The following is a 223594-nucleotide window of genomic DNA, read 5'->3' on the forward strand; positions in this document are numbered from 1 at the left end:
GAGTTGATCCGCTGGTCCGTTCAGGAGGTCCGGCGCATCGCCGTCAAACTCGCTCAACGCCAGATCGAGCCTGCCTGCATCATCGCCTGGTCATGCTGAAGGCGAGCTCATCAAGCCGCAGCAAAACGGGCTCACCTCAAAACCAAATTGCAACTGTAATGATAGGCAACAGCCCGGCTTGAAGGCGCGAATAGATGGTAGCGCGCGAAAGGCCGGTGGCCTCGCTCATAGACTTCAACCGCAACAACTTGACCACGTTAGCCTCCATCGGACGTAGCTGGATGAAGGCTTGATGCGCGCCGCCCCTATTCAACAACAAAGGGGGGATATTGAACGGTCGCCGTTCGGTTCGTCGCAAATGGGGATCATTTCGTCGCACAGTTCGCCGCGTCGAACAGCAAGAAATCAAGCGCGCGGCCATCGGAATTTCGTTGTTGGCCAAGACGTAGGCCGGTGGGGCGGCGGTGGCTTAACCCTTGGAATTTCAACGAAATTTACAAGAAATGGCGGAGACGGAGGGATTCGAACCCTCGGTACGGAATTTATCCATACGGCGGTTTAGCAAACCGCTGGTTTCAGCCACTCACCCACGTCTCCGAAGTGTACCGGCCAGAGCGAGGCCGTATAGCGACGCTGTTCGTATGGATCAACTATGCATTGTGCGCCCGTCGCACTTTGCCCCGGCCATCGCGAAAGCGAGTCGGGTGGTCGCTCGGTTCATTGCAGGCTAAGGCGCGTAGCGCATAGTGACGTACATTCGATCGAAAAGGCGGACCCGGGGGAATTCATGCGTACAGGTTGGATCCTATCACTGCTGGCGATGCTGGCGGTCAGCGCGCCGGCGCAGGCGCAGATTCACACAGTCGATCCGGATACGGTGATCGACGGAGACCTGTCGAATCCCTCCGGGCAGCAATCGAACAGCATTACGCCTTCGCAGTCACCCCCGGCGGCATATCCCGCCCAAACCACCGCGCCTGTCCAGAATTATGATTATTCCTCAGGCCAGCAGGCCCCCGTTCCGCAACAAACGCCGGCCCCGTCCACCACGCCGCCACCCGCTGCGGTACAGAACAATGCCGATACCTATGAACGCGACGATCTGATCGCCGCAGCGGAAGGGGTGTTCGGCAAGGGGGCCGAGGGCCTTGCAGGCATTATCGAGGATATTCTTCACGATCAGGGACAGCCCAACGGCTATATTGCCGGCCGGGAAGCGTCCGGCGCGTTCGTGCTGGGGTTGCGCTATGGGTCGGGAACATTGTTCCACAAGGTGGAGGGGCAACGTCCCGTCTACTGGACCGGCCCGTCGGTTGGGTTCGACGTTGGCGGTGACGCCACCAAGGTCTTCGTCCTTGTATACAATCTGTACGACACGCAGGACCTGTATAAGCGCTTTCCTGCCGCGGAAGGGCGCGCCTATTTTGTCGGCGGCTTTTCCGCCAGCTATCTGCGTCGCGGCGACATCGTGCTCATCCCGGTCCGGCTGGGCGTCGGCTGGCGGCTGGGCGCCAATGTCGGCTATATGAAATTCAGCGACCACCAACGCTGGCTACCGTTCTGACCGGGGCAGCCAGCGGGCGGCTTGGCGTCAGACAAAGGCGCTCGCTTCGAACCGGATCGGCCGCCCCGCTGCGACGTCGGCGAGTTCGCCTTCCCACATCACGCGTTCGCCGCGGATGATCGTGCCGACCGGCATGCCGGTGAGTTCGCGGTCAGCAAAGGGTGACCATCCCGCGCGCGAAGCGAGCCAGTCTTCGCCCACCGTCCAGCGTCGTTTCAGATCGACGATGGTGAAATCGGCATCGTACCCCGCAACGATCCGTCCCTTGCCGACCAGACCGAATACGCGCTGCGGCCCAGCGCTGGTAAGGTCGATCAGCCGCTGCAACGTCAGCCGCCCGGCATGAACATGATCGAGCATCAACGGCAGCAAGGTCTGTACACCGGGCATACCGCTGGGGCTGGCGGGATAGGGCTTCGCCTTCTCCTCTCGCGTGTGCGGCGCATGGTCGGATCCGATCACATCGGGCACCCCCTGCCCCATCCAGTGCCATAGCCCGGCGCGATGATCGGCGGAACGGATCGGCGGGTTCATCTGCGCGAACGTCCCGATCGAAGGATAGGCCTCCTCCGCCGCCAGCGTCAGATGCTGCGGCGTTACCTCACACGTTGCTATGTCCTTGTGCTGCGACAGCAGTTCCAGTTCCGCCGGTGTGGTAATGTGCAGCACATGGATGCGACGCCGCGCTTCGCGCGCAAGTTTCAGGATGCGACGCGTCGCCAGAAGCGCGCTTTCATCGTCGCGCCATTCGGGGTGCGAAGACGGATCGCCGTCGCGGCGCAGCCCGGCACGCTCGTTCATCCGCGCTTCGTCCTCGGCATGGATGGCAACGCGGCGGCTTCCCGATGCCAGAACACGGGCCAGCTCGCCATCTTCAGCGACCAGCAGGTCGCCGGTCGATGCGCCCATGAATATCTTCACCCCCGCCGTGCCGGGAAGCCGTTCCAGATCCTTCAACGCCGGCGCATTGGCGGCCGTCGCACCTACGTAAAAAGCGTGGTCGCACCACATCCGGTTCTTTGCGCGCGCTAGCTTGTCCTCGATCGCTTCGGCGCTGTCGGTATTTGGCTTGGTATTCGGCATTTCGAAAACGCCAGTGACGCCGCCCAGCACAGCCGAGCGGCTGCCGCTTTCCAGGTCTTCCTTATGCTCAAGTCCGGGCTCGCGAAAATGCACCTGGGTGTCGATGACGCCGGGAAGAATATCCAGGCCCGTGCAGTCGATGGTCTGGCCTGCATCGCCCGCCGCGCCGATCGCGGCTATCCTGCCGTCACGCACCCCGATATCGGTCCGCGCCGGACCTGAGGGCAAATGCACCGTCCCTCCGGTCAGTTTCAGGTCGAAAGTCTTCATCGCGCGGCCCTTTCGTAAATGGTGCCCCGCTCCTACCTGTTCGTCATGACCGATACCAGCCCGCCGACCTGGCTCGCCGACCGCGCTCTTATCCGTGTCGTGGGGGAGGATGCGCGCGGTTTCCTGCAGGGTCTGGTGACTCGCGACGTCCATCTGGTGAAGCCCGACGCGCCGCAATGGTGCGGTCTTTTGAGTGCGCAGGGCAAGGCGCTATTCGATTTCATCCTCTGGGATGATGGCGAAGCGATCCTGATCGATTGCGAGGCGGAGCAGCGCGAGGCCTTGATCCGGCGGCTTACGTTGTACCGCCTGCGCCGCCCGATCACCATCGAACCGGCGGAGGGCGGCGTCCATTGGCGCGCCGACGGAACCGAAGGCGCTGCCGATCCACGCCTCCCCCGATTGGGTCGGCGCTGGCTTGCCCCGCAGGGACGGCCCGCACAGCATTGGCAAGCGCATCGGCTGAAGCTTGGCGTCACCGAAGGCGTCGCCGAACTGGGTGCCGAAAAAACGCTCTGGCTGGAATGCAATGCGCGCGAACTGAATGGCGTCAGCTTCGACAAGGGATGTTTTATCGGGCAGGAAAACACCGCGCGCATGCATTATCGCGGCAAGGTCAACCGCCGGCTCGTGGTCGCACCGCTCAGCGACGAAAGCGATCGTGTGCGGATGCGCTATCCCGACCTAGGTCTGGTGGTCGAACATCGCCGAATCGACGCGCTCGGTGAAGCGTACTGGCCTGATTGGCTGACCGAAGACTGATTCGGGCCGCAAGACTGCCGAACTTCGCGACGGCAGACAAACGTTTTCGGGACAATTCTCCAAACAGGGTTGGAGAACAGACAGCCCCTTTTCGGGCTGCGGTCGACACCAGAACCCGCGTTGCCATCGCTTTCATCCGCCTGGTGGCTTTTCACAAAGAAAAAGGGAGGCCGGCAAGCCGACCTCCCCAATTCGTTGATCGATGAAAATCGATCTTACATGCCCGAACCCGGACCGTAGGTGATTTCCACACGACGGTTCTGAAGCTCACGGACACCGTCAGCAGTCTGAACGCGAAGGTTGGTTTCACCGAACGCTTCGGTCGAAAGCACGCTCTCGGGAATACCGTGCGAGACCATGTAGGTCTTAACCGACTGCGCACGACGCTGCGAAAGACCAACGTTGTACGAAGCCGCACCGGAGGTGTCGGTGTAACCGGCCAGCATGACCTGGGCGTTGCCGCAATCCGAATAGGCCGAAATGGCGTTATCCAGGATGCTCGCTGCCTCAGGCGTGATGTCCGACTTATCCCATTCGAAGAACACGATGTACGGTCCAGGGGTGCACGCAACCGGCTCCGGCTCGGGTGCCGGCGGCGGCGGCGGCGGCGGCGGGGGAGGCGGCGGCGGGGGCGGCGGAGGCGGCGGAGTCGGCGCGCCGAAATTGTACGTCACACCACCCATGATGCTGTGCGAACGATACTTGCCCTCGAACGTCTCGCCCGAAGCACCGACGAAGTCGGCGTCCAGCGTCGAGAAGAAGCGATACTTCAGCGACACGTCCATATGGTCGGTCACCGGAGCGTATACGCCGGCAATGCCCTGATAGGCGAAGACCGTGTCGGAATCGTCCAGGAACGTACCGACGCCGGAGAAGCCGTAGTTGTTGGCCTTTACGCGGGCAACACCGGCGCCACCGCCGACGAAGCCGCCGACCGAACCGTCTTCACCGCCGAAATCGAGCAGGCCGTTGACCATGAAGCTGAGCGCGCTGGTGCTGCCGGTGGCGTTGTCATAGACGCCTGCCGGAACGCCAAGCGTCGTGCCGCTGGCCGAATAGGTATCCACGCTGGCGCGCTTGTACCCGACTTCCGCCTCAAGCCGGAACTTGCCGAGGTCGTAACCGACGACACCATCGGTGTCCCAGCCATAATGGCTGTCCACGGTTCCGGTAGTCGTATCACTGATGTCATAGTCGATATCTTCGACCAGCGTCGCACCACCATCGATGCCCACATACCACGAATGATCGCGGGCGAGGGCGGGAGTGCTTAGCGCGGTCGTAGCGAGCGCCACAGTAGCGACGAGCTTGCGCATCTTAATCCCCTTTCTGAATGTCCTACGGACAGCGCAAACTCCCTACCCAAAGGTTGGTTTCCACGCAAGGCGACAATTTCTACCCATGTTGCGCAAAAAGCACATATTTATGAAGCGATCAAACCATGGGCGCGTATCGCGTAAAGTATTGCGTTGAGTACATTTCTTGCTTCGGTGTCGATAATTTCTCCGTTTTCGGGGTTTGCGATGGCGGGTTGTTGCGCTGCGACGACCTGCGTTCCGTCGATTATCAGCCTTCGACCATCGATCTCCCCGACTCTCCATTGCTCGTCGCGGAATACGGCAAAGCCTGTATCGGCAATCGACCAGACGGTCATTCCGGGCCGCGGTGCGATGAAACGCCACCCGCCCCCGGTCCATCCGGCCAGCATCGTATCGCGCCCTTCCCAGTCGCCGCTCGCACCCATGCCGACGATCCAGGCATCGCCCGGCGACGGGTCGACGGGCGGCTGAATGGTTCCCACCGCCACCACGTCAGGCTGAACGCTCAGGTCGATCAGGGTCAGCGCCTCGTTATGAAAAATCTCCTTTTGCGCCTGCCCTGCCCATAGCAGCGGCAGGCCTAGTCGCTCGGTGACATCCTCGCTCATGCCTTTTCTCCTTCGACATTGATAAACGATGCGGCGGGCGACCGTCCGAGATCGCCCATCTGCGCCACGCCCGCCCGTGACCAGTCCTGCCCGCCGGGCAGGTATTGCGGTTCGGAAAGTTCAATCGACGCGCCCCCGTCGCCTGCATCGAACAGATACTGTTCGCCATCTTCACCCAGCGGCGTTCCGGCCCCGTCGATCCAGCGCCACCCTGTCCGGCTGCGGCGCACCCATCGCAGGGTCGTCACGCCCCCCATCCGCTCTGCACGCAGATGAACCGGCGCGGGCGGAACGACCGATCGCCCGTCAAGGACGACCTCGGCCTGCGTTCCCGTCGTCGGATCGCCCGCCCCCACCGCACGAATGAGTATTGTTGAGCCGATCCGCGCCGAGGGCACCTCCGCCACCGTCAGCGTGTCGCGATCGATCAGGGTGAACCTGTCGCCCGCGCTCGCCTTTCCAATCTGCCGTTCGGTCCCGCGCAGGCCGCGCCGCAACCCGCTCAGCCGCCAGCGCCTGTCCCCCAACTGCTCGGCTGTCGCGAACTGCAACAATTCCTTCCCCATCATGGCCAGATTGGCGCCATTATCCAGCGACCGGCTGTCGGCGTGGTTCAGCACGGCGCTGGATGCGAACAGCTCGATCTCGATCGTATTGCGATCATCCCTGATCAGTGCACTGGCAATGCCCGGCGGCGCGATGACCGCCCCCATGATCGCGGGCGGTGCGCTGCCACCCAGTTCGCGCCAGGATGCGCCGCCATCGCTGCTCAGCACCAACGCCGCCTGTCGCCAGCCCTCGCCCTCACCACACGCGGCGATGCCGATGCGCGGTGCGTCCCACGCCGTTTCGTCCAGCGGCGGCAATTCGAACACCGTTATCAGCGTTCGGCCAATGGTCCTGTCGGGCGCGGGCAGCACCCGGCCGTTACTTGCCGCAACCTGCGGCACCGAACCCACCGCGCGGCTCAGCGTAAGCGTCAACACCATCTTTTCCAGCGACCAGCCGGTAACCCGCCATTCGCCGGCTTCGCCCGCAATGGTGACATATCCGCCGGTCGGCGTTGCGGCTGCCGACCAGTCGAGCGCAACCTGCCGCGAATCGCGCCCCGCGCGCAACATGGCCAGCCCGTGCTCGGCCAGCGTCTTCGCCCCTTGCGCGCTCAACGCGGCGGGCAGCGAAATCTTGCGCGACACCCCATCCGCATTGCTCCCGGCGCGCTGCAACCCCGCCTGATAATCGCGGGCGGGATCGTAATGCGCCAGTTCCATTGCGGTCGGCAATGTCATCGCATCGGCAATCTTGCGCGATCGCGGATTGGCCTCATCGCCTTGCGCCCGCGCCGCCATATCTGCGACCTCGCTCGCTTCGCCCACGCCGCCGTGAAGCGTGATGCGACCCGCCGATTGTTCGGGCGTGCAGCCGCTCGCCTCCGCCAGTTGCTCGACGATCGCGCGGCGATCCTCGCCATAGGCGGAATAGCCCAGCACTTCGATGCCCGTCGCCCCGCTAACCACCCCGTGCGAGACCGCATCGGCGATCGTGCCGATATCGACGGACGCCTCGTCCGCCACCACTTCAAAGGTTAGCGACGGGATGCGATTGCCGTACTCGGTAAGGTCCAGGTCCTCGAACACCGCATAGGCGCAGCCGCGATGCGCGGGCGTGTCGCCTATGCCCTCCGCCGCCGCGATCAGCGGGTCGATCGCCTGATCCTCGCCGCCGCGATGCAGGCGGAACCCGGTCTGCACCTTGAAATCGCCCGCCGCGCCGCGCAGCAGCTTGCCGTCCGCCCAGATGCGCTGCACCGCGATCACCGGCCGGGCGGAAAGCAGCACCGCGAACGACACCGAATAGCTGTATTGCGTGGTCTTCGCTGATCCCTTTCCCCCGCCCGATGTGGAGCGATGTTCGATCAGGTCGGTCGACCAGATCACGGTGCCCGCAACCCGCATCGTTCCGAACAGATGCGGGATCGCGCTGCCATAGGAAGAGGTCTGCACCGCCAGTTCGGTCAAGCGCGGCCCTTCCCGCCGCGCGGCGGGGAACAGCACCTCGCGATCCACCGTCCGGCCCAGCGTCGCTCCGATCGCCGCGCCCAGCGGCCCGCCGATCGCGCCACCCGCCACCGTGAGCACCAGCGTCGCCATGCTATTTCTCCTCGTTGTAAAAGCGCCAGGCGCTCGCCACCGGCCAGGGCGGACCGCCCGGCCGGAACACCACCTTGCGCAGCACCGCATCGGCATGGACGATTCCGCCAGTCACCAGCACCGCCAGATGAAGCTGCCCCGGCCCGGCCTGCGCCAGAATCACGTCGCCGATCCGTGGTACGTCCACCGGCTCCAGTCCCGCTCGCCGCAGCGCGGCCTGTGCGCCCACGCCATCGCCGCTGCGCAGCGCATAGCCCGTCATCACCGGCCCCAGCCGCGCTTCGCCGCCAAGCGCGGCCACCGCCACCCCGACGCAATCCAGCCCCCGGCGGCAATCGCGTCCGTGCAGCCGGAACGGCACGCCGACCAGCGCCATTGCCGCTTCGGCGGCCCGCTCGTTCGCACTCATGCGCCCGGATAGCGGGTCAGCAAATCGATACCCGGCAGATACGGCTCGCCGCGAAAATTGGCTGTGTTGGAAAACCGACCCGAACAGGTCGCAAGTTGCTTGTCGCACCCTTCGATCAGTTCGACCAGCGCGCCTTCGCCTGTAAAACGCGGCGGCTGGCGCAGCGTGACCGTTGCATCTTCCGACGCGCCTATCGAATCGCGCAACCCGCAATTGCCACCACTCATCCAGCGCAATGTGCCGCAGCCATAGGCATTGGCCGACGGCTCGGCCCGGTCGAGCGTCACGAGCGTATCTTCGACAGCCGTGACCCGCGCGAAGCGCCGCCGCCCCGCCATCGCCACCCGGCAACGTGCATCGCCCAGCTCCGCCCGGCATCCCGGTGAGGTCACTTCGTTGACCGGCAGGTCCAGGCTCGCCGCTATCCCGCGCAGTTCGGCGGTGAACTGACCGGCCTCCATAGCAATCGCGCCGATCGTGCCGCTGGCAAGCGTCAACGGCTCGCCCGCGCCCTGCCAGTCGCATGCGAACAACGTCACCGCCGCCCCGTCCCAGCGTCCGGCGAGAAGATCGGTTTCGGTGATCGCCTCGGCGGCAAGCGCGCCTGCCACCTCGACATTCGCCGGCGTGAAGTCCGCGCTGCGTTCGATGGCGGACGGCATGATGCCCGGTGCCGCGCGATAGCTCAGCCCATCGATCGACAGGTCGCGATCATGCGCGGTCAGCCCGATCGTCACCCCGTCGCGCCGTTCGATGCGCCAGCAGAATGTCAGGGTGGTGAGCCTGCCCTCAAGCCAGTCCATGGTCATGCCTCGCGTATCTCGACCAGCGGAACCGATGGCGCCGCGCCCGCAAGGAAGGTCGCTCGGTTCACGCTCAGCGAATCCTCGGCAAAGCGCACCGGCACGTCGAAGGCGAAGCCTGCGGTCACCCACGCGCCATCGGCGGGCGGCGTATCGAACACCACCCAGCCGCCTTCCTCCAGCGTGAAGCCGTTCGTCTCCACCCCGTCCACCGCGATGCGCACGCTCCCTGCCACCGGCCGCGTGATCCGCCGCTCGCTCTCGCCATAAGTCTTGACGAGGGCAAAGCGCACCGCCGCCCCGTCGCCCACACCGACAGGCTGATCGCCCGGATTCGTCTTAGGCCCCGATGCATGATCGAACGGATCGCGCAGGCGAAAGCCGCGCGCCGGACCGAGCCGCGCCCGATAGAAATCCAGCAACAGCGCGATATCGCTTTCCGACCGCACCCCCGGCCCGACATCATATCGCGTGCGCGCCGCCGCCCAGTCGGCATTCCGCTTCTCATGCCCGCCTGCGCTGGTGACGATCGCGGTCGACACTTCGGGGGCCACCTCCGCCTCGCTGCCCAGCGCAAGGGGGAACAGCACGTCGTCAAAAGGCTGCACCGCCGTCTCCTCGTCGAAATGGTAAAATCCGTCGCGCATCACCTGCGGCAATGCCCAGATGAACGTCGCGGCCACCCCGCGCGCCCGCGCCTCTTGCGCCGCCGCGTCGATCGCCCGCCACTGTCCGGCGTCTTCGGCGTTCAGTACGAAGCCCGAAAAATAATGCTGCTCGTCCGGTGGATAGCCCAGCCGCGCCTCGACCGCCGCTACGGCACGCGCGGTCGCGCCGCTATTGCCCGCGCTTGCCCAGTCATAATCCTCAAGCTGCAGGATATCGAAGGCAGGCCGCGACCATCCTGTCGGCAGGTTCGCCCGCTTCATTTCCGGCGCCTGCGGATCGAGCACCGTGGGCAAATAGGCGAGCAGCATCACCACCGCATCGCCGGCCCGCGCCTTCACCGCGTCGCGAAGCGCCAGCGTCGATCGCGCAAGCAAGGCCCCGGCCGCGTCGAGCACCGCCACTTGCGCCGTGTTCAGCGGCTCGCGCACATTCGCGATCCCGACCGGATCGTTCAGCGCCGCACGCGCCGCCGCGTCGTACAGGCACGGCCGCCCGTCGGGCATCACCCACCACCATGGCTCGCCGATCTGGAATTTCACGGCCAGCCCCGCATCCTGCGCTATGCCGACGAAAGCGACCGCCACCGCGCGCAGATATGCCATCGCCCCGTCATGCGCTGGCGACAGCAGCGCCGATGGCGGCTCCCATCCGGTCAGTCCCGGCGTCCCGTCCGCCGCGCGCTGTTTCCAGTCGCCCCAGCAATGCTGGTCGAGCAGTTCATAGGAAAGCGACCAGATCACGCCGAACCCCAGCGCCGCGGCGCGCCGTGCAAAATCGCCGTGCCATGCCGCGCAGGCCGTGTTCAGCACCCCGCCCGCCAGGCTGGCGTAAAATCCGCCCGACGCCGGTTCGAGCCGGAAATAATGGCTCATCCCGACATAATGGACGATGTCACCGCGATAGCCGAGCATCAGCATATTGCGCAGCACCCGCGCGGGCGTCAGGTGATAGCTGTCGTCATATCCGTTCGCGATCGACAGACCATGTTGGGGCGCGATTCCATCGCCGATGGCAAGGACGCTTCCCGCGCCGGTGCAGCGCATGTCGCTCAGTTCGATCCACCCCTCGACCGGCGCGTTCAGCGCATCGGCGCTCCCGCTATATCCCGGCGGCACCAGCGATACGAACATCCGGTCGACATCGCCCGCCCAGACATGGTCCGCTTCGTCCGGAAGCGTGAATCCCCCGTCAAGATTCGCGAAATCAAGCGTCACCACCGCATCGTCGGGGTCACCGCTGGCGTAATTCCACAGCCGCACATACCATGCCCGCGCATCGCCTTGCGCATCGCGTCCCTCGATCGTCAGCACCGGCCCGTTCACCGCGTCGAGCGGCAACACACCACTCGACCGCCAGCGAAACGACAGCGCGCACGCCCGGTAATCGCGGTTCGTGGCATAAGCGAGCAGCCGGTGGTCCTCACCGTCCTTCGACGCCCAGATCAGCCCGGCGAGATCGTCATGCTTATAAAAGACGCAATCGACGCGCAGCGCATCATGCGCGGTGCTCGTCACGGCCGCCATCATCGGCCGGGGAAAGTTCACCGTCCAAAAACGCGGATCGAACCGGGTGATGACGTCGGCATCCTGCCCGCGCCGCTCGCGCGCCAGCCAATATCCCATCAGTCCACTCCCGCCAGCGCGGCCTTGACCGCGCGCGCCACCTGCCGGCTCGATTTGGAAAGCGCGCGCGGCGCGTCCTGCCCACTGGCATTGACGGTGATCGCGACCCGAACATCGCGCGCGCCGCCTGTACCTTGCGGGACCACCGATCCGCTCGCGGTCGGCACGAACAATTCCGGCCCGCGCTCGCCGACCATATAGGCACGACCCGGACTGACCGGCCCGCCGGTCGCGCGTCCGGGCAGCCCCGACAGCGCGCCGAGCAGCGATCCCAATATGCCGCTGCCCTCGCTCGCCCCGAACAGGCTTTCCAGCCCACCCTGAAGCGCCTTGGCCGCGATGCTGTCGAGCACCCCGGTCGCCACCCGTTCCAGGTCTTCAAATCCAAGCTGCCCGGTCCGCGCCGCGCGAACCAGCGCGCTCTCGACCGATCGCCCCGCGCGCGCCGCACTATCGGCAAACGGCCCGTCCAGGCTTTTGCGCATCGCGTCGACGTCGCTTGCAAACGCGGCCGTATCCGCGCGAACGCTGACCGTCAGCCGTTCGATTTCCTCATCCATCGCCATCCGCCTCCATCATGCGGGTGAGCGTCTCGCGATCCGCAGGCTGCGGCGCATCGCCTCGCGCGGCCTGCATCACCGCAGCAAGTTCCGCCGGAGTGGCTTGCCAGAAGGCGTGCGGAGGCCAGCCCAGCCAAAGCCCCGCCGCACCGGCCAGCCGCCCCGCCGCAGGCGCGAACCGCTCGCTCACCGCCCCGCCAGTATTTGCTGCAACAGCGTGCGAAGCGCAGGGGTCGCCTGTGCCAGTCCGCCCGCCGTCACCCGCTCGCCGAACGCCTCGCGCGTCATTGCTTCGGGCAGGTCGGTCAGGCAGTGCCAGAACAGCGCCACCATCTCGCCCAGCGCCAGCCTGCCCGCCGCCGCCCGCTCGACCAGCGCGAACAACAGCCCCAGCTCGGCTTCCGCCGCGACCAGCGCCGAAAAGCTGGGCCGCAGCACCAGCACCGCGCCACCGACGCGAAGCGCTGCCTCGCCGCGTTCGGGATTCGCGCCGCTCATGCGCTCACCACCGGGCCGGAGCTTTCCAGGCTCAGCGTATAGGTCCGCTCGCCATTATGATCGCCGGCATAGTCCAGCCGCGTGACCAGAAACCGCCCGCTCATCGTCTCGCCGCTTTCGAAACTCAGCCGATAATCGTCGATCCCGCCTGACAGTGCATTGCCCTTAACCCGCGTTTCGGCGGCGGAGCCGGTGAACACGCCCGCCCCCGACACGCTCACCGACCGCACCCCCGCGCCCGACAGCAATTCGCGCCAGCCGCCCGAATCCTTCGACGTGATCGCCACCATCTCGCCATTGACCGAAAGCTGCGTCGTGCGCAGCCCAGCCACCGTCTGGTACGCGACCGGTTTTCCCCCGTCGCCGACCTTCAACAGGAACGCACTTCCCTTTTCCGCCGCCATGCCTTTTCTCCCTCAATCCGCGCTGCGCAGCATCGCCACGCGATGCTCGATCAGCGCCGTCCAATGTCCGTCGCGTTGTTTGACGATCCGGCTGCGCGTCAGGGTCAGCGCCGCGATGCGCCACCCATCGCCCAGCGCCGACGGCATCGCCGCCACCGCCGTCTCGATCCTGGCGGCCAGCGCGCGCAGCCGCGCCGGGCGTTCGCCGCTGTCGTGCACCAGCACGCTCACCCGACCCGCGCGCCCCGGCGCATCCTTGGTCGACCAATCGGCAAGCACCGGCTCCTCGACCAGCGCGTAGGGCATTGCGCTGCGCACCGGCGGCGCGTCGAACACCGCGCTCACGTCGCCGTCCAATTCGGCGCGAACCGCCGCGACGACCGCTGCCTGCGCCCGCTCGCCCGCGCTCATGCCGACCATCCGGCGATCCAGCGCAACCGCGCATCGTTGATCCAGCGGCGCATCAGGCCGCGTCCGCTAAGCACCACCCCGCCCTGCGTCGTTTCCGCTTGCACGCCCGGCACGTGGATCGACGCCGCAATCCGTTCCGCCGCCATCTCGGCGCGCACCTCGGCGCGTCGCGCAACGTGCGCTTCCAATGCTTCGAACATGCGTTTCATCCTTCCGCCACCGCACGAAATTCGGCAGCATCCACCAGCCGTATCCGCCGCCAGGGACGCCACAGCGCCGTCACGGCGGCGGGCGGCGCTTCGCTTGCGCTTCGTTCATCGGCCAGATGCGCGATCAGCAGGATCACCCCCTGCCGCACCGGTGCGGGCAATGCCGTCCAGTCGTTCGCCAACCCGGCGGTGAACAGCACGCGCACCCGTCCGGCGGTCCCGGCCCGGACGATGCGTACCCAGCCCATTCCCCGTGCATCGATATCGACCGAATATGCCCCGACCGGCAGCACGAAATTCGCTCCTTCGGCGGGCACGCCGATAACGCCCGTGATCGCCGTCACCGGTTCGCTCGACAGCGGCGTCCAGTTTTGCCGGACGGTCAGCATTTCCTCGTCATCGCGCGCCACCAGCACCTGCCCGGTGAACGCTTCGGCCAGCGCCAGCGCGGAAGCCGCCATCGCCTCGATCCGCGCATCATTCACATCCGAAGTATCGCGCAGATACGCCTTGGCGTCCGCGCACGCGGCGGCGATCACCGCCGCCGGAAAGGCTGGTTGCATGGAATTTCCTCATTCTGGATGGTTCGCGAAAAAGGGGGCACCGTACCCGGTGCCCCCGACGGTTCACGCCGCGGCGAACTTCATCAGCTTGATCGCTTCCGAATTGCTCACCATCCCGCCGACGCGCTTGGTGGCGTAGAAATGAACGAACGGCTTGTTGCTGTACGGATCGCGAAGCACCTGCGTCGCGCTGCGCTCGGCGATCAGATAGCCCGCCCTGAAATTGCCGAACGCGATCGACAGCGATTCGCTCGAAATATCTGGCATATCCTCGGCCTCGACCACCGGATAGCCGAGCAGCGTTGCGGGCTGGCCTGCGGCAAGGCTCGGTTGCCACAAAAACGCGCCGTCCGCCGTCTTCAGCTTTCGCACATGCGCCAGCGTTGCCGAATTCATCACGAAACTCGCCCCCTGCCGGTATGGCGCGCGCAGCGACTGGACCAGATCGATCAGCATCGCATCGGGTGTGTCGCCGAACGCCCCATCCGCACCGCTCGGCAGATATTGCAGCGTGCCGAAATCCCGCGCCGCGTCCCCCGCGCTCGACGTTCCGACGTTCAGGAACCCCTTTGGCTGGTTGACTCCGCTTCCCGAAACAAAGGCTGCGCCCTCGGCACGCGCAAACTCGTTCGCAATCTCGCCCGCCAGCCACGTTTCGACATCGAAGCCGGCATCGTCCAGCATCGCCTGGCTCGCCGCCGGATTGGCGTATAGTTCGCCCATCGGCGGGGCGATTTCGTTGAACACTGGCGTTTCGGTTTCGGGCCGCGCGCCCGTTTCGCCGGTCCATCCCGATGGCGTGCCGCCGCTGGTCACCAGCTTGCGATAGCCTGAACTGCCGACCTTCACGACATTGGCGATGCTGCGGATGGGGGAGATATCGTTCAGCGTCGAATCGATCATCGCATCGATTTCCTGCGGCACCGCATAGCCGCCGGTCGAATCGCTCGCGCCCGACATCGCTTTCAATTCCAGCGCCCCCGCGCCCGATCGCAAAAATCCGCCGAACAGTTCGCCCGCCGGTTCGCGCGCGCCCATCAGCATCGGCCGCGCGCCGGGCACTCCGGCCCGTGCTTGGGCGTCGAAACTGGTTTCCAGCGCATCGTTCCTGGTTTCACTCGTCATGCATTTTCCTCCTCTTCACGCACCACCGCATGAATCCTCGCCAGCGGCTGCATCGGCTGCGCCACCAGACTCACCTCGATCAGGTCGAGCTTGATTAGTTCACGATATGTTCCCCGACGCACCTCGCGCACCCGGTATCCGAAGGACAGCCCGGTCACCCCGCCGCGCGCGACCAGCGCCGCCAGTTCCGGCTCGCCCACGCTTCCGATCACCCGAAGTCCGCGCCGGTCTTCACCCAGCATCTCGATGTGGCCCACCGGCCGACCGCGATGCTGCCACAGCAGCGGGACCGCCTGCGCCGTGCGAAACGCCCCTGCGCGCACCATGTCGCCGCCGCGATCGGGCACATCGAACACCGCGGCATAGCCCGCGAACCGCACGCTCATTTCACCCATCCGGAAAACCCCGTGCGTACCGCGATCCCGATCAGCAGCAGCGCGCAGCCAAGCCGCACCAGCCACCCGATCGCCGCCTTCAACACCGACCGTTTGGCATCGCGCCACGCGGCCAGCAGCTCGCGAAGCTCGGCCATGTCCTTCGCTGCGTTGGCATCATCCAGCCCCAGATGTTTCAGCGCGCGTACCGCGCCCAGCTCGCCCGCCTCCTCGACGATCGCGCGCAGCGTTATCAGGTCCGCGCCTTCTTCCTCCGCCTGGCCCATCAACTGCGCCAGCACCGGCCCGTTGCTCATCGCCCCGTCTCCCCTTGCCTGTCGGCATCGTCTTGCCTACCGGAAGGGCATGCGCCCCTCGCCCGGCAGAATCCTGTTCCTGATCGCGGTAGTGCTTGCCGCGCTGCTGATATTCCTGTGGTGGTCGGACATCATTCTGGTGCGCAAATGCGAAAGCCATGGCGGCGAATGGGATGCCGACGCCCGCGTGTGCCGCATCGCGCTGCCCGCCATTCACGGCACCTGGACTTAAAACCACCTTCAATCGTCATTGCGCGGCGGCAAAGCCGCCAAAGCAATCCAGAGCCAAGCGGCGCCCTTAGCCTGAGGCGCGAAACCTCAAACCCCCAGCATCGCCCGCTTCTCGGCATCGCTCAGAAATTCCGCGCCGCTGACCTGCGCCCATAACCGTTCGCGATCCTCGGCCAGCGCGGGAACCCGGTCCAGATCGACCGAAAGCGTCGCGCCCGTTGCCCATGCCCCCAGTGCCTGTTCCAGCGCGCCCAGTATCTTGCCCGCCAGGGGCAGGATCGCCTGCCGCCATAGGGCGCGGTTCGCCTCGCGATAATTGGCATAGGTGTTGTCGCCCGGCAGGCCCAGCAGCATCGGCGGCACCCCGAATGCCAGCGCGATCTCGCGCGCCGCCGCGGCTTTCAGCCCGACAAAATCCATATCGGCGGGCGACAGGCTCATCGCCTGCCATTTCAGCCCGCCTTCCAGCAACATCGGGCGTCCGGCATTGGCCGCGCCGGCGAACGCCGCCTCCATCTCGGTGCGCAACCGCTCGAACTGGTCGCCCGACAGCGACGCCCCGTCGCCGGGTTCATAGACCAGCGCGCCGCTGGGCCGCGCCGCATTGTCGAGCAACGCCTTGTTCCACTTCGCCGCCGCATTGTGGATCGCCACCGCGCCCGCCGCCGCGCCCAGGCATCCCAGCCCGTAATGATCGTCCACGGGATTGAAGCTGCGGACATGCGCGATCTGCGGCCGCCCGCCTTCCTCTTCCACCGCCAGCCGCGTCACCCGCTCGCCGACGCGATAGCGATAGGCGACGGGCCACCCCTGCGCGTCCGGCTCGACCGTCACCCGTTCGGGGCGCAGCGCGAACAATTCGCCCACCCCGCCGCTGCCGTCGGCGATCAACTGGATATAGCCGTTGCCGTGCAGCAGCAGGTGCGACGCCAGCGTTTCCAGCAGCCCCTGCCCGCCAGAATGACTCGCCACCAGCGCGGCAAGTTCGGGCGAGGATGCTGCGACCGGCGCCGACCCCACCCCTTCGGCGACCAGCCGCACCGCGCGCTGCGCCACCGCATTGCCCAGATACGCCTCGCGAACCTGCGCTTCATAGCTTCGCGGCCATTCGCCGATCACCGGGACCGACGCCCCCACCCGCGACAATACCGGACGCGCATCATCGCGCCCGGCCGTTTTCCGGCCGAACCATCCCATAGCTGCCTCCCTTGATTTGCTGACGCCGCGCGCAACTGCTTCAGAGCGCCCCGCCATGTTCCTGCGAACACAGGAACCCAGAGTTTCAACCGTTCCTGCCTGCGCAGAAGCACGATGATTACATTCTATTCGACGCTATCCCATGAAATACGCGTCACTGGTTCCCGCTCGCCCCGTACTCCTGCGAAAGCAGCAGCCCAGAGCCACAGCCCCCGTGCCTTACACTAAGGCGCTCCCCTACCGCCGCTTGCCCAGCCAGATCACGTGCCGCGGCCCCTTGCCGTTGCTGCGCGCCCGAACGACCACCTCGTCCACCGCGAACCCTGCCTCGCGCATCCGTCGTGCGAACGCCGGGTCGGGCGCCGCCGACCATACCGCCAATATCCCGCCGGGGCGCAGCGCCGCCTTCGCCCGCGCCAGCCCGGTATGCGAATACAGCCCGTCATTGCCCTCGCGCACGATTCCGTCCGGCCCGTTATCAACGTCGAGCAGGATCGCGTCATATGCCCCCCGCTCGTCCCCGATAACCGCGCCGACATCGGCGATCCGCACCGTTACGCGCGCATCGTCCAGACACCCGTCGGCCAGCTGAGCCATCGGACCCTTCGCCCACTCGATAATCTTCGGCACCAGCTCGGCGACGACGATCTCGGCATCGTCGCCCGCTACGCTCAGCGCCTTGCGCAGCGTGAACCCCATGCCATATCCGCCGATCAGCCATCGCTGGCGCTTGCGCCCGACCAGCCGTTCGGCGGTCAGCGTCGACAGCGCTTCTTCCGATCCGCTCATCCGGCTGTTCATCAATTCGTTGCGGTCCATGACGATCATGAAATCGCCGCCCCGGCGGAACAGGCGCAGCGGCTCGCCGCCCGGCACCTGCGCCGTATCGATCAGTTCGCGCGGCGTCATACCAGCGCGCCCTGCCAGTGGAACTCGATGCACGAATCGCCCGTCTCACGCCCCGCCGCATCGAACCTGCGTTCGTGGATCACGCCATTTCCCTCGCCATCGACCGTGACCACCGTCGAACAGCGCGTCCCGTACACCGGGTTGCGGATGAAGATCGGCGAATTGACCGGTTCGCGCGCATCCGCCTCGCCCTCCATCATCGCTTGCGGCGCGCTTTCATCGGCCAGCACCGCGAACAACCCCTCGCGATCCTCACTCCCCGAATCGATCCACTTCGCCAGCGCATCCTTCAGCTTCGCGGTCTTGGGCCAGGGCGCATCCATCACACCGTTCGACAGGCCGTGCATCCCCGGTCCCATCGGCTGGATCAGCGGCGTGGGCCGGTTGGTCATCAAATGCGCATGATCGCCGTCGATCGTGATCAGGTTGAACGGATTATACGCCTCCGGCCGCACGCTCAGCGCCGCAGCGCCGCCCTTGACCAGCATGTCGGTGACCAGCGCCCCGCGCGACAGCTTCGCCGGGTCAGGCCCTTGCGAATCGTGCACATTGGTCACCACCGCAAAGCGGCCGTCTTCCTGCACCCCCATCCAGGTCCCGCCCCCCATCACGTCGCGCCCCGCGATCACGCGCGGCCGGTCCTGCCAGCGCGCCAGCGGCACCGCATCGCGCGCGTGCAGCTCATCGCGATTACCCGCGGTCACCAGCCGCCATTTCGAATGCGTTCGCCACGCCAAAGCCAGTACACACATGGCCCCGCCCCCTAGCCCGCTTTCACCGAACAACAACCCCCACCCAAAAAACGTCGCCCGTCACCCATCGTCATTGCGAGGAGCAAAGCGACGAAGCAATCCAGAGCAGCGCGTGCAACGGCCGCCCGCACGCCATCACCCCAGCACCCGCACCGCCGCTTGCCCCCGCCGCTTCAGCATCAACTCGCTCATCGCCCACACCAACGCATCCGCCCGGTCGGGCGATCGCCCCGGCCCTTCATACCCGCCGCCCGAAACCAGCCCGCACATCTCATCCTCCAGCGCGGGGAACGCGCCGACATGCGCCACCTTCCCGCCTTCGTACAACGCGGCGACCGGCTCGGCGCGCGCCACCTTGCCCCGGCTCGCATGGACCAGCCGGACGGGCAGTGCCGCATCGGCTGCGACCAGCACGGCTCTAACCATCTCGCCGCCATTATTCGCTTCGGCGACCACGCGGTCGGCACCGTTCCTCACCGCGCACGCCGCAACCGCGCGCGCCCATCCTTCGGGGCTTGCGCCCGCGACGCTGGCATCTTCCAGCACATAGGCCTTGCCATCGCGCGCCAGCGCCACCGCAACGATCCCGCACGCATCGCCCTTGCTCCCTGCGGGCGGATCGACGCCGACTACCACCCGGCGCAGCGCCGGGCGGCTCGCAACCCGGATCGCCTCCAGCAGGTCGCGCCGCCACAGCGCCCCCGCGACATCATCGATCAATTCGCCGTCCAGTTCCTGCCGCCCCAGCCGCGTGCCGCCATAGGCCGCCTCGACCGCTGCGACGAACGCGCCCGGCAACATCGCATTGTCGCGCGTCCGCCCGCGCACCACCGCCACATCGTCGCGCGCCGCCAGATCGCGCAGCAGCGGGATCGGGCGCGGCGTCGTCGTCACCAGCACGCGCGGATCGTTGCCCACCCGCATGCACATCGCCAGATTGTCCCATGTCGCGCGCGGATAAGCCCATTTGGCGATCTCGTCGCACCATGCGGCGCTGAATTGCGGGCCGCGAAGCCCATCGGGCCGCTCGCCCGAATGAACGAATGCCTGCGCCCCGTTCTTCCACACCAGCCGCCCGCGCGATACTTCATATGTCGGCATTTCGGCGTCGCTGGCAATGCTTGCCAATATCCCGCTTTCGCCCTCGATCATCACGCTGCGCACCTCGCCCATGGTCGCGCCGACCAGCGCGATCCGCGCCGTCGGGTCGGCCTCGGCCAGCGCGCGCACCCATTCGGCACCTGCGCGCGTCTTGCCGAAGCCGCGCCCGGCCAGCATCAGCCAGGTTCGCCACTCGCCCGGCGGCGGCAATTGCTTCGCCTCCGCCCAGAATTCCCAGCTCGACAGCAATATCCGGTAATCGCGCTCGCCCCGGTCGAATCGCCGCCGCGCATCCCCGCTTGCGACGTCGCGCGCCCGCGCGCTCATTCGCCCTCGCTCCCGGCGTCATGCTGCTCCGCCTCCTGCGCCGCCGCGATCCGGTCCAGCCGTCGCATCACCTCGGCCTTCGCCTCGTCCTGCGTCATGCCGCGGACGCCCGGCGCGCTGGTCCCGCCGCCCAGCCGGTCATATACCTGCGGTCGCCGCGCCTTCAGCAGGAACATGCCGAGCGCGTCCGAATAGCTGCGCACATTGCCGACGATCTCACCACGATAATAAACCGGCTTTTCCACCCCGCGCGTCGCCCGGTCGATCATCTCGGCCTCCAGATCGTCCAGCGCTTCGTTCATCGCCGCGTCCCAGTCGCGCGCGAATTTGGGCTGTTTCGCCCGGTGGCTGTAAACCGTGCTGCTCGACAACCCCGCCTCGCGCGCCGCCCGGCTGACATTGCCGGTCTGGCGCAGCACTTCCAGAAAACACGCCTTGCGCACCGCCAGCGACGGTCCGCGCTGCGCTCCCGGTTTCGCCGCGCCGCGCCCGGTAGCCGCCTTTGCGCCGCGCTCTCCCCGCTTCGCTCCCATCGCCGCGCCTCCCCCATGAAAAAAGGGGCCGGAAAAGCCCGATGGCCCCGTCCCCGCGTCGCGCCGGCAATGCCCCGGCCCGACTCACAATTCTTCAGCGTGCATGTCATGTGCCATAACAGCGTGACGATGTCAAGCATAAATAACCTATATGGTTATCTCTTGAACAAAGAAGAAGCCGCAAAAGCGGCTTCTTCCATGGTCTGGAGGTACGAATCAGCGCTGTTTGTCGGACTTGCCCTGCTTGCCTGGGGCCTGCTGCTCGCGCTGCTGCCGACTCTGCTGCTGATCCACGCCTTGCTGGCGCTTCTGGGTTTGCGGGGTCTGCCGCCCTGCATTGCCCTTTTTGTCACCTTCACTCATGACACCACTCCTGTGACGGGCGGGCGATGATCGCACCGCCGACAGGCACAACGCTATGCATTGCCTTTCGCCGCTCGGTTCGGCGCATCGCCTTTCGGATCGTCGCAAATTCCGGTGTCAGGAAAGAGAAGCGACCAGCGCGTCCCAGCTTTGCGCCTCCTCCACACGCCGATGATGCACCACCATCTCGCCGATCATGCCGGCCTGCAGATCGATTTCCACCTGCGCATCATAGGTGAAGGTGGCATTGCCGCGGATCGAGACCATGCCGCCGGCGTCTGGCGCTTGCGCGCTTGCAACCACCATCCCGCCGCGGTTGCGGATCGTCAGCGCCTCGCCGAACGGCTTTCGCCCGGTCAGCCCCGCCGCGAAACAACTTGCCGCCATCGCGCTGCCGCAACTGTTGGTCAGCCCGACCCCGCGCTCATAGGTCCGAACGAACAGCCCCGCTGCATCCGCGATCACGAAGCTGACATTCATTCGCGCGGGCATCAGGTCCGGCCCCGCCTCGCACCAATCGCCCAGCGCCACCAGTTCGCTTTCATCGATCGAATCGACGAAAGCGATCAGATGCGGGTTGGGCATCGCCACTGCGGTAAAGCCGCGCTTACTCGGCAGGCCCGGAAGGATCGAATCGATCGCGGGCGCATCGATCGCCAGCCCGACATCGCCCGGATCGGTCGACGCCGGTCCCGCGCGCGTTTCGATCGTCACCACCCCCGGCGCGATTTCCTCGCGCCGCGCGGCAAAGGCGCTGCTGGTCTTCAGCTTCACCCGTGCTTCGTTCAGCCCGGTCAGTTCAAAGCCCAGCCGCGCCGTACAGCGCAGGCCATTCAGGCAGGTCTCCGCCTCGCTCCCGTCAGAATTGAACATCCGCATGCCGAAATCATGGGCGTCGTCACCGGGCGTCAGCAGCAACAGGCCGTCACCGCCCACCGGCCCCTCGCGATCCGCCAGCAACCGCCCGATGGTGGCCCATTCGGCGTCGCTCAACGTCAGCGCGCGAGCGTCGATCAGGGGAAAGTCGTTCCCGGACCCATGGCATTTGACGAAACCTGTCTGCATATCGTGCATTTAGGGGCGCACAGGCCGTCTTGCGAGCGCAAATCTCGGCACAGCCGCGCGCGTCCACCGCCACCAATCCGCTTCCCAATCCCCGATCGATTGGCTAAGCCCCGCCGCATGCTACGCCGCCTTTACGACTGGATGCTGGAAAAGGCGGCGCACCGCCATGCCGAACGCTGGCTGTTCCTTTTCGCCTTTGTCGAATCGAGCTTTTTTCCGGTCCCCCCGCACCCGCTTCTGGGCCTTATGTGCCTGTCGCAACCGCGCCGTGCGCTGCGCTACGGCGCGATCTGCACCGTCGCTTCGGTGCTGGGCGGGCTGTTCGGCTATGCGATCGGCTATTTCGCCTATGACGCATTCGGGCAGCAGCTTCTGCAATGGCTTGGTCTTGCGGAAAAATTTCCCGCCGCCGCCTGTTATCTGCGCGAATATGGCGCGCAGCTCATCATCGTAAAGGGCGCGACCCCGATTCCGTTCAAGCTGGTGACGATCACCGCCGGGTTCATTCATATGAGCCTGTTCACCTTCGTCTGGGCCAGCATCGTCAGCCGCGGGTTTCAGTTCATGGCGGTGGGCCTGCTCTTCCGCCTGTTCGGCGCATGGGCGAAAAGCTTCATCGAAAAATATCTCGGCCTGCTCACGATCGGGTTCGTCGTGCTCGTCATCGGCGGATTCCTGCTGATCAGCCAGCTTGAGGGTGGTCATGGCGGCGCCGCTGATCCGTGCAGCAGCCCACAACCGATCGCCGCCAAATCGGTCACGGGCTGATACCCGATACGCAAATGCCCGCACGGGCGATATCAACCCCCCACCCGCAAACTCGGTTTGCGCTCATCCTGTCAAAGCGCCGACCTTCCTTCACCGCACGCCAAGTCGCGCGACCCGAAGCCCGCGCCTACCCCGCGCCCTGAATCGCCTTTTGCCGCCGCCGCTGCACCGAAGAGCCGATCCCCATCGATTCGCGATATTTCGCCACCGTGCGCCGCGCGATGTCGAACCCCTTGGCCTTCAGCATCTCGACCAGCGTATCGTCGGACAGGATTTTCTTCGCATCCTCAGCCGCGATCAGCGCGCGGATCGCGCTCTTCACCGCTTCGGCCGAAACGGCGTCGCCGCCATCGGCCGACGCAATCGCGCTGGTGAAGAAATATTTCAGTTCGAACGTGCCGCGCGCGCAGGACAGATATTTGTTGCTCGTCACCCGGCTTACCGTCGATTCGTGCATTTCGATCGCATCGGCGACCTGACGCAGCGTCAGCGGGCGCAGATGCGCGACGCCTTTCAGGAAAAACGCCTCTTGCTGCTTCACGATTTCGCCAGCCACCTTCACGATCGTGCGCTGGCGCTGGTCAAGCGCCTTCACCAGCCAGTTGGCGCTCGCCAGACAATCCGACAGCCAGCCTTTCGATGCCTTGTCCTGCGGCCCCGACGCCAGTTCGGTATAATAGGACCGGTTGACCAGAACGCGCGGCAGCGTCGCACCGTTGATCTCTACCGCCCATCCCGCACCGCGCCGGGCGATAAAGATATCGGGCACCACCGCCTGCATCGCCTCCCCGCCGAAGCGCAGGCCCGGCTTGGGGTCATAGCCGCGAAGTTCGCGAACCATGTCGGCCATGTCCTCGTCATCGACGCGGCAGATACGCTTCAGCCGTGCCATTTCACCGCGTGCGAGCAGGTCCAGATTGTCGATCAGTGCCGCCATGCACGGATCGTAGCGATCGGCTTCCTTGGCCTGCAGCGTCAGGCATTCGCAAAGCGAGCGCGCGCCCACCCCGGTCGGATCGAATGTCTGGATGATCGCCAGCACCGCCTCCACCCGAGCCAGCGGCGCGCCCAGCCGGCCCGCGATATCTAGCAGCGGCGCGGTGATGTAGCCGGCGTCATCAATCTGATCGATCAGATGCGCCGCGATGAACGCATCCGCGCCAGCGACCGCCGCGCCCGCCTGTATCAGCAGATGGTCGGCAAGCGTCGTCTCACCTGCGCTGAAACTGTCGAAGTCCGGCCCGTCGTCACCCATGCCGCCCGGCCCGGTGGCGCCCAGTCCCAGCCCGCCGTCCAGTCCGCCGATCGAATCGGCCGCGCTGTCATGATGGAATGCTTCGCTCGACAGGTCGACATCCAGCGCTGCCTCGCCCGTGCCCGCGCCCTGTTGCAGCAACTCGCCCGAATCGGCCAGGCTCTCGCGCTGCTCGCCATCGGCCGCCGCCTCGCGTTCGCCCGGCAACTCATCCTCGCCACGCGAATCGAGCAGCGGGTTCTTCTCCAGCTCTTCGGCGATATAGGTTTCGATTTCCAGGTTCGACAGCGCGAGCAGGCGGATCGCCTGCTGCAACTGCGGCGTCATCACCAGCGATTGCGATTGGCGCAGGTCGAGGCGGGGGGCCAGGCTCATGACGCGTTAGAGCGAGAAACCCTCCCCCAGATACAGCCGCCGGACATTCTCGTCGGCGACCAGTTCGTCGGGCGATCCGGTGAACAACACCCGTCCGTCATAAATGATGTATGCGCGGTCGACGATTTCCAGCGTTTCACGAACATTATGATCGGTAATCAGCACGCCGATGTCGCGATTCTTCAGCTCGGCGACCAGATCGCGAATGTCCGCGATCGAAATCGGATCGATCCCCGCAAACGGTTCGTCAAGCAGCATGATCTTTGGATCAGCCGCCAGTGCGCGGGCGATTTCGGCGCGCCGCCGCTCACCGCCCGACAGCGCCATTGCGGGCGAGGCGCGAAGCCCGGTCAGCCCGAATTCGTCAAGCAACTGGTCCAGCCGCCGCTCGCGCGCCGCCTTGTCCGGCTCGGCCAGTTCGAGCACCGCCATGATATTCTTTTCGACCGACAGACCGCGAAAGATTGATGTTTCCTGCGGCAGATAGCCCAGCCCCAATATCGCGCGGCGATACATGGGCAGCGGGGTAATATCCTCGCCATCGAGCATGATCCGTCCGGCATCGGGCTTCACCAGCCCCATCACCGAATAGAAACAGGTCGTCTTGCCCGCGCCATTGGGGCCGAGAAGGCCGATCACCTCACCCCGCGCGACCGACAGCGACACATCGGAAAGCACCACCCGCTTGTCATAGGATTTGGCGATGGACACGACCGCCAGTCCCTTGTCGGGCGGCGTTTCGCTGACCGGTTCCAGATCGGCAAGGCTGCTCGTATCGTCCATCATCTCACCACTATAGGCGCGCCGCCCCGCGGATGTTCGGGCCGCCGGCGCGCGATTGGCAGGAATCGTGCATGATTATGCCGCGATATGGAAGGGCGCTTTGCCGCGCCCCGCCCGTTATTTGCGGTCAGGCACCGAAAAACGGCCGGTTACGCGGCCGTTGCTGCGCGTCACCCCGCCGTCCGCCTGTCCGCGCGAACTGCCCACGCTCGACCCGTCGATCGTCGCCCGTCCGGTGTCGAGATCGATATTCACTCGCCCGCCGTTCAGGACATTGCCGCCCTGATTCAGCGTGACATTGCCCAGCAGCGTAACCACCCGGCTGTTCAGGTCATATACCGCATATTGCGAACGCGCCGTTTGGTCGGGCCGGGTAATGACGACATTGCCCGATGCGTCCAGCCGCGAAACCTGCGGCGAACCGCCGACCACCTGGCCGGTATAATGCACCGTCATGCGCGCTGCGTTCAGCGTCATTTCCGCCTGTTTCACCGCGACATCGCCCGAAAGAACGGCGCGATTGGCCTTGTCCTGCAATTCGATATGCGCTGCGGAAACATCGATCGGCGCGCTGGAATTATGCCGCGTCTGCGCCGATGCGCCCGCCGCCAGGGCAAGCACGCCGGGAAACGCGATCAGGGCGATGGGGCGCGTCATCACTGCCCTTTCGCCTGCTTGGGCGCGATGCGCAAGTGGGCATTGCCGTCCAGCCGAACGGTGTGGTTTTCAAGGTCGGCGCTCATCCGGTTCGCGCTAAACGTGCCCTGCGGCGTATCGCCGTCGACCGCGCCGCCGCTTTTCATCGTGCGCGCCTTCAGGTCGATCGTGGCATCGCGGGTATTCATCCGGTATCCGTTCGCCGCGCGAAACGTGATCGGTCCGTCCACCGCGACCGTATCGTCCTTCATGTCGTACCGGCCCTGATTCGCCTTTAATTGCGCCGGCCCGTCGGCCAGTTGGATCTGCGCTGCGAGATCGTTCAAGCGGACGATCGGCTCGGCCGAACTTTTCTGAACGGCGGAACCGGCGGTCAGGATGAAACTGCGCCCCTTGGAATCCTCGCCGCGATAACGTGCGCTTTGCAGCTTCATCCGCTCCTGCGCGACATCGACCTTTCCCTTGTCGAGGATGAATCGCATTTCGCTGTCGTTGATCAGCGGCGCGATGATCAGAAACGCGGCGAGCACGCCCACCGCGGCCGGAAGCACCTTCTGCGCGGTCGCCACCACCCTGTCGTGCGGGCTGCCCGGCGCCGCCCATTCCTGCCGCTGCGAGCGGACCCGGCGTGCTATTTCAGACACGGGCCTTCCCCCTCAGGCATGGGCGAAGATATCGGTTTCGGGCCATCCGGCCAGGTCCAGCGCGGCGCGATGCGGCAGGAAGTCGAAACACGCCTGCGCCAGCGCGGTTCGCCCTTCGCGCGCCAGCCGCTTGTCCAGTTCTTCCTTCATGCCGTGCAGATAGCGCACATCGGACGCGGCATATTCACGCTGCGCATCGGAAAGCGCCGGACCGCCCCAGTCGGACGATTGCTGCTGCTTCGAAATCTCCGCGCCGACCAGCTCGCGCGCCAGATCCTTCAATCCGTGCCGGTCGGTATAGGTGCGCACCAGCCGCGACGCGATCTTGGTACAATATACCGGTGCCGCTACGACGCCAAGATAATGCTGGATCGCGGCAAGGTCGAACCGCGCGAAATGATATAGTTTCAGCCGCGAAGGATCGCCCAGCACCGCTTTCAGGTTTGGCGCGGCATAATCGCTGTCGGGGCCGAAGCGGACAAGATGTTCGTCGCCGCTCCCATCGGATATCTGCACCACGCACAGGCGGTCGCGCGGGGTGATCAGCCCCATTGTTTCGGTGTCGACGGCTACCGCGCCGGGTCCCAGCGCGCCGGCGGGGAGGTCTTCTTCGTGAAAATGAACGGCCATCCGCATCGCCTAGCCGCGAATGGCTGAACGCTCAATGGCCGGGATCGGCGGCGATGTCTTTCTTTGTCCCGCGCGACCGGCGGGCAAGGATGTTCAGCGTCTCCACCCCGGCGGAAAACGCCATCGCGGTGTAGATATACCCCTTGGGCACATGAACGCCGAACCCGTCGGCGATCAGCACCACCCCGATCATCAGCAAAAAGCCGAGCGCCAGCATGACGACGGTGGGATTGCGCCCGATGAAATCGGCAAGCGGGTTTGCCGCGAAAAGCATCACCCCGACTGCGACGATCACCGCGGTCACCATCACCGGCAAATCGTCGCTCATCCCGACCGCGGTCAGAATCGAATCGATCGAAAACACCATGTCGAGCGCCAGAATCTGCACGATCGCCGACGCGAAGGTCAGCCCGCGCTTGCCCTTTTTATCAAGCACCGAATCGGATTCATGGCTGTCGACATTGTGATGGATTTCGCTGGTCGCCTTCCAGACGAGGAAGAGGCCGCCGCCGATCAGGATCAGGTCGCGAAGCGAAAACGCGGTTTCGAACGTAGGTTCGCCATGCGCGCCCGGCGCGCCGGAAATGCCCAGATCGATTACCGGCGCGGTCAGCCCGACCAGCCAGGCGATCATCGAAAGCAGCACCAGACGCAAGCCGAGCGCGAGGATGATTCCCACCCGGCGCGCCTTTTGCTGCTGATGTTCGGGCAGCTTGTTCGACAGAATTGATATGAAAACCAGATTGTCGATGCCCAGCACCACCTCCAGCACGATCAGCGTAAGGAGGGCCGCCCAAGCGGACGGATCGGACAAAAGCGATGCGATCTCTGCCATGGCGCGATTTAGTGCCCGGAACGCGCCCGCGCTGCAAGTATCTGAGAAAGAATCGCAAAAGCGGAGTCGATTTTGTTCGCGACCGCACTTGTTTTACGTTACAATGCTTTGTGGTGCAGTGATAGAAGCGCCCGAACTCCTGCGTTTGTTCGTCCGGCGTCAGGGCTTCATGGATACCAAGGGACGAAGCGGGAAGATAAACAGGGCAATGAGTTTCGATAAAGGACGCCGGGGCGATCGCGGCGGTCGCGGCAGGGACAAGCGGGACTTCTTCGGTGAAGAAGGATTCCAGGATTTCGGTCGCAGCAGCAGCGGCGGTTTCGACGATCGGCGCGGAGGCGGCTTCGGCGGCGACCGCGGTGGATTTGGCGGCGGCGACCGTGGCGGTTTCGGCGGTGGTGATCGCGGTGGCTTCGGTGGCGGCGGCGGTGGTTTCCGCGGCGGCGGCGGCGGTGGCGGGCGCGGCATGCCCCCGCAGGTCGTCGGCGAAGCGACCGGCGTGGTCAAATTCTTCAATGGGCAGAAAGGCTTCGGCTTCATCGTTCGCGATGACGGCGGCGAAGACGTGTTCGTTCACATCTCTGCGGTCGAACAGGCCGGCCTGACCGGTCTTGCCGAAGGGCAGCCGCTGGGCTTCACGCTCGTTGATCGCGGCGGCCGGGTTTCGGCGACGGACCTGAAGATCGACGGTGAACCGATGCCGGTCGAAGAACGCGCTCCGCGCGAAGGCGGCTTCGGCGGCGATCGCGGCGGTGGTGCGCCGCGCGGCGGACCGCAGCGTCAGCTGACCGGGGAGAAGGCGACGGGCACTGTTAAATTCTTCAACGCGATGAAGGGCTTCGGCTTTATTCAGCGCGATGATGGTCAGCCTGATGCCTTTGTGCACATCTCGGCGGTCGAACGCGCCGGCATGCCTACGCTCAACGAAGGCGACCGGCTCGAATTCGAGCTGGAGGTCGATCGTCGCGGCAAATATGCCGCGGTCAACCTGCAGCCGATGCAGTAAATATCGGCGTTTCGACAGTACGACATATGCGCGTTCGTCGATTCGCAATAATAACAGGCGGGGTCGCGGCACTGGTCGTGGCCCCGCTTTTGTACGCACAGCAAGCGCCGCACCCGGCACCGCAAGCACGCCCGGCATCGCCGCCGGTTATCGCCGCCCATATTCTGGCGCGCCTGCCGCATGATCGCAAAGCCTTCACCGAGGGGCTTTTCTATCGCGACGGCCATTTGTTCGAAAGCACGGGCGAAGTCGGCGTGTCCGATATCCGCAAGGTCGATCCCGCCACCGGAAAAGTGATTCGCCGGGTCGCCATCGACCCGTCGCTTTTTGGCGAAGGCATTGCCCCCTGGGGCGATCAGATCGTCAGCGTTACGTGGAAATCGGGCAAAGGCTTTCGCTGGAACCGGGCTTCGCTGCGACAGGTCGGCGCTTTCAACTATCCTGGCGAAGGCTGGGGAATGACGTCCACTGCAACCGACCTCATCCTTTCCGACGGCACGGCGCAGCTTCGCTTTCTCGACCCGAAAAGTTTTGCCGAACGGCGGCGGGTGACGGTGACGTTCGCTGGACGCCCGCTTGCCAATCTCAACGAACTGGAATGGGTGGACGGCACGATCCTCGCCAATGTCTGGCGTCAGAACGCAATCGTGCAGATTGATCCTGAAACCGGCGCCGTGACGAAGGTCATCGACCTGACGACGCTGGCGAAGGAAATCGATGCGCATGACGTCGATTCGGTGCTCAACGGCATTGCCTGGGATGCGAAGGGGCGAAGGCTGTTCGTCACCGGCAAGAACTGGCCCACATTGTTTCAGATCGCCTGGCCGTAACCAGCCTTACACGATCATCCGCCTGAGCGTATCGATCCGGTCGGCCTCTTCGGCCGGCTTGTCGCGCCGGATACGACTGATTCGGGGAAAGCGCATCGCCAGCCCCGATTTATGCCGCTTCGAATCATGGACCGAATCGAACGCGACCTCCAGCACCAGCGTCTTTTCGACTTCGCGAACCGGCCCGAACCGGTCGACCGTATGATTACGCACGAATCGGTCGAGCCATTTCAGTTCCTCGTCGGTAAATCCCGAATAGGCTTTCCCCACCGGCAGCAATTCGCCCGATTCGGTCCAGCAGCCAAAGGTATAGTCCGAATAGAAGCTCGAACGCCGTCCATTGCCGCGCTGGGCATACATCATCACGCAATCGGCGGTCAGCGGATCGCGCTTCCATTTATACCATAGCCCGACGCGCCTTCCAGCGACATAGGCCGAATCGCGCCGTTTCAGCATCACGCCCTCGATCGCCCCTTCGCGCGCGGCTTCGCGAATTTGCGCCAGCGCGTCGAAATCGGCCGCTTCGATCAGGCTCGATATATCGAACCGATCCGATCCCGTGCGCGAAACGAACCGTTCCAGCCGAACCCGCCGTTCTTCCCAGCGCAGCGCACGCACATCCTGCGCACCGTCGAACAGAATGTCATAACAGCGAACGAATGCCGGGCTTTCGCGAAGCATCCTGGCCGTCACCGTCTTGCGGTTCAGCCGCTGCTGCAGCGCGTTGAAGCTCGCCGCGCCGCCCCCATCGTCCAGCGCGCCGCCCTGCCCCTCGCCGCGAACCAGCAACTCGCCGTCGAGCACGCCTTCGATTGCAAACGCCTCCGCCACATCGGGAAAGCTGCCGGTAATGTCGTCGCCCGCACGGCTGTACAGCCGGGTCTCGCCCGCAACGCGAACGATCTGCACGCGGATGCCGTCCCATTTCCATTCCGCGGCATAATCGGACAGATCGACCCGCGCATCTTCCAGCGGGTGCGCCAGCATGAACGGGCGGAATACGGGAACATCGGCCGGGGTCGGTTGCTCGCCATGCCCCTCTCCCCATGCGAAAAGCGGCAGATAAGGCGGCTTCAGCCCGTGCCACACCTCCTCCACCGCATCGACATCCAGATCGAACGCCTGGGCAAGCGCCGTCTTGGCAAGCCGCGCCGATACGCCTACGCGAAGCCCGCCCGTTGCCAGCTTCAGCAGCGCAAACCGCTCCTCTATCGCCAGCCGGTCGAGCATCTCGGCAAGTATGTCGGGGGCCTGTGCACGCGTCAGGCCGGTCAATCGCTCGATAACCTGCGCCACCCGCAATTCATCACCAGGCAGCGTTTCGGCGCGCGCCGCATCGGGTTCGGGCCATAGCAGCGCAACTGTCTCAGCAGTATCGCCAACGAAATCGCGGCTCATCCGAAACAGCAGCGGGTCGACCCGCTCTTCGATCATCGCGCGGATGACCGACGATTTCACGCCTTTCAGGTCGATATCGCCGGTCAGCGCCGCCATCGTCCATCCCCGATCGGGATCAGGCACGGCGCGCAGATAATCAGCGATCAGCTTCAGCTTGGCGTTTCGCGATCGGGTATAGATCAGCCGGTCGAGCAGTTCGGCAAAGTCATGCATGGCTGATCAAACGCCCCGACACGACGCTTGGTCCCGCCCGATCAATCCATCCGATGATACCGGAAGGGGACTTCCTCGACGGTGCCGTCCTGTTCGATCGCCACCCAGACGGTAAGCGCGTCGTCACCGTCACGATCCAGCGTCAGTCCGTCGAAATAGAAATCCTCACCCTCTACAGCCAGCAGCGGAAACTCCACCGCCTTGCCGCCCTTGGCATCTTCCCAACCGGTCAGGTCGGCGTTGAAATGACGCAGCCGGTAGACCAGCGATTCGCCGCGCGGCACGATCTGCATCAGTTCGTAAAAAGCGACCTTCCCGTCCTCGCCCGCCATGACGAAATGACCGGCGATCTGACCGCTGGTGGGTGCCGAATAGGTTTCGCTTGCGCGTGCGCCCATTCCTTCGCCTTCCCAGCTTCCCGCAAGCCAGGAAAGCGAATTTATGTCGGCGACGGCCGGCGGAACGCCGGGCTGTGCCGAACGGACATTCTGCGCCGCCGCCGGGGTGGAAACAGTCAGCGCAACCGCAACGCAAAGTGCAGGCAAGTTTGCCATGGGGCGCCTCCAGCTAAATCCACCCCTTCATTATGTCGGGCTACGCGACTTGCCAAAACTTTAATCGATCGCGTCTTTCACTTTCTTTCCCGCAATCAACCCCAGCACAAGGAAGAGCACGAACAGCGCAAGAGCGATAAAGAACAGTATCTTGGCAATGCCGATGAACGCGCCACCGATTCCACCAAAACCGAGCACCGCCAACACGACGCCGATCACCAGAAAAGTCAGTGCAAGTTTGAGCATGATACTTTCTCCCTGAAATACGCCATGACAGCGCGCGGACTATTGTCCAGGTTCCGGAAAATGAAAAAGGGCCGCTCGCGGCGGAACGGCCCCTTTGTACCGGCCTTCTGGACCTGCACTACAGATCAGCGTCGGCTTGCCTCGAACAAAAACCATGCGCGTTCTTCCGCCTGATCGGTCCAGTCGTCCAGAATCCCGCTGGTCGCATTGTCCTTGGCTTCGTCGACAATATCCTTTGCCTTGCGCAGGCTTGCGACGAGCGCAAGGTTATCGTCGCGCAATTCCGAAAGCATGTCTTCGGGCTTCACGAAATCGGCATCATTATCCTTGATCGACTGGTGCCGGGCGATGTCGCCGATCGAACGCAGCGTCGTATTGCCCGTCTTGCGCACGCGTTCGGCGATGTCGTCGGTGGTCGACAGGATCTGCGTCGCCTGATCATCCAGCAACAGGTGATAATCACGGAAATGCGGACCTGACATATGCCAATGAAAATTCTTGGTTTTCAGGTACAGCGCATAGCTGTCGGCCAGAATACCGTTCAGCGCCTGGGCAACGGTCTTGGTCTCGTTGCCCTTCAGATCGGTGGGGGTGTCGAGCGCGGTCTCTGCCATCTGCGATTCCTTTCAAATCTTCAATTCAAAACTCGTTTCACAAACGAACCCAACCCATATTGGGTCCGCCGGAAGCGCGGAAAAGAGCCGATTACTGCAATCGAGACTTTAGATAATTTCAATCGCGCTCAGCATTTCAAACGCCCCGATCAGCAGGAAGGCGACCCCGCCCGCTACACTGATCGCGCGCAGCGGAAGCGCCCGCCACCCCGCTTCGCCGAGCATCAGTGCAGGGATGATCGCCACTGCGCTCCCCAGTGCGCCGCCGACCCCGGCCAGCCATGGATACGGCCCTTGCACCGCAAGCGCGAAGAGCAGGAATTGCGCGCGTTCGCCAAACCCCAAGAGGAATGTACCGACGAACGAATTGATCGCCGCCCCCAGTCGCCATCGCTCCAACCGGTCGGGTTGCCTGGTGCGGAACATCATGCCCATGCCCGCGGCGAGCATGGCCAGCGCAAGCAGCAACGCCCCCGATCGTTCGTTCATCATCGGACGCACCATGGCCGCCCCGCCGACCGCGATCGCCGCGAGCGCTATCTGGGCAAGGACGATGCCTGCCCAAAGGCGCGCCGGTGCGCGATAGCGTTCGCCCAGAATTGCCGCGAGCCATGCGTTGCGGTCGGTGGCGGACGCAATCAGCACCGCGATAAAGGCTGGAACCAGCGAATCCATTTGCTATCGATCAGCTGGCGCCCGGTGCCGAATCATTGCGCATCGCCCGCTGCCGCTTCAACATATGGCCCGGTGCATGATGCCCCGTCATCCGCAACACCCCCGCTTTTCGTCTGGCATCGTACACGAACCACGGTTAATAGTCGGTGGATCAGCGCTGACGCTTGACAAAGCGGCCGCTTTTGCGCCATGCGGCCGCGTCTGTAAGCGGCGGGTCCGGCCTGGCTGGGCGAGCGCCGCTTTTTACGTTTAATCGAAGCCTCGAAGGACATTTGGGTCATGGCCAAGCCGACCACCGTGAAGATCAAGCTCGTCAGCACGGCTGATACCGGCTTCTTCTACGTGACGAAGAAGAATCCGCGTAACCAGACCGAAAAGCTGACCTTCCGCAAATATGATCCGATCGCGCGCAAGCACGTCGATTTCAAGGAAGCGAAGATCAAGTGATCCTGGGGCAGGCCGTCCGCCTGCCCGATCACGTTGCAGGATGATCCGGGGCCGCGGCGACGGCCCCGTTCGTGTGCGCCTCGCACCGGTCAGGCGAGTGCCTTTACCTCTTCGATGAACCGCGCCAGCGCGATCGGTTTCGACACATAGGCATTGGCCCCCGCGGCGCGTACCCGTTCCTCATCCTCGCGCCCGACATAGGCGGTAACTGCCATGATCGGCACGTTTTTCAATGTCCTGTCGGCGCGCAACCGGCCGATCAGTTCCAGACCCGTGACATGCGGCAACTGGATGTCGGTAATCACCAGATCGGGCGACACTTCTTTTGCGCGCGCCACCGCCTCGCGCCCGTCGCGCACCGGTTCGGCGGTATAACCGTGCGCGCGCAGCAGGTCGCAAAACAGCTTCAGGTTGAGTTCGTTGTCCTCGACAACGAGCACGGTCTTTGCCACGGCCCCATTTCCCCTGTGTAACTGGTGTAGCTTTAACGATGGCGGCAACCGACACCAACCCAAACGAATCGGCACTGATTACGGCGCTTGGCGCGCTTGGGTGGATATTGCGTTCCGATTCGCGCGCCGAACGTCTGCTGGCGCTGACCGGCCTTGATGTCGAAACGCTGCGACAGCGCGCGGACGATCCGGGCCTGCTCGCCGCAACGCTGCGCTTTCTGGAAAATTACGAACCCGATCTGCTCGCCTGCGCAGAGGCGCTGGATATCGAACCCGGCGACATGATAGCTGCGCGGCGTACGCTGGAGGACCTATGCGACCGCTGATGATCTGCGACTGCGACGAGGTATTGCTGCACATGGTGCGGCATTTCGGCGCGTGGCTGGACGAAGAGCACGACATCGACTTTCTGGTCGAACAGGGCAGCTTCGAACAGGCGATGCGCCGCCGGCCCTCCGGGGATCCGGTGGCGCGAGAGGAAATGTGGGCGCTGCTCAGCGGTTTCTTCCCGGCGCAGATGGATCGCCAGACGCTGGTCCCCCATGCCCGCGAAGCGCTGGGCGCGATTGCCGAGGTCGCCGATATCGTGGTCCTTACCAATCTTCAGGACCATTGCCGCGATCACCGCATCGAACAGCTTGCCGCCCATGGCATCCGCCATCGCGTGGAGTGCAATCAGGGGGGCAAGGGCGATCCGGTGGCACGGCTGGTGGCGGAACATGGCGGCCCGGTCACGGTTTTCGTGGACGATCTTGCCGTGCATCACAGTTCGGTTGCCGAACATGCGCCCGGCGTTCACCGGCTGCACATGGTTTCCGAACCCGACCTCGCCCCGCATATTGCGCCCGCCCCCGACGCGCATGCGCGAATCGATGACTGGCGGGCGGCGCAGAAATGGATATTGGCGCGCCTTTCCGGTGCGCCCGCCGAATGAATTGAAGGACAGGACAGACAGACGATGAACGACTCGATCGAAACCAGGCTGAAGCAATTGGGGCTCACCCTGCCGGAGGCGGCGGCGCCCGTCGCATCCTATCTGCCGACCGTCGAACATGGCGGCCTTCTTCATATTTCCGGCCAGCTTCCCTTTCGCGACGGAGAATTGATGTCCGGCCGCCTGGGCGAGGATCGCGATATCGAATATGGTCAGCAGGCGGCGCAGCGCTGCGCCGTGATGCTGGTGGCGCAGATGCGCCGCGCGCTGAACGATCTCGGCCGGGTCGAACGGATTGTGAAGCTTGGCGTATTCGTCAACAGCGCGCCGGATTTCATCGATCAGGCAAAGGTCGCCAACGGCGCTTCGGAGTTAATGCAGTCGCTGTTCGGGGAAGCCGGACGGCACGCCCGCAGCGCGGTCGGCGTTGCGGTTCTTCCGCTCGGCGCGGCAGTGGAAGTCGACGCGATGATAGCGGTAAAATAATCGGAATTCACATCTGTCGCTATGTGGCGGGTGCGCAACAGGTTATTACCGTAATTTCGCATTAACGCGAATTTTATTGTGCGCGTGCTTTGGCAGCGGCACTATCGCCCTGTCGCTGTCACTGCGCGCATTTCAACGACGCGCGGGCGGGCGGCCGCAGGAGTGACATCGCAACGTCTGAAGAAAGGGACACGATGCGCTTCACTACCATGCTTATTGCCGGGACGGCCCTGCTTGCCACGGCGACACCCGCACTGGCGCAGGACACCGCCCCGCCGTCTCCCATCACGGTCAGCGGCGGCGCGACGCTGGTCAGCGACTATCGCTTTCGCGGCTTCACCCAGAACGGCGAAAACGCGGCGATTCAGGGCACGCTGAACATCAACAGCGATACCGGCTTCTATGTCGGCACCTGGGCTTCGAGCATCAATTTCGCCGGCAATACCGAGGTTGATCTGTACGGCGGCTACAGCACCGAAGTGTCGCCGGGCATAACCGTCGATGCGGGCCTGCTATATTATCTCTATCCCAAGCACGGGAATTACGACACCGACTTCTTCGAACCCTATCTCAACCTGTCGGGCACGCTTGGTCCGCTGGAGGCGAAGGTCGGCGTCAACTATGCTTGGGAACAGTCGGCGATCAGCGATTATTCCTCGGTCTATGTCCATGGCGATGTCAGCACCGCCATCCCCAATACCCCTGTCTCGCTGAACGGTCATATCGGTTACGCGAAAAGCGACAGCTTCCTTGGCGGGCTTGACGGCGATGTGATGGATTATTCGATCGGTGCGACCACCAACTGGAAAATGCTCACGCTGGGCATCTCCTATGTGAATACCGACGCGCCCGAAAGTGTCTGGGCGGACGGCAATAATTACAAGGAAGATATCGGTGCCGATGGTGCCGTAATCTTCAGCATCGGCGCCTCCTTCTGACGCGCTGAACACAAAAAGCGCCGCCTCGCCCTGAAAACAGCAAGGCGGCGCTTTTTCGTTCGGCTGGTTTGCGCCTCGCCAGCGCGCAACACGCTATTGCGGCGTGGTCACCCGCGCATCCTGCCCGTCGCCCGCCGGGGCGGCAACGATGTCGCGGGTCGTGCTGCCCTTGTCGACGACGCGGGTTTCCGTGTCGCCCGCGGCCGACCGCACGCCCGGATCGGACGTGTCGTTGCCAGCAGCGTTCAACGCCTCGCTCTCGACCGCGCTGCGCTTTGCAGGGCCGCCGAACATCGCCTCGAGTGCCTGTTGTGAGGCGGGGTCCTCATTCGCGCGCGCCACGCCCGGCTGGGGCGGGGTCAGCGAATAATCGGGCGGGATCACCAGCGGCGGCTGGCGCGCGACCGAAAATTCGTCCGGTCCCTTGTGGAGCAGCGTGCTTCGTCCGCAGGCGGAGAGCAGCACCAGGGCGCCCAGCCCCGCTGCGGTTACCAAAGATTTACGCATTCGCATTCTCCACTGTGGCGCGATGTTTCTTGTCCTTGTCGCGCACCAGAAATGCACGCGCGAGCAGGATCAGGACGCCGATGGTAATCGCCGCATCGGCGACGTTGAAGACCAAAAAGGGTTGAAACTTACCGAAATGAAGGTCGGCATAATCGACCACGAAGCCAAGCCGCACGCGATCGAGGATATTGCCGAGCGCCCCGCCCAGCACCAGTCCCAGCGCCACCAGGTCGGGACGGCTTTTCTCGCGCGAAATCCAGACGGCGACACCCAGCGCGATCGCGGCGGTAAGCCCGACCAGCGCCCAGCGCATCGCGGCGCTTCCCGCCGGCAGCAGGCCCAGCGACACGCCGATATTTTCGACATAGCGCAGATTGAATATCGGCAACACGCGAAGCACGTCGCCCAACTGGTCGACACCAAGCGGGCCGGTCACCAGCCATTTGACCAGCTGGTCCGCCACAAAAACGGTCAGCGCCACGATCAGCGCCATGATTCGGGTTCGATTCATCTACTCACAACCTCGGCGCAACGATAGCATAGCGCGCCGTCCGCTTCGACTTCGGGCAGGTGTCGCCAGCACCGGCCGCATTTGTTCTTGCCGGTGCGCTCTACCTTGATTTCGCCTTCGCCGCGATGAACTTCGGACGAAATGAAGATTTCGGACAGATGATCGGCAGGCAACGGCATTTCCGCCACCCATATCTCTGCTTCGTTGCTGGAACGTATCACCTTTTCGCGGCGCAGCGGTTCGATCGCTTCGGTCACGCGCTCGCGAAGCGCTCTGACATCGGCCCAGTTGGTGCTGATCGCATCGTCGCCCGGCAGGTCGGGCAGGTCGGGCCAGGTTTCGAAATGCACCGACCCGTCCTCGCTGGGGAAACGGGTCTGCCACACTTCCTCGGCGGTGAAGACCAGGATCGGCGCAGCATAGCGCACCAGCGCGTGGAACAGGATGTCCAGCACCGTGCGATAGGCGCGGCGGCGCGGCGAATCGGCCGCGTCGCAATACAGGCAATCCTTGCGGATATCGAAGAAGAAGGCAGAAAGGTCCTCGTTCGCAAACTCGCTGAGCGCGCGGGCATAGCGATGGAACTGAAACGCATCGACCGCGCTGCGAAGTTCGGCATCCAGCGCGCCGAGGCGGTGAAGAATATACAGTTCCAGTTCGGGCATTTCCCGCACCGGAACCTTTTCCTCTTCGCAAAACCCGTCGAGCGCGCCAAGCATGTAGCGGAAGCTGTTGCGCAGCTTGCGATAGGTATCGCTGGTGCCCTTCAGCACCTCATCGCCGATGCGCACATCCTCGAAATAATCGGTGCTCGCCACCCACAGCCGCAAAATGTCCGCGCCCGACTGGTCCATGATCTTCAGCGGGTCGACGACATTGCCGATCGACTTGGACATTTTGCGCCCGTTTTTGTCGAGCGCGAAACCATGGGTGAGCACCGCGTCATAGGGCGCACGCCCGCGCGTGCCGCAGCTTTCGAGCAGCGACGACTGGAACCAGCCGCGATGCTGGTCCGACCCTTCCAGATACAGGTCGGCGCGAACCCCCTCGCCATAGCGCGCCTCGACCACGAAAGCGTGCGTCGACCCTGAATCGAACCACACGTCGAGAATGTCGGTGACCGGCTCATAATCGGCCAGATCATAGTCGCCGCCGAGCAGCGCCTGATGATCGGCGGAAAACCATGCATCCGCGCCGCTCTCGCGGAACGCATCGAGGATGCGGCCATTCACGCCTTCGTCGCGCAGATAATCGCCGCTGGTGCGATGAACATACAGCGGGATCGGCACGCCCCAGGCGCGCTGGCGGCTGATTACCCAGTCGGGGCGGCCTTCGACCATCGAACGGATGCGGTTCTTCGACCGTTCGGGCACCCAGCGCGTCTGTTCGATCGCGTCGAGCGCAGTACCGCGAAGCGTCGCGCCATTATGGTTGACCGCAGCGCTCGCCGGGGGGAGCGAATCTTCATTGACGTGCATCCCCGTAGCTTCGGCAATGTCCTCGCCAACCGCATGGCCTTCACGCACCCGTTCGGGCAGCGGCTGATCGAGCGGCGCATCCATCGGGATGAACCATTGCGGCGTGCAGCGGAAGATGATCTTCGCCTTCGACCGCCAGCTATGCGGATAGCTGTGACGCGTCGACTTGTCGTTTCGCGCAGATAGCAATGCACCAGCGTCCCGCAGGTCATTGCAAATCGGACCGTCCGGCGCAGTAAAGTTATCGTTGATAACGCTCCGGCGTCGATCGTCGTCACCGCCTAGCCAAGGCCAGTCGTCGCGATAGCGACCATCGTCCATTACCGCGAAAACGGGATCGATGCCATTCGCCTTGCACAGCAGGAAATCGTCCTCGCCATGGTCGGGTGCCATATGGACGAGTCCCGTACCCGCATCGGTCGTGACGAAATGCGACCCATCAAGGAACGGGCGCAGCTTTGCGTAAAACTCGCCGCGCGCATGCATCGGGTGGCGGGCCTTGGCTCCGGCGAGCTGGATACCTTGAAACTGATGCCGAACAAATTGCTTTAAGGCCTCGACATCGTCGGTATCGCTCGGTTCGTCATCAAATTTTTCGATCGTTAAACCAGTCCGCTCCAAGAACTTATCGATGAGGTCGAAGGCAATAACATACCTGTTCCCATCACTAGCTTTGAGGTGCTGGTAGTAGATCGCCTCGCCATAAGCCAAGGCCTGATTAACCGGGATCGTCCACGGCGTCGTGGTCCAGATTACCGCATGCGCACCGCGCAGCTCCGGTGCGTTCGGCGCTTCGACAATCTCGAACGCGACATCGATCTGGGTCGAGGCGATGTCCTCATATTCGACCTCAGCCTCGGCCAGCGCGGTCTTTTCGACCGGCGACCACATCACCGGCTTCGCACCGCGATATAGCTGCCCGCGCTCGGCGAATTTCAAAAGCTCGCCCGCGATGATCGCCTCGCTCTCGAACTTCATGGTAAGGTACGGATCGTCCCAGTCGCCGATCACGCCCAGCCGCTGAAACTGGTCGCGCTGCACATCGACCCATTTTTCGGCATAGGCGCGGCATTCGGCGCGGAACGCGACCGGATCGACCTCGTCCTTGTTCAGCTTCTTCTTGCGATACGCTTCCTCGACCTTCCATTCGATGGGAAGGCCGTGACAGTCCCAGCCGGGCACATAGGGCGCGTCCTTGCCCAGCAGGGTCTGGCTGCGCACCACCAGATCCTTCAGGATCTTGTTCAGCGCATGGCCCATATGCAGGTCGCCATTCGCATAAGGGGGGCCGTCATGCAGGATGAACCGCTCCGCGCCCGCGCGGCTCTCGCGCAGCCTGGCGTAAATGCCGATGCGCGCCCAGCGTTCCAGAATGGCGGGCTCCTTCTGGGCAAGCCCTGCCTTCATGGGGAAATCCGTCTTCGGCAGGAAGACGGTGTCGCGATAGTCCTTGGTTTCGTCGGTCATGAGTGCGCGCAGCGTTAAAGCAGGTGGCAGCGCAAAAAAAGCGGGAAATCTCCCCCATGGCCCACGCCGCAACGAATCATTGACCATCATTTGCCGGAACCCCGCGCCACCGGCAGGAGTCGATCATGCGAAGACCCTATCGCAGGGAGCAACAAAATGGGATCGACACAAGACGATATCGGCCGGATTGCCCGGTCCATCCTTGCGCGGCACGGCACCGCCGCGTCAGCGCATGTAGAGGCGCAGATCGAAGCGGCGCGAGCGGCCGGGGGCTGGGACGCGCTCAACCGCTGGCACCGGGTCCGGCTGCGGCTCATCCGACTGAACCGGGATAGATCGGATTTCTACATGCGAACCGGGCCGATGCCGGTTAGCGAGTGCTCAGCACCGCACGCGCGCGATCGCAATCGATCTCCATCTGCCGTTTGAGGGCATCCAGATCGTCGAACTTTTCTTCGCCGCGCAGATATTCGATCAGTTCGACCTCGATCGTCCGGCCGTATAAATCGCCGGAGAAATCAAAGAAATACGGTTCGAGCAGTTCGGTCGGCGGGTCGATGCTGGGGCGGATACCCAGATTGGCCGCGCCATCAACGATGCGACCATCGGGCAACATCCCGCGCACCGCGTAAATCCCGTATTTCGGGCGCAGATAGCTGTGCAGCCGTAGATTGGCGGTCGGATAGCCGAGTTCGCGCCCCAGTTTCGCGCCCGGCTCCACAACCCCGCGAATCGCGAACGGCCGGGTGAGCAGTTGCGCCGCCTCGCGCGGATGCCCTTGCTGAAGGAGGGTGCGAATCCGGCTCGACGAAACGACCGCCGCGCCATCCCCCACCGGGGCGACCGCCTCGGCGGTGAAGCCGAGCGTTTCACCCAGCGCTCGCAGCATCGCGACATCGCCTTCGCGCCCGCGGCCAAAGGTGAAATCCTCCCCGGTCACCACACCGGCCGCACCCAGCGGCCCGACCAGATGTTCGGCGAATTCGCGCGCGCTCAGCTTCGCCAGACGTGCGTCAAAGGTGAAGACCAGCATCGCATCCGCCCCCGCTTCGCCGAACAGGCGCTGGCGCTGGTCGAGCGTGGTCAGGCGGAAGGGCGGCGCATCGGGCTTGAAATAGCGTACCGGATGCGGATCGAACGTCGCGACGATCGCCGGGCGGCCCTGTTCCCGCGCCCGGTCGATCGCGCGCCCGACCACTGCCTGGTGCCCGCGATGAAATCCGTCGAAATTGCCGAGCGCGACGATACCGCCACGATAATCGGGCGGGACCGCCGAGCCGCCGTCCAGCCGCTCCATGACGCCGCGCTATAGGGAAGCGAAAGCGCGCTGCCAATCGGCGGCGGTCGCCACGCTAAACATCCTGCGCCAGCCGCCCGTACAGATCGGGGCGGCGATCGCGGAAGAAACCCATGCCCGCGCGATGGCGCTTCGCCCGGTCGATGTCCAGCGTCGCGCTGATGATGCCTTCCTCCTCGCGCCCCAGTTCGGCAAGCACATCGCCCCATTCGTCGCAGATGAAGCTGGTGCCGTAAAAGGTCTGATCACCTTCCCTGCCGATGCGGTTGGCGGCCACGACCGGCACCACGTTCGACACCGCATGGCCCAGCATCGCGCGCCGCCACATCCGCGCGGTGTCCAGCTCGTCATCATACGGTTCGCTGCCGATCGCGGTGGGATAGAACAGAACTTGCGCCCCCATCAGCATCATCGCTCGCGCCGCTTCGGGATACCATTGGTCCCAGCATACGCCCACGCCCATCGGAACGGGCCCATCCCATACGCGAAAGCCGGTATTGCCGGGGCGGAAATAGAATTTCTCCTCATATCCCGGCCCGTCGGGAATATGGCTTTTGCGATATACCCCCGCGATCCGGCCATCGGGGCCGATCATCGCCAGGCTGTTGTAATGATGCGGCCCATCGCTTTCGAAAAAGCTGGTCGGGATATGGATCGCCAATTCGCTCGCCAGCGCCTGCATCGCCATCACGCTGGGATGGTCCGCCGCGGGCCGCGCATTGGCGAAGAGCGCTTCATCCTCGACGCGGCAGAAATAATGATCCTCGAACAATTCGGGCGGCAGCACGACCTGAGCGCCGCGCCCCGCGGCCTCACGCACCATGTCAGATATTTTGGCGATATTGGCGGCGGTTTCGGTCGAAAAGGCGCATTGCAGCGCGGCAACGGTGATCTCGGTCATAGGCCGCTATCTAATCCGCCCGCACGCGAATTGCAGCCCCGTTACGCGGCGAATCGGGCGCATCGACCAGCGCGCGCTCCAGCCAGCGGCGGGCGGGTATATGGGGAAGCACCAGCAGCGCAAACCACAGGGCAAGAAGTGAAACGAGCATGGCAGTCCCCTTTCGCCGAAAGATGGGATCACCGCCCTGCCGCGACAAGCAGGCGCTGCCTTACCGCGCCGGTATCTGCTGGCTGATGCAATGGAAGCTGCCGCCGCCGGTCAGCACATGATCGGCGCGCAGGCCGACCGTTTTGCGATCCGGGAACAGCGCACCGATCGCCGCGACCGCGCGATCGTCACTTTCCTGCCCGTATAGCGGGACGACGACCGCGGCATTGCCGATATAAAAGTTCATATGGCTGGCGGGCACAATGTCGCCGTTCGAATCGACCACACGTCCGGGCGACGGGATACGCACCAGATCGACGCCGAAATCCCGCGCCGCGCGCGCCGCCGCTTCATAGACATGCGCGTTGGGATCGTCCGCCGCCGGTTCGGGAAGCGCGAGCAGGTTGGGCGCGACGAAACGCGCCAGATTATCGACATGCCCGTCGGTATGGTCGGCCGCCAGTCCTTCGTCGAGCCACAACACGCGCGTACAGCCAAGGTCGCGCTGCAACCGCGCCTCGGTCGCCGCTTCGTCGACATCGCCGTTGCGATTGGGATGGAGCAGGCATTGCCGCGTCGTCACGATCAAACCGGTGCCGTCGCCGTCGATCGCGCCGCCTTCCAGCACCCAATCATGTTGGGCAACGGCCATGGCGCGCTTCGCGGCCAGCCGCACGCCGATATCTTCATCGCCCGGATATTCGTATTTTCGGCCCCAGCCGTTGAACCCGAACCGGTGCGCCTGCCCCGCCCCGTCAAGGATCACGCCGGTATCGCGAAGCCAGACATCGCCGAACCGCTCGACCTCCACCTGCACGCCCGGACCGACCAGCGCGCGCGCCGCACCGGCCGCCGCCTCATCCGCGGCGATCAGCAGCACCCGTTCCCCCGCACCATCCGCATGGACGGCGTTCGCAAAAGTGGCGGTTTCGCGCTGCGCCGCCTGAAATGCATCGCCCCATAGCGCCGCATTGCTGGGAAAGCCGATCCAGACGGCCTCGTGCGGCGCCCATTCGGGCGGCGGGGGTAAAGCTATGCTGGCCATTGCCGGGCACCTAGCGGCTTCCCGGCCCGGCGAAAAGCCCGTCAGTCGCCGCCGCGCGACTGATCGCGAATCTTGCGGAATTCGCTTCCTTCATACCAGTTCGGCCATGCATCGCCTTCGGCCAGTTCGCGGCCGAGCCGGTAATAGATTTGGAGGTCCTGAAGCGCGCCCGACCAATCCCAGTCGGGATCATATTCGTCCTGCGGCTTGTGATAGCGATTGTCGGTATAATCCTTGTCGGCGGCTTCACCCGCTTCCTTGCCGCCCTTGACCAGATCGTTGCCGCTGGTCGCGTCGAGCATGGGCACGCCTTTTTTGGCGAAACTGAAATGGTCGGACCGATAATATCCGCCCGCTTCCGGGTGCGGTTCGGATTCGATTACCCGCCCCTCATCCGCCACCAGCGGCTTGATCATATCCTCAAGCTCGGATTTGCCGGCCCCGACCACGACGAAATTCTTTGTTGCGCCGTTCGCGTTGAGCACGTCCATATTGACCCCGCCCACCGTCTTCGACAGCGGATAGACGGGATTGGCGGCATAATAGGCCGATCCCAGCAGACCCGATTCCTCGGCCGTAACGGCAAGGAACACCTGGCTGCGCCTTGTCGGCCCCGCCTTTGCATTTGCCTGCGCCAGCGTTACCAGCCCGGCCACCCCGCTGGCATTGTCGAGCGCGCCGTTGCAGATATCGTCGCCATCGACCGCGTCGCATTTACCCAGATGGTCCCAATGCGCCGAATACAGCACGACTTCGTCGGGAGCCTCGGTTCCGGGCAGGATGCCGATCACATTCTTCGACGCCTGGCGCCGGATCGAATTGACGAAGCCGGTCGACGCTTTCAACCCCAGTGGAACCGCGTGGAAGCCCTTGCGCTTCGCCGCTTCGGCGAGCTTGTCGAAATCCTTGCCCGCTGCGGCGAAGAGCTTTTTCGCCGCGTCGAGCTGAATCCACCCGATCGCCTTCGACTGGTCCATATGATCGCCCGCGATATCGGGTTCGAGCTGCGGCCCGGTCCAGCTGGACCGCACCACGCCCCAGCCATAGGATGCCGGTTCGGTCTGGTGAACGATGATAGCGGCAGCCGCGCCCTGCCGTGCAGCCTCCTCATATTTATAGGTCCAGCGGCCGTAATAGGTCATCGCCCGCCCCTCGAAGGGGCCATCGCGGTTCATCGTTTGCCAGTCGGGATCATTGACCAGAATGACGACCGTCTTGCCCTTCACATCGACGCCGGCATAATCGTTCCACCCGCGCTCGGGCGCGTTGATGCCATAGCCGACGAACACGACATCGCTGTTCGAAAGGTCGATTTTCGGCGTCACCTGATACGTGGCGACCACCATATCGGTGCGATAGTCGAGGCTGATCGGCGCGCTGCCGCCGGTGAAGGTCAGCGGCTTCACATTCTGCGCGGTAATCTCGACCAGCGGTACGTCCTGAAGCCATTTGCCGTGATTGCCGGGCTTCAGCCCCGCCGCCTTGAACCGGCTGACGATGTAATCGAGCACGGCCGGCTCCGTCTCGCTTGCCGGAGCGCGTCCTTCGAACTTGTCGTCGGACAGTTCCTTCGTCACCGATTTCAGCGTGTCGACCGACAGGTCGGGCGCGGCCGTCGTGGTCTGCGCATAAGCAGGCGTTGCAAGTGTAGATATTATGGCGCTGATGGCGAATATGGTGCGCATGAAAGGTCTCCCCCGTTGAACCCGGGGTGTACCATAGCGAGGCATGGCGTCTTGTCGAACCGACAATAAAAAAGGGCGGCCCGATCGGACCGCCCCGTTTTTCGCCATTCGGGCCGAATAATCAGCGCGAATAGAATTCGACCACCAGGTTCGGCTCCATCTTCACCGGATAGGGAACCTCGTCGAGTTGCGGCACGCGGGTATAGGTCACCTTTGCCGCGCCGTCGGGGGCGACATAATCGGGAATCTCGCGCTCGGGCAGGCTCTGCGCCTCGATCACCAGCGCCATTTCCTGCGCCTTGGACCCCAGCGTGATTTCATCACCGGGCACGATGCGGCGCGACGCGATGTTGCACTTCACGCCGTTGACGCGGACATGGCCGTGACTGACAAGCTGGCGAGCGGCAAAGATCGTCGGCGCGAACTTGGCGCGATAGACGACCATGTCGAGGCGCTGTTCAAGCAGGCCGATCAGGTTCTGCGAGGTATCGCCCTTCATGCGCGACGCTTCCTCATAGGAGCGCTTGAACTGCTTTTCGGTGATATCGCCGTAATAGCCCTTCAGCTTCTGCTTGGCGCGCAGCTGGATGCCGAAATCCGACATCTTGCCCTTGCGGCGCTGGCCGTGCTGGCCGGGGCCGTATTCGCGCTTGTTCACCGGGCTCTTGGGACGACCCCAGATGTTTTCGCCCATCCGGCGGTCGATTTTATACTTGGCGCTCGAACGCTTCGACATATCTTATTTTCCTCAATTGCGAATGACGTTGACCCGGAAGCGCATATGCTTCCTGATCGCGGTCCCGGTTATCGCCCACGCATATGCGCAGGGCCGCCGCTTCACCGGGGTGCGGGGCCGATTGCGAAGTGCGCGCAGCTACCGGCGCAGCACGCTGGAGTCAAGCCGGTTCGCCGTCGCGGCGCAGCAGGCTGGTCCGCGCCAGCAGCGCGAACAGCGCGGTCATCACCGCCGACACCAGCGCCGCGATCCAGAAACTGCGATCGTGCGCCGACCGATATGCAATCGCGCCGATGACGGTCCCGCCGAAAAAGGAAAGCCACAGGGCGAAATCGCGCACCCAGGCAAAACGTGCGTCGCGCCCCATCAGCGAATTGGCAAGCTTCTGACCGAAGCGAACCAGCGTTCCCGTCATATAGGTAAGCCCGATGCGGATATCGCCGTTGCGGCTGAACACGCCGTTTTCCGCGCCCATTCCGGCGGCAAGCGCGATCACCGCAAGGCCGTCGAACCCCGCCATGCGCAGAATGGCTGCGATGACCAGAAACACCGTGCACGTCATCATCACCGGCGCATGGGCGGTGCCCGGCGTCGCCTGCGCAACGATGGCGGACACCACGACGCCGCACAGAAAGGCGGTGATCAGCGACCCGGCAGTGAACACGTCGCCCCATTGCGCATAGCCAAGCCCGATCCCCAGCTGGGTGGTATTGCCGCTCATGAACGAAGCGAAGAAACCACCGATGCTGGTATAGGCCAGAACATCGACGAAACCGGCCAGCGCGGCAAGAAGAAGCGCTGCACCGAAAAGCGGAACGGATGTGCGTTGCATGGCGCGCCTTTTCGCGCATTGCGCCATGGCTTTCCACCCCGTGCGCGCAATAAATTCACCAAAATCGGGGCCCCGCCGGTCACGCCATGGTTGCAGCGGCATCAAAAGCGGCTAAGGGCGCGCGCCATGACCCCGCCCCTCGCTTGGCAAATCGGACCGCTGCTCCCCTGGCTGGACCTCGTCTCCATCGCGGTGTTCGCCGCGACGGGGGCGGTTGCCGCGACTCGCGCCGGGCAGACGCTGGTCACCGCCACCTTCTTCGCACTGATCACCGGTGTGGGCGGCGGCACGCTGCGCGACCTGTTGATCGACGCGCCGGTGTTCTGGGTTCATGACCGGCTGGTCGCAGGGATCTGCATCGCGGTGGCGACGCTGGTCTGGGTGACGCCCGAACGCTGGTGGCAGGGCAAGGTGTTCGCATGGCTCGATGCAAGCGGTCTTGCCGCCTATGCGGTGTTCGGCGCGGCGAAATCGCTTGGCTTCGGCATTCCGCCGGTACCCGCGATCGTACTTGGCATCGTAAACGCCTGCGCCGGCGGCATCATCCGCGACATGCTCGCCAACGAACCGTCAATCCTGATGCGCCCCGAATTATATGTCACTGCCGCCGCGCTGGCGGCTTCGGCCTATGTCGGGCTGCACCTGCTGGGTGCGCCGTCGTTCGTCGCGGCGCTCGCGGCGACCGGCGCGGGCTTCGGCCTGCGCGGCGCGGCGATCCACTGGAAAATCGCGCTGCCCGCCTATCGCGGCAAACGCTGAGGCGGGGGCGCCCTCCTTATCGCAGGCGATCAGGGAACGGCGTGTTCGATCACCATCCGGGCGAGTTCGCGATCCCCGGCCGACGGCGCGACCGGACCCAGCCCCGCGCATTCGAGGCAACGCGCCTGCACCGATCCCGCCTGCACCAGCCGCCGGGCATCGCCCAGCGCCTGCGCCAGCATCGCGCGGCGTTCGGCACCAACGCGAGCGAACAGGTCGGCATTGCCCGCGCTGACATGGTCATTGTCCTTGTCATCGCCCTGCCGAAGCAGCGACGACAGCAGCTTTTCAAACTCGCTCGGCTTTTCGGCGAGATAGTCGGCATGGACATTATCAGGTTTCAGCTTCGCGCGCTTCGCCGCTTCGGCAATCGCGGCGTCCAGCCCGCCGAACTTGTCGACCAGGCCGAGCTGCCGTGCATCGCCGCCCGCCCAGACGCGGCCCTGACCGATCTGGTCGACGCGCTGCGGCGTCATGTGGCGCGATTTGGCGACAAGCGACACGAAACGCTGATAGCCGTTTTCGATCTGCGACTGCATGATCCGGTCGAATTCAGGGCTGGTTCCGGCAAGCACGTCCGGCTGCCCCGATAGCGGCGTCGTCTTCACCCCGTCGGCGTTCACCCCGATTTTCTTCAGCGCATCCTCGAATGTGGGGATGATGCCGAAAATGCCGATCGATCCGGTGATCGTGTTCGGCTCGGCGAAAATCTCCTCGCCCGCGGTCGACACCCAATAGCCGCCGCTGGCCGCCAGCGATCCCATCGACGTCACGACGGGCAGGCCCTTGGCGCGCGCCTGAAGGATCGCCTGGCGAATCTGTTCGGACGCAAGCGCCGAACCGCCCGGCGAGTCGACGCGCACCACCAGCGCCTTCACCTTGTCGTCCTTCAGCGCGTCGAGGATCAGTCGCGAAATCGTTTCGCCGCCGGCCGTGTCACGCCCCGATTCCCCATCGACGATTTCGCCCGCCACGGTGATGACCCCGATCGCATCGCCCGATGTCGAAAGCGGATGAACCGACAGCCAGTCGCGATAGCCGATCGTGTTGAAGCTGCCGGCGGGCCGGTCATCGGGGGTTCCGACGATCTTCGCGACGCGCTGCCCGAATGCGATCCGGTCCCCGACATGGTCGATCAGCTTATAGCGCAACGAAGCCTGGGACAGGTCGCCATTTACCGCTTCGATCGCCGATGCGGGATCGGCAAGAATGGTCTTGATATCGGCCTGGGGACGGAGTTTCGCGACCGCTTCGCGCCACTGGCTGAAAATCGTGCCGTACAATGCCTGCATCGCTTCGCGCGCGGCGGGCGACTGGTCGGAACGCATATAGGGTTCGACCGCCGATTTGTATGTGCCAACGCGATAGATGTGCGCGTTAACGCCCAGCTTGTCGATCAGCCCTTTGTAATATAGCTGCGACCCGCCCGGCCCGCGGATCAGTACGCCGCCCATGGGATCGGACCAGATCTCGCTCGCGGCCGAAGCGAGCATATAGCCTGAATCGGTATAGGCGGTGGCATAGGCAAGCACCGGCTTGCCGCTCTTGCGCACTTCGGCGAGTTTTTCCGCCACGCTGGTCAGTGCCGCCGGATAGCCGCCCAGAAACCCGTCAAGGTCGAGCACGACCGCCTTCACCCGGTCGTCGCTCTCCGCCGAATCGAGCGCGCGCAACAGGTCGCGCACCGCGAATTCCTGCGTCACCTTCCTGCCGGTCAGCGTCGCCGTCGGATCAACCTTTGCAGGCTGTTCGGTGATCGTGCCGTCCAGCGAAAGCAACAGGGCGCCGTTGCTGATCGACGCCTTGTCCGGCCGTGCCGAAAGCAACGCGAACAACAATCCGAAGAAGACAAGCAACAGGATGAGGACGAGCGCGTCCTTGATCCCCACCAGGATTTTCCAGGCGCCGCGTACCAGTTGCACCAATCATTCTCCCGCACATATCGCCGCCAGACGCGACCGCGCCTGGCCTACACAAACAGTGTTAATCGGGCAATACGCCGCTGGTTTCGCGCGAAAAGCTCGCGGCGGCAAAAGCGGTGCGCAAAACCACGCGCGGGCTGCTACAGGCGCCGGCGATGGATTCGCTTCCGCTCAGTCACTCGCCCCTGACCGGTGCCGCACCCGCCGACTGGCGCGGCGAACTGCGTGCGCTGTGGCGGCTTGCATGGCCTCTGGTCGCTGCCAATCTGCTGCAGATGGCGGTCTATGCCAGCGACGTTATCTTCGTCGCGCGGCTGGGGACCCAGGCGCTCGCCGCGGCGACGCTGGGGGTATATTATTACACGGTGCTGATGTTCGCCCTGATCGGTCTGGTAAGCGCGGCATCGCCCGTTATCGCCGCCGAACTGGGCCGACGCGGCCATGCGGTGCGCGAAGTGCGCCGGTCGTTCCGAATGGCGCTGTGGGTCGGCACCTTCGCCGCGCTCCCGCTCTTTCCATTTCTGCTGTTCGGGGAAACCGTGCTGCGCGCGCTGGGGCAGAATCCGGCTGCTGCTGCTGCAGCGGGCGATTACCTCGACATCCTGCTGATCGCGATGATCCCCACCATGGCATCGGCGGTGCTGCGCATCACCGTTTCGGCGCTCGGCCGTCCCGGCTGGGCACTTGCCGTCACCGCGCTGGCGCTCGGCGTCAATATCGTCGGCAACTGGGTGCTGGTATTCGGCAATCTGGGCTTCCCCGCGCTTGGACTGCAAGGTGCCGCAATGGCGAGCACGATCACCAGCTTCGCGATGCTCGCCGCCTATGTCGGCATCCTGTTCGCCGACCGACATCTGCGCCGCTATCATTTGTTCGGTAACTGGTGGCGCAGCGAATGGAGCCGGTTTGCCGAACTGGTCCGGCTGGGCGTGCCGATCGCGCTGACCATGACGTTCGAAGGCGCGGTGTTCAGCGCCGCCGCCTTCCTGATGGGACTGATCGGGGTGACCGAAGTCGCCGCGCACGCCGTTGCGCTGCAGATCGCGGCGCTTTCCTTTCAGGTGCCCTGGGGGATCGGGCAGGCCGCGACCATCCGCGTCGGCATGGCCTATGGCGCGCGCGATCATCGCTGGATCGCAATAGCGGGGCGCGTGGCGCTCGCCATGGGAATCGGGTTCATGGCACTGACTGCGGTCGCGCTCTGGCTGGCGCCGCGATTCTTCGTTTCGCTGTATCTCGACATCGACGCGGCCAATGCGCGCACGGTCGCGCTTGCCGTACAGTATCTCGCCGTCGCCGCGCTTTTCCAGTTGTTCGACGGGGCGCAAGCGGTGGCGGCGGGCGTACTGCGCGGACTTCAGGATACCCGCGTGCCGATGATCATCGCCGGCTTTTCCTATTGGGCGGCGGGGTTCGGCACTGCGATCCTGTTCGGCTTCACGCTCGGCTATGAAGGCGTCGGCATATGGATCGGGCTGGCCACCGGGCTTGCCTTTGCCGCGGTGATGCTGTGCGGTAGATGGGGCATGCGGGCGCGGCTGGGGCTTTTGCCGTAGCGCGAACACGGCTCGCCGTGCCCTGTCATGGCGTTGCAGATTTTTGTTCCCATACCCGTTGACGACACGAGATGCCGTTCGCATATCCGCCTTCGTTAGCACTCGCACTGGGTGAGTGCTAAAACTCACTTTTGCAGGAAAGGATAGCGCGCATGAACTTTCGTCCGCTGCACGACCGCGTGCTCGTTCGCCGCGTAGAGGCCGAAGAAAAGACAGCCGGCGGCATCATCATCCCCGACACCGCCAAGGAAAAGCCGCAGGAAGGCGAAGTCGTCGCCGCCGGCACCGGTGCCAAGGCCGAAGACGGCAAGATCACCCCGCTCGACGTAAAGGCGGGCGACCGCATTCTGTTCGGCAAATGGTCAGGCACCGAAGTCCGGGTCGAGGGCGAAGACCTTCTGATCATGAAGGAAAGCGACATTCTGGGCATCGTCGCCTGATGATCCGCCGCGCTCCGGCACGGTTCGGAGCAGCCTGAATTTGTCAGGCAATGCAACGCAGTATCGCCCCGGTCGCACCGGGGCACGATAAACAAGAGGAACAGCAACATGGCAGCCAAGGACGTGAAATTTTCGCGCGACGCGCGCGAACGCATTATGCGCGGCGTCGACATTCTCGCCGACGCGGTTCAGGTCACGCTCGGCCCCAAGGGCCGCAACGTCGTGATCGAAAAGAGTTTCGGCGCTCCGCGCATCACCAAGGACGGCGTTTCCGTCGCCAAGGAAATCGAACTTAAGGACAAGTTCGAGAATATGGGCGCGCAGATGGTCCGCGAAGTCGCTTCGAAGACCAACGACGTCGCCGGTGACGGCACCACCACCGCGACCGTTCTTGCCCGCGCCATCGTGCGCGAAGGCATGAAGTCGGTTTCGGCGGGCATGAACCCGATGGACCTGAAGCGCGGGATCGACCTTGCCACCAAGAAGGTGGTCGACGACATCAAGGGCCGTTCGAAGGACGTGTCGGGCAATCAGGAAATTGCCCAGGTCGGCACCATTTCCGCCAATGGCGACAAGGAAGTCGGTGAGAAGATCGCCGAAGCCATGGAAAAGGTCGGCAAGGAAGGCGTGATCACCGTCGAAGAGGCGAAGGGTCTCGATTTCGAGCTCGACGTCGTCGAAGGCATGCAGTTCGACCGCGGCTATCTGTCGCCCTATTTCGTCACCAACCCCGAAAAGATGAACGTCGAACTTCAGGACCCCTATATCCTGATCTTCGAAAAGAAGCTTTCGAACCTTCAGGCGATGCTTCCGATCCTCGAATCGGTGGTTCAGTCGGGTCGTCCGCTTCTCATCATCGCCGAGGATATCGAAGGCGAAGCGCTGGCCACGCTGGTGGTCAACAAGCTGCGCGGCGGCCTGAAGGTCGCGGCGGTCAAGGCACCGGGCTTCGGCGATCGCCGCAAGGCGATGCTGGAAGACATCGCCATCCTGACCAAGGGCGAAGTCGTCAGCGAGGATCTGGGCATCAAGCTTGAGAACGTCACGCTGAACATGCTCGGCACGGCGAAGCGCGTCACCATCGACAAGGACAACACCACCATTGTCGGCGGCGCGGGCGAAGCCGAATCGATCAAGGCGCGCACGGACCAGATCCGTCAGCAGATCGAAACCACCACCAGCGACTATGACCGTGAGAAGCTGCAAGAACGTCTCGCCAAGCTCGCCGGCGGCGTTGCCGTGATCAAGGTTGGCGGCGCGACTGAAGTCGAAGTGAAGGAACGCAAGGACCGCGTCGACGACGCCCTGCACGCGACCCGCGCGGCCGTGGAAGAAGGTATCGTCCCCGGTGGCGGCACCGCGCTTCTGTACGCCACCAAGGCGCTGGAAGGCGTTACGGGTGAGAATGACGACCAGACCCGCGGCGTCGATATCGTCCGCAAGGCACTATACGCCCCGCTTCGTCAGATCGCGCAGAATGCCGGCTTCGACGGTGCGGTCGTTTCGGGCAAGCTGCTCGACGGCAACGATTCGAACATGGGCTTCAACGCCTCGACCGATGTGTACGAAAACCTGGTGCAGGTCGGCGTGATCGACCCGACCAAGGTCGTTCGTACCGCACTGCAGGACGCAGCGTCGGTCGCCGGTCTGCTCATCACCACCGAAGCCACGGTTGCCGAATTGCCGGAAGACAGCAATTCGGGCGGTGCCGGTGGCGGCATGCCCGGTGGCATGGGCGGAATGGGTGGCATGGGCGGCATGGATTTCTGATCCATGGCGCGGGGGCCGGTACGAACCGGCCCTGCCAGCCACATGCACGAAAAAGGGGCCGGAGGGTGGCGACACCTTCCGGCCCTTTTCATATCGCTAACGGGGATGCATTACGACGTCGCAACCCTTCTACCGCCAAGCCGGTTTGGAAGGCATGGACCGTCCCGACACCCGCGCGACCCCGATCGACAGCATCCTTTTCGGCTATGGGCCGATGCTCCCCTTCATAGCCGCAACCATTGCGTGCATGGCGCTGCCCGCGCCATGGCCCGGCATTGCGATGTGGCTTGTAACAATCTGGGGCGCGATGATCCTGACCTTTGTCGGCGGGGTGCGGCGCGGGTTCGGCTTCGGTGATCACAGCGCATCGACAGCGGTCGAGATCGCAACGATGCTGCTCTATTTCTGCACTGCCGGGGTAGCGCTCCTGCTCCCCTGGCCGCGCGCATCGTTGCTGCTCCTCGCAGGCGGCTTCGCGATCGCGGCGATCCTCGACACCCGCGCCGCGAGATCGGGTGACGCCCCCGCGCATTTCGCCGCGCTGCGCATCCCCCAATTCGGGATCGCAACATTATGCCTGATCGCGATCGGGGTTTCTGTTTAACCGCGCAAACGGAACCGGCATGTCGCGCCCCGTATCGCGCGAGCGATCAAAAAATGCCGAGGAATTTCTTGCGCTGCTTCTTGGCATCGCCCTTGTCCTGCTTGCCGTCCTCGCTCTTGGCGGTGGTGCCGTTGCCGACATCGTCACGCTTTTCGCCTTTGGTGGTCCGCTGGGCATTGGCACGCGCGCCCGCCAGCACCGGGCCGCAGGCAGCGGACTTCGCATCGCCGATATCGACGAACGACAGGACAGAGGCGAGCGGCGTGGCGACGAGGCCCAGCCCCACGGCGCTGCCGGCACGGGCGAGCAGGTCGCCGCTGATCGGGTCGATGCTCGGTTTGGCGAAATATCCGCCAATGCCCACCGGCGACTGGCCGGAAAACAGCGAAACCTTCTTCGAATCGGCGCGGAAAGCCAGATCCATCGCCTCATTGCGGAAGCTGAACCCACCGCGCCCGATCATGACATTTTTGCTTGTATCGATCAGGATCGGATCGGCCGCCGCGACACCGTTGCGAACGGTAAAGCCGATTAGTCCGCAATTGATGTGAACCGGTTCCTTCAGCTTGTTTTCAAACATCTTCTGAACGAACGTGCCGATGTCGATTTCGGCAAGCTGCGCATTGCGCGCCCAGAAAGTTCCCTTGGGCATGATGATCGCGATCCGGCCATCGGCATGGCTGAGCGAATCATGCACCGAATTGCCGCGGCCCGTCATCTTTATCCGCGCTTTCAGCACACCGCTTGTCCCCGACTGCTCGACGCCCCAGCCGGCGAGCAGCACGCCCATCGGAGTCGGTGACAGGCGAATGTCGTAATCGGTCAGCACCGGGTTTTTGCGCGCATCGATGGCAATGTCGGAACTGACATGGCCGCGCGCCATGTCAAAGGTCAGCGGCGACAGCTTGAGCAGCCGGTTGTCGAGCGTCAGCGCCAGATCGACATTCGAAACCGGCAGGTTGGGCGCGCGGATCGTGCGCACGCGATATTTCACATCGGCATCGAAGTTTTTCAGCGCATCGATGCGAAGCTGCGCATCGGGAAGGACGCGCGGATGGCCGCTTACCTGAGTTACCGCGCCACTTGCGCCCTTCGTCGCCAGCTTGTTGGGATCATAGCCGATAAATGGGCCGACATCGACAATATCGAGCTTGTCAGTCGAAAGATCGCCGATCAGCTTCAGCCTTGGTTGGCCCAACCGCACCGTCAGCTTACCCGAAATATCGCTGTCGCCGAACGTGCCCTTCAACCCGGTCAGTCGCCATTCGTCCCCGGCCTTCGTCACGGCTGACGTCAGATGGTAGCTACGCGTATCGGGAATCGCGACGCCCGCAACCGCGAAGAGATTGGCAAGATTGCCGCCGCGTACATCGGCGTGCAGGTCCGCGCCGTCGATCTGCGTCGCGCCAGGCAGCGTGCCGGTAATATCCGCTCGGCTGTCCGCCGACCGTATGTTCAGCGCCAGCCGGTTGCGGCCGCCCGACACTGTCTCATTCGGCGACAGAAGCGCGCCCACCAGCGTGAAGGCCGTCCCGCGCGCCCGGCCAGTGCCGCGAAGCCGGATCGCTTCGTTGAAATGCGTGTCGTTCGTGTTCACCGTGTCGAACGCGATATCGGCGCTCAACTGGCTTTGCGGATCGCGATAGCGAAGCGTGGTGCCTGCAAATCGCGCGCGCGTCACCACCGGCAGGTCGAGCGGCTCGCCCTTCTTCTTCGAATCGCCAAAGGTCCAGCTGTTATGCGTTCGCGCCTGATCCCATTCGAGATCGACCGAACCGTTATCAAGCGCCAGCGTATTCACCCGGCGATGGCCGAAGAGGAAGCTGAACGTCGCGATGTCGGCGTCGATCCTGTCGGCATAAAAGAAGTCGCGTTTCGTCGCCCAGTCGGGATTGCGGACATGCAGCCCTTCCGCACGGAAGGTGATATTGATCGGATTGAAATATAGCTGAAAATCGCCGTCCACACGTACCTGCCGCTGCGACAGGCCCGATGTGATGCTTTCGAACGGGCGCTTCAGAAAACGTCCTTTGGTGATGAACAGGATCAGCCAGACGAGGAAGATCGCGATGATAACGCCGTACACGATCCGCAGCGCGATCCGGGCGGGTTTTGGCCAGCGCGGCGGCACCATGGGCGGTACGCGACCCCAGGCATCGCCTGCCCGGCCGCGATATTGGTGCCAGCGTTGCCGCCAGGAAGGGTCGGCGCTATCGACGGTCATACTCGGCGCATCGCGATCGCTCATCGATCTTAAAAGCCCGTCGCCCGAAACAGTTCCCCACGCGCATGGTTGCCAAGCGGCCCGCCCTGGGCTATGCGCCCGCCTTTCCGCGCGACCGTAAGGAACTGGCCGGCCATCAAGGGCTGCCGAGTCCGTTCGCAGGCCGCGCATCATGCGAAAGGAGACAAAATGCCCAAGCTCAAGACGAAGAGCGGCGTCAAAAAGCGCTTCAAATTCACCGCGTCTGGCAAGGTGAAGCACGGCGTCGCCGGCAAGCGGCACCGCCTGATCAGCCACAACGCGAAATATATCCGCCAGAATCGCGGCACGTCGGTGCTGTCCGATTCCGATGCTGGTCATGTGCGCCTGTGGGCGCCCTACGGCCTGAAATAAGGGGAACGGACTATGGCACGCGTAAAGCGCGGGACGACCACCCGCACCAAGCATAAGCGGATTCTGGATCAGGCGAAGGGCTATTACGGCCGTCGCAAGAACACGATCCGCATCGCGCACCAGGCGGTCGAAAAGGCCGGCCAGTACGCCTATCGCGACCGCAAGGTTAAGAAGCGCAACTTCCGCGCGCTGTGGATTCAGCGCATCAATGCGGGCGTTCGCGCCGAAGGCCTGACCTACAGCCAGTTCATGCACGGGCTGAAGCTTGCCGGTATCGACCTTGACCGCAAGGTTCTGGCCGACATCGCCATGCACGAGGGCGAGGCGTTCAGCGCCATCGTCGCTCAGGCGAAGGCGGCGCTGCCCAAGGCCGCCTGAAGCGCCGGCAGCGAGGAAATCAGGAGCGCCGGAGCATTGTCTTCGGCGCTCCTTTCTTTTTGGGGGACGGGGAAAGCGACAAATGGCGATGCAGACATGGTGGCTATACGCCACCGCGGTGTTCCTGATCTCGGCAACGCCGGGGCCGAACATGCTGCACATGATGACGCAGAGCATTCGTCACGGGCATCGCCGCTCGGTCGTGTCGATGGCGGGGCTGATGAGCGCTAACCTCGTCTATCTGCTCGCCTCCGCCGCGGGGCTGGGTGCGTTGTTGCGGGCATCGCCCGGCCTGTACGACATATTGCGCTATGCCGGGGCGGCGTATCTTCTCTGGCTAGGGGTCAGGGCATGGCGCGCGCCGGTGGAAACAGCCGAGCCGACCGGCGAAGCCGCACCGCCGCGCCCGCTGTCCACGTTGTACCTGCTGGGACTTGGCACCGGCCTGTCGAACCCCAAGCTGATCCTGTTCGCCGCAGCGCTTTTCCCCCAATTTCTCGACCCCGTCCGCCCGTTCGCGCCGCAAGTCGCCATATTGATCGGCACTTTTGCGGTCATCGAGGCGTTCTGGTTTACGATCTACGCCACCGGCGGCAAGGCGTTGGCGCGCTGGCTGGTTCCTGCCGACCGTCAGCGGCTGTTCAATCGCGTGACCGGCGGCGTGTTCGTTTCATTTGGTACGGCGCTGCTCGGCAGCCGGCTGTAATCACCGCAACGCTTGACCTTGCCGCTTATCTGCGGTTCGGACGCAGGGCCAGAGGAACCGAAAGTTTCATGACGACTGATATCGACCAATTGCGCGATGACCTGCTCGCCGCGATCGACACCGCCGCCGGGCTGGACGCGCTGGACGCCGTGCGTGTTCATGCGCTGGGCAAGCAGGGCATCATTACCGCGCAGCTCAAATCGCTGGGCAAGATGAGCCCCGAGGAGCGCCAGGAAAACGGCCCGCACATCCACGGCCTGCGTGAAGATGTGACGAACGCCATCGCAACGCGCAAACAGGCGCTTGAGGATGCGCAGCTTGAGGCGCGACTTGCCTCGGAAACGATGGACATGACGCTGCCCGTGGATGCGGTCGCCCCCGGCAGCATCCACCCCGTCAGCCAGGTGATGGACGAGCTTGCCGAAATCTTTGCCGATCTGGGCTTCGCGGTGGCGAGCGGGCCGGAGATCGAGGACGACTGGCACAATTTCACCGCGCTCAACATTCCCGAAACGCATCCTGCCCGTGCGATGCACGACACTTTTTATTTCCCGAAGGATGCGGATGGGAAGCAAGCGCACCTGCTGCGCACCCACACCTCTCCGGTACAGATCCGCACGATGATGCAGGGGAAGCCGCCTGTGCGCATCATCGCGCCGGGGCGCGTCTATCGCAGCGACAGCGACGCCACGCACACGCCGATGTTCCACCAGATCGAAGGGCTGGTGATCGACAAGGGGATCACGCTGGCGCACCTTAAATGGACGCTCGAAACTTTTCTCAAGGCGTTTTTCGAACGCGACGACATCGTGCTTCGCCTGCGCCCCAGCTATTTCCCCTTTACCGAACCGTCGGCGGAGGTCGATGTCGGCTATTCCTATGAAAAGGGCCGCCGCGTCGTCGGCGGTTCCGAAGGCTGGATGGAAGTGCTGGGCAGCGGCATGGTCCATCCCAACGTCATCCGTGCCTGCGGGCTTGACCCCGACGAATGGCAGGGCTTTGCCTTCGGCACCGGTGTCGACCGGCTAGCCATGCTGAAATACGGTATGGACGATCTTCGCGCCTTTTTCGACGGCGACATGCGCTGGCTGCGCCATTACGGCTTTGCCGCGCTTGACGTACCCACGCTTTCCGGAGGAGTCGGAGCATGAAATTCACGCTTGGCTGGCTCAAGGAGCATCTCGACACCGACGCCGATATCGATGCGATCGGCGAAGCGCTGACGCGGATCGGGCTTGAGGTAGAGAGAATCGAGAATCCGGGTGAAAAACTCGCCGATTTCCGCGTCGCGAAAGTGCTGAACGCGCAGCCGCACCCCGATGCCGACAAGTTGCAGGTGCTGTCGGTCGATGCCGGCGGCGATCCGTTGCAGGTGGTGTGCGGCGCGCCCAACGCGCGCGCGGGGATGATCGGCGTTTTCGGTCCGCCCGGCGCCTATGTCCCCGGCCCTGCGTTCGAACTGAAGATCGCGCAGATTCGCGGCGTTACCTCGCACGGCATGATGTGTTCGGTGCGCGAGCTTGAACTGGGCGACGCGCATGAAGGGATCATCGAACTGGGTGAAGCGGCGGAGGGCGCGATTGGCGTTCCCTATTCCGATTACGCCGGACTGACCGATCCGGTGATCGACGTTGCGATCACCCCCAACCGGCAGGATTGCATGGGCGTTCGCGGCATCGCGCGCGATCTTGCCGCCGCGGGACTGGGGACGCTCAAACCGCTGACCGAAGTCTATGCGAAGGCAGGCGGCACCGAACCGGTCGAAACGACAGGCGATGGCCCCGATATCCGTATCGAGGACAGCGAAGGCTGCCCCGCTTTCTACGCGCAAAGCGTATCGGGTGTCGGCAATTGCGAATCGCCTTCCTGGATGAAGCGCCGCCTCGCCGCGATCGGGCAGCGGCCGATTTCGGCGCTGGTCGATATCACCAACTTCGTCATGAACGATCTTGGCCGCCCCCTGCATGTCTATGACATGGCGAAGCTCGATGGCGGCTTGGTCGCGCGCAAGGCGAAGCCCGGCGAGCAGGTGCTGGCGCTCAACGAAAAGACCTATGCGCTCGACGACAGCATGACCGTCATCGCCGACGGCGCGCAGGTCCATGGCATTGGCGGCATCATGGGCGGCGAGGATTCGGGCGTGTCGGACATGACCAGCGACGTCCTGATCGAATGCGCCTATTTCGATCCCGACCGTATCGCGCGAACCGGACAGCGACTGAACATCCCGTCCGATGCCCGCCAGCGTTTCGAACGCGGAGTCGATCCGGCGTTTCTCGAAGAGGGTCTCGCCATCGCGACGCGGCTGGTGACCACGCTTTGCGGCGGGACGGCAAGCGGCATTACCCGCGCAGGCGAACCACCCGTCGAAAAGCGCAGCGTCGCCTTTCGGCCCGACATGGTGCGGACGTTGGGCGGCATCGACATCGACACCGAAACGCAGCGCGCGATCCTGGACCGTCTCGGCTTCGAAATTGACGCGGAGAACACCAAATCGCTGGTCCCGACCTGGCGCCGCGATGTCACCGGCCCGGCCGACCTGGTCGAGGAAGTGATCCGCATTCACGGCATCGATCAGGTGCCCTCGACCCCGCTCCCCCGCCCCGCGGGCGTCGCACAGCCGACCGCGACATGGGAGCAGAAGCTGGAGCGCAAACTGCGCCGCGCCGCTGCGACGCGCGGTTTCCACGAAGCAATCACCTGGAGCTTCATCGGCGAAAGCGAAGCGGCGATCTTCGGCGGCAGCAACTGGACGCTGGCTAACCCCATCAGCGAGGATATGAAGGTCATGCGGCCTTCGCTCCTCCCCGGTTTGCTGACCGCGGCGCAGCGCAACCTGGCGCATAGCGAAGACAGCGTTCGCCTGTTCGAACTGGGCCGTCGCTATATCGGCGACAGCGAACATCCCACGCTGACGCTGGTAATGGCGGGCGATGCCGCGCCACGTTCATGGCAATCGGGCAAGTCGCGCGGCTTTGACGGCTATGATGCGAAGGCGGCGGCGCTCGCGCTGCTCGAAGCGGCAGGCGCGCCTGTGTCCAACCTGTTGGTGATGGGCGAAGCGGGCGACGCGTGGCATCCGGGCCGGTCGGCCACCCTGCGGCTGGGGCCGAAAAACGTCCTCGCGACCTTTGGCATGCTCCATCCGCGCGTGTTGAAGGCTGTTGACCTCGATGTACCGGTTGCGGCGGTGGAAATCTTCCTCGACGCGATCCCTGAAAAGCGTAGTCAGGGCTTTTTGCGTCCCGCTTATGCGCCTGCGCAGCTTCAGGCCGTGACCCGCGATTTCGCCTTTCTGGTCGATGCCGATCTTCCCGGCGATGCGCTGATCCGCGCAGTCAGAGGCGCCGACAAGAAAGCGATCGTCGATGCCCGCCTGTTCGATGTCTTCACCGGCCCCGGAGTCGATGAAGGTAAGAAGAGCCTTGCGGTCGAGGTTACGCTGCAACCCGGCGAAAAGAGCTTTACCGATGAGGAGTTGAAAGCGATCGGCGACAAGATCGTCGCATCGGCGGAAAAACAGGGAGCGACCTTGCGCGGCTGATAAAGGCCTCGCCCCGGCGCGCCATCACGACATGTCGGGGCGGAACGAAGCCGCGTCCTGAGCAAAACCCGAGCTGCCGGTCGCCTATTCGAGGTCGACGGACCGTTCGAACAGCGTCACAGGCGCATCGCGATATTCCGCTTCATCGAAGGGGCGATAGCCCAACCGCTGGGCGAGCCGCACCGAAGGGTTGTTGCCTGGGTTGATGATGCACACGGTGCGCGCTTCGCCGAAACGCCCCGCATACCATTCGTGCACCGCAACCATGGCTTCATACGCAAATCGCCGGCCCTGATAATCGGGCATCAACGCCCAGGCGGCTTCGGGGCTTTTATCGAAAGCGGGGCCGTATTCGCGCTGGAAATGCGAAAGCCCTCCTTCGCCGACAAATGCGCCGTTTCTCCGGTCGCACCAGGTGAACATGCCGTACCCCTGCTCGTCCCACAGTCCCACCTGCCGCGTGCGGCGCTCGATACTTTCCTCACGCGGGATCGGCGTTCCGGCAAGGCCATTGTCTTCATGCGCCAGCGACCATAGCCGCTGGACATTGTCGAAATCGTCCGGCGTCTGGGGACGAAGGATCAGTCGTTCGGTTTCGATCATGGCGTCCGGCTATAACCAGCGCGATGAACCGCGCAATAACGTGGTTGTGCGGTATCGATCGATCCCGGCACATCTCTCTCCGTCCGCCGCCATTGCCGTTTTGCAGTGCAGCCCCTAAACGCCCGGCCATGAACAAGATTCCCGATCGCCGTACGTTCGCGATCATCTCGCATCCCGACGCCGGCAAGACGACGCTCACCGAAAAACTGCTGCTGTTCGGCGGCGCGATCCACCTTGCCGGCGAGGTGAAGGCGCGTGGAGCGGCCCGGCGCGCGCGATCCGACTGGATGAAGATCGAACAGCAGCGCGGCATTTCGGTCACTTCCTCGGTCATGACGTTCGAGCGCGAAGGCATCACCTTCAACCTGCTCGACACGCCGGGCCATGAAGACTTTTCCGAAGACACCTATCGCACGCTGACCGCGGTCGATTCGGCGGTGATGGTGATCGACGTCGCCAAGGGCATCGAAAGCCAGACGCGCAAATTGTTCGAAGTCTGCCGCCTGCGCTCGGTGCCGATCATCACCTTCGTCAACAAGGTCGATCGTGAGGGGCGTGAGAATTTCGAGACGCTGGACGAGATCGCCGACCTGCTCGCGCTCGACGTGACGCCGATGACCTGGCCCGTTGGGCTGGGCGGTCAGTTCGAAGGGGTGTACGACCTTGTCGGCAACCGCCTGCTGCTGCCTGAAGGGCCGAGCCGCGAATTTCAGGGCAAGGTGATCCAGACCAGCGGCCTCGACGATCCGCAGCTCGACGAAATCCTGTCGGCGCAGGGCGTTGCCAAACTGCGCGAGGATGCCGAACTGGCGATGGCGGGCTATGCCCCCTTCGACGCCGAAGCGTATCGCAACGGTGACCTGACGCCCGTCTATTTCGGCTCCGCGCTCAAGCAGTTCGGCGTCGATGCGCTGATCGGCGCGCTTGCCGAGCACGCGCCGCCGCCGCGTCCGCAGCCCGCCGAGCCTGCTCCGGTTGCCCCGACGAACGATGAAGTCACCGGCTTCATCTTCAAGGTACAAGCGAATATGGACCCCAATCACCGCGACCGCATCGCGTTCATGCGGCTGTGTTCGGGGACGTTCAAGCGCGGCATGAAACTGACCCCGACCGGGCATGGCAAGCCGGTGGCCATCCATTCGCCGATCCTGTTCTTCGCGCAGGACCGCGAACTTGCCGAAGAAGCCTTTCCCGGCGACATTATCGGCATCCCCAATCACGGCACGCTTCGCGTCGGCGATACGATGAGCGAAAAGGCGCAGGTGCGCTTTACCGGCCTGCCCAATTTCGCACCCGAAATCCTGCGCCGCGTCGCGCTGAAGGACCCGACCAAAACCAAGCAGCTTCGCAAGGCGCTTGACGACATGGCGGAAGAAGGGGTGACTCAGGTCTTCTACCCCGAAATTGGCGCGAATATCGTCATCGGCGTGGTCGGCCAACTTCAGCTTGACGTGCTGATTTCGCGGCTGGAGGCGGAATATAAGGTTGCGGCGGGGCTGGAAATGGCGCCGTTCGAAACCGCGCGCTGGGTGTCGGCCGCCGACCCCAAGGCGCTGAAGGCCTTCACCGACATCAACCGCAGCGCCATGGCAAAGGATCGCGACGGCAACCCCGTCTTCATGGCAAAGAGCGCGTGGGAAGTCGGCTATGTCGCCGAACGCTATCCCGACGTGACCTTCGCCGCGACACGCGAACGGTGATGGTGAAGCGGGGCCGCCCGCCTCACGCCTCGGCTTCTACCCAGTCGCGCTTGAGCGGCCGGATCGCCAGCAGTACCAGCACCGCTGCGACAAGGTACAGGCCGACACAGATGATTGCCGCATAGCGCAACGAATGGACGCCATATCCGGCCCTTAACAGGTCCGAAATCGCGCCCATCAGCCACGGCCCGATGCCCAGGCCAAGCAGGTTGTTGATCAGGAGGAACGCTCCGGAAGTCCCGGCCCGCATCCGCGACGGGGCAAGATGCTGGCTCGCGGTCACCAGCGGCCCAAGCCACAGCGTGTTCAACGCATTGGCGAAAATCAGGAAGCACCAGGCGAGGACCGGTGACGGCGTAAGCATCCCCACGACGAATAGTGGCGCGGTCAGCACCCATGCGAAGGCGGGAACGCGGGCATACCAGGCGCGATCGCTTGCGGCGAGCCTGTCCGACACCACGCCGCCCAGAAAGATGCCGGTGGTCCCCCCGATCAGCAATAGCGAGGCCATGAACTGGCCGACCTTCACCAGCTCGCCCGGCTGGGTCCATCCGAACTGCACCGCGATGATCTTCGGCACCCATAGCGCCAGGCCATAGCCCGCCATGGAACTGCAGCCCGCACCGATCGCGAGCAACCAGTAAGCGGGTTTCCGCGCAAGAATGCCGAGCACCGCCAGCATCGGCTCCCGCTCGCCCGCCGACGCTTGCGCAGGCTTGTCGCGAACGATCCACAGAAATACCGGCGCAACCAGAATCCCTGCGATCCCGACGGTCAGGAACGCCGCCTGCCAGTTGACGTTCGCCGCGATATACGCGCCCAGCAGCACGCCCGACCCAAGCCCGATCGGAATGCCTAGCGAATAGATGGCGATCGCGCGGGCGCGTTCGCGCACCGGGAAATAATCCGCGATCAGCGCATAGGAAGGCGCGACGCCGCCCGCCTCCCCCACCCCGACACCGAGTCGGTAGAGGAACAGCGACCAAAAGCCCCACGCAGTGCCGCATAATGCGGTAAACCCGCTCCATACCACCAGCGACCCGGCGATTACCCGGCTTTTCCCCACCTTGTCGGCAAGCAGCGCCAGCGGAACGCCGAGCACCGAATAGAGAATGGCGAAGGCGGTGCCGCCGATGACGCCGAACTGGCTGTCGCTCAACCCCAGATTTTCCTGAATGGGTACGGCGAGAATGCCAAGAATCTGGCGGTCGAGAAAATTGAACGTGTAAACGACAAGCAGCATCGCAAGCACGACCCATCGGTTGCGATACGCGACGTCCGGCACGGTGTTCATGCCCCGACCCTCCCCTGCGAGAGAAAATGCCCTGCGCTCCCGGCCGGGTCATTTTCGTATATGTGGTATGCCGCTTTGCGGCTTAGCACGGCCCGGCCCGGATCAGAACTTGAAATCATCTCCAAATGGACGATTTGTACGTTAAGCAGAAGAAATGCTGATTATGTTACTGAACTACCCGAGCGCACCGGCAAATTGAGACCCAAGCCAATGACGAATCATTTTATATCAACTAACCATGCGGAAGATGTGGCAGGATCGGTGCGTCAAGCAATTCGCATGAATCAGTTTTTGAATGAAGATAGTCAAGCATGGAAGTGGGCGATCTTGGCGTTACATTCAGCGCTTCAAGGAGCTTGTGTCTGCCATCTTACTCGTACTGCGGAATGCTTAGGCGCAACCACTAAGCAAAATACGAAAGATTGGCTAAAATATTTCGAGGAGCGCCGCAGGGATATAGCTGCACAACCGCCTAAAATACATATCATGCCTCTCCCGGACCTTCTTAAAGCTGTAAGAAAATGCAATTCGGCTGGTGATGGCCGCAACGATAGCAGCATCAACATCACCGAAGGCGACTTTAATTTGCTGCGTCACCTTCATGATGACATCCGAAATCAATTCACACATTTTGAGCCCATGAACTGGGCGATCGAAACATCGGGGATTTCGGAAATCGGAAAGCTGATTTCACGCATCATTACAGATATCTTCAACGCTGGTTGGGGCTTCCGCCATCAGAATGAAGAGTGGCGACAAGAATTTCAGTTGACACTGAAAATCTTGGCCGGTCTCGCGTGGCCTGTGTAGCGCGCCCTACTCCACCTGACCGCCCAGCTTGTCGCGCAGACCGGCGAGCGCGCCGAACGGCCCTGCCTCTTCTTCGCGAAGCACGCCCGCTTCGCGAAGCACCGCGTCGGCCGAATCGCTGCGCGGAAAGGGATCGAGCGCGAGCGCCATTGTCTCGGCCACCGCTTCCCCCATGTCGATCGCACCGCCGGTATAGAAGATTGTGTCGCAGTCCTCCTGCTCCAGCTCGATTTCCTCTTCATCCGGAAGCCTTGCGGGAACGAAGCGGACGGTGAAATCCTCCGCGACCTCGGCCGGAACGGGATCGCCGGTCGCGATGCACGCCTGTTCCACCGCCGCCCCAACATGTCCGGTCGCGATCACGATGTCGCCTTCGCGATCCAGGCGATAGCGCGCCTCCAGCCGGTCGAGCGCCAACAGGCCGAACCGCTGCTTCAGCGCGTCACGCTCGCCCGGTTCGGCGGTGATATGAAACTCCCCCCGCTTGCCGCCGATCTGATCGAGCCGGTGGGGACGACTGAATTCGGCGTCGGTCATTCGGGCAATTCTCCTTTTTCCAGCGACGCAAGGTCGGTCGCGCCAAGCGCGTCGTGCAACCGGCAAAGCGCCTCAGCGACATGCGACAGCGCTTCCGGTGCAGGCGCTTCGCCGCGGTACAGGTTGCGCACCAGCGCGGGGGCAAGATCGCCCGCGGCAAGCCCCGCGCGATACGCGCCCAGCCTGCCGCCCAGCATCCCCATCATCCTGCCGACATGCTTTCCGACCACGATGTCGCCAATGCCGATCTGACGAAGCTGCCCGTCCATATCGTCGATAAACCGTTCGGTCACCGCCACGTTCAGCTGCGATGCCCCGGCCCTTTCTTCCAGCGTCAGCAGCACCATGCTCAAAATGGCCGCGATCATGTCGAACCGGCCGTCGACCGTGTCGGCGACCGCGCCGTCGATATACCAGTGCGGACGGCGGCCGCGCGCGACGACCGCATCGTACAGCGCGGCCCCCGCTTTGTCCTTGCCGGTGCTGAAAAGCCTGTCGATCAACCCCATCCATGCCCCATTCGCGTATGCGGCCCCTTGTGAGACCGGGCCGCGCCGCATATTGAGGGTCACGGCGCATGATGCAATGCGCCGCTGGCCGTTAGCGGGGGCGCTGGAGAATTTGTCGATGTCGCGTTTGTTGAAATCCCTGGCCCTGGGCGGGGCGCTCGCCGGTGCGGCGCTTACTGGCGGTTGCGCCAAGGTGGCGGCTCATCACGGCTATGTGTTCGATCCCGACCTGGTGAACGCGGTGCAGCCGGGCGTCGACGATCGCGATTCGGTCGCCACGATGCTGGGCAAGCCGACGCTTCAGGGGGAATTCAATTCGCCCGAATGGTATTATTGGGGGCGCAACACCCGCAGCCTTGCCTATACCCGGCCCAATCCGGTCGAACAAACGGTGGTGCGGATCAGGTTCGACAAGAACGGCACGGTGTCCGCCGTCGACAAGATGGGGATGGAGCAGGTCGCGACGATCAACCCGACCGACGACAAGACGCCGACGCTGGGACGCAAGCGCGGCTTCTTCCAGGACCTGTTCGGCAATATCGGCACGGTTACGCCGGGCGGCATGGGCGGCAGCGCACCGCAACAATAACCCTTTCATTTCGCTGTACATAGCATTCCCGCCCGGTTCAGCGGGGCAATGCCATTCTCTCCAGCATAGTTCGGTGACGGCCTGCCACGGGCCGCCATCCAGGGATCAAGGAGAGAATGTTCATGCGAAATCTGATGATCGCCGGGTTGATGGCGACGATCGCATTGCCGCTTGGCGCCGCACCGGCGGTGGCCCAGTCGCACCATGGCGCGCATCAGCGGCATTCGGGACAGCATCATGCCAGCCGCAGCCATCACGGTAGCAGGGGGCATGCCACGCGCACCAACCGCCACCAGCGCCGGGCCAGCCACCAGCACCATCGGCGCGAAGCCCAGCGCGCACAGCGGCGCGCGCGCCATCAGACCGCAGCGCGCCGGTATCGCGATGCGCAGCGCGAGCGCGCGGCGCGCCACAGCCGCCAACGCTGGAGCAACAATGCCTGGCGCGACTATCGGCGCAGCCACCGTTCGCTATATCGCGCCGGCCGCTGGAACGCGCCCTTCAGCTATCATCGTTTTCGGCCGGGCATCCGGCTGCGGCGCAGCTATTTCGCCAGCAGATACTGGATCGGCGATCCGGGCTATTATCGCCTGCCCATCACCGGACGCTATCAGCACTGGGTGCGCCATTATGACGATGTGTTGCTGATCGATATTCGCACCGGAATGGTGCTTCGGGTCTATCGTGACTTTTTCTGGTGATTCGCAAGGCCCGGCGCTTCGGCCGCACCGGCGATAGCATGCCGGCGCGGCCGGGTGCGTGGTTACACCAGTCCCGAAAGGGGTAAGGACCGCCTGCGCAAACGCGTCAGCGTGCAAATGGCTCCCCCCGCCGCAGCAATCCTTTAATATCGCTTAACCCATGCCGAACGGAATCGGCTTTCAGGTAAATCTTGCCTTTACCCCCAAATTTGTGATGCTGTTACATCCGTTTCGGGGGGAATGGCAGAATGGACGGGGCAAGCATCATCGCGGCGGTCGATGCCGTTGCGCGTGAAACCACGCTGTTCGCCAGTGTCGGCTTCATTCTGGGCGGTCTCGACGACCTTGCCGTCGATGCGATCTATCTGACCCGCTGCCGGGCCATTCTTCGATCCGAATCGCACCGTATTGCCTCGCTGGGCGAGCTTGCGCCTGCGCCCACTCCGCCGCTTGCGATCTTCATCGCCGCATGGGACGAAGCGAATGTCATCGGGCAGATGCTACGCCACGCCCTCGAACGCATCGACTATCCCGATTATCAGATTCACGTCGGCACCTATCCCAACGACCGCGCGACGATCGCTGCCGTGGCGCAGGTTGCGGAATGCGATTCGCGCGTTCGGCTGGTGGTGGGACCGACCGAAGGACCGACGACCAAGGCCGATTGCCTGAACGCCGTCTGGCGCGCGATGCTGCGCGACGAGGCGAACGGCCGCCCGCTTCCCACCGCCGTGATCGTCCATGATGCCGAAGATGTCGTCCATCGCGACGAACTGCGCGTTCAGGCGGCATTGATCCGCGACCACGATCTGGTGCAATTGCCCGTCGTGCCGCTGATGGATTCGGGTTCGCGGCTGGTCGCGGGCCATTATGGCGACGAATTTGCTGAAGCGCATGGCAAGATGCTTCCCGTGCGCCATGCCATCGGCGCCGCACTTCCGCTCGCCGGAGTGGGCTGCGGCGTTCGCACCGAGATGCTGCGCCGACTCGCCGATGAACGCGGCGACGGTCCATTCGACGGATCAAGCCTGACCGAAGATTATGAAATGGGGCTGACCATATCGCGTTTGGGGGGACGGGCGGTTTTTGCGCGAATAACCGAATATCCCGGCGGCCCTGCGATCGCGGTGCGCGCTTTCTTTCCCGCCCGGCTCGATTCGGCGGTACGGCAAAAGGCGCGCTGGATGGTGGGAATTGCGCTTGCCGGCTGGGACCGGATCGGCTGGGGCGGGCGCGGCGAAATCGCCGACCACTGGATGCGGATGCGCGACCGGCGTGCACTGGTCGCCGTTCTGGTGCTGATGGCCGGTTATATCGGTGTGGTATCGACCGGCATCGCCATATTGGCGCATTATGCCACCGGCATCGCGGCACCGCCGGTTTCCGATGCGCTTCACTGGTTATTGACCGGGACATTCGCGCTGCTTTCCTGGCGGCTGGCGATGCGGGCATGGTTTACCGGGCGGCTGTACGGGTGGCGCGAAGCGGCATGGTCGCTGCCACGCGCGATGGTCGGCAATTTCGTTTCGCTGCTCGCCGCGCGCCGGGCGGTGACCCGCTATATCGCGATGCTCTTCGGCAGCCCGCCGGTATGGGACAAGACCGATCACCGCTTTCCCGACATAGAGGCAGAGTCGGCCCGGCAATGACGTCCGGCACAGGCAAGGGACGTCCGCTCCGCTTTGCCGGCAGCATCATCGCCGGCTGGACCATGGTGCGCGTCGGATTTTTGTGGTTCAGCACCGGTTCGCTGACCCAGGCGCTCGATCAGGCTGTGCCCTTGGCGCACCTGCCGCGAATGCAAACCGCCGGGGACAGCCCCGGCCCAATCACTGCCCATGCCGCCATCGGCGGCGTGCGATCGGCTGTTGCACCGCCCGCCGCCGAATGGCCTCGCGAAAAACCTTCTTCAAACCCGCGCACTGCGATTGTCGATCAGCGTATATCGGCGCGGCGCGAACGGCTTGCTCTCGCCGGGCTGGTGACCTTCGGCGAAGCCCGCGCACGGTGCGATGCCCCCTCCCCCCGGCTGAACGCGCTCGCACCGCTGCGTCCCGCCTCGAAACGCTGGCAGGCGAGCGGCTGGATCTTCTACCGTCCGGGCGGCGGCGACGCCTTCGCCGCCAATCTTCCCAGCTTGGGCGGCAGCCAGGCGGGGTTTCGCGCCGCCTATACGCTGGATACCGAACACCGACTGAGCGCAAGCCTGCGCGTCGCCGCCCCGCTCGCCATGGACGGGGCGGAGTTGATGGCTGGCATCGCCTGGCAACCGTTCGACGCGCCGGTCACGGTACTTGCCGAAGAACGCTTCGGACTCGATCATCAGGGAAGCGCCCCTTCGCTCACGCTGGTCGGTGGTCAGGGGCCGGAACCGGTCGCGCCGGGCGTGGACATGGAAAGCTATGGCGAAATCGGCGCAATCGCGCGCGACCGGATCGATTATTTCGCGGGTGCCTCGCTGCGTCTCAGCCACAAAATCGCGCGGGTTGCGGGCCAGTCGATCCGGATAGGCACCGGCGCCTGGGGTGGTATTCAGCGCGGCGCGAAGCGCCTCGACATCGGCCCGTCGCTGAGCAGCGATGTCGCGCTTGCCGGCGGAAATGCCCGGCTGTCGATCGAATGGCGTCAGCGTGTGGCGGGGAACGCCGCACCGGGTTCGGGGCTTGCGCTTACGCTGGGAACCGATTTCTGAACAAAAGGCAATAAGCCAGCTTTTGTCCGGCACGCGAAGCGACTATCGCTTGGCGTCCATGGATTTGTACCTGCCCGTCGCCAACATCTCGGTGAATGCACTGGTCGTCATCCTGCTTGGCGGCGGGGTGGGCTTCCTGTCGGGCATGTTCGGCGTCGGCGGCGGATTCCTGATAACGCCGCTGCTGATCGTTTACGGTATATCGCCCACGGTCGCCGCCGCATCCGCTGCATCTCAGGTCACGGGCGCAAGCATTTCGGGCGTATCCGCCCATTTCCGGCGCAACGGCGTGGATGTGAAGATGGGCGGTGTGATGGTGACCGGCGGCATCTTCGGATCGCTCGCCGGGGCGGGATTGTTCAGCCTGCTCCAGACAACGGGGCAGATCGATACCGTGATCGCGGTGCTGTACGTCGTCCTGCTCGGGTCGATCGGATCGTTGATGGCCACCGAATCGATCCGCAGCATACGCGCCAGCCGGTCGGGCAGCGTTTCGCGCGCGCGAAAGCGGCGCCACCACCCGCTCGTCGCGTCGCTGCCGCTGCGTACGCGCTTTTATGCCTCGGGCCTGTATATTTCGCCGCTCGCGCCGCTGCTATTGGGCTTCGGGGTGGGCATCCTGACTACGCTTCTGGGCATCGGCGGCGGATTCATCCTGATCCCGGCCATGCTCTATTTGCTGGGGATGCAGACGCGGGTGGTGGTCGGAACCTCGCTGTTCCAGACGCTGTTCGTCACCGCCAGCGCGACGATGACGCACGCGCTGACCACGAAAGCGGTCGATATCGTGCTCGCCGCGCTGCTGCTGCTCGGATCGGTGACGGGCGCGCAGATCGGCGTCCGTTTCGCGCAAAGGGTGAAACCCGAATATCTGCGCTTCGCGCTGGCCGCGCTGGTGCTGCTGGTGGCGTTCCGCATGGCGCTGGGCCTTGGCTGGCGGCCTGACGAAATCTACTCGGTTGAACCATTGTGAGGCGCGCGCTCAGCCTCCTGCTGCTCGCACCGCTGCTGCTGGGCGCGTCGAAGCCGACGCTGGTTCCCGACGTCTCGCAGCGCGACATCGACATCATCTACAGCTTTACCGGGGCCGAACTGCTGCTGTTCGGCGCAATCCTGTATCCCGGCGGGGAAGTTCCGCGCCAAGGCAGCGATGCCGCCGATATCGTGATCGTGGTGAAGGGTCCAACCCAGTCGGTTCAGGTGCGCGAAAAGCAGAAGGTGGCGGGCATATGGGTCAATGCCGAACGCATGCGCTATCGCTCCGCGCCGTCTTTCTATGCCGTGGCCTCTTCCCGGCCGCTCGACAGCATCGTCGACGGGCGCACCCGCGCAATCTATGAAATGGGTCTCGACCGGCTGCAACTCTCGCCCGCATCGGGAACATCGGCGGAAACGCAACAGCGTTTCGCCGCCGGGCTGGTCGATCTCAGACGCAGGCACGGGCTGTATTTCGAAGCGCCGCACGCGGTGGAGATTACCGATGGCGTTCTGTACCGGGCGCGCATCACTATTCCGGCACGTGTGCCGGTGGGCCGGTTCACCGCCGAAACCTTTCTGGTGCGCGACGGCCGTGTTCTTGCTGCCGCCACGCGCGAAATCACGATCCGCAAATCGGGTTTCGAACGCTTCGTCGCGCGCGCGGCAAACCACGCCTCCTTCCTGTACGGTCTGTGCGCGGTCGCGCTGTCGGTACTTCTCGGCTGGGGTGCGGGTGCGCTGTGGCGTCGATTTTAGCCGCCTCTGATCTGCGTTAAAAACCATATATTTACTCGCACCCGCCATCATGCCTGCCGACGAATGAGGACAGACATGGCGGATTTCAGCGCAAACCACGGTTTTGACCGGGCGATTACGACCGAAGGCGGCGGCGGTGCATCCCCCATGCGCCAGGAAACGGTCGAACCGATCGGGATCGTCGTCGATATATCCGGGGCAAGCAGCCTCGCCATTCTCGATGCCGATCGCGTTGCCGCGCTGGCCGGCCATCCGGACCCGGTGGTCGCCGGCGCGGCAAGCGTCGGCGCGCAGGTGAAGCTGCGCATGGGATCGACCTGGCTGATCGCGAGCATCCGCACGCTGAAGCTGGTCGGAGACGATGGTTCGCGGATCGCCGCGCAACTCGATTTCCTGGGCGAAGGGAGCGAGGAACAGCTTACCGGAAAGCTCTACCAGTTTCGCCGCGGCGTCACCCGCTATCCCACGCCGGGTTGCGAAGTCTTTCCGGTATCGACTGCCGACCTCAACCAGATCTATGCCGCCGACGAACGCGCGCATGTCGAAATCGGTACTATCCATCCCACCCGCGACATTCGCGCCGCGGTGTATGTCGATGCGCTGCTCGGCAAGCATTTCGCGCTGCTGGGATCGACCGGCACGGGCAAATCGACCGCCGCCGCGCTGATCCTCCACCGCATTTGCGAACTGGCACCACACGGCCATATTCTGATGGTCGATCCGCACGGAGAATATTCCGCAGCGTTCGAAGGCACCGGCGCGCTGTACGATGTTTCGAACCTGCAAATGCCATATTGGCTGATGAATTTCGAGGAACATTGCGAAGTGTTCCTGACCAGCAGCGGATCGGCACGGCAGGTCGATTCCGATATTCTGGCGCGCTGCCTGTTGATGGCAAAGTCGAAGAACCGGCTGGCGCAGGATGTGCCCAAGCTGACCGTCGATGCGCCGATCCCCTATCTGCTGTCCGATCTCACCAACATCCTTGCGACCGAAATGGGCAAGATGGACAAGGCGACCGACACCGCGCCCTATCTTCGCATCAAGAGCAAGGTAGAGGAGATCAAGGCCGATCCGCGCTATGCCTTCATGTTTTCGGGCATGCTGGTCGCCGATACGATGGCGGGATTTGTTTCCCGGCTTTTCCGCCTGCCAGGCGATCATAAGCCGATTTCGATCATCGACGTATCGGGCGTGCCATCGGAAATCACCTCGGTGGTGGTCGCGGTGCTCAGCCGGATGGTATTCGATTTCGCCATCTGGTCGCGCGCCGAAGCGCAGCATCCGATCCTGCTGGTTTGCGAGGAAGCGCATCGCTACATCCCCGCCGGGCGCCGGGTCGACGATTCCTCGGTCGGCCGCATCCTGTCGCGCATCGCCAAGGAAGGGCGCAAATATGGCGTGGCGCTGGGACTGATCACGCAGCGGCCATCCGATCTTGCGGAAGGCGTGCTGTCGCAATGCGGCACCATCCTGTCGATGCGGCTCAACAACGACCGCGACCAGGCCTATGTCCGCGGCGCAATGCCGGAGGGCGCGCGCGGCTTCCTTGATGCGCTTCCCGCGCTGCGCAACCGCGAATGCATCATTTGCGGCGAAGGCGTGGCAACGCCGGTGCGCGTTCAGTTCGATACGCTGGAAGAGGGTAAGCGCCCCGCTTCGGATGACCCGGTGTTTTCGCAGCTGTGGCGCAAGTCCGGCGGCGAGGAGGATCTGATTTCGCGCACCATCCGACGCTGGCGAACCCAGGGGCACTGACATCCGGCAGGGATGCGGTGCAGCTACGCGACGCGCCACTGATCGCACGATTCATTATTGCGAGACGAATCGCGCCGTTATTCGCGAGGAAGAAAATCAGTCTTCGGTGGCGGCGATCTGCTGCGGCTTGGCGGCGGCCTGCTCGACCTGCGATGCGCTCGGCAGCGAAAGCAGGCGCGACAGCTTGGCCTTGAACTGACGCAGTTCGCTGCCGCCCAACCGTTCGGTCGAGGCATAGCTGACGCCGCGCGGGTTCACTGCGCGGCCGTCCTTCTGCACCTCATAATGGACGTGCGGGCCGGTCGAGATGCCGGTCGATCCGATGTTCCCGATACGCTGGCCGCGATCGACATGCTGGCCCGCGCGCACCGCGAATTTGCTCATATGCCCGTACAGCGTCACATACCCGCCCGAATGGCGGATCTTTATCATATTGCCGTATCCGCCCGCGCGCCCGGCGAAGATCACCGTTCCTGCGGCGGCGGCGTGCAACGGCGTGCCATAGGGCGCGGCGATATCCAGCCCCTTGTGCATGCGCTTGTAATGCAGCAGCGGGTGCATTCGCATGCCGAAGGTGGAAGTGATGCGACCGTTTACCGGCATGACCATCATGCCCTTGGTTTCGCCCACCCCCTTGCGATCATACCAGGCCGGTTTGCCGCCATCGGTCCAGCGTAGCAGGTCGACGTCGCCGGCTGAATGGTCCAACCCGGCATAGAGCAGATCGCCCAGCTGAACCTCACCGGTTTCGGCGCGCGCGCGCTCAATCACCAGATCGAACCTGTCATCGGCATCGACCCGCGACATCGACAGGCGGCTGGCAATCGCCTTGATATAGGCTTCGACAGCGCGGGCCGGCGCACCGGCAGCGCGGGCCGACCGGTACAGGCTGGAGCCGACCGTGCCGGTGATGCGCAGCGGCGTGTGATCGATGGCGATCGGAATGCGATTGGCGACCAGCCCGTTCGCCGCGCGGTCAAGTTCGACGCGAAGGTCGAACCGGGCCCGGAAGGCAAGCTTTTCGAGCGGGCGCGGCTGCGACTTGTCGGCGCGCCGGCCCAGCGTCAGCGCGACCCGCGTGCCCGGTGCGACGCTTGCGTTATCCAGCGCGCCGTCGATCAGGCTGGCCGCGTTCAGCGCGTCCTGTTTGCCGACGCCCGACCGCTGCAGCATCGTGGCGAAATCGTCGCCATGGCCGACCACCGCCGTTGCCTGAATGATCGGGCGTTCGGGCGTATCGGCCAGCGGACGAACCAGATCGGTCGCGCCCCTATGGTCGCCGGTACTGGCGCCCAGCGCGATCGAAGAAATGGACTGGCTGCGCGCCGCGTCCCATTCGGCCCCGGTCAGCGGGGGCGCGGATTCGGCGAGGATCGGACGCGAAATGCCCGGCGACAGCATGACGGTCAGCGCGCAAAGCCCCGCGCACGTCGCCGCCCCGCGCCACCAGTGGCGCGATCCGATATGCGACCCCAGATCGGGCGCGATTTCGAAATCGGGAAAGCGTTCGCGCAGCCGGTCGCCGATCGTCGGACGAACATGGACGTCAGGCAAGCGGCCGAACGAAACCGCGCCGGTGCCGCTACCATGATCGAATGCGATATCGTTGCGCAGAAACAAGGCGCGCCCCCCGTCGAAGCGACCGTATCCCCGGCCATGGAAAGTTCCTGATGCATCCCATAGACTAAAGTCAAATTAACCGGGCTCGCACGGGGCCTGTCTTGCGGCGAAGTGTGCGCACGCGACGATGAGCCCCTGTTTGGACGAAACTTTTTCGGTGTTTCCATGGCGTTCCGTCGCAAACCGATCGGGTTTCAGTTGCACCACCGGCCGATAATCGCGATCTTGGGCGCGTCATGAGCAATTTCGCGCGCAGCCCTTTGACGGCGGTGCTGGGACCAACCAATACCGGCAAGACGCACCTCGCGGTCGAACGGATGTGCGCGCATTCCAGCGGCATCATGGGATTTCCGCTCCGCCTGCTCGCGCGGGAGGTTTACGACCGGGTAGTGGCGATGAAAGGCCCCGAACAGGTCGGACTCATCACGGGCGAGGAAAAAATCCTGCCGCCCAATGCCCGCTGGCTGTTGTGCACCGCCGAATCGATGCCGCTCGAACGTGAAGCCGCCTTTGTCGCGCTGGACGAGGCGCAGCTTGGCGCCGATCCGGAGCGCGGCCATGTCTTCACCGACCGGCTGTTGCGCGCGCGCGGCCGCGAAGAGACGATGATCCTCGGCTCCGACGCGCTTCGTCCGATGCTGAAAGCGCTGGTGCCCGATGCCGAAATCATCGGTCGGCCGCGTTTTTCCACGCTCAGCTATGCCGGGGCAAAGAAGCTGTCGCGGCTGCCCCGACGGTCGGCGATCGTCGCCTTTTCCGCCGAGGAAGTTTACGCCGTTGCCGAAACGCTGCGCCGGCTTCGCGGCGGCACGGCGGTTGTGATGGGCGCGCTTTCCCCGCGCACCCGCAATGCGCAGGTCCAGATGTTCCAATCGGGCGAGGTCGACTATCTGGTCGCCACCGACGCGATCGGCATGGGGCTGAACCTCGATGTCACCCATGTCGCGTTTGCGGGGTTGCACAAATTCGACGGCAAGCGTCGCCGCCGGCTGACCATCGCGGAAATGGCGCAGATCGCCGGGCGTGCCGGCCGGCATCAGCGCGACGGCACGTTCGGCGCGCTGCACGCCGACGGCCCCGGCGCGTTCACGCCTGAAGAGGTGCTGGCGATCGAGGGGCATCACATGCCGCGCCTCGACCATCTGTTCTGGCGCGACGGCGCCCCCGACCTTTCGGGCCTCGACGCGCTGATCGCCAGTCTGGAGGCGCGCCCCGAACCCGGCGTGCTTCGCGCAGCACCGCAGGCGATCGACCTTGCCGTGCTCAAACGTCTGGCGGAGGAGGACTGGGTTCGCCAGCGGGCACGCAGCGCGGCGGCCGTGAAGCGTCTGTGGGCGGCGTGCGGGCTTCCCGATTTCCGCAAGCTAGGCGTCGATCCGCATTCGCGCTTCGTCGGACGGATTTTCGCGCATCTGACCGAAGGCAACGGGCATATTCCGCACCAATGGTTCGCCGGCGAAATCGCAAAGCTCGACAATGTTCAGGGCGATGTGGAGATGATCGCGGGACGGATCGCCGCCACCCGGAGCTGGGCATATATTGCGCATCGCGACGACTGGCTGGCTGATCCGGTTCACTGGGCCGAACGCACGCGCGAGATCGAGGAGAAGCTGTCCGACGCGCTGCACGACCGGTTGACCCAGCGTTTCGTCGACCGGCGCACTTCGGCACTGCTCCGCCAGATCGGCAGCGGTGCGGCAGACCTGCCGGTGGAGATCGGCGCCGAAGGCGAAGTGCTGGTCGACACGCACCGGCTCGGCACGTTGGCCGGGTTTCGTTTCACCGTCGCGGCGGACGCGCGGGCGGGCGACAAGCGGATGCTGCTTGCCGCGGCTGAGAAACGGCTGGCCGGTGAGCTTGCCCGGCGTGCCGGCGCGCTGGTCGCAGCGAAGGATGCCGCCTTTTCGCTCGATACCGCCGACGGGCCACCGCGATTGTGCTGGGAGGGCGAAGCTTTTGCGCGGCTGGAAGCGGGCCAGGCGCTGGCGCGGCCGCGCGTGGCGCTCGACCGCGCGCTCGACGCGCTGGACGCCGCGACCCGCGAACGCGTGGAGGCGCGCGCGCAGCAATGGGTGGAAAGCGAACTCCGGCGCCACTGCACTGCGCTGACACGGGTGGAGGCTATTGCGCGCGACCCCGCCGCATCGCCCGCCCTACGCGCGGTGGCGGCGGCCCTTGCCGATCATGGTGGACTGACATCGCGCGATCCGATCGCCGATTCGGTCGGCGCGCTGGAAGCCGAAGAGCGTCAGCGGCTGCGCAAATCCGGTTTTGTCATCGGCGTGCTCGACCTGTTCGATCCCCGGCTGATGAAGCCCGCGGCGGCACGCTGGCGCCACACCTTGTTCGGGCTGCGCGGCGATCCCGTACGCTCGCTGCCGCCCGAAGGCGCGACGGTCCTCGCGCGCGGCGTAGAGGGGACGAGCCCTGCAATGGGTTTTCGTACGATCGGCGGACAGGCGGTGCGGATGGATCTGGTCGAACGAATTTCGCGCGGCGCGCACGAGGCGCGCAAGGGCCGGGCACCTTTTGCCCCCGATCCGGCGCTCGCCACCTCGATCGGGCTAAAGCCCGAAACGCTCGACAAGCTGATGGCGCGGCTCGGTTTTCGCAGCGCGCCGCCGCAGGACGGCGAACGCCGCTGGGTCTGGCGCGGACGGCCCGCGCCGCGCCGCGAACGCGCAGCGCGCCCGCATCCGGGCAATGCCTTTGCCGCACTCGCCGATCTTCACCTGAAAAATGGGTGAACCGCCCAGGATGCGGATCGACCGCTTTTTATGGTGGTCGCGAATAGCGAAATCGCGAAGCATCGCCCAGAAAATGGCTGAGGCCGGGACCCTTCGACTCGACGGGCGGCGAATCGACCGGTCGCATGCACAGGTTCGCCCCGGCGCGATCATCGCCTTTGCGCGCGACGGCGCCGTGCGAATCCTGCGCGTCGAAGCGCTACCTACCCGACGCGGCCCGCCCGCCGAAGCCGCGAGGCTTTTTACCGAGTTGAAACCGGGCGATACCAAAGGCGTTGACGCATGATCCGGCGACGCATAGCAGGAGCCGACCTTTTGACTGGAGCTGTACCCCGATGACCTATGTCGTGACCGATGCCTGCATCCGTTGCAAATATATGGATTGCGTCGAGGTCTGTCCGGTCGACTGCTTCTACGAAGGCGAGAATATGCTCGTCATCAACCCCAGCGAATGCATCGATTGCGGCGTTTGCGAACCCGAATGCCCGGCCGAAGCGATCCTGCCCGATACCGAGGGCGGGCTGGAACAATGGCTGGAAGTCAACGCCACCTATTCGGCGCAATGGCCCAATGTCACCACCAATGCCGGCCAGACCCCCGATGATGCCGACGCGCACAAGGGCGAAGACGGCAAGTTCGAGAAATATTTCTCCGCCGAACCGGGTAAAGGCGACTGAATCCACCGGGCCACGGCCTGACGATCATGCACAAACCGCATCGCGAAGGCCCATTGCCGCTTTCGCGAATGCGATTATGTGCGATCAATCGCTAGTAATTTTATTACGGCTGTGTTAAACGGAACGTTGACGGAGACGAATGGGTTCTCCGCCCGGAGACGTTTGATTCTCGCCCCGGTCGCATTGTTTCGGCCCGGCCCTGCCGAGCCGCAGCGATGCGCTGTCCCTTGGGCAATAGTTCACGGAAAGGTTGCACCCCTATGGCTGCAAAGGCGCTGTCCTTCGATGTCGGCGATTACGTTGTTTATCCCAAGCATGGCGTTGGCCGTGTAATCGAGCTGCAAAAACAGGAAATCGCCGGCATGGCGCTCGAACTGTATGTCCTCCGGTTCGAAAAAGAGCGCATGACCTTGCGCGTGCCCACCAACAAGGCCGAAAGCGTGGGAATGCGCAAACTCTCCAGCGACAAGACGCTCAAGGAAGCGCTCGACACGCTGAAGGGCAAACCCAAGGTGAAGCGGACCATGTGGTCGCGCCGCGCGCAGGAATATGAAGCGAAGATCAATTCGGGCGATCTGGTGTCGATCGCGGAAGTCGTGCGCGACCTGTTCCGCGCCGACGACCAGCCCGAACAAAGCTATTCGGAACGGCAGATTTTCGAAGCTGCTGCATCGCGGCTCGCCCGCGAACTGGCCGCGATGGAAGAAGTCGACGAGCCGACCGCGCTGGAAAAGATTCTCGACATCCTGCGTGAGGCCGCGCCGAAATATAACAAGGAAAAGGACGCAGCCGCCGCCTGACAGGTGCTGCATCCAGCCAGAAGGGGTGGTCCGGTGACGGGCCGCCCTTTTTATTTGCGCCTTCCGAAACGCTGTATTATGTCAGCGACACACTTTGGAAGGAAAGATCATGCGTTTCCTGCTTGTGCTTGCCCTCGCTCCGATCGCCGCCTGCAACAGCGCCGCCGACACGCCGAACAACCTTCACACCGCCAGCGACAATGTGCAGCGAAGCTGGAATCTTTCCGGCTTTGAAGGCGTGGAAACGCGCGGATCGACCGATATCAGCATCAGCACTGGCAAGGACTTCTCGATTCGCGGCACGGGGTCGGCGGAAGCGCTCGACCGGCTGCAACTCAGCATCGAAAATAAGGACCTGCGGGTCGATATGAAGAAACGCGACTGGCCGACAAGGTCGGGCGACAATGCCCATCTCTTCATCACCATGCCGCGCATAGCCAGGGCAAGCACCCGCGGATCGGGCGACATCGATATCGATCGGGCCGAGGGCGATTTCGACGGTGCGATCGCCGGATCGGGCGATATGCATATCGGTGCGCTGTCAGGCGGCAATGTCAGCCTTTCCATCACAGGGTCGGGCGATATCGATGCATCGGGCAACGCCGACATGCTGACCATAGCGATTGCGGGATCGGGCGATGTCAGCGGACGCGCGCTGAAAGCTGCGCGCGCAAATGTGTCGATCGCCGGATCGGGCGATGCGACTGCCACGGTCACCGGCCCGGCGCAGGTTGCGCTCCACGGATCGGGCGATGTCGATCTGGGCAGTTCAGCGCGTTGCACGATCAGCAAGGCCGGTTCCGGCGACGTGCATTGCGGCTGATCATGCTTGCCTAAAGCCATTCGATGTGATGCGATGCTGCTTACATGACCCGCTTATTCGCGCTTGCTCTGACCGCCTGCCTGCTCCCCTTGTCCGCCCATGCCGAGGATCGGCGCGTGATGTTGACCGGGTTCGACACGATCCGCATCGATGGCCCGTTCCGCGTCGCGGCCACCACCGGCAAGCCGTCCGGCGCGACGATCAGCGGGGACAGCCGCGCGATCGACATGGTCGACGTCCATGTCGAAGGCCGGGTGCTGATCGTCGCTGAAAGCAGCAATGACTGGGGCGGCTGGCCCGGCGCGCGGCACGAACGCGCGACGATCACCGTCACCAGCCACGATATCCGCGAAGCCGCAGTGCGCGGCGGCGGTTCGCTGACCCTCGACCGCGCCGAGGGAATGGACGTGCAGCTTGGCGTGATCGGTTCGGGCGCGATCGACGTCGCCGATGTTCAGGCGGATTCGATCAACGGCGTCGTCGCCGGGTCGGGCCTGCTGAAACTGAGCGGCAAGGCAGCGAATGCCCGCTTCGCCAACAGCGGATCGGGTCGGATAGACGCCACCGCGCTGACCGTACAGGATTTGTACGCAACGTCGGATGGAACCGGGGCGAGCAGCTTCACCGCTGAGCGGTCGGCGGACGTCACCGCGCTAGGCGTCGGCGATGTGCGGATCGAGGGCGACCCGGCGTGCAAGATACACGGCCCCGGTCCCGTCGTCTGCGGTGAAAAACGTCCTTAGGACCGCCACGCTCAAACCGCGTTCGCGGTCGGGCCTTGTCTTAGGCCGCGAGCGGGAAGCGCAACAGCCTTCGTTCGGTCGCAACCAGCGCCTCTGCCCCCTTGCCTACCGCGCGGACGATTTCGGGATGCGCTGCGTCCAGCCCGCCGGTCAGCGCGCCGAATGCGGGCAGGATCAGCTTTGCCGACGTGGCGACGAAGCAGCGCCGTGCGACGCGTCGTCCGCGGAGCGTCAGCCGCAATTTGGGATGATAATGCCCCGACAGTTCCGGCGCGACTTCCCCGGCCCGCGCTTCATGCCGCAGGATCAGGCCGTCCACCCGCGCCTCTTCGACGACGCGCCCGCCGCAATGGTCGATCATCCCGGCATCGTGATTGCCGGTAATCCACGTCCATTCGGTCGCTTCGGCGAGCCGCCGCAGCAGCGCCTGCGCATCGTCCGACAGCCGGGCGCATCCTTCCGGGTCATGGAAGCTGTCGCCCAGGCACCACACTTCGCGCGCGCCCAGCGTCTCAATTGCCGCTTCGAGCAGGCGAAGCGTATCGATCGAATCATAGGGCGGCAGCATTTGCCCTTTGTGGGCGAACCAGCTCGCCTTTTCGAAATGCAGGTCGGCGACCAGTAGCGCGCGCCGCGCGGGCCAGAACAGCGCGCCGTCGGGACGGGTCAGAAAATCATGGCCTGCGAACGAAAGGGGAACCATGGCGCTTCCTATCGCCCGAACGCGCGCTGCGGTCAATCGCGCGCCATAGCCTCGGCGGCAAGTATCTCGGCCTCCTCCAGCAATGCATCGTCCGCGCTTCCCTGCGCCACGCTTTCGCGCCCGATCAACACCAGGATCGGCACCGCCAACGGGCTGACGCGCGAAAGGTCGACATGCACCATGGTATCGCCCGCCCGGTCGAGCAGATCGGCCAACCGTCCGACATCGGTCATCCGCGCACGCGCATCCTCCCACGCCGCGCGCAGCAACAAATGGTCGGGTTCGTATTTGCGCAGCACGTCATAGATCAGATCAGTCGAAAAGGTGACCTGCTTGCCGCTCTTTCGCTTACCCGGATGCTGACGCTCGACCAGCCCGCCGATTACCGCGACTTCGCGAAAGGCGCGTTTCAGCAGCGCCGAACCCTGCACCCATTCGACGAATTCATGTTCGAGGATGTCGGGCGAAAACAACGATGCGGGGTCGGTCACCGGCTCCAGCCCGTAACAGGCAAGCGCATAATCGTTCGCGACGAACCCAAGCGGTTTCAGCCCCTGCGCCTCCATCCGCCGGGTGATCAACATCCCTAGCGCCTGATGCGCATTCCATCCTTCAAAGCTGTAGGCGACCATATAATGCCGCCCTTCGCGGGGGAACGTTTCGACCAGAAGCTGGTCGGGGCCGGGCAGGACCGAGCGATAGTCCTGAACCTCCAGCCATTCGCGAACATCGGCGGGAAAGCGCCGCCACTGGTTCGGATCGTGCAGAAAGGTGCGCACGCGGCGCGCCAGGTTGGTCGAAAGCGGCATCCGCGCGCCGACATAGGTCGGGATTCGCGCCGGGCGACTGGTCGCGCGAACGACCAGATCGGTAACGTCCATCCGCTCGACCTCAAGGCTCATCCCCGCGAAGAAAAACGTGTCGCCGGGGGTGAGCGACGCGGCGAAATATTCCTCCACCGTGCCGAGCTTGCGTCCGTTCTTGAATCGCACATTCAGCGTCGGCGCATCTACGATGATGCCTGCATTGAGCCGGTGTTGGGTGACGAAGCGCGGATGGCTGACGCGCCACAGCCCGTCGACGTCTTTGGTCAGCCGTTTGAACCGGTCATAGGCGCGCAGCGAATAGCCGCCATCGGCAATGAAGTTGAGGACGCGCTCAAATGTCTCGGCTTCCAATGCCGAATAGGGCAGCGCCGATCGCACTTCATCGAGCATTTCGTCCTTAGCAAAGGGTTCGGCGCACGCGCACGCCATGATATGCTGCGCCAGCACATCCAGCCCGCCCGCGCGGAAGATATCGGGATCGAGTTCACCCGCCTCCACCGCGTCGAGCGCGGCGCGCGCTTCAAGATATTCGAACCGGTTGCCGGGGACGAGCACTGCCTCTGACGGTTCGTCGAGCCGGTGGTTGGCGCGCCCGATCCGCTGCAACAGGCGCGATGAACCTTTGGGCGCGCCCATCTGAATCACGCAATCGACATTGCCCCAATCGACACCAAGGTCGAGGCTGGCGGTCGCGACCAGCGCGCGCAGCCGGCCGTCGGCCATCGCGCCTTCGACCTTGCGCCGCGCCTCGCGCGCCAGACTGCCGTGATGCACACCGATGGGAAGCTTCAATTCATTGACCTTCCACAGGTCCTGGAAGATCAGTTCGGCAAGGCTGCGCGTATTGCAGAAGACGATGGTGGTCTGGTGCGTCTCTATCTCCGCCATGACCTGCGCCGCAGCATAGCGCCCCGAATGGCCCGACCATGGCACGCGGCCTTCGGGCAGCAGGATGGCGATATCGGGATCGGCCCCCGCTTCGCCCATCACCGCCGCGACGCTGTCGATATCGCCATGCGGGGCAAGCCAGGCACGATAGCCGTCCGGATCGGCCACCGTCGCCGACAGCGCCACGCGACGCATGGCGGGGGCAAGCCGTTGCAGCCGGGCAAGCGCGAGCGAGAGCAGGTCCCCGCGCTTCTGCGTGGCAAAGGCGTGAACCTCATCAATCACCACGGTTTTCAGCCCGGCGAACAATTGCCCGCTGTCGGGATAGCTGAGCAGCAGGCTGAGCGATTCGGGCGTGGTGAGCAGGATGTGCGGTGGGCGGGTGCGCTGGCGCGCCTTGCGATCGGACGGAGTGTCGCCGCTACGCGTTTCGACCCGTAGCGAAAGCCCCATCTCCTCGATCGGGGCGAGCAGGTTTCGCTGCACATCGACGGCCAGCGCCTTTAGCGGCGACACGTACAGCGTTTGCAGGCCATCGGTGGGATGTTCGATCAGGTCGGCAAGGCTTGGCAGGAACCCGGCCAGCGTCTTTCCCGCCCCGGTCGGCGCGACGAGCAGCGCGTGGCGACCTTCGCGCGCAGCCGTCAGCATCTCGCGCTGGTGCCGCCGGAGCTGCCAGCCGCGCGCTTCGAACCAGCGGCGAAGCGGTTCGGGCAAGGCGTCCTGCGTTTTCGTTACATCCACGGTCCGGGCGCCGTTCGCGAAGAGCCTGTCAAAACCCGATGATTTCCCGATCGAACGAGGTAAAGAAGAACGGCCCGTTACCGCTGTTCAGGGCCGGTGCGACGGTGCAGCCTTACCGGTTTTCGTTCGCCTTGTCCTCACGATCCTGTTCGTCGTACATGCGCCGCGTTGCCGCTTCGGTATGCGATTTCTCCCGCGCGGAACCGCGGTTGTTCAGGATCGCCCAGATGATCACCGCGGCAAGCAGGATCGGCCCGACGACCGTCAAGACACCCCAAAGGCTTCCAAGGTCCATTATCACTCTCCCGGCCTGTTCGCCTGCATCAACACGCGGCCATCGCCTTTCGATCCGATTGGCAGCGGGACGCGCAGGCCCCATATCGTCGGAATGGCGCTAGGAAGCTGGATCGAACCCCATCCCGAAGGAATTTACGTCCCCGCCGCAGATGCGTGGATCGACCCGTCCGCCCCGAAGGCGCGCGCGCTGGTTACGCACGGCCATGCCGACCATGCGCGCGGCGGCCACGGCCGGGTGTGGGCAACACCCGAAACGCTGGCGATCATGGGCGCGCGCTATGGCCCGCAGGCGGGCGAACCGGTCGCCTATGGCGAGACGATGCGGTTGGGCGAGGTCGATATCAGCTTCGTTCCGGCAGGCCATGTGCTGGGATCGGCGCAGATCGTGCTGGATCATCGCGGCGAACGCATAGTCGTCTCGGGCGACTATAAGCGGCGGCCCGACCCCACCTGCGCGCGCTTCGAACCGGTGACATGCGATATCTTCATCACTGAGGCGACGTTCGGCCTGCCAGTGTTTCGCCATCCCGAAACGCACGATGAACTGACCAAGCTGCTCGATGCGCTTCACGCGAACCCGAATCGCTGCGTGCTGGTCGGCGCCTATGCGCTTGGCAAGGCGCAGCGCGTGATCCGCGAACTTCGCGACCTTGGCCATACCGACCCGATCTATATTCACGGCGCGCTGCAACGTTTGTGCGACCTTTATATCGAACACGGTGTCGATCTCGGGGAACTGCGCCCCGCGACCGACAGCGATAAGGGGGAGATGAAGGGGCGCGTGGTGCTGTGCCCGCCCGGCGCGCTGAACGACCGCTGGTCGCGCCGCCTGCCCGATCCGATCACCGCGATGGCGTCAGGGTGGATGCGGGTGCGCCAGCGCGCGCGGCAGCGCAATGTCGAACTGCCGATCATCCTGTCCGATCATGCCGACTGGGACGAACTGACCCAGACCATCCGCGAAATCGCGCCGAAAGAAGTCTGGGTGACCCATGGCCGGGAGGATGCGCTGGTCCATTGGTGTTCCCTGCACCAGATAAAGGCGCGCGCACTCGCCCTGGTCGGCTTCGAGGACGAGGACGACTGACCCGCTCGCCGGCGGTCGCGCGGCGGTTCCCCGTCAGGGAGCGAGGTCGGGGCCTAGCGCGTCCTTCAGCTCATCCAGCCAGGGTTCGTAGTTGCGCCACACGCCGACTCCCGACCGGTTGATCGGGCGGCGGACCTGTTCGGAACTGGCCGTGCGCACCGCGCGATCGGTCTTGTGGAATTGCAGACACGCCGGTTCGAACGGGAGGCCGAGATGGTCAAGCATCCGGCGCACCTGCCCTTCCAGATCGTCGATCACATCCTCATGGCGAACGCGCAACACCTTGCCCGGCAGAACCGCGTCCCAATGGGCCATCAGGTCGACATAATCGCGATAATAGCGGCCGATCTGGTGCAGGCCGTAGGTAAATTCCTGCCCCTCGGCGAAGAGTTGCTTGAAGCCCGAAAAACAGCAGTCCATGGGATCGCGCCGTGCGTCGATGATCTTCGCATTGGGCAGGATCAGGTGGATAAGCCCGATATGCCGGAAATTGTTCGGCATCTTGTCGATGAAAAACGGCGCGCCCTGCCGGTGAACGCGCGTGTTTTCGATAAAGTCACGCCCCATCGCGGCGAATTGTTCGCGCGTCAGTTCGGACAGGTTCGCGGGGTATGCCCCTTCGCCTGCCTTGCGCGCGCGGCCGCGAAGCCGGTGCGCGAGCGAAAGGATGTTGGGTAGTTCCAGCGTGCCGTCGACCTGGCTGTGCGACGCCAGAATCTGCTCGATCAGCGTCGACCCCGCGCGCGGTAGGCCAAGCACGAAGATGGGGTCGGGCGCGGGATCGCCGCTCCCAGCCTTCGCCTCGAACAGCTCGCGCGTGCAATGCTCGCGTTGCAGCGCAAGCTCAGCCGTCATCTGATCCGCATCGTAGCGCGACTGCTGCCGTTTGAGCGCATTGCCCTGGTCGTAGAAGCGAAAGGATTCTTCATATTCCTTCCGGTCCTCATGCGCCTTGCCCAGCGCGAAGCTGATATTAACCCGGTCCATAAAGGCCAGGTCGCCGCGCCCAGCCTGTTCGTGCATCCGGGCGATTTCACTGTCGGTAAAGCGATAGGTTTTGAGGTTGGCGAGCGAATACCAGGCATCGCCATGATCGGGCCGCGCCGCCGTCGCCGCGCGATAAGCGCCGACCGCACCTTCGGCATCGCCGCGCGTTTTCAGCGCATGGCCCTTCGACGTCAGCGTCGCGACATCGCCCGGCAGTTTTTCAAGGACCGCGTCGAACAAGGCGAAGGCGCGATTATAATCGCCGGTCTGCATCGCCTCGATCGCAAGTTGCGACTGGAACAGGGGGTTTTCGGGCTCACGATCATATAGCGCCTCTGCCTGCTCCAGCGCCTGCGCGAATTTCTGGCGCTTTCTGAGCACCTGAATCCAGTCGAAGCGAAGCTGGATATTGTCGGGATCAAGCGCGACCGCGCTTTCGAGCAGGAAATCGGCGTCGTCCAATATGCCCATCCGGCTGCCGATATCGGCAAGCAGGCGCATCCCCTCGACATGACGGGGGTTGGCCTGAAGGAAGCGACGGCACAGCGCCTCGGCCTTCAACAGCCGTCCTTCATGGATCATGTTGGTCACCGCGACGAGTTCGCGCGGCATCGCGGCCAACCGGTCGGCCTGCGCCTTTGCCGTCGCCGCCTCGCCCTGACGGCCGCGCGCCGCGAGCAATTCGGCCCGCCATTTCCAGCTCGCCTCCAATGCGGGATTGAGGCGGCAGGCACGGGCATAGGCAAGGATCGCCGCATCCGCGTCCCCCTTGTCGCGTGCCAGATGTCCCTGCTCCTGATAGGCGCGGCCATATTCGGGTGAGTGCGCAATCAACCGGTCGAGATAGCCGGCGGCCCGTTCCGCCGCCCCGGCATAGCGCGCGGCGACCGCAGCGACATATAATGCCTCGCGCGTATCACCCCCCTGCCCCAGCACGGTTTCGGTAAGGCGCAATGCCGCTTCGGGGCGGGACCGGGCAAGGTGCTGCCTGGCCAGGATCAACGGGTCGTCAGTGGCGGTATCGGTCATCGGCCCCTTCAAACACGAAAGCGGCGGGAGAGACCAGTGGCCTCCCCCGCCGCGATTTCGTTCGACAGCGAAAAACCGTCGATCGTCAGCGGATCAGAAATCGTAGCGGACACGCGCGCCGATGGTGCGCGGACGCGCCACGGTGATGCGCGGGCGATCATAATAGAAATCGCCGCTGATCTGCGCCCGCTTGTCGGTCAGATTGTCGCCATACACTTCGAACATCCAGCCGTCCTTGGCGATGCCCGCGGTCATGCCGACCATCGTGTATCCGTCCAGCTTCAGCTTGTTGATGTCGATGATGTCGGTGTATTTCGATCCCGAATGCGTGACATGCGGCATGACATGCGCGGTCAGATCGCTGGTCAGATCCCATTCGTAGCGAACGCTGAGATTGCCCTGGAAGCTGGGCGCATAGGCAAGGTCGCTGCCCACATGCACATCGTCGGTCGGCGTCAGCACCTTTGTGATCTTGGTGTTCAGGAACGAGAATGCCCCCGACAGGGTCAGCCCCGGAACGCTGTACGGCGCGAAGCTGACTTCACCCTCGACGCCTTCGATCCGCGCATCCGCCGCATTGTCCGAAAAGAACAGATTGGTGATGCTGGGATCGAAAATCGTCGTCTGCAGGTTCGAAATATCGACATAGAACGCGCTGGCGTTGAAGACGAGCTGATTGTCGAACAGCTTGCTCTTCATGCCGAATTCGTAGTTCTTGACCTCATCGGTATCGAGTTCGAACGGCACGGTGAACCCGTTGGGCCCAAGCGCGCCGCCGGGACGGTTGAGCAGGCCGGGACGGAACCCTTCCGAATAGGTGCCGTAGAACAACAGGTCCCGCGTCGGCGTATAGGTTAGCGTCGCCTTGACGATCGCACCCTTGGTCTTTGCCTTGTCCGGCGCGCGCACCGCATTGTAGATCTGTTGCGCGGTGGTCGCATAACCCGCCGCATCGCCGCCATTTGCCGCGGCGAGCTGATCGGCGATGCTGTCGAGCGAATCGTCGCGGTTGAAGGTGATCATCGCGTCGGTGTTGCACGTATTGATATACGTATATTCGCCGTCACCATCGTAAAGGTCGCTGATATTGGTGCCATAGGCATTGATATCCTGACCCGCCGCCAGATTGCAGAACGAACCGCTCGCGCCGCCTCCCAGATCGACCGACACGTCGTAATAGCGCATGCCGAAGGTCGCGGTCAGCTTGTCCGGGATCAGGTCGAAACTTGCTTCGCCATACAGCCCGAACTGCTCGTCCGTGCGCTTGGTGTCGTTGCGGAAAATGGTGCCCTGATCGAATGCCGCCGGATCGGAATAATAGCCCGAAGTGAAGGCGCTGTTCGCCGGGAAGCCGGTCGAACCGTCATAGCTCGTGATATATTGCGAGCCGAGATAGTTATAATCGTTACGCTCCTTCAGCGTGGTCTTGCCGTAAAACACGCCCGCCGTGATGCGGAAACGCTTTTCCTCCGGCGTATTCACGCGGAATTCCTGCGTGATCTTTTCCATCTTGGAATGCGAGGTGACGTTCGCATAGGGTGCCTGGCAGGTGCCCGAGGGAGCCGCGTCGCCCGGATAGCTGACCGACGTGTCGCAGATATAATAGGGCAGATACTGGCCGGCGAACAGATAGTCGGTGTAATCGACGCGCTGGTCGGTCTCGCGGTCGGTATAGGCGCCGGTATAGATCAGGTCGAGCTGGCCTGCGCGCCCGTTCACCGTCCAGGCGGTGTTGGAGAAATCATCCTCCAGATTGTCCGGCTGATAGCGCTGGATTTCCAGGTCATCGAGTTCGGGATCTTCGAAGAAGACGCCGTCGGTGTCGAGACCCTGGCGCATATGCGCGACCTTGATCGACCAGTCGGCGTTGATTTCCCACAACGCGGTGACGCGAAAGCCGCTGTAATCGGTGTCGTTGAAATTGTCTTCGACCAGATTGTTGTTGTTCGCGTCGATGAAGTTCACGCCGCTCAGGTCAGCGCCCGACTGGAAACCGGCGCGCGTCGCGCTGACCGGGACGCCGTTGTAGCGGACCGTGCCTTCGGGGCGGAAGCGAGCACTTTGCGACGCGTTGCGCGTTCCCGCGACATTGTCGATATATCCGCCCTGATGATCGACGAACACGACGCCGCGAACCGCGATGTTGTCGGTCACCGGCACGTTCAGCACCGCCTCGACCTTGTCGCTCATGTCGCCGCTCTTGGTGAAGCCGACGCCCGCTTTCACATTGCCCTCGAACCGGCCAAGCACCGGTTCGTTGGTGATCAGACGGACCACACCCGCCTGCGAACTGGCACCGAACAGCGTGCCCTGGGGCCCGGACAGCACCTCGATACGCGACAGATCGGCGGCATAGACGTCAAGGTTGCGGCCCGGCTGCGACAGCGGCTGTTCGTCGAGATAGATCGACACGTTCGGCGCAAGACCGGCGACGCCCGCCGTGGTCAGGTTCGGCGTCGTGGAGGCAAGACCGCGAATATAGATCGTGTTCTGCCCCGGCCCGCCGCCCCCGGCGGTGACATTGGGCAGTTCGGTAAGATAGTCCTGAAAATTGCTGACGCCGAGCTGGTCCAGCTTTTCGCCGCCCAGCGCCTGAACCGCGATCGGAACATCCTGAAGGTTTTCCGAACGCCGGGTCGCGGTGACCACGATATCCTGCACGCCGCCCGTACGCTGCTGCGCACTCGCCTGCGCATTCTGGGTGCCGGTGGTCTGGTCGGTGGTCGTCTGCGCCATGGCGGGCGCGGCGAAACACGTCACGAGCGCGGTCATCGACGCGCCGGTCAGAAACTTGGTCATGATCTTCCCCTTTTGGGCTTGTTCTTGGCCTTCGCGGCAGCACAGGCGGCCGATGCGAAGTCTGCGGATAGTTCCCCCGCGTGACTGCAAAGACGAACGCCAGCTATCCAAAGATTTCGCGGGAGAGGGGCGCAGTTAGCAAAGAGCGTCCGTCAGTGATACCGTTGCGTGACAAAACTGCCAAACTGGCTGAACGTTAGTGACATTTATGCCACAAGACTGGGCGGCGCCATTTTTCGGCAAGGCCGGCCAGTAAAAGCCTGACCTTATGCCAATACCCCGACAAGGGCGTATCGATTAGCCTGATTTTCGATGCGAATACGATTCGTGAAATGGATTATTTCGCTAGTCGGCGCACCCCGGCCTCACGCACCGCCGCAAGCGTGGGATAGCCGTTCACCGCCATCAGCAGGTCAGCCTCCGCCAGAATGCAGTTGAGGACATGCGCCGCGCCTTCTGCCCCGCCAAGCGCAAGACCATAGGTGAAGGGCCGCCCCACCCCTACCGCACACGCACCCATTGCCAACGCCTTTATCGCGTCGCTGCCGGTTCGCACGCCCGAATCGAACAGAACCGGCACCTCGCCCGCCGCCTTCACCACGTCACCCAGCATATCGATCGCCGCGATGCCGCCATTCGCCTGCCGCCCGCCATGGTTGGAGCAATAGATCGCATCCGCGCCGCTATCGATCGCGCGCGCCGCATCGTCGGGATGGCAGATGCCCTTCAGCACGACCGGCAGCTTCGTGATCGATTTGAGCCACGCCATGTCGTCCCATGTCAGCACCTGCCCAAAGGTTGTCGCCCAGGTGAGAATTGCCGCCTGCGGGTCCTCCTCCGGGGGCTTTGCGAGCAGCGAGCGGAAAACGGGATCGGTGAAATAGTTGCTCAGGACAGCGCCTCTGAGCTGCGGGAAGTTTCCGGCGTCGAGGTCGCGCGGACGCCAGCCGGTGACCCAGGTGTCTAACGTGACGACCAGTGCGCGGTATCCGGCCTTTTCAGCCCTGTGGACCAGACTTTCGGCGAGTTCGCGGTTCTTGGGAGTATAGAGCTGGAACCAGCCCGGCATATCGCCCAGCGCCTCAGCAACCTTCTCCATTGGGTCATTGCCCAGCGTCGAAACGCACATCGGCACGCCGGTTGCCGCGGAAGCGCGGGCGGCGGCAATATCGCCATGCCCGTCCTGTGTGCAGATGCCGGTGACGCCGATCGGACTCATGAACAGCGGCGAATGATATCGGCACCCGAACAGTTCGACCGACAGATCGCGCGCCGAACAATCGACCATCATGCGCGGCACCATGCCCCAATGCGCGAAGGCGGCGACATTGGCGTCCTGCGTGCCTTCATCGCCGCATCCGCCCTGAACATAGTTGTGCACCTGCGGCGACCATGCCGCTTCCGCGCGGCGTTCCAGCGTTTTGGCGTCGACCGGAATATCGGGCAACCTGCCCTGCAACCCCGCCATGTAAATCCGGTTCTGATAATCGCCGAAATGGCCCATGGTTCGCATCCTCTCACTTGCCGGTTTTGCCGGGCAGGATGCACCTTCCCGCCTCAGCGCGGAAGGGATGTCTGGGGGGCGAGCGATGCGACAGCGATAGCGGGGAGTATCGAACAGGCTTTCGGGTGATGGCTGCACACTCTCGGCCGGTCCACCGCCCTGCCCCTGAGATTAAAAGCCGAAATTCAAGTCAATCAGCAAACGGTTGGACGGCGCATTCAGAATGTCGACCTGCTCGACTTTTCCACTGACCGTGGATTCTTTCGACAGCCTGAACCCGAGCGGCTTGCCCGCTGCGTCCTCATACTCCCCGGAAAGCGGCTTAAGCCGGTATCTATCGGGATTTACGGCGGTAGCGCAGACCACGATCTCCCCTGTCCCGGCGGCTGAAGGGCACTCGCCGGGGCAGGTGGCATCATAACGGTGGGAGCTTCCTCCCGTTGTCGAACGCCAACCATATCCGCCGCTTGCAGCAAAAGGAAAACCATCGCGCCCCCTCCCTGACGGGAGCAGCTTAGCCATTCTCCTTCCGCCTGCAAGCAAGCGGAGTCCGGTTCAGCCCTTGGCTTGCACGGCCTTGGGCTTGCCGCGCCCCCGGCCGCCGCGATTGCGATTACCGCCGGGCTTGCGTGCGGCGCCCGCGGGCTTGGCGTCGTGGGTCTTGCGCGGGCGGCGCGGACCTTGCGCCTGGCGCGGACCGCGACGTTCCTCGCGCTCGGGGGGCACCGGGCCCTTGCGCGTCGATTTGATGCGCTCCTGCTCTTCGACGAAATTGGCGGGCAGCGGCACCACGTCGATTTTCTGGCGCGTCAGCTTTTCGATACCGCGCAGATAGGGACGCTCTTCCTCATCACAAAAGGCGAAGGCGATGCCGTCATTGCCGGCGCGCGCGGTGCGGCCGATGCGGTGGACATATTGCTCCGCCACGTTCGGCAAATCGAAATTGATGACATGGCTGACGCCCGACACGTCGATACCGCGCGCGGCAATGTCGGTGGCAACGAGCAGCTTGACCGATCCCGAACGGAACTGGCTCAGCGCCTTTTCGCGTTGCGGCTGGCTCTTGTTGCCGTGGATCGCGTTCGCCGCGATGCCGTTGGCGGCCAGCAGCTTCACGATGCGGTCGGCGCCATGTTTGGTGCGGCTGAAAATCAGCGCGCGATCGACCTCGTTATTTTCGAGGAACAGCGTGAGCAGCGCCTGCTTTTCCTTCTGATTGACGAAGGTGACATATTGTTCGACGCGCTCGGCGGTTGAAGATACCGGCGCGACCTTCACCTCGATCGGATCGGTCAGGAAGCTGCCGGCGAGTTCGCGGATCGTTTTCGGCATGGTAGCCGAGAAGAACAGGCTCTGCCGATCGACGGGAAGCATCTTCACGATGCGCTTCAGCGAATGGATGAAGCCGAGGTCGAGCATCTGGTCGGCCTCGTCAAGGACGAGGATTTCGAGGTCGGCAAGGCTCATGCACTTCTGATCGATCAGGTCGAGCAAGCGGCCCGGCGTGGCGACGAGGATGTCGACTCCCGCCGCGGTGTCGCGGCGGTTGCGGTTGATCGGCACGCCGCCGAACACGGTCGCGATCCGCATTTTGGTGAAGCGGCCATATTCCTTCGCGCTTTCGGCGATCTGGCTGGCGAGTTCGCGCGTCGGCGCAAGCACCAGCATGCGACAGCGCATCGGCTTTACGCGGTTGTTCGCGGACGTCAGACGCTGGATCGAGGGCAGCATAAAGGCAGCCGTCTTGCCGGTGCCGGTCTGCGCAATACCGAGAAGGTCGTTGCCTTCGAGCAATGCGGGGATCGACTGCGCCTGGATCGGCGTCGGCGTCTCATAGCCTTTCTGGGCGAGCGCATCGACAAGCGACCGATTGAGGCCGAGTTTGGAAAAAGACATAAAATTCCTTGGGCAAAATGCCATGCCCGGCGCATTTCGGGCGCAGGACGGGCGGGGTAAAAAGGCACCCCCGCGTGATATGGGAAGCTGGTTCGATAACCGACGCGGAGCCGTGGCACGCCTTTTTCGGTGCGGGCCAGATCACGCTGCATGACGCGTCGCTGGCCGGACAAATGGCGCTGCACTGCACAAAAGTCAATTGCTTTAATGTCGGGCGCGCCATCTGGTGCCGTTGCAGGCGGATCAGTCGATCGTGCCAGAGTGCACCGTGTAGCGCGTGGCGTCGGTCGGCAACCCGTCGAACAGCGCCGGTTCGGTGCCGGTCATCCACACCTGCCCGCGCCCGGCGAGCCGCCCGAACAATGCCTCGCGCCGCATTGGGTCAAGATGCGCGGCGATTTCGTCGAGCAGCAGGATCGGCGCCCTGCCGACGCGTTCGGCGACCAGTTCGGCATGGGCAAGGACGATGCCGAGCAGCAGCGCCTTTTGCTCCCCGGTCGAACAAAGCGCCGCGGGCTGATTCTTGCCGACATGGGTGACGGCCAGATCGCTGCGATGCGGCCCCGACAGTGTGCGTCCGGCAGCGGCGTCGCGGCGACGGCTTTCGGCGAGCACGCTTGCAAAGTCGTCTTCGCCCCCGCCATCCAGCGCAAGCGCAGCGCGGGCAAAGGGGCCGTCGGGTTCGGCGACAAGGCGGTCGCCCAGCAGCCGCACCGTTTCGGCACGCGCCCGGGTGATCGCGCGCCCGTGCTCCGCCATCTGCGCCTCCAGCGCGGCCAGCCAGTCGGTGTCGAGGGAGCGCGTGCCCTTCTCTGCTTCGCCCAGCAACCGGTTTCGCGCGCGCATCGCGGCTTCGTACCGGCTGGCGTGCCGGGCATGCGCCGGGACGATCGCCATGGTCAGCCGGTCGAGAAAGCGCCGCCGCTCCCCCGCGGCTTCGACGAAGATGCGGTCCATCGCCGGGGTGAGCCACAATATCGTCAGCCAGTCGGCAAGCCCCGTTGCGGGCGCACCCGCGCCATTGATCCGCACCAGCCGCCGTTCGGGCGATCCGGCGCGTGTGCCGGTGCCGATATCGACATCTCCAGCAATTCGCGCCGCGACGCCGAAACCACCGCCGCCGCCATGTCGCGCCATGTCGCTCGACGCCGCGCGGCGAAGCCCCCTGCCCGGGGCGAGCAGCGACACCGCCTCCAGCACATTGGTCTTGCCCGCGCCATTCTCTCCGGTAAGCACGACGAAACCCGCGCCGGGTGAAAGCACCGCATCGGCGTGATTGCGAAAATCGGTCAGACTGAGGCGGGTAATTGCCATTTGCTGTCCCTAACGCGTAAGACGGAGCCTGCAATGCGAACAAAGCTCATCATCGCCGCTCTGGCAGCCGCCAGCCTTTCGACCGCCGCCTGTTCGTCCAAGACGCCGCAGGAGAAACAGGCCGATCAGCTGATCGACGCCGCCGATGCCAAGGCCGATTCGATCGAAGCCGCCGCCGACAACAAGGCGAGCGAAATGGAGGCGCAGGCCGAACAGCTTGAAAATCAGGCGGGTCAGGCGGGCACGTTCGAGGGCAAGCGGCTGCAGGTGCGCGCCGACGCGCTGAAGACCGAAGCCAAACTCGTCCGCCGCGAAGGCCAGGCAAAGGGCCGCGCCGTCCGCGATGAAGGCAAGGCGAAGGCGAGCGCGCTGCTGGCGCAGTGATTCCAAACTGCTATACCGTAAACCGGTTGCGATAACGTCATCGCGAGCCGGCGAAGCGATGCGGCAAACCAGCTATGGGCGGCAGGGCGATGTCGCGGACAGCGAAACGATCGGAAAAGAGCCGCGGTTCTGACGTAGACGCCGCCGGGATGCTCTGGTGTCACACAGCGCGCGATGGCGACTATGCCGCGCACTTATGCCATGCATGGCGTGTGCTTGTATGACGGGCGATGCCATGCCGCTTGCGGCATCGACATCGCCCGTCATGCACCACGCCCCGCGATCAGAGCCGGGCGCGAATGCCCAGAAAGAATGTCCGTCCTGAATATTCATAAAAGGCCGGCACATTGCGATAGGTGTTGAACCGTTGCGTTGCCGAACCGAGCAGGTTCGATCCCTGCACATAATATTGAATATGTTCGGTCACGTCATAGGCGAAGCTTGCCGACATCTCGTTATAGGCATCCTCCTTGATCGGAAGATAGTCGATCAGACCGGCCTGCGCCTGGGTGAAGCTTGATGCGTAGTTATACGAAATCTGGGCATGAACGCCGTTGTTTTCGTAAAAAACCTTCAGATTAGCCGAGAACGGGATAGCGCCGGGCAATTGCGTGGTCACATCGTCGCTTTTGGCGCGCGAGTAATTGTAGGTGGCGTTCGCCTGAATACCGAAACCGTTGTCGAGGAAATACTGCGCCCCCGCCTCGATACCGTACACATTCGCGGAATCGCCGTTCAGCACCGAAACCCGGGTGAAATCGAAACTCTGCGTTTCGCCGGCAGGCTGATCGGTGGGGGTAATCGTTACGTCGACCGGCCGGGACGTCACGAAATTCTTTATATGCTTGTAGAAGCCGGCAAGCGACAGCGCCAGCTTGTCCGTCCGGTAATATTCCAGCGAGACGTCAAGCTGGTCAGCCGTTGTCGGTTTGAGATTGGGATTGCCCGCGTCATAGATGATGAAGGTGCCTGATTGCGCCGACGATGCGTCGCTGGCGGGCGACAGTTCGGCAAAAGTCGGCCGGGAAATCGCCTTGGATGCCGCCAGCCGCAGGCGCAGGCCGCTGGTCAGGTCATAGGCAAAATTCACCGAAGGCAGGAATTTGGTGTATTTGCCCCCGCCTACGACCGGCACGGATTCGTTGAACTGGACGTTATAATCGGCCTGATTGCCTGCGCGTTTGACGATGCTGCTGATCGTTGTGGAATAGCCGTGCGAGGATACGTCGGTATTGACCACGCGAACGCCCAGATCGCCGCGCCAGTTTTCGCCTTCGAAATTCGCCTGCACATATCCAGCAAAGGTCCGCTCCGAGATGCGGAAGGACAGCGGAAGATCGGGTTGAATGATCTGGTTCGAATACCCCGTCGGGTACGGTTCGCCCGTTTCCGGATTGATGATGTCCGGATTGTTTTCCGCCCGCGAAAGCGCGTTCAGATAGGTATCGATATCGAAGGATGCGAAATTTCGCGGAAAATTGCCGGGCTGTTTCGACAACAGGTCGCTGACGGGGAAATAGCTCACCACATCGGCGCCGATCTGACCGAAGGTAAAGGGATATCCGCAGAAATTGCATTCGGTAGCGAGATTGTCGATCACCGTGTCGCGCTTTTTGCGGTCGGTCCATGATCCGCCGAAAGACACGGATTTCAGTACGCCGGCATATGTATCCAGCGTTCCGTCCAGCCGTGCGCCCTGCGTAATGTCTTTCAGGTTGTCTCCGCCGATCCCGATATAATGCGCCCTGTAATCGTCGTTCCCCGCCGCCGACAGCGGCAGACCGCCCGGAATGGTGATCGACAGGTCGGGCAGATCGCCGTTGCGTGTCGCGAACACGCCGGACGCGCCGGTGACGCCCGCCACGACGAAGCGTTCCTTGCCGCCCGAATCGCGTGTTGCCTTTCCGCGATAGCCGTCGATGGCGATGGTCAGACTGTCGGTGGGATGCCAGTCGATATGGCCGCCGACCTGATAGGTGTCGACGGTACGCGGTTCGTCGGTGGTCAACACTTCCGCGACCAGATCGTTTATGGCGAAATTCGTAACTACGCCATTATCGTCAACCTGTACGCTGGACGGATCCCATTTGATCGGCGAATCGAGATCATTGCGTGGGCTGAGATAGTTCGACTGCCGGTAATTGTGCTCGACGTCCTTGTAATGACTGTAAAGGCCATCGATCGTCACCGTCATCCGGTCCGTCGGCTTCCACTGCAATGCCCCCGACAGGCCAAGGCGCTTTCGTTCACCAAGGACCACGCCGTTGGAATAGAAATCGGGCCAGATATATTGCTTGCCGTCGTCGTCGATCACACCGTTTCCGTTGAAATCGAACTGCTGCCCCTCTTCCGTATCACTGGCGGGCGAATATTCACCCAGATTGTCGGTGCGCAGATTATATTTCGAATAGGTGGCGGATACGAGGATGCCCAGCGTATCGTCGGCAAAGGTGTCGCTCGCCACGCCCGAGGCCTTGAACCCGAAATCCTTGGACAGATCGTTATATTGCTGTTCGATCGAACCCGACATGCGCAGGCCGGGATGGTCGAAGGGCCGTGCGGTGCGAAGATCGATATTGCCGCCGATACTGCCTTCCAGGGCGGAAGCCTGCACGGCCTTCGTCACTTCCGCGCCCGAAATCATCTCAGAGGGCAATACGTCGAAAGCGAAAGCCCGGTCGGTCGAATCGGTCGGCAGGATACGCCCGTTCAGCGTGGTGATCGCGAATTCCTCACCCAGTCCGCGAATAGTGACGTTGCGCCCCTCGCCGCGACCATCGCGGCCAACGGTGACGCCGGGAATATTACCCAGCGCTTCGGCGACATTGCGGTCCGGAAACTTGCCCAGTTCCTCGGCGGAAATGGCATCGACGATGGTCCCTGAATTCCGCTTCGCCTCAATCGAGCGCAACAGGCTGCCGCGCACGCCGCGCACGACGATTTCTTCGGTGGAGGCGTTGGAAGAGGCGGCGGCATCCGTGCTCTGATCCGCGACAGCGGCATCCCGTGGCGTCGCCGATTGTTCCGAAGCGCCCGAATCGCTCGTGTCGGAGGATTGTCCGTCAATGGTCTGCCCGAAAGCGGGCGACGCCATCATCAGTGCGGCACTGCTTGCGCTTGCCAGAACACCGATGCGCTTCAACGAAACCAGATTCATGTCCCTGTCCCCTTATATCAGATTGCCGCCGGTCTGTTCGTTTCTTTCGTTTTACAACCTTATGACAAAATATTGCTATCGCCGGTGCATCACGCCTGTCAAATCGAAATTTATCGAAACTTCTGTCGCCGATTGATTGCGGTTGGTCGGGTTGGTAGGAAGCGTAAAATAATTGAAGGATTCAAAAGCGTGCGGGCCACTCGCGACACGAGCGAAAGACGCCAACAAATCAGTGCGATGGTGCGCGAGCGTGGCAGCGTGCAGGTCGCACCGCTGGCCAAGAAGTTCGGCGTTTCAATGCAGACGATCCGCAAGGACCTGCATTTTTTGAGCGAGCGCGGGGTCACCGAACGCGCATATGGCGGCGCGATACTGGCCGATGCCATCAATGTCACCACCGAACCGGGCCTGGATGCCAAGCGCGCCATTCATACCGACGAGAAAGTGCGCATCGGCGCCGCCGCCGCCGCGATGGTGTCGCCGGGCGATTCGATCGTGCTCGATTCGGGAACCACGACGCTGCAAATCGCGCATCACCTCGCTGATGACGAAGACATCACCGTCCTCACCAATGATTTCGAAATTCTGTCGGCGCTGACCCGGAAGAACAGCATCAATGTCGTCATGCTCGGCGGCGCGCTGCGTCGGCGCAACATGGCCTTTTACGGCGTCCAGACGATGAGCGCGCTGAGCGAACTGCATGTCGACAAGCTTTTTCTTGGCGTGGACGGTTTCGACGTCGAACGGGGCATCACCACGCATCACGAACCGGAGGCCATGCTGAACCGCGCCATGGTTCACGCCGCGAGCCAGGTGATCGCGGTGACGGATCAATCAAAATTCGGCCGTGTCTGCCTGCACCGCATCATCAATATCGGCGATATCGACGAACTGGTCACGCATGACCCGGTGCCGGAGGACATACGCGCGGCGGGTGAGCGATTCGATTTCCGCATCCGCCTCGCCTGACCACGCGTTCTCCCTGTTATTTCTGGTGGAGAAAAAACCGATACGCGTTGTCATGATAGATTTTGTCGATGACGGCCCTCGGTAGCGCCAGACCTTTCACATCGGCATCGATCGCATCGATATGCTGGCTTCGCGGTGTGGCCAGATAGCGCCAGTCTGACCGCCACATATCGTCGGCCTCCTTGGTGAATTCCTCAGTCATCGGGGGATTTTGCGCGCGTCCGTTTGCGTCCGGCGGACTGAACGTCAGATCCGTGCCATACATCAGCCGGTCCTGATATTTGATGATGAAGTCGCGCACCCGGTCGTAATTCTCGCCCGACTGGTTTTGCAGCTCGCTCATGCGCGCCGCCATATCGACGACGGCATTGGGAAACCGGTCGAGAAATTCCGCGATCCTGTCGACATTCCATTCCAGGCTGGCCAGATGCGCGCCATCGAACGGCAGGTCGGGATGAAAGGCGACGAACTTGTCGCGCGCCGCCATGATCATCTCGTAACTCGGCTCGTCGGGGTGAAGATACATGTAATATTCGGGATGTTCGCGGAAATAGCTGCGGTCATTGTCGGTCGTCATCTGATCGAGCGGCAGCCAGCAATTGCGCGGCTCGCCCTGATGCGCGATCAACGGCACCCCGGCCTTTTTGATATGCGCCATCACCGGGTCGAACCTGGGATCGTCAAGAAACACCCGCTTCCCCTGCGGGTCGGTTTCGACCATGCCGATATTCTTCCACACTTTCACGGCGATCGCGCCGTTTGCAAAGGCGCGGTCCAGCGTCGCCTCGATTCGCTTGGTCCAGCCGGGCGTGCCGAACCCTTTCATGGAAAAGGTCGTCGAGTAGCGAAGATGTTCGGGATCGAGCCTGTGATATTTCTCCGCGATCCGCGCCTGCGTGTCGAGCGGGGGGAAGTCGGGATAATCCACGTTGATCGTCAGTAGTTCGAAGCCGTCGTCGCGCGCGATGCGCAGAAATGCGGGAGAATCATAATTATAATGCACGTGCGCGTCGAACTTCGCCACTTTGGCGAAATCCGCCTCGCTGTACCGATCCTGCGCGTTCGCCGTGCCGGCGAATGTCAGCGCGGCAAGCGCGACTGCGATTCTGCTTCCTGTCCCCATAGCTTTACCCCTTTCGCGCGAAAACGAAATAAATCGAACTTTGTTTTCAGGTTTAGGTTTGCGTTACCCGAGCTTTTCATGCAAGTGTTTTCCAAAGTCGTCCGTATCGATTTCACCGTCGGATGGGCGGCATCCAGCCGGGAGGAGTGACACATGCCGGATTTCGCCGTTTCGCGTCGGGAAACCATCGCAACGCTTCTGGGCGGGACGTCTTTGGTCGTGGCCACGGCTGCGCTGCCCCGTCGGGGGTTTGCCGCAGTGACAAAGGCGGCTGCAACGCTCAGCGACGGGACGCTCACCATCGAATTCGACGGGTCGATGCACTCGCGCATTTCGCATCTCGGCAACGCCATAACCGCCATGGACGCAAGCGACGCCCTGCACCTTGCGGGAGATGTGGTGATCGACCGTTTCGTGTTGCTGGATCAGGACAAAAAAGCGATATCGGACCGGCACGGAAAAGGCGTGCAATACAGGCTGCGTGGCGCGAACGGCGACCGGCTGGAACGAACCGTTATCGTCAGTTTTTACGACCGTCATCCCGGCGTCGCGCTGATCGACACGCAGTATCGCAATACGGGCAAGCAGCCGATGGCGGTCGCCGGCTGGCGAACCGCGTCGCACGATCTGCTTGCGCATCCCAAAGGGGCCTGGACCTATTCGGGCGCATCGCATCCCGACCGGCGCGATTGGGTGCAGCCCGCGCTTCCCGGTTTCGATCAGCCCAACTTCATGGGCATGAACGGATCGGATTATGGCGGGGGCACGCCCGTCGCAGCGGTGTGGCGCCCGGATTTCGGTCTCGCGGTCGGACATGTCGAAACGGTTCCACGTCTGATTTCACTGCCTGTTTCGCACCAGCTGCACGGCACGCATATCGGTATGCAGGGCGACCATACCGACATGCTCCGGCCAGGCGAGACTCTCACGCTGCCCATGGTGTTCCTGATGGCGCACACCGGCGATCATTTTCGCCCGCTGGAGGCGTATCGCGCGATCATGGCGGAACGCGGCCTTTCGGCGCCGCGTATACCCGATAGCAGCTATGATCCCATCTGGTGCGCATGGGGGTATGAACGCAATTTCACGACCGAACAGATTTACGGTACGCTGCCCAAGGCGAAATCGGTCGGACTCGAATGGGCGGTGCTCGACGACGGCTGGCAGACATCCGAAGGCGACTGGAAAGTCGACCGGACAAAATTTCCGCGCGGCGGTGCCGACCTGAAGGCCTTTGCAGATACGGTAAAGGCGGCCGGAATGCGACCGCGCCTGTGGTATGCGCCGCTGGCCGCGGATCCGGGCACCGACCTGCTTCGCGATCATCCCGAAATGCTGCTGCTCGACAGGGACGGCAACGCGCAGAACGTTACCTGGTGGGACGCCTTCACCCTATGCCCGGCCTATCCGCCGGTAGTCGATTATTTCAAGGCGCAGGCGAAGCGCATTGTCGGCGAGTGGGGCTTTGAAGGGATAAAGTTCGACGGCCAGCACCTGAACGGTGTCGCGCCGTGTTACAATCCCGCGCACAATCATGCCCGCCCCGAAGAATCCTTTGAAAAGCTTCAGGATTTCTGGATGGCGATGTATGATGCGATCACGGAAATCAATCCGGACGCGGTAATTGAAATCTGCCCGTGCGGCGACGCCTTCGCCTTTCACAATATTCCGGCGATGAATCACACCCCCGCTTCCGATCCCGAATCCTCTTGGCAGGTTCGGCTGAAGGGCAAGACGTTCAAGGCGCTGATGGGACCATCCGCGCCGTTCGCCGGCGATCATGTCGAACTCAGTGACCGTCATGACGATTTTGCCTCCAGCTATGGCGTCGGCGGCGTGCTTTCCACCAAGTTCACCTGGCCCGAGGACACGGACGATCCGATCGACACCCTGCCGCCGGGCGGTTTCGTGTTGACGCCGCAAAAGGAAAGGCTCTGGCGACAATGGATCGCGCTCTATCGCAAGAACATGCTGTCGAAAGGCGATTATCGCGGCGAACTGTACGATATCGGGTTCGATAAGCCTGAGGCGCACGCAATCGCGAAAGACGGCGCGATGCATTACGCTTTTTTTGCGGATAAATGGGATGGTGCCGTCGAACTGCGCGGCCTCGGCAAGGGGCGATACCGGCTTTCGGATCCGGTATCCGGTCGCGCGCTCGGCATCGCGACGGCGGACGACAACGTCATCAGGACCGCGTTCGAACATTCGCTGATCGTCGTCGCCGAACCGGTGTCGGGGAATGCCGCATGAGCGCCGCCGCCGCCACTGGCCGCGCATGGCTGTTCTACGCCATCACCACCGTCGTGCTATGGGGAATCTGGGGCGCGTTTTCCAGTGTTTCGCCGGAGCGCGGCTTTCCCGAAACACTGGTATACTGCGTCTGGGCGCTGACCATGATTCCGCCGGCGCTGATCGTGCTGGCGCAGGCGAGATGGCGGCTTGACCTGAATCCGCGCGCCATATTTTACGGGATGGCGGTCGGTTTGCTGGGGGCCGGTGGGCAGCTCGTCCTGTTTTATACCGTTACGCGCGGCCCGGCCTATCTGATCTTCCCCATCATCTCGCTATCGCCCATCGTGACGATCGCGCTTTCCTTCTTCCTGCTCGGCGAGCGGACAGGAAAACTCGGAATGCTGGGCATTCTGCTCGCACTGATGGCGCTGCCGACCTTCGATTTCATTCCGCAGTCCGGCGATGGGGCGCAAGGGTCGACCTGGTTCCTGCTTGCCCTCATCGTCATGGCCTGCTGGGGTATCCAGGCTTTCTTCATGAAATCGGCCAATAACTTCATGTCGGGCGAAAGCATCTTTTTCTACATGATGCTCGCCGGTCTGGCGCTTGCGCCGATCGCCTATGCGATGACTGATTTCTCGCGTCCCGTGAACATGGGACTTGACGGTCCGTTGCTCGCGGCGGGCATTCAATTGCTCAACGCCCTGGGCGCGCTGACGCTGGTGTTTGCGTTCCGATACGGCAAGGCGATCGTGGTCGCCCCGCTCAGCAATGCGGGCGCGCCGCTGGTGACCGCCGTGATCGCGCTGATCGTCGCCGGTGTCGTTCCCAACAGCCTGAAGCTCGCTGGCCTTGCCCTTGCGCTGTGCGCCTCGGTTTTGCTGGCGATCGAACCAGACGCCGCGGACGAAACAGCGGATGACGAGACTGAGGGACAACCCTAGCCGACGGCCATTCGACGCCTTCGTTTTGTTTCTTTTTATTGCGTTTATCTTTTCTTCGTTTAGGCTGGATGCGAAAGGAGCACCCATGCAAAAAATTCGCGACTTGGTCCGCCGCCACAAATCGGGCGAACGTATCGGCGTCACGTCCGTCTGCTCCGCGCACCCGCTGGTGATCGAAGCGACCTTCACCAATGCAGCCAAAAATGACCTCGCCTTTGTCCTGATCGAGGCGACGTCCAACCAGGTGAATCAGGACGGCGGCTATACGGGCATGGTCCCGGCCGACTTTCGCGCGTTCGTGGAGGACATTGCGGATCGCATTGCCTTTCCTCGCGACCGGATCGTGCTTGGCGGCGACCATCTTGGCCCCAATGCCTGGACGGCGCTGCCGGCAGGGGAGGCCATGGCGAAGGCGGAGGTACTGGTCGCCGATTATGTGCGCGCCGGATTTCGCAAGATACATCTCGATTGCTCGATGAGCTGCGCCGATGATCCGGTTCCACTGCCCGAACCGGTCATCGCCGAACGCGCCGCGCGCCTGTGTCAGGCCGCCGAACGCGCCTTTGACGGCGCTGGCGACGACGCGCCCGTCTATATCATCGGCACCGAGGTTCCCGTTCCAGGGGGCGCGGCGGAGGACCTTGACGAACTCGCCGTTACCACGCCGGAAGCCGCACTCTCTACGCTGGACATGCACCGGCAATTGTTCGTCGAACAGGGGCTGGGCGATGCATGGGATCGCGTCGTCGGCACCGTCGTTCAGCCGGGTGTCGAGTTCGACCATGACAAGGTCGTCGACTATCGCCCCGAAAAAGCGCGTGCGCTGAGCGCGGCGATCGAAGCCGTGCCGAACATCGTTTTCGAAGCCCATTCGACCGATTATCAGCCACCTCAGGCGCTTGCCGCGCTGGTGCGCGACCATTTCGCGATTCTAAAGGTCGGCCCGGGCGTCACCTTCGCCCTGCGCGAAGCGCTGTGGGCGCTCGATGCGATCGAGCGCGAATGGATCGACTCCAGCGATCGCGCCGATCTGCGCGCCGTAACACTTGACCGGATGCGTGCCGAACCTGCCGACTGGCAAAAATATTATCACGCAACCGGCTCCGCTCTGGAACTGCAACTGCAATACAGCCTGAGCGATCGCATTCGCTATTATTGGCCTGACAAGACGATCGCCGCGGCGCAGGCCGCCTTATTCGAAAATCTGCGTCGTTCGCCTCCGCCGATGGGGCTGATCAGCCAATATCTGCCCGCCGCCTTCGCCGCCCTGCGCAGCAGCGGCGACTCGCTTGATCCCCGGACGCTTGTCATCGCCCATATCGGAATCACCCTCGACACCTATTACGGAGCCTGTCATCCGAATGTCTGACACTCTTACCCCGCCCATGCAGAGCGCCGATTGCTGGACGCGACGGGAAATCTGGCAGCAGCCGCAAACATTGAATGAAACGCAGCGCCTGCTGCGCGACAATCAAGGCGAAATAGAGCGGTTCTTGCGGCCGTTGATGGAAAAAACGAACCTACGCATCGTTCTGACTGGAGCGGGTACATCGGCGTTTATCGGCGAATGCCTGGCGCCCTGGCTTTCGCGCGAAACCGGTCGCCGGGTAGAAGCCGTAGCGACCACCGATATCGTCAGCGCTCCCGATCTTTATTGCGAAGGCGATACCCCGACGCTGCTCGTATCGTTCGGCCGGTCGGGCAACAGCCCTGAAAGCATTGCGGCGGCGGATATCGCGGCGGCGAAGATCAGCGATCTTCATCACCTCGTCATCACCTGCAATCCCGATGGCGCTCTGGCTCGCGATCCCGGAACGCATTCGCATGTCGTCGTACTTCCCAAAGCCACGCACGATCATGGCTTTGCGATGACATCGAGCTTTTCCGCCATGATGTTGGCGGCCCTTTCGATCCTGTCCGGCGTTGCGGCACTGGAAACGCGTATTGACGCAATCTGTCAGGCGGTAAGCGATATTCTGCATAACGCCGACACGGCGATGGCTGACCTTGCTCAACGCAACTTCTCCCGCGTGGTATATTTGGGCAGCGGTGTATTTGAGGGATTGGCCCGCGAATCCGCGCTGAAGCTGCTCGAACTCACCGATGGTGGAATCGTCACCGCATTCGATACGCCAATGGGGTTCCGGCATGGCCCCAAAACCTTCGTAACCACCGAAACGCTGGTTATGGTCTATGTTTCGAACGATCCCTATACCGCCCGATACGACCGCGATCTGATCGCCGAATTGCGAGCCGATAATATCGCCGCCGGCATCGTTACCCTGTCGGCAAAGGCGGAGGCTGACGATACGATCGCGGTACGAAATCTTGGCGGAGCGTGCGATGCGGACCTGCTTTTCCCTTATATCGTACCGGCCCAACTCTTTGCTCTGCATGCCTCACTGGCACGCGGCATGACCCCCGACACCCCCAATGCCACCGGCACCGTCAACCGCGTCGTACAGGGCGTGCACATCCATCCACTCAATCCATGAATCCGCGCAACCTGTATCTGGGGATCGACGGCGGCGGCACGAAAACCGAATTCGTCTGCATCGATCAGGCGGGCGAATGCCTGGTGCGCCATCGCGAACCGACGACCTATCACCTCCAGGTCGGCCTTGACGGTGCCGATCGGGTGATCCGCAACGGGATCGGTGCGATTTGCGCGGCGCTGGACATCGCGCCGACGGACATCGCGCAGGCCTTTTTCGGTCTGCCTGCCTTTGGCGAAGACAGCGAAGCCGACCCGCAACTGGTGAAGCTTTGCGGCGCGGCGATGGGCCATGACCGCTACACCTGCGGCAACGACATGATCTGCGGCTGGGCGGGTTCGCTCGCCTGCGCCGACGGCATCAACCTTGTCGCCGGTACCGGCTCGATCGGCTATGGCGAACGGCAAGGGCGGAGCGCGCGGGTAGGCGGCTGGGGCGAGATATTCAGCGATGAAGGGTCCGCCTACTGGATCGCACTGCAGGGATTGAACGCCTTCACGCGGATGAGCGACGGGCGCCTGAACAAAGGGCCGCTATATCGGATATTTCGCGAAGCCCTGTCGCTGGACGACGACCTTGATATCTGCAGCAGGATAATGGGAGAACATGGTCTGCAGCGCGATGGCATCGCAGCGCTTGCCAGCATTGTCGCAACCGCCGCCGATACCGGCGATGCCACCGCGCGCGATATTCAGATTCGGGCCGCCGATGAACTGGTGCGCATGGCGATAAGCCTGAGCAGAACGCTTGGCTTTTCGGAAGAAGAAACGGTCCCGCTGTCCTGGTCGGGCGGCGTGCTGCGCAATGTCCGGGCGGTGCAGGATGCGTTTCGCGGCGGTCTTTCCCGCCATCGCGGGTTCGACATCGTCGAACCGCGACATGACCCTGGCTATGGTGCGGCGCTTTATGCGCGGCATATTGCCGGGGGGTGACGCGCACCTTTCCTTCTTCTGCGAACCGCCGCGCTATGCGCCACCGTGCTACACCGCTTCGTGCAATCGTTTGCGGAAAAGGTTCCTGACCAGCCGATCCTCGAGCACTCGTCCGATCACATATAGCGCGGCGAACAGCGCGGCGAAGACATAAGCGGGCGTGGGCGAGGATTTGTCCTTGTCCTTATCCTTTTTCTTGTCCTTGTCGGGCTTTTCGGGGGCGGGCGCGCCCAGCGCCTTGTCGATCGGATTGAGCGGGCGAACCTCGTCCTTCTTCGCCTTTTCCTTTGCGCTTTCGGACGCGGGCGAATCGGGTTTCTGATATTTGTTGATGACGACGGTAAGCTGCGCGAAGGCGAGGAACAGCAGCGGCGCAAGGAAGCAGAACAGCAATGCGCGGCTAGTGAGGTGATAGCGCAGCACGCGCGCCTCCCCGCGATTTTCGATGGCAAGCACGCCGCCATCGAATACCGACATCTTGTCCTGCGCAGCCTGATCCTTTTTCGTGAAGGTCAGGGTCGCTTCGGCGCGATCATGGGTGGTCCCGCCCTGCCGGAACAGCGGATCGAGCCGTTCGAATGCCTCATCCTCCGACTGCCCGGGCGCGAGCGGGACGCTGCCCCGGACATGCCAGATCCAGTCGATGAAACGCAGGTTCATTCGCTTTCCTTCGCCGTGCGGCGCGTACGCCCGGCCCGCCCATGGCGAGCGGGCCGCGGCCGGTACGGAGCGCGAGGCATCGGTCACTCGGCGGCGACCGGCTGCGCGGGCGCGGACCGGCCGAAACGTTCCTTCAGAGAACGCCACCCTTCGGTGAAGGGATAGGTCATCTGTTCGCGGATCGCCATTCGGCGGCCGCCCTCCAGCCCCAGCACTTCCGCCTCGCCATCGACACAGGTACCGAAGATGCGGTCGATGAAGATATAGATGCCCGCGAAATTGCTGCGCGATGCTTCGAAATCCTGCGAATGGTGGACGCTGTGATGTTCGGTGGTGTTGAACACGAACCGCCACCAGCGCGGCGTGTTGAAGCGGACATTGATGTGCATATAGACGCCGACGCCCAGACTGATCGCCCCGGCGAGCAGCGCGGCGCGCGGTAGGAAGTCGAACAGGCCGCCGATACCCAGCCCGATCAGGAACAGCTCGACCGGATTGCCGACCGCGCCCTTGTTGATGTTGAACTGCGTGATGTAGTGATGGACCGAATGGGGCAGCCATAGCGGGTACCAGTTGTGCATGCCGCGATGCATCCAGTATTGCCCGAAATCGAAGATGAACGAGATGAGGAATGCCTGGACCAGTAGCGGCAGGCCGGTGAACCAGGCGAACTTGTCCCAATCGAACGAATGCTGGATCGCGTGGACGATGGCATCGCTGCCGATATAGCCGTCGACAATGCGAAGCACGGTATAGCCAAGCCCGACATAAAAAAGGTCGGTGACCATCTCCTTCCAGGTCAGCCGCCAGCTATCATAGCGCGGATTGACCCATTCCAGGCCGAGCAACAACGCCTTGAACGCGATGCCGATGCCGATGGCGGTCGATGCCTTGGCGATGGAATTAGGCGCGTAATACCAGAAGGCGATCAGCGCGAACAACGCCACCGGCTGAAACCAGGTGAAGATGAAGCGCTTCACCGGCCCGCCTTCGACCCTGCCGATATTCTCCCAGCCGATGGTTACCGGCGCTTCCGAGCCGATAATTCTCTTGCCTACGCGAATTCCGTCCATCTGTTGCCCCTCGTAATACCGAGTCCTGACGGCAGGATGGGGCAAGGATCGCGATCGCAACATACGTCATCGAACGTATGTCGCGGGGTTGGGCAGTGAAAAAATGGCGAAAATCGGCAGGCGCGCGTGTTATCCCCGCGGGCGCATCGTCGCCCTGACCAGCCGCGTGACGAGTTCGCCCAGCGAGGCGTAGTTCGCCTGCCCATAGGCCGAATCGGCAGGAAGCGCGGCGCTGATCCGCCGATGCGCCTCGGCAAGCGAATGATAGGGCAGGCGCGGCAGCAAATGATGCAGCGCGTGAAAACGAAGCCCGACCGGTGCCCACAGCATGCCCGGAAAAACGGGCGGGACATTGGTGCTGTCGCGATATTGATCGGTGAGCGAAAGCTGCGCGCCGTCATTTTCCCACAGATGCGCGACCAAGGTGCGCGTCTGGTTGAGCGTGGCGACACCCGCATGCACGGCGCAATAGATTGCGAAGGCGGCGGGCGGCAGGATGCCGAACGCGAGCGCGCCCAGAATGGCGATCGCGACGAAGCTGGTCCCCGCTTCCTGCCAGCGCCAGCGTCGTGCGAAATCGCCCGTCGGCAAGGGGCGAATATAGCCCGGGTTTACTTCAAGCGCCGAAAAACGCGAAACGACGGCGCTGCGTACGCGCGGGTCAAACCAGGAAAGCGGTCCGACAATGCCGAACCGCACGAGCAACAGCAGCGGCATGAAGATCGCGGCAAGCGTGAACAGCGGCAGCGTCCAGGGACGCATCCGGGCGAGCGGCAGATATTCGGGATCGTTGACTGTGCCGTAATGCGCACGCGAATGGTGCACCGCATGGATTCCTTCATACAGAAACGAAGGCAGCAGCAGCGGCATGCCCACCGCCAGATTCCACGCGATCCGGAAGCCGGGGAGCTTCGCATGGTCGAGATGGGTGATTTCGTGAATGAACAATACCGCCCGATACAGCGCCAGCACCGATAGCGTGGCGAACAGCAGCATACTCCACCAATGATCGGCGACCATCGCGCCGATCAGCGCGGCATAGCCGATCGCGGCCGAACCGAAACAGTCGGTCCAGTAGATGCGCGCAGAGGGGATGTGCAGATCGCGGGTAAGCAGCGCCGCCTGGCGCAGCATTTCCCGATCCTCGCTACCGGCGGGGCGGGCTGCGGGCTGCGCGCGTTCGGCGCGCAGCGGTTGCGTATCGAGGTACATCGGCTTTTCAACTTCTTACCAGATTCGGCGGCGTGCCCGCGGGTTGCCGCATCCTGCGCCGCGCCGTGCGCGACATGCCACGGCTATTGCCGCACGAGCATTCGGGTTATTGCGGAGTTGACCGGCGTCACCCGCCGCGCCGCGCGAAGCCCGATGGCGCGCGCGATCCGCGCCGGGCGATGTTCGGCAGTGTAGAGCGCGACGAGCAGGTTGGTCCCGGCATAAAGCGGGCGTGTGGCGAGCCGGTGGCGAGCCTCGTACCGGCGCAGCAGCAGCGGAGAAGCAAGCGGGTGTCCGCCCCGCGCCGCACGCGTCAGCATGCCGGAGAGCGTGCGCGCCGATTGCAGCCCCAGATTGAATCCGTGCGCGGTCACCGGATGCATGCCCACCGCGGCATCGCCGATCAGCGCCGCGCCGTCGCTTACAAAATGCCGGGCATAGCTGGTCGCCAGCGGATAGACATGCGGCCCCGTCACCAGCTCCATCGCGCCAAGGCGATGGTCGAAACGGCGTTCGAGTTCATAGGCGAGCGCCGGACCGGGAAGTGCTGCGAGCCGGTCGATCGCGGCGCTGGTAAGCGTGAGGACGGCGGAAGAGCAATTGCCGTTCAGCGGCAGCATCGCAATGGTCTGGCCATGATCGAACCATTCGCGCGCGATGCCGCCATGATCGCCGCTATGCCGGACCCGGCAGACCAGCATCGATCGGCCGAGCCGGTTGACCTCCGCCGCGATGCCGAGCTGGTCGCGCACAGCCGAAAAGCGCGAATCGGCGGCGACCAGCAGCTTCGCCGCGATCTCGCGTCCGCCGGAAAGCGTAACCGTCACCCCCGCGCGTGAGGCGCGAACCGTTTCGACCGGCGCGTCGGCCATCAGGGTGATATCGTCGCGATCGGCAAGTGCTTCGTACAGCGCCTTGCGTATAGCGTGGTTCGAAACCAGACAGCCCAGACGATCGGCGCTGGTGCCGTCGGGATCGAAGGCGAGCGAGAGCGGCGATGCGCCATTATAGACCCGCGCACCACGCAGCGGGGCGATATTCTCGGGCGCAATTCTGTCCCATGCGCCAAGCTTGCGCAGCGTGGCGACCGAACGATGGGTCAGCGCGATTTCACGGCCATCGGGCGCGGGATCGGCGAGCGCCGCGCGCGGTTGCCGCTCGACGACGCAGGTCCGCAGCCCGCTTCCCGCAAGGCCAAGCGCAAAGGCAAGTCCCGCCGGGCCGCCCCCAACCACCAGCACGTCATATTCATCGCTCATTTCCGCCTCCATCGGCGCACCATGAAGCGATGCGCGCGCGCCGTCTTTGCGCCGCGTCAAAATCGCGACGAAATCACCCCTGCCCCGCCTGTTCGAGCAGCGCCCGGGCGCGAGCAAGATGCGGCCGATCGAGCATCGCGCCATGATGCCCGATCGTGCCCGCGCCGGGATTGGCGGCGAACAGCGCAACGATTTCGCGCGCTTCGGCGATCTCCCCCTCCGACGGGGTGAACGCTGCGTTGATGATCTCCACCTGCGCCGGGTGGATGGCGAGCATCCCGCGAAATCCTTCGCGCCGCACCTGTTCGGCGCGCGCCTTCAGCCCTTCGGAATCGCGAAAGTCGCCTTGGATCGTTTCGATCGGCAGCACCCCCGCACTCGCCGCGCCGAGCAGGCACAGGCTGCGCGCGAGGCGATAGGTGAAACCATATTCGCCATTGGCATCGCGATTGGCCGAAGCGCCGATCGAATCGGCAAGGTCCTCCGCTCCCCAGCTCATCGCGACAAGGCGCTCGCACCCGGCATAATCGCCGGTATGAAACATCGCGGTCGCGGTTTCGGTGACGAGCGCGATCACCTTCGTACTTCCCTGGGGAATGTCATGCGCCGCTTCCAGCGCGCAAAGATAATGGTCGATCCGCTCTACATCGGCGCGGCCGCGCGCCTTGGGCAGCATGATGCCGCCGGGGCGGCCGGGCATGATCGCGGCAAGATCGGGAAGCGTCCAGTCGCTGTCGAGCGGATTGACCCGAACCCACAAGCGGTCGTGTCCCTCGCCCCGCGTCCGCAATGCGTTGGCGACCGTGCGGCGGGCAGCGGGTTTCGCATCGGGCGCGACCGCATCCTCAAGGTCGAAAATCGCGATATCGGCTGAACCGTCGGCTGCCTTTGCAATCTTCTTTTCGCTGTCGCCCGGCGCGAAGAGCCATGAGCGGGCCGGGATAGTGAGCTGTTCTGCCATCGATACGCCTCCTGCCCATCGCCTAAAGCGCATCGCCGATGGTTGGAAGGGCGGTCATTGCCCGCGCCCGACAGAACCGGACGCCGGGTTGCCGCCCAGGACGTGATGTCCGGGCAGTGTCAGGCTATGATTTGCTGCGGTGGCGTTCGAAAAAGCGCCACATCGCCGCATTGTCGGCAACCCATTCATGGCCGCGACCGTGGTAAATCCAGCCCGAAACGCTCGCATTGCCGCTGCAATCGTCATAGCGGATCGTAAGCACCTTGCCGGTAAAGTCGATACGCTGCGGCCCCGCCTTGCACCCGTCAAGCGCCGCCCAGCGGGTCAGTGCGGTATCCATCGAATATTGCCAATAGCCCGCCCCGCCGCCATCGACCGGATTCACGGTATCGGCATCGCCGGCAAAGGCGAGGACAGGCAGCGGCCGGGCGGGGCGGCAGGTCGCAGGATCAGGCCGGGCGGGATCGGATTTCAGCGGATTGCCCGCGCGCAGGCCGACCACCGGCGCGATCGCCGCAAACCGGTCCGCCGCAACGCAGCCGAGCCATGACGTCATCCGCCCCCCGCCCGAAATGCCGGTGACATAGACCCGATCGGGATCGGCACAGCCCTTGGCCACCATCCAGTCGATCGCCGCGCCGATATAGGCGACATCGTCGGCGTCGTCCTTGCCGGGAAGTTTGCCGTCGACCGTCGGAACGCCGGGGATATTCCAGGCATAGCCCTTGCCCAGCGGAATCGCCCCATCGGGCGCGGCCAGGATGAAGTTTTCCGAATCGGAAAGCGCGGCAAGCCCCGAATCGCGCAGCACTCCTTCGCCGCTCGATCCGCTGCCGTGCAGCACGAAGACCAGCGGCCGGGGCTGCGCCGCGCCGGTCGCGGGCATGTGAACCTCCATCGAACGGCCGGTATCGCCGACCGGCAGCGCCCGCGTCGCGCCCGCCATCCCAAGGCGGCAGCGATCCGCCGCATGCCCGGTGCGCGGCGCGGCAAGTCCCGCCAGCATCAACAGCATCGTTGCGGCAACCGCGATGTGGCGCATGACCTGTGCTCTCCCCAATCCTATGTCCTGCCCTTCCCTAACCGCTCGCGCGCTTATTGTCAGCGCATCTGTTTCGTGCATAGGCAGGGCGTTATCGAATATGAGCATGGTTACGGAGCAGGCGGTGGCGATCGACCCCAGGACAAGCCCTCATTCAAGCGACGTGCTGATCATCGGATCGGGTGCGGCGGGGCTGACCGCGGCATTGAACCTTGCGCGGCGGTTCAAGGTGACAGTCATCGCCAAGGGGCGGATGAACGAAGGATCGACCGCCTGGGCGCAGGGCGGGATCGCGGCGGTACTGGAACCGGGCGACACGTTCGAAAGCCATGTCGAGGATACGATGATCGCGGGCGCGGGACTGAACAACCGCGCGATCGTGGAAATGGTGGTCGGCGGCGCGCCTGCCGCGATCGAGCGGCTGATCGAACTGGGCGTGCCGTTCAACAAGGAGCATGGCGCGCTGCACCTTACCCGCGAGGGCGGGCACAGCCATCGCCGCATCGTGCACGTCGCCGATGCGACCGGATGGGCGGTGCAGGAGGCGCTGCTCAATGCGGCGCTCGCCAATCCCAATATCCGCCTTGTCCCCGACATGGTCGCGATCGACCTTGCGACGTCGCGGCATGAGGAGCGCTATTCGGGCGCGGGCAATGTCTGGGGCGTCTATGCGGTGAACAAGGAAACCGGGCGGGTCGAATTGTTCACCGCCCGCGCGACGGTGCTGGCGTCGGGCGGCGCTGGGCGCGCCTATCTCTTCTCCACCGCGCCAAGGGGGGCGACCGGCGACGGCATCGCCATGGCGTGGCGCGCGGGTGCGCGCGTTTCGAACATGGAGATGATGCAGTTCCACCCGACCTGCCTGTACAATCTTGAGGTCAAGAACTTCCTGATTACCGAGGCGGTTCGCGGCGAGGGCGGGCGCCTGCTGATCCCCGACACGGGATACCGCTTCATGCCCGATTTCGACGATCGCGCCGAACTTGCTCCGCGCGATATCGTGGCGCGCGCGATCGATCATGAGATCAAGCGGCTGGGCCTCGATTACGTCCATCTCGACATTTCGCACCGCGATCCCGAATTCGTGAAGGGCCATTTCCCGACCATCTACGAAAAGCTGCTCACCCTGGGCATCGACATGACCCGCCAGCCCATACCCGTGGTGCCGGCGCAGCATTATACGTGCGGCGGCGTGGTGGTGGACGAAAACGGGCGCACCGACCTTCCGGGCCTGTATGCCGCCGGAGAAGTCACCCAGTCGGGCCTTCACGGCGCGAACCGGCTGGCATCGAACAGCCTGCTCGAATGTTTCGTGTTCGGCGAAGCGGCGGCCGAACACATCACCCGGTGCTGGGACGATTTTCCCCCTGTTCCCGCGATCCGGCCCTGGGACGAAAGCAGGGTGACCGATTCGGACGAGGAAGTCGTCATCAAGCAGAACTGGACCGAAATCCGCCGCTTCATGTGGAATTATGTCGGCATTGTGCGCACGACCAAGCGACTGGAACGCGCCGCGCACCGCATCAAGATGCTGGGCGACGAGATTTCCGACTATTACGGCCATTTCCGCGTGACGCCCGACCTCGTCGAACTACGCAACCTGCATCAGGCGGCCGAACTGATCGTGCGAAGCGCGCTGCACCGCAAGGAAAGCCGCGGGCTGCACTTCAACATGGATTATCCCGAATTGCTGACCGAGGCGGTGGACACCGTGCTGGTGCCGTAAAAAACCGCATGGCAATCCAGCGCTCGGCTCAGGGTGCTTCGCTGCGCGCGCTATAACAAGAAATCATGCTTCAGGCGCGCCGCCATCATCGCGGTTATAGGCTTTCAGATCGCCGAGATGCGCTGCTTCGGGCTTCACCTTCAGGCCCAGCCGGTCGATCAGCCAGGGCATGGTCAGCCCCTGAACGAAGATCGAGAAGGCGACGACGGCGAAGGCGACGGTGATGATCGTGCCGCGTTCGGGGATCGAGGCGGGCAACGCGAGGGCGAGCGCAAGCGCAAGCGCACCGCGAAGTCCGCCCCAGAACAGGACGTGCTTGTATTTCCACGGCACCGCCAGCCGGGTGCGCGCGAACGCCACCATTACCGGATACACCGCAGCCGCGCGGCCGAGCAGCGACAAGGCGGTCGCCGCGCCCGCCGCCTCGATCACCGCCAATATCGGCATCTGCGTTTCGCGCACCCCGATCAGCAGGAAGATCACCGAATTGGCGAGGAAGGCGACATATTCCCAGTGATTGAGCACCGCCGGGCGCCCGGTGTCGGAAATAGATCCCAGAAAGCCGTAATTGCCGACGATCAGTCCGGCGGTCAGCGTCGCAAGCACGCCCGAGCAGTGGAAATGCTCGGCGAGCAGGAACGAACCATAGGCGATGAGCATGGTGATCGTCACTTCGACCAGCCGGTCGGTAGTGCGCCCGGCAATCGCGACCAACGGCACCGCAACGGCTGCCCCCGCCGCGATTGCACCGGAGATGTTTTCGATCAGGTGCAGCGCAACTTCGCCCGGCCCCACCGCGCCGCTGGTCGCGAACATCACCAGGATCGCGAAACCGACCGCGGCAACCCCATCGTTCAGCAGGCTTTCCGATTCGACCAGCAGGTGAAGCCGTCGTTCGACGTGCAGCGCCTTGAACGCGGCGATCACGGCCACCGGATCGGTCGCGGCGATCAACACGCCGAAAAATGCCGCGCCCAGCCAGCTCCATCCGATCAGCATATGCATGCCGATGGCGACCACCCCGGCTGCAAGCAGCACGCCGAAGGTGACGAGCGCGATCAGCAGCGGCAGTTCGTGGCGGAACGGTCGCCAGGGTATCTGGATCGCCGCTTCGAACACCAGCGGCGGCAGCAGCACGAAAAAGATGAGGTCCGGGGTGAGCGTCAGCGAAACCGTGACGGGGAGCAGCGCGATACCCACCCCCGCCACAACCAGTCCGGCGCTGTAGGGCAATTTGAGCCGGTGGGTGGCGATCGCCACCAGCGAAGCGACGAACAGCAACGCGCCCAGCGTCGTGAAATCAAACTCTTGCAAATCCTTGCCTCTTGTTCACATTTGGCCGCTAGTAATCGCATGTTCGTCGCAGGCGTGCGAAACTTCGCTTGCGAGCAGGGCCAGTGTGCCCGCATGATCGGTTCGGGCAAGAGGCAATTCAACCGTGGCGAGTTCACAAGACGTTATGACATTTCTTCGCGCATTGGCGCTGGCGGCGATCGGTCCCGTCATCATGACCGGCTGCGGATCGCACGCCGTTATCCCTGCACGACCGACCGCAAAGATCGCCCCGCCCGCCCAGACGGTCGCGGTGCCGGTGCCGCCGCCCGCGCCAAAGCATGTCGACCCGCCCGAAGCGCTCGCCGAAACGATTCGCTCGGCAGTGCGCAATTTCGACGGAAAAGCAGGGGTCGCGGTGACCAGCGTCGATGATGGGTGGGAGGTCGATGCCAATGGCGACACCCGCATGCCGCAACAAAGCGTCAGCAAGACCTGGGTAGCGATGACGGTACTCGCCCAGCGCGATCAGGGCCGCCTGTCTCTCGATGACCCGCTGACCATCACCACCGCAGACCTGACGCTGTTCCATCAGCCGATCGCCGCGCTCGTCGCGCAGAATGGCGGCAGCTACACCAGCACGGTCGGGGCGATCCTGAAACGCGCGCTGACGATGAGCGACAATACCTGCAACGACAAGCTGCTCTGGCTGGTCGGCGGGCCGCCCGCCGTGCGCGAATTCATCAAAAGCCGCGATCTTGGCAATATCCGCTTCGGCCCCGGCGAACGCCTGCTGCAAAGCGGGACGGCGGGGCTCGACTGGAAACAAAGCTATTCGCTAGGCCGCAATTTCTATCAGGCGCGCGCCGCGCTGCCCACCGATGTGCGGCGCAAGGCATTCAACGCCTATATCGCCGATCCGCCCGACGGCGCGGCCCCCGCCGCCGTCGCCAAGGCACTGGCCCGTCTGAAAAAGGGCGAACTGCTTTCTGCCGGGTCCACCGCCTGGTTGATCAACACGATGCAATCGTCGCACACCGGCAAGAACCGCCTGCGCGGCGCAGTGCCGAGCGATTGGGTCTTCGGGCACAAGACCGGAACGGGACAGGATTTCGAAGGGCGGACCGCCGGGTATAACGATATTGGCATCCTGACCGCGCCCGACGGCAAAAGCTATACGGTTGCGGTGATGATCGGCGATACCGCGCGCACCATCCCGCAACGCTGGGAATTGATGCACACGGTGGTCAACGCGATCGTCGCTGCCGACCGGAACGGCTGACGGCGAAGCACGACGCGTTGAGTGGATGGCGCAATGCCATCTCCAACTCTTCCGTTCGCATCGATACCAAGGCGCAGTAAGCGCGGCTACTGATCGGATCTTCATCGCGAGAAGCGCAGCGACGCGGCGATCCAGCAGACTATCGTGTATGGGGTGAAACTGGATTACCACGCCCCTTACGGGGCTCGCAATAACGGCATTGTCATGGGTTCAGATCAATCCAGCCTGGTATGAGCTTATCGAAGCGCCACCCTTTTCCTTGCCTGACCGCAGGTCCGCGCAAAGCTATCGCGCGCTCGGGCCGGGACTGCTAAGCGCTGGCCATGGCCAATCATCTCTACCTGGTCGACGGATCGGGCTATATCTTCCGCGCCTATCACCGGCTGCCGCCGCTCACCAACAAGCATGGCGAGCCGGTCGGCGCGGTGTACGGTTACACCACGATGCTGTGGAAGCTCGCCGACGAACTGCACAAGGCCGACGGCCCGACGCACATGGCAGTCATCCTCGATAAATCGAGCAAGACCTTCCGCAACGACATGTACGACCAGTACAAGGCGCACCGCCCGCCGCCGCCCGAGGATCTGGTCCCGCAGTTTCCGATGATCCGCGATGCGACGCGTGCCTTTTCACTGCCGTGTATCGAAGAGGAGGGCTGGGAGGCCGATGACCTGATCGCCAGCTATGCCAAGGCGGCGCTGGCGCAGGGATGGGAAGTCACGATCGTCAGTTCCGACAAGGACCTGATGCAACTGATCGAGCCCGGACTCGACCTGTACGACACGATGAACAATCGCCGGCTGGGGCCTGAGCATGTTCAGGAGAAGTTCGGCGTAACGCCCGACAAGCTGGGCGAAGTGCTCGCGCTGATGGGCGACAGCGTCGACAATGTGCCAGGCGTTCCGGGGATCGGGCCGAAACGCGCGGCCGACCTGATCAACGAACATGGCGATGTCGAAGCGGTGCTTGCCGCCGCGCCGGACATGAAAAAGTCCAAGATGCGCGAAAATCTGATCGAGCATGCCGACATGGCGCGGCTGTCGCGCAAGCTGGTGACGCTGGCGTGCGACGTACCGCTGCCCGATCCGCTGGAAGACCTTGCCATGCAAGGGATTCCGGAAGCGCCGCTTCATGCCTTTCTGGACCATCACGGGTTCAAATCGCTGCTCGCCAAGCTGGGCGCGGTGGCCGATACGCCTGCCGAAACGTCGCAAGCGCCGGTGCCGGCAGAGCAAGACGATCCGCCGTGCGACCACGACGCCTATGAAACGGTGATCGAGCGCCAAGCGCTGGACCGCTGGATCGCGGCGGCGCACGCGCAGGGGCATGTCGCGGTCGATACCGAAACCACCGGGCTGGACGCGACGCAGGCCGATCTGGTCGGGGTCAGCCTGGCGCTCGCCCCCAACCGCGCCTGCTATATCCCGCTGGCGCATGGCGGCAGCGACATGTTCGCGGAAAAACCCGAACAGATGGACCGCGACGCCGCACTGGCGGCGCTGAAGGAATTGCTCGAAGACCCGGCGGTGCTCAAGATCGGGCATAATCTCAAATACGACATGACCGTTCTCGGCCGCTACGGGCTGGGTATCGCGCCTTATGACGACACGATCGTCATGAGCTTCGATCTCGACGCGGGGAGCCATGGCCATGGCATGGACGAACTGGCCGCCACGCATCTGTCGCATAGCTGCATCGCGTACAAGGACGTGGTCGGCACGGGCAAAAAGGCGATCGGTTTTCACGAAGTCGACCTGAAGTCGGCGACGCGCTACGCCGCCGAGGATGCCGATGTGACGCTGCGGCTGTGGCGGCGGTTCAAGCCGCGCCTTGCCTATGAAAGCGCGACGCGGGTGTACGAGATGGTCGACCGGCCGCTGGTGCGGGTGATCGCCGACATGGAAGCGACCGGCGTGAAGGTTGATGCGGATCGGCTGAAACAGCTTTCGGGCGAGTTCGCGGAAACGATGGTCTCGCTTGAACGAGAGATTCACGCGATCGCGGGCAGTGAATTCACCATCGGCAGCCCCAAACAGCTTGGCGACGTCCTGTTCGAACAAATGGGCCTGAAGGGCGGGCGTAAGGGCAAGTCGGGCGTCTATTCGACCGATGTCAACGAGATGGAGCGGCTTGCGGGCGAGGGGCACGAAATCGCGCGCAAGGTGCTCGACTGGCGCCAGCTTTCGAAGCTCAAATCCACCTATACCGACGCGTTGCAGGCGCAGATCAATCCGCACACGGGGCGCGTGCATACCAGCTATTCGCTGACCGGCGCACAGACCGGGCGGCTGTCGTCGACCGATCCAAATCTGCAGAACATCCCGATCCGTACCGAGGTCGGACGGCAGATTCGTGATGCGTTCGTCGCCGAACCGGGCAATGTCATCCTGGCCGCCGATTACAGCCAGATCGAATTGCGGCTGGCCGCGCATATCGCCGATGTGCCCGCGCTGCGCGATGCCTTTGCGCGCGGCGACGACATCCACAACATGACTGCGCAGGAACTGTTTGGCGAGGTCAATCGCGACACGCGCGGACGCGCCAAGACGATCAACTTCGCGATCCTGTACGGAATTTCACGCTGGGGGCTCGCCGGGCGGCTCGACGTATCGGCCGACGAGGCGCAGGCGATGATCGACCGCTATTTCGAGCGCTTCCCCGGCATCAACCGCTATATCGCCGAAACACTCACCAGCGCGAAGGAACGCGGTTACACGACCACGCTGTTCGGCCGCAAAACGCATTTCCCGCGGCTGAAATCGAAAAACCAGAATGAGCGCGCCGGGTCCGAGCGCGCCGCGATCAATGCGCCCATTCAGGGCACTTGCGCCGACATCATCAAGCGCGCGATGACCCGCATGGGGCCCGCGCTTGCCGAGGCGGGGCTGGGCGATGTCAAAATGCTGATGCAGGTGCATGACGAACTGGTGTTCGAATTGCCGGAAGGCAATGTCGAGGCCGCCCGGAGCATCATCGAAGGGGTGATGGCCAATGCGGCGGAACCCGCAGTGACGCTTACAGTGCCGTTGGGTGTGGAGATCGGCACCGGAAAGAGCTGGGGCGCGGCGCATTGACAGAAAGCACCGGGGGGAAGGACGACATCGCGGCGCTGGCGAAGGGCGGGCGGACGAACACCGCCGGATTCGTCATGCGGCTGGTCGCGCGGCTGCCGTTCCTGTTTATCGCGGGCCGGATCTACGGTCCGGACATGGTGGGCCGGTTCGCGCTGGCCGTGGTTGTGGTGGAACTGGCCGCGCTGGTCGCCACGCTTGGGCTGAAACGCGGGCTGGCGCAGGCGCTGGCGAAGACCGATCGGCCGCATGTCCATGTCGTATGGGACGGTATGGTGGTCGCGTTCGTCGCCTCGCTATGTGCGAGCATCCTGCTGATCGCCTTTCCACAGGTGATGTATCCCGACAGCAATATCGCCGGGCTGGACCGTTTCCTGCCGTGTATCATCTTCGCCATCGCATGGTCGGACGTCAGCCTTGCCGCGCTGGCGTACAAGCTGAACGTAAAGGCGGCGGTGACGGCGCGCGCGGTGGTCGAACCGTGGACGATCAGCATCTGCGCCTGGCTGTTTTCCTTCTATTCGCTGCGCGACGGGCTGGTGATGAGCTATGTCGCGTCGATGGCGGCCGCGCTGATCGCATCGCTGATCCCGTTCGTTCGCAGCTATGGCCTGCCGCGCGGATGGTCGCCGCGCATCGCGCCGCTGTTTTCGATGGCGACGCAGAATATCCCGCTGGCCGGCGCCGATGCGATCGAATGGTCGACGCGCAATGTCGACCGCTTCATCCTGGGGCTGCTTTTCGCGCCAAAGGTCGTCGGCATCTATTACATGGCGCAGCAGGTCGCATCGATCCCGCAAAAGCTGAAAACCAGCTTCGAGCCGGTGATGGGTCCGGTGATCACCCGCAGCCTTGCCGAAAACAACCTTGCCGCCGTCGCCAACCAGGTTCGGCAGGTGAGTTTCTGGACCATCGCGGCGCAGCTTGGCATCGCGTTGATGCTGACCATTCCGGGCGAAGCGGTGATGGGCATCGTCGGTCCGCAATTCGTCGCGGGCACCGCCGCGCTAGGTTTCCTGCTGACGGCGGAGGTCGTCGCATCGACCGGAACCGTGTGCGAATCGGCGCTGGTATATATCGCGCGGGTGCGCAACCTCGTCATTTCGATGACCATGATGGCGGTTCAGATCGGACTGAGTTTCGCGCTGGTCTGGGCGGCGCGGCGCGCGGGCTGGCCGACCATGTGGCAAGCGGCGGGACCCGCCGTCGCGCTGATGCTGTCGATCGGCATCACGTCGCTTATCAAGGCGCGGTTCCTGCGCCATCTGCTCGGCGAACCGGTATCGGGATTTCGCTGGCCACTCGTCTGGGCCGCCCTCGCCGCCTTTGCGATGGGCAGTGTCTTCACCGCACTACCCAAACGCTATGAATGGACCGAACTGGTGATCGGCATTCCCGCGATCTTCGCTGTCTATGGCTTCGTCATCTGGCGCTGGGCATTCGGTCCGGAGGATCGCACGCTGTTCAAAAAACTGCCCGGTGCAGGGGAATCCACCGCACCGATAGCCGGGGAAGCGGCACGCTAAAGCGAAGCAGCGCTTCCCTATTGGCCTTTAGTGGCGGAAGTGGCGCATTCCAGTGAATACCATGGCAAGTCCCGCCGCATCCGCCGCTGCGATGACTTCATCGTCGCGGATCGATCCGCCAGGCTGAATTACCGCGGTCGCGCCCGCCTCAACGGCGGTCAGCAGGCCGTCGGCGAAGGGGAAGAACGCGTCCGACGCCACCGCCGAGCCGATCGTGCGGGGTTGGCCCCAGCCCGCCTTTTCGGCGGCGTCCTTCGCCTTCCACGCCGCAATGCGCGCTGATTCGACACGGCTCATCTGGCCTGCGCCGATTCCTGCGGTGCTGCCATCCTTCGCATAGACGATCGCGTTCGATTTGACGTGCTTCGCCACGGTCCAGGCAAAGCGGCAATCGGCCAGTTCCTGCTCGGTCGGCTGACGCTTTGTCACGACCTTCAGCTCACCATCGATCAACGCGGCGTCGCGCGACTGGACGAGCAGTCCGCCCGCGATCGTGCGCAGTGCAAGGCCGGGCCGCGCCGGATCGGCAAGCTCGCCCGTGAGCAGAAGGCGCAGGTTTTTCTTCTTCGCAAAGATTGCGCGCACTTCGTCATCGGCATCGGGGGTCGCGACGACTTCGGTGAAAATCTCGGTGATCGCGGCCGCTGTCTCGGCGTCGAGCGGGCGGTTGGTGGCGACGATGCCGCCGAACGCCGACACGCTGTCGCAGGCAAGCGCGGCGCGATACGCCTCGATCAGCGTCGGCGCGGTCGCCACGCCACACGGATTGGCATGCTTGACGATGACCACCGTTGGATCGGCGTCGCGAAATTCGCCGACGAGTTCGAGCGCAGCATCGGCATCGTTGTAATTGTTATAGCTCAGCGCCTTGCCCTGAAGCTGCTGGCCCTGCGCGATACCCCGTGCTCCGCGCGCGCGCGGCAGGTACAGCGCCGCCGACTGGTGCGGATTTTCGCCATAGCGAAGTTCCTCGCCCAGCGTGAATGCCACCGGCAGCGTCTTCGGAAAGGCTTCGCCCTGATCGGAAAAGGCGAACCATTGCGCAATCGCCGAATCATAGGCGGCGGTTGCGGCATAGGCCTTTGCAGCGAACCGCTTGCGCGTGTCGAGCGTCGACCCACCGTCATACGCGTCCATTTCGGCGATCAGCGCGTCGTAATCCGCCGGATCAGTGACGATTGCGACCGAAGCGTGATTCTTCGCCGCCGACCGCACCATTGACGGCCCGCCGATATCGATATTCTCGATAATCTCGTCGCGCCCGGCACCCTTCGCGACCGTCGCTTCGAAGGGGTAGAGATTGACCACTACCAGGTCGATCGCGCCGATGCCGTGTTCGTCCATCGATACGACATGCGCATCATTGTCGCGCACGGCCAGCAGGCCGCCATGCACCACGGGGTGCAGCGTCTTCACCCGCCCGTCCATCATTTCGGGAAAACCGGTGAGATCGGAAATATCGCGCACCTGCAACCCGGCTTCGCGCAACGCCTTTGCCGTGCCCCCAGTGGAAACGAGTTCGACCCCGTGGCGGGCGAGCGCCTGCCCCAATTCGATGATTCCGTTCTTGTCGGAAACGGACAACAAGGCGCGGCGGATTTTTACGGTGCTCATGCCCGCGCTCTCTTTCGCAAAGCGGCGCGGGTTGCAAGCCCCGGTTCACCGCGTTCGACGAAGCAGCCAGCTGATGCTCGCCCCGCCCGCCTGGCTTTCGCCAGTCAGCACGAGCTGATGAGTGAGGCGCGGCCTGCCGGCAGGGTCTACCCAGAGGCTTTCGTCGATGGTGAGCGCGGCACCCTTGCACCGGAACTGCCATGCCGTGCCATCGGGCAGGCGAAGAAAGGCGGCAAGCCCGTCGGCAGTGGGTGCAGCCTCTACCTGTGGTCCCAGATGAAACCGGATGGCGAAAGCGGTTTCCGCCTTGCGCTGCTTGCGCCCCGCCGGAATCAGCGAATCTTCGCCGCGGATGTCCTGCCCGTCCTGCGCCAGCACGACCTGGCGGCGATGCAGGAAACCGAACCGGCGGACATAGCCGTCATGGCTCGCCTCGATCCGCTGCATCGTATCGCTTTCATGGCGATCAAACTCGACCTCCATGACGCCCTTACCCAGCGTGCCGTCGGCATGAATCGCGGTCGAATTGCTGTCGCTGAGCACCAGCGTCGAATGCGCGGCAGTGGTGCGCAACCCTTCGGCGAGGTCTTCGGGAACAGCGACCTGAACCGATCGCGCGCCGCCGCAATTGACGACCAGCCGATGCGGCCCGTCCGACATTTCGAAAGCAAGCGTCGAGGCGCAGCCGCCCTCCACCATCCGCGCCACGGGCGGCGGCGCGGCATCGAGGATCAGGATGACCTTACCCGCCGTCACGCGCTGATAGCCCCAGTCGCGCGCAGAGCGCAGCGGACGGACGCGCGCGCCGGTCGCCTCCACCATCTGCGCGATTGCTTCGGGCGCGATCGGTCCCGATCCCTGCCAGCTCGATCCGCCGCCGTCGCCATGGCATATGCCCAGCAGCGCAGCGACCATTGCATCGATCCGCGCGGTGAGGAAATCGGGCGCTTCGATACGACGCGCGTCATACGCGCCGCGGAGCATGGCGAGCAGCATGATCGCTTCCATCTGGCGCGCGGGCGAACGGCCGCTGGTGCCGCCATCCTCGCTTACCGATTTTTCCATCGCGCGGCGCAGCCCCGCCTCTCCCGCCGCGCGGCGCTGATCCCCGCCGGGAAGCAACAGGCCAGCCGCGACGACGCCCGACCATGCGGCGATGCGCGGCACACCCAGCGGCGCCTTGTCGGCGGTGCGATCGAGATGCCGCGCGCCGCGGGCGAGCGCGTTGAGCACCTTGGATCGATAGACAAGGTCGGTGGACGAAAGGATCAGCGGTGCATGCGCGGTCCAGAACAAGACGCGCCGCCCCCAGAGATCGGGCCGCCAAGCGGGGTCGGTAACGGTTTCGCCATGCACCGTCACCCATTGCCGCATGATCGCCTCGGCAATCGGCGCGGCGGTGGCGCGCGTCGCGACCGAAGACAGGTCGCGCAGCCATTGGAAACTGTGCAGATATTCGCCGAACCCCGCCGAAAAGCTGGGCCTTACCAGTGCAAGGCCGGGAATATTGCGCGTCTCCCCCCGCCACGTCACCATGCCGTCGAGCAGCGCCTTGCCCCGCGCGATATCGCCCAGAAAGGGATCGTCGGCGACCGCGAGCAGCTTCAGCGGGTGCCGCCCCTTCAACCGCATCGAATGGACCGGGCTTCGCCAGACGAGCCGCTGGAACCGCTCGCTCAGCCGTTCGGCGAGCGACAGTCCGCGATCGCCGCCGGTTCGCACCAGCCGCTTGCCCGGTGCGATCCCGTCCGGGCCGCCATGGTCCGGATCGCGCTCGCTCACCCCTCACCCCGAAGCGCGGCGATATTGGCGGCATAGGCGCCCGGCCCGCCGGTGAAGCTGGCGGTACCCGCGACCAGCGCGTCGGCACCCGCTTCGATCGCGCGCGGCGCGGTGGCGCGGTCGATCCCGCCATCGACTTCCAGATCGATGTCGCGCCCCGATGCGTCGATCCGCATGCGAAGCTCGGCGATCTTGTCGAGCTGGCCTTCGATGAATTTCTGCCCGCCAAAGCCGGGATTGACGCTCATCACCAGAACCAGATCGAGCAGGTCCATGACATGGAAGATGGCCGATGGCGGCGTCGCGGGATTGAGGACGACGCCCGCCCGCTTGCCCAGTGCCTTGATCGATTGCAGCGTGCGGTGAAGGTGCGGGCCGCTTTCGGGATGTACCGAAATGCAGTCGGCCCCCGCTTCGGCGAACGCCTGAAGAAACGGATCGGCCGGTTCGATCATCAGATGAACATCGAACGGCTTGGCGCTGTGCGGGCGAAGCGCCTTCACCACCGCCGGACCGATGGTGATGTTGGGCACGAAATGGCCGTCCATCACATCGACGTGAATCCAGTCAGCGCCCGCCTGATCTATCGCGCGCACCTCTTCACCCAGCCGGGCGAAATCGGCGGACAGGATCGATGGAGCGATGCGGACGGGCTTTTGCATAGGCCCCATGTAGCATGGCGCGATTCGCCCGCAAGCCGCGCCGTGATCAGCCGGTGCGCATCATCCGGCACACGAAGAAGCCGTCCATGCCGCCGGCCTCCTCCAGCATGCCCGGCAGGGTGCGCACCCAGCCGCGCTGATGCGCATATACGCCATCGGGAAGTTCATCGGCGAGCACCGAGTCGATCGCGAAATCGCCGCGCGACGCCAAAAAGGGGTCGATCTGCGCTTCGCCTTCGGCGGGTTCGAGCGAACAGGTGGCATAGACCAGCAATCCGCCGGGGCGAACCCAATCGGCCGCGCGCACGAGCAACCGCGACTGAAGCTCCGCCATGTCAGCGATCAGGCGCGGATGGACGCGGTGGAGTACGTCGGGATGGCGGCGGAAAATCCCGGTCGCGCTGCACGGTGCATCGAGCAACACCACGTCGAACGGCGCATCGGGTCGCCATTCGAGCGCGTCCGCGGCAATGATCCGCGCGGCAAGGCCGGTGCGCTGGCAATTTTCGCCAAGTCGCCCGAGACGACTTTCCGAAATGTCGAGCGCGGTCACATCCCAACCCGCCGCGGCGAGTTGCAGCGTCTTTCCGCCGGGCGCTGCGCAAAGATCGAGCGCGCGCCCTAAACCGCCGCCCAACAGCCGCGCTGGCAGCGAGGCGGCAATGTCCTGAACCCACCAACGGCCCTCAACAAAACCCTCACGCTGCGGCACCGGCGGCCCGTCGCCCAGCCGGACATGGCCGGGCAGCAGGCTGCTTCCGCCAAGCGCTTCGGCCAGCCGGTCGGTTTCGCCGAAATCACGCAGGCTGATATCGATCGGTGGCTGGTCAGCGATTGCCCGCGCCGCACGGGTGAGCATCGGCCCGCCCCATGCATCGCGCCACCGCGCTGCAACCGCATCGGGAAGCGAGGGATGCACGGGCAGGCTCGCTTGCTTACGCATCAGCGTGCCGAACACACCATGGACCAGCTTGCGCGGTCCGCCATCGACCAGCGGCAGCACCGTGGAAATCGCAGCGTGCGGCGGTGTGTCCATCAGCAGCGCCTGGGCGAGCGCGATGCGAAGCACGCTGCGCGCCTTCGCATCGTCGGGAAGACGGCGCTGGGTCGCCGAATCGATCAGCGCGTCGAGATCGGGAAGACGGCGCAAGACGTTCGCCGCGAGCGCATGGGCAAGCGCGCGATCCTCCCGCTTCGTCAGTTCCTTTGCCGCGCTGTCGAGCGCCGCTTCGAGCGCCTGACCACGGCGGAGCACCGCGTCGAGTAATTTGAGTGCGGCGCGGCGCGCGGGCACGCCCGGCGGTTCGGGCGACAGGCGGGGGCGGGCCATGACGTCAGCCGCGCTTCAGCGGGTCGAGCGCGCTGGCCCGGCGCGGGCTGCGAGTGACGGGAACGCTTGCCTCTGCCCGCGCGACGCTTGTCGGCGGTGCGGCGCTTTCGACCTGCGGCATCGCGCCTGCAATCCGCTGCAACTCCGCGATACGGTTGCCGGTGTCCGGATGGGTGGAAAACCAGTTGTCACCGCCACCGCGCGACAGGCCGGGGATGATGTAAAGCTGTGACGTCGCCGGAATACGCTCGGCCACCGGATTGCGCGTGCGCGCCGCGCCGCGCTGAAGTTTTTCGAGCGCGGAGGCGAGCGCGAGCGGCTTACCCGAAATCTCCGCCCCGGCCCGGTCGGCGCCATATTCGCGGGTGCGGCTGATCGCCATCTGAACGATCATCGCCGCGAAGGGCGCGACGAATACCGCGAGCAGCCCCGCCCAGCCGGGGCTGCGCCCGTCGCCGCCGCGAAAGAACAGCCCGAAATTGGCGAGCATCGAAATCGCGCCGGCGATCGTCGCTACCATCGTCATGATCAGGGTGTCGCGATTGCGCACATGGCCCAGTTCATGCGCCATCACGCCAGCAATTTCATCGCGGTTCAGGATGTTCAGCAACCCCGTGGTCGCGGCGACCGCGGCATGGTTCGGATCGCGCCCGGTGGCAAAGGCATTGGGCTGCGGCTGATCGACGATATAGACGCGCGGCATCGGCAGCTTCGCCCGATCGGCAAGTTCGCGCACGATGCCGTAAAATTCTGGGGCTGTTTGCGCGTCCACTTCGCGCGCATGGTGCATTTTAAGGACGATCTTGTCCGCGTTCCAATAAGTAAACAGGTTCATTCCCACCGCGATCATCAGCGCGATGACCATGCCCGCGCGGCCGCCCAGCGTAAAACCGAGCGCCATGAACAGCGCGGTCAGCGCGGCGAGCAGCATCCCGGTCTTTAGCGTATTCACTTGAACCCAATCCTTTCCCCGCCAATGTGGGTAATTATAGCCGCCGATCAATTGAAAGGATCATCCGATGGGACAGCGCCCCGCCCATGTGAAGCCCCCCGCCCATCTGTCCAAAAGCCCGCCAGTGCCCCGGCCCGACCCGAAACCGCCCGAGCGCAGCGCACAGGACGACCCGCTGGGGCGCGATCCCACCCGCTATGGCGACTGGGAATTGAAGGGCATCGCGATCGACTTTTGAGGTAAGGGGCGGTCCTACACCCCTTCGTGGCGCAGGGGACGCTGGAGCAGCGCGTCCATCACCGCGTCGAGCGGCGCGCCATCGAGCAGCGCACAAACCGCCTCCGTCAGCGGCATTTCGATGCCCGCTTCGTGCGCGGCTTCGCGCAGCACCGGCGCGGTTGCCGCACCTTCAGCCACGGTCTTGCGATCAGAAAGCAGCGCCGACGCCGCAATCCCCTGCCCCAGCCCGACGCCGAGCGAAAAGTTGCGCGAATTGGTCGAGGAACAGGTGAGGACAAGATCGCCCAACCCTGCCAGCCCGGCAAGCGTTTCAGCACGCGCGCCGCGTGCGAGGCCAAACCGCGTCATTTCGGCGAACCCGCGCGCGATCAGAGCAGCGCGCGCATTGAGGCCAAGCCCCGCGCCTTCCACCACGCCGCACGCAATGGCGAGAACATTTTTTACCGCGCCGCCGATCTCCGCACCGATCACATCGGTCGAGGCATAGGTCCGGAAGGTCGCACTGGCGATCCGGTCCGACAGTGCAGCGCCAAGGCTTTCGTCCGCACAGGCAAGCGTTACGGCCGTGGGCAGGCCCGCCGCGACTTCGTGCGCGAAAGTGGGGCCGGAAAGGACTGCAAGCGGGCTTTGCGGATGCACCTCACCCGCAATGTCGCTGACCAGCCGCTTCGTGCCCGCCTCGATCCCCTTTGCGCACAGGATGAGCGGCTTGTCGCCGATATCGGACTGTTCGAGTACCGAGCGGACATGCTGTGCGGGCACCACGATCAACAGCGCGTCGCATATGGCGAGATCGTCCAGCCGATCGGTCGCGCGGATGGTGGGCGACAACCGCACGCCGGGAAGAAAGCCCGTATTCTCGTGTATATCGTTGATCGCCGAAACCACGTCCGGTTCGCGTGCCCAGAGGGTGACGGGCGCATCGCCGCGCGCGGCGACCTGCGCCAGCGCGGTGCCCCATGCGCCTGCCCCGATAACTCCCAGTTTCATGCCTTCACTCCCGCGCCGCGTACCTTTTCCGCATCCGGATCGAGCGGCCAGCGCGCGCGCGCCGGCGTGTCGAGCGGGTCGGTCAGCCCGGCAGCGAGACGTTCCGCGCCCGCCCAGCCGATCATCGCCGCATTGTCTGTGCAAAGCCATGCAGGCGGCGCGACGAAGCGAAGTCCGGCTTCTTGCGCGAGTCCTTCAAGCATCGCGCGAACCGCGCCGTTGGCAGCGACGCCCCCCGCCACCACCAGCGCAGTAGCGCCCTCCGTGTGTCGGATGGCGCGCCGGGTGCGATCCTGCAGGCAATCGACCACCGCCTTTTGAAATCCCGCAGCGATATCCTCCGCGCGATACACCCCGGCATCGCGCGCGCGCAGCACCGCGCTTTTCAGGCCAGCGAACGAAAAATGCGGCTCGGGCGATCCGAGCAGCGGGCGCGGCAGCGGCACCGCCCCGGCGTCCCCGGCGGCGGCGGCGGCCTCCACCTTCGGACCGCCGGGATAGCCGAGACCCAACAGCTTCGCGGTCTTGTCGAACGCTTCCCCGGCTGCGTCGTCGATCGTGGTGGCGAGGCGGCGATAGCGTCCTACCCCTTCGACAAGCAGCAACTGGCAATGACCGCCCGATACCAACAGCAGCAGATAGGGAAATTCGAGCGCGTCGTCGGCAAGCCGGGGGCTGAGCGCATGGCCCTCAAGATGGTTCACCGCGACCAGCGGCTTGCCGCTCGCCAGCGCCAGCGCCTTGCCCGTGACCAGCCCCACCATGACGCCGCCGATCAGTCCCGGCCCGGCGGTGGCCGCGATCGCGTCGACATCGCTTAACGCAACCCCCGCTTCGTCCAGCGCCGCCGTAACGAGCGGTCCCAGAATCTCGACATGCGCGCGCGCGGCGATTTCGGGCACCACCCCGCCATAGGGCGCATGCGCCGCTTCCTGTCCCGCAAGTTTATGCGCAAGGATGCGCCGGTCGCCGGTGACGAGCGCCGCCGCGGTTTCGTCGCAGCTCGATTCAAGGCCGAGGATCAATGTCATGGGCTTTCCTCTACTGTGGCACATCGTTAGCACAAGGCGCATGCCCAGCCTAAGACTTGGAACCCGCGGCTCACCGCTCGCCCTCACCCAGGCCGCGATGGTCAAGGCCGCGCTTGTCGCGGCGCACGGCTGGACCGGCGACGCCGTCGAAACCGTGGTGGTTCGCACCACCGGCGACAAGGTGCAGGATCGCGCGCTTGCCGAAATCGGCGGCAAGGCGTTGTGGACGAAGGAACTCGACCGCGCGCTGCTGGAGGGCGAAATCGATTTCGCCGTCCATTCGATGAAGGATGTCGAAACGATCCGCCCGACGGAAATCGCGATTGCCGCGATGCTGGAGCGCGCCGATGTACGCGACCGGATCATCGGCGCGCCGTCGGTCGAAGCATTGCCGCACGGTGCGCAGATAGGGACGAGCTCGCCGCGCCGCGCCGCGCAGCTCAAATATCTGCGCCCCGACCTTTCCATCCTGCTGTTTCGCGGCAATGTCGACACCCGGCTCGCCAAACTGGAAGCCGGAGAGGCGGACGCAACGATGCTGGCGGCAGCGGGGCTGGCGCGGCTGGGACGCCATGACGTCGGCAGCGCCGTTCCCGTCGATACGATGCTGCCCGCACCAGCGCAGGGCGCGGTGGGAATCGAATGCCGCGCCGCCGATACGGGGACGCGCGCGCTGCTTGCCGCGATCGACCATGGCGCGACCAGCCGCTGCGTCATGGCGGAGCGGGCGCTGCTCGCCGCGTTGGGAGCGGATTGCCATTCGCCGGTCGCCGCATTGGCGCAAGAGCGGCAGGACAAGGTAACCCTGCGCGCGATGCTCTATTCCGAGGATGGCAGCGCGCGCGTTGAAGGTTCCGCCGAAGCCGCGATCGGCGACAGTGATTTCGCCGCTACGCTTGCCCGCGACCTTTTGAACCGCGCCGTACCCGCCATTCGCCGGCTGTTCGCGGCATGAGCCGTTCGCTTGTCGTCCTGCGCCCCGAACCGGGAAATTCGCAAACCGCGCGGCGGATCGAGGAGGCCGGCTTTACCGCCATACGTCTGCCGCTGTTCGTCGTGCGGCCGCTCCCCTGGCCCGCGCCGGAGCGTGCGCATGACGCGCTGATCCTGACCAGCGCCAATGCGATGCGCCATGGCGGGGCGCAGCTTGCCGCGCTGACCGGCCTTCCGGTCTACGCCGTCGGCCCCGCCACCGCGATGTCGGCTCAGGCAATGGGGTTCAAGGTGGTACGCACCGGCAGCGAAGGCGTCGACGCGCTGCTTGATCAGGCGCGCGCGGACGGCGTGCGCCGCGCGCTCCATTTGACCGGACGCGATCATCGGCTGTCCAGGATACCGCCCATCGCGGAGATACGCGAAGTCTATGCCAGCGAAGCCTGTGCGATCGACACGGCGGCGACGCGATCGCTGGAACAACAGGTGGCGCTGGTCCATTCGCCGCGCGCTGGCGAAGCGTTTGCCGCACTGGCGGATCGCGAAGCACTGAACCGTGGGAAAATCGCAATCGCGGCGATCAGCCCGGCCGCGGCGCAGGCCGTGGGCGGGGGCTGGCGCAACATTGCCGTCGCCGATGCGATCAGCGACGCTGCGGTGATCGCGGCGGCCACGTCGCTCGCCGATTGACCGGGCGCGGCGACGCGGGGATAAGGACGGCATGGATAACGGGCAAGCGCATGACCCGGCGACAGCGCCGCGCCGCACCTCGGTCAAAATGCTCCTATTGGTCGGCGTTGCCGCGTTCATCGCCGGGCTGGCCGTCATGGCGGCGGGTTATGTCCTGTGGGGCGATCGACTGGGGCTGCCGGGACAGTCGCAATCCCCGGCGGCGCAATCCCCGCGCATGCCGGTGATGGTCCCAAATGCCGAGGCGCTGGGCAAACTTGCGGCGCGCGAAACGATGCTCGACAACCGTATCGGCGAACTTGAGGAACGGCTTTCCGGTATCGACAGCGACAGCAGGACCGCATCCGGTTTCGCCACGCGCGCGGAAGGCATCATGGTCGCCTTTGCCGCGCGGCGCGCGCTCGATCGGGGACTGCCGCTGGGGTATATCGAGGGGCAGCTCAGCGAACGCTTCGGCACGGTTCGGCCACGGGCGGTAAGCGTCGTCGTGCGCGCCGCGCGCGATCCGGTGACGCTGGAGGATTTGCGGCTGTCGCTCGACACGCTTTCGCCCGATCTGCTCAATGGCGGTGACGATGCCGGCTGGTGGGCCTCGACCCGGCGCGAACTTTCCAACCTGATCGTGTTGCGCCACGACCGCACGCCCAGCCCGCGCCCCAGCGAGCGGCTGCAGCGCGCCAAACGAATGCTCGACGCCGGACAAGTGGAAGGCGCGCTGGGCGAAGTGTCGCACATGCCCGGCGCGGACAGTGCCGGGGAGTGGATGCGCGCCGCGCGAAATTATATCGATGCGCGGCGCGCTCTCGACCTGATCGAGACCACCGCGCTGGAGGGCGGCGGACGCCAACTGGCCCCGGCACCGGTCGAAACGCCCGCACCCGATGCGACGGGCGACGAAAACAGCAATTGAGGAATGGATGATGGCAGGCATGGGCCGGTTCGACTGGCAGGACCCCTTCGCGCTCGACGCGCAGCTTAGCGACGAAGAACGCATGGTGCGCGACAGCGCGCATGGCTATGCCTGCGGCAAGCTGTTGCCGCGTGTTGCGCAGGCGTTCGAGCGCGAGGAGTTCGACCGCGCGATCATGGCCGAGATGGGCGAACTGGGCCTGCTCGGCGCAACCATCGCGCCCGAATATGGCGGCGCGGGTCTTGGCTATGTCAGCTACGGCCTTGTCGCGCGTGAGGTTGAGGCGGTCGATTCGGGCTATCGCAGCGCGATGAGCGTGCAGTCGAGCCTGGTGATGCACCCGATCGCCGCGTACGGCACCGAGGCGCAGAAACAGAAATATCTGCCCAAGCTCGCGAGCGGCGAATGGATCGGCTGTTTCGGCCTGACCGAACCCGATGCCGGTTCCGACCCCGGCGGCATGAAAACGCGCGCGAAAAAGATCGACGGTGGCTATTCGCTGTCTGGATCGAAAATGTGGATCACCAATTCGCCGATCGCCGACGTGTTCGTCGTGTGGGCGAAATCGGATGCGCATGACGGCAAGATCAAGGGCTTCGTGCTGGAGAAAGGCATGAAAGGCCTTTCCGCGCCCAAGATCGAAGGCAAGCTGAGCTTGCGCGCCTCGATCACCGGGGAAATCGTGATGGAGGAGGTGGAGGTGGGCGAGGATGCGCTGCTTCCCGATGTCGAAGGGCTGAGGGGTCCGTTCGGCTGCCTTAACCGCGCACGCTACGGCATTGCCTGGGGCAGCTTGGGCGCGGCCGAATTCTGCATGCATGCCGCGCGGCAATATACCCTCGACCGCCATCAGTTCGGTGTGCCGCTCGCCTCGAAACAGCTCGTCCAGCTGAAGCTCGCTGATATGGAGACCGAAATCGCGCTTGGACTACAGGCATGTCTTCGTGCAGGCCGGATGTTCGACGAGGGCACGCTTGCCCCCGAAGCGATCAGCATTCTCAAGCGTAACAATTGCGGCAAGGCGCTCGCCATCGCGCGTACCGCGCGCGACATGCATGGCGGCAACGGCATTTCGGGCGAATTCCACGTCCTGCGCCATGCGATCAACCTGGAAACCGTCAATACCTATGAAGGTACGCACGACGTCCATGGCCTGATCCTCGGCCGTGCGATCACCGGCATCCCGGCATTTTGAGGGATTGGCCGTGAAACCGCTTGCCGGCATCCGGGTGATCGAACTTGCCCGCATTCTGGCAGGACCATGGTGCGGACAGTTGCTCGCCGATCTGGGTGCCGAGGTGATCAAGGTCGAACGGCCCGGCGCGGGCGACGACACGCGCCATTGGGGGCCGCCCTTCCTTCACGGGCCGGACGGCGAAAATCTAGACGCCGCCTATTTCCACGCCGCCAATCGGGGCAAGACCGCTCGCGCGATCGATATCACTTCGGCGAAAGGACAGGCGCAAATACGCGCACTGGTCGCCGATGCCGACGTCGTGATCGAAAATTACAAGGTCGGGGGACTCGCCAAATACGGCCTTGATCATGACAGCCTGACCCGGGTGAACCCGAAGCTGATCACCTGTTCGATCACCGGGTTCGGCCAAACCGGTCCCTATGCCCATCGCGCGGGATATGATTTCATCATTCAGGGGATGGGCGGCATCATGAGCCTTACCGGCGAACCCGACGGCGCGCCGCAAAAGGCCGGAATCGCCTATGCCGATATCTTCACCGGCGTCTATTCGGCGGTCGCGATCCTGGCGGCGCTTCGTCGGCGCGACAGCGAGGGGACGGGCGCGCATATCGATATGGCGCTGCTCGACACCCAGGTCGCGGTGCTCGCCAATCAGGCGCTCAACTGGATGGCGAGCGGCAACGTGCCCCATCGCATGGGGAACGGGCACGCCAATCTTGCCCCCTATCAAGCGTTCGAGGCGAGCGACGGCGCCCTGATCATCGCGGTCGGCAATGATGGCCAGTTCGCACGACTGTGCGCCGTGCTTGGGCTGGACCTGGCGGGCGATGCGCGGTTTGCCACCAATCCGGCGCGGGTGGCCAATCGCGATGCGCTCGTCCCAGTGATCGGGCGCGCGGTCGCCGCCTGGACGAAAGCCGATCTTGCCACTGCGCTGGAAGCGAACGGCATTCCGGCGGGGCCGATCAACAATGTCGCCGAAGTGTTCGCCGACCCGCAGGTGATCGCGCGCGGGATGCAGATCGCGCCGCGCGGCCTTCCCGGCGTCGCCAGCCCGATCGTGATCGACGGCGTGCGTATGGCCGCCGATGCCCCCAGCCCGCCGAGACCCGCCAATGACGCATGACAATTCGGGTTCAAACCCACCGCGCCCGCATCGATCGGTATGGCGCGGCTGATCGGTTAGCCGGGAAAGCCCGACAGGAAACTTTCGACATTGGCGCCCAGCGCTTCGATCGCATAGCCGCCCTCCATCAAAATGGCGGTGGGCCAGCCCCGCGCCGCGATATCGGCGGCGAGCGCACGATAATCCTGCGTGCGGATCGCGAATTGCGAGATCGGGTCGCCGTCCCATGTATCCACGCCCAGGCTGACGATCAGCATGCCGGGATCGAACGCCGCGATGGCATCGAGCGCCTTTGCCTGCGCGCTGCGAAACGCCGCCAGCGTCGTCCCGCGCGCCAGCGGCAGGTTGAGCGTCGCTCCCTGCCCCGCGCCCTCGCCGGTTTCATCGGCATGTCCCCAATAGAAGGGAAAGTCAGTCGCCGGATCGGCGTGAAGCGACGCGTAAAAGACGTCGCCGCGCGTATAGAAGATATCCTGCGTCCCGTTACCATGGTGATAATCAATGTCGAGGATCGCCACTCGCGCGACGCCATTGTCGCGCGCATGCTGCGCAGCAATTGCCGCAGCATTGAGGTAGCAATAACCGCCCAGATAGTCGTGCCCGGCATGATGGCCGGGTGGACGACACAGCGCGAATGCCGCGCCTTCCCCGCGCAGCACCGCATCGCACGCGCCAATCGCGGTTTGCGCCGTGGCATAGGCGGCCTCCCATGTCCCCTGCGAAATGGGGCTGGCAGCATCGAAGCTGTAGCGGCCAAGATCGCCGTCGATCCGGTTGAGGGTGAGCGGCCTGCGCCCGACCACCGGCCAGGCATAGCCGAACGCATCGCCGTCGCGCCCTGCCGCCTTCCACCGCGCATAGGCGCTTTTCAGGAAATCGACATAATCCCCATCGTGCACTGCGCGGATCGGCCCTTCGCCACGATCGTCGGGCATTTCGGGTTCGCCGAGCACTGCCAGAATCGATTCGATCCGTCGCGCATCCTCCGCATAGGCGACGAAGCCGCCATTGTGCAGTTCACGCTCCGGCCGGTGCAGCGCCTGATCGGGATGATGAAAGATTCGCATCGGTTACAGCCGCTCCAGCAATGCTTGCGCCGCCGCGGGCGCCTTTTCCTTGAACCCGTTGATCATGAAAACAAAGGTATCGCGCGGGCGCACGCCATGATCGCCTTCACCGAAGGTGGGCAGACCGCGCGGCTGATGCCCGTCGGCCCAGCTTTTCGCATGCGCCGCCCATGCATCGAGCGTGGCAGGCGCATACCCCGCCGCATAGCGTTCCTGCGCATTTTCGAGCCGGGCATAGACGAAGTCGGACGTGACATCGGCGATCGCAGGATAGTCGGCCGAGTCGGCATAGACGATTGCCACGCCCGCGTTCCGGCACATCGCAACGAAATCGGGGGTATGGAAGCTGTCGTTGCGCACCTGAACAGCATGGCGAAGTGTCAGCCCGTCCTGTTTTTCCGGAAGCAGTTTCAGAAAGGCGCCGAAATCGTCGCGGTCGAACCGTTTTGTCGCCATGAATTGCCACAGGATCGGCCCCAGCTTGCCGCCAAGCTCGCTCAATCCCTGATTCAGAAAGGTCTGGATCGATTCGCCCGCTTCGGCCAGCACCTTTCGGTTGGTGACATAGCGCGACGCCTTTACCGCGAACACGAAGTTGTCCGGCACGACTTTCGCCCAGTTGGCGAAACTCGCCGGTTTTTGCAGCCGATGATAGGTCGCGTTGATTTCGATAGCGGTAACCGCGCGGCTGGCATATTCCAGTTCACGCTTCTGCGTCAGCGTATCGGGGTAAAATGTGCCGCGCCACGGCGCATAGGTCCAGCCGCCGATGCCGACCCTGATATCCCGTCTGCTCATCGCCCATCCCCTGACCGCGAAAAAACGCGTTTGGCCGCGCACCGCATGGCGACGCCACCAAAACGCCGCCACGGCCAATTTTCAAAAATTCGGCCCGTCCACAGGGCGCTTTGCGTGGCCAGCGCAACGCGCTGCGTTCAGACCGTCGATCCTTGCAGCAATCGCGGTACGTCGCCCGATTCACCGCGCGCCTCCGCCATGAATGCATCCTTCAGCATCGGCAGCCGGTCGACCGCGTTCAGCCCGAAGCGGCGCACGCGTCCCGCAGTCTTGCCGGGTAACCCGAACAATCGCGTCAGCCCGTCGGTAGCGAGCGAGACCATGAACGTATCCAGGCTGCGCCAGCGTTCGTAGCGCGCCATCAACTGCGCATCGCCAAGGTCGAGCCCCAGCCGCTTGCCCTCGACCAGCACCTCGACCAGCGCGGCCACGTCGCGAAAACCGACATTGACCCCCTGCCCCGCGATCGGATGAATGCCGTGCGCCGCATCGCCGACCAGCGCCAGCCGGTCGGACGTGATCTTCGCCGCGTGGTGAAAGCCGAGCGGATAGGTGGAGCGCGGAGCAAGCCGCGACAATTCGCCAAGAAATCCGCCGGTTTTCTTCATCGCTTCGGCCAACACGCCGCGTTCGGACACTTTCATCATACCGGCCGCCTGATCGCGGCGCACGGTCCACACCACCGCCGAACGATGGCCATGTTCGTCGTCGTTGAGCGGAAGCAGTGCGAACGGGCCTTCGGGATAGAAAATCTCGAACGCGACATTGTTGTGGGGATGTTCGTGGTGGAATCCGGTCACGATCGCGGCATGGTCATATTGCCAGCGCGCCACGCGCAGCAACGCGGCGTCGCGGGTCGGTGAATTGCGCCCCTCCGCCCCCACCAGCAGCGATGCATGAACCGTGGTTCCGTCGGACAGTTCGGCGGTCACGCCATGCGCATCGCGGGTAACCGAAACCGCGCGGGTCTTCATGCGCAGATCGACCTTGTCCGCCGCCTTCGCCGATTCATGCAGCGCGCGGCGCAGGATGCGGTTTTCGTACATCGTGCCGAGTGCATCTTCATCGCGCGCCACATCGAAATCGAGCTTGCCGGGTTCCAACCCGTCGCTGACCCGGATCGACCGGATCGCGCATCCTGCATCGCCCAGTCGCGCGGCCACGCCGATCGCTTCCAGCATCCGGTGCGGTGCGCTGGCGATCGCCGAAGCGCGGCCGTCATGTTCGGCGGCAAGGATCACGTCCGGATCGGCCGTGTCGACAATGATCGAGGTAATGCCGTGCGCATTAAGCGCAGCGCCCAGCGCGCTGCCGACAAGGCCGCCGCCGAGGATGAGAATATCAGCCCGTTCCATGATCCAGGGCCTTACCCCAGCGCGTCGTTGCTGCCAATGCCGCGACTTGACGGGAAAGTCGCCAGGCGCGATGATTTAACCATAGATCGAATTCGCTGAAATCCGGGGATTATGGGCATGGCCACCAATGCGAGCCCAGCGCTGTGGCGCGACACCATGAAGGCCGGCGCGCTGCGCAGCGGCGCGATGATCGGCGCGATCGCGCTGGTGCTGGCGACGCTTGCGCTTGCCGCCGCGCTGGCCAGCTATCATTCGGGCGACCCGTCGCTCAACACCGCCGCGGCGGGACCGGCGAAGAACTGGCTGGGCAATCCCGGCGCGGTTGTCGCGGACCTTTCGTTCGCGCTGTTCGGCCTGCCGGTCGCGCTCATCCTGCCGCTGGGGTTGATATTCTCCGCCCGGTTGTGGCGCGATGTGGCGGTGGGGCCGTGGCGCGCGATGATTCGCAACTGCCTGATCGGGGTAGTGCTGATCTCGGTCGCGCTCTCGCTGGTTTCGGCACAGGCGGTGCTCGCGCTGCCCGGCGGTTATGGCGGGCTGATCGGGCTGGCGCTGTCGGGAATCGTCCGCTGGGCAACGGCGTTCATCGGCGATGCGCAAATCGCGCTGTGGGTTGTGCGGGGGCTGGCGCTCATCACCGGGCTGATCGGTATCATCGTGTGGGGGCGCAGCCTGACGATCGCCCTGCCGCGCGGACGAATGCGGATGCCCAGCCTGCCCCGGCGACCAACCAGCGCGCAGGCCGATCTGGATGACGAGGAAAATTTCGCCGTTCGCGAACCTGCCGCCGCCCCCGCCCCGCGCAAGGTCGCCGTGCCAGAAAACCGCCCCGCCCCGGTCATCGCCGATCGCGCGGTTGCACCTTCTGCGGCAAAGCCCAAACCCACCCAGACATCGCTCGACCTGCGCGACAATTTCGATCTGCCGCCGCTCAACCTGCTGACCCCCGCCCCGGCGGACAGCGGGACCAAGATCGACAAGGCGGCGTTGCAGCGCAATGCACGCCTGCTCGAATCGGTGCTCGATGATTTCAACGTGAAAGGATCGATCGTCGAGGTGCGCCCCGGCCCCGTCGTCACCATGTACGAACTGGAACCGGCGAGCGGGATCAAGGCGAGCAGGGTGATCCAGCTTGCCGACGACATCGCGCGCAACATGTCGGCGATGTCGGCACGCGTGGCGACAATCCCGGGGCGCAGCGTCATCGGCATCGAACTTCCCAACGCCAAGCGCGAGACGGTGAACCTGCACGAACTGATCGGCAGCCAGGCGTTCGAGGAACAGGGGGCGCAGCTTCCGCTGGTGCTGGGCAAGAATATCGCGGGCGATGCGGTGATCGCCGACCTTGCCCCCATGCCGCACTTGCTGGTTGCCGGGACGACCGGGTCGGGCAAGTCGGTCGGCCTCAACTGCATGATCCTTTCGCTGCTCTATCGCCTGACGCCCGACCAGTGCCGGATGATCATGATCGATCCGAAGATGCTGGAACTCAGCATGTACAAGGATATTCCCCACCTCCTCGCCGATGTGGTCACCGACCCGCCGAAAGCGGTTCGGGCGCTGAAATGGGCGGTAGAGCAGATGGAGGAGCGCTATCGCATGATGGCCTCGCTCAACGTGCGCAGCCTGGCGAGCTTCAATGAAAAGGTGCGCGCCGCCAAGGCCAAGGGACAGAAGCTGGGTCGCCGGGTGCAGACCGGATATGATTCGGATACCGGCAAGCCGATTTACGAGGAGGAAGAACTCGACCTATCGGCGATGCCGCAGATCGTCATCATCGTCGACGAACTTGCCGATCTGATGATGCAGGCGGGCAAGGAAGTCGAATTCCTGATCCAGCGGCTGGCGCAAAAGGCGCGCGCGGCGGGTATCCACCTGATCATGGCGACGCAGCGCCCCTCGGTCGACGTCATTACGGGCGTCATCAAGGCGAACCTGCCGACGCGAATCAGTTTCCACGTCACCAGCAAGATCGATTCGCGTACCATTCTTGGCGAACAGGGTGCCGAACAACTTCTGGGTAAGGGCGACATGCTCTATATGCCCGGCGGCAAGCAGCTTGCCCGTGTGCACGGCCCCTTCGTCACCGATGAAGAGGTTCAGGCGATCGCCGATTTCTGGCGCGCGCAGGGACAGCCCGATTATATCTCCGCCGTTACCGAAGAACCGGAGGAAGGATCCTTTGCGCTGGACGGCGCGCCCGGCGACGACAGCCCGGAGGATCGGCAGTTCCGTCAGGCGATCCAGCTGGTCGCACAAAGCCAGAAGGCGTCGACCAGCTGGCTGCAGCGTCAGATGCGAATCGGGTACAACTCCGCTGCCCGCCTGATCGAGCGGATGGAGGGCGAAAATCTGGTATCGCGCCCCGATCATGTCGGCCGCCGCGAAGTGCTGATGGACGAGGAAGGCCGCCCGCTCGCCTGAACGATACGCAACCGGAAAGTTCACGACGCGTTCAACCCGGCCTGCTATTTCAGCATCCATGTTCAGGAGAGATATGTTCGTGAGACGAAGCCTTTTCGCAATTGCCTCGCTGGCGGTCGCGCTACCCTTCGCGATTCCCGCCGCCGCGCCCGCCATCGCAGCGCCGGCGTCGAACGAGTTGAAAGCGGTGCAGGAGCATCTCGCCAAGGTCGATTCGATGACCGCGTCGTTTTCGCAAACCGATCGTGCGGGTAAGGTGCTGACCGGCAAGCTGACCTTGCAGAAACCCGGCAAAATTCGTTTCCAGTACGAAAAGGGCGTGCCCATCCTGGTGGTCGGAGACGGAACCTCGCTGTATTTCATCGACTATTCGGTGAAGCAGGTATCGCGCTGGCCAGTGAAGGATTCGCCGCTGTCGATCCTGCTCGACCCCAGCCGCGACGCATCGAAATATGCCCGGATCGTTCACAGCGCCGATCCGCGCATCGTCAGTGTCGAGGCCTATGATCCCAAACATCCCGAATATGGCCGTATAACGCTGATCTTTGCCAAACAGGCGTCCGCCCCCGGCGGGTTGATGCTGCAAGGCTGGGTAGCGCTCGATTCGCAGAATAATCGCACCACCGTCCGGCTCGACAATCAGAAGTTCAACGTGCCGGTTTCGAAAAATACATTCCGGTTCAACGATCCAAGAAAGCCCGGCAGGCCCGGCTGAACGAGGCCGTTCATTTTGGCGACAGGTTACAGCGCGTAGAAGCGCGATTGCGGAGGTGGGGTGATCCGGGATTTTTCCCCCTGTTGCCTGGTGACGCTTCACCTCCTGCCTGCGTGACGAACGCCAGGTCGGCCCCCGTTCCATGCCCCCGGAACGGGGGCCTTTTCACGTTCGGGTAGCGCGCGGGCCAATCGCCGACTACATCGCGCGGGCATGACTGACAGCCTGACCATCGTTTCGTGGAACATCAATTCCGTCCGTTTCCGCATCGACATCGTCGAGCGCTTCCTGAACGAAGTGCGCCCCGACATATTGTGCCTGCAGGAAACGAAGGTGATGGATACCGCCTTTCCTCGCGCGGCATTCGAAGCGCTCGGCTATTCCCACATCGTTCTGCACGGGCAGCGCATGCATCATGGCGTTGCGATCCTCAGCCGCGTTCCATTGCAGGAGGATGATCGGCTCGACTGGCAGGCCAATGGCGAAGCGCGCCATGTCGGAGTGCGGCTGGAAAACGGGCTGCGACTCGAAAATGTCTATGTCCCCGCGGGCGGTGATATTCCCGACCGCGAGCAGAACCCAAAATTCGGACAAAAACTCGATTTTCTGGGAAGAATGACCGAATGGTCGAAGGGGCTGAACGACGAGCGCGTGCTGCTGGTCGGTGACTTCAACGTAGCGCCGCTTGAAAGCGATGTCTGGAGCCACAAACAGTTGCTGAAGGTCGTCAGCCACACCCCGATCGAGGTGGAGATGCTGAACCGGCTGAAGGCGGCGAACGACTGGGTCGACCTTGGCCGCCACTTCGTGCCCGAACCCGGGCGGCTCTACACTTGGTGGAGCTACCGGGCGAAGGACTGGGCGGCGTCCGATCGCGGCCGGCGGCTCGACCATATGTGGGCCAGTCCGACGCTCGCCCCCGCCGCGCGCAGCCACACGGTGTTCGAGGATTGCCGAAGCTGGCTGAAACCGTCCGATCATGTCCCGATCATGACCGAGTTCGCACTATGACCGGCAGCGCCGATCCGCGTGCGGCCGCCCGCGCGGTCGATGCGTTTCGCCGCGGATGGCCGGTGACGATCGGCGATGATGGCGCGGCGCTTTGCGCCTATGCCATCGAAACCGGCGACCCGGCCGGATTCGAACTTTTCGATCCGCAGGCCCATGCTCCGCTGCTGCTGTCGGCGGGGCGCGCGGCTACGCTGAAACTTGCCAATCAGGCGGCGGCCGCGACGCCGGAGGGCCCGGTACAGGTTGCGCGGTCGCCCTGGCTGGATTTCGCCATGGGAACCGCGCTCGCCGATCCGCGACTTGACCTTGAGACGCCGCTCAAAGGCCCGTTTCGCGCAGAACCGGTCAGCGAACCCGCGCTGGGCGCTGCGCTGTTGAACCTTGCGCGGATTGCGGGGCTGCTGCCTGCTTTTTTTGTGCGGCCGGGCGGGACGCCCGATTTCGCACCAGCCGATATCGACGCGCTGGAAGCGCCCGGGCGGCTGACCATCGCAGTGCGCGCGCGCCTGCCGGTGGCGGGCGCGGAACATGCCGAAGTCGTGGCGTTTCGCGGCGCCGGTGGCGACGAACATGTCGCACTGACGATCGGCACGCCCGACGGGTCGCCGCCGCTGGTGCGGCTGCACAGCGAATGCCTGACCGGTGATGTGCTGGGCAGCCTGAAATGCGATTGCGGGCCGCAGCTGAATGCTGCGATTGAACGCATCGCGGGCAGCGGCTGGGGCATCCTGTTATATCTGCGGCAGGAAGGACGCGGGATCGGCCTGATCAACAAGCTGCGCGCCTATTCGCTGCAGGATCAGGGTTTCGATACGGTCGACGCCAATACGCGGCTTGGCTTTGCCGTCGATGCGCGCGATTTCGGAATCGCGGCACGGATGCTGGAACTGCTCGGCCAGCGCTCGATTCGCCTGCTGACGAACAACCCGGCCAAGGTCGATACCCTGCGCGCGCACGGGATAGACGTCATCGAACGGATCGCGCACCAATTGCCCGCCAATCCGCACAACGAACGCTATCTGGCGACGAAGCGCGACCGCACGGGCCACCAGCTTTAGGACGGTTTTCGCGCTAACTTCGCACTTTTCGCGAAAATCGTGAAAGAAAGTTGCTCGCGACCGCTTGTTCATATGTCGAGCAGGCAGCGCACCTCGTCAAAATCGCTGGCAACAGCATCGACGCCCAGCGCCTTCAGACGATCGCCGTGGTCAGCGGCGCAGTGCAATCCGGCGCACAGGCCAATGACGTGCGCGCCTGACGCCACGGCACCCTTCACCCCCACCGGTGAATCTTCGAGGATCACCATGTTGCCAATATCCTGCCCCAGCGCCGCAGCGGCGTGGCAATAGACATCGGGGGCGGGTTTGCCGCGTTCGACATCCTCCACGCCCGAAAAGATCATCGGTTCGAACGAATCGCGCAGGCCGAGATGGTCGAGATGCGCGCGAATCCATTGCTTGCTGCTCGACGAAGCGATGGCGCGCGGCAGATCGGCGGGCAGCGCACGGACAAAAGCGACCGCCCCGGCGACCGCGTCCACCCCTTGCGCCATCGCCTGCTGCTTGTCGGCGGCGCGCGATTCGGCGAAATCGTCCGGCAGGGATTCGCCGATCCAGCGTTCGATCGCGTCGATGAACTGGGTTCCGTTCAATCCCATGAAATTGGCCATTGAGTCGGCGGGGCTGGTCGGATGCCCCAGCGACGTGAGATAGTCGGCAAGCTGAATCGTGCCGAGATGTTCGCTTTCAAGCAGCACCCCGTCGAAATCGAAGATGATCCCGGCGAACTTCATGGCCGCGTCCCGAACAGCGCGGTGCCGACGCGGACATGCGTCGCGCCCAGCGTCACCGCGGTGGGATAATCGGACGACATTCCCATGCTGAGGCCATTGAGGCCGCAATCGCGCGCCAGCCGGGCGAGCAGCGCGAAATACGGCGCGGGTTCCAGATCGAGCGGTGGAACGCACATCAGCCCGGCCAGCGGCAAATCGGCGGCGCGCGCTTCCTTCACCAATGCAGGCAGCGAACCGATCGCGCATCCGCCCTTTTGCGGCTCATCGCCGATATTAACCTGAACGAAGCAGGCGGGGCGACGGCCTGCCTTGTCCATTGCCCGGGCGAGTGCGGTGACGAGCGAGGGCCGGTCGAGCGAGTGAATCGCATCGAACAGCGCGACGGCGTCATCCGCCTTGTTCGATTGCAGCTGTCCCACAAGATGGAGTTCGATTCCCGGCGTCGCGTCGCGCAGCGCCGGCCATTTTCCCTGTGCTTCCTGAACCCGGTTTTCGCCGAACACCCGCTGCCCGGCCGCGATCAACGGCTGAATCGCGGGTGCGTTATGGGTTTTCGATACGGCGACCAGCGTCACCGAGTCGGGGGAACGGTTCGCGGCTCTGGCGGCTTTCGCGATCGATTCGCGAACGTCGGCCAGCCTGCGGGAAGCATCGTCACTGGGCATCCGCGCCGCTATAGGCACAGCCATGCGATACCGCCACCCCGCACGCTTGCCGCGCACCTGGTTGATGACTGATGAGCGGCTGGGCGATTCGCTTTGGACCGCGCTCGCCGCGCTCCCGCGCGGAAGCGGGGTGGTGTTTCGGCACTATTCGCTTCCAGTTTGCCAACGCCGCGCGCTGTTTGCGCAAATATCGCGATTCGCGCGGCGACGCGGGCTTTTGCTGTTGCGCGCCGGCGATACCCCGCTGGGACGCGGCGAAGATGGCGTGCACAATGCCCGCGCCCCGCACGGCGCGATCGCCAGCCGCGCGGTGCATAGCGCCCGCGAACTGGCACGCGCACGGCGCGCGGGCGCCGACCTGATCTTCGTATCGCCAATTTTTCCCACGGCCAGCCATCCCGGTGCAAGGGTGCTGGGGCCACTGCGCGCCATGGCGCTGGCGCGGGCGACGACAATTCCGGCGATCGCGCTGGGCGGTATGACGCCAGCACACGCCAGGCGACTGCGTTCAGGCGGATTTTACGGCTGGTCGGCGATTCGCTGGTGGGCGGATCAGAAGCGGAAGGCGGTTCCGACATAAACCGCCTGGCTGTCGCGGCGGTTATCCTCATCCAGTCGCGGCAGGCGATTCTGTTCGGACTTGTAACGCACCCCCGCCGTCAGATCGAGATTGCGCGCGATCGAATAGGACCCGCCGACATCGATCGAATAACTGGGATTGTCGGTAAGCGCCTGTGGCTGGTTGGGCAGCGGCTTTTCGTTCGCTGCCTGCACGCGGCCGGTGAATTTGTCGCCGCGATAGCTGACGCCGACTTCGGCGCTTTGATGGCTTCCCGGCTGACCGGGCAGGTCGAGTTTCGACACATCGCCGGTAACGGCGAACCGTTTCCAGCCCACCGAAACGCCCAGATTATAGGCGATCGGCGCGAGGGTGAGCGAATCCTGTGACGAAGCGGCGGTCCGCTTCACCGGTTCAGTCGAGCCGCGGCTGGTCCGCGCACGGACGGCAACCGTAACCGAACGATCCGAATCGGCGCGCGATTCAGTGGGCGTGAACCGGAAATCGCTGGGATCGATACCACTACGGGCAAGCGACGCGGCGAGTTTGGGATCGGCCGAAGCGGGGGTGAAGCTGCCAAAGCGCGAATCAGGCTGTGCCGAATGCGAAACCAGTTCCTGTTGCGCGCCAATCGCAGGCGCGACCGCAATCCCGGCGGCGCATAGCGCCCCCAAGCCGATTCCCGCGATCCATCCCTGCGTCTTCATTTTCTTTTTCTCACCCTGTCGCAGACCTCTACCATGAACCACGCCTGCGGTTCCACAGCATGCGAGTCTTTTCCTTCCGGCGTGTTGCAGCTTTTCCACAGGTGCGGAACGCTTGCGGCAGCGGCATGACCTTCTATAGATGCGCAGTTATATGTATCGTTCAAGGAAAGTGCCGATGATCCGCCGCCTGGCTCCCGCTGTCCTCCTGGGTTCGATCGCGCTGACGCTGTCGGCGTGTGGCGGAGGAAAAGATCGCCCGCAGGCAGATATTGCCGCGTCCAACGTCACGACGATCGGCGTGAACAGCTATTTGTGGCGCGCCTCGCTCGATACGCTCAGCTTCATGCCGCTGGTGCAGACCGATTCGAACGGCGGCGTCATCGTTACCGACTGGTACGTCAATCCCAGGACGCCCGATGAACGGATGAAGGTCACGGTGTCGATCCTCGATCAGGACCTGCGCGCCGACGCGGTGCGAGTCGCGGCGCTGCGTCAGGTCCGTCAGGGCACCCAGTGGGTCGAGGCACCGGTTCAGGCGGCCACGGTACAGAAGCTGGAAAGCATCATCCTGACCCGGGCGCGCGACCTGCGCCGCGCCGCCATCACCGGCGGCTGATTACAGGAGTTTTTTGATTCATGGCGTCGCGTTTCAACGCGCTGAAAGCGGACGCGGCATGGCAGGCGATCTGGGAAGAGCGCCGTACCTTCGCCGCGAAGGACGATAGCCCGCGTCCCAAATCCTATGTGCTTGAGATGTTTCCCTATCCATCGGGGAAAATCCATATGGGCCATGTCCGCAACTATACGATGGGCGACGTGCTCGCCCGGTTCCGCCGGATGAAGGGCATGGAGGTGCTTCACCCGATGGGGTGGGACGCGTTCGGCATGCCTGCGGAAAACGCCGCGATGGAAAAGGGCGTTCATCCCGGCGCATGGACGTACCAGAATATCGATACGATGCGCGCGCAGTTGAAGCGGATCGGGTTCGGGCTGGACTGGACCCGCGAACTCGCGACCTGCGACCCCGAATATTACGGGCAGGAACAGGCACTTTTCCTGGACATGGTCGAGGCAGGGCTGGTCTATCGCAAGGAATCGGCGGTCAATTGGGACCCGGTCGACATGACCGTTCTGGCCAACGAACAGGTGATCGACGGCAAGGGATGGCGATCGGGCGCGACCGTGGAACGGCGCAAGCTTTCGCAATGGTTCCTGAAAATCACCGATTTCGCCGATGAACTGCTCGACGGGCTGGGCGAATTGAAAGACTGGCCCGACAAGGTCAAGCTGATGCAGGAAAACTGGATCGGCAAAAGCCAGGGGCTGCAATTCCGCTTTACGGTAAGCGACGGCGGCGCGGTGGAGGTTTTCACCACCCGGCCCGACACCATTTTCGGAGCGAGTTTCGTCGCGATCGCGGCGGACCATCCGCTGGCGCTCAAGCTGGCTGAAGGCAATCCGGAGATTGCCGCGTTCTCTGAAAGGTGCCGCGCGGGCGGGACGAGCGCCGCGGAGATCGAGACGCAGGAAAAGCTCGGCTATAATACCGGCCTGACCGCGACGCATCCGTTCGATCCGGAATGGTCGCTGCCCGTCTATATCGCCAATTTCGTGCTGATGGACTATGGCGTCGGTGCGGTGTTCGGCGTGCCCGCGCACGATCAGCGCGATCTGGATTTCGCGCGCAAATATGATCTGCCGGTAAAGCGGGTGGTAAGCGACGGCAACACCGACGCTCCCGAATTCGCAGGGGACGAAGCCTATACCGGCCCCGGCAAGCTGGTGAATTCGCAATTCCTCGACGGGATGGAAATCGCCGAGGCGAAAAAGGCGGTTATCAACCGCGCCGAGGGCGAAGGCTGGGGCAAAGGCACTACCGTGTGGCGGCTTCGCGACTGGGGTGTCTCGCGGCAGCGCTATTGGGGCACGCCGATCCCGATCATCCATTGCGAATCGTGCGGGCCGGTGCCCGTGCCGCGCGATCAGCTGCCCGTGACGCTTCCCGAAGATGTCAGTTTCGACGTGCCTGGAAACCCGCTCGACCGTCATCCGACATGGAAGCATGTCGCATGTCCAAAATGCGGCAAACCAGCGCGCCGTGAAACCGATACGCTGGATACCTTTGTCGATTCGTCCTGGTATTTCGTCCGTTTTGCCAGCCAGCCAAGCGATGCGCCTTTTAATAAGAAAGTTGCTGAACAATGGCTTCCGGTAAAACAATATATCGGCGGCGTAGAACATGCGATCCTTCATTTGCTCTATGCTAGGTTTTGGACCCGCGCGCTGCGCCACATGGGCCAGCTGGATATCGCCGAACCGTTCGCCGGATTGTTCACCCAAGGCATGGTGACCCACGAAACCTATAAATCGGCCGAGGGCAAATGGCTTTCGCCGCAGGATATTCGCGACGGGGTCGAAATCGCGACCGGGCAGCCGATTACGACGGGTCGCGTCGAGAAGATGTCGAAATCGAAGAAGAACACCGTCGACCCCGGCCCGATCGTCGAACAATATGGCGCGGATGCGGTGCGGTGGTTCATGCTGTCCGATTCACCGCCTGAGCGCGATCTGGAATGGTCGGAAGCAGGAATCGAGGGCGCCTGGCGCTTCGTTCAGCGCTTGTGGCGGCTTTTCGACGGGCTGGAACCGGCCGAGGGCGAGGACAAGGCGCTCACCCGCAAGCTGCACCAGACGATTGCGGGCGTCGCCCAGGATATCGAGCGGCTGTCGTTCAACAAGGCGGTCGCGAAGCTGTACGAACTGGTCAACGCGATCGAGAAGGCAAAGCCGTCCGCTGCGCGCGGCGATGCGATCCGTACCCTGATCCGCGTCGTCGCGCCGATGGCGCCGCATATTGCCGAGGAAGCCTGGGCGAAAGTGGGCGAGGACGGATTGGTCGCCGATGCTACCTGGCCGGAGATTGACACTGCCATGCTCGTCGAGGACGAAGTCACCATCGCGGTGCAGGTGAACGGCAAGCTGCGCGATACGCTGCTCATGGCGAAGGGCGCGGCGAAGGACGATGTCGAAGCGGCGGCACTGGCATCGGAAAAGATCGTGCGCATGCTGGAAGGCAAGCCGCCGAGAAAGGTGATTGTCGTGCCCGATCGCCTGGTGAACGTCGTGGCATGAGGCGGCTGGCCGTCCTTGCGCTACTGTCCGTGACGCTGGGCGGATGCGGGCTTCAGCCGCTATATAGTGGTGGCAGCCAAGGCGCGGTGGCAAGCACGCTGTCATCGATAGAAGTCGCCCCGATCAAGGGGCGCGACGGGTGGTTGATGGCGAATGCCCTTCGTGATCGACTGGCCCCTGACGGCACGGCAAGCCGTTATCGACTGGAAGTGACACTGGACGATTCGATCACCGGTCTGGGCGTACGGCGCGACGATTCGGTGTCGCGCGAACGGCGCACGCTGCGCGCGCGCTATCAGCTGATCGAAAGCAGCAGCGGCACGGTGGTGGTCGATGCGACCGCTGGCTCCGATGCGGGAATCGACGTGGTCGGTTCGGAATATGCCACGATCGCGGCCGAACAGACCGCGCTGGAACGCCTGACCGGCATCGTCGCGGACAAGATCGTCGGCCAGCTTGCCGTTTATGCGCGTGAGGCGCCTGCCCAGTGAAGACCAATGCCGGATCTATTCAGCGGCATCTGGACCGGCCCGATCCCGATATTCGCTTGTATCTGTTCCATGGTCCCGACGAAGCGGGTGCGCATGGCTATGCCGCTCGGCTGGCAGCGGCGATGGGCGATGGGCTGGAACGCGTCGACATAGAACCTGCGGCGTTGCGGAGCGAACCGGGGCGGCTGATCGACGAGGCGGCGGCGTTGTCACTGTTCGGCGACCGGCGGCTTATCCGCATTTCGGCGGCGGGCGAGGAGTGCTTCGAAGCGGTCAAACTGCTCACCAGTGCCGCCCAGCCTATGGCGAATCCGGTAGTGATAATCGCGCCGGGTCTGAAGGGCAGCGGCAGGACGGTAAAGCTGGCGGTGACCGCGAGCAACGCGATCAGCCTCGCCTGTTACGTCCCTGAAGGCGCGGAAGCGGCGCGATTGGCCGCAACGATGGCGCGCGACACCGGCGTGCGCCTGACCGGCGATGCGCCGGGTCGGCTTTGGGAACTGTGCGGCGGCGACCGTGCGGTTCTTGCGAGGGAGATCGAAAAACTCGCTTTGTTTCTGGATGCAGCGTCCGATCGTCCTCGCGAGGCGGATATTGCAGCGCTGGAAGCGATCGCCGCCGACCGGGAAGAGGCGCAGCTGTTCGAAACGATCGCGCTGATCGTCGATGGCGACAGCGCGGCGGTGGGCGATGCGCTGCGTACGCTGGATGACGGACCCGGCCCGGTCCCGCTGTTGCGCCAGCTCGCGAAGAAGCTGGTCACGCTTGCCGCTTTGCGCGCCGAAGTCGATGGCGGTGCCACGATCGCTGATGTGATCGAACGGCATCGGATTTTTTTCAAGGAAAAGCCTGCCACATCGCGCGCGTTGCGCCGATGGGATTCGGCGCGGCTGGTTCAAGCGATCGATCGCGTGCGGCAAAGCGAACGGCAAATGATGTCGAGCGATAGCGCGGGCGACATCGTCACTCGTCATCTGGGCGTGCGGTTGGCTGACAGCATTGCGCGGCGTGGATAGCACGCCGCAGCAGCGGGTCAGATGAGCTCGCCGCTCAATCGCTGACACACCAGATCGAGCTGATCGAGCGTTGAATAGGTGAGCTGCAACGTTCCGCCCTTGTCCGAATGGCTGATCCGGACCTTTAATCCCAAGACATCGCCAAGCTGTTGTTCCAACGCCGCGATATCGGCATTCGTACCGCCATCGCGCGAAAAGTCGCCGCGCCTGCGCTCGGAGCGATCGTCGTGCGCAGCCGTGCCCGGACGCGTTGCACGCACCAGTTTTTCGGTTTCTCGAACCGACAATTCGCCTTCAGCGACCTTATGCGCAAGCGTCGAGGGGTCGGGCGACCCGATAAGCGCGCGGGCATGTCCCATCGACAAACGCTCTTCGACCACCAGCGCCTGGACATCATCAGGCAGGTCAAGCAACCGCATGAGATTGGCGATGTGGCTCCGCGATTTTCCGACGAGACGCGATAACGCCTCCTGCGTATGCCCAAATTCGTCGATCAGCTTGCGATAGGCATCAGCCTCTTCAATCGCATTGAGATCGCGGCGCTGGATATTCTCGACCAGCGCGATTTCCAGCGTTTCCGCATCGGAAAGATCGCGAACGATGACCGGTACTTCGTGCAGCCGCGCGCGCTGCGCCGCGCGCCAGCGTCGTTCGCCGGCGACGATTTGATAATCCTTGCCATGCGGACGGACGACGATCGGTTGCACGACACCGCGCTGTGCAATTGAATTGGCAAGTTCCGATATCGCCTGTTCATCGAAATGGCGGCGCGGCTGTCCGGGATGTGGGGTAAGCGCGGTGACTGGCAACAAGCGCACACTTGCAGCCGCCTGTTGCCCCTCGCCAGTGACCGGCTCTTCGCGCGCCGCGTCGCCCAGGAGCGCGCTTAGCCCCCTGCCCAGCCCCTGCCGCGGTTTACGCGCGGAAGCCGAATTCGAATCGGTGTTGCTCATGCGGCCTCCGCTGATTTGGGAAGGCGCGCGATCACTTCCCGCGCCAATGCGATATACGCTTCCGAACCGGGGCACCGATGATCGTAGATAAGCGCCGGCATGCCATGGCTCGGTGCCTCTGACAGCCGGACATTACGTGGAATGACGGTGTTGAAGACGACTTTGCCCAGCACCGCGCGAACATCATCAGATACTTGGTCGGTAAGACGATTGCGACGATCGTACATGGTTAGCACGACCCCTAGGATCGACAGCCCTGGATTGAAACGGCTCCGTATCCGCTCAACTGTCGTGAGAAGCTGGCTTAGCCCTTCAAGCGCAAAAAATTCGCATTGCAGCGGCACCAAGAGCGCATCAGCGGCAACCATCGCATTGATGGTGAGTAGACCCAAGGAGGGAGGGCAGTCGATCAGCACCACATCCCAATGATTTTCTGAACGCTGAATTGCTTGTGTAAGGCGATGAGTGCGCGCTTCATAATCGATCAGTTCTATTTCCGCGCCCGACAGATCGACAGTAGCGGGGACAACGTCCAGTCTGGGCACCCGCGACGCAACTGCCGCATCTTGCAACGTTATCTCGTCAAGGAGAAGGTCATAGGTGGACAGTTCACGATCCGTGCTCTTTATACCCAGACCGGTTGACGCATTTCCCTGCGGATCGAAATCGAGCAGCAATACGCGCATTCCAGTGGCAGCCAAGGCCGTACCGACGTTTATGGCGGTTGTGGTTTTGCCCACACCACCCTTTTGATTAGCAATAGTAATGCAGATCATCTCGGCCGGACCTCCCGTGCGATCACGATATGCGATTGCGGATCGGTAATGCTGTGTTCCACGTGAAACACACCCTGCCATGTCTTGCGCGCCTCTTCCACCTCAACATCAGCGCTTTTTCCCTTGGGTAATACCCAGCAAGTGCTTTTATGCGCGCAATGTAGCGCATCCTCAAACAACTGTGGGAGCGATGCCACCGCGCGGGCAGTGATGACATCAGCAGATTGTTGAACAGTTTCGACGCGTTGATGTACCACCTTCACATGATCGAGCTTTAACAGGCTCACGACATTGCTTAGAAATTCGACCCGCTTTTTACGAGGTTCGACTAATAGAATCGGGTTATTTTGAAGGACAGCCAATACCAGGCCGGGGAGCCCCGCCCCGCTTCCGATATCCATCCAAGTGGCATTCTCAACGTTGCACGCTTTCCCATGCGCGATAAGTTGAGCACTATCGACAAAATGACGGCTCCATAAAAAAGCAATCGTCGATTTGGCGATCAGATTCTGCCGTTCATTTTCGGCCACCAGCAAATCGGCGTATTTTTCGAGCGTTGTTTCACGTGAAACACCGAAGCGTTCTCGAATCCAGTGGCGTGCCGCCGGCTCCTTCATACTGCAGTCTTTTTGCTGTGCAAAAGAATTGCAGAGAGCGCAGCGGGCGTAATTCCACGAACACGGCTTGCCTGCCCCAGCGTCGCCGGGCGGGAAGCGCGCAACCGGTCAATCATCTCTGTAGAGAGTCCGGGGATGGCGGCGAAATCGAGCGATGCCGAAAGCGTGATCGAATCATTTTGTCGAAGTTCTGTTACCTCAGCCTGCTGCCGTTCAACATAGGGCGCGTAGCGGGCATCCTCTATTGCCTCGCTCGAAATATCGTCGTCTGACAAACCGAGCATCATTGGATCGACCGCCGGAAATCTCAGCCATTCGCGCGCCGTCTTGGCCCCGACGTCGATTGGTACCTCGGCACCCTTTCCACGAAGGTGCCCCGCGGAGACGCGCGCCTCCAACAGTTGCTCGATTGCGCCCTTTTTGGAATCTCGTTCAGCAAGCCATTTAAGGCTCGCCTTGCTGAGGCAACCCAAACGTGAAGCAACGGGACCAAGACGGCTCCATGCATTGTTCGCGCGAAGCCGCAGGCGGAATTCAGCGCGCGCTGTCAGCATGCGATATGGTTCTGTAATACCCTGGGTGACAAGGTCATCCACCATTACCCCCAAATAACTGTTCGAACGATCGGCGATATAGGGTTCCAACCCCAATACCGACGCGGCAGCATTCAATCCCGCAATCAGCCCTTGCGCTGCAGCCTCTTCATATCCGGTCGTTCCGTTAATCTGTCCTGCGCAATACAGACCTGGTATCGCGGGCAAATCGAGCGACGCCTCCAATGCTCGCGGGTCGATATGGTCATATTCCACGGCATAGCCCGGCGTGACGATGTCCACCGCCTCAAGCCCCGCCATGCTACGCACCATCGCTTCCTGAACGTCGGTTGGCAGGGATGTCGAAATTCCGTTTGGATATACCAATGGGGTATTCAGTCCCTCAGGTTCCAGGAAAACCTGATGGCCGTCGCGGTCGCCGAACCGGTGAATCTTATCTTCTATTGAGGGGCAATAACGTGGTCCCTGACCTGCAATATCGCCGCCAAAGAGCGGCGACCGATGCAGCGCTTTTCGAATAATGTCATGTGCCAGGGAATTGGTGCGCGTTATCGCGCAAAACATTTGCGGGTTGCGACGACCCGCGCTTCGTGGCGACATCTTCCATGGGTCATTATCCGATCGTTGCTCGGGCAACATGCCCCACGCGATTGTTCGTCCGTCAAGGCGGGGCGGCGTGCCTGTTTTAAGTCGGGCCATTGGCAGACCAGCTTCGCGAAGTTGTACGCCCAGCCGGGTGGCGGCGCGCTCCCCGACGCGACCGCCCCACTCGCGTTCCTCACCGCGAAAAATTCGTCCGCCAAGAAAGGTTCCGGTCGCGAGGATCACCGCAGGGGAGAGAATTTCACTGCCATCGGCCAGAATGATTCCGCGCACATGGTTTTGCGCGCCGAGGAGCAGTGCACTCGCTTCGCCTTCGATAACATCGATATTTGGTTCGGCGGCAATCATGCGCTGGATGGCAGCGGCGTAAAGCGCCCGATCGGCTTGAATGCGCGGACCCCAGACCGCTGACCCCTTGCTGCGATTGAGCATGCGATAATGAATGGCGGCCGAGTCGGCAGCGCGAGCGATTAGTCCATCAAACGCGTCAACTTCACGAACAAGATGTCCCTTCCCTAACCCGCCAATTGCAGGATTGCAGGACATTGCGCCGATTTTGGCTTTATCGAAGGTAATGAGTGCGGTTCGCGCGCCACGACGCGCGGCCGCCGCAGCGGCCTCGGTACCGGCATGGCCACCACCGACAACAAGAACATCATAGCTGTTGGTCACGCCCGTTCGCTACGCCGATGCAGCGACCCCGTCAAAATGTTCCACGTGGAACTATAGCTATTTCCCGATGCAAAATCGGGAAAAAACGCCATCAAGAACCGCCTCAACATCCGCACGGCCGCTGATCCTGTCGAGCGCTGTGCGTGCGGTGCGTAATTCCTCCGCCAGAAGCAATGCATCGGTGTGCAGGCCGGCATGCCTAACTGCACTCGATGCAGTGCCCAGCAACGTGCGCTGGCGCCGATTAAGAAGTGGGCCGTCCAACCTTGGAGTCAAAGCATCGGCATGTTGCTCGATCCGTTCCCACAGCGCCCCGATGCCTTCGCCGGAAGCTCCCGATACCGACAGGCGCTCCGGTGTTCCTATACGATCGGGCAAATCGCATCGCGCGGTCACGGCGATGGCCTTAGCCGCCAATTCCTGAGGAACGGGCGCGTCGTCCAGCCAGACGATAACATCGCAATCGGCCATCGCGGCCCTGGCCCGTTCGATGCCGATCCGTTCGATGACGTCCGCCGTCTGGTCAGCAAGTCCCGCTGTGTCCGAAAGGACATAGGCGATTCCGTTGCGCTGAACCGCCGCTTCGATACGATCGCGCGTGGTGCCGGCAATCGGTGACACGATCGCCACCTCGCGATCGGCCATCCGGTTAAGTAAGGTGGACTTTCCGGCATTGGGCGGACCAGCCAGAACGACATGAATACCATCCCGGATGCGTTCGACTTCCGGCTGCGACAGGGTAACATCCATTTCGTCCGCCAGCGTCGCGCAACGCCTGGCAAGCCCATGGGCAAGATTGACCGCAACATCACCCTCATCGCCATGGTCTAGCTCCGCCTCCACTTCGGCAGCGAGCAAGAGGACGCGGGTCGTCCATTCCTCGATCAGCCGCCGTACCGATCCACCGCTGGTCTGCATCGCCGCGCGCCGGGCGGTCTCGGTTTCCGCGCCAAGGAGATCGGCAAGTCCTTCGGCTTCGGTAAGGTCGATTTTTCCGGAGAGAAGTGCTTGGCGTGTAAACTCGCCTGGTTCGGCGCGCCGAATATCTGCGAACGACGAAAGCGCCGCCTCTACCGCGGCAACCACTGCCCGACCGCCATGAAGATGGAACTCAACCACGTCCTGCCCGGTCGCGCTGGCGGGGCCCGCGAACCAGAGCAGCATGGCCCGGTCGAGCAGCTCGCTCTCCTGCGATCGCAGCGTCCGGAGCGAAGCCTGTCGTGCCGCGGGAAGCGAACCGGCCATTTCGCTCGCAACGCGGCATGCGTTCGGTCCGCTGATCCGCATGACCGCGATCCCGGCGGGCGGCGCGCCGCTGGAAAGAGCGAAGATGGTGTCCATCACGCTGATGCTATTCGCCGCGCTTGGCGCCGGTCATATTGCGGAACAGGTCCTGCCACATCCGCATGCCCGCCTCCCCCATCGGTGCCCAACCGCGCATCATGGTTTCCAGCATTTCGGGAGACGCGCCCTTTTCCATCGTTTCGATCAGCATTTCGATATAGCGGTCGTGAACCGGGGTGAAGTCGGGAAGGCCGGCGGCGCGGCGCGCTTCTTCGGGAGTGCACTCGATCTCGACATTGATTTTCATGAATAACCTCTCCCGCATTCAGATAAGCACCGTACCGGCAGTGGTGCACATTACCCTCTATGCGCGCGCGACGGACATAATCGCAATGCCTGCTCGTTGCCGGAGGAGATTTGCGCGACAATGACGAGGAGCAACCATGACGAAAACGCTTACGATATCGACGCTCGATGGCGATGGGCAGTTCGATGCCTATTGCGCCGAACCGAAGGACGACCCGCGCGCAGCGATTGTCGTGATTCAGGAAATTTTCGGCGTCAATGCGGGCATCCGGCGCAAGTGCGATCGCTTGGCCGAAGCAGGGTATCTGGCGATCGCGCCGGACATTTTTTGGCGGTTGGAACCCGGTATCGAACTTGATCCCGATGTCGAGCCGGAAATGCAACGGGCGTTCGACCTGATGGGCAAGTTCGACCAAGACTCTGGCGTTCGCGACATCGAAGCGACGATCAAAAAAGCGCGACAGCTGGTCAATGGCGGCAAGGTCGGCGCGGTGGGATACTGTCTGGGCGGGCGGCTTGCCTATATGACCGCGGCGCGCACCGATTCAGATACGACAGTGGGCTATTATGCGGTCGGTATCCCCGACTTGCTTAACGAAAAAGACAACATCGCAAACCCGCTCATGCTCCACATCGCGGGCGACGATGGGTTTGTGGACAAGGAAACGCAGGCGAAAATGCACGATGGGCTGGACGGTCACCCGAAAGTCGTACTGCACGACTATCCGGGCGAAGATCACGGCTTCGCGACCGAGGTCGGATCACGGCGATCGGAAAAATCAGCCGATCTGGCGGACAAACGCACGGCGGAATTTTTCGCTAAGCATCTGGGCTGAACGCACAGGAAAAGGAAAGACGGGCCGCTTGAACCGACCCGTCTTTTTACGAAAAAAGCTGAAGGATGCCGACATCGTGAGCGACGATGCCTTCATAGATCATTCGCCCCGCGACATAAACGATTACGGCAAGGCCGATATAAGCGATCCAGCGATAGCGATCGATCACTTTTGCAATGACATTCGCCGCGATCCCCATCAGCGCGACCGACAGGATCAGTCCGATCATCAGGATGCCGGGATGTTCGCGCGCCGCACCGGCAACGGCCAGCACATTGTCGAGGCTCATCGACACATCCGCCAGCGCCACTGACCAGGCAGCGGCCGCGAAGCTCCGCGTGGATACCGCCGCCTGGCCCTCAGCCCCGGCTTCCCCACCCTCTCGGATTTCGCGCCACATCTTCCACGCTACCCACAGGAGCAGCAAGCCGCCGGCAAGCACCAGTCCGATGACGCCCATCAAATAGGTCATCAGCAGCGCGAAGATGATGCGCAGCACCAGTGCGGCGCCAATGCCGATGGCAATCACCTTGCGCCGTTGATCCGATGGTAGTCCGGCAGCCAGCGAACCGACGACGATGGCATTGTCGCCCGCCAGCAACACGTCGATCATCAACACCTGTAAAAAGGCGGCGAGCTGCGCCGGCTGCGTGATGTTCGAAAAATCGTTGACGATATGATGCCAGACATCACCCGGCGACCCGAGGCCGCCACTCGTCACGCTTGCTGCCAGTTCAATCATCATCGGGAAGGCGATTACCAGTTGCTACTGGTTCATTGAATCAAAGAAATCTTCGTTCGTCTTCGAATTCTTCATCTTGTCGAGCAGGAATTCCATCGCGTCGATGGTGCCCATCTGCATCAGGATGCGGCGAAGCACCCACATTTTCGACAGCGTGCCCTTATCGACCAGCAGCTCTTCCTTGCGCGTACCCGACTTGCCGACGTCAAGCGCGGGGAAGATGCGCTTGTCGGCGACCTTGCGGTCGAGAACGATTTCGGAGTTGCCTGTGCCCTTGAACTCTTCGAAAATCACCTCGTCCATGCGGCTGCCGGTATCGATCAGCGCCGTGGCGATGATCGACAGCGATCCGCCCTCTTCGATATTGCGGGCGGCGCCGAAAAAGCGTTTCGGCCGCTGCAGCGCATTGGCGTCGACACCGCCGGTCAGCACCTTGCCCGAACTGGGTACAACCGTGTTGTAGGCGCGCCCCAGCCGGGTGATCGAATCGAGCAGGATGACGACGTCATGCTTGTGCTCGACCAGCCGCTTTGCCTTTTCTATAACCATTTCAGCGACTTGTACGTGACGCTGCGCCGGTTCGTCGAAGGTCGAACTGATGACTTCGCCGTTCACCGAACGCTGCATGTCAGTGACTTCCTCGGGCCGCTCGTCGATCAGCAGCACGATCAGGAAGACCTCCGGATGGTTGTCGGTGATCGCCTTTGCAATATTCTGAAGCAGCACCGTCTTACCCACGCGCGGCGGCGCGACGATCAGCGAACGCTGCCCTTTGCCCTGCGGCGAGACGATGTCGATGACGCGCGCCGACTTGTCCTTGACCGTCGGATCCTGCGGATCGAGCGTCAGCTTCTTTTCAGGGTATAGCGGCGTCAGATTGTCGAAGTTTACCCGATGGCGCACCGCGTCCGGATCGTCGAAATTGACCGCGGTCAGCTTTGTCAGCGCGAAATAGCGTTCGCCATCCTTTGGCCCGCGGATTTCGCCTTCCACCGTATCGCCGGTGCGCAGCCCGAATTTGCGGACCTGGTTGGGTGAGACATAAATGTCGTCGGGACCGGCGAGATAATTGGCCTCTGGCGAGCGAAGGAAGCCGAAGCCGTCGGACAGCACCTCGATCGTGCCCAGCCCCATGATCTGCTCACCCTGTTCGGCCTGCACCTTCAGGATGGCGAACATCAGGTCCTGCTTGCGAAGGGTCGATGCGCCCTCGACACCGAGCGCTTCGGCCATTTCAACGAGTTCGGCGGGGGTCTTCTTTTTAAGGTCTTTGAGATGCATTTCGTATCGTCCGGGTGGGAAATCGGCTGAAGGGAATGGCGCGGAGAACGCGTGCCGACACTGTAGGAAGGAAGAAGGATACGTGCAGGGACGTGCACGGCCTTTAGCCGCAAAGCTAGGTTGCGCGCGCTAGCAAGTCAAGCTGCGGCAGTCGGCTATACCGCCTAAAAAGGCTTCACCACCGCCAGAATGACGATGAGCACGACAAAGACCGCCGGCACCTCGTTGAGCAGGCGCAGTCGTTTCAGGCTGAGGCGGGCGACCCCGCGCGCAAGCCGCCTGGAATAACCGACCATCCATCCGTGATAGCCCGACAGCAGCAGCACCAGCGCCAGCTTCGCATGCAGCCAGCCAAGCCCCCCGCCGCCATCGAACAACCCGATATTCGCCGCCAGCGCCAGCCCCAGCAGCCACGTCACGATAAGCGAAGGGGTAAGGATCATTCGCCGCATCAGCGCCTCACGCTGTTCCCAGCGCGGCGGTTCGGCAGGATCGTCCAGGCCCTGCTGATGATGGATCAGGTAGCGTGGATAGAGAAACAGGCCCGCCATCCAGAAGATGACGAAGACGATATGCGCCGCCTTCACCCAAAGATAGGCACTGCCCAGCCAGCCCGTCATGCCACTCCCCTTACCTGTTCGACCAGTGCGTCAACATGCGCGATCGGCGTTTCCTGCCGGATGCCGTGGCCGAGGTTGAACACATGCGGCCGTTCGGGAAACGCCGCGAAAATCCGCTTCACCGCACCGCGAAGCACCGCTCCCCCCGCGACCAGCGCCAGCGGATCGAGATTGCCCTGTACCGGCAGCCCGTCGGGAAGCACGCCATCCGCCCAATGCGGATCGACGGTTTCGTCCAGCCCGATCGCATCCGCACCCGTTTCGCGCGCATAGGCGGCAAGCCTGCCCCCCGCTCCCTTGGGAAAGCCGATCAGTGGCACGCCGGGATGCCTGTCGCGAAGCGCGGCGATGATCCGCGCATTGGGCGCGATGACCCAGGATTCGAACTGTGCGGGCGACAGGCTGCCCGCCCAGCTGTCGAACAGTTGTACCGCTTCGACCCCCGCCGCGATCTGACGCGAACAATAATCGAGCGTCGCCGTCTCGATCCGTTCGATCAGCGCCTGCATCGCACCTGTATCGCTATAGGCGAGCAATCGCGCAGCGGCCTGTTCCCGGCTCCCCTGCCCGGCGATCATATAGGTGGCTACCGTCCACGGGCTTCCCGCAAAGCCGAGAAAGGTCGTGTCGTCGTCAAGCATCGCGGCGACTGTACGAACCGTCTCGATCACCGGGGCAAGCACGGCCGGGTCATAATCAAGGCGATCGATCATTCCGGCATTCTCCATAACGGGGGCAAGCCGCGGTCCCTCCCCTGTCACGAACCACAATTTCTGGCCCAGTGCCTGGGGAATGACCAGAATGTCGGAAAACAGAATCGCGCCGTCAAAGCCGAAACGCCGCAGCGGCTGCACCGTCACTTCCGCTGCCGCGCGTGGATCGTTCACCAGTTCGAGAAACCCGCCCTTGGTTGCCCGAAGCTCCCGATATTCGGGAAGGTAGCGGCCGGCCTGACGCATGAGCCAGAGCGGTGGCACTGCCTGCCTGCGCCCGTTCAGCGTTTCGAGCAACGGCTTCGAAATATCGGTCAGGCGTGCCTCCATATACTAATAAAGATTCTAGAAAGAGGATGTTGCGGGATGTTGGAGTGTTGGCGACGGGGATTACGCTTCGCTACCCATATTGCCAACAGCTTGACCAGTGCGGAGCCGTTTATCGCGCCGGATTCGAATCGGTTATTCGCATTATCCACAATCTGTGGATAACTTTGTCCGTGGTTCAACGGATTGTGGATGACTGTGGACAAAACCGATGCTTATCCACCGCTTGGCCCCGCGGCCAAGTTGCGCTAGCGATTGCCCGCATGTTTTCCACAGGCTTATCCTGAACGCTCCCATGCGGTTGCATCTGCACCTTTTATCGGACTCCACCGGTGAGACGCTGGAGAACATCGCCAACGCTGCGCTGGCGCAATATGACGATGTCGAAACGCTGCGCCATTTCTGGCCGATGGTGCGAAGCGAGGCGCATCTCGACCGGATATTGCAGGAAATTTCGCAAAATCCGGGGCTGGTGCTGTTCACGCTGGTCAATCCCGACATCCGCCGGACGCTTGAATCACGCTGCCGGGCGCTTGGGCTTCCCACGATCGCGCCGCTTGATGCGGTGACGGGGGCGCTTTCGAACCTTTTAGGGCAAGAGGCGAAGGCTCGGCCGGGACGCCAGCATATGCTCGACGCCGCCTATTTCGCGCGGGTCGACGCCATACAATTCACCATCGCGCATGACGACGGCATCGCCGATGAAGACTGGGAGGAAGCCGACATCCTGTTGGTCGGCGTATCGCGCACGTCGAAAACGCCGACGTCGATCTACCTCGCCAATCGCGGGTTCAAGACCGCGAACCTGCCGATCGTTCCCGAATCGCCGCCGCCAAAACATCTTTTCGACCTGAAACATCCGACGATCGTCGGGCTGACCACCAGTCCGGACCGCCTGATCCAGGTGCGCCGCAACCGCCTGATCGACCTGAACGAAGGGCGCGAGACCGATTATGTCGACCAGGACGCGGTGAAACGCGAAATCGCTTATGCCCGACGCATGTTTGCCGACCGCGAATGGCCAGTAATCGACGTCACCCGCCGATCGATCGAGGAAACCGCGGCGGCGATCATCAAGCTGCTGAACGAACGCGATCTGGCGGGCGGCAAGCAATGAAGCTGGTGCTTGCCTCGCAAAGCGCGTCGCGTCGCGCCATGCTCGACGCTGCCGGCGTCCCCCACGAAGCCGTGGCGAGCGGGCTGGACGAGGAAAGCGTGAAGGCGGGGTTCGCCGATCTCGACATGAAGGCGCGCGACGTCGCCGATGCGCTGGCCGGGATGAAGGCGGTGCGCGCCGCGTCGCGCATCGATGGCGATGCGCTCGTTCTGGGCTGTGATTCGCTCGCGGTGCTCGACGATGGCACCCGGCTCGACAAGCCCGAAAGCCGGGATCAGGCGCGCGCGCACCTCGAAATGCTTTCCGGACGGCGGCACGACCTGATCAGTGCGGCGGTCATTGCCGAGGGTGGCCGCCCGGTATGGCGTCAGGTATCGCGCGCGAAGATGTTCATGCGCCCGCTCTCGCCAGCCTTTATCGATGAATATCTCGATGCCGAATGGCCCGCCATTTCGGGCTGTGTCGGTTGCTATCGGCTTGAAGCGCGCGGGGTGCAGTTGTTCGCGCGGATCGATGGGGATTATTTCACGATTCTCGGCATGCCGTTGCTGGCGATCCTCGATTATCTGCGCATTAGGGGGATTATGACGGCATGACGACGAACACCGACGCACCGGTCGCGCATGTGATCGGTGATCCGATTACGCATAGCAAATCGCCGCTGATCCATCGCTTCTGGCTGGAGGCGCTGGAGATGATCGGCGACTATGATGCCGTGCATGTCACGCCGGCCGATTTGGGCGAATATATTGCACGTCAGCGCGACATGCCCGAATGGCGCGGCTGCAATGTCACCCTGCCGCACAAGCTCGCGATCCTCGATCATGTCGCGGACAAGGGCGGGCTTCGCGACGATCTGGGCGCCGCAAACACGGTATTTCGCGATGAAAATGGCGATCTTGCCGCGACCAATACCGATATTGCCGGTTTCTATTCGCCGCTTGCGGGGTTTCCGTTTGAAGAAAGTCATGTCGTGGTGATCGGCGCTGGCGGCGCTGCGCGCGCCGCGCTGTATGCGCTGGGCAAGGCGGGGACCGCGCGCGTGACGGTGATGAACCGCAGCCCGCTAAAGGCGATGGGGCTGATCGCCAAATTCGGGCTGAAGGGCGATGTGGTACCGCTGGGTTCGCCGCTGCCGCCCGCCGACCTGCTGGTCAATGCCAGCTCGCTTGGCATGCGTGGGCAGCCGGCGCTCGACATCGACCTGTCGCCTTTGCCGGACGACGCCACCGTGTACGACATCGTCTATGCGCCGCTCGAAACCGCGCTCCTCGCTCAGGCGCGCGAGCGCGACCTCGACACGATCGACGGGCTGGAGATGCTGATCGGCCAGGCGGCCCTCGCCTTTGAACTGTTCTTCGGCGCAGAACCCCCGCGCGATCGCGACGACGAATTGCGGGCGGCGCTGACCGCATGATCCGCCTCGGGCTCACCGGCTCGATCGGCATGGGGAAATCGACCGTCGCGGCAATGTTCGCTCAGCAGGGCGTGCCGGTGTTCGATGCCGATGCGCAGGTCCACGCGTTGCAGGCGCCCGGCGGCGCGGCGGTGGCGGCGATCGAGCGCGAATTTCCCGGAACCACCGGCGCGATGGGCGTCGATCGCGCGGCGCTGGGAAATGCGGTGTTCGGCGATGACGACGCCATGAAGCGACTGGAGGCGATCATCCATCCCGCGATCGCCCGTGCGCGTGAGGCATTTGCGAACCGCCATGCCGATGCCACGCTGCTGCTGTTCGACGTGCCGCTGCTCTTCGAAACCGGTGGCAGCTATGTCGACAAGGTTGCGGTCGTGTCCGCTCCCGCCGAGGTGCAGCGCGAACGCGTACTCGCCCGCCCCGACATGAACGAAGCGCGGTTCGAAGCGATTATGGCGCGCCAGATGCCCGATGCGGAGAAACGCGCGCGCGCCGATTTCGTGATCGACACCGGAACCAGCCTTGACGCCACACAGGGTCAGGTGCGGCGTCTGATCGCTTGCCTCTCTGCGGCGGGAGCGCGATAGTCGCGCCATGCGCGAAATCGTCTTCGATACCGAAACCACGGGGCTGAGCTTTTCGGGAGGCGACCGGCTGGTCGAGATCGGCTGTGTCGAATTGTTCAACCGGGTGGAAACGGGGCGGACCTTCCACTGTTATTTCAACCCGCAACGCGCGATGGCGGCGGAGGCGGAAGCGGTGCACGGGCTGGGCGACGCCTTCCTCTCCGACAAGCCGCTGTTCGGGCACAAGGTGCAGGACCTGCTCGATTTCATCGCCGACAGCCCGCTGGTCGCGCATAATGCCGGTTTCGATTTCGGCTTCCTGAACGGCGAACTGGGTCTGTGTTCGCGACCGGCAATCGCGATGGACCGGATGATCGATACGCTGGTGATGGCGCGTAGCAAGATTCCGGGGGCGAAGCATACGCTTGATGCGCTGTGCGTGCGTTTCGGCGTCGATCGCAGCCGCCGGGTGCTGCACGGTGCGTTGCTCGACGCGCAGCTTCTGGCCCAGGTCTATGTCGAACTGACAGGCGGTCGCCAGATCGGCCTTGGTCTGGCGGTTGAAAGCGTAGTTGAACCGGCGGCAGCGCCTCTGGTCGCGCCGTGTGCCGACCGGCCGCATCGGGAATTTTCCGCCACCGATGCGGAACTCGACCGCCATCGCGCGTTCATCGCTAAGATTGGGGATGCGCTTTGGGCCGGGGCGGATTGATCCGGCGCGGCGGCGTCCCTAGGTCGCTTATACGGTAGATTATTCAGGAGAATGCGATGGAAATCCGGGTTTCAGGTCATCAGATCGACACGGGTGCGGCGCTGAAGCAGCATGTCGAAGACCGGCTTCAGGCCATCGCGGAAAAATATTTCTCGCGCGCTATTTCGGCCCAAGTGACGTTCGGCAAGGGGCCGCACGAAAGTTTCACCTGCGATATCGTGTCGCATGTGATGAAAGACCTTGTGCTGAAAGGCCATAATCAGAGCATGGACGCGCACAGCGCGTTCGACGGCGCGGCCGACAAGATCGAAAAGCAGCTTCGCCGCTATATGCGCCGTCTGAAAGATCGTCACGCCAATGAAATCATTGCCGATGTCGAAAGTCGCGGTTTCGAAAATGCCGATTACCGGGTATTCGAACGCGCGGTCGAGGAAGAGGAAGCGTCGGCCGACGCGCCGCTGATCATCGCCGAAACCCGAACCGACATTCCCGATGCCTCCGTTTCGGATGCGGTAATGATGCTCGATTTGCGAAATACCGATGCGCTGATGTTCAGGAACAGCGGGACAGGCGCCTATAATATGGTGTATCGGCGCCACGACGGTTCGATCGGCTGGGTGGAGCCCGACCGGGGATAATCCGTCAGGAGAAATATGATTCAGGCGCGCATGCGTATCGCGCGCGGACGGAATGACATGAACGATCTCAGTGACCTGCTTGCCCTTGAGACAGTGCATTCGCGCGTCTCGGCCCCCAACCGCAAAGCGCTGTTTCAGCAATTCGGACAGATGGCGCACCGCCAATGGGGACTCGATTCGCGCCGGACCGTCGATCTCATCGTAGAGCGGGAAAAACTGATTTCGACTGGATTCGGAGCGGGCGTTGCGATACCGCATGCCCGCCCCGAAGGGCTGGATCACATCGTCGGCGCGGTATTTCATCTTGCCGACCCGATCGATTTCGACGCGGTCGATGACATGCCGGTCGATCTGGTTTTTTTCCTGTTATCCCCACCCGATGCGGGCGCCGACCATCTGAAAGCGCTGGCGCGTATATCGCGGCTGCTGCGCGATCGCGAATTTGCTGAAAAGCTGCGCGGTGCCGGGTCTGACGATGCGCTGTATGCCATGCTCGCCGGGCTGGAGACGCGTGACGCCGCCTGATATTAGCGGCGAGGAGGCGCATTTTCGGGCGCTGGAATCGCTATACGCCGCAGCGCCGATCAACCAACTGTTCGAGTCGCGCCTCGAAATCGTGGAAAGCGGCCATGCGCGAATCCATTTTACGGTTCAGGAACGCCATTTCCACGCCGCCGGCGCAGCGCACGGCACAAGCTATTTCAAGATGCTCGACGATGCTGCCTTTTACGCGGCGAACAGCCTGATCACCGACCGGTTTTTGCTGACGACCGCGTTCAACCTGTTGCTCACACGGCCCTTGCCTGCGGGTCCGGTGGTTGCCGAAGGACGCTGGATCAGCGGGCAACGCCGGGTTCTCGTCGCCGATTCGCGGCTGATCGATTCGAATGGAGAGGAAGCTGCGCGAGGAACAGGCACTTTCATGCGCTCGCGAATCGCGCTCTCAACACTTGATGGCTACGCGATCCCATAATGGCACAGCGACCCACCACCGATTTTCTGGTCGGCGCGTTGCTGCGCCGGGTCCAAGGCGAAGGCGGGAGTGCAATGGTATTGGCGCGCGGCGAACCGATGAGCGGATCGATTCTCGTCCTCACGCTCGAACGGGGCGGGAATCCGCGCTTTTTCGAACGAATGCCGACGCTCGACGGCGGCTCGGCGCTGGTCGCGACGGGACCCAAGAATGTGCAGGATGAGGTCGAGGCAGCCGCATATTGGCAGCGTCGCCGCGAACGTGATCGCGATCTATGGGTAATCGAGTTGGATATCGCAGAAGCGGAACGCTTGGCCGCTAGTGTACTTATCCATGGTTGACTTTGCTGCGCCGCAAGACGAATAGGCCCCCCACTGTTGAGGCGCGTTGAGCTGACAGGGGTGCGATCCCTTTGGCAACGTAGTCGGGGGGAAGCCCGGGCCGGTTTTATTTGACCAGACGCTCGCCGGTCTCGCGCACCCACCGCATTGAAACGATCAGCAATGAAGTTTTCGCTGCGTACCGCGATTACCGCGGTGGTGACTATTTGTGCTGCAACCACGGCAGGTTTTTCCGCTCCGGGCTTTGCACTGGAGCTTCCGGGTTCGGTAAACGTGATCGACCAGACCTCGCTTTCGGCAATTAATGCACGGAACGAGGCAAAGGTTCCCACCCCTCCCCCGCCGATCGTCCCGATCGCGCTCACCCCCGATGAACAGCCCGCCGATGCGGCTGTCGGTGGCGACGATGATGGCGATGCGGATTTCGCCAGCCTTAGCGACGCAGTGGCTGCCCAGTCGGTTCCTTCGAACCTCGACAAGGAGCTGCGCTGCCTCGCCACGGGCGTGTATTTCGAATCGAAGGGTGAATCGCTCGCCGGGCAGCTTGCGGTGGCGGATGTCATCCTCAACCGCGCGCAGTCCCAACGCTTCCCCGATTCGGTTTGTTCGGTGCTGACCCAGCGCAGCCAGTTCTCGTTCGTCCGCGGCGGCCGTTTGCCTAAGCCGCGCGTGAACAGCCGGGCATGGCGCACGGCGGTGGCGGTGGCGAAGATTGCCAGCGCCGATCTGTGGGACAGCCCGGTCCCCGATGCGCTGTTCTTCCACGCTCGCTATGTGTCGCCCAGCTGGCGCCTTGCCAAGGTCGGCGCTGTCGGCAACCACGTCTTCTATCGCTGACACGGGCTTCCGACTTCCTTTTGTTCGCCGGATGTTCTAACAAGGGCGGGATGGCTTCACGTTCCGCCCTTGCCCCCGTTTCGTCCACGCCCGCCATGGATGCGGCCGGCGTGGCGCGCGGTGTGTGTCGGCTGTTGCTGCGGCACGATTTCACCGCGATCGGCGAAGTCGCGCTGTCCGACGGGCGACGGGCAGACCTGATGGCGATCGATTCGCGCGGCGCGATCATTATCGTCGAAATAAAGGTTTCGCGCGCCGATCTGCTGGGCGATGCCAAATGGCGCGAATATCTGAACCATTGCGATCGGTTCTATTGGGCGGTCCCGCGCGGGTTTGACGCCAGTCCGCTTGATGAAGCGCAATTCCTTCCCGAACGAGCCGGCGTCATGATTGCCGATCGCTATGACGCCGCGGTTTTGCGCGAAGCGACGGCGCAGCCGTTACCGGCGGCGCGCCGCAAGAAGGTGACGCTGGCTTTTGCCCGGCGTGCCGCGCGGCGGCTGATCCACATACACGATCCCGACGCCGAAAGCGGAAGCTGAAGCGGGTTTAGGGTTGCGGGCCGTACATCGCGCCCGCATCGCCCCGATCAGGCCCCTTCTCGATCGCGTCGAGCAGCGCAGGCGAGCGGGTTTCGCGCTTCGCGTAATCGCGTGCGGACATCCCCGCGATATTGTCGGTCTGATCGGGATCGGCCCCGCCCTTCAAAAGGATGTCGATCATCTTCAACCGGATCGGCACCGGCACGGTCTTCATCTGCACCGCCATGATCAGTGGCGTCTGCCCCGACCGGTCGGCCAGGTTGAAATTGGCGTTTGCGCTCGACAGCAGCTCCAGCCCGCGCACGAAACCTGTCTGCACCGCGATCAAAGCCGGGCTGTCGCCGCTATCGTTGCGGATGTCGGGATCAGCGCCCTTGGCGAGCAAAAATTGCAGATAGGTCGAATCGCCGCGCCGGGTGACGATGTGGAGCGCGGTGTCCCCGCTCTTCGGATCGGTCGTGTTGATGATCCGCTGGCCCGGCTGATTGACGATCGACGTCACCGTGTTGCCGTCCGAATCACGGACCGCCTTCAGGAATTTATAGCCTTCCGAAAAATTCTGGGCCGAAGCGTGCGGCGCCGCGATCAGCGCCAGCGAAGCTGCGAAAATAGCCGAATTTCGTGCGAACATGTCGTCGTGCAAACCCCAAGGTCGGTCTTATGCCGGTTGAACAACCCGTTCTATCAGATCATTGCTGGCGTTACCATGAATCGCCGACATTTCGCCCTGATGTCCGTTACGTTGCCGACCGCGTTTGCGCTGGCGGCGTGCGGTGCGCCGCAACCCACCAAATCCCCGCTTGCCGGATCGTCGATCGGCGGTCCGTTCAGCCTGATCAATCAAAAGGGAGAGCGAGTCACCGAACGCGATTTCGCCGGCAAATACCGCATCATGTATTTCGGCTATACCTATTGTCCCGATGTCTGCCCGGTTGACATGCAGAATATCGGTGCTGGGATGGCGCGCCTGCGCCAATCCGACCCCGATCTGGCAAAGCGGGTCGTGCCGATCTTCGTCTCGGTCGATCCCGAACGCGATACGCCCGCGGTGGTGGGAAAGTTTGTTTCGGCATTCGGCACCGGCATTATCGGACTTACCGGCGACCCCGCGCAAATCGCGAAGGTGGCGAAGGAATATGCCGTCTTCTATAAAAAGGTTCAGCCCGACGGCGCCGATGGCTATCTTATCAATCACAGCCGCGCCGCCTATCTGATGGGGCCGGGGGGTGATCCGATTGCCTTGGTGCCGGCGGATGAATCGCCGCAGGCGGTGGCGGATACATTACGCAAATGGGTAACGTGACGACACGATTCTGGGAAGATATTCCGCTGGAAAAGCTCGGCCGCGCGCAGTGGGAGGCATTGTGCGACGGATGCGGCAAGTGCTGCCTGCACAAATTGCAGGATGAGGATACGGGCGCGGTGGCGGCCACCAATGTCGCATGCCGGTTGCTCGATACGCATGCGGGGCGGTGCGGCGATTATCGTCACCGCCGCGCGCATGTTCCCGACTGCGTGCAATTGTCGCCGGCGCGGATGGAGGCGATCTCCTGGCTCCCGCGGACCTGCGCCTATCGGTTGCGCGGCGAAGGAAAGCCCCTGCCTGACTGGCACTATCTGGTGTGCGGCGACCGGGAGGCGGTACATCGCGCGGGTGAATCGACGCGCGGATGGACGGTCAGCGAAGATCTGGTCGGCGATATCGAACACCATATGGTGGACCGCGAATTGTGAGCGATATCGAGGTCGTGCGCCATCCGCGCGCACGACGTATGCGGCTGTCGGTCGATCCGGCAAGCGGGCGGGTTCGGCTCACCATTCCCCGGCGCGCTTCGGAACGTGCGGCGCTTCGTTGGGCGCAGGAGCACCATGAATGGGTTGCGGCGCGGCGGGCCGAATTGCCGCGTGCGCGTCCATTCGATCCGGGCGAGCGGGTGCCGGTTCATGGCGAGCAGTTTTTGCTGCTATGGGACGAAACCGCGCCGCGCAGGGTTCAACGCGTCGGCGAAACGCTCGCTTGCGGCGGCCCGCGCGAAGGTTTTTCCGGCAGGGTAGAGCGCTGGCTGCGCGCTGAGGCGAAGCGAATACTGGAAGCGGAAACGCACGTGCTGGCGAACGCCAACGGGATCCATGTCGAACGCGTGTCGATCGGCGATCCGCGCAGCCGGTGGGGAAGCTGTTCGAGCAGCGGCGCGATCCGCTATAGCTGGCGATTGATCCTCGCGCCGCGCTTCGTTCTGCGCTCGACGGTGGCGCATGAAGTCGCCCATCGACGCCACATGAATCATGGCCCTGATTTTCATGCGCTCGAACGCGAATTGCTGGGAGATGATCCGGGCGAGGCACGCCGCTGGCTACGCGCCAACGGGGCGGGGCTTCACTGGTTCGGCAGGTCGGTGTCCGACGGCGCGGGCTGACGTTGCGTCGCTGATCCGTCGCGTTGCGGCGTTGGTGTGCGGCGCGGCAGGCGCTGAACCTGATTTGGGTCAGATGGGCGCGGTTGCTGGGTCGGCCCATTGCCCGCCGGCTGATCGCGGCCCAGCACCCGGTCTATCCAGCGTTCGTCGAGCCGCTCGGGCGGTTGCTGGCGCTGCTGCGGCACCGGCTGGGGCGGTTGAGTCGGTTGCTGCGGGAAAGCTTCGCCCGGCACGGGTTGCGGACCATAGCCGTCGCCGGGGAAGCGCGGTTCGGGCTCCGGCGGGACATCGCCATCTTCGAACAGGCCATTGTCGGGGCCGCTGTAATAGCTTTCCTCATCGGGTTCGACCTGCCAGTCGGGCAGCGTCACCTTGGTATCGAATTGCTCGACCGGTCGATCGGCAACGGCTTTGCGCATGAAATCGGCAAAGGCGCGGGCAGGGGCAGTGCCGCCATACAGCCCGGACACCGGATCGGCATCGTCCTTGCCCATCCACACCCCGGTCGTCAGTCCGCTGGAAAAGCCCAGGAACCAGCCGTCCTTGTTCGACTGGGTGGTGCCGGTCTTACCCGCGACCGGGCGGCCGATCTGGGCGCTGCGGCCCGTCCCGGTATTGACCGCAGTCTGAAGAAGGTCGGTCATTTCGGCGGCGATGTAGGGCGCGACGAGAACGCGGGAGGTATCGACCTCATGCTGATAAATGACTCGCCCGTTGGCGGTGACGCGGGTGATGCCGAACGGATCGACGGCCACGCCCCGATTGGCGACCGATGCAAATGCCTGCGTCATGTCGATCAGGTGCACCTCGGACGTGCCCAGCACCATTGCGGGATGGGTGTCGATATCCGTGCTGATCCCGAATCGGCGCGCCATGTCGGCGACGGTGTTGAATCCAACATCCTGGCCCAGCTTCGCCGCGATGGTGTTGATAGAATAGGCGAAGGCGGTTCGGATGCTGATATTGCCGGCGAACCGGCCATTGCTGTTGCGCGGGCTCCATCCGCGGATATCGACCGGTTCGTCGATCACCATGTCGTCCGGTTTGTATCCCGCCTCCATCGCGGCGAGGTATACGAACAGCTTCCATGCCGATCCCGGCTGGCGCACCGCCTGAGTCGCGCGGTTATAGTTCGACGAGACATAGTCTTTTCCGCCGACCAGCGCGCGCACCGCGCCATCGCGATCAAGCGCGACCAGCGCGCCCTGAACCCCTTTTGGCGCTTCGGCGCGAACCGCCTTTTCAGCCGCTTTCTGCATCGACAGGTCGAGCGTCGTCCACACCTCAAGCGGTGCCTGCGTCTCGTCGATCAGCATTTCAAGCTGGGGCAGAGCCCAGTCGGTGAAATAGCGCACGCTGTTCTGGTTCGGCTCCTGCGCGAGCTTGATGTCCTCCGGATCGGCGGACGCCGCCTCGCCCGGCGTGATCGCGCCGTTTTCGACCATCACGTCCAGCACCACCCCGGCGCGGCCGACCGCCGCCTCCGCATCGGCGGTCGGCGAATAATGCGACGGTGCCTTTACCAACCCGGCGATGATCGCCGCTTCACCAAGGCTTAGGTTGGTTGCCGAATGGCCGAAGAAGCGGCGCGAGGCCGCGTCGATGCCATAAGCGCCGCCACCGAAATACACCTTGTTCAGATATAGTTCGAGGATCTGATCCTTGGTGAATTTACGTTCGAGCGCCAGCGCGAGGATGGCCTCGCGCAGCTTGCGCCCCAGCGTGTAGCGGTTCGACAGGAAGATGGTGCGCGCCACCTGTTGCGTGATGGTCGACGCGCCCTGCATCCGGCGGCCGGTGCCGCGATGATCGATCGCGAATTTCGCCGCGCGCAACGCGCCGATCGGATCGACGCCGATATGCGAATAAAAGCGCTTGTCCTCGATCGACACCATCGCCTTGCGCATGACGGGCGGAATGTCGTCATAGGCAATCCATTCGCCATAGCTGGGGCCGAGCGACATCATCACCGTGCCGTCGGCGGCATGCACGCGGATCATCTGCCCGTTGGGCGAGGATTTGAGCGCCTGATAACTCGGCAGCGACGCCTTGGTCGTATAGACCGCGATGCCAAGCGCGATGAGCGCCACGATCGCCAGGGTCGCGCCGATGCCAAGCGTCCAGAAAAAGAAGCGCCGGAAACGGAAGCCGGATTTTGTACGGGAAGACTTTGCCATCGCGAACCGTCCGGTTACGCGTTATCGCGCGGCGCGACAAGCGCTATGCGGCGGACGGCGCTTCCTCGCGACGGGGACGAAAATCCAGCGCCACCGAATTGATGCAATAGCGAAGCCCCGTCGGCGGCGGGCCATCGGGAAATACATGGCCCAAATGCCCGTCGCACGCCGCGCAGCGCGCCTCGACACGCTGCATCCCATGGCTTGAATCGCCATGTTCGCTGACGTGGCTCTTTTCGATCGGCGCGGTGAAGCTGGGCCATCCCGATCCCGAATCATATTTGTCGGCACTGTCGAACAGGACGGTGCCGCATCCCGCACAGTTATAGACGCCGTCCGCCTTGTTATGGTCATAGCGCCCCGAAAAGGCCGGTTCGGTGCCCGCTTCGCGAAGAACCACATATTGTGCGGGGGTCAGGCGCTTGCGCCATTCCGATTCGGAAAGGGTCATCTGCTTCATGGCCAAAGATGTGTGGTCTTCACCGCCGCGCGTCAATCGTTCTTTATTTGATCCGGGTTAATCGACCCGCTGAAGCCAGCGCACCGGGCAGCGCGGCGGCGGCAAGCAGGACCGGAGCGGCGCGGCGATTTTCCCCCATGCGCCATAACAGGCCGGCTATCCCCATCGGCAGCGCGAGGGCGCGTGAAAAGGCGCGCTGATATCCCGCCGCTGCATCCGCACCACCATGCCGCCACGCATCGGATGCGGCGATGCCACTGGCAATGGCGATGCCGATCCCTTCCCCGGCGAGCGATGGAATCACGCCCGCCTGATCGCCCAGCCGGAACAAGCCCGGTCCGGTTTCCCCGCACCGCCATCCATAGGGAACATTGGCCACCGCGTCCTGCGGCGACGACGAATCGCGCCACGCCATTCTTTCGGCAAGCGCCGGACATTCGTCCGCGATGTCGTTGAACAATGCCTGCGGCGTCCCGGCAGCGGTCAACCGCGAACGGCGCACGGCAAGGCACAGATTGGCGCTGCCATCTTCCTGAAGCACCAGTCCGGCATAGCCCCGGTCGAACAGATGAAGCTCGATCGCATCGCCGATCAACCGGGCAAGGCCGGGGGCGGGGCCGAACCGCGTGCGCAGCCCGATCGTCGGATCGGTCCCGCGCGCATCGGCGGGCCGCGATGTGCCGCGCACATCGTGTTTGCCGCTGGCGAGAAACAGCGTGTCGGGGCAAAGCACGCCTCCATCGGCAAGGTGTAGCCGTCGCTTGGCGATCGAACGGACGGTGACGCCGCGCTCCACCCCAGCGCCCGCCTGCTCGGCCGCGCCCAGCAACACCGTATCGAACAGGCGTCGCGACACCGCCTTCGCCGGACGCGGCAGCGCCGCCTCCACCTGCGAAGCGCGGTGGAACAGGCGGACGCGATGAATGTCGCTGCTTCCCAGACGGGTGGTATCGATTCCGATACGTTTCAGCTTGTCGAGCGTCCGCCAGCTTACAAAACCGCCGCACAGCGAATCGACCGGCTCCCGGCTGCGCTCCAGCACCACGGGGCGCTCTCCCGCGGCGGCCAGACGCAGCGCGGCGGCCGCCCCCGCCGGACCACCGCCCAGGATCAGCGGAGCCGTTCGACGCATAACCGAAAGGGGAAGGCGCGATAGACGCGCGCATGTTCCGCGCCCGCCGCTTCAAGAATGGCGGGCCATTCGCCGGGCCGATAGCTGCGCGCGATCGACAATCGCCCGTCCGCGCGAACGATCGGGTGCCAGCGCATCAGCCGCGCGAGCAGCGGATACCCGATATGCGCCAAACGGTGGCGATGCAGATCGTTCACGAACCAGCCGCGCGCCGCCTCTGCCTCCATGAACCTCAGGAACGCGATCAGCTCGCCATGCGACATGTGATGCACGACCAAGCTGCTGACGATGACGTCCCAGCCCTGACCGGCAAGCGCGGCATAATCGCCAGTGCGATAGTCGATTTCAAGGTCGCTCGGGGTGAGCGCCCGCGCGGTCGCCGCGCTGTGCGGGTTGAGGTCGATTCCCGTGCACGCCGCCGCAATGCCGCGCGCCGCCGCCCGGCGCGCGATGGCGCGCAGCATCCCGCCATCGCCATAGCCGACATCGAGTATCTTCAGCGATTGCGCGCTCGCTGCCGCGCGTTTCAGAAACGCGAGCGTCGGCCGCGCCGCGAGCGTGACCCGGTTTACCCGCCCCAGATCGTGGAGCACCGCATCATATATCGCGGGGTCGAGATCGGGCGAATCCATCGCCTCTTCGGCGATCATGCGGGAGGCAAGGCTTTTCATGCGCTTCGAAATGCGAAACCTTCGGCGGCAAGGCCGGGGCCGAACGCAAGCGCGAGCCCCGATTCGATTGATTGCCCCAGCATCGATTCAAGCACGAACATCAGCGTTGCCGAGGACATATTGCCTTTATCCTGAAGCACTTGCCGCGATGGGGCGAGCGCTTCGGGGGAGAGCGAAAAGGCGCGTTCGACCGCGTCGAGAATCGACCGGCCTCCCGGATGGATCGCCCAGGCATCGATATCCCCAGCCCGCCGCTTACCCAGCGCGCCCGCTGCGATCTGCGGGTCGGCAAGCGCCTCGGCAATCCGTCCCGGCACCTCACCCGACAGATGCATGGCGAATCCGGTATCGGTTATGTCCCACCGGATCAGCGCGTCGGATTGCGGGAGGGTGGTGGCAAACGGCGTTTCGATGGCGAAGCCTTCAGGTTCGCCGCTGACCAGCGCGGCGGCTGCGCCATCGCCGAATTGCAGCATGGCAAGAAGCGATTCGGCATTGCCGGCGGGTTGCAGATGCAGGCTCGACAGTTCGACGCAAACCACCAGCACGCGCGCATCGGGCCGGGAACGCACGATATGCCGCGCGCTGCGTAATGCGGCGACTGCGGCATAGCAGCCCATGAACCCGACGAGCAGGCGTTCGACCGAGGGCGACAGGTTCAGCCGCCGTGCGATGACCTGATCCACCCCCGGCGCGACGAAGCCGGTACAGCTCGCGACAACCAGATGGGTGATCCCTTCGACCGCAACCTGCCCGGCAAGGCTTTCGATCGCAGTGATCGCCAGATCGGGGGCAAGCCGGGCATACAGGCGCATCCGTTCCCCCGTTCCCGGCATATGGCCGCCCGCATAGAAACCTCCCGGTTCCAATGGCGATCCGCCCGCATCGGCGGCGGGCAATACCGACCAGCGGTGGCGGATGCCGCTGCGCGCCGCCATCCGGTCGAACAGGCGCTGTTCGCGCAAATCGTTCAGTCGTTCGCGCGCCCAGCCGATAAAAGCGTCATGGATGTCATGCGCCGGAACCGAGGTCCCGACATGGTTTAGATAGGCTGTCGGTTGATTCATGCAGGGTCCCGTCGGTCCCGCCGATCAGTCGGGAGGTACCGGCAACCCTACGCGCGAACCATCGTCATGGTTGCACCCTGTCGCCGGGACTCAGCCGTTGCGCGCCCAGTAGAGTTGCGCCGGCGGCACGTTCCACCATTCCATATCGTGATCGATATTGGCGAATTCAGGGCTGAGAAAGTCCTTCACCTTGGGCGAGAACTGATAGACCAGAAATGCGCCGCCCGGCCGGATCACCTTTGCCGTCGCCTTTGCGATGGTATCGCCGACACCGGTGGGCAGGGTGGAAAAGGGCAGCCCTGACAGGACGTAATCGGCCCCGTCATGGCCGTGATCGGCGACGATCGCCTCTACATCCGCCGCCGATCCGCAGATCGCCGAAAAGCGCGGGTCGCGAATCGTTTCACGAAGATAGGCGACGAAATCCTCATTGGTGTCGATCGCGATATACTGGGCATCGGGACCCATCCGGTCGAGCACCGCCTGGCAGAAGGTGCCGACGCCGGGGCCGTATTCGACGAACAATTTGCACTGACCCCAATCGACGGGGCCCAGCATCTTGCGGATCAGGCGTCCCGACGAGGGGATGATCGATCCAACCATCACCGGATGCTTGATAAAGCCCCGGAAGAACATGGCGATCGGCGAAGCGGCGCGGCCTTTCCGGGCGCCCTTGCGGGCGGCGGCGGTGGAAGAAGCGGTCATGGATTTCCCGTGTCAGCGCGCGCAAAGGCGCAAAAGAGGATGTCGTCGTCGCAAAACTGTTCCCAACAATCAAGGTGCGGCCGAACGATCGGTTCAACTCACCGGGCGCCTTGCGGTTGCATGCGCGCCCTTTACAGGAAAGCGCCATGGCCGATCAATGCGCAGAACAGGTTGCGGTGATTTTCGTTTCGCAGCGAAGGCCGGGCGACGATGTCGCCTATTCCCGAGCGGCGGCGGACATGGATCGGCTGGCAGCATGTCAGCCGGGATATATCCGAATCGACAGCGTGCGCGCGCCCGATGGGGCGGGCATCACCGTCAGCTATTGGGCCGACGAAGCGGCGGCGCGGGCATGGCGCGATAATCCCGACCATATCCGCATCCGACAATCCGGGCGTGGTCGCTGGTATGACAGCTATTCGATCACGGTCGCGCGGATTATCCGCGCCTATGACTGGCGGCGCGGATAATTCCGGTGCGGTCTGACGACAGGGCTTAATCGCTTTCGCGGCGTTCGAGCATGTCCGGGCTGATGAAGCCGATCGGCTGAATCGATACCGCTTCCTGCTTCAACCTGCGCGACATCGCTTCATATTCGCGCTCCATCTCTGGCGTGACCGAAGCGCGTGAATCGGTAAGCGCGGTTTCGAAATGCGCCATGGTGACCGTTTCATTGGTCAGCGATTCGCGAAGCGCGGCAAGCCCTGCCCGGCGCACCAGATCCTCCAGATCGGCGCCGCTGAACCGTTCGGTTTGTGCCGCAAGCGCGCCGAGGTCGACATCGTCGGCCAACGGCATCCTGCCCGTCTGAATGGTCAGGATGCGTTCGCGCCCTTCCCGCCCCGGCACGCCGACATAGACCAGTTCGTCGAACCGGCCGGGGCGAAGCAGCGCCGGATCGATCAGGTTCGGGCGGTTGGTCGCGCCGATCACGACGACCGACTGCAGTTCCTCAAGCCCATCCATTTCGGCAAGGATGGTGTTCACCACCCGTTCGGTCACCTGCGGTTCGCCCATGCCGCCGCCGCGCGCGGGCACCAGCGAATCGAGTTCGTCGATAAAGATCACGCAGGGCGCCACCTGCCGCGCACGGGCGAACAGCCGGGTAATCTGCGCCTCGCTCTCGCCATACCATTTGCTCAGCAGGTCGGACGATTTCGTCGCGATGAAATTGGCGCTCGCCTCACGCGCGACCGCCTTGGCGAGCAGCGTCTTGCCCGTTCCGGGCGGGCCATAGAGCAAAAAGCCCTTGGTCGGGCGAATGCCCATGCGGCGGAAGGCGTCGGGGTTTTTAAGCGGCAGCTCGACCCCTTCCTTCATCCGCTCCTGCGCTTCGTCCAGCCCGCCGACATCGCTCCAGCGCACCTGCGGCAATTGCACCATCACCTCGCGCATCGCGCTCGGCTGGATGCGCTTCATCGCCTCCAGAAAGTCGCTGCGCCCGACCGACAGCGTTTCCAGCACCTCGGGCGGGATCGTCTGTTCGGACAGGTTCAGCTTCGGCATTACGCGGCGTACCGCCTCGATCGCCGCCTCGCGTGCCAGCGCGGCGATGTCGGCGCCGACAAAGCCATAGGTGGTGCGCGCCAGTTCATCGAGGTCGACATCCTCGTCGATCGGCATGCCACGCGTATGGATGCCCAGTATCTCGCGCCGGCCGCGCTCGTCGGGAACGCCGACGACGATTTCGCGGTCGAAGCGGCCGGGACGGCGCAACGCTTCGTCGATCGCTTCCGGCCGGTTGGTCGCGGCGATGACGATCACGTTCGATCGCGCCTCCAGCCCGTCCATCAGCGTCAGAAGCTGCGCGACGAGACGTTTTTCCGCCTCGCCCGAAACATTGGCGCGCTTGGGCGCGATCGAATCGATCTCGTCGATAAAGATAATCGATGGCGCGGCCTTGTCGGCCTCTTCGAACACCTCGCGCAGCCGCTTTTCCGATTCGCCATAGGCCGATCCCATGATCTCCGGCCCGTTGATCAGGAAGAAATCGGCATCGCTTTCGTTCGCCACCGCGCGCGCCAGCCGCGTCTTGCCGGTTCCCGGCGGGCCGTGCAGCAGCACGCCCTTGGGCGGATCGACGCCCAGCCGCTGGAACAGTTCGGGATAGCGAAGCGGCAGTTCGACCATTTCGCGAAGCTGGTCGATCGTTCCCGCCACCCCGCCGATATCGTCATAGGTGACGTCGGCGCGGCGGCTCTCATGCGGCTCTTCGTAATCCGCGCGCAGTTCGATTTCGGTTTCGGCGTCGATATGCACCACGCCCTTGGGACTGGTGGTCAGCACCTGAAGCCGGATTTCCTGAAGCGCATAGGCGGGCGCGCGAAGGTGGCGGGCAACCTGTGGCGGGATGTCGGCGACCCGCTGCTGCGCGACCGTGGCAACGGTATCGCCCTGACACAGCGGCCGCCCCGCAAAGGTGCGCTTCAATGCCTGCGCCGACCCTTGCAGCCGCAAATTCTTCTGCGCAGGTGCGAACACGACGCGGCTGGCGGGTTTCGGATCGGCGGCGCGGATTTCGACATATTCGCCCGATCCCACCCCGGCATTGGCGCGTTGCAAGCCATCGATGCGCAGGATTTCCAGCCCCTCATCCTCGGCATAGGGATATACCGCGATTGCCGGCGTGGCGCGTTTGCCCACGATCTCCACCGCATCCCCCTCGGCAAGGCCCATCTGCGCCATGACCGTGCGGGGCAGGTGCGCGAGCCCGCGCCCGCTATCCTCCGACCGGGAATTGGCTACCTGCAATTTGACAGGATTGCGCTCGTCATCGGCCATACGCCGGAACCTCCTTGCCGCATCGTTCGCGTGTTGGACGCGGCACATAGGAACGCGCTCGTGTGCATACGAGATGGAGCGCGGACAAAAAAAGGGCCGGTTCCCGAAGAAACCGACCCTGAAAGTCTTAGGAGAGGATGCCTGAAAGGCCTGTTCTATGTGCGCTGCAACATGGTTTTGTGCAAGTGCGAAAAGCGCCAGCCGGATTGCATCAAATGCAATCCACCGTTCCTTCGGCCCCGGAAAACGCTTTTTTCATTTCCCAGCTTGCAATCGCGCATGTGCGGCGCGCACATATTGCACATGCGAAGACTGCCGCCCCTCACCGCGATCGAGGCATTCGTCCATGTCGCCCGGCTTGGTTCGATAAAGGCGGCTGCCGACGAACTGGCGCTGTCGTCGCCCGCGCTCAGCCGGCGCGTGCAGGCGCTTGAACGCTTTATCGGAAAGTCGCTGTTCGAACGGCGGCACCAGGCGCTTCGCCTCAACGGCGACGGGGATCGGTTGCTCGCACGGATCGCGCCCGCGCTCGACACCATGTCCGATGCGGTTGAGGAGATGACGAGCGGGATCGACCTGCTGCGCATGCGGCTGGGCGTGCTGCCGCTGTTCGCCAAGCAGCAATTGCTGCACCGTTTGCCCGACCTTCGCCTCCGTCACCCGGAACTGCATCTTGATATCGATACGGCGGGGCATGCGCTGCCGCGACTTGGCGACGGGCTGGACGCGGCGATCATCCTGGCCGAAAGCATCGAATCGACGCTGTATTCGCGCCGGCTGGACCGCAACCGGGTGCATGCCATCGCCGCGCGTTCGCTGGCCGAGGGGCCAGATGGAATCACCGAACCGCGCCAGCTTTCGGGGGTCACCGCGCTGGTCCATCGCGACATGCCCGAAAGTTTCGTGCACTGGCGCCGTGCCGCGGGGTGCGAGGAAGTCGAACCCGCCGCGATCGATCATTATGATTCGGGCGCGCTGATGCTGGAGGCGGCGGCGCAGGGGCTGGGCGTGGCGTTCATGCTGGAGGCGCATTTCCGCGACGCGCGCGACGATCGCATCGTGCCGCTGTTCGATCTCAGCGTGGAAAGCGAATATAGCTACTGGTTCGTTTGCCGACCGCGTGCGCTGGAACAGCGGCCGGTCAAACTGTTCCATGACTGGTTACTGAAAAGCTTCGACGCGAGCGAGTGAACGTCCGCGCCGAAGCCTTCAGGTGATGGGGTTCAGGCGGTGCGCATCTTGTGAATCTTGCCCGGATGGCGCGGCGGTTCGCCCTTGGGCAGCGCGTCGACATGCTCCATGCCCTCGGTCACCACGCCCCACACGGTATATTGCCCGTCAAGAAAGGTGGCGTCGTCGAGACAGATGAAGAACTGGCTGTTCGCGCTGTCCGGGTCCATCGTGCGCGCCATCGAACACACGCCGCGGACATGCGGTTCGCGACTGAACTCGGCGGAAAGATTGGGTTCGTTCGACCCGCCGGTGCCGGTGCCGGTCGGATCGCCGCCCTGCGCCATGAAGCCGTCGATCACGCGGTGAAAGACGACGTCGTCGTAAAAGCCCTTGTCTGCCAGCGAAGCGATCCGCTCGACATGCTTGGGGGCGAGGTCGGGGCGAAGCTGGATGCGGACGTCACCCGAATCGAGGGTCATGACGATCGAGCTGGGCGTTTCGGACATGGTCTGGCTTGTGCTCCGGTGCGTGAAAGAGGCGCTCGCCGGTAAACAGGGCGGCGGGCGAATGCAATGGCGGCTGCGCCGGCCGGCCCCGCGCGCGGGCCAACTCGACGATTGGCACGGCGCGTCCGGATCGCTACACGCTGCGACAGGTAGCCGACGCAAGGGAGGTCGAAGGCATGAGCGAGACCGATCTCTCCCCTTCGATCGAGGAGAAGGACCGCACGTCCGGCGAACTGGACGAAGGCGACCGGCTGAAACCCGAATTCGTTCGCGCCGTGCTCGACGCGGTGGAGGCGGGCGACGCCGAAACCGCCTATGAGCGCGTCGAACCGCTGCATCCCGCCGACATCGCCGACCTGATCGAATTGACGCCCGCCGAGCAGCGCCCGGATCTGGTCGAATCGATCGGATCGCTGATCGACGGCGAAGTGCTGTCGGAAATGAACGACTGGGTGCGCGACGAACTGATCGATGCGCTCGATCCGCGCCAGCTTGCCGGAATGGCCGCCGAACTCGATACCGACGACGCCGTCGCCATTATCGAGGATATGGAGGAGGCGGACCAGCAGGCCGTCCTCAACGCGCTGTCGCCCGATGATCGCGCCGCGATCGTCGAAGCGCTGAGCTACCCCGAGGAATCGGCCGGCCGGTTGATGCAGCGCGAACTGATCGCGGTGCCCGAACACTGGACCGTGGGCGACGTGCTCGATTACCTGCGCGGCAGCGACGAACTGTCGAGCGATTTCTGGGAGATATTCGTTGTCGATCCGGGCCATCGCCCGGTCGGGACGTGCCAGCTTTCGTGGATTCTGCGCACCCCGCGCATCGTGTCGATGACCGACGTGATGAAGCGCGAACAGACGCTGATCCCGGTCGACATGGATCAGGAAGAGGTCGCGCTGCGATTTCAGAAATATGCGCTGATTTCCGCCGCCGTGGTCGATTCGGGCGGGCGGCTGGTCGGCCAGGTCACGGTGGACGATATCGTCCACATCATTTCCGAAGAGGCCGGGGAGGATATTCTCCGCCTGTCGGGCGCGGGCGAAGGCGATATCAATGAACCCGTCCGGCTCGCCGTGCGAACGCGCTTATCGTGGCTGATCGTCAATATGGGTACCGCGATCATCGCCGCGTCGGTGGTGGGGCTGTTCCAATCCGAAATTGCCGCCTTTGCGCTGCTCGCCGTGCTGATGCCGATCGTATCGGGCATGGGCGGCAATGCTGGCACCCAGACGCTGGCCGTGGTGGTGCGCGCGCTCGCCACCAATCAGATTACCGATTCGAATACCTGGTGGATGGTGTTGCGCGAATTGCGCATCGCCGCGGCCAACGGCACCGCGCTTGGCGCGGTCGCCGGTATCGGGTCTTATCTGATCTACGGCAACGGCCCGCTTTCGATCGTTTTCGCGGCGGCGATGGTCATCAACAATCTTGCCGCCGGACTGGGCGGGGTGGTGGTGCCGATCACGCTCGACCGGTTGCGCATCGATCCGGCGGTCAGTTCGGCGGTATTCGTCACCACGCTGACCGACGTCATGGGATTTTTCTCGTTCCTTGGTCTTGCCGCGCTGTCCGGCGTGGCGGGGTAGGGGCCGCGCCCTTGATGACAAAGCGCCCGCTGCCCAGATAAGGCATGCAATGGCGCTCAACATGACCAAGGTCGCCTATGGCCATGACAGCCTGCCCGACCTGAAAGACCGTATCGACCTCAGAAAGGCGCAGGGCGCGCTGGTGCTCACCACGCGCTACCTGCCAAAGCGCCATGAAGAAATGTCCGGCGGGTCGCTCTACTGGATCATTAGGCATCAGCTTGTCGCGCGTTCGCCGCTGATCGGGTTCGGAGAGGCGGAGGGTGGCCGCGTCGCCATCCATTTGCGGCCCGAACTTGTGCTGGTGCAGGGACAGCCCAAGCGCGCGCATCAGGGCTGGCGCTATCTGGAGGACGCCGACGCGCCGCCCGATCTGGACAAGGCGGGCGCCGATATCGCCGCGATGCCGCCCGACATGATCGGCGAACTCAGCGCGCTCGCACTGATCTGATCCGCCTCAACCCTTGGCGAGGGCTGGGAACGCCTTGCGAAATGCCGCCATCTTCGGCTTGTCCCAGCGCACGATATAGGGGTGGTTCGGATTTCGGCGATAGAAATCCTGATGATATGCCTCGGCGGGATAGAATTGCCCCCTTTCGATCCGCGTGACGATCGGCTTGTCATAGACATGCGCTGCACCCAATTGGCGGATATAGCGGGCCGCCACCTGCTTCTGCGCCTGGTTTTGCGGAAAGATGGCGCTGCGATAGCTTGGACCGCGATCGGGATATTGCCGGTCCTTCTGCGTCGGATCGTGCGCGACGGAAAAATAGACACGAAGCAGCGTGGCATAGCTGACCTGCGCGGGATCATAGGTGATTTTCACCGCTTCGGCATGGCCGGTGCGTTCGGTGCTGACCTGCGCATAGGTTGCGGTCGCGCGGGTGCCACCGGCATAGCCGTCGACCACCGATCGCACGCCCTTTACCTGTTCGAACACCGCTTCCATGCCCCAGAAGCAGCCACCGGCGAGCACGGCGGTCTGCATTCCGTGCGGCTGGTTCATGTGATAGCTCGCGGCCGGAATGGCGACCGCCTTTTCGGCATAACCGGGAATCGTGGTGGCGAGCAGAGCGATGCCGAGCGCGCCGGCACCCGCAAGAGGAAGAAGAAATCGGGTCATAGGCTCGCCTTTCCTGAGATGTGCGGACGCCCCTACGGGCACTGCGGCGTCAGCGCGAGACGGCCTGCACCGCGGGTGCCACGGGCGGCTGCACGGGTTCGGCATGGACGGTCTGCAGCCCGATCAGGCCGACTGCGCCGAGCGCAAAGCCGCTCAGAAAATATCGAAAAATCTGCCGGTCGGTTGGCTTGCGGGTCACGATGACAATCCTTGAACGCTCTATCCGCGTATCGCTTTCCATGGCGCGACACGGGAAATGATCGCGACCGGCCGACTGGGCCGGTCGATGTGCGTTTCTTATAGGGAAGAGCAGCTTAACCGGGGCTGAGCGACAGGTTCAGGAAAGCGCGCCGCACGCCTTTTCAATACGGTCGCATGCTTCGGTGAGCAAAGTTTCCGACGTCGCATAGCTGATCCGCATTGCTGGCGACAGGCCGAAGGCGTCGCCGTGCACCGCAGCCACCCGCGCTTCGTCGAGCAGATAGCCGACCATCGCCGCATCACTGTCGATCACCGCTCCCTTGGGCGTCTTCTTTCCGATAAGCTCCGGAAAGGCGGGATATACGTAAAATGCGCCTTCGGGAGTCGGGCAGGTGATACCGGAAATCGCGTTCAGTCGGCCGACCACCAGATCACGGCGTTTCTGGAACGCGGCGGCACGGCTTTTCAGGAAGCTCTGGTCGCCGGTCAGCGCCGCCACCGCAGCGGCCTGCGCCACCGAACAGGGGTTGGAGGTCGATTGCGACTGCAGCTTCGCCATCGCCTTGATCAGCCAGGCCGGGCCGCCGGCAAAGCCGATTCGCCAGCCGGTCATCGCATAGGCTTTCGAACAGCCGTTCACCGTCAGCGTGCGTTCGAACAGCGACGGGCAAACCTGCGCGATCGTCGCGAATTCGAACCCGTCATAAACGATGTGTTCGTACATATCGTCGGCGAACACCCAGACATGCGGATGGCGTTCGAGGACTTCGCCCAGCGCTTTCAGCTCACCGGCGCTGTACGCGGCGCCGGTCGGATTGGACGGCGAATTAAGTATCAGCCACTTGGTTTTGGGCGTGATCGCCGCGTCGAGTTGTTCCGGCTTCAGCTTGTATTGCTGCTCCGGACCTGCCTTCACCACCACCGGCTTGCCACCGCAAAACTGCACAACATCGGGATAGCTCACCCAATAGGGGGCGGGAACGATGACTTCGTCGCCGGGGTTCAGCGTGGCGACCATCGCGTTGAACAGCGTGTGTTTGCCGCCGACATTGGTCGTGATCTGGTTGGTGGCATATTCCAGGCCATTGTCGCGCTTGAACTTGGCGCGGATCGCGGCCTTCAGTTCGGGCGTGCCGTCAACGGCGGTATATTTGGTCTTGCCTGCGCGGATCGCCTCGATGGCCGCTTCCTTAACGAAATCGGGGGTATCGAAATCTGGCTCGCCTGCGCCCAGGCCGATGACATCGACCCCCTCGGCGCGAAGTTCGGCGGCGCGTGCGGTCATCGCAAGCGTCGCGGAAGGCTGGATACGGTCGAGCGCGGCGGAGGTATGCATCGGGTCTGCCTGGGTTCAAGGGTAGGAAAGGCGCGGGCGCTTTAGACCGCTGCTTGCGTATCCGCAACCAGTTGCGCACGAATTAGGCCGCGAAGCGCGTTGCCGATGAAAAATTCGTGCGCAAGGTCTTCGGGATGCACCGCCGCTTCGACCGCACGCCCGCTTTCGATCAGTTCGGTGCGAAGCACGCCGGGAAGCGCGCTTTTCACCGGCGGGGTGACCAGCCGATCGCCGCGCGGCACGAAAAGCGAGGTGAAGCTACCCTCGCTCACCGTACCGTCGGGCAGCAGGAACAGCGTTTCGAACGCGCCCCCGCGAATGCGCGCCGCATCGTAAAAGGCGCGGTCGGTGGTTTTGTGGCGAAGCCGGAAATCATCCTTTGAAACCGGCAACGGCGCCAGCGCGACCGATACCGGAAGCCGCGGCATTGCGGGCATGGGATCGATTTGCATCGCGATATTTCCCGATGGCGACAGCAACAGGCGAATTCGCGCCGGTTCGCGCTGGCGAAAGGTCGCCGCCTGCAATTCGTTGCAGATGACATGCCGGTCGAACGCGAAATCGAACGCGCCCGCGCTGTTCTTCAACCGTGCCAGATGCCGTTCGAGAAGCGCGACCCCCTTTTGCGGATCGAACGCCATCGTCTCCATCAGATCGAAGCTGCGCTGTCCCTTGGTCAGGAACGCCCCCTTGGCCAGACATTCGCGCCATTCGGGCGCGGGAAGTGAATCCGCCACATAGCCCGATCCCAGCCCGATGGAAAAGGGGCTGGCCCCCTGACGCCACAAGGTGCGGATCGCGACCGAGAAACAGGCATCGCCTCCGGCATCAATGCGCCCGATCGCGCCGGTATACGGGCCGCGCGCGCTTTCGCATTCCACTTCCTCGATCACCTGCATCGCGCGAATCTTGGGCGCGCCGGTGATCGATCCGCACGGGAACAGCGCGGCCAGCGCATCGATCGCGTCCTGTTCGGGGGCCAGCGTCGCGGTGACCCCCGACACCATCTGATGCACCGTGGGATAGGTTTCGACCGCGAACCGTTCGGGCACGCGCACGCTTCCCGGCATGGCGATCCGGCCGAGATCGTTGCGCATCAGATCGAGGATCATCAGGTTTTCGGCGCGCTGTTTGGGGTCGGCGGCAAGCGCGCGCGCCAGTCTTTCATCCTCCTTTGGGGTCACGCCGCGCGGCGCGGTTCCTTTCATCGGCCGTGCGGCCAGCCGCCGGCCATTCAGCGCGAAGAACAGTTCGGGCGACAACGACACGATCGTCGCCTCACCGGTTTCGATCACCGCGCCATATCCCGCCTGCGCCCGATCGCGCAGCGCGGCGTACAGCGCGAGCGGATCGCCCATTGCGGAAACGTTCGCGCGAAAGGTCAGGTTCGCCTGATAGATATCGCCCGCCGCGATCCATTGGGCGACCTGCTCGGCCCTTTCGCAATATGCCGCGAAGTCGATTTCGGGCCGTGCCGCGCCGATCCATGCGCCGCGCGGATCAGGCAGCAGCGCAGCGATCGAGTCGATTTCGCGCCAGCGCTCGAACAAGCCGAACCACAGCAGCGGGGTACTATCATGCCGTGTCATCGGTGCGCGCGCTTCGAATGCCGCCCCCGCTTCGTAGCTGAGGAAACCCGCGGCGTGCAGCCCGCCCGCCAGCCCGCGGCGCAACTTGGCCAGCGCGTCGCGCACCCCATCGACCCGGTGGGTGGTCACCACCTGAACCAGATCGGCATACAGCCGCGCCGGACCGCCGCCGGGCCGGGCGTCGTCCAGAAGCACGTAGGGGGGGGCATCGGTAAGCGTCATTGCCCCCCGCGATGCCGCCTTGCCCGCGCCGCGGCAAGCCAATGTTGCCCGCGCCGCCGCATCGCTCTAAATTCGACGGCATGGCAAATCCCCCGCTTCGCGTCGCAATCGTTCCCGTCACCCCGCTTCAGCAGAACGCAACGCTGATCTGGTGCACCGAAACAATGAAGGGCGCCTTTGTCGATCCCGGCGGCGATCTTGATCGGCTGCGCGCCGCGGCTGACCAGCACGGCGTGACGATCGAAAAGATTCTCATCACCCATGGCCATTTCGATCATTGCGGGCAGGCCGGGATTCTTGCGCGCGAATATGCGGTCCCGATCGAAGGACCGCACGAGGCCGATCGCTTCTGGATCGCCCGGCTTGCCGATGACGGGCGGCAGTTCGGCATTCCCGGCGAACCGTTCGAACCCGATCGCTGGCTGGACGACGGCGACCACCTCACGGTCGGGAAGCTGACGTTCGACGTCTATCATTGTCCCGGCCACACGCCGGGTCACGTCATCTTCCACCATCCCGAATCGAAACTGGCGATCGTCGGCGACGTCCTGTTTCAGGGATCGATCGGCCGCACCGATTTCCCAATGGGCAACCATCAGGATCTGATCGATGCGATCACCAGCAAATTATGGCCGCTGGGCGGCGATACCGCCTTCATCCCCGGCCATGGCCCGATGAGCAATTTCGCGCATGAACGGCGCACCAACCCGCTGGTCGGCGATGCCGCGCTGGCGCGATAGGGCCGCGCGCCTTGTGGCGGCCAGTTACAGCCGCCGCGCTTCGTCGATCAGCAATATCGGCGTGCCGTCGCATACGGGATAGGCAAGGCCTGCCTCGTCGCTCACCAGTTCGTTTGCAGCCCGGTCATGGCGAAGCGGCGCGCGGGTGACCGGACAGACCAGCCGTTCCAGCGGGCAGGGAAGGGCGTCGTTCGTCATTGCAGCGTCCCGATATCGTCGTCGCCGTGACGGCCGAAAAACTGCATCAGCTGGATGACAAGGTCCGCCCGCTCACGAAGCGCGTTCGCCTCCAGCAGCGCCTGTTTCGACGCAATGTCGAACGGTGCGATCTGCGCGATACCGTTCACCAGGCTTTCATCGTCCAGCCGCGACACGCCCTCCCAGTCGACGGCATAGCCATGCGCATCGGCAAAGCGGCGCGCCTCCATCTCGATCGCCGATCGCTCGGCAAGCGAGAGTATCTCGGCATCGCCCTGTTCGATCAATGCCGCCTCGACCTGGCGAAACGGCGTGGTGACATCAAGCTCGCGGCGAATGGCGAAGCGCGCCAGTCCTTCCAGGACAATATCGAACCGCCCGTCCTCCAACGTCTCGACCTCGACGATCTTGCCCAGACAGCCGATTTCGAACAGCGCGGGGGCGTCGCCCGGTTCGCGCGGCTGCACCATCCCGATGCGCCGGTCGCGCGCCAGCGCGTCGGACACCATCGCGCGGTAGCGCGGCTCGAATATGTGCAGCGGCAAGTGCATCCGGGGGAACAGCAGCGCACCCCCCAGTGGAAAGACCGAAATGCGCGTCGTCGTCATCCGAACAGCAGTTGCGACAGCCGCCGGCGCTGCTGCGCCACCCAGGGGTCTTCCAGTCCGACCACTTCGAACAGCTTCAAAAGCTGCTGGCGCGCGGCGCCTTCCTGCCAGTCTTTTTCGCCTGCGATAATCGCGAACAGGTTGTCGGCCGCTTCCTGCCGCCGACCAGCCGCCATCTGCGCATTGGCGAGATCATAGCGCGCCTGATAATCGTCGGGGGAGGCGGCAACCGCAGCCTCCAGCCCGGCCATGTTCGCATCCGATCCCGAAGCATCCTGGGCCAGCGAAAGCGATGCGCGCGCGCGTTCGATTTCCGGCGCTTTGCTTACCGTTTCGGGAAGCGCCGCGATCGCCGCTTCGGCATCGTCGATCCGCCCGGAAGCGACCAGCGCGCGGATCAGGCCCGATTGCGCCCCGGCATTGTCCGGCGCGATCGCAACGATCTGCGAAAAGATGCCCAGCGCCTGTTCGGCATCGTCCTGCGCCAGCGCCTGTTCACCCATTTCGATCATCGGCGCGATCTGTTCGGCCTGATCGCCCGCTTCACTCTCCACCGGAATTTGCGCCAGTATCTGATCGAGCATCTGCTTCAGCGCCGATTCGGTTCGCGCCTGACCCAGATCGGCGACCAGCTGCCCCTGAAACATGGCATAGACGGTCGGAACCGACTTCACCTGGAATTGCGAGGCGATGAACGCGTTCTTGTCGACATCGATCTTGGCAAGCACCACACCCTTGTCGGCATATTGCGCCGCCACCTTTTCCAGCATCGGGGCGAGCTGCTTGCATGGGCCGCACCATTCGGCCCAGAAATCGAGGATGACCAATTTGGTGCGCGACGGTTCGACCACGTCGCGGCGGAACGCTTCGATTGCTTCCTTATCGGCGGCGCCAAGTCCCATCGTTGCCAAGGGTATCGCTCCTTCATCGGTGGTTCGCGTGAACTGGTAATGTGGGCGTTTGGCGGGGCAAGTCCAAGGGTTTTTCAAAAAGGCGAAATAGGGCTTGTCGAACCCCCGACCCGATGCTAGAGGCCGCGACCTTACTTCAGCCGCTCCCCGCCGGAGCGGCGCGCCAGAGCGGGCGTAGCTCAGGGGTAGAGCACAACCTTGCCAAGGTTGGGGTCGAGGGTTCGAATCCCTTCGCCCGCTCCAGATTTGCTTAGAAAATCAGCATATTATAAACCTGCCCCGGCAGGAAAACCATATTACGTGCTCTGCGGAGACCGGGAAAGTAATAAGGACGTAATATGCTGAGCGGGTGTTTCAGGACGCCTCTGGCGTGCCATCGGCGGCCCCTGATGTTGAAGCCACGAATCTTGTCGGGGAATGCCTTCCCCTGCTGACGAGCCGAAGTCTCGTCAGACCCCTTCTAGCGGGGACACCCCGCAACGCCCCGTGTGACGTCTGACGCTGTGTCGAGATCGAGCCAGGCTATCCTGTCCCAATCGCGCTGTTTGTGGCTCTCCCCGTCGGTGGGGTGGGCGACGCTTCCCTCTAGGCCCGCCGCGCCGGGGCGCAACGCGCGTGGCCGCGCTTACCTCCTCTTAGTTCCGGCCCTGCGGGTGCGTCCCGGCTCTGCCGGCGGGCCTTCGGTCCGCTCTTTCACCGCCCACCCCATTCCGGGGTGAGTGTGTTGAAGGAGAAAAGTGATGAGCGCTGTTACCCAAACCACCGCTGCCGAGCCTGTGTCGGGCGTCGAGATTTTCGTGCCCCTGGACAAGCTCAAGAAGTCCCCGCGCAATGTGCGCAAGGTGCCGCATGGCGAAAGCGCCATCGACGCGCTGGCCGCATCCATCGCGCATAAGGGACTGATCCAGAACCTTGTCGTGGAACCCGAAGTGACGGAAGACGAAACGCCGACCGGCTTCTATTTCGTGACCGTTGGCGAAGGCCGCAGACAGGCAATGCTGCTGTGCGCCAAGCGCAGGAAGATGAAGAAGTCCGATCCGGTGCGCTGCTGGCTCGATACCGAGAACGACCCATCCGAGATCAGTCTGGACGAGAATGTCACCCGAACGCCCATGCACCCCGCCGACCAGTTCGAGCGGTTCCGCGAGCTTTCCGAAACTAAGGGCTGGGGCGCGCAGGAGATCGGAGCGCGGTTCGGCGTGTCCGCCCATGTCGTGAAGCAGCGGCTTCGCCTGAGTGCCGTGTCTCCGGCGCTGTTGCAGGTCTATCGTGAGGACGCGCTGACGCTGGACCAGTTGATGGCCTTTGCCATTACCGAGGACCACGACCGGCAGGAGCAGGTGTTCGAGAGCCTGCATCACAACCGGGAGGCGTGGATCATCCGGCGCGACCTGACCGCTGCCAATGTTCCCGGCCATGATTGCCGGGCGATCTTCGTGGGCGAAGCTGCCTATGAGGAAGCGGGCGGCATCATCATCCGCGACCTGTTCGCCGATGAAGGCGGGGGCTATTTCGAGGATGCGGGTTTGCTTGCCATCGAGAAGCTGCGCGAAATTGCCGCCGAAGTGCAGACCGAGGGCTGGAAATGGGCCGAAGCCCATATCGACTATCCCCATGCGCACGGCATGCGGCGTTTCTATCCCGAACCCGTTGCCCTGTCCGATGAGGACGAGGCGCGGTTGGAGTCGGCGTCAGTCGAACATGACCAGCTTGTCGAGAATTTCGACTCCTGACGAAATGCCCGAGGGTGTGGCGGCGAAGGTCGAGGCGCTGGACGCGGAGATCGATGCGATTTCCGAGAAGCGCCATACCTATGATGCCAACCTGATCGCGCATGGCGGTGTGTTCGTAGTGCTCAACCATGATGGCACGGTCAGGATCGAGCGTGGTTTCGTTCGTGCCGAGGATGAGGCGCTGGCCGATCCGCAGGCCGAAGGTGAAGCCATCGACCTGGAGACGGTCGAGGATGAGCAGGCCGAAGGTAATGAGGAAGTGCAGGACATCGAGGACGAGGAAGTCGGCAAGCCGATTTCCGATGCCTTGACGCGCGACCTGTCCGCGCACCGGACACTGGCCCTTCGCGTGGCGCTTGGCGAGCGGCCCGACATGGCGCTGATCGCGCTCACCCACACGCTGACTTCGCAACTGTTCTACAGCTATGCCGAGGCGGGTTGCCTTGAGGTTCGTCCGACCGTGACGCCGCTTGGCAGTCATGCGGATGGGATCGAGGATACGCCGCTGGCAGTAAAGGCAAACGCGGCGCATGAGGCATGGGCCGAACGGATGCCGCGTGATGTGGCTGACCTGTGGGCTTTCATGGTTGCGCTCGACGACGAGGACCGGGTGGCGCTGCTGGCGCATTGCGTGGCCTGCACCGTCAATGCGTTGCGTCTGCCGTGGGGTCGCAAGCCCCGCTCGCTGCAAACCGCCGACAGGCTGGCAAGCGCGCTGTCGCTCGACATGCAAGGACTGGACGCCCACCGTGGACAGCTATCTTCGCCGTGTTACCAAGGCGCATATCGTTGAGGCCGTGACCGAAGGCGTGTCGGAGGAGGATGCCCGCCGGATCGCGGACATGAAGAAGCAGGACATGGCGCAAGCCGCCGAGCAGCTTCTGGCCGGGACCGGATGGTTGCCTGTAACCCTGCGGACATCGCAGCAGCGAGTGGTGCAGTCGTCCGACGCGGAGGCTCCCGAAGCGCAAGCCGAGGACGGAGAAGACTTCTACGCCGTTGCCGCTGAATAGCGGCATGAAGCCGGGGCCGTGCGAGCGGTCCCGGCTTTTCTTTCCGTCTATTTAGACGGCTCAAAGATTGCGCCCGCGCTCCATCGGGCGCGGGCGGATTTAGCGCTCGCTGGGCACGACCCGGCTCGCGATCCTAATCACCTTCGGCCAGGATGGTCTCGAAGTCCCGCCCACCATAGAAAATACCGACGATAGCGACTGCCGTGTCGTCTACCGCAAAGGCAATCGTCACACGCCGCCGCCAGGTCAGTGTCCGCAGGCCCGGCCTCAGATCGTCTCGCATGGTCCCGCGATGAGGGAAATTGGTCAGTTTGCCGATATGGTCGAGAATACCGTCAGTGAAGCGCCCCGCAATTTCAGGAGATGCTGCGTCAGCAATATAGTCGTAAATGGCATCGATATGGTCGCGCGCTTCCGGCGTGAAGACAATGGAATGTCCCACGCTCAGCCGCGCTTGGTTGCCCGTTTCTGGCGTTCGGCCAAGCCGGACCGTACATCCTCGAGCGGGATACCGCGCGAAGGATCGGCCCGATAGGCATCATAGGCGGGAGCTACCTCGTTGCGCAGCCAGCTATCGACGGCCCGGTCACGCGCCTGAAGCGCGCGCAACCCGTCGCGGATTACTTCGCTTTCGCTGGCATACTCGCCTGATGCTACCCTGGCGCGAACCTGCGTCGCCATCTCGTTGGGCAAAGTGACGCTGAACTGTTGAGTCGTTCGCATGATACTCGCTCCTTCAGAATAGGATTTAATCCTATTCGTCGACTGATTCAAGTTTGTCGGATAAATCGACCACGAACAGGAGCAGAATTGCCTGTCGCTCATCGCCAACTGCACCTGCGCCCTCATGCTGTGGCGGCACCGCGACGGCGACGCAAATCGCAGGTCCGTCTGGATCTGGTCACGCAACGATGCGATCGGCAATGTGGCCGTGGTCGCCGCCGCGCTCGGCACCGGCACCTCCTGGCCCGACATCGCCGTTGCCGCGATCCTGGCCGGGCTCGGTGTCAGTGGCGGTTGGCAGATCGTCCGGCAGGCGCGGTCTGAATTGCGGGGACTTCCGGGAAGAAGGACACACGCCGCCACCTGAGGCGCTCAATTTGCCCTTGTGCGGTATGGAGAGCGTTCTGTTCGACAAATGCCGAAACACCTGCACCTGTGGCGTAGCGTTCCGACCGCACGCCTGCAATCTCAGTTCCCTGCCGTCAGAACCACTCCCACCCGGCCTCTCTCATGGCTGATCTGGCCGGAGACGGCTTTGCCCGATCGGCTATGCCGCAATGGCGGGCGTGCAGCTTTTTTCCGCCGCCTGTCGGCTTTGCATCGCGAAGCAAAAAAGCCACTTCCCGCCATCCTCCGCTTCGCTGCGGTCCCTTTGGGATGCGCCGCCGATCGCTCCGGTCCCTTGAACCGCCATCGAGGCCGCGATGAGCGCGGTCCGAGCAACACGAAAGAACATACGACATGGCCACCATCGGCACCTTCACCGCCAACGACAACGGCGAACTGGGCGGCACCATCAGGACGCTCACTCTCAACACCCAGGCAGTTCTCCGTCCCGTCGACAAGGAGGACGAGAAGTCACCCGACTTCCGCGTCAGCACCGGCGATCTCGACATCGGCGCTGCCTGGAAAAAGACCAGTCGCGAAGGCCGCGACTACATTTCGGTCAAGCTGGACGATCCGAGCTTCCCGGCACCGGTCTATGCCACGCTATCTGAGACCGACACCGCCGGCGAATACGCCCTCATCTGGTCGCGCTGACGGCCAACAGCGCCTCGCCCTTTCGGGCGGGGCGCATCGGTTATCTGATAGCGAGGCAGATCGCTGCCCCATCCCCTATTAGATGAGTTCAGGCCTCTTCATCATCGTAGTATTTTGACATATCGACGGCTCCTGAGGTTTCCAGTTCCGGTTTCTCGTATGCAACGCGGCCAGCCACACGCTGAAAGGTCATCACTGTTGTGAATGCGATGGAATCTCCGTGGAACGCCCGGTCTTGATCCGTGTCTCCGTTTAGAGACCCTGAGATAAGGGCTACGAGCGCATCTTGCCCAATATCCAACGCCACCTCGTCGATATAAAGTTCATCGAAATATGCGTTGGTTGTGGCGATCTCACTCGACAAATCGTCCTCAATCATCATCGGGTCGTTCTGGATGAAGTCGGAATTTATATAATCCTCGACGTCATGTGTGTGCCAGACAGTACCGGAGAAATGCCCCTGGGCTCTGAGGAAGTCACAAAGCTGCGAGGCCAGATCGTTAACTTCTGGCAATTTGGCAGGGAGGCCCTGAAGCTGTTGAACTCGTTGATCCATTAGAGCCAGGTTCGGGATCAAGATATCTGCCCGGTTCAGTTCGTCGAGCTGATAATGCAGCTCGGTACGAAGCGCAGCCGCGCTTCCGTAGCCGAAGAATGCCGCAACAATTTCATGAGCGTGGCCCGAACCAAGCTTCTCGTTGGTCAGGTGGCGATAGGTCTGGCGCAGGTGGTCTGCGCATTCTTTTTGGATAGACATGACAAATCCATTTCAAACCGGCGTCTTCCAGGTAATCACAAGCGCTTGATGACCACCTTGCGCCGACTGAATGGTTGTCGATCGGGTGTTCGATCACAATTGAGATACCGTCTTTTGGGTCACTTGCAGCCCAGGCGGTCGGTTCCAGCAGGCATTGTACGCCCCTCTCATTCTTGACGCAACGCTATGCTCCGGTGGTCAATCGGTTCGTTGTTGGATCAAGAGGATGTATTGGATTGAGCGGAGGTGCATCGTCGCCCCCCCTTCCGCCTTTCCATCGCATGACGAGAAAGCGCGACGGCTGTGCCGATCCCTGACCAACGGCAAGCAGGGCGCCCATTCCTTCCGCCAGCATCTGTGCTTCGTCGAGCACCTCGACGTCGACGCCCAGCGTTTCCAGCGCACGACATTCCTCTACAAATGCCTGCGGATGGAGCAGGTTGCCCGGTTCCGAAACCAGTGCGCGCGCGAAGGCGACGCCTTCGCAGACGGCGGAGCGGCGGGGCCATGCGGTCGAAACCGCATCGACACACTCGCCCAGAACGAGCTCGGCCGTGGCAAGCGAAGGGCGCTTGGCTTCGGTCATGTCGGTGTGATGGCGGTCGTACCGCCAGCTTCTCAGACGCAGGGCTTCGGCGGCATCGGCTGCGATTTCTGGTAGGTTTCCGGCCGGGATGGCCCGCAGGTCGATCTGAAGCGCAGTTTCGCCCGAGACGAGGAATCGCGAGGAGAGCGGCGGCACCTTGTGCCATGCCATTGCTGTACTCCCCCGTCCCGAACAGTACGACGCGCCGTGCGGTTTCGCCGTCGGCAATCGTGAATTCCGCCAGTGTTCCGGCCTCGCCGGCGAAGCGGCCGAGCGTGTTTCCGCATAAACGCGCCATGGCTCGGCCAGCGTATCCCGCAGGTCCGTTCCTTTTGCGACCGGAAGGCACAGTGGCGCGGATGAGGCGTCGGCTTCGGCGGTGAAGGTGATACCGATCATGACAATGTCCCGTGGAGTTACGATTTAGCAGCTCAAAAGGCAGAAAATCCGACATAGCGGCCGGGCCGCAGCCAGAGCCCGGTCACGCCCCCCATCGCGGCGGCGCCGAGCACGGAAAAAGCGATGTTGACCGGCGGAAGCACGAGCGCGGACACGGCAAGAATGCAGCAGTCGATCAGCAATTGGGTGCGGCCGATATTCCAGCCCCGCGTCCGGCCGAGCCACACGGTGACGACACCGATCCCGCCCACGCCGGCGCCATGGCGGACTACAGCGATCGCCCCCATGCCGAGCAGCGCACCCGCGCTCATCGCCACAAGCGCACGATCATGGACGTTGAACGTCAGCGCGTGATCGATGACCAGCGAGAGCCCGGCGATCAGGGCGCTGGCGATGATGGTGCGCACGGTGAACCGCAGCCCCATCGCCCGAAGCGCGACGAACACGAATGGAAGGTTGAGCAGGGCGAAAAGCGGACCCGGCGGCAACGGCAAATAGTGGCCCGCCAATAGCGCAAGCCCCGCCATCCCGCCCGTGACCAGACCGGCGGCGTGGAGCGTGGCAAGGCCCAAGGCAATAAGCAGACTGCCCACGGTGAGCGCCATCGCATCTTCCAAAATGCCGTGCGCCATTATTTCCGTTTCCGGCCTTTCGCCCAGAACGATCTTATTTTCCGGCATGTCAGCGTGCATCAGCGACAGACTGACGAAATCGGGGACGGTCCGCCCCAGAAGGCGTCGTCGAACGATATCATGCCGTCTGCGTAAACGGCACCGCCCGGCAGGTCTTCGGCGAGGAATTTGGGGCCATCGAGGTCTACCACGTCGGACAATTGGCCAAGCATAAAAGCGGGGGCCGCAGCCAGGCTGGAGCCGCCCATATTGCCGACCATCACCTTGAGTCCGAGCTGGCGCGCGGCCTGCACCATCTTCAGGGCTTCGGTAAGGCCACCGCATTTGTCGAGCTTGATGTTGATGCCCTGAAACCGGCCGACAAGCCCCGGCAGGTCTGCGGCGCTAAGCACGCTTTCTTCGGCGAAGAGCGGGATGGGCAGATCCAGACCGTCCAATTCTACTTCTTCGCCGCGCGCCACGGGCTGTTCAATTAAGCGGACGCCACATTGCTGCAAGTCCGGCACGAGCCCCGGCAACTCGCGCGCGGCATAGCCCTGATTAGCGTCGACCATCAGCCAGGCATCGGGCCGTGTCTGATGGACGATGCGCAAACGCGCAACATCGGCGTCGCGGTCTCCATCGAGTTTGAGCTTCAACGCGCGGGCATCGGCATAACCGCCAAGCGCACGGCCAACCGCCGCGGGTTCGTCAGCGCTGAGCGTATAGGTGGTGACGAGGCTGCTCGGCCGTTCGATGCCGGCAAGCTGCCAGACGGGCCGGCCCGTCTGTTGTGCTTCCAGTTCCCACAACGCCGAATCGAGTGCGTTTCGCGCGCCGCCCGGCGGCAGCAGCGATTGCAATGCCAGGCGATCCGCTCCACCCTCGATCGCGGGGCGGGCCTGTTCGATCCGGTCGAGGATGTTGTCGACATCGTCGCCGAGAAAGTAAACGCCTCCCGCTTCGCCCCGCCCCGCCATGCCGCCTTCTGCGATCGTCGCGCGGACCAGCGGAATGCCGGTGAAGACATGGCCCGATATCCGGAAGGGCCGGCGAAAGCTTCCGGAATCGCGCGATACCGACAGCGTGCGCGTCATGACCGGCGGTCCAGACGCAACCGTGTCGTTCGCCCGCTGGTTAGCAATATTCCGTCGCCAAGGTGTTCCAGCGTGATTGAAGCGGGTATCGCTCCATCGGCGTCGCACTTCCACAGACTCGTGGCCAGTGGTCGTAATGCGTACTCGAGCGTGCTGCCGAAGCCGCTCAAGGCCATGGCCACACCGTCCTGTTCGACGGCGATGCGCGCTTCCAGAAGCTTGGCTGAATCGGCATAGCGACCGGCAAGCGCATGGACATTCGGGTGCGCTTTCGATGCGACCGGGGCAAGGTGATCAGTCCGGCCGAACTCGATCGCTGCCAGCCCCGCCGGATCGGCTTCGCCGTCCAGCGGACGGATCGCAAGATCGGTGGGCGCGATACGCGGCGACAGCGAGCCGTCCGGGTTCCAGCGCGTAGGAAGCGTCATTCCGTCCAGCGTCATCAGCACTTGTCCTTCGTGGAAGTCCAGTACGATGACGCGCCCAGTATCGCGCGAATAGAAGGTCCCTCGGGGCGACCATTGCGGCGGCTGCGCGCTGTCCGGTTCCAGATCGGGCACACAAGCGTCGATGATCGCATCGGCAAGGCCGTAGAGCGCCAGCGCGTTGCTCGAATTCGCGATGACGATCACATCAAGTCGTTCGTCGGGCAGGCGGATCATCTGACAGCCTCCGCCGATCACCCCGCCGGCATGATGGATCGCAGTCCGGCCGCGATGGCGATTGGCGATCAGGCCCAGGCCATAGCCGTGGCCCGCATGCGGCCGGGTCAGTTCCGCCCATGTCTCCGCCGATCCGACGGTCGGCGCGGCCATGTGGCGCATCCACCGCAGCATGTCGTCCACCGTCGAGATCACCCCGCCTTCGCCCTTGATCGGAATGCCCATGTCGCCGCGCTTCCAGCCGCCGCGCCCGTCGGGCACGTGCAGGCTCGCACTATTCGGCACCATGGCTCTGTCCAGCGGCCGCAGCAGTGTGTCGTACATGCCGATCGGCACGAAAATGCGCGAATGGAGCAAGTCGCCGAACGCAAGGCCGCTCACCCGGCTCGCGACTTCACTAAGCAGGGCATATCCGCCATTGCAGTAGTTCCAGCTCTCTCCGGGCGCGAAGTTCACGCTGTCGATCCGCATATAGGTGTCAAGCTGCGCCCCAGGATTGAGCGGTTTGCCGAGCGCCCCGGTCAGCGTCAGCAGGTCCATCGTGTCGCGCAACCCGCCACTATGCGCGAGCAGATGGCGCAGTGACACTGCATCGGCCCAATTCGGCAGTTCGGGCAGGTATCGGCGCAGCGGCTCGTCGATGGAGAGCAGCCCGTCTTCCTGCAGCAGGAGGACGGCCAGAGCGCAGAACTGCTTGGTCGTCGAACCGATGCGCATTCGCATGGACGGCGACAGAGTGACGGGGAGCTCGGCCGAGGCCATCCCGACGGCGCGGCGGTAGACAGGAACGCCGCCCATCGCCACGCCGACCGCAAAACCGGGCGCTTTGCCGCTGTCATAGGGTGCGAGCAGGGAATCGATTGCGTCGCGATCAAATCGCGTGTCGCTGTTCAAAGCAATGTACTCCGGGGAAGGATCAGAAGTGGCTGCTGATGCTGAGCCCGATAGTGCGCGGCTGAAGTAGCGCCACTTGCGCGGGGCCGCCCAGCACCGACAGTGCGGTTTGCGCGGAAAGCTGGCCCTGCGTATCGAACAGGTTGCGCACGAAGAGGCGTGCATCGACTAGGCCGAGACTTACGCCCGCCCGCAAGTCTAGGCTGGCGTAGCTGGGCAGTCGGTATTGCGGCAGGTTGGGGTTGGCGTCGAAGGAGGCGACACGGTCGGAAACGAAGCGCAATGTCGCGCCGAAGGTCGGACGCAAGTTCATCTGCTTACCAGTCCAGTCGCCATTGATCGCTACGCTGTAGCGCGGGACGTTGGGCAGATGGTCCCCCTCCTTTGCGCCGAGGAGGGGCTCGTCCGCGGCTAGGCGGGCATGCTGATAGGCGAAAGCCGCGCTGAAATTGACATTCCGCGCCGGATCCGCGCGCAGCGTCAGTTCCCCACCGTCGATCTTTGCCTTTCCTGCATTGACGAGCACGCCGATGCCCGCAGCCGCGCTGGCCGCCTGTATGTCCTTCCAGTCGATGTGATACAGGGCGGCATCGATACCGAACGTCTTATCGGCGGTCTTTCCTTTGAATCCCAGTTCATAGCTTTTAAGCGTGTCGGGATCGAAGGTCGCCGGGGCGAGTAACTCACCGGTGGCCGGGTCGCTGGCGACGAAGTTTGGGCCGCCCGGGCGGTATCCGGTAGCGAAGCGGACATAGGCGACCGCATTGCGGCTGAAGTGATAGCGCGCGTTGGCCAGCCAAGTGACGATGTCGTCCTTCGCCTTCGCCTTGGGCAGCGAACCGATCAGCAACCCCGATCCGATCTGCTCGAACCACTGGTTGTTATGCGCATAGCGCATCCCCCCAGTCACATCGAACGCAGGTGTGAAATGGACGGTCACATTGCCGAAACCGGCAATTTCTTCGTATGTGCTCGGCGTTTCGACCGTGAAGAGATCAGCCGGCGAAAGGGAACCGCTGGTGACATAGGGCGCGAGCACTTGTCCGTTGCCGGTGTCCTCGTGGGTGTAGAAGCCCCCCACCAGCCATTCGACGGTTCCCGTATCCGAAGAGGCGAGCCGCAGTTCCTGCGTAAATTTATCAATCGAGCGCTCGTTATCTGCGGCGACAGCCCCAAAATTCAGACCAAGCGATCCCAAAAGCGGAACGTACACGGGTGAAATATCCTGCCGGTATCGCGAGCGCACGGTCTGGTAGCTGGAAATGGACGTCAGCTCGGCGCCGCCGAAATCATAGGCAATGGTGCCGCTGACGAGGCGGAAGCGTTGTTCGAACGGCTCGGCCAGCACGCGGCCCTGCTCGCGCTTTCCGGCAATCGGGTCTCCGGCCAGGGTATAGTCCGCAGTAGCCGTGCCATCGCGGTAAATGTTTTGCGCGAACGCGGTCAGGCGCACAGACAACTCGCTGGAGGGTTGGATCAGCAGATCGAGCCGGCCGCCATAAATGCGCGAACGACCGATACCGTCTTCGCCGCGCGTGGGATCGTCAATGAAGCCGTCGTCATGCGTATAGAATCCGCTGGCACGCAGTGCCGCCTTGTCTGAAACGAACGGGACATTGAGCGCGGCGGCGCCATCGTAGTTTGCTCCGCCCCCATCCGTGTAGGAGATGCCGGCGCGCGCCTGCCCGCCATAGGCCAGCAGGTCCGGCTGCACGGTGATGTAGCGCAGCACGCCGCCCATGGTACTGGCGCCGTAGAGTGTACCCTGGGGGCCGCGCAGCACTTCGATTCGATCAAGATCGAACAGTCCGGCATCAAGCCCAAGCGAAGCCGCGTTGGCAAAGGCGCTGGAGGATCCGAACGGCACGTCATCGACATAAATGCCTACGGTGGGCCCAGCATCGGTTCCGGTCGTGACGCCGCGCAGGCTGATTTGGCTCTGGCCTACGCCGCTGGTGGTGAAAGAGAGCGCGGGAACCGTGTTAGCATAGTCTCGAAGCTGAGTGGCTTGCAACCTTTCGAGATGTTCCGCCGGCATGGCCGTGATGGACTGCGGAACGTCGAGCAGACGCTCGGCCCGCTTCTGGGCCGTAACAACGATCTCACCCCCTGCCTGTGTCCGCTGCTCCGGTTCGCTCGCCGCCGCCTGCTGCGCGAGGACGTCGGATGGACACAGAACCAGCAAACCGGCGGTTCCGACAAAAAGCCAAGCTCGATGCATTATTCACCCCTAACGCCGCCAATTAACAAAATGACCATTCGTTTTTATTAGATGTTGTCAAGGGTTGATTGCGGGCTCTCACACAAATAACGAGCGGCCATTCTGTATTTCCGCGCATTTCAGTGGCGCGACGAGGAAGCGAGAAACGAAACCGATGCCCAAACGCGATCCTGAACATATGCAGGCGCAAAAGGAGCGCATCTTGCGGGCGGCGATCCAGTGTATTGCGGCGACCGGCCCGGAGCGCATGTCGGTTCCCGACATCTGCAGGCGCGCCGGGCTGAGCACCGGTGCGCTATACGTGCACTTCAGGAATAAGGGTGAAATCGTCGAAAGCGCGATGCGTTATGGCAACGCGATGGAACTGCTGTTGCCCCAGACATGGCACGGGATTGTGGAGTCCCTAACCGCGATGGAAGGTCACCTCGGGTTCGACATCGCCACGATTGCCCGTTTCCGGTTGCACATGCATGCCGCAGCCGCAGCGCCAGGCGAGCTTCATGACGCACTTGCTCAGATGCTGAATGAAAGCATCGAGATCCTCGCGGACAAACTCGAGGTGCTAAGCCGTCGGAAGGATATTACGTTGCGCATGGCGCCAATGGAGGCTGCCACAGCCATCGCAGCCTTTTTGGATGGGATGTTGTGGCTGGCGCTCTCTACGGACCGGCCCCTCAACCAAGTGAATGCGAACCTAAAACAGGGACTTGCATGCTTTGTGGAACCGCCTGAAGTACAGAGTGCCCGGCCCGTTACCTGAACGCACAACCGGTTCCAGTCAGCCCACAGCATACGTGTACTGTCCGCCCTGGCGTCGAAGCCCCGCGCAGCGCACCAGCCTGTTGCAAGTGAAAGCTCCAATCCCGTTCGTTCCGTCACCGATTTCTTGTTTCTTAGGTGAGGTCCGTCCGCGTCCCTATCCGAATTTGCAAGATGGGCTGTGAAAAGACCGGCATGTGTTGGGACATCGACTGTGCCCCCACCTCGGCCATAGTCAGCTGCCGTTCCAAGAACCATCGCGAAATAGCAACGGGCCAACTACCTTCAAACGAGCGCACATACTGGCTCGATGTAGACCAGACCTAGGTTGTTGCAATCCGAGTGTCGTGATGGGACTGCGTGCAATCAAGCCAGTAGGGTCACGGCGCAACAATGCCGATGAGGGTGCTTATCGAACCCATTGTGCGCTGTTCGGTCACATGACCGCCGCCATTCCTGACGACGTCAGCTTTGCGCAAGCCGCGGCTCTTCCCTTGGCAATTGCCACTGCGGCCTGCGGCCTGTTTCAGCGCGATTTTCTGGGTCTGGCGTCGCCCGGGGCCGATGCAATCCCGAAGAGCGAAATCGTCATTGTTTGGGGTGCATCGACAAGCGTGGGGAGCAATGCGGTCTTGCTCGCTCGCGCTGCCGGCTACCGTGTTATAGCAACCGCTGGTCCAGTCAATTTTTCGATGGTCGAGAATCTGGGCGCGGAATCGGTTTTCGACTATGCCGATCCGGCATCGCCCTCGAGAATGACAGAGGCTCTGCGCGGCAGCAAGGTAGCGGGAGCTGTCGCAATTGGTCAGGGTTCTTCGAAAGCCTGTATCGACATCCTGGCGAAGTCGGAGGGAAATAGGTTCGTCGCCCAGGGCACCACCCCGGCAAGCTTCGAGAACATACCCGCAGGGTCTGGTCACTGGTCACGATTGCTCCCGGTCATGGCCCAAATGGCTGGCGGTAGCGCGAAGCTCAAACTGCGCGCTGCGAGGAAGGGGGTCAAATCAAAATTCATCTGGGGTACCGCACTTATCGACAACGAGGTGGGGCCGGCGATTTTTCAGGATTTCCTGCCCGTAGCCTTGAAAGACGGCTATTGCGCAAGACTTCCGGGGCCCATGATAGCAGGCACCGGCCTCGACGCCGTACCGGCCGCCCTCGAATTGCGCAGGGCCGGGGTCAGGGCAAGCAAGGTCGTGGTCGAGCTATAGCGCTTAGGCGTATACCCAGCGCGAAAGCCAAGACGCAGAAACGGGTCTGCAAGACAAGTGATCGAGGGGCAAGTGCGCGGCCTAGTGCGCGCATTCGCGGTGAATGTCATAGGCAAAGCAGTGCCACGATCGTTCGTGAGCGCTTTCACGTACGATAGCGAAGGTGCTATGAGGAAGAGGTCATCATGACGCGCCGCCTCCGGCGAGTACGGCCTCGGGATGACCAGATGGTTGCGAGAAGAGATGCATGTTCTTGTCGCCCCAATCTTTCAAAGCGAGCAATACTGGCGCTAGACTTCGCCCCTGTTCGGACAGGCGATATTCAACTTTGGGCGGTACCTGCGCATAAACGGTACGGTCGATTAGCCCATCCTCTTCCATCTCGCGCAGTTGGTTAGTCAGCATTCTTGGAGTGATCCCGGCAAGGCGCCGTCGCAACTCATTGAACCGTACCACACCCTCTTCCTGCAAGTGCCACAGGATGATGCATTTCCACTTCCCGCCGATGAGGGTGAGTGACGCCTCTACCGAACATCCAGGATGGCAATCGTATCGGGAATGACGTGGTTTGGACAAGGTAGTATCCTTTTCGGTAGTATGTGCGATCGTTGTGCGTATCCCCATTATGGAATCTGCAAACTAATTGGTCACCAGACAATCTTTGGAGATCAATATGCGTGCAGTCGCTTATGAAAACGCCGGGGCGATCAGTCGCCCGGATTCGCTGATGGATGTCGAACTGGCCGATCCGACCGCCTCGGGCCGTGACCTGCTCGTCGCGGTGAGGGCGATCTCGGTAAATCCCGTCGATGTGAAGGTGCGACAAAGCTCTTCGCGAACCGGTTCAGGGTTGAATACACTGGGTTGGGATGCATCGGGTGTGGTGGTCGCGGTCGGGGACGAGGTTGCCGGCTTCAAGCCGGGAGACGAGGTCTTCTATGCAGGAAGCATTACGCGCCCCGGCAGCAATGCCGAACTGCAGCTTGTCGATGAGCGCATTTGCGCGATCAAGCCGACGACACTGGCGTGGGACGAAGCGGCTGCATTGCCATTGACATCGATCACTGCGTGGGAAGCCATGTTCGACCGCCTGGACGTCAGAAAACCGGTTCCCGGTGCAGCCAATGCGATCCTGATCGTCGGCGGCGGAGGCGGGGTCGGATCGATTGCCATCCAGTTGGCACGTCAGCTTACCGACCTGACGGTCATCGCCACGGCGTCACGTCCGGAAACGCGCGATTGGGTCAGCGAAATGGGCGCGCATCATGTCATCGATCACAGCAAGCCGATCGCAGCCGAGCTGGCAGGCCTAGGGCTAAGTGAGCCGGCCTATGTCCTGTCGACCACACATACCGATCAACATCTCGGTGATATTGCCGAGGCAATTGCACCTCAAGGCCGTTTCGCCCTGATCGACGATCCGGCAAATCTGGACGTCTCGGTGTTCAAACGCAAGTCTGTGTCGATCCACTGGGAGCTGATGTTCACCCGGCCTATCTACGAAACTCCCGATATGGACGCACAAGGCAGATTGCTGACCGAAGTCGCGTCATTGGTCGATACCGGCCGGTTGAGGACCACGCTCACCAAGTCCCTCAGCCCGATCAATGCCGAAAATCTCAAGACCGCGCACGCACAGATCGAAACAGGCTCGACCCACGGGAAGGTTACGCTGACGGGGTGGGATTCGCCCGCGACCGCTTCACCTTCCTCAAGCGAAAATCGATAAGGACCCCATCATGGAAGATATGCTCACGAAAAAGACAATCCCGGCAGGCAACGTATCGCTGGAAGCGGCCAGAGCTTTGATTGATGCCGCTCTTGCCGCAACCCAGGAAGCCGGCTTTCCGGCAGCGATTGCTGTTACCGATGCGACCGGATCGCTGCGGGCCTTCGCGCGAGACGACGCAGCACCGTTTCTCACTGCCGAGGTCGCTATCAGCAAGGCGTGGACGGCCGCATCCTACGGATACCCGACGCATGTCTGGAACGAATATGTCCGCGACCCCGCGGTAGCACCGCTCGGCAATCATCCACGGCTTATGGCCGTGGGTGGCGGCTTTCCTATCATGGATGAAGGCCGGCTGGTCGGCGGCATCGGCATTTCGGGCGGCAATGCCGTTCAGGACGAACACGCCTGCATGGTAGCCCTGGAAAAGCTGGGTTTCACAGCTTCGTCATAAGGATCAATCGGTGGATCCCGGGCCATGGGTGGCCCGGGACGCCCGCTGGCGTCGCACGTGCATCAGAAATATCCCGTCGCCAAACCACGATCAGCAATCAATTTGGTTGAGACAAGTCAGCAGTGGTGTTCGGCGCGCCCCATCGCCGGTTCGGTACCCGATTAAGCTATGATCGGTACTTCAATTGTGCCCGGTTTCGCATCACCTCGAAGTCGTCGAGGGCCATCTTGGTTGCAAGGGTAAGACGATGGCTAAAGTTCTCGATCTGTATTAATTCGGCCCATCGTCATGCGAGGACGACCATAGCTACCAAGGCTAAGGCTATACTGCTCCCGGATATGGGCCAGCACGGACATATCCATGCGCTCACGCTGGCTGATCGGTCGCATGCGCCAAGAGCGATAGCCGCGTGGACTGACGCGCATCACCCGGCAGATCGTCTCCACCGGCCAGACATAACGCCATCTCTCCACGAACGCGAACCTCACGGCCGTTGGCTCGCGAAGAACTGGGTGGCCTTTTTTAAGATGTCCCTCTCCTGCTTGAGCACACGGTTCTCAAGGCGAAGTCGTTCGTTCTCACGGGCCAGATCCGCCTGCGGCCCCGAGATCATTCTCAACATGGTCGGCGCGTCCTATTTCGCGCAGAACCTCGAGGTTCTGCGTCAGAGGGGTGGCATTGTCTTCATCGCGGCCTTGGGCGGACCGGAAATCACGGTGCCTGTCTTTGCGCTGATGGCGAAAAGGGCGACACTGACGGGATCGACGCTGCACTCGCTAAGCGGGGACGAAACAGCCGATCTCGCGCGTGAGATCGAGACGATGGTCTGGGCCAAGGTCGAAAGAGGAGCGGTTTCGCCGGCAACCCACGCGGTTTTCCGCTCGACCAGGCTGCGCTGGCACACGCCGCAATGGAGGCGGGCGACCACTTCGGTAAAATCGTTCTCGACGTCGCGAGCCTCTGATGGGAATCATCTGGTCCGCTTTCCCCGTCATCGCTAATCGCGGCTCGAATGGTGTGCTCCGAGCGCTCAGCTGCGCGCCAGATCCGCCATCTTCCGCGCCGCATCGCGGCTCATCGGGGCAACGGCGCGATACCTTTAGCAACGATTGGGTGGTTTTGCGACTGTCGGGTTTTAGGCGAGGCCGTCGCGGAAACATCATGGGTACAGCCTTGACGTGCCCGCACTCATCTTGTACCGATCGGTACAAGATGAGTTGAGGTAAGGCTATGTCACGTCCCCCATTCCCGCCGTTTATCGCTGAGACGGCGGTCCAGAAGACCCGCATGGCCGAGGATGCCTGGAACAGCCGCGATCCTGAGAAGGTGTCTCTGGCTTATACGCCGGACAGCGTGTGGCGAAATCGGGGCGAGTTCCTCACTGGCCGGGAGGCGATCGTCGCGTTCCTCACGCGCAAGTGGGAAAAGGAGCTGGACTATCGTCTGATCAAGGAGGTGTGGGCGCACGATGGCAACCGCATCGCGGTGCGCTTCGCCTACGAGTGGCACGACGATAGCGGTACTTGGTTCCGATCGTACGGCAACGAAAATTGGGAGTTCGATGACGCCGGTCTGATGGTGCGGCGCATTGCGTCGATCAACGATCGACCGATCACGAAGGCCGAACGTAAGTTCCATTGGGCACTTGGCCGCCGGCCCGACGATCACCCATCGCTCAGCGACCTTGACCTCTGAGCGTCAGACGCGCCCTCACCGATCGTGCCAGCGCCATTCCGGCGCTGGCGGAAGCGTTCCGCGAACACGGCTTCGACGGCGCTAGCATCGCAATCCTGTCCAAGGCGACGGGCCTCGGCAAAGGCAGCCTCTACAATTTTTTCCCTAACGGGAAGGAGGAGATGATGGGGGCGGTTCTGGCTGATATCGATGCCTGGTTCCGCGCAAAGATTTTCGTTCCCCTTGAGGAAGGCGATGATCCTGAGATGGCGATCCGGTCCATGATGGCCGAGGTGACGGCCTATTTTCGATCGGGCGGACGCGTGTGTCTAGTCGGGTGGATTGGATTGGGTTCGTCGGGCACCGCGTTCGCGGTTCGCATCAGGGACTATTTTGCCCGCTGGATAGCAGCGCTGGCACAATGCCTCCGAGCCGGCGCCGTTACACCAATGCAGGCCCGAACGCTCGCGGAAGAGGCTGTAAGTGGTATACAGGGCGCGATAATCCTGGCGCGGGCCTTGAACGAGGACGCGGTATTCGGAAGGATTGTTAGTCGGCATGAAGCAGCTCTGCTTAATGCGATTGCTGACCGTGGCCTGCATGCATCACAGGGGTAAAACGATCGCGAGTTCTCCCCAAAAGAGCCTGTCGATGACAGAGAAATGGGATATATCGCGCTGAACGAATGGCCGCTTCCGGGACGCCGTGCCCACTTTTGGAATGTCCATAATTAGGGTCTTTCCCGCCATCGTCAAAATCCCGGCACGCCGAACCTACGTCCGCTATCTCGCCCCGATAGCCGGCAGTCGCAAAGCCACTCAGTAGCAGTCGGCTCCCTTAGTGGCTGGAATTGTCGGCTTTCGGGATCAACCTCGAGGCGGTGGAATGGTCGAGATTGAGGCGCAAAGCTGACACGCCGGCCCGCCGTCTGAAACGTCCGCTATCTCATCGGTCAGCCAGTACAGGTCACTCAAATTCAGTCTCCTCAAGGAGCCTGAATCAAATCGCGCCAATCATATCGACGGGTCCTGACCCTAGACAGCAAAGCTCCAGAATGGGAGAGCGACCTGCCTGTCAAATAGCGCCGAATGGCCTGCATGGGCGAAGTTCCCTCGACGATCTTTGGATTATGCCATTTATCCGGGACCTGTGCTGCCAGTGGGCTATATCATGCTATTCCGGCCGCGATTTAGGAGTGAAATCTTTGGTGAGCGACGAGTCGGTGACTGCGACGTCTGCGAGAGCAGAATTCACCGCCGCGATTACTGACGGTTCTGGTTTGACCTCGGCTGCACGCACATTCTGAGCAACTTGTTCGGGCCGCGATGCGCCTATGATCGCGGACGCGACATTCTTATTGGCGAGTACCCAGGCGAGCGCAAGCTGCGGCATGGAGATTCCAAGATCGTCGGCGATCGGTCGAAGTTTTTGCACCCCCTCAAGAACGGGGTCGGTCATCCAGCGTGAGATCATCCGAGCGCCTCCGCTCTCCTCATCCGTGGCGCGTGACCCCTGAGGCGGTGTCTGGCCTGGCAGGTATTTTCCGGAAAGTACGCCTTGAGCCATCGGAGACCAGACCAGCTGGCCCATCCCCAGTTCTTGCGAAGTTGGAATGACTTCGTCCTCGATCACGCGCCACAGCGCCGAATATTGCGCTTGATTGGAGATAAGCGGAACCCCCAATTCGCGCGCCAGCGTGTGTCCCGCTTGCAACGCTTCGGCAGTCCACTCGCTCACTCCGATATAGAGAGCCTTTCCGGACCGAATGATGTCCGCAAACGCCTGCATGGTCTCTTCGAGTGGAGTGAAGGCGTCATAGCGGTGCGCTTGATATACATCGACATATTCCATGCCCAGACGGCGAAGTGTTCCATCGATGCTTTCAATAAGGTGTTTTCGAGAAAGGCCGACATCGTTGGGACCGCGCTTGCCATCAAAAGCGGGGAAAAATGCCTTGGACATGACCACCAGTGATTCACGCCGTTCTCCCTTCAGCGCATTTCCGAGACATTCCTCAGCCGCGCCGGCCGCATAAGTGTCTGCAGTATCGAAGCCGATAATGCCCGCATCTAGCGCAGCATGGATGCATGCAGTTGCGTTATCGCGATCCTTTTCGGCACCCTGAGTGAGCCAGTTGCCGAAGGTAAGCGCTGAGATTTTGAGGCCAGATCGGCCGATGTGTCGATGTTCCATGCGGTTTGCCTACAATATTATAGACAATCATGGCAACAGTATCGATTGTGTGCTGAACGATTGACGAAAGTCGGAAAGCGCTGGCAACCGGAACGGCATGGCAAACGAAAAAATTTACGAACATATCCGCGAGGCAATCGCTACCGGGGCGTTGCAACCGGATACACGACTCGTCGAAGCTGATCTCATGGCTCGATATTCTGCCTCTCGCCCTGCCGTGCGACAGGCGTTGTTAAGGCTGGAACATGAGGGGTTGGTCGAGCAACGCAAGAATTCCAGCGCGCGCGTGCGTCTAATTGGTCGCCAAGAAGCGTTAGAAATATATCAGGCCCGTTCGCTCATCGAGAGCCAGGCTGCAAAACTGGCCGCCGCGCGAATCACCGATTCCCAGATCGATGCTCTGGATTCGATGGCAGAGCAGGCGGCGCAATGCGCGCCAGCGGAAGCGTTAATGTTCGAGACGCGATTTCACCAGGCAATTCTAGAAATTGCAGGAGACGGTACGCTGCAGCGCCTGCACGCGAGCTTGCACGGGCATTTTCTTCGTTATCATCATTATACGCAACTTATTACAGATTGGTCTGCGAACTCTCCATGTGAACATCGCGCCATCGTTGAGGCGCTGCGTCGACATGATGGGCTCCGCGCGGCGGAAGCAATGCGCGACCATCTCGACCGTTTGACGGCGACACTAGAGAGGGTATTCGACAGATATTCTGATGGTTGACACGATTGTAGACAATAATGTAGATGAATTCCTCATTCGATATGAGGACGTCAATCATGCCCGATGCGCTCGACGGTCAAATTCTCTCGCTTCCCTATGGGGTGATGCCTGACCCTGACGCATTCATACAGGCTGCCATGGCTTGGCATTTTAACCCGGAGACGGGGGCTCCATTCTGGATCGAGCGCGCCAAATCTCTGGAATTCGATCCTTTGACGGACGTCCGGTCGCACGCCGACCTTAGTCTCTTTCCCAACATCACTGACGAGATTCGCGATCATCCTGTCACCGCCTTCATTCCTCGAGGCTACGGATCCCGTCCGGATGTAATTTCAGTGATCGAAAGCGGCGGCACTACCGGCGCACCGAAAGCCTTGCCGCTAATGGCCGATTTTGCCCAACTGATGGTCGAACGAGACAATGCGGTATGGGAGCATTACGGCCTTACTCAAAAAAAGAACTGGCTATTATTCTCTCCCAGCGGTCCGCACGGCGCGCTTGAGCAGGCGCGGCGCGGTGCCAAGGCGTGGGGCGTATTACCCTTTGCCATCGACATGGATCCGCGCTGGGTGAAGAAACAAGTTGCAGCCGGCAATCAAGCAGAAGCAGATGCCTATGCCGACCATTTGCTCGATCAGGCGGCTTTCATCCTGAAGAGTCAGAACATTGGCTACATCCGGCTCACTCCGCCGATCTTGGCCCGGATCGTCCGGCGCGAAGATATGCTCGAAGTCATCCGTGAAAACGTCGAATATATTCACTGGGGCGGGGCTTCGATGGATGCGGATGCCCGTCATTTCTACATGGATGTAATATTGCCAGGAATAACGCTAGCTGGCTCATATGGGACGACTATGGCGCTCGGCTCAGGTGGCCGACAGCGTTTTGGCGCCGAAGACGCGGACGAGACTATTTTCGATGCCAATCTCTCGCCTTACACCACCTTTGAGGTGCGTGACGAGAAGACAGGCGAGTGTGTGGAATATGGCAATCGCGGCCAGCTGGTGGTCCATCACGTCAGCAAGGCGCTCCTCCTCCCGAACAATGCCGAGCGTGACGAAGTGACGCGCGTTGCACCGGTTGACGCAAACCAGATTGGCGACTCGATTGCAGACATCAGCCCGCTCGTTTCCTTCAAGGGACAGAAGGTAATCGAGGGAGTTTATTAAGATGGTCGACCCGACCGCGCATAAGTTAGTCCAAATCGAAGTGCTCGGACCGGCGGGACCCTACCGTAGCCGGTCGCGCAGGACGATACGGGAGGTCAGCGGTAAGCCGGTGGCGGAACTGAGCCTTGCACCTGTGCCATATGTTGCGCACTGCATGAGTACACTTCACAAATCAGCTCCAATGAGCCGTCCTGACCGACTGAAGGCGATCGCGAAGGCAGGGCGCGCCTTTTACGAAGAAGCAGTCGCGGGTCTCGAAGCGGCGGAATACCAACGGATGGTGGCTAGAATTTCCGGCCTGGGAATCGCGGAAGTCCGGAGTGCCGCTTCAAAAATCGCGGCGTTCGCCAACGAAGCCTGGGATAGAGCACAGTTTGCACGTCCCTCCGCAGTTATTGGCGATCGGGTCGACGCTGAGCCGGGCAAGGGGGTTGGGCTATGGGTGCGCCGGGGCGACATCTTCGGCATTCACGCAGCCGGAAACCATCCTGCCATCCACGGCGGTTGGCTCGAGGCGCTTGCGCTTGGCTATCGTGTGGCTGTGCGTCCTTCGAGGCGCGAACCTCTCACGCCTTGGCGTCTGGTAAATGCGCTTTACGAAGCTGGTTTTGCGCGCGACCAACTCGCATTTTTGCCGACCGATTACGCCGCCGCCGACGAGATGATACATGGTTCGGATCTCGCGATGGTTTATGGCGGTGCCGACGTAATCGCAAAATATGGCGGAGCGAAATTGTTTCCCCAGGGCCCCGGACGTTCGAAAATGCTTATTGCCGGTCGCCACGACTGGCGTGATTATATCAATCTTGTTGTCGATTCCGCAAGCCGCGGAGGAGGAACGGGCTGCACCAACGTCACAACCGTACTTGTCGAGGGCAGCAAGGACGATGCGACCGCGTTCGCCAAAGCGGTCGGCGAAAAACTCAGAGCGATCCCTTCTCTCTCGCCAGAAGACGAAAATGCACTGCTGCCCGTTCAGCCCAGCGAGGATGCACGTAGGATCGAGGAGTATCTTCTTCAAACTGCGGAGGGCACCCTTCCGGTCCTTGGCGGCTCGGGTGTCGCCGACGAGATCGGCGACGGCTCCTGCGTTATGCGGCCTGCCGTACACGTGCTCGACAGTGCCGGCGACGTTCAGTCTAAGGGTATTGAACTCGCCTTTCCCTGCTTATGGTTTGCGCCTTGGTCGCCTTCCGATGGCATCAACCCGCTTCGTAATACGCTCAATCTTGTCCTGATCGGAGTCAAGGACGCGCTTGTCGACGAGGCGCTCGACGATGCCTCCGTTCGCAATGTTTACCGTGGGGCTGTGCCCAGCTTCTTTGCAGCTCCGCACATGCCCCATGACGGTTATCTCGCGGATTTTCTTATGAAGCCCAAGGGTTTCGTGAGTGCGCCAGACTATGTTGTCGCCTGATTTGCGCCGCTACCTTGTCGGCACCTGGACTTTCACTGAGCCAGACGCGGCGCAACAAACGCCGCTGTTCTGGCTCGGAGTAACGTACGGAACCAAATGGCCCGGCCTCAGCATTGAGCGCATCGCGAGCGACGCGGCAGCAGTGTATTATGGCGCCCGCGATCCCGCTCGGGAAGGTGAGGCGCTGCTGCTTCACAACGATGCCTCCTATTCAGCCATGTCGCGGCAATTGCTGAGCGCGGATGGCGAGCTTTGCGAACGTGCACGTCTTTCGAGCGGTGGCATTGGCGGAAGCTACATAAGCTTCGATGCGACGGGGCGCTTTTTCGTGGTCGCCAACGCGCATACGGGCTGGAGCGTTTTTCGCGATTCGCAAATGCCGCAACGCATTGCCGATTTCGCCAATATCGGCAGCGGCCCCCACCCGCGTCAGCAACGTAGCCACCCGCATTGCGCGATCTTTTCTGCTGGCAACCGCACCATCTACGCCGCCGACATGGGAACGGACGAAGTGCTGTCGTGCGATTTCGATCCGACGCGAGGCGTCGTTGGAAGCCCTCGCGTCGCCTACCGATCGGCGCCTGGAGCGGGGCCGCGGCATTTGCTTACTCACCGCGAACGGATCTATCTTCTTAACGAGCTTGGCAATACGCTCGTCGTGCTGCGCGAAACCAGCGCGGGAGAACTGACTGAAGAGCAAGTTGTCTCAACGCTGCCGGACAATTTTGCCGGCGACTCTCATACGGCCCATCTTGCGATGAATGCCGATGCAACCGCATTACTCGCGTCCAACCGAGGCCACGACACGATAGTGCAGCTTACCCTCAATTCGTCGGGCCTGGTTTCCGCGCGAAACTGGTGGCCGAGCGGTGGTCATTGGCCGTGGTTTTTTGATGCGCTCGAAAATGGCGACATTCTGGTCGCTAACGCTCTATCGGATAACATCGCGATGCTATCCCTCAATGCGAAGGGGGATTACATAATAGCGAGCAGCATTTCCGTACCGCACCCGGTATTTCTGATGCCGCTATAGATACCGATGTCAGGCTGTTTTAGCCGTCTGTTCAGCAGGAATTGGACGTGGATCGAGCATCCACGGGGACAATTCGCTCACGCCGGTGTCGAGCCTCGCGAGAATTGCCGCAACCGCGCCGAGGCGAGGCGCTTCCTCGATCACCTGAGCGATACAGAACCGAGGTGATTCGCCGACAGCGCGCAGGTTGATGATTTCAGGCGCCGAACGCAGACCTTCGAGCAGCGGCTCGCCAGCGAGCGCGAGAGGTCCGCCGATAGCAATCACGCTTGGCGCCAGGATCCTAACAACTGTCGCGAGCGCCTTACCGATATGTTGTCCCGCTTCGAACACCACGCGCTGACAAGCGGCATCTCCTCGCTGTGCACTCATGACCACCTCGCGCAACGAGCTGCGAGGATGCTGGGAATTGCGCAGCGCCGCCAGAATGGCATGTTCCGTAGCGAAACTGGTGAGACAACCCCGGCTACCGCAGAAGCATAGTTCGCCCGTCTCCTCGATAATCATGTGCCCGATTTCGCCTGCGAGACCGGTACCGCCTCGGTAGATTCGACCCCCTAGCACAAGTCCGCCACCCACGCCGCTTCCACAAATGATGTGAAGAAATTCTTCGCTTCCGTGTCCAGTGCCCCACGTCCACTCGGCGAGAGCGGCGAGGTTCGCATCGTTTTCAACCACCAGTGGAACGCGCAGTGATCTCGCTAGCTGCTTCTGGATGTCGACCCCCTTCCATTCGGGAAGCCGCTGCCAGGCCCATGGCGCGATTGCGCCAGTAGAACGTTCTATCGGTCCCTCGATTGCGATGGCAACGCCTTCAACCTTCGCTCGATGGGTAGCCGACGCGTCCATCAATCTTCTGGCCATATCCAGTACCATGGGAGGAGAACTCGGCTCCTCAGCCCAGCATGCGATTTCGCTGTTGTGAAGGTCGAAGCGCATTTGGCCCTCGAAGTCGAACAAACTGCTGCGGACGCAGCGTTCCTCAACTTTGACTACGATGACGGCACCACGATTGGAGGCGAGTGCGACCAGCGCTTCGCGGCCGTTTTTCCAATGGAATTCGACCACGCCGCGATCGCGCAACATCTTGATAATGTTGTTCACAGTTGCGCGTGAAAGCGCCGTAGCCCGCGCCATGTCGGCCTGCGAAATCGGCCCTTGCGCGCGCAGGAGTTCGAGTACCCGCTGCACGTTGATTGTACGATCAGACCGACCTTTCCCTTTTCGGGCAGCATTCAAAGAAACAACCATTCACTTTTTGTACGTTTTTCATCCAAACAGTCAATGCATCTTTCGAGGTGTTGCGACCATGTCACATCAAATTCGGGCTATGACTCGTGTCATCCAACAATCTATTCTGACACCTTTTTGCAGGAAAAATGCCTCAAGCGCACCGATAGTACATAAAACGAACAATAATGTTCTTGTGAATCGAAACAATAAACATTTATCCAAGCGGATGACCGCGCGAAGCCGCATAACGGCACGTTGCAGGGTCCAAAGTCACAGAACGTACTTCGGGAGGATGTATGAAGGTTGCTCGCACAGCGGCATCGGCCGTGGTAATTACCATTGCGCTGATCCAGACCACCCCAGCGTTCGCGCAGGACGCCAAAGCGCCTGCTGCCACTGACGCTGCCACCAAGGACCAGTCCTCCCCCCCGGAGGCCGCCGATGTTTCGAGCGACGAGATCGTTGTCACTGCTTTGCGGCGTGATACCACGCTTGAGCGTACTCCAGTTGCGATTTCGGCTGTCTCCGGCGCGCAACTCCTGTCGCAAGGTGTGACCCAGGCGAGCGATCTCACTAACGTATTGCCGAACGTCGAGAATTCGGTCGCGGGCTTTGCGATACGTGGTGTCTCAAGCTCGGATTTTCTTCCCAAAGGTGATCCTGCGACCGCATTCAATCTCAATGGCGTATATATCGCTCGTCCGGCCGAACAGCAGCTGGCGATGTTTGATGTTGACCGAGTGGAAGTGTTGCGGGGGCCGCAGGGAACGCTTTACGGTCGCAATGCCACGGCTGGTGTGATCAACGTGATTACCACGCCGCCTTCGAAAACGTTCGGGGGAAAGCTCTCCGCAGAATACGGAAATTACAATACAGTGCGCCTAAACGGTGCCGTAAACGCACCTCTGACCGACAATCTGGCGCTGCGCATTGCCGGCACGTACAACAACCATGATGGCTACACGAAAACCCGTGATGGAACGCGGGCGGTCGACGATCAGAATAATTTTGGCTTTCGCGGCAGCCTGCGCTGGGACATCGCGCCAGGAACCGATCTGCTGGTTATCGCCGATTATAGCAAGATCGACGAGGCGGGGCCGGCGTTCATCGCCTCAGATCGAGCTCTGGCACAGAATGACGACCATTCGCTCCGCTATGCGCTCCCCGGCTTGGACAATTACTACAAGTTGGAGGCGGGCGGCATCTCAGCGGAACTTAATTCCGATCTGGGCTTTGCCACGCTCACCTATATCGGGTCGTATCGGAAATCGGACCTCGACGTCCTGAGCTCACGCAACGACATCACTTCTACAGGCCAGGGCGACCGAGCCTACAGCTTGCACAAGCATAGCCAGGTCACGCAGGAACTGCGCCTTGCTTCGACGGGGTCGGGTCCGCTGCAATGGGTCGCTGGGCTTTACTATTTCCACGAGTATGAACCCTATACCGATTACCTGAACTTTTGCTGCGGCTTCACGGCCACCATCGGCTACAACATGGTGAGCAAGGCTGACACATATGCCGGCTTTGCGAATGCTACCTACTCAGTCCTGCCCGGCCTGCGCTTCACCGGTGGCTTGCGGCTTACTCGGGACAAAAAGTCGCGCATCGGCAAGACGGTGTTCGTGCCCTCGGCTCTCGGCGGCGGTTTGCCGTATAATGAACTGCCCGCAGTCGATAACATGTCGATCTTCGAGGGCCAGCCGGTGAACAACATCGCATATTATCCCGGTGGTGACGCCCCGGCCAACAAACTGACGTGGAAGGCCCAGATTGAGGGTGACTTGACCGATGATGTCGTGGCCTATGCCAAGGTTGAGACCGGATACAAGGCCGGCGGCTTCAATGATGGCACCGCCGATTCCACGAGCGCCGGCGCGCCCTTCGTATACCAGCCCGAACTCATCACTGACTATGAGGCGGGCGTGAAAGGGAGAGTTTTCGATCAAGCTCTCTATTTCGCGTTCAACATCTTCCACTACGATTACAAGAATCATCAAGTTAGTGCGGTTTCGCCCAGCGGTGGCGCGACAACCTTTAACGCCCCGGCCGCAATTACAGGTGCCGAACTTGAGGGCTCTCTGCGTATCGCCTCGACGACTCACGTGGATTACAGCGCATCGATCCTGCATACCGAGTACGGTAATTTTGTCCCAGGCACCTTGGTCGGTGACGACACCAATTTCAAAGGACAGGCGCTGGACTTTTCGCCGAAGTTCAATGGACGGATAGCGCTTAAACAGGATTTTCCGCTCTCCAACGGCGGTCGCATCACGGGGCAGGCGTCGCTCAAATATTCCAGTTCGTATCTGGTGACGGACTATATTCCTTCAGGCGGTTCGATCGTGCGCTATCGTCAAGACAGTTACACCCGTACCGATCTCTCACTAGGCTATTACGCCCCCGGGGACGACTGGTACATACAAGGCTACGCCGAAAACCTGGAAAACACGCGCCGCCTCGGAATCGTGGAAATCGGGGGCTTCACCCTGACCGACCCGTTCCAGTTCGGAGTTCGGGTAGGCTACAACTTTTGATTTCTCTGAACCGAAATGCCTGCTCCGGCCGCGGAAGCTGTCGCCTCATCGGCGACAGCGGGCGCGGGACAGGCCCTTCTGCGCGCGATGCGTGGGTTTTCAACGCCGGCAGGCGTACGTGAGTGACATGAAAAACAGCTACGATGCCATTGTGGTAGGCTCCGGGGCTTCCGGAAGTTTCGCGGTAAAGGAGTTGACCGAGCGCGGACTCGACGTTCTCCTGCTTGAGGCGGGACGTCCGATCAGTGACGCCGACTTTCCTGAAAATAAGTCCGGTCCGAAAGAAAAAGGCATCCAGCTTAGCGACCGATTGCGCGCTGCGCTCACTGGCCAGCCTATTCAGTCCAAAGTGGCTCTCTACGGCGCTCAGCAGCGGCATCTGTTCGTCGATGATCGCGAGCATCCATACAGCACGCCCAAGGATGCCCCATTCCTTTGGATAAGAGGAAAACAGCTTGGGGGCAGGCTGCACACCTTTGGTCGTGTTCTATTACGCTGGTCGGATTATGACTTCAAAGCCGCGAGCCGTGATGGACATGGCCAAGACTGGCCAATCGGTTATTCCGATCTCGAGCCCTGGTACGAAAGAGTTGAGAAACTCCTCCAAATCCGAGGATGTCCCGAGGGGATTCCCAATCTGCCAGACAGTCGTTTCGCCGGCCCATCCAAGCTCTCCGCCGCAGAGCGCGACTTCAAGACCGAGACCGAGCAGCGCTGGCCGTCGCGCAAAGCGATTTCGTGGCGATATATGCCGCCCAACATCCGCCGAGTGCCACAACCCATTCTCGATGCGCAAGAAACCGGCCGTTTAACGATACGCGCGGACGCGGTCGTCCGACGCGTTTTGACCGACCCAGAGTCAGGGCTCGCGACCGGTGTGGAATTCGCCGACCGCAGGTCGAAGGAGATACACATCGCTCATGCCGGATTGGTGATGCTGTGCGCTTCGCCGATCGAGTCAGTTCGCCTAATGCTCAACTCTGCGGGAGGACGACATCCTGCAGGTCTCGGCAATGCCTCAGGCAACCTCGGCCGCTATTTTCTCGACCAGACCATCTCAATGATCGCGGGCACCGTTCCGGGCCGCACCGGTAATGAAATCGAAGATAGCGTTCCGCCAGATCCGTTCTATGGCGTTTCCGGAGGCGTGTTCATCCCGCGCTTCGCTAATCTTGATAGCGTAACCGACAACCGCTTTTTACGCGGCTATGGGTATCAAGGGACGATTGGGCGTCTTTACTCGCCGCCTGATGCGCCAGCCAAGTTTGCCATCATGGGGTTTGGCGAAGTCCTTCCAAACGCCGACAATCGTGTCTCCTTGCATCACTCGCGTAAAGACCGCTGGGGCGTTCCAATTCCGCACATCGAAATTCGGATGCGCGAGAACGAGAATGCGATGGCGCGCGCACAAGCGGAGTCGATCTACGAGATGTGCGCTAACGCCGGTCTCGAGACCGAATGGGTAGCAACCTATCTTGGACTCGAAGAACATGGGCGCGGCGCGTTTCCTGACGCAAACTGGTTTAGCCGCATGCTCTTCCGGCTGAACTATCGCCGTTCAATGGCTCTTGGCGCGTGCATTCACGAGTCGGGAGGCGCACGCATGGGGACGAATCCAGCAAATTCGGTGCTTGATCCCCATAACCGCGTTTGGGGAGCGTCCAATGTCTATGTGACAGACGCAAGCGCCTTTGCGAGCGGCGGGTGTGCGGGCACCACGCTGACGGTAATGGCGCTGAGTTCTCGTGCTGCTGCCCACGCCGCAGAACAGCTTGGCCGCGTATGAAAACGCTTAGAAACCCAATGATTTCGATCGGGTCGGAAAGCCAAGTGCGCCTGCCAGTTATAGAAGGCCGGGCGCCTGCGCAAACGGAGTGGTCCTAGATGCAAGGTCCCGCAGTTATAGGTAACGTAGCTCTAAAACGACCTGCTACGGGTTGGGCGTTGCCGGTCCGCCTCAGTGCAATGATGCTGCTCGAACTGATGGTGTTCGGGGCGTGGCTGCCCACCCTGGGCTTGGTTCTCGCCTCGCATGGCGCTGCGTCAATTATTGGAAACGCCTATTTGCTTAGCGCAGTGGCTGCGATCGTTTCGCCGCTGTTTATGGGCGCAGTGGGCGATCGGTTCATCGCTCCGAGAAACTTGCTCGCGATCCTCCATGTCGCGGGCGCGGTGGTGATCGCCTCCGTGCCTACGGTGCTTGCAGCGGGAAACCTCTATCTCACGCTTGCTCTCTTGTTCGTTTACATGGCCTTGTTTCAGCCGACGCTAGGGCTCGCTAATTCGATTGCGCTGACGCTTCTTGGAGAGAATGCTCGCCTGTTCCCGTATGTGCGGGTGTTCGGGACAATTGGGTGGGTAACCGCTGGTCTTGGGGTGGGCACCCTCGGTTTTTCAGCTTCCGCGGGAGTATTTTATTTTGCCGCAGGAGCAGGCGTACTCCTTGCCGTCTACGCATTGACCATTCCGTACACTCCGCCGCCGTCGGCGGGTGCGAAGCTCGCTCTTGGCGACGCAATTGGCATCGACGCGCTCGTGCTGTTTCGTGACAGGCGTTTCGCGGTGCTGATGATCTGCATTCTGATGACCGCAATTTCACTGGGGTTCTACAATGCCTATGCCTCGCCGTACTTGGCAGCGCTCGGCATCGAGAACGTCGCAGGCCTTTTGGCGATCGGACAAATTTCCGAGGTCATCTTCATCATTACTATCCCATTCGCGCTGAGCCGGATCGGCATGAAATGGGCGTTGGCACTCGGAATGGCAACCTGGAGCGTGCGCTTCCTCCTCTTCATTCTCGCGGGGAAGGGCGTCCTCGGCGCGGCCATAGCCGGCGTGGCGCTACATGGCATCTGCGCTGACTATTTCATCGTTGTAGGTGCGATGTACATAGCGCGCCTGGCACCTGCGCATTTGGCGTCTCAAGCACAGAGCTGGCTCATTCTTATGATTTCCGGCTTCGGTGGGGCAATCGGTTCGGTTGCCTCGGGAGCCCTTTACGCAGCGAAAGTAGCGCCGGCCGAAGCAATAGGTGGCCCTTCTGCATGGGCCCCCCTTTGGTCGTTCCCAGTCGGACTGGCGATCCTCACCACGCTTGTCTGGATATTTCTTTTTCCGCGCAACATGCCCGAGCAGGAGCCAGTGGAACAAACGCAAACTCAAGGATAACACATGTTCGACAATTACCTCATTCGGGCCGACAGCCTCCGTAACGAGGTTGTGGACGGTACCGTCGTCGGCTTCAAAATGGCAGTGCGCATCGCAAACTACCGAGGCGTTTTTCTGTCGCTTCATACGGGCTACTTCCTCGAGGTTGATGGGGTGACCTATCCCCGCGAAGCGCAGAGTTTCGAGATCAACGGCAAACCCCCGCGCACATTCGAGGAAATAAAGAGTGCAGTGTGGGAACACTGGGATTTCGATGACGAAGCGATTCTGCACGTCGCTTGCCCTGGAGGTCTGGCGCCGGGCGAGCATACCGTGCGCTTTCAACAATGTGTCATCGCGGCTTACGGCTATCTTCCCACCGATAAGGTATGGGTCGAGACACCGCCCGAGCTGGGCACCGGGGCGGGTTCTGACAAAACGCCAAATGTCGTCAGTTACGTCCTGACCCTTGATGAAAAGCAGGACGTCTGAGGTGTTCGGCGTCGCCGCCAGTGTTTCCATTACGTCCTTGGCAAGGAGGCTCTGACATTGTCTGATATACTTCTCATCCATGCTCCCGGCGCTTGTTCACGCGTGACAATAACGGCACTCGAAGAGATCGGCCTCGAATTCGAAACGCTGCCCCTCAGTGAATTTCGCAAGTTCGACAGCAGCGACCAGCGAAGGTTCAATCCAACGGGAAAGGTGCCTGCATTGCGGATCGGAGAGCGCCTGCTCATGGAAAACGCAGCCATCCTGTTTCACCTGCATCG

At 63.0% G+C, this 223594-nt stretch carries 224 protein-coding genes, 2 tRNA genes and 2 pseudogenes (1 of these 228 cut by a window edge); 106 read left to right on the forward strand and 122 right to left on the reverse strand.

The window, feature by feature from the left end:
* Positions 1 to 504 precede the first annotated feature (504 nt).
* Positions 505 to 597: transfer RNA gene (locus tag KY084_RS06715), tRNA-Ser, on the reverse strand.
* A 190-nt stretch (positions 598 to 787) separates the two neighbouring features.
* Here KY084_RS06715 and KY084_RS06720 point away from each other — a divergent pair.
* Positions 788 to 1564: a DUF1134 domain-containing protein gene (locus tag KY084_RS06720; protein ID WP_219237694.1), complete on the forward strand. Its 777-nt coding sequence runs from the start codon at positions 788 to 790 to the stop codon at positions 1562 to 1564.
* A gap of 27 nt (positions 1565 to 1591) precedes the next feature.
* Here KY084_RS06720 and KY084_RS06725 read toward each other — a convergent pair whose 3' ends face one another.
* Entirely contained in the window at positions 1592 to 2917 is a 1326-nt protein-coding gene (locus KY084_RS06725; RefSeq protein ID WP_219237695.1) for a dihydroorotase, read from the reverse strand.
* 18 nt (positions 2918 to 2935) lie between these two features.
* Between KY084_RS06725 and ygfZ the strand changes: the two genes are divergently transcribed.
* Complete coding sequence (ygfZ, locus tag KY084_RS06730; RefSeq protein ID WP_246586961.1) at positions 2936 to 3679, forward strand: CAF17-like 4Fe-4S cluster assembly/insertion protein YgfZ; 744 nt, start codon at positions 2936 to 2938, stop codon at positions 3677 to 3679.
* Between the two features lie 215 nt (positions 3680 to 3894).
* Here the strand turns inward: ygfZ and KY084_RS06735 are convergent, their stop codons facing one another.
* The 16 genes from KY084_RS06735 to KY084_RS06810 form a co-directional block, all read right to left on the reverse strand.
* Positions 3895 to 4995 carry an OmpA family protein gene (locus tag KY084_RS06735; protein WP_219237696.1) on the reverse strand — a complete coding sequence of 367 codons (1101 nt, stop codon included), beginning with the start codon at positions 4993 to 4995 and terminating at the stop codon, positions 3895 to 3897.
* 107 nt (positions 4996 to 5102) lie between these two features.
* A complete protein-coding gene (locus KY084_RS06740) occupies positions 5103 to 5606 on the reverse strand; it encodes a DUF2793 domain-containing protein (protein WP_219237697.1) in 504 nt (167 codons plus the stop codon).
* Positions 5603 to 7756 (reverse strand): phage tail protein, encoded by a 2154-nt coding sequence (locus tag KY084_RS06745; RefSeq protein WP_219237698.1) that lies wholly within the window; start codon positions 7754 to 7756, stop codon positions 5603 to 5605. Before KY084_RS06745 ends, KY084_RS06740 begins: the two co-directional genes overlap by 4 nt.
* Position 7757: 1 nt before the next feature.
* Positions 7758 to 8165: a peptidoglycan endopeptidase gene (locus KY084_RS06750; RefSeq protein WP_219237699.1), complete on the reverse strand. Its 408-nt coding sequence runs from the start codon at positions 8163 to 8165 to the stop codon at positions 7758 to 7760.
* Complete coding sequence (locus KY084_RS06755; RefSeq protein ID WP_219237898.1) at positions 8162 to 8968, reverse strand: DUF2163 domain-containing protein; 807 nt, start codon at positions 8966 to 8968, stop codon at positions 8162 to 8164. The genes KY084_RS06750 and KY084_RS06755 overlap by 4 nt, the downstream gene beginning before the upstream one ends.
* Before the next feature lie 2 nt (positions 8969 to 8970).
* Positions 8971 to 11259 (reverse strand): DUF2460 domain-containing protein, encoded by a 2289-nt coding sequence (locus KY084_RS06760; protein ID WP_219237700.1) that lies wholly within the window; start codon positions 11257 to 11259, stop codon positions 8971 to 8973.
* Positions 11259 to 11819, reverse strand: coding sequence for a tail tape measure protein (locus KY084_RS06765; RefSeq protein ID WP_219237899.1), 561 nt, complete (start codon positions 11817 to 11819; stop codon positions 11259 to 11261). The genes KY084_RS06760 and KY084_RS06765 overlap by 1 nt, the downstream gene beginning before the upstream one ends.
* Positions 11812 to 12009: a phage tail assembly chaperone gene (locus tag KY084_RS06770; protein ID WP_219237701.1), complete on the reverse strand. Its 198-nt coding sequence runs from the start codon at positions 12007 to 12009 to the stop codon at positions 11812 to 11814. The genes KY084_RS06765 and KY084_RS06770 overlap by 8 nt, the downstream gene beginning before the upstream one ends.
* Complete coding sequence (locus KY084_RS06775; RefSeq protein WP_219237702.1) at positions 12006 to 12317, reverse strand: gene transfer agent family protein; 312 nt, start codon at positions 12315 to 12317, stop codon at positions 12006 to 12008. Before KY084_RS06775 ends, KY084_RS06770 begins: the two co-directional genes overlap by 4 nt.
* Positions 12314 to 12721 carry a phage major tail protein, TP901-1 family gene (locus tag KY084_RS06780; protein ID WP_219237703.1) on the reverse strand — a complete coding sequence of 136 codons (408 nt, stop codon included), beginning with the start codon at positions 12719 to 12721 and terminating at the stop codon, positions 12314 to 12316. The genes KY084_RS06775 and KY084_RS06780 overlap by 4 nt, the downstream gene beginning before the upstream one ends.
* A 12-nt stretch (positions 12722 to 12733) precedes the next feature.
* The gene (gp17, locus tag KY084_RS06785; protein ID WP_246586962.1) at positions 12734 to 13141 is read right to left on the reverse strand and encodes a tail completion protein gp17; all 408 of its coding nucleotides are present in this window, start codon (positions 13139 to 13141) and stop codon (positions 12734 to 12736) included.
* A complete protein-coding gene (locus KY084_RS06790) occupies positions 13129 to 13332 on the reverse strand; it encodes a hypothetical protein (protein ID WP_246586963.1) in 204 nt (67 codons plus the stop codon). The genes gp17 and KY084_RS06790 overlap by 13 nt, the downstream gene beginning before the upstream one ends.
* A 5-nt stretch (positions 13333 to 13337) precedes the next feature.
* Positions 13338 to 13904, reverse strand: coding sequence for a head-tail connector protein (locus KY084_RS06795; RefSeq protein WP_219237705.1), 567 nt, complete (start codon positions 13902 to 13904; stop codon positions 13338 to 13340).
* 63 nt (positions 13905 to 13967) lie between these two features.
* Entirely contained in the window at positions 13968 to 15029 is a 1062-nt protein-coding gene (locus tag KY084_RS06800) for a phage major capsid protein (RefSeq protein WP_219237706.1), read from the reverse strand.
* Positions 15026 to 15415: an HK97 family phage prohead protease gene (locus KY084_RS06805; protein ID WP_219237707.1), complete on the reverse strand. Its 390-nt coding sequence runs from the start codon at positions 15413 to 15415 to the stop codon at positions 15026 to 15028. The genes KY084_RS06800 and KY084_RS06805 overlap by 4 nt, the downstream gene beginning before the upstream one ends.
* Positions 15412 to 15720 carry a DUF6127 family protein gene (locus KY084_RS06810; RefSeq protein ID WP_219237708.1) on the reverse strand — a complete coding sequence of 103 codons (309 nt, stop codon included), beginning with the start codon at positions 15718 to 15720 and terminating at the stop codon, positions 15412 to 15414. The genes KY084_RS06805 and KY084_RS06810 overlap by 4 nt, the downstream gene beginning before the upstream one ends.
* Before the next feature lie 49 nt (positions 15721 to 15769).
* On the opposite strand from KY084_RS06810, the gene KY084_RS06815 reads away from it, so the two are divergent.
* Complete coding sequence (locus KY084_RS06815; RefSeq protein WP_219237709.1) at positions 15770 to 15952, forward strand: hypothetical protein; 183 nt, start codon at positions 15770 to 15772, stop codon at positions 15950 to 15952.
* Between the two features lie 86 nt (positions 15953 to 16038).
* Here KY084_RS06815 and KY084_RS06820 read toward each other — a convergent pair whose 3' ends face one another.
* From KY084_RS06820 to KY084_RS06840, 5 genes are all read right to left on the reverse strand, one after another.
* Positions 16039 to 17148 (reverse strand): phage portal protein, encoded by a 1110-nt coding sequence (locus KY084_RS06820; protein WP_219237710.1) that lies wholly within the window; start codon positions 17146 to 17148, stop codon positions 16039 to 16041.
* 237 nt (positions 17149 to 17385) lie between these two features.
* Positions 17386 to 18057, reverse strand: coding sequence for a spermidine synthase (locus KY084_RS06825; RefSeq protein ID WP_219237711.1), 672 nt, complete (start codon positions 18055 to 18057; stop codon positions 17386 to 17388).
* Entirely contained in the window at positions 18054 to 18809 is a 756-nt protein-coding gene (locus KY084_RS06830) for an NRDE family protein (RefSeq protein ID WP_219237712.1), read from the reverse strand. The genes KY084_RS06825 and KY084_RS06830 overlap by 4 nt, the downstream gene beginning before the upstream one ends.
* A gap of 135 nt (positions 18810 to 18944) precedes the next feature.
* Positions 18945 to 20237: a DNA-packaging protein gene (locus KY084_RS06835; protein WP_219237713.1), complete on the reverse strand. Its 1293-nt coding sequence runs from the start codon at positions 20235 to 20237 to the stop codon at positions 18945 to 18947.
* A complete protein-coding gene (locus KY084_RS06840; protein ID WP_219237714.1) occupies positions 20234 to 20770 on the reverse strand; it encodes a hypothetical protein in 537 nt (178 codons plus the stop codon). The genes KY084_RS06835 and KY084_RS06840 overlap by 4 nt, the downstream gene beginning before the upstream one ends.
* Positions 20771 to 20839: 69 nt before the next feature.
* Between KY084_RS06840 and KY084_RS06845 the strand changes: the two genes are divergently transcribed.
* Complete coding sequence (locus KY084_RS06845; protein ID WP_219237715.1) at positions 20840 to 21163, forward strand: hypothetical protein; 324 nt, start codon at positions 20840 to 20842, stop codon at positions 21161 to 21163.
* Between the two features lie 87 nt (positions 21164 to 21250).
* Here the strand turns inward: KY084_RS06845 and dapF are convergent, their stop codons facing one another.
* Entirely contained in the window at positions 21251 to 22198 is a 948-nt protein-coding gene (gene dapF, locus KY084_RS06850) for a diaminopimelate epimerase (RefSeq protein ID WP_219237716.1), read from the reverse strand.
* A 117-nt stretch (positions 22199 to 22315) separates the two neighbouring features.
* On the opposite strand from dapF, the gene KY084_RS06855 reads away from it, so the two are divergent.
* Positions 22316 to 22966: a YqaA family protein gene (locus KY084_RS06855; protein ID WP_219237717.1), complete on the forward strand. Its 651-nt coding sequence runs from the start codon at positions 22316 to 22318 to the stop codon at positions 22964 to 22966.
* 127 nt (positions 22967 to 23093) lie between these two features.
* Here the strand turns inward: KY084_RS06855 and rpoN are convergent, their stop codons facing one another.
* The 6 genes from rpoN to KY084_RS06885 form a co-directional block, all read right to left on the reverse strand.
* Entirely contained in the window at positions 23094 to 24596 is a 1503-nt protein-coding gene (gene rpoN, locus KY084_RS06860; protein ID WP_219237718.1) for an RNA polymerase factor sigma-54, read from the reverse strand.
* A gap of 6 nt (positions 24597 to 24602) precedes the next feature.
* Positions 24603 to 25379, reverse strand: coding sequence for an LPS export ABC transporter ATP-binding protein (gene lptB, locus KY084_RS06865; protein WP_219237901.1), 777 nt, complete (start codon positions 25377 to 25379; stop codon positions 24603 to 24605).
* Between the two features lie 117 nt (positions 25380 to 25496).
* A complete protein-coding gene (locus KY084_RS06870) occupies positions 25497 to 26036 on the reverse strand; it encodes an LptA/OstA family protein (protein WP_219237719.1) in 540 nt (179 codons plus the stop codon).
* Positions 26036 to 26680, reverse strand: coding sequence for an LPS export ABC transporter periplasmic protein LptC (gene lptC, locus KY084_RS06875; protein ID WP_219237720.1), 645 nt, complete (start codon positions 26678 to 26680; stop codon positions 26036 to 26038). Before lptC ends, KY084_RS06870 begins: the two co-directional genes overlap by 1 nt.
* Before the next feature lie 12 nt (positions 26681 to 26692).
* Positions 26693 to 27310 carry a ribonuclease D gene (locus KY084_RS06880; protein ID WP_219237721.1) on the reverse strand — a complete coding sequence of 206 codons (618 nt, stop codon included), beginning with the start codon at positions 27308 to 27310 and terminating at the stop codon, positions 26693 to 26695.
* Positions 27311 to 27341: 31 nt separating this feature from the next.
* The gene (locus KY084_RS06885; protein ID WP_219237722.1) at positions 27342 to 28145 is read right to left on the reverse strand and encodes a TerC family protein; all 804 of its coding nucleotides are present in this window, start codon (positions 28143 to 28145) and stop codon (positions 27342 to 27344) included.
* A gap of 208 nt (positions 28146 to 28353) precedes the next feature.
* On the opposite strand from KY084_RS06885, the gene KY084_RS16585 reads away from it, so the two are divergent.
* Together KY084_RS16585 and KY084_RS06895 are read left to right on the forward strand one after the other, a co-directional pair.
* Positions 28354 to 29151, forward strand: coding sequence for a cold-shock protein (locus tag KY084_RS16585; protein ID WP_219237723.1), 798 nt, complete (start codon positions 28354 to 28356; stop codon positions 29149 to 29151).
* A gap of 77 nt (positions 29152 to 29228) precedes the next feature.
* Positions 29229 to 29981 carry a glutaminyl-peptide cyclotransferase gene (locus KY084_RS06895; RefSeq protein ID WP_343227969.1) on the forward strand — a complete coding sequence of 251 codons (753 nt, stop codon included), beginning with the start codon at positions 29229 to 29231 and terminating at the stop codon, positions 29979 to 29981.
* A 6-nt stretch (positions 29982 to 29987) separates the two neighbouring features.
* Here the strand turns inward: KY084_RS06895 and KY084_RS06900 are convergent, their stop codons facing one another.
* The 5 genes from KY084_RS06900 to KY084_RS06920 all read right to left on the reverse strand — a co-directional run bounded on the left by KY084_RS06900 (position 29988) and on the right by KY084_RS06920 (position 33681).
* Positions 29988 to 31592, reverse strand: coding sequence for a cisplatin damage response ATP-dependent DNA ligase (locus KY084_RS06900; RefSeq protein WP_219237724.1), 1605 nt, complete (start codon positions 31590 to 31592; stop codon positions 29988 to 29990).
* 41 nt (positions 31593 to 31633) lie between these two features.
* Positions 31634 to 32146, reverse strand: coding sequence for a DUF6265 family protein (locus KY084_RS06905; RefSeq protein WP_219237725.1), 513 nt, complete (start codon positions 32144 to 32146; stop codon positions 31634 to 31636).
* A gap of 60 nt (positions 32147 to 32206) precedes the next feature.
* The gene (locus tag KY084_RS06910) at positions 32207 to 32392 is read right to left on the reverse strand and encodes a DUF1328 family protein (RefSeq protein WP_219237726.1); all 186 of its coding nucleotides are present in this window, start codon (positions 32390 to 32392) and stop codon (positions 32207 to 32209) included.
* 125 nt (positions 32393 to 32517) lie between these two features.
* Positions 32518 to 33006 (reverse strand): Dps family protein, encoded by a 489-nt coding sequence (locus tag KY084_RS06915; protein WP_219237727.1) that lies wholly within the window; start codon positions 33004 to 33006, stop codon positions 32518 to 32520.
* Positions 33007 to 33114: 108 nt separating this feature from the next.
* Complete coding sequence (locus KY084_RS06920; RefSeq protein WP_219237728.1) at positions 33115 to 33681, reverse strand: TMEM165/GDT1 family protein; 567 nt, start codon at positions 33679 to 33681, stop codon at positions 33115 to 33117.
* 279 nt (positions 33682 to 33960) lie between these two features.
* On the opposite strand from KY084_RS06920, the gene rpmG reads away from it, so the two are divergent.
* Positions 33961 to 34128 carry a 50S ribosomal protein L33 gene (rpmG, locus tag KY084_RS06925; RefSeq protein WP_219237729.1) on the forward strand — a complete coding sequence of 56 codons (168 nt, stop codon included), beginning with the start codon at positions 33961 to 33963 and terminating at the stop codon, positions 34126 to 34128.
* 89 nt (positions 34129 to 34217) lie between these two features.
* Here the strand turns inward: rpmG and KY084_RS06930 are convergent, their stop codons facing one another.
* Positions 34218 to 34580: a response regulator gene (locus KY084_RS06930; protein WP_219237730.1), complete on the reverse strand. Its 363-nt coding sequence runs from the start codon at positions 34578 to 34580 to the stop codon at positions 34218 to 34220.
* A 38-nt stretch (positions 34581 to 34618) separates the two neighbouring features.
* On the opposite strand from KY084_RS06930, the gene KY084_RS06935 reads away from it, so the two are divergent.
* The 4 genes from KY084_RS06935 (at position 34619) to KY084_RS06950 (ending at position 36938) form a co-directional block, all read left to right on the forward strand.
* On the forward strand, positions 34619 to 34906 hold the full coding sequence (locus KY084_RS06935) for a DUF3572 domain-containing protein (protein ID WP_219237731.1): 288 nt from the start codon (positions 34619 to 34621) through the stop codon (positions 34904 to 34906).
* Entirely contained in the window at positions 34894 to 35514 is a 621-nt protein-coding gene (locus KY084_RS06940; RefSeq protein ID WP_219237732.1) for an HAD family hydrolase, read from the forward strand. Before KY084_RS06935 ends, KY084_RS06940 begins: the two co-directional genes overlap by 13 nt.
* A gap of 24 nt (positions 35515 to 35538) precedes the next feature.
* Positions 35539 to 36000: a RidA family protein gene (locus KY084_RS06945; RefSeq protein WP_219237733.1), complete on the forward strand. Its 462-nt coding sequence runs from the start codon at positions 35539 to 35541 to the stop codon at positions 35998 to 36000.
* A gap of 194 nt (positions 36001 to 36194) precedes the next feature.
* Positions 36195 to 36938, forward strand: a complete 744-nt coding sequence (locus tag KY084_RS06950) for a TorF family putative porin (RefSeq protein WP_219237734.1) — start codon at positions 36195 to 36197, stop codon at positions 36936 to 36938.
* Between the two features lie 93 nt (positions 36939 to 37031).
* Here the strand turns inward: KY084_RS06950 and KY084_RS06955 are convergent, their stop codons facing one another.
* The 10 genes from KY084_RS06955 to KY084_RS07000 form a co-directional block, all read right to left on the reverse strand.
* Positions 37032 to 37445, reverse strand: coding sequence for a DUF3035 domain-containing protein (locus KY084_RS06955; RefSeq protein ID WP_219237735.1), 414 nt, complete (start codon positions 37443 to 37445; stop codon positions 37032 to 37034).
* Positions 37438 to 37956: a signal peptidase II gene (gene lspA / locus KY084_RS06960; RefSeq protein ID WP_219237736.1), complete on the reverse strand. Its 519-nt coding sequence runs from the start codon at positions 37954 to 37956 to the stop codon at positions 37438 to 37440. The genes KY084_RS06955 and lspA overlap by 8 nt, the downstream gene beginning before the upstream one ends.
* Positions 37953 to 40901: an isoleucine--tRNA ligase gene (ileS, locus tag KY084_RS06965; protein WP_219237737.1), complete on the reverse strand. Its 2949-nt coding sequence runs from the start codon at positions 40899 to 40901 to the stop codon at positions 37953 to 37955. The genes lspA and ileS overlap by 4 nt, the downstream gene beginning before the upstream one ends.
* Positions 40902 to 41271: 370 nt before the next feature.
* Positions 41272 to 42198, reverse strand: a complete 927-nt coding sequence (locus KY084_RS06970; protein ID WP_219237738.1) for a bifunctional riboflavin kinase/FAD synthetase — start codon at positions 42196 to 42198, stop codon at positions 41272 to 41274.
* A gap of 55 nt (positions 42199 to 42253) precedes the next feature.
* On the reverse strand, positions 42254 to 43099 hold the full coding sequence (aguB, locus tag KY084_RS06975) for an N-carbamoylputrescine amidase (protein WP_219237739.1): 846 nt from the start codon (positions 43097 to 43099) through the stop codon (positions 42254 to 42256).
* A gap of 10 nt (positions 43100 to 43109) precedes the next feature.
* Positions 43110 to 43250 (reverse strand): hypothetical protein, encoded by a 141-nt coding sequence (locus tag KY084_RS06980; RefSeq protein WP_219237740.1) that lies wholly within the window; start codon positions 43248 to 43250, stop codon positions 43110 to 43112.
* A gap of 60 nt (positions 43251 to 43310) precedes the next feature.
* Complete coding sequence (locus tag KY084_RS06985) at positions 43311 to 44294, reverse strand: agmatine deiminase family protein (protein WP_219237741.1); 984 nt, start codon at positions 44292 to 44294, stop codon at positions 43311 to 43313.
* A gap of 41 nt (positions 44295 to 44335) precedes the next feature.
* Entirely contained in the window at positions 44336 to 45979 is a 1644-nt protein-coding gene (locus tag KY084_RS06990; RefSeq protein ID WP_219237742.1) for a M28 family metallopeptidase, read from the reverse strand.
* Positions 45980 to 46100: 121 nt separating this feature from the next.
* Positions 46101 to 46715: a 30S ribosomal protein S4 gene (rpsD, locus tag KY084_RS06995; protein WP_219237743.1), complete on the reverse strand. Its 615-nt coding sequence runs from the start codon at positions 46713 to 46715 to the stop codon at positions 46101 to 46103.
* Between the two features lie 160 nt (positions 46716 to 46875).
* The gene (locus tag KY084_RS07000) at positions 46876 to 47547 is read right to left on the reverse strand and encodes a YoaK family protein (RefSeq protein WP_219237744.1); all 672 of its coding nucleotides are present in this window, start codon (positions 47545 to 47547) and stop codon (positions 46876 to 46878) included.
* A gap of 126 nt (positions 47548 to 47673) precedes the next feature.
* Between KY084_RS07000 and KY084_RS07005 the strand changes: the two genes are divergently transcribed.
* Positions 47674 to 48306: a trimeric intracellular cation channel family protein gene (locus KY084_RS07005; RefSeq protein WP_219237745.1), complete on the forward strand. Its 633-nt coding sequence runs from the start codon at positions 47674 to 47676 to the stop codon at positions 48304 to 48306.
* Between the two features lie 29 nt (positions 48307 to 48335).
* Here the strand turns inward: KY084_RS07005 and sppA are convergent, their stop codons facing one another.
* Entirely contained in the window at positions 48336 to 50228 is a 1893-nt protein-coding gene (sppA, locus tag KY084_RS07010; protein WP_219237746.1) for a signal peptide peptidase SppA, read from the reverse strand.
* A 155-nt stretch (positions 50229 to 50383) separates the two neighbouring features.
* Between sppA and KY084_RS07015 the strand changes: the two genes are divergently transcribed.
* The 4 genes from KY084_RS07015 to KY084_RS07030 all read left to right on the forward strand — a co-directional run bounded on the left by KY084_RS07015 (position 50384) and on the right by KY084_RS07030 (position 54598).
* Positions 50384 to 51784, forward strand: coding sequence for an MATE family efflux transporter (locus tag KY084_RS07015; protein ID WP_219237747.1), 1401 nt, complete (start codon positions 50384 to 50386; stop codon positions 51782 to 51784).
* A gap of 152 nt (positions 51785 to 51936) precedes the next feature.
* A complete protein-coding gene (gene groES, locus KY084_RS07020) occupies positions 51937 to 52224 on the forward strand; it encodes a co-chaperone GroES (protein ID WP_219237748.1) in 288 nt (95 codons plus the stop codon).
* Positions 52225 to 52332: 108 nt separating this feature from the next.
* Positions 52333 to 53994: a chaperonin GroEL gene (gene groL / locus KY084_RS07025; protein WP_219237749.1), complete on the forward strand. Its 1662-nt coding sequence runs from the start codon at positions 52333 to 52335 to the stop codon at positions 53992 to 53994.
* 154 nt (positions 53995 to 54148) lie between these two features.
* Positions 54149 to 54598, forward strand: a complete 450-nt coding sequence (locus KY084_RS07030; protein WP_219237750.1) for a DUF3429 domain-containing protein — start codon at positions 54149 to 54151, stop codon at positions 54596 to 54598.
* Between the two features lie 46 nt (positions 54599 to 54644).
* Here KY084_RS07030 and KY084_RS07035 read toward each other — a convergent pair whose 3' ends face one another.
* Positions 54645 to 56732, reverse strand: coding sequence for an AsmA family protein (locus KY084_RS07035; protein ID WP_219237903.1), 2088 nt, complete (start codon positions 56730 to 56732; stop codon positions 54645 to 54647).
* Between the two features lie 279 nt (positions 56733 to 57011).
* Here KY084_RS07035 and rpmI point away from each other — a divergent pair, with 279 nt between their 5' ends.
* The 5 genes from rpmI to pheT all read left to right on the forward strand — a co-directional run bounded on the left by rpmI (position 57012) and on the right by pheT (position 61843).
* Positions 57012 to 57215: a 50S ribosomal protein L35 gene (rpmI, locus tag KY084_RS07040; protein WP_219237904.1), complete on the forward strand. Its 204-nt coding sequence runs from the start codon at positions 57012 to 57014 to the stop codon at positions 57213 to 57215.
* A gap of 12 nt (positions 57216 to 57227) precedes the next feature.
* Entirely contained in the window at positions 57228 to 57593 is a 366-nt protein-coding gene (gene rplT / locus KY084_RS07045; RefSeq protein WP_219237751.1) for a 50S ribosomal protein L20, read from the forward strand.
* An 82-nt stretch (positions 57594 to 57675) separates the two neighbouring features.
* The gene (locus tag KY084_RS07050; protein WP_219237752.1) at positions 57676 to 58299 is read left to right on the forward strand and encodes a LysE family translocator; all 624 of its coding nucleotides are present in this window, start codon (positions 57676 to 57678) and stop codon (positions 58297 to 58299) included.
* A gap of 68 nt (positions 58300 to 58367) precedes the next feature.
* Positions 58368 to 59450, forward strand: coding sequence for a phenylalanine--tRNA ligase subunit alpha (pheS, locus tag KY084_RS07055; protein ID WP_219237753.1), 1083 nt, complete (start codon positions 58368 to 58370; stop codon positions 59448 to 59450).
* Positions 59447 to 61843: a phenylalanine--tRNA ligase subunit beta gene (pheT, locus tag KY084_RS07060; RefSeq protein ID WP_219237754.1), complete on the forward strand. Its 2397-nt coding sequence runs from the start codon at positions 59447 to 59449 to the stop codon at positions 61841 to 61843. Before pheS ends, pheT begins: the two co-directional genes overlap by 4 nt.
* A gap of 84 nt (positions 61844 to 61927) precedes the next feature.
* Here the strand turns inward: pheT and KY084_RS07065 are convergent, their stop codons facing one another.
* Positions 61928 to 62446, reverse strand: coding sequence for a GNAT family N-acetyltransferase (locus KY084_RS07065; protein WP_219237755.1), 519 nt, complete (start codon positions 62444 to 62446; stop codon positions 61928 to 61930).
* Positions 62447 to 62574: 128 nt separating this feature from the next.
* On the opposite strand from KY084_RS07065, the gene KY084_RS07070 reads away from it, so the two are divergent.
* On the forward strand, positions 62575 to 64146 hold the full coding sequence (locus tag KY084_RS07070; RefSeq protein WP_219237756.1) for a peptide chain release factor 3: 1572 nt from the start codon (positions 62575 to 62577) through the stop codon (positions 64144 to 64146).
* A gap of 22 nt (positions 64147 to 64168) precedes the next feature.
* Here the strand turns inward: KY084_RS07070 and KY084_RS07075 are convergent, their stop codons facing one another.
* The gene (locus tag KY084_RS07075) at positions 64169 to 65440 is read right to left on the reverse strand and encodes a spinster family MFS transporter (protein ID WP_219237757.1); all 1272 of its coding nucleotides are present in this window, start codon (positions 65438 to 65440) and stop codon (positions 64169 to 64171) included.
* Between the two features lie 210 nt (positions 65441 to 65650).
* On the opposite strand from KY084_RS07075, the gene KY084_RS07080 reads away from it, so the two are divergent.
* Entirely contained in the window at positions 65651 to 66250 is a 600-nt protein-coding gene (locus KY084_RS07080) for a hypothetical protein (protein WP_219237758.1), read from the forward strand.
* A 6-nt stretch (positions 66251 to 66256) separates the two neighbouring features.
* On the opposite strand, the gene KY084_RS07085 is transcribed toward KY084_RS07080, so the two are convergent.
* Both KY084_RS07085 and KY084_RS07090 read right to left on the reverse strand, forming a co-directional pair.
* Positions 66257 to 66787: a YceD family protein gene (locus KY084_RS07085; protein WP_219237759.1), complete on the reverse strand. Its 531-nt coding sequence runs from the start codon at positions 66785 to 66787 to the stop codon at positions 66257 to 66259.
* Positions 66784 to 67296: a ubiquinol-cytochrome C chaperone family protein gene (locus tag KY084_RS07090; RefSeq protein ID WP_219237760.1), complete on the reverse strand. Its 513-nt coding sequence runs from the start codon at positions 67294 to 67296 to the stop codon at positions 66784 to 66786. Before KY084_RS07090 ends, KY084_RS07085 begins: the two co-directional genes overlap by 4 nt.
* Positions 67297 to 67426: 130 nt before the next feature.
* On the opposite strand from KY084_RS07090, the gene KY084_RS07095 reads away from it, so the two are divergent.
* The 7 genes from KY084_RS07095 to KY084_RS07125 all read left to right on the forward strand — a co-directional run bounded on the left by KY084_RS07095 (position 67427) and on the right by KY084_RS07125 (position 74770).
* Entirely contained in the window at positions 67427 to 67885 is a 459-nt protein-coding gene (locus KY084_RS07095; RefSeq protein ID WP_246586965.1) for an outer membrane protein assembly factor BamE, read from the forward strand.
* A gap of 122 nt (positions 67886 to 68007) precedes the next feature.
* A complete protein-coding gene (locus KY084_RS07100; RefSeq protein WP_219237762.1) occupies positions 68008 to 68586 on the forward strand; it encodes an RcnB family protein in 579 nt (192 codons plus the stop codon).
* 248 nt (positions 68587 to 68834) lie between these two features.
* Positions 68835 to 70235: a glycosyl transferase family protein gene (locus KY084_RS07105; RefSeq protein ID WP_219237763.1), complete on the forward strand. Its 1401-nt coding sequence runs from the start codon at positions 68835 to 68837 to the stop codon at positions 70233 to 70235.
* On the forward strand, positions 70232 to 71278 hold the full coding sequence (locus KY084_RS07110; protein WP_219237764.1) for a hypothetical protein: 1047 nt from the start codon (positions 70232 to 70234) through the stop codon (positions 71276 to 71278). The genes KY084_RS07105 and KY084_RS07110 overlap by 4 nt, the downstream gene beginning before the upstream one ends.
* Positions 71279 to 71336: 58 nt before the next feature.
* Positions 71337 to 72251, forward strand: a complete 915-nt coding sequence (locus KY084_RS07115) for a sulfite exporter TauE/SafE family protein (RefSeq protein WP_219237765.1) — start codon at positions 71337 to 71339, stop codon at positions 72249 to 72251.
* Positions 72248 to 73012 (forward strand): TIGR02186 family protein, encoded by a 765-nt coding sequence (locus KY084_RS07120; protein ID WP_219237766.1) that lies wholly within the window; start codon positions 72248 to 72250, stop codon positions 73010 to 73012. Before KY084_RS07115 ends, KY084_RS07120 begins: the two co-directional genes overlap by 4 nt.
* Before the next feature lie 75 nt (positions 73013 to 73087).
* On the forward strand, positions 73088 to 74770 hold the full coding sequence (locus tag KY084_RS07125) for an ATP-binding protein (RefSeq protein WP_425516722.1): 1683 nt from the start codon (positions 73088 to 73090) through the stop codon (positions 74768 to 74770).
* A gap of 96 nt (positions 74771 to 74866) precedes the next feature.
* Here the strand turns inward: KY084_RS07125 and KY084_RS07130 are convergent, their stop codons facing one another.
* On the reverse strand, positions 74867 to 76390 hold the full coding sequence (locus KY084_RS07130; RefSeq protein WP_219237767.1) for a M23 family metallopeptidase: 1524 nt from the start codon (positions 76388 to 76390) through the stop codon (positions 74867 to 74869).
* A gap of 236 nt (positions 76391 to 76626) precedes the next feature.
* Between KY084_RS07130 and KY084_RS07135 the strand changes: the two genes are divergently transcribed.
* From KY084_RS07135 to KY084_RS07160, 6 genes are all read left to right on the forward strand, one after another.
* A complete protein-coding gene (locus tag KY084_RS07135; RefSeq protein ID WP_219237768.1) occupies positions 76627 to 79137 on the forward strand; it encodes a helicase-related protein in 2511 nt (836 codons plus the stop codon).
* 10 nt (positions 79138 to 79147) lie between these two features.
* Positions 79148 to 79423: a S4 domain-containing protein gene (locus tag KY084_RS07140; protein ID WP_219237769.1), complete on the forward strand. Its 276-nt coding sequence runs from the start codon at positions 79148 to 79150 to the stop codon at positions 79421 to 79423.
* Between the two features lie 49 nt (positions 79424 to 79472).
* Complete coding sequence (gene fdxA / locus KY084_RS07145; protein ID WP_219237770.1) at positions 79473 to 79814, forward strand: ferredoxin FdxA; 342 nt, start codon at positions 79473 to 79475, stop codon at positions 79812 to 79814.
* A 260-nt stretch (positions 79815 to 80074) separates the two neighbouring features.
* Positions 80075 to 80614, forward strand: coding sequence for a CarD family transcriptional regulator (locus tag KY084_RS07150; protein ID WP_219237771.1), 540 nt, complete (start codon positions 80075 to 80077; stop codon positions 80612 to 80614).
* 109 nt (positions 80615 to 80723) lie between these two features.
* Positions 80724 to 81437 (forward strand): head GIN domain-containing protein, encoded by a 714-nt coding sequence (locus KY084_RS07155; RefSeq protein ID WP_219237772.1) that lies wholly within the window; start codon positions 80724 to 80726, stop codon positions 81435 to 81437.
* 44 nt (positions 81438 to 81481) lie between these two features.
* Complete coding sequence (locus KY084_RS07160) at positions 81482 to 82180, forward strand: head GIN domain-containing protein (RefSeq protein ID WP_219237773.1); 699 nt, start codon at positions 81482 to 81484, stop codon at positions 82178 to 82180.
* 40 nt (positions 82181 to 82220) lie between these two features.
* Here the strand turns inward: KY084_RS07160 and pdeM are convergent, their stop codons facing one another.
* The 3 genes from pdeM to KY084_RS07175 form a co-directional block, all read right to left on the reverse strand.
* Positions 82221 to 82883, reverse strand: a complete 663-nt coding sequence (gene pdeM, locus KY084_RS07165) for a ligase-associated DNA damage response endonuclease PdeM (protein WP_219237774.1) — start codon at positions 82881 to 82883, stop codon at positions 82221 to 82223.
* 32 nt (positions 82884 to 82915) lie between these two features.
* Complete coding sequence (locus KY084_RS07170; RefSeq protein WP_219237775.1) at positions 82916 to 85342, reverse strand: ligase-associated DNA damage response DEXH box helicase; 2427 nt, start codon at positions 85340 to 85342, stop codon at positions 82916 to 82918.
* Between the two features lie 112 nt (positions 85343 to 85454).
* Positions 85455 to 85637 (reverse strand): hypothetical protein, encoded by a 183-nt coding sequence (locus tag KY084_RS07175; protein ID WP_219237776.1) that lies wholly within the window; start codon positions 85635 to 85637, stop codon positions 85455 to 85457.
* Between the two features lie 93 nt (positions 85638 to 85730).
* Here KY084_RS07175 and KY084_RS07180 point away from each other — a divergent pair, with 93 nt between their 5' ends.
* On the forward strand, positions 85731 to 86726 hold the full coding sequence (locus tag KY084_RS07180) for a ligase-associated DNA damage response exonuclease (protein ID WP_219237777.1): 996 nt from the start codon (positions 85731 to 85733) through the stop codon (positions 86724 to 86726).
* A gap of 33 nt (positions 86727 to 86759) precedes the next feature.
* On the opposite strand, the gene KY084_RS07185 is transcribed toward KY084_RS07180, so the two are convergent.
* The 6 genes from KY084_RS07185 to recF form a co-directional block, all read right to left on the reverse strand.
* Entirely contained in the window at positions 86760 to 88742 is a 1983-nt protein-coding gene (locus KY084_RS07185) for a tetratricopeptide repeat-containing sulfotransferase family protein (RefSeq protein ID WP_219237778.1), read from the reverse strand.
* 93 nt (positions 88743 to 88835) lie between these two features.
* A complete protein-coding gene (locus tag KY084_RS07190; protein WP_219237779.1) occupies positions 88836 to 91541 on the reverse strand; it encodes a TonB-dependent receptor in 2706 nt (901 codons plus the stop codon).
* Between the two features lie 337 nt (positions 91542 to 91878).
* Entirely contained in the window at positions 91879 to 93054 is a 1176-nt protein-coding gene (locus KY084_RS07195; RefSeq protein ID WP_246586967.1) for an alpha-hydroxy-acid oxidizing protein, read from the reverse strand.
* Positions 93055 to 93216: 162 nt separating this feature from the next.
* Positions 93217 to 93567 carry a hypothetical protein gene (locus KY084_RS07200; protein ID WP_219237780.1) on the reverse strand — a complete coding sequence of 117 codons (351 nt, stop codon included), beginning with the start codon at positions 93565 to 93567 and terminating at the stop codon, positions 93217 to 93219.
* A gap of 33 nt (positions 93568 to 93600) precedes the next feature.
* On the reverse strand, positions 93601 to 94941 hold the full coding sequence (locus KY084_RS07205; RefSeq protein ID WP_219237781.1) for a DEAD/DEAH box helicase: 1341 nt from the start codon (positions 94939 to 94941) through the stop codon (positions 93601 to 93603).
* Between the two features lie 243 nt (positions 94942 to 95184).
* Complete coding sequence (recF, locus tag KY084_RS07210; RefSeq protein WP_219237782.1) at positions 95185 to 96255, reverse strand: DNA replication/repair protein RecF; 1071 nt, start codon at positions 96253 to 96255, stop codon at positions 95185 to 95187.
* A gap of 33 nt (positions 96256 to 96288) precedes the next feature.
* Here recF and KY084_RS07215 point away from each other — a divergent pair, with 33 nt between their 5' ends.
* Positions 96289 to 96639: a hypothetical protein gene (locus KY084_RS07215; RefSeq protein ID WP_219237783.1), complete on the forward strand. Its 351-nt coding sequence runs from the start codon at positions 96289 to 96291 to the stop codon at positions 96637 to 96639.
* A 283-nt stretch (positions 96640 to 96922) separates the two neighbouring features.
* Here KY084_RS07215 and KY084_RS07220 read toward each other — a convergent pair whose 3' ends face one another.
* The gene (locus tag KY084_RS07220) at positions 96923 to 99796 is read right to left on the reverse strand and encodes a TonB-dependent receptor (protein ID WP_219237784.1); all 2874 of its coding nucleotides are present in this window, start codon (positions 99794 to 99796) and stop codon (positions 96923 to 96925) included.
* 189 nt (positions 99797 to 99985) lie between these two features.
* Here KY084_RS07220 and agaR point away from each other — a divergent pair, with 189 nt between their 5' ends.
* Positions 99986 to 100765, forward strand: coding sequence for a transcriptional repressor AgaR (gene agaR, locus KY084_RS07225; protein ID WP_219237785.1), 780 nt, complete (start codon positions 99986 to 99988; stop codon positions 100763 to 100765).
* Positions 100766 to 100781: 16 nt separating this feature from the next.
* Here the strand turns inward: agaR and KY084_RS07230 are convergent, their stop codons facing one another.
* Entirely contained in the window at positions 100782 to 101888 is a 1107-nt protein-coding gene (locus tag KY084_RS07230) for an amidohydrolase family protein (protein ID WP_219237786.1), read from the reverse strand.
* Between the two features lie 153 nt (positions 101889 to 102041).
* Between KY084_RS07230 and KY084_RS07235 the strand changes: the two genes are divergently transcribed.
* The 5 genes from KY084_RS07235 to KY084_RS07255 all read left to right on the forward strand — a co-directional run bounded on the left by KY084_RS07235 (position 102042) and on the right by KY084_RS07255 (position 108494).
* Positions 102042 to 104141 carry a glycoside hydrolase family 36 protein gene (locus KY084_RS07235; RefSeq protein WP_219237787.1) on the forward strand — a complete coding sequence of 700 codons (2100 nt, stop codon included), beginning with the start codon at positions 102042 to 102044 and terminating at the stop codon, positions 104139 to 104141.
* On the forward strand, positions 104138 to 105067 hold the full coding sequence (locus KY084_RS07240) for a DMT family transporter (RefSeq protein WP_219237788.1): 930 nt from the start codon (positions 104138 to 104140) through the stop codon (positions 105065 to 105067). The genes KY084_RS07235 and KY084_RS07240 overlap by 4 nt, the downstream gene beginning before the upstream one ends.
* Positions 105068 to 105152: 85 nt before the next feature.
* On the forward strand, positions 105153 to 106436 hold the full coding sequence (locus tag KY084_RS07245; protein WP_219237789.1) for a D-tagatose-bisphosphate aldolase, class II, non-catalytic subunit: 1284 nt from the start codon (positions 105153 to 105155) through the stop codon (positions 106434 to 106436).
* The gene (locus KY084_RS07250; protein ID WP_219237790.1) at positions 106429 to 107562 is read left to right on the forward strand and encodes an SIS domain-containing protein; all 1134 of its coding nucleotides are present in this window, start codon (positions 106429 to 106431) and stop codon (positions 107560 to 107562) included. Before KY084_RS07245 ends, KY084_RS07250 begins: the two co-directional genes overlap by 8 nt.
* Entirely contained in the window at positions 107559 to 108494 is a 936-nt protein-coding gene (locus tag KY084_RS07255) for an N-acetylglucosamine kinase (protein WP_219237791.1), read from the forward strand. Before KY084_RS07250 ends, KY084_RS07255 begins: the two co-directional genes overlap by 4 nt.
* Positions 108495 to 108542: 48 nt before the next feature.
* Here KY084_RS07255 and KY084_RS07260 read toward each other — a convergent pair whose 3' ends face one another.
* The 6 genes from KY084_RS07260 to KY084_RS07285 form a co-directional block, all read right to left on the reverse strand.
* Positions 108543 to 109154, reverse strand: coding sequence for a hypothetical protein (locus tag KY084_RS07260; RefSeq protein WP_219237792.1), 612 nt, complete (start codon positions 109152 to 109154; stop codon positions 108543 to 108545).
* Positions 109155 to 109237: 83 nt separating this feature from the next.
* Complete coding sequence (locus KY084_RS07265; protein WP_219237793.1) at positions 109238 to 110227, reverse strand: sterol desaturase family protein; 990 nt, start codon at positions 110225 to 110227, stop codon at positions 109238 to 109240.
* 129 nt (positions 110228 to 110356) lie between these two features.
* Positions 110357 to 111439: a fatty acid desaturase family protein gene (locus KY084_RS07270; RefSeq protein WP_219237794.1), complete on the reverse strand. Its 1083-nt coding sequence runs from the start codon at positions 111437 to 111439 to the stop codon at positions 110357 to 110359.
* An 83-nt stretch (positions 111440 to 111522) separates the two neighbouring features.
* Positions 111523 to 112698 carry a 5-demethoxyubiquinol-8 5-hydroxylase UbiM gene (gene ubiM, locus KY084_RS07275; protein ID WP_219237795.1) on the reverse strand — a complete coding sequence of 392 codons (1176 nt, stop codon included), beginning with the start codon at positions 112696 to 112698 and terminating at the stop codon, positions 111523 to 111525.
* 73 nt (positions 112699 to 112771) lie between these two features.
* Entirely contained in the window at positions 112772 to 113659 is an 888-nt protein-coding gene (locus KY084_RS07280) for an HpcH/HpaI aldolase/citrate lyase family protein (protein ID WP_219237796.1), read from the reverse strand.
* Between the two features lie 124 nt (positions 113660 to 113783).
* Positions 113784 to 114701 carry a CE1 family esterase gene (locus tag KY084_RS07285; protein ID WP_246586969.1) on the reverse strand — a complete coding sequence of 306 codons (918 nt, stop codon included), beginning with the start codon at positions 114699 to 114701 and terminating at the stop codon, positions 113784 to 113786.
* Between the two features lie 100 nt (positions 114702 to 114801).
* On the opposite strand from KY084_RS07285, the gene nadB reads away from it, so the two are divergent.
* Positions 114802 to 116427: an L-aspartate oxidase gene (gene nadB, locus KY084_RS07290; protein WP_246586970.1), complete on the forward strand. Its 1626-nt coding sequence runs from the start codon at positions 114802 to 114804 to the stop codon at positions 116425 to 116427.
* Between the two features lie 63 nt (positions 116428 to 116490).
* On the opposite strand, the gene KY084_RS07295 is transcribed toward nadB, so the two are convergent.
* The gene (locus tag KY084_RS07295) at positions 116491 to 117741 is read right to left on the reverse strand and encodes a cation:proton antiporter (protein WP_219237797.1); all 1251 of its coding nucleotides are present in this window, start codon (positions 117739 to 117741) and stop codon (positions 116491 to 116493) included.
* 145 nt (positions 117742 to 117886) lie between these two features.
* Between KY084_RS07295 and KY084_RS07300 the strand changes: the two genes are divergently transcribed.
* The 3 genes from KY084_RS07300 to KY084_RS07310 all read left to right on the forward strand — a co-directional run bounded on the left by KY084_RS07300 (position 117887) and on the right by KY084_RS07310 (position 123578).
* On the forward strand, positions 117887 to 118981 hold the full coding sequence (locus KY084_RS07300) for a serine hydrolase (RefSeq protein WP_425516723.1): 1095 nt from the start codon (positions 117887 to 117889) through the stop codon (positions 118979 to 118981).
* 323 nt (positions 118982 to 119304) lie between these two features.
* Positions 119305 to 122055 carry a DNA polymerase I gene (polA, locus tag KY084_RS07305; protein ID WP_219237798.1) on the forward strand — a complete coding sequence of 917 codons (2751 nt, stop codon included), beginning with the start codon at positions 119305 to 119307 and terminating at the stop codon, positions 122053 to 122055.
* The gene (locus KY084_RS07310) at positions 122052 to 123578 is read left to right on the forward strand and encodes a lipopolysaccharide biosynthesis protein (protein ID WP_246586971.1); all 1527 of its coding nucleotides are present in this window, start codon (positions 122052 to 122054) and stop codon (positions 123576 to 123578) included. The genes polA and KY084_RS07310 overlap by 4 nt, the downstream gene beginning before the upstream one ends.
* A 27-nt stretch (positions 123579 to 123605) precedes the next feature.
* Here the strand turns inward: KY084_RS07310 and purH are convergent, their stop codons facing one another.
* The 5 genes from purH to htpX are packed head-to-tail and all read right to left on the reverse strand — an operon-like array spanning position 123606 to position 129918.
* Positions 123606 to 125192 carry a bifunctional phosphoribosylaminoimidazolecarboxamide formyltransferase/IMP cyclohydrolase gene (purH, locus tag KY084_RS07315; RefSeq protein ID WP_219237799.1) on the reverse strand — a complete coding sequence of 529 codons (1587 nt, stop codon included), beginning with the start codon at positions 125190 to 125192 and terminating at the stop codon, positions 123606 to 123608.
* Between the two features lie 45 nt (positions 125193 to 125237).
* Positions 125238 to 126974, reverse strand: coding sequence for a heparinase II/III family protein (locus tag KY084_RS07320; RefSeq protein WP_343227972.1), 1737 nt, complete (start codon positions 126972 to 126974; stop codon positions 125238 to 125240).
* On the reverse strand, positions 126971 to 127636 hold the full coding sequence (rpe, locus tag KY084_RS07325) for a ribulose-phosphate 3-epimerase (RefSeq protein WP_219237800.1): 666 nt from the start codon (positions 127634 to 127636) through the stop codon (positions 126971 to 126973). The genes KY084_RS07320 and rpe overlap by 4 nt, the downstream gene beginning before the upstream one ends.
* 46 nt (positions 127637 to 127682) lie before the next feature.
* A complete protein-coding gene (locus tag KY084_RS07330) occupies positions 127683 to 128966 on the reverse strand; it encodes an RsmB/NOP family class I SAM-dependent RNA methyltransferase (RefSeq protein WP_219237801.1) in 1284 nt (427 codons plus the stop codon).
* A 4-nt stretch (positions 128967 to 128970) separates the two neighbouring features.
* Entirely contained in the window at positions 128971 to 129918 is a 948-nt protein-coding gene (gene htpX, locus KY084_RS07335; protein ID WP_219237802.1) for a zinc metalloprotease HtpX, read from the reverse strand.
* Positions 129919 to 129985: 67 nt separating this feature from the next.
* On the opposite strand from htpX, the gene KY084_RS07340 reads away from it, so the two are divergent.
* Positions 129986 to 130156 (forward strand): DUF1674 domain-containing protein, encoded by a 171-nt coding sequence (locus KY084_RS07340; RefSeq protein ID WP_219237803.1) that lies wholly within the window; start codon positions 129986 to 129988, stop codon positions 130154 to 130156.
* Positions 130157 to 130170: 14 nt separating this feature from the next.
* Here the strand turns inward: KY084_RS07340 and KY084_RS07345 are convergent, their stop codons facing one another.
* A complete protein-coding gene (locus tag KY084_RS07345) occupies positions 130171 to 131148 on the reverse strand; it encodes an NAD(P)H-dependent glycerol-3-phosphate dehydrogenase (RefSeq protein ID WP_219237804.1) in 978 nt (325 codons plus the stop codon).
* On the reverse strand, positions 131145 to 132179 hold the full coding sequence (tsaD, locus tag KY084_RS07350; RefSeq protein ID WP_219237805.1) for a tRNA (adenosine(37)-N6)-threonylcarbamoyltransferase complex transferase subunit TsaD: 1035 nt from the start codon (positions 132177 to 132179) through the stop codon (positions 131145 to 131147). Before tsaD ends, KY084_RS07345 begins: the two co-directional genes overlap by 4 nt.
* A 40-nt stretch (positions 132180 to 132219) precedes the next feature.
* Here tsaD and hemC point away from each other — a divergent pair, with 40 nt between their 5' ends.
* The 5 genes from hemC to KY084_RS07375 are packed head-to-tail and all read left to right on the forward strand — an operon-like array spanning position 132220 to position 137036.
* Complete coding sequence (hemC, locus tag KY084_RS07355) at positions 132220 to 133134, forward strand: hydroxymethylbilane synthase (RefSeq protein WP_219237806.1); 915 nt, start codon at positions 132220 to 132222, stop codon at positions 133132 to 133134.
* Positions 133131 to 133802, forward strand: coding sequence for a uroporphyrinogen-III synthase (locus KY084_RS07360; protein ID WP_219237807.1), 672 nt, complete (start codon positions 133131 to 133133; stop codon positions 133800 to 133802). The genes hemC and KY084_RS07360 overlap by 4 nt, the downstream gene beginning before the upstream one ends.
* Positions 133803 to 133833: 31 nt before the next feature.
* Positions 133834 to 134712: a hypothetical protein gene (locus tag KY084_RS07365; RefSeq protein WP_219237808.1), complete on the forward strand. Its 879-nt coding sequence runs from the start codon at positions 133834 to 133836 to the stop codon at positions 134710 to 134712.
* A 10-nt stretch (positions 134713 to 134722) separates the two neighbouring features.
* Positions 134723 to 135907: an acyl-CoA dehydrogenase gene (locus KY084_RS07370; RefSeq protein WP_219237912.1), complete on the forward strand. Its 1185-nt coding sequence runs from the start codon at positions 134723 to 134725 to the stop codon at positions 135905 to 135907.
* A gap of 10 nt (positions 135908 to 135917) precedes the next feature.
* A complete protein-coding gene (locus KY084_RS07375) occupies positions 135918 to 137036 on the forward strand; it encodes a CaiB/BaiF CoA transferase family protein (RefSeq protein WP_219237809.1) in 1119 nt (372 codons plus the stop codon).
* 56 nt (positions 137037 to 137092) lie between these two features.
* Here the strand turns inward: KY084_RS07375 and KY084_RS07380 are convergent, their stop codons facing one another.
* The 3 genes from KY084_RS07380 to KY084_RS07390 form a co-directional block, all read right to left on the reverse strand.
* Complete coding sequence (locus tag KY084_RS07380; protein ID WP_219237810.1) at positions 137093 to 138103, reverse strand: histone deacetylase family protein; 1011 nt, start codon at positions 138101 to 138103, stop codon at positions 137093 to 137095.
* 3 nt (positions 138104 to 138106) lie between these two features.
* Positions 138107 to 138901 carry a DUF72 domain-containing protein gene (locus KY084_RS07385; protein WP_219237811.1) on the reverse strand — a complete coding sequence of 265 codons (795 nt, stop codon included), beginning with the start codon at positions 138899 to 138901 and terminating at the stop codon, positions 138107 to 138109.
* A gap of 137 nt (positions 138902 to 139038) precedes the next feature.
* Positions 139039 to 140256, reverse strand: a complete 1218-nt coding sequence (locus tag KY084_RS07390; RefSeq protein WP_219237812.1) for an FAD-dependent monooxygenase — start codon at positions 140254 to 140256, stop codon at positions 139039 to 139041.
* A 117-nt stretch (positions 140257 to 140373) separates the two neighbouring features.
* Here KY084_RS07390 and KY084_RS07395 point away from each other — a divergent pair, with 117 nt between their 5' ends.
* The 4 genes from KY084_RS07395 to ribA all read left to right on the forward strand — a co-directional run bounded on the left by KY084_RS07395 (position 140374) and on the right by ribA (position 145464).
* Positions 140374 to 142680, forward strand: coding sequence for an FtsK/SpoIIIE family DNA translocase (locus KY084_RS07395; protein WP_219237813.1), 2307 nt, complete (start codon positions 140374 to 140376; stop codon positions 142678 to 142680).
* Between the two features lie 73 nt (positions 142681 to 142753).
* Positions 142754 to 143395 (forward strand): LolA family protein, encoded by a 642-nt coding sequence (locus tag KY084_RS07400; RefSeq protein WP_219237814.1) that lies wholly within the window; start codon positions 142754 to 142756, stop codon positions 143393 to 143395.
* 213 nt (positions 143396 to 143608) lie between these two features.
* On the forward strand, positions 143609 to 144406 hold the full coding sequence (locus KY084_RS07405) for an exodeoxyribonuclease III (protein ID WP_219237815.1): 798 nt from the start codon (positions 143609 to 143611) through the stop codon (positions 144404 to 144406).
* Positions 144403 to 145464, forward strand: a complete 1062-nt coding sequence (gene ribA, locus KY084_RS07410; protein ID WP_219237816.1) for a GTP cyclohydrolase II — start codon at positions 144403 to 144405, stop codon at positions 145462 to 145464. The genes KY084_RS07405 and ribA overlap by 4 nt, the downstream gene beginning before the upstream one ends.
* A 68-nt stretch (positions 145465 to 145532) precedes the next feature.
* Here the strand turns inward: ribA and KY084_RS07415 are convergent, their stop codons facing one another.
* Both KY084_RS07415 and KY084_RS07420 read right to left on the reverse strand, forming a co-directional pair.
* On the reverse strand, positions 145533 to 146198 hold the full coding sequence (locus tag KY084_RS07415; RefSeq protein WP_219237817.1) for an HAD family hydrolase: 666 nt from the start codon (positions 146196 to 146198) through the stop codon (positions 145533 to 145535).
* On the reverse strand, positions 146195 to 146863 hold the full coding sequence (locus tag KY084_RS07420; protein ID WP_219237913.1) for a YggS family pyridoxal phosphate-dependent enzyme: 669 nt from the start codon (positions 146861 to 146863) through the stop codon (positions 146195 to 146197). The genes KY084_RS07415 and KY084_RS07420 overlap by 4 nt, the downstream gene beginning before the upstream one ends.
* 22 nt (positions 146864 to 146885) lie before the next feature.
* On the opposite strand from KY084_RS07420, the gene KY084_RS07425 reads away from it, so the two are divergent.
* On the forward strand, positions 146886 to 147443 hold the full coding sequence (locus tag KY084_RS07425; protein WP_219237818.1) for a thiamine phosphate synthase: 558 nt from the start codon (positions 146886 to 146888) through the stop codon (positions 147441 to 147443).
* Here the strand turns inward: KY084_RS07425 and KY084_RS07430 are convergent.
* Positions 147416 to 148129, reverse strand: coding sequence for a porin (locus KY084_RS07430; protein ID WP_219237819.1), 714 nt, complete (start codon positions 148127 to 148129; stop codon positions 147416 to 147418). The genes KY084_RS07425 and KY084_RS07430 overlap by 28 nt on opposite strands.
* Positions 148130 to 148304: 175 nt before the next feature.
* Here KY084_RS07430 and KY084_RS07435 point away from each other — a divergent pair, with 175 nt between their 5' ends.
* The 4 genes from KY084_RS07435 to holA are packed head-to-tail and all read left to right on the forward strand — an operon-like array spanning position 148305 to position 152768.
* Positions 148305 to 148745: a DUF3576 domain-containing protein gene (locus KY084_RS07435; protein ID WP_219237820.1), complete on the forward strand. Its 441-nt coding sequence runs from the start codon at positions 148305 to 148307 to the stop codon at positions 148743 to 148745.
* A gap of 20 nt (positions 148746 to 148765) precedes the next feature.
* Entirely contained in the window at positions 148766 to 151261 is a 2496-nt protein-coding gene (gene leuS, locus KY084_RS07440) for a leucine--tRNA ligase (protein ID WP_219237821.1), read from the forward strand.
* Positions 151258 to 151752, forward strand: coding sequence for an LPS assembly lipoprotein LptE (lptE, locus tag KY084_RS07445; RefSeq protein WP_219237822.1), 495 nt, complete (start codon positions 151258 to 151260; stop codon positions 151750 to 151752). Before leuS ends, lptE begins: the two co-directional genes overlap by 4 nt.
* Positions 151749 to 152768: a DNA polymerase III subunit delta gene (gene holA, locus KY084_RS07450; RefSeq protein WP_219237823.1), complete on the forward strand. Its 1020-nt coding sequence runs from the start codon at positions 151749 to 151751 to the stop codon at positions 152766 to 152768. Before lptE ends, holA begins: the two co-directional genes overlap by 4 nt.
* A gap of 17 nt (positions 152769 to 152785) precedes the next feature.
* Here holA and KY084_RS07455 read toward each other — a convergent pair whose 3' ends face one another.
* The 6 genes from KY084_RS07455 to KY084_RS07480 are packed head-to-tail and all read right to left on the reverse strand — an operon-like array spanning position 152786 to position 158534.
* Positions 152786 to 153721 (reverse strand): ParB/RepB/Spo0J family partition protein, encoded by a 936-nt coding sequence (locus KY084_RS07455; RefSeq protein ID WP_219237824.1) that lies wholly within the window; start codon positions 153719 to 153721, stop codon positions 152786 to 152788.
* Positions 153718 to 154497, reverse strand: coding sequence for a ParA family protein (locus KY084_RS07460; protein WP_219237825.1), 780 nt, complete (start codon positions 154495 to 154497; stop codon positions 153718 to 153720). Before KY084_RS07460 ends, KY084_RS07455 begins: the two co-directional genes overlap by 4 nt.
* The gene (rsmG, locus tag KY084_RS07465) at positions 154494 to 155114 is read right to left on the reverse strand and encodes a 16S rRNA (guanine(527)-N(7))-methyltransferase RsmG (protein ID WP_219237826.1); all 621 of its coding nucleotides are present in this window, start codon (positions 155112 to 155114) and stop codon (positions 154494 to 154496) included. Before rsmG ends, KY084_RS07460 begins: the two co-directional genes overlap by 4 nt.
* Positions 155111 to 156943, reverse strand: coding sequence for a tRNA uridine-5-carboxymethylaminomethyl(34) synthesis enzyme MnmG (gene mnmG / locus KY084_RS07470; RefSeq protein ID WP_219237827.1), 1833 nt, complete (start codon positions 156941 to 156943; stop codon positions 155111 to 155113). The genes rsmG and mnmG overlap by 4 nt, the downstream gene beginning before the upstream one ends.
* Positions 156944 to 157000: 57 nt before the next feature.
* Entirely contained in the window at positions 157001 to 158284 is a 1284-nt protein-coding gene (gene mnmE / locus KY084_RS07475) for a tRNA uridine-5-carboxymethylaminomethyl(34) synthesis GTPase MnmE (protein WP_219237914.1), read from the reverse strand.
* Positions 158285 to 158294: 10 nt separating this feature from the next.
* Complete coding sequence (locus KY084_RS07480; RefSeq protein ID WP_219237828.1) at positions 158295 to 158534, reverse strand: DUF6489 family protein; 240 nt, start codon at positions 158532 to 158534, stop codon at positions 158295 to 158297.
* A 136-nt stretch (positions 158535 to 158670) separates the two neighbouring features.
* On the opposite strand from KY084_RS07480, the gene KY084_RS07485 reads away from it, so the two are divergent.
* Positions 158671 to 159369, forward strand: a complete 699-nt coding sequence (locus KY084_RS07485; RefSeq protein WP_219237829.1) for a dienelactone hydrolase family protein — start codon at positions 158671 to 158673, stop codon at positions 159367 to 159369.
* Between the two features lie 46 nt (positions 159370 to 159415).
* Here the strand turns inward: KY084_RS07485 and KY084_RS07490 are convergent, their stop codons facing one another.
* The 4 genes from KY084_RS07490 to hemE all read right to left on the reverse strand — a co-directional run bounded on the left by KY084_RS07490 (position 159416) and on the right by hemE (position 163055).
* A complete protein-coding gene (locus KY084_RS07490; protein ID WP_219237915.1) occupies positions 159416 to 160111 on the reverse strand; it encodes a YjbE family putative metal transport protein in 696 nt (231 codons plus the stop codon).
* Between the two features lie 24 nt (positions 160112 to 160135).
* Positions 160136 to 161392, reverse strand: coding sequence for a transcription termination factor Rho (gene rho, locus KY084_RS07495; RefSeq protein ID WP_219237830.1), 1257 nt, complete (start codon positions 161390 to 161392; stop codon positions 160136 to 160138).
* Between the two features lie 164 nt (positions 161393 to 161556).
* A complete protein-coding gene (locus KY084_RS07500) occupies positions 161557 to 162012 on the reverse strand; it encodes a CopD family protein (RefSeq protein WP_219237831.1) in 456 nt (151 codons plus the stop codon).
* A complete protein-coding gene (gene hemE, locus KY084_RS07505; protein WP_219237832.1) occupies positions 162009 to 163055 on the reverse strand; it encodes a uroporphyrinogen decarboxylase in 1047 nt (348 codons plus the stop codon). The genes KY084_RS07500 and hemE overlap by 4 nt, the downstream gene beginning before the upstream one ends.
* 292 nt (positions 163056 to 163347) lie before the next feature.
* On the opposite strand from hemE, the gene KY084_RS07510 reads away from it, so the two are divergent.
* From KY084_RS07510 to KY084_RS07560, 11 genes are all read left to right on the forward strand, one after another.
* Entirely contained in the window at positions 163348 to 164169 is an 822-nt protein-coding gene (locus tag KY084_RS07510; protein WP_219237833.1) for a pyruvate, water dikinase regulatory protein, read from the forward strand.
* Positions 164166 to 164765: a Maf family protein gene (locus tag KY084_RS07515; protein ID WP_219237834.1), complete on the forward strand. Its 600-nt coding sequence runs from the start codon at positions 164166 to 164168 to the stop codon at positions 164763 to 164765. Before KY084_RS07510 ends, KY084_RS07515 begins: the two co-directional genes overlap by 4 nt.
* Complete coding sequence (locus KY084_RS07520) at positions 164762 to 165586, forward strand: shikimate dehydrogenase family protein (RefSeq protein WP_219237835.1); 825 nt, start codon at positions 164762 to 164764, stop codon at positions 165584 to 165586. Before KY084_RS07515 ends, KY084_RS07520 begins: the two co-directional genes overlap by 4 nt.
* The gene (coaE, locus tag KY084_RS07525) at positions 165583 to 166173 is read left to right on the forward strand and encodes a dephospho-CoA kinase (RefSeq protein WP_219237836.1); all 591 of its coding nucleotides are present in this window, start codon (positions 165583 to 165585) and stop codon (positions 166171 to 166173) included. Before KY084_RS07520 ends, coaE begins: the two co-directional genes overlap by 4 nt.
* 7 nt (positions 166174 to 166180) lie before the next feature.
* Entirely contained in the window at positions 166181 to 166864 is a 684-nt protein-coding gene (dnaQ, locus tag KY084_RS07530) for a DNA polymerase III subunit epsilon (protein WP_219237837.1), read from the forward strand.
* Positions 166865 to 166920: 56 nt separating this feature from the next.
* On the forward strand, positions 166921 to 167502 hold the full coding sequence (gene hpf, locus KY084_RS07535; RefSeq protein WP_219237838.1) for a ribosome hibernation-promoting factor, HPF/YfiA family: 582 nt from the start codon (positions 166921 to 166923) through the stop codon (positions 167500 to 167502).
* A gap of 57 nt (positions 167503 to 167559) precedes the next feature.
* A complete protein-coding gene (locus KY084_RS07540) occupies positions 167560 to 168027 on the forward strand; it encodes a PTS sugar transporter subunit IIA (RefSeq protein WP_219237839.1) in 468 nt (155 codons plus the stop codon).
* The gene (locus KY084_RS07545) at positions 167987 to 168475 is read left to right on the forward strand and encodes a PaaI family thioesterase (RefSeq protein ID WP_219237916.1); all 489 of its coding nucleotides are present in this window, start codon (positions 167987 to 167989) and stop codon (positions 168473 to 168475) included. Before KY084_RS07540 ends, KY084_RS07545 begins: the two co-directional genes overlap by 41 nt.
* On the forward strand, positions 168475 to 168816 hold the full coding sequence (locus KY084_RS07550) for a DUF1491 family protein (protein WP_219237840.1): 342 nt from the start codon (positions 168475 to 168477) through the stop codon (positions 168814 to 168816). Before KY084_RS07545 ends, KY084_RS07550 begins: the two co-directional genes overlap by 1 nt.
* A gap of 162 nt (positions 168817 to 168978) precedes the next feature.
* Positions 168979 to 169653 carry a cell wall hydrolase gene (locus KY084_RS07555; protein ID WP_219237841.1) on the forward strand — a complete coding sequence of 225 codons (675 nt, stop codon included), beginning with the start codon at positions 168979 to 168981 and terminating at the stop codon, positions 169651 to 169653.
* A 50-nt stretch (positions 169654 to 169703) separates the two neighbouring features.
* A complete protein-coding gene (locus KY084_RS07560) occupies positions 169704 to 170195 on the forward strand; it encodes an MmcB family DNA repair protein (protein ID WP_246586973.1) in 492 nt (163 codons plus the stop codon).
* A 7-nt stretch (positions 170196 to 170202) separates the two neighbouring features.
* Here the strand turns inward: KY084_RS07560 and KY084_RS07565 are convergent, their stop codons facing one another.
* Positions 170203 to 170826, reverse strand: a complete 624-nt coding sequence (locus KY084_RS07565) for an ankyrin repeat domain-containing protein (RefSeq protein WP_219237842.1) — start codon at positions 170824 to 170826, stop codon at positions 170203 to 170205.
* Between the two features lie 75 nt (positions 170827 to 170901).
* Here KY084_RS07565 and KY084_RS07570 point away from each other — a divergent pair, with 75 nt between their 5' ends.
* The 3 genes from KY084_RS07570 to KY084_RS07580 are packed head-to-tail and all read left to right on the forward strand — an operon-like array spanning position 170902 to position 172612.
* Positions 170902 to 171498, forward strand: a complete 597-nt coding sequence (locus tag KY084_RS07570) for an SCO family protein (RefSeq protein ID WP_219237843.1) — start codon at positions 170902 to 170904, stop codon at positions 171496 to 171498.
* Positions 171486 to 171929, forward strand: a complete 444-nt coding sequence (locus KY084_RS07575; RefSeq protein WP_219237844.1) for a YcgN family cysteine cluster protein — start codon at positions 171486 to 171488, stop codon at positions 171927 to 171929. Before KY084_RS07570 ends, KY084_RS07575 begins: the two co-directional genes overlap by 13 nt.
* Positions 171926 to 172612 carry a M48 family metallopeptidase gene (locus KY084_RS07580; RefSeq protein ID WP_343227973.1) on the forward strand — a complete coding sequence of 229 codons (687 nt, stop codon included), beginning with the start codon at positions 171926 to 171928 and terminating at the stop codon, positions 172610 to 172612. Before KY084_RS07575 ends, KY084_RS07580 begins: the two co-directional genes overlap by 4 nt.
* On the opposite strand, the gene KY084_RS07585 is transcribed toward KY084_RS07580, so the two are convergent.
* From KY084_RS07585 to KY084_RS07610, 6 genes are all read right to left on the reverse strand, one after another.
* Positions 172573 to 174789: a transglycosylase domain-containing protein gene (locus tag KY084_RS07585; protein ID WP_219237845.1), complete on the reverse strand. Its 2217-nt coding sequence runs from the start codon at positions 174787 to 174789 to the stop codon at positions 172573 to 172575. The two genes, KY084_RS07580 and KY084_RS07585, sit on opposite strands and share 40 nt — an antisense overlap.
* A 43-nt stretch (positions 174790 to 174832) precedes the next feature.
* The gene (msrB, locus tag KY084_RS07590) at positions 174833 to 175249 is read right to left on the reverse strand and encodes a peptide-methionine (R)-S-oxide reductase MsrB (protein WP_219237846.1); all 417 of its coding nucleotides are present in this window, start codon (positions 175247 to 175249) and stop codon (positions 174833 to 174835) included.
* Positions 175250 to 175292: 43 nt separating this feature from the next.
* Positions 175293 to 176381: an NAD(P)/FAD-dependent oxidoreductase gene (locus tag KY084_RS07595; protein WP_219237847.1), complete on the reverse strand. Its 1089-nt coding sequence runs from the start codon at positions 176379 to 176381 to the stop codon at positions 175293 to 175295.
* Complete coding sequence (locus KY084_RS07600; RefSeq protein WP_219237848.1) at positions 176360 to 177052, reverse strand: methyltransferase domain-containing protein; 693 nt, start codon at positions 177050 to 177052, stop codon at positions 176360 to 176362. The genes KY084_RS07595 and KY084_RS07600 overlap by 22 nt, the downstream gene beginning before the upstream one ends.
* Positions 177049 to 178119 carry a type III polyketide synthase gene (locus KY084_RS07605; RefSeq protein WP_219237849.1) on the reverse strand — a complete coding sequence of 357 codons (1071 nt, stop codon included), beginning with the start codon at positions 178117 to 178119 and terminating at the stop codon, positions 177049 to 177051. The genes KY084_RS07600 and KY084_RS07605 overlap by 4 nt, the downstream gene beginning before the upstream one ends.
* 90 nt (positions 178120 to 178209) lie before the next feature.
* Positions 178210 to 178824: a class I SAM-dependent methyltransferase gene (locus tag KY084_RS07610; protein WP_246586974.1), complete on the reverse strand. Its 615-nt coding sequence runs from the start codon at positions 178822 to 178824 to the stop codon at positions 178210 to 178212.
* A 146-nt stretch (positions 178825 to 178970) separates the two neighbouring features.
* Between KY084_RS07610 and KY084_RS07615 the strand changes: the two genes are divergently transcribed.
* A complete protein-coding gene (locus KY084_RS07615; RefSeq protein ID WP_219237850.1) occupies positions 178971 to 179294 on the forward strand; it encodes an antibiotic biosynthesis monooxygenase family protein in 324 nt (107 codons plus the stop codon).
* Positions 179295 to 179319: 25 nt separating this feature from the next.
* Here the strand turns inward: KY084_RS07615 and KY084_RS07620 are convergent, their stop codons facing one another.
* Positions 179320 to 181605 (reverse strand): CDC48 family AAA ATPase, encoded by a 2286-nt coding sequence (locus KY084_RS07620; protein ID WP_219237851.1) that lies wholly within the window; start codon positions 181603 to 181605, stop codon positions 179320 to 179322.
* A 303-nt stretch (positions 181606 to 181908) separates the two neighbouring features.
* Here KY084_RS07620 and KY084_RS07625 point away from each other — a divergent pair, with 303 nt between their 5' ends.
* Positions 181909 to 182796 carry a LysR substrate-binding domain-containing protein gene (locus KY084_RS07625; protein ID WP_219237852.1) on the forward strand — a complete coding sequence of 296 codons (888 nt, stop codon included), beginning with the start codon at positions 181909 to 181911 and terminating at the stop codon, positions 182794 to 182796.
* A gap of 32 nt (positions 182797 to 182828) precedes the next feature.
* Here the strand turns inward: KY084_RS07625 and KY084_RS07630 are convergent, their stop codons facing one another.
* Positions 182829 to 183284 carry a peptidylprolyl isomerase gene (locus KY084_RS07630; protein WP_219237853.1) on the reverse strand — a complete coding sequence of 152 codons (456 nt, stop codon included), beginning with the start codon at positions 183282 to 183284 and terminating at the stop codon, positions 182829 to 182831.
* 176 nt (positions 183285 to 183460) lie between these two features.
* Between KY084_RS07630 and mgtE the strand changes: the two genes are divergently transcribed.
* Together mgtE and KY084_RS07640 are read left to right on the forward strand one after the other, a co-directional pair.
* A complete protein-coding gene (mgtE, locus tag KY084_RS07635) occupies positions 183461 to 184873 on the forward strand; it encodes a magnesium transporter (protein ID WP_219237854.1) in 1413 nt (470 codons plus the stop codon).
* 49 nt (positions 184874 to 184922) lie between these two features.
* Positions 184923 to 185324, forward strand: coding sequence for a DUF1489 family protein (locus KY084_RS07640; protein ID WP_219237855.1), 402 nt, complete (start codon positions 184923 to 184925; stop codon positions 185322 to 185324).
* Between the two features lie 6 nt (positions 185325 to 185330).
* Here the strand turns inward: KY084_RS07640 and msrA are convergent, their stop codons facing one another.
* The 4 genes from msrA to pabB all read right to left on the reverse strand — a co-directional run bounded on the left by msrA (position 185331) and on the right by pabB (position 189344).
* Positions 185331 to 185996, reverse strand: a complete 666-nt coding sequence (gene msrA, locus KY084_RS07645) for a peptide-methionine (S)-S-oxide reductase MsrA (RefSeq protein WP_219237856.1) — start codon at positions 185994 to 185996, stop codon at positions 185331 to 185333.
* Between the two features lie 49 nt (positions 185997 to 186045).
* A complete protein-coding gene (locus KY084_RS07650) occupies positions 186046 to 186195 on the reverse strand; it encodes a hypothetical protein (protein WP_219237926.1) in 150 nt (49 codons plus the stop codon).
* A 138-nt stretch (positions 186196 to 186333) separates the two neighbouring features.
* A complete protein-coding gene (locus KY084_RS07655) occupies positions 186334 to 187533 on the reverse strand; it encodes a pyridoxal phosphate-dependent aminotransferase (RefSeq protein ID WP_219237857.1) in 1200 nt (399 codons plus the stop codon).
* A 41-nt stretch (positions 187534 to 187574) separates the two neighbouring features.
* Complete coding sequence (pabB, locus tag KY084_RS07660; RefSeq protein WP_219237858.1) at positions 187575 to 189344, reverse strand: aminodeoxychorismate synthase component I; 1770 nt, start codon at positions 189342 to 189344, stop codon at positions 187575 to 187577.
* Positions 189345 to 189424: 80 nt separating this feature from the next.
* Between pabB and KY084_RS07665 the strand changes: the two genes are divergently transcribed.
* A complete protein-coding gene (locus KY084_RS07665) occupies positions 189425 to 190084 on the forward strand; it encodes an MBL fold metallo-hydrolase (RefSeq protein WP_219237859.1) in 660 nt (219 codons plus the stop codon).
* 24 nt (positions 190085 to 190108) lie between these two features.
* On the opposite strand, the gene KY084_RS07670 is transcribed toward KY084_RS07665, so the two are convergent.
* From KY084_RS07670 to KY084_RS07680, 3 genes are read right to left on the reverse strand one after another with little or no spacing between them, the layout of a single operon-like run.
* Positions 190109 to 190282 carry a Trm112 family protein gene (locus KY084_RS07670; RefSeq protein ID WP_219237860.1) on the reverse strand — a complete coding sequence of 58 codons (174 nt, stop codon included), beginning with the start codon at positions 190280 to 190282 and terminating at the stop codon, positions 190109 to 190111.
* Positions 190279 to 190890: an LON peptidase substrate-binding domain-containing protein gene (locus KY084_RS07675; protein WP_219237861.1), complete on the reverse strand. Its 612-nt coding sequence runs from the start codon at positions 190888 to 190890 to the stop codon at positions 190279 to 190281. Before KY084_RS07675 ends, KY084_RS07670 begins: the two co-directional genes overlap by 4 nt.
* Positions 190887 to 191792 (reverse strand): tetratricopeptide repeat protein, encoded by a 906-nt coding sequence (locus tag KY084_RS07680; RefSeq protein ID WP_246586988.1) that lies wholly within the window; start codon positions 191790 to 191792, stop codon positions 190887 to 190889. The genes KY084_RS07675 and KY084_RS07680 overlap by 4 nt, the downstream gene beginning before the upstream one ends.
* 177 nt (positions 191793 to 191969) lie before the next feature.
* On the opposite strand from KY084_RS07680, the gene KY084_RS07685 reads away from it, so the two are divergent.
* The 4 genes from KY084_RS07685 (at position 191970) to KY084_RS16700 (ending at position 194547) form a co-directional block, all read left to right on the forward strand.
* Positions 191970 to 192044: transfer RNA gene (locus KY084_RS07685), tRNA-Gly, on the forward strand.
* A gap of 497 nt (positions 192045 to 192541) precedes the next feature.
* Complete coding sequence (locus KY084_RS16690) at positions 192542 to 193534, forward strand: ParB/RepB/Spo0J family partition protein (protein WP_343227975.1); 993 nt, start codon at positions 192542 to 192544, stop codon at positions 193532 to 193534.
* Positions 193503 to 194327, forward strand: a complete 825-nt coding sequence (locus tag KY084_RS16695; protein ID WP_343227976.1) for a hypothetical protein — start codon at positions 193503 to 193505, stop codon at positions 194325 to 194327. The genes KY084_RS16690 and KY084_RS16695 overlap by 32 nt, the downstream gene beginning before the upstream one ends.
* On the forward strand, positions 194284 to 194547 hold the full coding sequence (locus tag KY084_RS16700; RefSeq protein ID WP_343227977.1) for a hypothetical protein: 264 nt from the start codon (positions 194284 to 194286) through the stop codon (positions 194545 to 194547). Before KY084_RS16695 ends, KY084_RS16700 begins: the two co-directional genes overlap by 44 nt.
* A gap of 133 nt (positions 194548 to 194680) precedes the next feature.
* Here the strand turns inward: KY084_RS16700 and KY084_RS07695 are convergent, their stop codons facing one another.
* Positions 194681 to 194989, reverse strand: coding sequence for a type II toxin-antitoxin system RelE/ParE family toxin (locus KY084_RS07695; protein WP_219237863.1), 309 nt, complete (start codon positions 194987 to 194989; stop codon positions 194681 to 194683).
* A 2-nt stretch (positions 194990 to 194991) separates the two neighbouring features.
* Positions 194992 to 195270, reverse strand: coding sequence for a type II toxin-antitoxin system ParD family antitoxin (locus KY084_RS07700; RefSeq protein WP_219237864.1), 279 nt, complete (start codon positions 195268 to 195270; stop codon positions 194992 to 194994).
* A gap of 91 nt (positions 195271 to 195361) precedes the next feature.
* Here KY084_RS07700 and KY084_RS07705 point away from each other — a divergent pair.
* Positions 195362 to 195637 (forward strand): annotated as a pseudogene (locus tag KY084_RS07705) (cation transporter); the annotation flags it as partial.
* A gap of 374 nt (positions 195638 to 196011) precedes the next feature.
* The gene (locus tag KY084_RS07710; RefSeq protein WP_219237865.1) at positions 196012 to 196311 is read left to right on the forward strand and encodes a DUF736 domain-containing protein; all 300 of its coding nucleotides are present in this window, start codon (positions 196012 to 196014) and stop codon (positions 196309 to 196311) included.
* A gap of 88 nt (positions 196312 to 196399) precedes the next feature.
* On the opposite strand, the gene KY084_RS07715 is transcribed toward KY084_RS07710, so the two are convergent.
* The 6 genes from KY084_RS07715 to KY084_RS07740 all read right to left on the reverse strand — a co-directional run bounded on the left by KY084_RS07715 (position 196400) and on the right by KY084_RS07740 (position 203538).
* Positions 196400 to 197068, reverse strand: a complete 669-nt coding sequence (locus KY084_RS07715; protein ID WP_219237866.1) for a hypothetical protein — start codon at positions 197066 to 197068, stop codon at positions 196400 to 196402.
* A gap of 184 nt (positions 197069 to 197252) precedes the next feature.
* Positions 197253 to 197825 carry a hypothetical protein gene (locus KY084_RS07720; RefSeq protein ID WP_219237867.1) on the reverse strand — a complete coding sequence of 191 codons (573 nt, stop codon included), beginning with the start codon at positions 197823 to 197825 and terminating at the stop codon, positions 197253 to 197255.
* A 260-nt stretch (positions 197826 to 198085) separates the two neighbouring features.
* On the reverse strand, positions 198086 to 198733 hold the full coding sequence (locus tag KY084_RS07725) for a YitT family protein (RefSeq protein ID WP_219237868.1): 648 nt from the start codon (positions 198731 to 198733) through the stop codon (positions 198086 to 198088).
* Positions 198734 to 198744: 11 nt separating this feature from the next.
* Positions 198745 to 199761, reverse strand: coding sequence for a dipeptide epimerase (locus KY084_RS07730; protein ID WP_219237869.1), 1017 nt, complete (start codon positions 199759 to 199761; stop codon positions 198745 to 198747).
* On the reverse strand, positions 199758 to 201317 hold the full coding sequence (locus tag KY084_RS07735) for a serine hydrolase domain-containing protein (protein ID WP_219237870.1): 1560 nt from the start codon (positions 201315 to 201317) through the stop codon (positions 199758 to 199760). Before KY084_RS07735 ends, KY084_RS07730 begins: the two co-directional genes overlap by 4 nt.
* Positions 201318 to 201339: 22 nt before the next feature.
* Positions 201340 to 203538, reverse strand: coding sequence for a TonB-dependent receptor (locus tag KY084_RS07740; protein ID WP_219237871.1), 2199 nt, complete (start codon positions 203536 to 203538; stop codon positions 201340 to 201342).
* 154 nt (positions 203539 to 203692) lie between these two features.
* On the opposite strand from KY084_RS07740, the gene KY084_RS07745 reads away from it, so the two are divergent.
* Both KY084_RS07745 and KY084_RS07750 read left to right on the forward strand, forming a co-directional pair.
* Positions 203693 to 204298: a TetR/AcrR family transcriptional regulator gene (locus KY084_RS07745; RefSeq protein ID WP_219237872.1), complete on the forward strand. Its 606-nt coding sequence runs from the start codon at positions 203693 to 203695 to the stop codon at positions 204296 to 204298.
* 349 nt (positions 204299 to 204647) lie between these two features.
* Positions 204648 to 205508, forward strand: coding sequence for an MDR/zinc-dependent alcohol dehydrogenase-like family protein (locus KY084_RS07750; RefSeq protein ID WP_219237873.1), 861 nt, complete (start codon positions 204648 to 204650; stop codon positions 205506 to 205508).
* Positions 205509 to 205691: 183 nt separating this feature from the next.
* On the opposite strand, the gene KY084_RS07755 is transcribed toward KY084_RS07750, so the two are convergent.
* Complete coding sequence (locus tag KY084_RS07755) at positions 205692 to 206084, reverse strand: winged helix-turn-helix transcriptional regulator (protein WP_246586975.1); 393 nt, start codon at positions 206082 to 206084, stop codon at positions 205692 to 205694.
* Positions 206085 to 206181: 97 nt separating this feature from the next.
* On the opposite strand from KY084_RS07755, the gene KY084_RS07760 reads away from it, so the two are divergent.
* Positions 206182 to 207237, forward strand: a complete 1056-nt coding sequence (locus KY084_RS07760; protein WP_219237875.1) for a zinc-binding alcohol dehydrogenase family protein — start codon at positions 206182 to 206184, stop codon at positions 207235 to 207237.
* A gap of 10 nt (positions 207238 to 207247) precedes the next feature.
* Positions 207248 to 207691, forward strand: coding sequence for a GlcG/HbpS family heme-binding protein (locus tag KY084_RS07765; protein ID WP_246586976.1), 444 nt, complete (start codon positions 207248 to 207250; stop codon positions 207689 to 207691).
* Between the two features lie 284 nt (positions 207692 to 207975).
* Here the strand turns inward: KY084_RS07765 and KY084_RS16340 are convergent.
* Positions 207976 to 208280, reverse strand: a pseudogene (locus KY084_RS16340) (IS3 family transposase); the annotation flags it as partial.
* Between KY084_RS16340 and KY084_RS16345 the strand changes: the two are divergent.
* From KY084_RS16345 to KY084_RS07780, 3 genes are all read left to right on the forward strand, one after another.
* Positions 208234 to 208692, forward strand: coding sequence for a zinc-binding dehydrogenase (locus tag KY084_RS16345; protein ID WP_246586990.1), 459 nt, complete (start codon positions 208234 to 208236; stop codon positions 208690 to 208692). The pseudogene KY084_RS16340 and the gene KY084_RS16345 overlap by 47 nt on opposite strands.
* Positions 208693 to 208921: 229 nt before the next feature.
* Positions 208922 to 209386, forward strand: coding sequence for a nuclear transport factor 2 family protein (locus tag KY084_RS07775; protein WP_219237876.1), 465 nt, complete (start codon positions 208922 to 208924; stop codon positions 209384 to 209386).
* Positions 209387 to 209430: 44 nt separating this feature from the next.
* Positions 209431 to 209982, forward strand: coding sequence for a TetR/AcrR family transcriptional regulator (locus tag KY084_RS07780; RefSeq protein WP_281421894.1), 552 nt, complete (start codon positions 209431 to 209433; stop codon positions 209980 to 209982).
* 556 nt (positions 209983 to 210538) lie between these two features.
* On the opposite strand, the gene KY084_RS07785 is transcribed toward KY084_RS07780, so the two are convergent.
* A complete protein-coding gene (locus tag KY084_RS07785; RefSeq protein WP_219237877.1) occupies positions 210539 to 211558 on the reverse strand; it encodes an aldo/keto reductase family protein in 1020 nt (339 codons plus the stop codon).
* A gap of 97 nt (positions 211559 to 211655) precedes the next feature.
* Here KY084_RS07785 and KY084_RS07790 point away from each other — a divergent pair, with 97 nt between their 5' ends.
* The 4 genes from KY084_RS07790 to KY084_RS07805 all read left to right on the forward strand — a co-directional run bounded on the left by KY084_RS07790 (position 211656) and on the right by KY084_RS07805 (position 215904).
* Complete coding sequence (locus tag KY084_RS07790) at positions 211656 to 212285, forward strand: GntR family transcriptional regulator (RefSeq protein WP_219237878.1); 630 nt, start codon at positions 211656 to 211658, stop codon at positions 212283 to 212285.
* A 56-nt stretch (positions 212286 to 212341) separates the two neighbouring features.
* On the forward strand, positions 212342 to 213454 hold the full coding sequence (locus tag KY084_RS07795) for an AMP-binding protein (RefSeq protein WP_219237879.1): 1113 nt from the start codon (positions 212342 to 212344) through the stop codon (positions 213452 to 213454).
* 181 nt (positions 213455 to 213635) lie between these two features.
* The gene (locus KY084_RS07800; RefSeq protein ID WP_219237880.1) at positions 213636 to 214871 is read left to right on the forward strand and encodes an aldehyde dehydrogenase family protein; all 1236 of its coding nucleotides are present in this window, start codon (positions 213636 to 213638) and stop codon (positions 214869 to 214871) included.
* On the forward strand, positions 214846 to 215904 hold the full coding sequence (locus KY084_RS07805; protein WP_219237881.1) for a lactonase family protein: 1059 nt from the start codon (positions 214846 to 214848) through the stop codon (positions 215902 to 215904). Before KY084_RS07800 ends, KY084_RS07805 begins: the two co-directional genes overlap by 26 nt.
* 9 nt (positions 215905 to 215913) lie before the next feature.
* Here KY084_RS07805 and KY084_RS07810 read toward each other — a convergent pair whose 3' ends face one another.
* A complete protein-coding gene (locus tag KY084_RS07810) occupies positions 215914 to 217155 on the reverse strand; it encodes an ROK family transcriptional regulator (RefSeq protein ID WP_219237882.1) in 1242 nt (413 codons plus the stop codon).
* A gap of 278 nt (positions 217156 to 217433) precedes the next feature.
* Here KY084_RS07810 and KY084_RS07815 point away from each other — a divergent pair, with 278 nt between their 5' ends.
* The 5 genes from KY084_RS07815 to KY084_RS07835 form a co-directional block, all read left to right on the forward strand.
* On the forward strand, positions 217434 to 219674 hold the full coding sequence (locus KY084_RS07815) for a TonB-dependent receptor (RefSeq protein ID WP_219237883.1): 2241 nt from the start codon (positions 217434 to 217436) through the stop codon (positions 219672 to 219674).
* Positions 219675 to 219801: 127 nt separating this feature from the next.
* On the forward strand, positions 219802 to 221460 hold the full coding sequence (locus KY084_RS07820) for a GMC oxidoreductase (protein ID WP_219237884.1): 1659 nt from the start codon (positions 219802 to 219804) through the stop codon (positions 221458 to 221460).
* Between the two features lie 98 nt (positions 221461 to 221558).
* Complete coding sequence (locus KY084_RS07825; RefSeq protein WP_219237885.1) at positions 221559 to 222842, forward strand: MFS transporter; 1284 nt, start codon at positions 221559 to 221561, stop codon at positions 222840 to 222842.
* A gap of 3 nt (positions 222843 to 222845) precedes the next feature.
* A complete protein-coding gene (locus KY084_RS07830) occupies positions 222846 to 223313 on the forward strand; it encodes a C-glycoside deglycosidase beta subunit domain-containing protein (RefSeq protein ID WP_219237886.1) in 468 nt (155 codons plus the stop codon).
* 57 nt (positions 223314 to 223370) lie between these two features.
* A protein-coding gene (locus tag KY084_RS07835; protein WP_219237887.1) for a glutathione S-transferase family protein crosses the window boundary here: on the forward strand, positions 223371 to 223594 show its beginning. It continues 445 nt past the right edge of the window; 224 of the gene's 669 nt are visible here — the first part of the coding sequence; the start codon lies at positions 223371 to 223373; its stop codon lies off the right edge, out of view.

This window comes from Stakelama flava (assembly GCF_019351405.1).
GTDB classification, from domain to species: Bacteria; Pseudomonadota; Alphaproteobacteria; order Sphingomonadales; family Sphingomonadaceae; genus Sphingomonas; species Sphingomonas flava_A.

What these genes read in the sequence shown, in the direction of transcription:
- KY084_RS06720 (WP_219237694.1), top strand. Translation starts at nt 788, where the DNA reads ATGCGTACAGGTTGGATCCTATCACTGCTGGCGATGCTGGCGGTCAGC.
- KY084_RS06725 (WP_219237695.1), bottom strand. Translation starts at nt 2,917, where the DNA reads ATGAAGACTTTCGACCTGAAACTGACCGGAGGGACGGTGCATTTGCCC.
- ygfZ (WP_246586961.1), top strand. Translation starts at nt 2,936, where the DNA reads ATGGTGCCCCGCTCCTACCTGTTCGTCATGACCGATACCAGCCCGCCG.
- KY084_RS06735 (WP_219237696.1), bottom strand. Translation starts at nt 4,995, where the DNA reads ATGCGCAAGCTCGTCGCTACTGTGGCGCTCGCTACGACCGCGCTAAGC.
- KY084_RS06740 (WP_219237697.1), bottom strand. Translation starts at nt 5,606, where the DNA reads ATGAGCGAGGATGTCACCGAGCGACTAGGCCTGCCGCTGCTATGGGCA.
- KY084_RS06745 (WP_219237698.1), bottom strand. Translation starts at nt 7,756, where the DNA reads ATGGCGACGCTGGTGCTCACGGTGGCGGGTGGCGCGATCGGCGGGCCG.
- KY084_RS06750 (WP_219237699.1), bottom strand. Translation starts at nt 8,165, where the DNA reads ATGAGTGCGAACGAGCGGGCCGCCGAAGCGGCAATGGCGCTGGTCGGC.
- KY084_RS06755 (WP_219237898.1), bottom strand. Translation starts at nt 8,968, where the DNA reads ATGGACTGGCTTGAGGGCAGGCTCACCACCCTGACATTCTGCTGGCGC.
- KY084_RS06760 (WP_219237700.1), bottom strand. Translation starts at nt 11,259, where the DNA reads ATGGGATATTGGCTGGCGCGCGAGCGGCGCGGGCAGGATGCCGACGTC.
- KY084_RS06765 (WP_219237899.1), bottom strand. Translation starts at nt 11,819, where the DNA reads ATGGATGAGGAAATCGAACGGCTGACGGTCAGCGTTCGCGCGGATACG.
- KY084_RS06775 (WP_219237702.1), bottom strand. Translation starts at nt 12,317, where the DNA reads ATGAGCGGCGCGAATCCCGAACGCGGCGAGGCAGCGCTTCGCGTCGGT.
- KY084_RS06780 (WP_219237703.1), bottom strand. Translation starts at nt 12,721, where the DNA reads ATGGCGGCGGAAAAGGGAAGTGCGTTCCTGTTGAAGGTCGGCGACGGG.
- gp17 (WP_246586962.1), bottom strand. Translation starts at nt 13,141, where the DNA reads ATGGTCGGCATGAGCGCGGGCGAGCGGGCGCAGGCAGCGGTCGTCGCG.
- KY084_RS06790 (WP_246586963.1), bottom strand. Translation starts at nt 13,332, where the DNA reads ATGTTCGAAGCATTGGAAGCGCACGTTGCGCGACGCGCCGAGGTGCGC.
- KY084_RS06795 (WP_219237705.1), bottom strand. Translation starts at nt 13,904, where the DNA reads ATGCAACCAGCCTTTCCGGCGGCGGTGATCGCCGCCGCGTGCGCGGAC.
- KY084_RS06800 (WP_219237706.1), bottom strand. Translation starts at nt 15,029, where the DNA reads ATGACGAGTGAAACCAGGAACGATGCGCTGGAAACCAGTTTCGACGCC.
- KY084_RS06805 (WP_219237707.1), bottom strand. Translation starts at nt 15,415, where the DNA reads ATGAGCGTGCGGTTCGCGGGCTATGCCGCGGTGTTCGATGTGCCCGAT.
- KY084_RS06810 (WP_219237708.1), bottom strand. Translation starts at nt 15,720, where the DNA reads ATGAGCAACGGGCCGGTGCTGGCGCAGTTGATGGGCCAGGCGGAGGAA.
- KY084_RS06815 (WP_219237709.1), top strand. Translation starts at nt 15,770, where the DNA reads ATGCGCCCCTCGCCCGGCAGAATCCTGTTCCTGATCGCGGTAGTGCTT.
- KY084_RS06820 (WP_219237710.1), bottom strand. Translation starts at nt 17,148, where the DNA reads ATGGGATGGTTCGGCCGGAAAACGGCCGGGCGCGATGATGCGCGTCCG.
- KY084_RS06825 (WP_219237711.1), bottom strand. Translation starts at nt 18,057, where the DNA reads ATGACGCCGCGCGAACTGATCGATACGGCGCAGGTGCCGGGCGGCGAG.
- KY084_RS06830 (WP_219237712.1), bottom strand. Translation starts at nt 18,809, where the DNA reads ATGTGTGTACTGGCTTTGGCGTGGCGAACGCATTCGAAATGGCGGCTG.
- KY084_RS06835 (WP_219237713.1), bottom strand. Translation starts at nt 20,237, where the DNA reads ATGAGCGCGCGGGCGCGCGACGTCGCAAGCGGGGATGCGCGGCGGCGA.
- KY084_RS06840 (WP_219237714.1), bottom strand. Translation starts at nt 20,770, where the DNA reads ATGGGAGCGAAGCGGGGAGAGCGCGGCGCAAAGGCGGCTACCGGGCGC.
- KY084_RS06845 (WP_219237715.1), top strand. Translation starts at nt 20,840, where the DNA reads ATGCCCCGGCCCGACTCACAATTCTTCAGCGTGCATGTCATGTGCCAT.
- dapF (WP_219237716.1), bottom strand. Translation starts at nt 22,198, where the DNA reads ATGCAGACAGGTTTCGTCAAATGCCATGGGTCCGGGAACGACTTTCCC.
- KY084_RS06855 (WP_219237717.1), top strand. Translation starts at nt 22,316, where the DNA reads ATGCTACGCCGCCTTTACGACTGGATGCTGGAAAAGGCGGCGCACCGC.
- rpoN (WP_219237718.1), bottom strand. Translation starts at nt 24,596, where the DNA reads ATGAGCCTGGCCCCCCGCCTCGACCTGCGCCAATCGCAATCGCTGGTG.
- lptB (WP_219237901.1), bottom strand. Translation starts at nt 25,379, where the DNA reads ATGGACGATACGAGCAGCCTTGCCGATCTGGAACCGGTCAGCGAAACG.
- KY084_RS06870 (WP_219237719.1), bottom strand. Translation starts at nt 26,036, where the DNA reads ATGACGCGCCCCATCGCCCTGATCGCGTTTCCCGGCGTGCTTGCCCTG.
- KY084_RS06880 (WP_219237721.1), bottom strand. Translation starts at nt 27,310, where the DNA reads ATGGCCGTTCATTTTCACGAAGAAGACCTCCCCGCCGGCGCGCTGGGA.
- KY084_RS06885 (WP_219237722.1), bottom strand. Translation starts at nt 28,145, where the DNA reads ATGGCAGAGATCGCATCGCTTTTGTCCGATCCGTCCGCTTGGGCGGCC.
- KY084_RS16585 (WP_219237723.1), top strand. Translation starts at nt 28,354, where the DNA reads ATGAGTTTCGATAAAGGACGCCGGGGCGATCGCGGCGGTCGCGGCAGG.
- KY084_RS06900 (WP_219237724.1), bottom strand. Translation starts at nt 31,592, where the DNA reads ATGCATGACTTTGCCGAACTGCTCGACCGGCTGATCTATACCCGATCG.
- KY084_RS06905 (WP_219237725.1), bottom strand. Translation starts at nt 32,146, where the DNA reads ATGGCAAACTTGCCTGCACTTTGCGTTGCGGTTGCGCTGACTGTTTCC.
- KY084_RS06910 (WP_219237726.1), bottom strand. Translation starts at nt 32,392, where the DNA reads ATGCTCAAACTTGCACTGACTTTTCTGGTGATCGGCGTCGTGTTGGCG.
- KY084_RS06915 (WP_219237727.1), bottom strand. Translation starts at nt 33,006, where the DNA reads ATGGCAGAGACCGCGCTCGACACCCCCACCGATCTGAAGGGCAACGAG.
- KY084_RS06920 (WP_219237728.1), bottom strand. Translation starts at nt 33,681, where the DNA reads ATGGATTCGCTGGTTCCAGCCTTTATCGCGGTGCTGATTGCGTCCGCC.
- rpmG (WP_219237729.1), top strand. Translation starts at nt 33,961, where the DNA reads ATGGCCAAGCCGACCACCGTGAAGATCAAGCTCGTCAGCACGGCTGAT.
- KY084_RS06935 (WP_219237731.1), top strand. Translation starts at nt 34,619, where the DNA reads ATGGCGGCAACCGACACCAACCCAAACGAATCGGCACTGATTACGGCG.
- KY084_RS06940 (WP_219237732.1), top strand. Translation starts at nt 34,894, where the DNA reads ATGCGACCGCTGATGATCTGCGACTGCGACGAGGTATTGCTGCACATG.
- KY084_RS06945 (WP_219237733.1), top strand. Translation starts at nt 35,539, where the DNA reads ATGAACGACTCGATCGAAACCAGGCTGAAGCAATTGGGGCTCACCCTG.
- KY084_RS06950 (WP_219237734.1), top strand. Translation starts at nt 36,195, where the DNA reads ATGCGCTTCACTACCATGCTTATTGCCGGGACGGCCCTGCTTGCCACG.
- KY084_RS06955 (WP_219237735.1), bottom strand. Translation starts at nt 37,445, where the DNA reads ATGCGTAAATCTTTGGTAACCGCAGCGGGGCTGGGCGCCCTGGTGCTG.
- lspA (WP_219237736.1), bottom strand. Translation starts at nt 37,956, where the DNA reads ATGAATCGAACCCGAATCATGGCGCTGATCGTGGCGCTGACCGTTTTT.
- ileS (WP_219237737.1), bottom strand. Translation starts at nt 40,901, where the DNA reads ATGACCGACGAAACCAAGGACTATCGCGACACCGTCTTCCTGCCGAAG.
- KY084_RS06970 (WP_219237738.1), bottom strand. Translation starts at nt 42,198, where the DNA reads ATGGAGCGGCTGGACGGCGGCTCGGCGGTCCCGCCCGATTATCGTGGC.
- aguB (WP_219237739.1), bottom strand. Translation starts at nt 43,099, where the DNA reads ATGACCGAGATCACCGTTGCCGCGCTGCAATGCGCCTTTTCGACCGAA.
- KY084_RS06980 (WP_219237740.1), bottom strand. Translation starts at nt 43,250, where the DNA reads ATGCTCGTTTCACTTCTTGCCCTGTGGTTTGCGCTGCTGGTGCTTCCC.
- KY084_RS06985 (WP_219237741.1), bottom strand. Translation starts at nt 44,294, where the DNA reads ATGGCCAGCATAGCTTTACCCCCGCCGCCCGAATGGGCGCCGCACGAG.
- KY084_RS06990 (WP_219237742.1), bottom strand. Translation starts at nt 45,979, where the DNA reads ATGCGCACCATATTCGCCATCAGCGCCATAATATCTACACTTGCAACG.
- rpsD (WP_219237743.1), bottom strand. Translation starts at nt 46,715, where the DNA reads ATGTCGAAGCGTTCGAGCGCCAAGTATAAAATCGACCGCCGGATGGGC.
- KY084_RS07000 (WP_219237744.1), bottom strand. Translation starts at nt 47,547, where the DNA reads ATGCAACGCACATCCGTTCCGCTTTTCGGTGCAGCGCTTCTTCTTGCC.
- KY084_RS07005 (WP_219237745.1), top strand. Translation starts at nt 47,674, where the DNA reads ATGACCCCGCCCCTCGCTTGGCAAATCGGACCGCTGCTCCCCTGGCTG.
- KY084_RS07015 (WP_219237747.1), top strand. Translation starts at nt 50,384, where the DNA reads ATGGATTCGCTTCCGCTCAGTCACTCGCCCCTGACCGGTGCCGCACCC.
- groES (WP_219237748.1), top strand. Translation starts at nt 51,937, where the DNA reads ATGAACTTTCGTCCGCTGCACGACCGCGTGCTCGTTCGCCGCGTAGAG.
- groL (WP_219237749.1), top strand. Translation starts at nt 52,333, where the DNA reads ATGGCAGCCAAGGACGTGAAATTTTCGCGCGACGCGCGCGAACGCATT.
- KY084_RS07030 (WP_219237750.1), top strand. Translation starts at nt 54,149, where the DNA reads ATGGACCGTCCCGACACCCGCGCGACCCCGATCGACAGCATCCTTTTC.
- KY084_RS07035 (WP_219237903.1), bottom strand. Translation starts at nt 56,732, where the DNA reads ATGGTGCCGCCGCGCTGGCCAAAACCCGCCCGGATCGCGCTGCGGATC.
- rpmI (WP_219237904.1), top strand. Translation starts at nt 57,012, where the DNA reads ATGCCCAAGCTCAAGACGAAGAGCGGCGTCAAAAAGCGCTTCAAATTC.
- rplT (WP_219237751.1), top strand. Translation starts at nt 57,228, where the DNA reads ATGGCACGCGTAAAGCGCGGGACGACCACCCGCACCAAGCATAAGCGG.
- KY084_RS07050 (WP_219237752.1), top strand. Translation starts at nt 57,676, where the DNA reads ATGGCGATGCAGACATGGTGGCTATACGCCACCGCGGTGTTCCTGATC.
- pheS (WP_219237753.1), top strand. Translation starts at nt 58,368, where the DNA reads ATGACGACTGATATCGACCAATTGCGCGATGACCTGCTCGCCGCGATC.
- pheT (WP_219237754.1), top strand. Translation starts at nt 59,447, where the DNA reads ATGAAATTCACGCTTGGCTGGCTCAAGGAGCATCTCGACACCGACGCC.
- KY084_RS07065 (WP_219237755.1), bottom strand. Translation starts at nt 62,446, where the DNA reads ATGATCGAAACCGAACGACTGATCCTTCGTCCCCAGACGCCGGACGAT.
- KY084_RS07070 (WP_219237756.1), top strand. Translation starts at nt 62,575, where the DNA reads ATGAACAAGATTCCCGATCGCCGTACGTTCGCGATCATCTCGCATCCC.
- KY084_RS07075 (WP_219237757.1), bottom strand. Translation starts at nt 65,440, where the DNA reads ATGAACACCGTGCCGGACGTCGCGTATCGCAACCGATGGGTCGTGCTT.
- KY084_RS07080 (WP_219237758.1), top strand. Translation starts at nt 65,651, where the DNA reads ATGACGAATCATTTTATATCAACTAACCATGCGGAAGATGTGGCAGGA.
- KY084_RS07085 (WP_219237759.1), bottom strand. Translation starts at nt 66,787, where the DNA reads ATGACCGACGCCGAATTCAGTCGTCCCCACCGGCTCGATCAGATCGGC.
- KY084_RS07090 (WP_219237760.1), bottom strand. Translation starts at nt 67,296, where the DNA reads ATGGGGTTGATCGACAGGCTTTTCAGCACCGGCAAGGACAAAGCGGGG.
- KY084_RS07100 (WP_219237762.1), top strand. Translation starts at nt 68,008, where the DNA reads ATGCGAAATCTGATGATCGCCGGGTTGATGGCGACGATCGCATTGCCG.
- KY084_RS07105 (WP_219237763.1), top strand. Translation starts at nt 68,835, where the DNA reads ATGGACGGGGCAAGCATCATCGCGGCGGTCGATGCCGTTGCGCGTGAA.
- KY084_RS07110 (WP_219237764.1), top strand. Translation starts at nt 70,232, where the DNA reads ATGACGTCCGGCACAGGCAAGGGACGTCCGCTCCGCTTTGCCGGCAGC.
- KY084_RS07115 (WP_219237765.1), top strand. Translation starts at nt 71,337, where the DNA reads ATGGATTTGTACCTGCCCGTCGCCAACATCTCGGTGAATGCACTGGTC.
- KY084_RS07125 (WP_425516722.1), top strand. Translation starts at nt 73,088, where the DNA reads ATGGCGGATTTCAGCGCAAACCACGGTTTTGACCGGGCGATTACGACC.
- KY084_RS07135 (WP_219237768.1), top strand. Translation starts at nt 76,627, where the DNA reads ATGAGCAATTTCGCGCGCAGCCCTTTGACGGCGGTGCTGGGACCAACC.
- KY084_RS07140 (WP_219237769.1), top strand. Translation starts at nt 79,148, where the DNA reads ATGCGGATCGACCGCTTTTTATGGTGGTCGCGAATAGCGAAATCGCGA.
- fdxA (WP_219237770.1), top strand. Translation starts at nt 79,473, where the DNA reads ATGACCTATGTCGTGACCGATGCCTGCATCCGTTGCAAATATATGGAT.
- KY084_RS07150 (WP_219237771.1), top strand. Translation starts at nt 80,075, where the DNA reads ATGGCTGCAAAGGCGCTGTCCTTCGATGTCGGCGATTACGTTGTTTAT.
- KY084_RS07155 (WP_219237772.1), top strand. Translation starts at nt 80,724, where the DNA reads ATGCGTTTCCTGCTTGTGCTTGCCCTCGCTCCGATCGCCGCCTGCAAC.
- KY084_RS07160 (WP_219237773.1), top strand. Translation starts at nt 81,482, where the DNA reads ATGACCCGCTTATTCGCGCTTGCTCTGACCGCCTGCCTGCTCCCCTTG.
- pdeM (WP_219237774.1), bottom strand. Translation starts at nt 82,883, where the DNA reads ATGGTTCCCCTTTCGTTCGCAGGCCATGATTTTCTGACCCGTCCCGAC.
- KY084_RS07175 (WP_219237776.1), bottom strand. Translation starts at nt 85,637, where the DNA reads ATGGACCTTGGAAGCCTTTGGGGTGTCTTGACGGTCGTCGGGCCGATC.
- KY084_RS07180 (WP_219237777.1), top strand. Translation starts at nt 85,731, where the DNA reads ATGGCGCTAGGAAGCTGGATCGAACCCCATCCCGAAGGAATTTACGTC.
- KY084_RS07185 (WP_219237778.1), bottom strand. Translation starts at nt 88,742, where the DNA reads ATGACCGATACCGCCACTGACGACCCGTTGATCCTGGCCAGGCAGCAC.
- KY084_RS07190 (WP_219237779.1), bottom strand. Translation starts at nt 91,541, where the DNA reads ATGACCAAGTTTCTGACCGGCGCGTCGATGACCGCGCTCGTGACGTGT.
- KY084_RS07195 (WP_246586967.1), bottom strand. Translation starts at nt 93,054, where the DNA reads ATGCGAACCATGGGCCATTTCGGCGATTATCAGAACCGGATTTACATG.
- KY084_RS07200 (WP_219237780.1), bottom strand. Translation starts at nt 93,567, where the DNA reads ATGGCTAAGCTGCTCCCGTCAGGGAGGGGGCGCGATGGTTTTCCTTTT.
- KY084_RS07205 (WP_219237781.1), bottom strand. Translation starts at nt 94,941, where the DNA reads ATGTCTTTTTCCAAACTCGGCCTCAATCGGTCGCTTGTCGATGCGCTC.
- recF (WP_219237782.1), bottom strand. Translation starts at nt 96,255, where the DNA reads ATGGCAATTACCCGCCTCAGTCTGACCGATTTTCGCAATCACGCCGAT.
- KY084_RS07215 (WP_219237783.1), top strand. Translation starts at nt 96,289, where the DNA reads ATGCGAACAAAGCTCATCATCGCCGCTCTGGCAGCCGCCAGCCTTTCG.
- KY084_RS07220 (WP_219237784.1), bottom strand. Translation starts at nt 99,796, where the DNA reads ATGAATCTGGTTTCGTTGAAGCGCATCGGTGTTCTGGCAAGCGCAAGC.
- KY084_RS07230 (WP_219237786.1), bottom strand. Translation starts at nt 101,888, where the DNA reads ATGGGGACAGGAAGCAGAATCGCAGTCGCGCTTGCCGCGCTGACATTC.
- KY084_RS07235 (WP_219237787.1), top strand. Translation starts at nt 102,042, where the DNA reads ATGCCGGATTTCGCCGTTTCGCGTCGGGAAACCATCGCAACGCTTCTG.
- KY084_RS07240 (WP_219237788.1), top strand. Translation starts at nt 104,138, where the DNA reads ATGAGCGCCGCCGCCGCCACTGGCCGCGCATGGCTGTTCTACGCCATC.
- KY084_RS07245 (WP_219237789.1), top strand. Translation starts at nt 105,153, where the DNA reads ATGCAAAAAATTCGCGACTTGGTCCGCCGCCACAAATCGGGCGAACGT.
- KY084_RS07250 (WP_219237790.1), top strand. Translation starts at nt 106,429, where the DNA reads ATGTCTGACACTCTTACCCCGCCCATGCAGAGCGCCGATTGCTGGACG.
- KY084_RS07255 (WP_219237791.1), top strand. Translation starts at nt 107,559, where the DNA reads ATGAATCCGCGCAACCTGTATCTGGGGATCGACGGCGGCGGCACGAAA.
- KY084_RS07260 (WP_219237792.1), bottom strand. Translation starts at nt 109,154, where the DNA reads ATGAACCTGCGTTTCATCGACTGGATCTGGCATGTCCGGGGCAGCGTC.
- KY084_RS07265 (WP_219237793.1), bottom strand. Translation starts at nt 110,227, where the DNA reads ATGGACGGAATTCGCGTAGGCAAGAGAATTATCGGCTCGGAAGCGCCG.
- KY084_RS07270 (WP_219237794.1), bottom strand. Translation starts at nt 111,439, where the DNA reads ATGTACCTCGATACGCAACCGCTGCGCGCCGAACGCGCGCAGCCCGCA.
- ubiM (WP_219237795.1), bottom strand. Translation starts at nt 112,698, where the DNA reads ATGAGCGATGAATATGACGTGCTGGTGGTTGGGGGCGGCCCGGCGGGA.
- KY084_RS07280 (WP_219237796.1), bottom strand. Translation starts at nt 113,659, where the DNA reads ATGGCAGAACAGCTCACTATCCCGGCCCGCTCATGGCTCTTCGCGCCG.
- KY084_RS07285 (WP_246586969.1), bottom strand. Translation starts at nt 114,701, where the DNA reads ATGCGCCACATCGCGGTTGCCGCAACGATGCTGTTGATGCTGGCGGGA.
- nadB (WP_246586970.1), top strand. Translation starts at nt 114,802, where the DNA reads ATGAGCATGGTTACGGAGCAGGCGGTGGCGATCGACCCCAGGACAAGC.
- KY084_RS07300 (WP_425516723.1), top strand. Translation starts at nt 117,887, where the DNA reads ATGACATTTCTTCGCGCATTGGCGCTGGCGGCGATCGGTCCCGTCATC.
- polA (WP_219237798.1), top strand. Translation starts at nt 119,305, where the DNA reads ATGGCCAATCATCTCTACCTGGTCGACGGATCGGGCTATATCTTCCGC.
- purH (WP_219237799.1), bottom strand. Translation starts at nt 125,192, where the DNA reads ATGAGCACCGTAAAAATCCGCCGCGCCTTGTTGTCCGTTTCCGACAAG.
- rpe (WP_219237800.1), bottom strand. Translation starts at nt 127,636, where the DNA reads ATGCAAAAGCCCGTCCGCATCGCTCCATCGATCCTGTCCGCCGATTTC.
- KY084_RS07330 (WP_219237801.1), bottom strand. Translation starts at nt 128,966, where the DNA reads ATGGCCCGCCCCCGCCTGTCGCCCGAACCGCCGGGCGTGCCCGCGCGC.
- KY084_RS07340 (WP_219237803.1), top strand. Translation starts at nt 129,986, where the DNA reads ATGGGACAGCGCCCCGCCCATGTGAAGCCCCCCGCCCATCTGTCCAAA.
- KY084_RS07345 (WP_219237804.1), bottom strand. Translation starts at nt 131,148, where the DNA reads ATGAAACTGGGAGTTATCGGGGCAGGCGCATGGGGCACCGCGCTGGCG.
- tsaD (WP_219237805.1), bottom strand. Translation starts at nt 132,179, where the DNA reads ATGACATTGATCCTCGGCCTTGAATCGAGCTGCGACGAAACCGCGGCG.
- hemC (WP_219237806.1), top strand. Translation starts at nt 132,220, where the DNA reads ATGCCCAGCCTAAGACTTGGAACCCGCGGCTCACCGCTCGCCCTCACC.
- KY084_RS07360 (WP_219237807.1), top strand. Translation starts at nt 133,131, where the DNA reads ATGAGCCGTTCGCTTGTCGTCCTGCGCCCCGAACCGGGAAATTCGCAA.
- KY084_RS07365 (WP_219237808.1), top strand. Translation starts at nt 133,834, where the DNA reads ATGGATAACGGGCAAGCGCATGACCCGGCGACAGCGCCGCGCCGCACC.
- KY084_RS07370 (WP_219237912.1), top strand. Translation starts at nt 134,723, where the DNA reads ATGGCAGGCATGGGCCGGTTCGACTGGCAGGACCCCTTCGCGCTCGAC.
- KY084_RS07380 (WP_219237810.1), bottom strand. Translation starts at nt 138,103, where the DNA reads ATGCGAATCTTTCATCATCCCGATCAGGCGCTGCACCGGCCGGAGCGT.
- KY084_RS07385 (WP_219237811.1), bottom strand. Translation starts at nt 138,901, where the DNA reads ATGAGCAGACGGGATATCAGGGTCGGCATCGGCGGCTGGACCTATGCG.
- KY084_RS07390 (WP_219237812.1), bottom strand. Translation starts at nt 140,256, where the DNA reads ATGGAACGGGCTGATATTCTCATCCTCGGCGGCGGCCTTGTCGGCAGC.
- KY084_RS07395 (WP_219237813.1), top strand. Translation starts at nt 140,374, where the DNA reads ATGGCCACCAATGCGAGCCCAGCGCTGTGGCGCGACACCATGAAGGCC.
- KY084_RS07400 (WP_219237814.1), top strand. Translation starts at nt 142,754, where the DNA reads ATGTTCGTGAGACGAAGCCTTTTCGCAATTGCCTCGCTGGCGGTCGCG.
- KY084_RS07405 (WP_219237815.1), top strand. Translation starts at nt 143,609, where the DNA reads ATGACTGACAGCCTGACCATCGTTTCGTGGAACATCAATTCCGTCCGT.
- ribA (WP_219237816.1), top strand. Translation starts at nt 144,403, where the DNA reads ATGACCGGCAGCGCCGATCCGCGTGCGGCCGCCCGCGCGGTCGATGCG.
- KY084_RS07415 (WP_219237817.1), bottom strand. Translation starts at nt 146,198, where the DNA reads ATGAAGTTCGCCGGGATCATCTTCGATTTCGACGGGGTGCTGCTTGAA.
- KY084_RS07420 (WP_219237913.1), bottom strand. Translation starts at nt 146,863, where the DNA reads ATGCCCAGTGACGATGCTTCCCGCAGGCTGGCCGACGTTCGCGAATCG.
- KY084_RS07425 (WP_219237818.1), top strand. Translation starts at nt 146,886, where the DNA reads ATGCGATACCGCCACCCCGCACGCTTGCCGCGCACCTGGTTGATGACT.
- KY084_RS07430 (WP_219237819.1), bottom strand. Translation starts at nt 148,129, where the DNA reads ATGAAGACGCAGGGATGGATCGCGGGAATCGGCTTGGGGGCGCTATGC.
- KY084_RS07435 (WP_219237820.1), top strand. Translation starts at nt 148,305, where the DNA reads ATGATCCGCCGCCTGGCTCCCGCTGTCCTCCTGGGTTCGATCGCGCTG.
- leuS (WP_219237821.1), top strand. Translation starts at nt 148,766, where the DNA reads ATGGCGTCGCGTTTCAACGCGCTGAAAGCGGACGCGGCATGGCAGGCG.
- lptE (WP_219237822.1), top strand. Translation starts at nt 151,258, where the DNA reads ATGAGGCGGCTGGCCGTCCTTGCGCTACTGTCCGTGACGCTGGGCGGA.
- KY084_RS07455 (WP_219237824.1), bottom strand. Translation starts at nt 153,721, where the DNA reads ATGAGCAACACCGATTCGAATTCGGCTTCCGCGCGTAAACCGCGGCAG.
- KY084_RS07460 (WP_219237825.1), bottom strand. Translation starts at nt 154,497, where the DNA reads ATGATCTGCATTACTATTGCTAATCAAAAGGGTGGTGTGGGCAAAACC.
- rsmG (WP_219237826.1), bottom strand. Translation starts at nt 155,114, where the DNA reads ATGAAGGAGCCGGCGGCACGCCACTGGATTCGAGAACGCTTCGGTGTT.
- mnmE (WP_219237914.1), bottom strand. Translation starts at nt 158,284, where the DNA reads ATGGACACCATCTTCGCTCTTTCCAGCGGCGCGCCGCCCGCCGGGATC.
- KY084_RS07480 (WP_219237828.1), bottom strand. Translation starts at nt 158,534, where the DNA reads ATGAAAATCAATGTCGAGATCGAGTGCACTCCCGAAGAAGCGCGCCGC.
- KY084_RS07485 (WP_219237829.1), top strand. Translation starts at nt 158,671, where the DNA reads ATGACGAAAACGCTTACGATATCGACGCTCGATGGCGATGGGCAGTTC.
- KY084_RS07490 (WP_219237915.1), bottom strand. Translation starts at nt 160,111, where the DNA reads ATGATTGAACTGGCAGCAAGCGTGACGAGTGGCGGCCTCGGGTCGCCG.
- rho (WP_219237830.1), bottom strand. Translation starts at nt 161,392, where the DNA reads ATGCATCTCAAAGACCTTAAAAAGAAGACCCCCGCCGAACTCGTTGAA.
- KY084_RS07500 (WP_219237831.1), bottom strand. Translation starts at nt 162,012, where the DNA reads ATGACGGGCTGGCTGGGCAGTGCCTATCTTTGGGTGAAGGCGGCGCAT.
- hemE (WP_219237832.1), bottom strand. Translation starts at nt 163,055, where the DNA reads ATGGAGGCACGCCTGACCGATATTTCGAAGCCGTTGCTCGAAACGCTG.
- KY084_RS07510 (WP_219237833.1), top strand. Translation starts at nt 163,348, where the DNA reads ATGCGGTTGCATCTGCACCTTTTATCGGACTCCACCGGTGAGACGCTG.
- KY084_RS07515 (WP_219237834.1), top strand. Translation starts at nt 164,166, where the DNA reads ATGAAGCTGGTGCTTGCCTCGCAAAGCGCGTCGCGTCGCGCCATGCTC.
- KY084_RS07520 (WP_219237835.1), top strand. Translation starts at nt 164,762, where the DNA reads ATGACGACGAACACCGACGCACCGGTCGCGCATGTGATCGGTGATCCG.
- coaE (WP_219237836.1), top strand. Translation starts at nt 165,583, where the DNA reads ATGATCCGCCTCGGGCTCACCGGCTCGATCGGCATGGGGAAATCGACC.
- dnaQ (WP_219237837.1), top strand. Translation starts at nt 166,181, where the DNA reads ATGCGCGAAATCGTCTTCGATACCGAAACCACGGGGCTGAGCTTTTCG.
- hpf (WP_219237838.1), top strand. Translation starts at nt 166,921, where the DNA reads ATGGAAATCCGGGTTTCAGGTCATCAGATCGACACGGGTGCGGCGCTG.
- KY084_RS07540 (WP_219237839.1), top strand. Translation starts at nt 167,560, where the DNA reads ATGAACGATCTCAGTGACCTGCTTGCCCTTGAGACAGTGCATTCGCGC.
- KY084_RS07545 (WP_219237916.1), top strand. Translation starts at nt 167,987, where the DNA reads ATGCCATGCTCGCCGGGCTGGAGACGCGTGACGCCGCCTGATATTAGC.
- KY084_RS07550 (WP_219237840.1), top strand. Translation starts at nt 168,475, where the DNA reads ATGGCACAGCGACCCACCACCGATTTTCTGGTCGGCGCGTTGCTGCGC.
- KY084_RS07555 (WP_219237841.1), top strand. Translation starts at nt 168,979, where the DNA reads ATGAAGTTTTCGCTGCGTACCGCGATTACCGCGGTGGTGACTATTTGT.
- KY084_RS07560 (WP_246586973.1), top strand. Translation starts at nt 169,704, where the DNA reads ATGGCTTCACGTTCCGCCCTTGCCCCCGTTTCGTCCACGCCCGCCATG.
- KY084_RS07565 (WP_219237842.1), bottom strand. Translation starts at nt 170,826, where the DNA reads ATGTTCGCACGAAATTCGGCTATTTTCGCAGCTTCGCTGGCGCTGATC.
- KY084_RS07570 (WP_219237843.1), top strand. Translation starts at nt 170,902, where the DNA reads ATGAATCGCCGACATTTCGCCCTGATGTCCGTTACGTTGCCGACCGCG.
- KY084_RS07575 (WP_219237844.1), top strand. Translation starts at nt 171,486, where the DNA reads ATGGGTAACGTGACGACACGATTCTGGGAAGATATTCCGCTGGAAAAG.
- KY084_RS07585 (WP_219237845.1), bottom strand. Translation starts at nt 174,789, where the DNA reads ATGGCAAAGTCTTCCCGTACAAAATCCGGCTTCCGTTTCCGGCGCTTC.
- msrB (WP_219237846.1), bottom strand. Translation starts at nt 175,249, where the DNA reads ATGAAGCAGATGACCCTTTCCGAATCGGAATGGCGCAAGCGCCTGACC.
- KY084_RS07595 (WP_219237847.1), bottom strand. Translation starts at nt 176,381, where the DNA reads ATGCGTCGAACGGCTCCGCTGATCCTGGGCGGTGGTCCGGCGGGGGCG.
- KY084_RS07600 (WP_219237848.1), bottom strand. Translation starts at nt 177,052, where the DNA reads ATGAAAAGCCTTGCCTCCCGCATGATCGCCGAAGAGGCGATGGATTCG.
- KY084_RS07605 (WP_219237849.1), bottom strand. Translation starts at nt 178,119, where the DNA reads ATGAATCAACCGACAGCCTATCTAAACCATGTCGGGACCTCGGTTCCG.
- KY084_RS07610 (WP_246586974.1), bottom strand. Translation starts at nt 178,824, where the DNA reads ATGACCGCTTCTTCCACCGCCGCCGCCCGCAAGGGCGCCCGGAAAGGC.
- KY084_RS07615 (WP_219237850.1), top strand. Translation starts at nt 178,971, where the DNA reads ATGGCCGATCAATGCGCAGAACAGGTTGCGGTGATTTTCGTTTCGCAG.
- KY084_RS07620 (WP_219237851.1), bottom strand. Translation starts at nt 181,605, where the DNA reads ATGGCCGATGACGAGCGCAATCCTGTCAAATTGCAGGTAGCCAATTCC.
- KY084_RS07625 (WP_219237852.1), top strand. Translation starts at nt 181,909, where the DNA reads ATGCGAAGACTGCCGCCCCTCACCGCGATCGAGGCATTCGTCCATGTC.
- KY084_RS07630 (WP_219237853.1), bottom strand. Translation starts at nt 183,284, where the DNA reads ATGTCCGAAACGCCCAGCTCGATCGTCATGACCCTCGATTCGGGTGAC.
- mgtE (WP_219237854.1), top strand. Translation starts at nt 183,461, where the DNA reads ATGAGCGAGACCGATCTCTCCCCTTCGATCGAGGAGAAGGACCGCACG.
- KY084_RS07640 (WP_219237855.1), top strand. Translation starts at nt 184,923, where the DNA reads ATGGCGCTCAACATGACCAAGGTCGCCTATGGCCATGACAGCCTGCCC.
- msrA (WP_219237856.1), bottom strand. Translation starts at nt 185,996, where the DNA reads ATGACCCGATTTCTTCTTCCTCTTGCGGGTGCCGGCGCGCTCGGCATC.
- KY084_RS07655 (WP_219237857.1), bottom strand. Translation starts at nt 187,533, where the DNA reads ATGCATACCTCCGCCGCGCTCGACCGTATCCAGCCTTCCGCGACGCTT.
- pabB (WP_219237858.1), bottom strand. Translation starts at nt 189,344, where the DNA reads ATGACGCTTACCGATGCCCCCCCCTACGTGCTTCTGGACGACGCCCGG.
- KY084_RS07665 (WP_219237859.1), top strand. Translation starts at nt 189,425, where the DNA reads ATGGCAAATCCCCCGCTTCGCGTCGCAATCGTTCCCGTCACCCCGCTT.
- KY084_RS07670 (WP_219237860.1), bottom strand. Translation starts at nt 190,282, where the DNA reads ATGACGAACGACGCCCTTCCCTGCCCGCTGGAACGGCTGGTCTGTCCG.
- KY084_RS07675 (WP_219237861.1), bottom strand. Translation starts at nt 190,890, where the DNA reads ATGACGACGACGCGCATTTCGGTCTTTCCACTGGGGGGTGCGCTGCTG.
- KY084_RS07680 (WP_246586988.1), bottom strand. Translation starts at nt 191,792, where the DNA reads ATGGGACTTGGCGCCGCCGATAAGGAAGCAATCGAAGCGTTCCGCCGC.
- KY084_RS16690 (WP_343227975.1), top strand. Translation starts at nt 192,542, where the DNA reads ATGAGCGCTGTTACCCAAACCACCGCTGCCGAGCCTGTGTCGGGCGTC.
- KY084_RS16695 (WP_343227976.1), top strand. Translation starts at nt 193,503, where the DNA reads ATGACCAGCTTGTCGAGAATTTCGACTCCTGACGAAATGCCCGAGGGT.
- KY084_RS07700 (WP_219237864.1), bottom strand. Translation starts at nt 195,270, where the DNA reads ATGCGAACGACTCAACAGTTCAGCGTCACTTTGCCCAACGAGATGGCG.
- KY084_RS07710 (WP_219237865.1), top strand. Translation starts at nt 196,012, where the DNA reads ATGGCCACCATCGGCACCTTCACCGCCAACGACAACGGCGAACTGGGC.
- KY084_RS07715 (WP_219237866.1), bottom strand. Translation starts at nt 197,068, where the DNA reads ATGTCTATCCAAAAAGAATGCGCAGACCACCTGCGCCAGACCTATCGC.
- KY084_RS07720 (WP_219237867.1), bottom strand. Translation starts at nt 197,825, where the DNA reads ATGGCATGGCACAAGGTGCCGCCGCTCTCCTCGCGATTCCTCGTCTCG.
- KY084_RS07725 (WP_219237868.1), bottom strand. Translation starts at nt 198,733, where the DNA reads ATGCCGGAAAATAAGATCGTTCTGGGCGAAAGGCCGGAAACGGAAATA.
- KY084_RS07730 (WP_219237869.1), bottom strand. Translation starts at nt 199,761, where the DNA reads ATGACGCGCACGCTGTCGGTATCGCGCGATTCCGGAAGCTTTCGCCGG.
- KY084_RS07740 (WP_219237871.1), bottom strand. Translation starts at nt 203,538, where the DNA reads ATGCATCGAGCTTGGCTTTTTGTCGGAACCGCCGGTTTGCTGGTTCTG.
- KY084_RS07745 (WP_219237872.1), top strand. Translation starts at nt 203,693, where the DNA reads ATGCCCAAACGCGATCCTGAACATATGCAGGCGCAAAAGGAGCGCATC.
- KY084_RS07750 (WP_219237873.1), top strand. Translation starts at nt 204,648, where the DNA reads ATGGGACTGCGTGCAATCAAGCCAGTAGGGTCACGGCGCAACAATGCC.
- KY084_RS07760 (WP_219237875.1), top strand. Translation starts at nt 206,182, where the DNA reads ATGCGTGCAGTCGCTTATGAAAACGCCGGGGCGATCAGTCGCCCGGAT.
- KY084_RS07765 (WP_246586976.1), top strand. Translation starts at nt 207,248, where the DNA reads ATGGAAGATATGCTCACGAAAAAGACAATCCCGGCAGGCAACGTATCG.
- KY084_RS07775 (WP_219237876.1), top strand. Translation starts at nt 208,922, where the DNA reads ATGTCACGTCCCCCATTCCCGCCGTTTATCGCTGAGACGGCGGTCCAG.
- KY084_RS07785 (WP_219237877.1), bottom strand. Translation starts at nt 211,558, where the DNA reads ATGGAACATCGACACATCGGCCGATCTGGCCTCAAAATCTCAGCGCTT.
- KY084_RS07790 (WP_219237878.1), top strand. Translation starts at nt 211,656, where the DNA reads ATGGCAAACGAAAAAATTTACGAACATATCCGCGAGGCAATCGCTACC.
- KY084_RS07795 (WP_219237879.1), top strand. Translation starts at nt 212,342, where the DNA reads ATGCCCGATGCGCTCGACGGTCAAATTCTCTCGCTTCCCTATGGGGTG.
- KY084_RS07800 (WP_219237880.1), top strand. Translation starts at nt 213,636, where the DNA reads ATGAGCCGTCCTGACCGACTGAAGGCGATCGCGAAGGCAGGGCGCGCC.
- KY084_RS07810 (WP_219237882.1), bottom strand. Translation starts at nt 217,155, where the DNA reads ATGGTTGTTTCTTTGAATGCTGCCCGAAAAGGGAAAGGTCGGTCTGAT.
- KY084_RS07815 (WP_219237883.1), top strand. Translation starts at nt 217,434, where the DNA reads ATGAAGGTTGCTCGCACAGCGGCATCGGCCGTGGTAATTACCATTGCG.
- KY084_RS07820 (WP_219237884.1), top strand. Translation starts at nt 219,802, where the DNA reads ATGAAAAACAGCTACGATGCCATTGTGGTAGGCTCCGGGGCTTCCGGA.
- KY084_RS07825 (WP_219237885.1), top strand. Translation starts at nt 221,559, where the DNA reads ATGCAAGGTCCCGCAGTTATAGGTAACGTAGCTCTAAAACGACCTGCT.
- KY084_RS07830 (WP_219237886.1), top strand. Translation starts at nt 222,846, where the DNA reads ATGTTCGACAATTACCTCATTCGGGCCGACAGCCTCCGTAACGAGGTT.